Origin of the sequence: Methylocaldum sp. GT1BB (assembly GCF_051027545.1) — a bacterium.
Taxonomy (GTDB): domain Bacteria; phylum Pseudomonadota; class Gammaproteobacteria; order Methylococcales; family Methylococcaceae; genus Methylocaldum.
This window is the reverse complement of record NZ_CP194902.1, coordinates 3,785,229-4,015,914: the sequence shown is the minus strand read 5'-3', so window position 1 is coordinate 4,015,914 and position 230,686 is coordinate 3,785,229. Positions and strand designations below refer to the sequence as shown.

The following is a 230,686-nucleotide window of genomic DNA, read 5'->3' as shown; positions in this document are numbered from 1 at the left end:
CAGCAGCCGCCTACGATGTTCAGGAATCCCTGCTCGGCCCATTCGGCGATTTCTTTGGCCATGGCTTCCGGCGATTCGTCGTATTCGCCGAATTCGTTGGGGAGTCCGGCGTTGGGGTGGGCCGAAACATGGGTTTCGGCGATATGCGAGAGCTCTTCGATGTACTGCCGAAGCTGCTTGGCGCCCAGCGCGCAATTGAAGCCTATGGAAATCGGTTGGGCGTGACGCAATGAATTCCAGAAAGCTTCCACCGTCTGCCCGGACAGGGTGCGACCGGAGGCGTCGGTGATCGTGCCGGAGATCATTACCGGAAGACGCAAGCCATGGTCGTCGCAGTACTGCTCCACGGCGAAGACGGCGGCCTTGGCGTTCAGGGTGTCGAAAATCGTTTCAATGAGAATGATGTCCGCGCCGCCGTCGACCAGGCCCTTCGTGGCTTCGTAATAAGCGCTGACGAGATCGTCGAAGCTGACGTTGCGAAAGCCGGGATCGTTGACGTTCGGGGAAATCGACGCGGTGCGGTTGGTCGGTCCCAACACGCCGGCGACGAACCGCGGCCGGTCGGGCGTTTTCTCGGACATGGCGTCGACCGCCTGCCGCACCAGCCGGGTCGCTTCCACGTTGAGTTCATAAGCCAGTTCCTCCATGCCGTAATCGGCGAGGCTGACCCGATTGGCGTTGAAGGTGTTGGTTTCGATGATATCCGCACCCGCTTCCAGATAAGCATCGTGAATCGCCCGGATGATCTGCGGCTGAGTGAGGCAGAGCAGGTCGTTGTTGCCCTTGAGATCTTTCGGCCAGCTCGCGAAACGCTCTCCACGATAATCTTTTTCTTCGAGCCGGTAGCTTTGGATCATGGTGCCCATCGCGCCGTCCAGGAAGAGAATCCTTTCGGAAAGAAGTTGTCTCAATAGTGCGGTGCGGGCGTTCAATTCGGTCATCGTGGGATATTCCGGGGTAAGGGAGAATTCGAACCGGCGTTTCGACGGCAAAGAGTTCTATTTTAGAGACAGACGGTCCGGCAATAAACCGGTTCATGCGCGGCAAGCCGGTGTATTCCTTGCCATAAGGAAATGAATGATGTCAAAATTCGGCTCGCTTTCAAGAATAGCAAGCTGTTCCGCCCCACGGATGCCTCTTTTTTTGCGGGGAAGAGCAACCGCTACAATAAACGTTCCGGGGAGATATCTATGAATTTTCGAGCTTTCGGCGCAGCTGGCCTGATTTGGCTTGTTGGAGCCATGGGGACCACTGCTTTGGGAGAAGTCCCGCTAAAAGACAACAGCGAAATTGTGGGTACGTGGCGCCTCGAGTCGGTGGCTCCGGCACTTGATAAACCCAAGATCGAGGAAAATAGGACCTGGGAATTCAAATCTGACGGTACCATCGTCACTTCGGGTTACAACCGGCATTTCAAAGCGGAAGACCGGCACGAGTGGACGTACAAGATCGTGGACGGCAAGATCGTCGCGGATGATCCGGGTCGGCCGGGAAGAACGATCGATTACATGGTCTATGAAAAAACGCCCGACCGAATGATCCTGAAAGGCGGTATCGAAGGATTTTATTTCTTTAAAAAACAATAATTAGAGGAAACCGGATATGAATAAGTTTTTTCAGTTCAATAAAGATGACCGAACGATGTGGCTGGGCATGTTGGGAATTAGCGCGGTCTTTATCGTGCTGATGTCGTTGTTTACGACCACGTCCCCTTTTTATTACGCGAAACGGATTCTGATCACGATCTTTATCATGTTTCTGCCGGGCTACGCGATTACCAAGCTGTTCTTCGATCATATGGAGTTCACGGAATACAGGGCGCTCGATAAATTCTTGGTTTCGTTCTTCTTTTCCATAGCCACGGTGCAAACCTTGTACTTCATCGCGACCTACGTGCGGACTTACGCCTTAAACGTGGATGAAGATGTCATCAGCAGTAACGCGATCTCGATATCGATTGCTCTCTTGGTTACCGCAGTTGCCTTTGGCGTCAAATTTTATTTGAACAAAAAGAAAACGATCGCATCTTAAAAATAGGCTTTGTTCGGCAGATTTGATGACAACTATGAGTTCCGGTGATTCTAATTCAAAAAGACCTACGGTATTTCAGGTGATTGCCAGTGTCGTCGCGGCGGCTTTCGGCGTTCAAAGCTCGGCTAACCGGGAGCGCGATTTCGCCTTTGGCTCAGCCAAGGCTTATATCATCGGCGGCATCATTTTTACGGTGCTGTTCGTGGTGGCCGTCATTGCCGTGGTGAATCTGGTGATCAAATCCGCCGGGACGTAGGAACGCTTGAACGGTGACGCCGTCAAAAACCCCGCAGGTTTGCCGCGGGGTTTTTCTTTGCACAGAATTTCGGCGTGTCGCTTGTCGAGGAGATCGGTTGACGAATTCTGGAGGCGACGATTAATCTTCCCTGAAGCGGTGCCCATGCCGCTTCGTTTCGCGACTTAACGCTTACGTTTAGTAAGCGATTCAGGGATCCCTAAGGACTAAACGGAGGCTAGGATGGCCGATATTCCCACCAAACATGTCTCGTACTGGATCGATTCGACGCCGGAAACGGGCTATCCGGAACTTCCGGGCGATCTTTCCGTCGATGTAGCCGTTGTCGGTGCCGGTATCGTGGGCCTCACCACGGCGCTTCTGCTGAAACGGGCTGGGCGCAGCGTGGCGGTGATCGACTCGCGGAAGATCGTCGGGCAGGTCACGGGGCGAACCACCGCCAAATTGACCTCGCTCCACGGTCTTATCTATTCCTATCTGATCAAAACTTTCGGCGAAGACGGCGCTCGCGCCTATGCCGAGTCGAATCAAGCCGCGATCGAGATAGTCGACACCATACGGACGCAACTCGGCAGCGACTGCGATTTCGAGCGTCAGTCGGCATTTACCGTTACCGAGTCGGAGGAGCAGGTGCCGGCATTGGAAGCCGAGATGGAAGCTGCCGCGAAGCTTGGATTGCCGGTCGATTTCGTCACCGAAACGACCTTGCCTTTTCCGATTGCCGGCGCGGTACGCTTCGATCACCAGGCGCGTTTCCACCCTCGGAAATACCTGCTGTCGGTCGCACAGGCGGTGAGCGGCGACGGCTGTGCGGTTTTCGAGAATACTCGAGTACTGGACGTCGAAGAGGGTACCCCGTGCCGGGTGCTGACCGATAAGGGGAAAGTCGAGGCGCGAGACGTGGTCATCGCCACCAATATTCCCATTCTGGATAAAGGCGGATTCTTCGCCAAAGTGTTTCCGAGACAACATGTCGTCGTCGGGATTCGAGTTGCCCCGGAGCAAGTCCCCGACGGCATGTTTCTGTCGGTGGGAGAGCCCAAATATTCGGTTCGCGTCCATCCGACGGATAAAGGGCCGTTGCTGATCGTTTCGGGACAGGGCTATCGGACGGGGCACGCCGACACGGCGCAGAAGTCGAGAGAGCTCAGGTGGTTCGTCCAAAACCGCTTTCAGGTCACCTCTATCGAATACGAGTGGATCAATCAGGATTACGACGCTGCCGACCGAGTGCCTTATATCGGTCATCTCACGCCCAGCTCGAAGCACCTTTATACGGCAACCGGATTCAATGCCTGGGGTTTAACCAACGGCACGGTGGCCGCTACGATCATTTCCGACGAGATTATCGGCAACCACAACCGCTGGGCGAAGCTCTACCGGGCTACGCGCGTGAATCTCAAGGCATCGGGCGGAAAGTTGCTGAAGGAGAACGTCCATGTCGGGGAAATGTGGTTAAGGGACAAATTGGCGTCCGGTCATAGAAAAACGGTGGAGACGGTTGCGCCCGGGGAAGGAGAGATCATCGATCTCCACGGCAAAAAAACCGCCGTGTATCGAAACGAGGAAGGCCGAATTCACGCTGTATCCGCCGTTTGCACGCATCTCGGCTGTATCGTTCACTGGAACAAAGCGGATAAGTCATGGGATTGTCCTTGCCACGGCTCGCGCTTCGATGCCGAAGGAAAGGTGATATCGGGGCCGACGCGAAAGGAACTCGAGCCTGTATCGTTGTAACCGGCCACAGGAGACGGTAAAGAAAATTCAGCCGTGAACCATCGTCGCAAACTTCCCTGGATTCGCCGCTAAGCTTGGGCGGTTGTCCCAGAATTCTTGATCGGTAATCATCCTGATTATTTTTCGTGTCGCATTTGAGTAATTATTTGTTCAAGTCGCGATACTTTTTGTTTTTCCGGAGATGCATCTTTGGTCAGGGCTCGGTTCATTGATTAACGGTCGAGCAGGTGCGCTCGCGGGCGTCGTGCGACCGGTTTGACTCGATGGTCTAAACGGATTTGGACATTAGGAGAAATGCTTAACGCCCGGTAAAACGTCTTTTTACAGTAGCGCACAAGGACGTAAACGCTATGCAATCCGACGAACACCCCGCCGATTTACGGCAGACTCCTGAAAGAGGTGGCGCCGCGCTTTGGACTGCGGTGGCGCTAACCGTTTATTCCGTGTTGGGAGCCGTTCATGCAAAGGACTACCGAAGCATCGACGGTTACGGAAATAACATCGCCCATCCGACATGGGGTATGGCCGGTGCTTACCTGCTGCGCAGCGCGAGCGGAGCTCACTATACGGACGGCATTTCCTTGCCGGCTGGGGCCTCGCGTCCGAGTCCCCGCGAAATCAGCAATGCCGTTTTCGCCCAAAATGACGATCTGATTCCCGCGAAAGGCCGCCAGAGCGATTTCATGTGGACCTGGGGGCAATTTTTGGACCACGATATGGGACTCACCCAAGGAACGGCCGAAAGCTTTCCGATCAAGATTCCAGCGGGAGATCCGTTTTTCGATCCACGGGGAACAGGCACAAAGACGATGCCTTTCTCGCGCGCCATCTTCGATCCGGCCACCGGGACGAGCACCGGCAACCCGCGCGAGCAGATCAATGAAATTACCGCTTACATCGACGGCTCCATGATTTACGGGTCCGACGACGCTCGTGCCCGCTGGCTTCGGACCGGGCCGTATCTGAAAGGTTCGTCTGGCAATCTGCTCCCGTACAACGACGGGACTCAACCCAATGCGGGTTCGCCCGAGCAACCGAATTTTTCGTCGGATCTATTCGTCGCGGGCGACATCCGGGCCAACGAGCAGCCCACACTTGCGGCCATGCATACGCTGTTCATGCGCGAACACAATTACCAGGTCGACCGAATTCGCGAGGCAAATCCGGATCTCGACGACGAAGAACTGTATCAGCGCGCCAGGGAAATCGTCATCGCCGAAATTCAGCATGTTACGTACGAGGAATATCTGCCGGCGCTTTTGGGGCGAGGCGGTCTTCATATGAGATCAAGCTACGATGCCGGGGTCCATCCGGGGCTCAGCTCGCTTTTTTCGACAGCCGCCTTTCGGCTCGGGCATACCATGCTCAGCCCGTCAATCTTGCGTCTAAACGAAGACGGTTCGCCGATCAGGGAGGGCGCGCTTTCATTGCGGGAAGCATTCTTCGAGGCCACGCCTCCCATGCTGGCCGGCCGTGGCATCGATCCTCTCATCCGCGGTGTGGCGGTGCAGCGCATGCAGGAGCTGGATGAAAAAATCGTTGATGATGTTCGCAATTTTCTGTTCGGTGCGCCGGAGGCCGGCGGGTTGGATCTGGTTGCGTTCAATATCCAGCGCGGCCGTGACATGGGATTGCCCGATTTCAATACCGCGCGTGCGGATCTTGGCTTACCCCGCAGATCCAGTTTCTCCGAGATCACCTCGGATCGGGCTATGGCAACGAGCTTGGAGCGCCTTTACGGCAACGTCGACGACATCGATATGTTCGTGGGTCTTCTCTGCGAGGACGACATGCCCGGCACGATGTTGGGCGAAACGCTGAGAGCCATACTGATGGATCAGTTCCACCGCACTCGTTCCGGAGATCGCTACTGGTATACGCGGACCCTGAAGGGGAAGGATCTCGCTATGGTGCGCCAAACGCGCTTGTCCGACATCATTCGCCGCAATACGTCGATACGGAAGATTCAGAAAAACGTGTTTTTTGCACCGAATCACGATCGCTGAGGCAGGGGCCAGAGCACCCGATGGCGATTAGGCGGAGGCTTATCGCGGTCCGGTCGATGTCACCGTGAAAGAGCAATGATGGCACTGACGGTTGACTTACTGTGCGTAAAGAAAGTAAAGCCCTATTCGAATCGCCCTCACCCCATCCCTCTCCCGGAGGGAGAGGGGGCACTTGTGGCTTTACTTTCTTAACTATCAATAATTATGGCACTCCGTGCCTATCACTGGGACAATCTGCGAACGTTCCGCTCGCGCCAAACGATGGTATAGGCGTCCTTTGGTACCATTCGTATTACAATCGGCTGAATCACGGGCATGGGTTGAAGATGGGCAGGATAGCTCAATTCGATGATTCACCGGTGGCTGTGGCGGATGGATTTACTTGGTGCAGCCTTAACCAGTGAAGAAACTTGTCATGCAAATCTGGGTCGATGCCGATGCTTGTCCGAACGTCATCAAAGAGATTCTGTATCGTGCGGCGGAAAAACGGCAAATTTCGCTGACTCTCGTCGCTAACCAGCCCCTTCGAACGCCGCCGTCGCGTTATATCCAGGCCATTCAGGTGCCCGCCGGGTTCGATGTGGCCGACAACAAAATCGTTCAGGCAATTCAGCCCGGCGATCTCGCGGTTACCGCGGATATCCCGTTAGCCGCCGAAGTCGTCGAGAAGGGTGGCTATGCGCTCAACCCGAGGGGGCAGTTCTACACGAAAGACAATATCCGCGAACAACTGACGTTGCGAAACTTCATGACGGAGCTGCGCAATAGCGGGGTCGAAATGGGTGGCCCCTCGTCGTTGAGCCAGGGCGACCGCCAGGCGTTCGCGAATCAGCTGGATCGTTTCTTATCCCGACAAGGCAGGAACTGACCAGAGCTTCACGTCCACCGTGACCCTATTCGATCGCCGTGCCTCAGCCCGTCAATAGCGCTCGAAGCCGGTCGCGGCGGCCGGTTCGGGTTTCGGTTCCGCCAACAGCGAGCGCTTGACGAAGAAGATAGCCGCCATCGGCATCGCCAGTCCGACGATGGCGACGGTGATGAACAGCGCGCCGAGCTCGCTGTAATCGGCGGGAATTTCCACGGCTCCGGCGCTGGCATTTCTGACCTCGCGCGTGACGGTGAATATCTGGTTCAGATATTTGGTGCCGAGTTGCGAGAGCGATAGCGCCAGATTGGTAAAGGCGGCCATGACCGCGAAATAGGTTGCCTTGAGCCTTTCCGGAGCCGAGTTGGCGATCCACGCGAGCATCGGGATCATCGCGATCTGGCCCAGGGGCGACTCGAGCGCCGTGTCGATCAGGGCGATGAACCGGGCATCGACGACGCCGCCGGTGCGGGCGGCGGTCCAATGGTGAAATCCGTAGAACATCGCGATATTGGGCAAGAAAAGGACGGCGCCGGCAATGGTCAAGAAGGCAATGATATAGGTGATCGGACGCTCGGCCATGAAGCGGCGGAAGATGAACATGCCGAACAGCGTCAATGCGCTGGCGACCAGCGAAAGCTGAGATAGAAACTGTTGATCGAAACCGAGCTCGTCGATCATCCACCAGGTCGAACCGGCGCCGGTCGTGGGGATCGCGCGGAATGCGAAAATCACGATAGCCGTGGCGTAGAGTTCGTGTCGCGCGCGATCGGGAAGGTCTCGGGTCAATTGCCGCATCAGGAACAATACGATGCCGAGAGAACCCGCGAAGATGATTTCCTCGTTGAGTGGCACGGCGGCCAAGCCCATGCTGGCCGAGAACAGGACGAACACCAGGCCGCCGCCCAGAATCCACCAGTTGGCCTCGGGCAATTCGTCCATGGGTCTTCCCAGGAACCGCTCGATCTGGTCCATCTCGAAGCCTTGGGCGGCTAGCCGCTGTACGTCGCGCCAGCGCAAAGCGGCGGCCAACGCCACGCCAAGAACGGAAACGGCCGGAATGATCAGCGCCAGGCGGTAAATCTGAAGATAAACCGCCGCTTTCTCCAATTCGCCAAGGTTTTCGACGCCGCTGAAAAGGTATACGTTGACGGCGGCGACCAGAACGGTGCCGCCGATGATCGCGACTCGCCCCAGGGTCTGCATGGTGGTGTGGGCCAGGCGAAGCTGTTCCTCGCCGACCGGGCGGCCTTCACGATCCACCCGCGGGACGGCCTCGACGGTCATGGCGTCCGCCACCGTGTCCTGCAATACGTAACCGACCGGCGCCAGCAGGGCGGAAAGAACGTACCAGGTTTCGATCGGCATAAGCTCGCGCATGGCGTCCGGTTTGTCGAGCAGACCGATCATGATCAAGAGGCTGGCGGAAATCAGCCCGGCACCGAGAATGATGAGGCCGGACTTGTGGCGCCAGATCAAGTCGACCAGATGCCCCATAGGCATCTTCAAGGTCCAGGGCAGCATCATCCAAAAGCTGAGGGCGGCCAGGAACTCCGCGGACAGGCCCAGATATTCCTTGACGAAAAAGGTGCCGACGATGCCGGTCAGTCCGGAAATTCCGGCCGCCATGTAGACCATGAGGGGCGGAAGATAGCTCAGGCGCATTTGGCGGCCGAGGTCGAGAACGTTGCGGTCTAGCCATTCTCTCCAATGCATGGGAATCTCTCTCCTTGGTTGAATATTCCAAACGATTGTAGAACAAGCGATCGAGCGGTCCGAGCTTTTTGGTTGCAAGTCAGTTCGGAACGATCGTCTCCTTCAGGGGCTTGGTTTACCTCGGCTGGCGATTTTGATAGAACCGGGCGGGTGAATACGGATACGGCGCGGTTGCTTCTGCGCCGGAAGCAAAAGAGAACGTCACATTATTCCCGAAAAGCATGGAGACCAGCATGAAATTGCATTCCTTGGCACAGATGTTCAAGACCCTTTTGTTCGGTGCGCTGATCAGCGGAATCGTCTCGGCGCCGGAGTTGGCGGAGAGCGCTACGCTCGACCAATCGCTGGATCGGGCGCTTCAAGGCGATCACCGGGACCCCGGAAATCGTGAGCGGGACAAATACAGGCATCCCAAGGAAACCCTGCAATTTTTCGGACTGCGGCCGGATATGACGGTAGTCGAAATATCGCCCGGACGCGGCTGGTATACGGAGATTCTGGCTCCTGTCCTGCGTGACGAGGGAAAGCTCTACGCGGCCGGCTTCGGCCCGGTTCGGCCGGGCATGCCCGATTACGCCGTCAAGATACAGAAAGCATACGAAGCCAAGCTCAAGGTGCGCCCGGACGTCTACGACCGGGTTGTGCCGACTTCGATGCAGAATCCGAAGGATGCCGATTTTGCACCGCCGGGCACGGCCGATCTGGTGTTGACCTTCCGGAACGTGCACAACTGGATGGCGGACGGTACGGCGGACGAGATGTTCAAAGCCATGTACCGGGTTTTGAAACCCGGCGGTACGCTGGGCGTGGTCGAACATCGCGCGAAGCCCGGCACTTCGCTCGAGGATATGAAGAAAAGCGGCTATGTGACCGAGGATTATGTGATTGCTTTGGCCGAAAAAGCCGGTTTCAAGCTGGCCGACAAATCGGAAATCAACGCCAATCCCAAAGACGGCAAAGATCATCCGGAAGGCGTATGGACTCTGCCGCCGACCTTGCGGATGGGCGAAAAAGATCGGGCACGCTACCTTGCGATCGGGGAGAGCGACCGGATGACTCTCAAGTTCACCAAATAGGCGTTCGGACGGACGGCTACCCGAATCAGACGCTAACGTCGCCGGGTTCGATCATCGCTTTGCTTGAGTTGCAGCCACCGGGCTATGAGCAGTGCGGTCAAGATCAGCCAGCCGTAAGGGTAGGGGATGGCCCCGACGAAGAATGCGCTGAGCACGGCGACGAGCAGCGCTCCCAATGTCAAAAGATAGGTATCCATGGCGGCGAGTCTCCGAAAATCGCGGACTGTCCGCATGTTAGACCGCTTGGAATGGCCGGGGTAGCCGCTCGATGAAAAGAAGCGTGGAAACGGGCGTCGGCAAAGGATGGCCGACCTACGAACTTGTGTTGTCCAGTAGGTCGGGAATCCTTTCCCGACATTTATGTTTCCGCAAACGGAGCCCTCTCCATTTAGAGGCAAAGGAAACGAGATCAAAACGGCTCCTTGAACGGGCGCAGGTCCAATTCGTGCGTCCAGGCGCTTCGGTGCTGATTGTGCAACTGCCAGTAGGTATCGGCAATCGCGTCGAGATCGAGGAGTCCGTCGGCGCCTTTTTGGGCGACGAATTCGGGAAATGCGTTTCGGGCCCGCTCGCCGTCAATGACGCCGTCGATGATGGCATGCACCACGTGGATGCCCTGCGGTCCGAACTCCCTGGCCATGCCCTGAGCCAGCGCCCGTAGAGCGCTTTTTGCCGCGGCGAAGGCGGTGAACGGAGGACGGGCGCGTAGCGAAGCGCTGGCGCCCGTGAAGAACAAGGTCCCGTGCCTTTGATCAGCCATCAGCCGCGCGGCTTCCCGTCCCACCAGAAATGCGGCGTAGGCGTTCTGCAGCCAAAGCTGTCTGAACATGTCGCCGCTGGTTTCGAGCAGCGGTGCCCGGCGATTGCTGTCCACGTTGCAGGCGACAATGTCCAGCTCGCCGGGATCGCCCGAAACCGTTTCGAACAAGGATATGACGTCGCCTTCGACGGTGGCGTCGGTTACGACGGGAACCGCCCGGCCGCCGGCCGCTCGGATTTCCGCGGCGACGCGCTCCAGTTTTTCGGCGGTGCGGCCTCCGAGATAAACCCTGAGTCCCTCGCGCGCAAAACGGCGGGCGAGGGCGGCCCCCAAACCCTTGCTAGGCCCAACCCCGATGACGACAGCTTTATGGTCGTTCATATCATGGTACCCGTTCGGTTCGCTAACTTCGGCTAAAGATCAAGCCGAAATTATTGGCCGGCATGTCTATCTTCTCGCTCAACCCCAGGGCATAAGCGCTCGCCGCTTTTTCCAAATCGGCGATGTCCTTCAGGCCCCACTCGGAAACCCCGGCTGAGTGGATCATCTGATCGAACTCATGATTCGATGCGGTGGTGTATCGGCCGTGGTCCTTGAAGGGACCGTAGACAAACAGAAAGCCGTCCTCGTTCAGCAATTGCGAGGCGCACTTCATCATGCCGTCCGCGACGGAAATCGGAGCCACCTGGAAGATATTGATGACAAAAATGACGTCGAAGCGCCGCTCGTCCGGGTTCGGCCAGGTCTCATCGCGCGTCAGATCGAGCTGGCTCGGCCGTGCGACGTTCTGCACTCGGTTTTCCCAGGTAACCCGCATGATGTTTTCCAGGGCGTGCTCGTTCAGGTCGGTCGGATGGAACGTCAGATGCGGGAAATATGGCGCGAAATAGTTGATGTGCATGCCGCTCCCGCTGGCGAACTCCAGGACGTTGCCCGGTGTCGACGGGAATTTCTGCTTGAAAACCTCCAGGATCGGATCGCGGTTGCGGTGTCCCGCCCAGGAAACATACGGACTTAAGGGATGCGGATCGAGCGGCGGTCTTTCTTGAGACATAAAAGTTATCCTCGTGGAATGTTCTTTTTGTAATGTTGTAATCAGATTGCGCCAGTGTCCTAAAGTGGGACGTGCATTTTGCAGCAGCTTGTATGCCAGGATTATTTAACGAAAAAAGCCAATAAAATCAGTATTGTAGTAAATAGCTATTCGATATGTTTATGAAATGTTATTTCAGTTGATGAAAAATGATTTCTTAATTCGAAAATCAGGTTTAGGCTATTAAGTCCATGATGTAGCACGAGCGCCCTTTATGAACCAGGCAAGCTTTTCGCAATTGACGCCGATTGGATTTCTCCAGACCTTCGTCATCGAACTGATGGATCTGTGCGAGGAGGCGGGCACGGCGCAGGCGGAGCAGATCATCGAGCGAATCGCCCGTAGCGCGGGCCGGTTTTTCGAGGAGACGTTCCGCGCCGAATACGGCCTCGATGAGGCTCTCGATCGAGAGCGCTACGCGGACTTGATCATTGGACTCAAGAATAAGATCGGCGGCCATTTTTCATTGGTTTCCAGCGATGCCGAGTGCATTCGTGTGGCCAGCAGTTGCTGCCCGTTCGGCGAGGGGGTGAAGAACTCACCGGAATTGTGCCGAATGACGTCCAGCGTGTTCGGCGCCATCGCGGCGCGCAACTTCGGCTACGCCAAGGTCGTGCTGGAGCGGCGTATCGCGCTCGGCCATGACGGCTGTCAAGTGGGGGTCTATCTGAATCCCGAGACCGCCGCAGGGTTGTCGGGGGTCGAATATCGAAACCAACCGGAGTCTAAGCCGGATCAGACGCTTGCCGGCGACTTACAAGCCCGCATCGAAGAGCGTATGCATCGGATATGGTGCCAAATGAGCGGCCGCTGTCCCACGCTCCCGGGCGTCGAACGGCCGGTCATCGTGGCACAGTCGCCCGCCATGCAGCAGGTATTGCGAGCGATCGAAATCGTGGCGCCTACCCCGGCCACGGTGTTGATCCGCGGCGAGACGGGGGTAGGCAAGGAGTTGGTCGCGCGTGCTATCCATGCCATGAGCGAGCGCAGCGAAAAACCCTTCATCGCCGTGAACTGCGGGGCGATTCCGGAAGGTTTGGTGGAGAGCGTGCTGTTCGGCCACGAGAAGGGGGCATTTACGGGTGCCATCGAGGTTCACCGGGGTTATTTCGAGCGGGCCGATGGCGGAACCTTGTTCTTGGACGAGGTGGATTCACTGACGCCGGCGGTGCAGACCAAGCTGCTCCGGGTATTGCAGGAGGGCGAGTTGGAGCGGGTAGGGGGGCACCGCACTTTGAGTGTCGACACGCGGATCATTGCCGCCACAAACTGCGATTTGGAAAAGGCAGTAGCCGACGGGAGTTTCCGCAAGGATCTGTACTACCGTATCAACGTCGTGAAATTGGAGATCCCGCCGCTCTCCGAACGACCGGAAGACATCCCTCATCTGGTCGACCTGATCTTGAAGCGTCTGGCCGTTCGCTACCGGAAGCAAATCCATGGCGTGACGGCCGAACTCATGGACAGGCTACGGGCATACTCGTGGCCCGGCAACGTTCGAGAGCTGGAAAACGTCCTGGAACGGGCGGTGCTGTTCACTCAAAGTAACTTCATTAAAGACGCCGAACTCGGGCCGAATCGCGCCGCTCCTTTGGAAAGCGGCTGGAAGGCAATCCGTAAACAGGTCTTGGACCGAGCGGAACGCGAATACCTCGAGCAAGCGCTGAAGCGTTTTCAGGGCGACGTCAACCAGGTGGCGGAATGGATGGAGCTGACGCCGCGCGCGGTATATCTGAAACTGAGCGAGCTCGACATCGATCCGTCGCTGTTTCGCCCTCAAAGGTCCAAGACAGCCAAGGATCGATAACCCGGTTTTAGACCGGAATTTATCCAAAAACGCCGATTCAACGAGCATATCTGACGGAGTCGACTCATGAGTACATCCAATTCCTGGCATCTGGAAGGCAACTATTTCGAAGCGTGCAACTGCGAAACGGCCTGCCCGTGCGTGTGGTTCAATCCCCCTAGCGAAGGAGATTGCAAGCTGCTCGTCGCCTGGCATATCGATAAAGGTCGTTCGGAAGGCGTTACGCTGGACGGGCTCAATGTGGTTTTGGCGTGTTATGCGCCGGGACACATGAAGGAGGGCAACTGGCAGGCGGCGCTTTATCTCGATGAACGGGCGGATAGTGCCCAGTCGGACGCTCTGGTCCGAATCTTTTCCGGCCAGTCCGGCGGACATCCAGCCGTACTGGCGGGGTTCGTCGGCCAGGTACTCGGTGTGAAGCACGTGCCCATGACCTACGAGGCTCTCGGCAAGGAGCGGCGTCTTCTGATGTCCGATCTCGCGGAAGTGAGTATCCGCGCCATCGACGGCATAGCCGGCGGCGAGGCCACGATTGCCAATCCGCCTCTGTGCGTGGTGCCGTCTCACCCTTCCGTGGTGGCGAAGTCGGGGTCTTACCGCTATCGGGATTATGGCTTCGATTGGGAGTTTTCCGGGCGCAACGGCTATTTCTCCCCTTTCGTATATCACTCCTAGGCCATGGCCGTTTCGGCGAGAATTTCTAAGAGTACGATCCAGGGTTTGCTGATTGCCGCGGGACTGGGCGCCGCCACGATCGCCGCGTGGTGGGCGCTCTATCAGCAGCAAGTGGCGATGAACAGCTTGCCCATGGACCGGATGTGGATGCCGCCGACCGGTACCTGGCGTTGGTCTTTGACCGATTTCGGGCTGACCGCGTCGATGTGGCTGATCATGATGCTGGCCATGATGCTGCCGGTGGTTGCGCCCATGACGATGCTGATCGTGCGTATCGACCGAGGGCGACGGGCGGAAACGCGGATTAATCTGCCGACATTTCTACTGGGTTATTTCGTGCTGTGGGTAGGGTTCGGGATCATCGCCACTTTGCTTCAGTGGCAGTTCCACGGCTTGAGATGGCTAACCCCGATGATGGATAGCCGCAGCTCCATGGTGTCCGGGTCCATTCTGATTATGAGCGGCCTTTATCAATTCACGCCATGGAAAACGGCTTGTCTGAGCCACTGCCGCGCACCCATGGGATTTCTTCTCAGTCATGGACGGCCCGGCTGGCGCGGCGGATTGCGACTGGGCTTGCATCACGGTCTTTATTGCGTGGGCTGCTGTTGGGCGGAGATGCTGGTGATGTTCGCCGTGGGCATCATGAACGTCCTGTGGATGGGATTGATTACCCTTGCGATCTTGGCGGAGCGCTACGTTCCCGGCGCAGGGGAAAGCACACGAAAACTGATCGGCTTCGGGTTGATTGCCTGGGGTTGCGTGCAGTGGCTGTGACGCGAAGAACTACGCCTGAGACGCGGGGATCGGGACTCAGGTTTCACCCAAGGTTCTCCATCGGACGAGTTTCGAGCTCCGTTTTCTGTCGACCGAAGTTTTTCGCCGGCCCCCCGTCGCCTGTACCGAATTGAACTTTGCAGCGGCGCAAGGGCAAGGTCTTGCCTTGACGAGGGCTGTCAGCGCTCGGATGTATTTTAAGTTTCATTTTGTTTCAGGATATACCGCGCCGTTTCAATGCCGTTTCAGGTGAAACGTCGAAATCGCGGTGCAGCCGATTCCTGGCCTGCTAGGGAAGGGTTATACGGCTTGGCACGGAGCTTGTTAATACATTAGCAAACTGTGATATAGGGCTAATCCCTCCGGAAACGATGACGGGCTGCATCCGCCGTCATCAGCGAGCATGCGGGACCAACCCTAAAGAACGGCGTTTCCCCCCCTGGCCAGGGACGGCTTTTTCTTTCGTGAGACCGGATAACAATGGGTAACGCAGCGCCGTGGCCCACGAATCAATAACATCCGGAAACTCGATATGAATAACGTCACTTCAGATTTCTCAAAGGGACGCGACCATTTCCGGTGGGAAATTGCCTTGGCTCTGGTCCTCAAGATTGTCCTGCTGAGTGTCTTGTGGTTCGCGTTCTTCCGGCATGATCCAAACGTCCCGAAACCCGCCGTCGCGGATCTGTTTTCATCAGACCGCACGCCTCTTGTCCGCCAGGAGAGCATCAAATGATATCCGGTGAAGAAATCGTCAACCTGTCGAGGCTGCAATTCGGCCTCACGGCCATGTATCACTTTCTGTTCGTGCCCCTGACCCTGGGGCTGGCCTTCATTCTGGCCATCATGGAGTCGGTGTACGTGATGACCGGGAAGGTAGTCTATAAAGACATGACGAAGTTTTGGGGCAAGCTGTTCGCCATCAACTTCGCGATGGGCGTGACCACCGGCATCACCCTGGAATTCCAGTTCGGAACCAACTGGGCCTATTATTCCCACTACGTCGGCGACATCTTCGGCCCTATCCTCGCCAGCGAAGGCTGGATGGCCTTCTTCCTGGAATCCACTTTGGTGGGCCTGTTTTTCTTCGGCTGGGACAGACTGACCAAGGTTCAGCACCTGGCGGTCACCTGGCTGGTCGCCTTCGGAACCAGCTTCTCGGCCTTGTGGATTCTCATCGCCAACGGCTGGATGCAGTACCCGGTCGGGTCCGCGTTCAACTACGAGACCCTGCGCATGGAGATGGCGTCGTTCGCGGACGTGTTCTTCAATCCGGTGGCGCAGGTCAAGTTCGTGCATACCGTTGCCGCTGGGTATGTCACCGGTTCCATGTTCGTGCTGGGCATCAGCGCCTGGTACCTGATCCGGCGGCGCGATCTCGGCTTCGCCCGCCGTTCGTTCTCCATCGCGGCAGCGTTCGGTTTGGCTTCGGTGCTGTCGGTGATCGTTCTCGGCGACGAAAGCGGTTATACCTCGGGCGAGGTACAGAAGATCAAGCTCGCGGCCATCGAAGCGGAATGGGACACCCACGAGCCGCCGGCCAGTTTCACCATAATCGGATTCCCGGACCAGGAAGCGGAAAAGACCCATTTCGCCATCAAGGTGCCCTACGTACTGGGACTCATCGCCACGCGCTCCGTCGACGAGGATGTCAAGGGCTTAAAGGACCTCCGGGCCGAGAGCGCCAAGCGCATCCGAAGCGGCATGATCGCCTACGGTCAGTTGCAGAAAATTCGGGCAGGGGACAAGAGCGAGCCGACCAAGACTTTGTTCGACCAGCACGTCACCGACCTCGGGTATGGCCTGTTGCTGAAGAAGTACACCGCCGATCCGGCCAGCGCTTCCGAGGAGATGATTCAACAGGCGGCCAACGACACGATTCCGCGGGTGGCTCCCTTGTTCTGGACTTTCCGCCTGATGGTCGCGGCCGGGTTCACCATGCTGTTTGTGTTCGCCATGGCCTTCTATTTCTGCGCGACGCGCGTAGCCGACCAAAAGAAATGGCTGCTCAGGCTCGCCACCTGGTGCATCCCGCTGCCGTGGATCGCTTCGGAGGCCGGCTGGTTCGTGGCGGAATACGGCCGTCAGCCCTGGACCATCTCGGGCGTGCTGCCGACCCATCTGTCCGCGTCCAACATCAGTTCCGACCAGCTCTGGTTCAGCATCGGCGGATTCGTGTTCTTCTATACCGCTCTGCTGATCATCGAGATGTTCCTCATGATCAAGTACGTGCGTCTGGGGCCGAGCAGTCTGCATACCGGGAAGTATCACTTCGAGACGAATCCGGCCGCGTCAGTGTCGTAACACCGGGAGAAAAAAACCATGTTCGATTACGAGACTCTAAGAATCATTTGGTGGTTGTTTACCGGGGTGGTCATCATCGCCTTCGTCCTGACTTCCGGATTCGATTTCGGCATCTGCGCGCTTCTGCCGTTCGTCGGCCGCAACGACCTCGAACGCCGCGCCGTCATCAATACCGTCGGTGGAACCTGGGAAGGCAATCAGGTGTGGCTGGTCCTTTTAGGAGGTGCCTTGTTCGCCGTGTGGCCGTTGGTCTATGCGACTCTGTTCTCGGGGCTGTACGTGGCCATGCTGCTGGTGTTGTTCGCCTTGTTCTTCCGACCGGCGGGGTTCGATTATCGAAGCAAGCTGGAGAATCCCGCCTGGCGCAATGCCTGGGATTGGGGGCTGTTTATCGGAGGAGCGGTGCCGCCGATCCTCTTGGGCGTTCTGGTGGGCAATCTGGTTCAGGGAGTGCCGTTCCATTTCGATGCCGATCTCCGGCCGTATTACGACGGCAGCTTCTTCGCCCTGCTCAATCCCTTCGCGCTGTTCTGCGGCGTGCTCGGCCTGCTCATCAGCCTTTTTCACGGTGCGATTTATCTCAAGTGGCGCACCGAAGGCGTGCTCTACCGTCGAGCACTGGCGGTGGTGCGGGTTCTGGGGCCCGTGGTAATCGGCGCCGTGACCCTGGCGGCCCTGTGGGTTGTCTTCGGGATGAATCTTCCGGAGATCACCGCCATGCCGGGTACGGATGCCCCGTCCAACCCGCTCAACAAGACGGTGGCCATGACGTCCGGCTGGCTGCGTCAGTTCATGTCCCATCCCTGGATGCTGATCGCGCCCGCGCTCGGTTTCGGGGGGTTGCTCCTGGCTTGGCGTTCGGCCTTGGAGCACACGTCCGTCGGAGCTTTCTTGTTCAGTTCGCTAGGCATCACCGGGGTGCTGCTATCGCTCGGCTTCGGACTGTTTCCGTATCTCGTGATTTCGTCGACCGATCCGAATCACAGCCTGACTATCTGGGACGCGAGTTCCAGCCATTTCACCCTGGCTTTGGCCTTTTGGATCACGGTGATCTTCCTGCCCATCGTTCTGGCTTATACCCGCTGGGTGTATAGGGTGTTGTGGGGTAGCGTTACGCCGGAGAAAGTGCTGAAGGATCAGCATTCTTTATATTGAGGTAGAAACATGTGGTATTTCGCTTGGATATTGGGTGTCGGTTTCGCTTGCGCATTCGGCATCATCAACGCGATGTGGCTGGAGGCAGAATGCAATATGGACGCCGGCGAGATCGGCGCGTCGCGTAGTTCGTCAAAGTAGTTCGACCAAAAGTCTGATTAACAACTAGAACGGAGGAGGCTGATCATGGCCCGCATCGTTATATTAGGCGCCGGCATAGGCGGCGTTCCGATGGCTCTCGAAATGAAACACCTGGCCCGGAAAGAAGACGAGGTCTGTGTCATTTCGGACAGCCCGACTTTTCACTTCGTCCCGTCGAACCCTTGGGTGGCCGTCAAATGGCGAAAGCCGGACGACATCAAGGTCGAACTGGCGCCGATGCTCAAGAAAAAAGGGATTAACTTCATCAACCAGAAAGTGACTCGGGTTCATCCCGACCGAAACCAGGTCGAGCTGGCCGACGGCAGCAATGTCGACTACGACTACTTGGTCATCGCCACGGGGCCCAAGCTGGCGTTCGAGGAAGTGCCGGGATTCGGTCCGCACGGGCATACGCAGTCCGTCTGCCACGTCGATCACGCTGCCGAAGCCGGCGAATTCTGGGACGAGTTCGTGAAGGACCCGGGCCCGATCATCGTCGGTTCAGTTCAGGGTGCATCCTGTTTCGGGCCGGCCTACGAGTACGCCTTCATCGCCGATTCGGATCTCCGCAAGCGCGAGATTCGCGACAGGGTGCCGATCACTTTCGTTACCTCCGAACCCTATATCGGCCATCTCGGCTTGGGCGGCGTGGGCGACACCAAGGGTCTTTTGGAAGGTGAACTGCGCCAGCATCACATCAAGGCCATCACCAATGCCAAGGTGGACCGCATCGAGAAGGGCGTGATGCATGTGATTGAGGTGGACGAGAAGGGACAGGAAAAGCAGAAGCACGAGCTGCCGTTCAAGCACGCCATGATGATTCCCGCCTTCAAGGGCGTCGATGCCGTGGCCGGAATCGAAGGGCTGGTGAATCCGAGGGGGTTCGTGCTAATCGACGAGTATCAGCGCAACCCGACTTTCAAGAACATCTACTCGGTCGGCGTCTGCGTGGCCATTCCGCCGGTGGAAGCCACGCCCGTACCCACGGGATCGCCCAAGACCGGCTACATGATCGAATCTATGGTGACCGCTACCGCGCACAATATCCGCGAGCAACTGGACGGCAAGGAGCCCTCCCATAAGGGCACCTGGAATGCCCTGTGCCTGGCCGATCTCGGCGATACCGGCGTGGCCTTCATCGCCCGTCCCCAGATTCCGCCGCGGAACGTCACCTGGGCCAGCAAGGGGCGTTGGGTACACCTGGCCAAGATCGCGTTCGAGAAGTACTTCATCCGCAAGATTCGCAAAGGCATCAGCGAACCCTTCTACGAACGCTTGGGTTTGAGGCTGATGGGCATCGTGCGGTTAAAAAAGAGCTAATGATTCGTGGTCCGGGGCTTACAACAGGTCGATTGCAGGACCGAATAGAGCCGAAAAAAAACGCCGCCCGTCCTTAGTCCAATTGGCGAAGACGGGCGGCGCGGGGATTCGTAAATGACGCAGCCGATGCGTTTATTCAACCAGGGCGCTGACATTTACACCTGCCGCGTATTTAACGAACTACTGAATTACTTGAAGCGAGAAATCAATATACCGAACATCGTTCCAAGTGCCAGTACTAACGTCGTAGCTTCTAATACGGCCATAACAACCTCCGGTCTTAACTTAAAAACCAAGGAAAACACTTGGTATTTACTGTAATGACCGTGAGACAGTTTGAAGGTTCCCTGGTGATTCTTACCGACAAATCTCAACCGGGACCGCTCAGTTGGATGAGCTTTCGGTAATCGATGGCGATCTTCAAGCCTACAAAGCGGCTGGACATTCTTACCAATTCGTCCGTAACCGGATTGAAATAAAGTTTGGCTACGGCAATCCGCCTATTTTCGCCTTCTTCACCCAGCGGAACGGCGTCGGCCTTGAATCGGTAAACGTAAAGCGTCATACCGTCCTTCAGCGATTCTTCCGCCGGTTGGCCCAACACTTCCAAAATTTTTCGCCGGTTTGGAGGGGCTGCCGAAACCCTCGGCAGGTCTTCCGCATCGACCTTCAACTGTCGACGACCCTCGTCAACCTTGCCTTTGCCGAGAGACCTGATCGATGCCTCAAGAAACGTCGCGGGGGCCATTTCCAGAAAAACCGGCGAGAAATCCCAGCCGGAGAGTTTGTCTTTCCCGTTGAACGTCATGCGGAAAACGATGGTTTTTCCCGGCTGAGCAGGGCTATCCATTTGGTGGAAATCCAGGTACCACCGGTACCCCTGTGGCAATTTTTCGATTCGGCTGGGATGGAGTTTGGTTAGATAGCGGAAATCCTCGCTCAATAGCACCGGGTGCAAGAAATCAAGGTGAAAATGGTCATCGGTCACCTGAACCCGGAAATTCCGTTCGAAGTCGGCCAGTTGATTTTTTGCTTCCAGCAGCCGGAAATAAACACATCCGCTCAGGGCGAAAAGAAAAAAGGATAAAAGCAGCGTATTGAAAAGACTTCTTGTGAATCTCATAGCTCGGCGCAGTTTCGGTAATGGCGGTAATCGCAGATCACCACATTGATTCATGCGACGACCGGAAAAGACCGGTCGATAGCCGATAGTTTGGTAGATTTAGTAATTGTCAGGCAGGTTAGGATAACGCAATGTTACGCGCGCGGGGATTTCAGGCGCGCCATGGATATCTGGAAAGACAGTGAGACAGAGTGGGGCCGGCGGTGCAAGCGGGAGAAGCCGTGATTATCCCTTCCATCGAAGGCACACGAAAGCCCAGAGATTATGAATGCTCATTCCGATCTTCGATCCGTCGCGGATTGCAAAGAGCATTTGTAATGGACTTGAAGAACAAGAAATCAGTCATTATAATTTCCGCTTCTTTGGGCCGTTAGCTCAGTCGGTAGAGCATTGCACTTTTAATGCAGTGGTCGCTGGTTCGAATCCAGCACGGCCCACCAGGAATATCAAAGGCTTGCAGCGATGCAGGCCTTTTTTATTTTGGCGTGCTGCCCAAATTTTGCGCAAAAGTTTTTTGAGGTCGCGCGGCCAATCCGGCGGCGCGGCAGCGGGTGGTCGATCGGGTTCAACGTGAGTGCCTGGCCGGAGTTCGGGAACCGTGCGACTGGGCAGATTTTGAGGACGGGGCGGCCGGTGTGCATTCGTTACCGTGGCCTTGAGAGTTCGGCGCATCCGCCCGCAGCGCCTCTAAGTCAGCTTTCTTCCTGAGTAGTAGCCGTCTTTCTTTCCCCAAAATGCGCGCATTCGAAGGCGTCCAGCCGGATCCTTCACGCAACTCCCTTCCCGCCTTGAAAGTCTCATTAATCAGGCAAGCGCCGCATGGAAGCATTTCCGAGTGGTGACGAATCGTGGCCTTCATAACTGTTCCTAGATGACCCGTTACCTCAGGCCTATGCCCAGTTCGGCCAAGGCGTGGCTGGGTAGGGGATGTGAATGGCGATGGCAAACCCGATGTTCTGATAGGGGCGTCCGCGCAAGACGTGGGCGTCATAGACCATATCCGCGGCAACGATACGGTCAACGGCGGCCCTCACGCCGACCGTGACGTCTGTGCAGCCGATCAGGGCGATACCGTTCTCAACTGTAATCCGTAATGTAGGCCAAGCATTTTTTGGCTGAGAGACGGTGGTAGCCGGAAACCTGAACCCGGGTGCCGCTGGCCGCCATCGGTTCGCCTTGCCGGATTATCGCCGCCGTAGTGGAAAGTTACGTAGTGCCGGATCACTAGATCGTCGCCGGACGAGTGAAAACGCTTTTCCCTAATTCCAAGCAAAGACGGGCTGAGCTTATGGCTTTCCATCCAAATCGAAGGGATTGGGAAGATGCTGGAAGTACCGGGCGGTCGATTTCTGAATCATTTCAAAATTCTGGATAGAACGCTTACGACTGCCATCATCCGACTCGCAACCGTAAAGACGTACGTTGCTAACGGAGGGCGCTGGCGTTCATTGCTCGACCGATGTCCTGTAGTTCAGAGCGTTCGTTTCCGGCCGCGCTTCATTTCATCCAGCAGCCGCTCGTTGACGCTTCGCGCGTGCTCGATATCCCAGATCCGGATGGCTTCATCGAGCTCGACTTTACCTTCGTCGACCATTTTGCAGAGCCCGATTCGTAGGGCATAAAGCTTGATGATTAGCGGATCTTCCGGGGTGTCGGCGAGGTTCTTTTCCCATTCGGCCGTTTTTTGCGGATCTTTGCAGTAATTGACCGGACGCTCTTCGGCATGGAGGCAGAGCGGTAGGGTGAATGTCAAAAACAAGGGCCAGTATTTCATGAGGTTTTCTCTACGGGTATCTGGGGTTGTCCGCTATTTGGCCCGTCTCGGTGAAAATCAATAAAAATGGGGAAAGCGACAGAGCACCGTAAACGGAAGACATCATAAGGGCGGTCTGTCGTTATCGTAATCATTCCGGGAGTCGAAAACCGGCATCCGGAAGGCAACGGAGTGTTGCCTGCTTATTTCCGCCTTGAATTGTAAACCCGTGAGACCCATCCAGAATTGGCGCGGGAGACGCTTGCATGCCACTCCGCAATTCTTGCGTCGAATGGCGGATTGGGGCAGCGAATGTACAGCCGAAGATATCGTTTAAAACGTTTACGCGCAGTTGCGCGCTAAGTACATTCCGCAAATATTTGCGGAATCTCGACTGATTGGCTTGATTGGCGGGGTTGTCCTGCAGGTTGCCTATGCCGCAAGACTTCCCTGAATGTACTTAGAGCATTTTCATGCCTACTGTACGGGCATTCGCGAGTAGGTCGGGAATCCTTTCCCAATCGCAAACGGTCGCTTTAGCCGCGACCCTTCCAATCGCAAACGGGCCTTTAATCGGCCCCTTCCAATCGCAAACGGGAACTTTGGGAGCACCAAAGTCCCCCTTCCAATCGCAAACGGGAACTTTGGGAGCACCAAAGTCCCCCTTCCAATCGCAAACGGCGTCTTCGGGAAGGGGCTGGCCGGCGCTCCCGGCCAGGCCGTTTGCGATTGGAAGGGTCATCCCAGCGCTCCTGGGATGACCGTTTGCGATTGGAGCGCCGAAGCCCCCCTTCCCGACGCCACGTCCCGACCGAACGTCTTCGTCGGAAGGGTCGCGACTAAAGCGACCGTTTGCGATTGGCAAAGGATTGCCGACCTACGAAAGCTTGAGTCGATAATGCAGATCTCTAATGGGTGGAAAGCGACGAAGGAGGAATGGGCGATTCTTTCCTACTACTAGCGTTTCGAGAGTCTGGTTGCGTTTGTCCTGACGATCGTGATCGGATTGACCATTCTGGTCGCGCTGATTGCCCTTTTGGCCGTAGTTCGCAAGTTCATTATTCTCGAAGTTCAAGACGTGAGTGCCGGTCATCTGCTGGGGTTGGCAGCGATTACCCTGGTTTTGGGTCTGACTTACGGGCTAATCCGAGAGGCGGTATAAGACGGAGAGGAAGTCCGGGATTTTATTCGGTCTTTTTATGGCGGGCTAAGCATCAGGACAGGCCAGTAGGTATCGGTAGAATAACAATGCCAAATGACCGTTTCTTCTTGAAATTTGGCGAACAGCTGTTCCTCGGCATATACCACGCCGTCCACGCATGAAACATAAGCAAACGGTCCGAACCACTCCGATGGTTCGCCAGTGGCATTCTCAAACGAGATTCGCACCGGCTCTTTGCAGTCGTATCGCGTAAAGTGTCGGCCTTGAGTTTCCCAAAAATGATTGCGATAGGCTGCCACGATGCTTCCTTGCGGCCCTTGGCGAATGGCGTTGCCGCCGACGCGAAACCAGGGCGCCGGTCCGATCTGTTCGGGCCGACCTCCCGCGCCGCTGTCGAATGTCAATCGAATCATAAGCTTTCTTCTATCGAGCTTTCATAATATAGGCATCGGACGTGGGCCAAAGTTTTTGCTGACAATCACGCCTTGAACGTTTCTTTATCATGGAGTATCGACGTGGCTGCTGTGCGATTTTCAGCGTGCTGCGGTTTGGACGCGTTGCGCAGGTTGCTGAATCATGCGTCAAAGTGCTCCCCGCTCGAGCGCAGATATAACGCCTGACCGCTGCTGACGACAGCGCATCTTCTCGGCATCCGCTGCTCTCAATCTGTCCTCTTTGATCAGCCTCGCAGCATCGCCTTGGAGTTTCGGGCCTGCTTTATTGCGGTCCTCGATTTCTGTTATTTTATGAAATGTGAGCTTCATTTTTTCAGCCTAACTGATGCCGGACAGGCGTGATCTTCGATGAACTCCACTCACTTGGAGTGATCTCATAAATTGACTGTGAAACCAATTAGGGATTACCCATATGAAACCAGGTGCCATAGTTAATGCTACATTCAATAACTGTCATTGTATTGCCAGAATTACTGGTGTTGGCAAAAAGTATGGAGAACCCTTCTTTCATATTATATTAATCTCGCCATGTGTCATGGATACCGGAACTATACCGGCGGGAACCAGGACCTGGGTATGGCCAGAGATGGTTACGCTCGGAGTAAATGATGCCAATTAGGTTTTATCTTTTCCGGTTATGAACAAAGTGGCGATGGGCAAAGCAGCTGCCGATGAGACAAACGGGTTGGCGGTAGCATTGCCCATCGCCGGCGGTATCCGGACTTTTGATGTTCAAGGGACGTGTCGAATGCGTCACAACGCGCGACAAATCGGACCCCCGTTGTACTCGGTTGGTCATTCGGGCGCTATGTGTTAGGGTGCGATTCATTCTTCTCGATATTCCGTTGCATACTCCATGACTGACGAGTCATCCGAAACGGCGCCCGTTCGACTGCGTTGGGAGAAGGAATCCCGGTATTACGAGATTCATCTACAACAGGACCTGTGGGGCGATTGGGTACTGACCCGAATCTGGGGGCGTCGTGGGTCGCCTATGGGCCGGATGAAACATATGCCGTGCCCGTCATACGACGATGCGGTCGCGAAGTTGTCGAACGTTCGCAATCAGCGTAAGCGGCGAGGATATGAGCCGGTGTCGGTATGACTCGCTTCATCGCGCGCGAATCGATATTGCTTGAGTGGCTCATCCTTCTTTTCTGTATCCTGAAACCTTTATTGGAACTGAGAGCTTTTATGTCGGATTTCAAGAAATACCATTGTTTGGAATGCGAACACATCTATGATGAAGCACAAGGCGATCCCGACAGTGGTATTGCGCCGGGCACTCGTTGGGAAGACATTCCCGATGATTGGGAATGCCCGATATGCGGAGCGCCGAAAAGCTTTTTCAAATTGATGGAGTGAACTTCCGTGAACGATTCGCGAGATTCTACCGAGCGGTTCGAGGGGAAGGCTGGCTTCTTGATCGAAGCTGGTATAGAAGAAAGGGCCGATCCGCTACAAGAAGACCCGCCACGGGATTAATCTTTATAGATCATGGTCGTTCTGTCGCGAGTCTTGATCTACCATTTAGATTCAAATCTCAATTCAAGCTTGATATTTTCTGGCCGAACGCGAAGGCATAGCACGTTAAGAATACGCCAGGCAACGACAAAAGATCTGCAATACCAGGTATAGGCCTCAAGAATATACTAAGCGCTATACTCCCACAGTCCGACGTAATTTCCCAGTTTATCGGGAGCCAGGGGATTATTGGAAGGCGAATATTGCTCCGGCAGTTTAATCGAATCCTGTTTTGTGCGGCTTTCTGTTTTTCCAACGGCAGCCTGCGTAGGACGGGCTGCCCTGGACTCGCGAGCGAAGCGGGACAGCGTAGCGCGGCGAGGCCGATTTACTCGTCTCACTCCTGAAACTCGCCCTCCGGGCCGTGCTTCGCACGTTCCAGTTCGCTCCCGACGAACTGGTGCACGGCAAAGCCGCCCATAGGGCGCCGGACAGGGATTGTACGGCATGAGCCCCCATCGATCGCGAACGATGCCTGTCCTGAGCTCAGTCGAAGGGCACTTCCCGATGATCAGTACATCCTACGGACTGCATTTGTCGAAAATCGATCTTTGTGCCGAAGCAATTACACGGCACCGATATGAGAACTGCCGGAGCTGAGTGAGCCGCCACAGCGGGGCTCAATAACAGAGGCATTCCAAGCCAAACCGGATGATTTGCGCGAAATCCCATGCTTTTAGACTCGCTCCGCCCACCAAGGCGCCGTCTACCCCTGCAATACTCATGATCTCGGCGATATTGTCGGGTTTCACGTTTCCGCCATACAGAATTCGGATCGTCGATGCGATTTGCTCGCCGTACAGGTCCATGATCAAATTCCTGATAAAGTCGTGCACTTCGCTGATCTGTTCCAGTTTTGCGGGTTTTGCGCCCTCTCCGACGGCCCAGACGGGTTCGTAGGCAATCACGACTTCGCTCGCGGTCCTCGGCGAGACGACCTCAAACGCCAGTCTTAACTGCCGATCCAGCAGATTGAAGGTCTCATGGGTTTCTCTGGCTTCCTTGTTTTCGCCGACGCAGAGGATCACCTGAAGTCCGTGGGCCAAGGAAGCCTGAACCTTTTTCTGTATGACTTCGTCGCTCTCGCCGGCCCGCTCGATCAGCTCTTCTTCCAGAAACCGCTGTATCCCCGTCAAAACGTCTTGGTTTGCTTCCGAGGCCAAGTGTTCGAGGGCCGCGAGAATTTGCCGATCGGCGTCGTCCTTGGTCCTGAGCAGCTCCAATTCCTGCAAGAGAAAACTTTTGGATAACCGTTTTGCGATGCTGGGTCCGAATCCGAAATATTTGCCGAGATTGGTCCGGCGATCCGAATGTCCGATGATGACGCGGTCGACGCCGATCGACGCGAGCATTTCGGCTGAGATCTCTCCGGTAAACGCGCCTTTGGATTCGAAGAACGTGTCCTGTGCCAGCAGGAATACGTTCCGCCCAAGGCCGTATTCCGTCCGGAGAAAATCCGGCTTGATGTAATCGGCTAGCGTAGAGAGTCCGGTGAAGGGAGGAGCTAAGCCGATATCGACGTCTTTTACGCCTTTGCAAAGATCGAAGATTCTTGCGGCGAGCGCGACGCCGGACCGTGGGATCACGTTCATTTTCCAATTGCCGGCCAGGAACGGCCGGATCGCTCCGGGATCGCCGATCTCCGCTTCGATCTTCTGCCATTGATTTGCTGTTCTTTGGCGATAATAGTTCCGATATACGCTTGCCGTTTTCATGATTTGTTTTTCCTTCTGATCCGGTGTCGCGGTCTCATCCGCCATCCGCGTGATGGGGCGCCGCCGTTCGATTTATCATGGGGACTGTGCGCGCATAATACAACTCGAGCTTTATTGTAGCGTCCGGTCGCATACCGATAAGTTGCTCGAGCGTCCGGCCTGCCGAATCGACAGCGCACTCGCATGACTTACTCCACATTTTTTTCCTTGCGTCTCGCTTTTTCGGCTTTTTTCTCGAAGTTATCCACTGTCAAGACTTGACATGCGTATTCTGTGTAAGCCGTCACTTACAGGCAGAGCATAAGTGCTTGATTTGAAGTTTGCGCCTTAAAAAGTTGCGTAATATCAGTGAGATATGTCAATAAGTGATAATGGCGCGCCATTCTGTAAAGAACTTGGTCAGCTTAATGTAAGGGCTTGAACAGCCGATATCGGCAAGCTTTGTCCACGGACTTATCCACAGGGTTGTCCACGGAAATTGTGGATGAGCGGAAGGCAACTGAAGCTCGGGCCGACGCACGAGATTGCTGTGGGGCGAAACGCCTTAGAGAATTTTCCGATTCGGTGTCAGGGAGTCCAATATGTAGGTCGGCAATCCCTTGCCGACTTATCGGCTCGGCAAAGGACTTTGTGGGAAGGGGCGTCCTGGCGCTCCCAGGACGACCGTTTGCGATTGGAAGGGTCGCGGCTAAAGCGACCGTTTGCGATTGGAAGGGTCGCGGCTAAAGCGACCGTTTGCGATTGGGAAGGGATTGCCGACCGACGTTCTTCCCGCCCGACACGAATCCGTACACCGGGATGAAAAACGCTCTAATCGATACACATGCGGGTCGGGGTCCCCGGCGCTGTTGCCGCGATGATCCGGACGATGGAATTGACCCTGCCGATAACTTCGGAATCTGTGCGTTTCGGTCTGCCGGAATAGGTTCGGCATGGCACTAAAGTGATTGGCAACGAGCGTTTTGAGGCTCTGCGGCGGACCTCTCTCTGTCGATCGAGGACTAGGTGGGGAGCGGGAGATTGCCATTAGGAATCACTGTCTCAATGGTATTGGGCACGATCCGATTGGAGACAACGGCCTCATGAACTCACCCGCAACTCATCAAGCCCGGATCGTCAGCGCCGTGCCGGGCCGGCTGCGAATAAAATCTCGCGGTACCTATCGCAACCCGGCATTACTGAATCGAATAAAGGGCGATTTGGAAGCAAAGCGCGAGATTTCCGGAGTGTACGTCAATCCGACCACCGGAAGCGTTACGGTCCATTACGATTCCGGCCGCTGCGATAGAGCCGGGATACTCAAGTGGCTTCAGGATATCGATGTCCTCGCGGAAGACCTGATGCGTGCACGTTCCGCAGTTCCGGCAACTGCGGAACCCTTGACCGTGATTGAAGCGATCGATGATTTGAATACGCGTATGAGCCGCTGGACAGGGCTTCCGATCGATCTTCGGACGGTGTTGCCGCTGGCGCTTGCCGGAGCCGGGCTCTGGTCCATTGTTCGGAACGGGCTCATGATCGAAAAGGTGCCCGGCTGGCTATTGCTCTGGATGGGGTTCGACCTGTTCGTCAAAACCCGGCCGCACGACCGGGCACGGTCGCCGAGACGTTGAGCGTATTCCGGGCCGGAGGCATCCGGGGTAGTCGTCCCGGTCGGCTGCTCGAGGGAAGTCGCATTGCGGCTGGAAAGCAGACCGCTGCGTACTCGGAACGTCGGCGATCGTCGCGCCGGCGAATCGGAAATCATTTCAATGCCAGCATCCCGCAGAAGTTGTACCAGCGGAAAAAGACGTCGCACGATTTGAAGCCATTCCGCAGCAATAGCTCGCGATTTTCCTCGAGATGGTAGGGAATCAGGACGTTTTCCAATGCTTCCCGCTTTTGGGAAATTTCGAGCTCGCTGTAGCCGTTGCGCTTCTTGAACTCGTAATAATGCTTGATAAACAGACGGTTGATGGTCGAGTCCTGACTGAGCACTTTTTCGACCAGAATGAGGCAGCCGCCGTCGTTCAATCCGTGAGCGATGCTCGAAATAACGCGGTCACGGTTGAGCGGACGGACGAATTGCAGCGTCAAGTTCAGGATGACCACAGAGGCGTTCAGAATGGGAACGCCGTCGTCCAGGCTCAGGCAGATCAGCTCGTAAGTGTGTGAAATACTGTTTTCTTGCAGCTTTTTCCGCGCCTTTTTCAACATATCGGGCGAGGAGTCCACGCCGATAAAGGCAACTTCTGCCGGAACGACCGGATCGAGCCCGATGAACGTCGTGCCGGTCGAACAGCCCAGGTCGTAAAGATTGGTTCCGGGGACGGCAAAATCTCCCGCGATCTCTCCGATCATGCGTTGAATTTCCGCATAGAAGGGGACCGAGCGATCCAGCATGTCGTCGAAAACCTCGGCGGTATCCTTTCCGAAATCGAAATCCGTCACCATTGGACGCTTTTCTTTGAATAAATCGTCTTTAGTCATCGTATTCAAATGGGCTCTTTCGCTAATCTGCCCGGCGACCGCCGATCCTTTTCAGGGCCGGACCGGCGGCGGATGCGGATCACGAGCAGCACGATCAGGGCGCTCATCCAGGCAGCGGTGAGATAACCGATCATCCCGTCGTAAGACCCGGTCAAAAACGACCAGTATCCGTTCGGAACGCCGTTCGTTGCCGCTTTGGTGGTCTTGATGACGCAGACCCACCCGGCATGTATGCCGATGCAGTAGCCCAAGCCCAAGGGAAAAGCCACCCGAATCCAGGCGAGAAAGACTGCCGCGAGGAATAACGCGAGAAAAGAGGAGGGATCCAGGGTTGGAAGAGTGGCCAGGGCATCCCCTACGATTCGAAAACCTGTAGTCCAGTCGACATCGGCCGCTGCGGGTTTCAAGTCGCTGCGCAAGAAATGGAGTAGGGCGAAATAAAAGGAACTGATGGCGACGGCCGATAGGGTTCCGGCCGCTTTTCGAAGTGCGGCGAACAGAACGCCGCGGAAAATCGTTTCTTCTATGATTGCCACGACCAATCCTATGCCGAGTGCCTTAAGTGCGGTCATTCCGAGGCGATGGGTATTCGACCAGGCATCCATATCGATCTCGCGAACGTCCAGGGCGATCAACGCCAAGGCATGAAGGGCGAGCATGGCGGCTCCCAACGGAACACCGACCGCGACCTGGCGAGACAGCTCGGACTTGGTTCCCACCCCGATGTCCGGACGGCGCAGGCTGAAGAATTTCGCCGCCGGAATGATGCTGAGAAGGAGAAGCAAATGACCGCTGCGGTTTACCAGGGTATGAAACCCGATGGCACCATCCGTGATCCAAAAGATCGGGTAGGCGAAAAACGCGGCGAGCGAGGCGCAAAGAAGTATGACCAACAAAGGTGCCAGCACCGCTGAACTAACGATTCTTAGGGAAAGCATGACAAAGGATTTGAAACATTGATGCGCTAAAGCCGATGGCGCGTTAAATGGTCGAAAGTCTATCTCATATGGCGCATGGTGGGTAAAACGGCACCGTTCGGTGGGAAGCCGAGCGTTTCCGAACCCCCTGCTGGGTACAAATGCACGAGCCTGCGAGGCGGCGCTCCTTATGTCGCATCGGGCTTGAGCGACGATTCACCAAAGCAGTATTAATCGCGCCGTCTCCACCTCCGGTGCGGGCGGCCTCGATCGATATCTCTGTGCCTGCACAAGGGTGCCTTTAGGAATGGACATGCAAGAAACGGATTTTACGCGGCGTAGGCTATGTCTTGGTCTGATTCACCGACGTTCATGTTGGTTGCCTACCGCTCACGGTTGGATGGTTCTTTTTCTCGTTTCCTTGAGTTCCGCCGCTTTCATCGTTGGTAGGATCCATCCTTTTTTATCGATCAGCGACCCGATTTCCGGGGGCGGCCTTGTGGCAGAGGGATGGATGCCGGATTACGCGATGGAGCAAGTGATTGCCGAATTCGAACGCGGTCGATACACCCGGCTCTACGTCACCGGCGGCCCTATCGAGAGAGGACGGTTGCTCCAGAAATACGGAACGTCCGCCGAGGCCGGCGCCGCCATGTTGGTCGAACTGGGGCTGGATGCGGATGTAGTCCAGCCGGTTCCGGCGCCGCGGAGCAGGACGGATCGGACGTACATATCCGCTATCGCTCTACGAAACTGGTTTGCTCGGAACGGGATTGAGGAACGCTCGCTGACCGTTGTGTCGCTCGGGGTTCACGCCCGCCGAAGCCGCCTGTTGTTCCAGACGGCTATCGGGCGGTCTATCCCCGTTGGTGTCATCGCCGTCGAGGATGAAAGTCACGACCCGATGCGCTGGTGGCGGTCCAGCGAGGGATTTCGAACCGTAACGGACGAGGCGATCGCTTATCTTTACACTACCCTGATTTTTTATCCTGGAAGGGAGATCATGGCTCGGTAGTGTGACTTGCCGTCTCTACCCCGATCGCTCGAGGTCTTTCCCGTTATGAAGCCTCGATGTGGCGTTCGCTCGTCGCTCTCCACATTGCAAAAAGACGTTCCGTTGGTCTCTTACGGTTTTAAAGAGGGCGGCTCTTGTTTAGAATCGATCAAAAAAGGAGTGTCATGAATAAACAGGATGTTTTGAGGTACTGCCTAGTCAGTATCGTTTTGGGAGCATGTTGCGGTTGCTCTTGGGTTGGCGCCGCGACGCCGCGAGCAGTTGATGATCCGACCGCTCTGCGCGCCAGAGGATCGAAAACAACTAATCCATCTCCGGCAACTACGCGCTATGTTCGTCCGTTCGGCCCGAATGCGCCCTGGAACCGACCGGTGGACGGGCTGCCGCGCCATCCCCAGTCCGATGCCTTGACCAATCGCCTGTGGCAATATTCGCCGTCGCGGGTCGGCAATTTCAATCTGTCCTTCAGCGGCTATACCTATCCGGTGTACATGGCCGGCACCGCGAAAGGCTCTTACCCAGTCCGAGCGCCATCATGGAACAAACTCAACGGTACCAAGATCCCCTGGAGCCCGGATTGGAAGCCCGCGACCGGCTCCGATAGCCAGGTGATCATCCTCGACCCGGACAGAGGGCGCGAATGGGATTTGTGGCAGGCGAGTTTCGATGGGGCCGCCGTCCATGTTTCGAACGGCAATCTGGTGCCGGGCTCGTATTTGACCAAGGAAGACGGCTTCAAGCCCTCGCGCGGCTGCGGCATTCCCTACCTCGCCATGCTGGTGAGACCGGAGGAGATTGCTCAGGGCAAGATCGAGCACGCGCTGTCGATGCCGAGCCGGAACACCGCGAAGACCTTCGTGGCGCCGGCCACCAAGTCGGACGGCCGAGCTACCGACAATGGACTGCCCATGGGCACCCGGTTTGCGCTGAACATCACCGATGCCGAGATCGACGAGTGGGTGAACGCCCTACCGAGCCAATTGACCGGCCAGACCCGTCGGGCGGCGCGGATCATCGCCGTGGCCCTTAGGGATTACGGCTGGTTCATCTCCGACACGGCCGGCGGCGCGCACTTCCAGTTCGAGGACAACGCCACCGCCAAAGCCAAATGGGAGGCGCTGGGCTTGGGGGAGAAATCGATTGGCTGGAAAAACTACCCTACCGATCTGCTCGATGGCTTGCTGACCAAACAGCGTATCTACGCAATCGCTCCTAGTAACTGATACAAGATGTACCGACCGCAGGCTCGGTTGTGGCTGGTGCTCGGACGAAAGAAAGAGAAGGGGAAGCGACGGCCGAGTGTAACACCTGAGGACACGCTGACTCGTGTAAGTAGCCTTTCTTAGGTAGTTGTTCGAGTTTTATATCAGTGGTTTAACCAGCACAATGCACCTACGTATTCGGGTGCACAGGGATGTTTCAAATGGCCGAAAAAGTGACCGGTCTAGACTCTGCATCCAGTCGGTATCTCAGTTTATGCTCAAACGCGTTAAGTTGAGCTTTGCATATTGGTTTTGTTTTTAAGGAGCCTTTAGTGGGCTTCTTAGTTTCGAAATAGGTTGTTTTAGCCGCAACCCTCGCCAGGTAGCTTGATAGGTTAACTCAACGAGTAGGGTTATGCCGGAGTCTGCTGTTGGCAACGACGCTTTGGATTTTTCCCAAGGCAAGGAACGTCGGATAGATGCTGTAACCACCCAACACAGAAACAATAAGAAACACCCGTGGGAGTCAGTAATTTGGTACGACTACATTCGGCTTTGAAGGCAGCCTCGTTGTGGGCTATGAGTTATGCGTCCGGGGTGCACACGCAATATACCCGATTTGCGCTTATCGGGCATGCACGCACGGGTTCAAACCTTTTGTTGGACGTATTCCGGTCCAGCTCTGAGGTCGAGATGTTCCATGAGATATTTAGCTCGGATAACCGGATTATCGGGCAAGGTTTTAATGAAGGTATATCTCGTCTATATAACGAATATGCACGCTGCGTCCGCGCGGTCGGGTGCAAGATTTTTTATAACCACTTGACCAACCAAGAATGGACTGAATTCCAGAAATTGAAGGAATTCAAGATCATCCACTTGATGCGCCGTAATCGCTTGAGGACACTGGTGTCCCTGGCCATCGCATTCAAAACCGATATTTGGCTGCAGAGGAATTTGCGGAAAAAAGTTCCGGTTGACCGAAAGAAAGTCCACCTGGAACCGGGAAATTTAGTTGCGCAAATAATGCAGATCCAAAATTGGGAATCCCAAACACGTGGTCGATTCGCAGACCACGATATGCTCGAAATTTATTATGAAGATTTGGTGGACGACTTCGATAACATAGCCTCGAAGGCAATAAACTTCGTAGGCGCCAAACAATGGAATTCAAATAGGATCGCGTATAGGAAGCAGAATCCGGAGCCGCTTCATCAGCTTATTTCGAACTTCGACGAAGTTAGGGGGGCGTTGAAGAATACGCCATGGGAAAGATACCTTGAATGAGTTTGCCGAACGAGGGAGTGACGATGGATATCGTAGAAATTTCGAAGAAGCTGCTGACTGAAATTGGAGCTCAACTCGATATACATCGCTCGGAGAAAGATATTTTGCCGATCTTAGGTCAAAGGAATTTTAGAGCTAATTCTTCAACAGCTTTTTGAAGGCCATGCTTCGAAATGACCCCATTTTGATTGTCGATTTAGCGAAATACTACGGAGGCGTGGATGTACGCGTTACCGCCTTAGCGCGAATGCTTCACGGCGAACGTCCTTACGCCGTCGCGACTTTGAAGGGCTCGGCATTGCATCATCGCCTGGAAGCCGCTGATTTAGTCTCGTTCCCCGTGCCGTTTGCACGGGGCGATCCGAGAATATTGCTCTATTTGTATCGCCTAATTCGAAAAGGCGGATATAAGGTAGTGGATACTCATAATCCGCAATCCCAGTTTTGGGGGGGATTGGCCGCAACATGGGCAGGTGCAAGAAGTATTTGCACTGTTCACAGTGCGTATGGGCTGGAATACGCCAACACTCTGAAAGGGCGGCTATACGAGCTGGTTTTGCAGTTGAGCTATCGGCTCGGTTTTCACTTTATCGCCGTATCGGAATCGGTACACCAATATCTCGCCGAACTAGGCATTCCATCGACACGAATTTCGCTAATCCACAACGCCATAGAATATACCGAGGAAACATCGGCCGGGCGGGCTGCTCCATTCTTCAAGGAGCTAGGATGGAGTTCCGACGTGTTCGTAGTCACGGTAGTCGGCCGGCTCGAATCCGTAAAAGGTCACAGGTTCTTGTTCGAGGCATTGGCACGCCTGGCGAAGTCCAGGCCTCGGCTACGGTGCCTGGTCGTGGGAGATGGCTATCTGCGCAGCGAATATGAAGAACTGGTAAGGAAGGCGGATCTCGAACAGATTGTCCACTTTGCAGGCTTTCGCAACGATGTCTCCGTCCTCTTAAGCGGCAGCGACGTGTTTTGTTTGCCTTCTCTTTCCGAAGGTCTGCCGTATGCGGTCCTGGAGGCATGCAATCATCGTCTCCCCTTGCTTTTGAGCGGAGTGGGAGGGCTAGCCGAGCTATTCGACCACGGAAAAACCGCGTTTCTTGTTCCGCCAGCGGATGTGGATGCACTGGCGAGAGGAATTTGTTGGCTCATGGATTATCCGGTCGAGGCAAACGGTTTAGGCGAAGCCGCTTTTTACGCTGTCAAGCAGAAGTCCGGTACTAGGCAGATGTACGGGAAGACCTTGGAAATTTATCAATCTGGTTTACCTCTATAGGCACTGAGATATTTCGAGTTAAACCGGTGACTACGAAACGATCGAAATATCACGGGTTTTGCACCATTAACCAATGGAACGGCTAACCGTAAGAACAAGGGCAAGGGATTGCATAATGCGCAGTATTTCGGAAAAGGTAACTATCAAAACGTTCCGAGGGATATCCGGTCTCGAAGAAATCGCAACCGAGTGGGAGTTCATAACGAAGGTTATGGATGGCAAGCGATTTTTTCACCTCGCGGACTGGTACCGTTGTTATCTAAATGCTCTGGAAGACCAGCCCGATACGGTGTTATTCACGGTGGTATATGTAAGCGACAATCCGGAAGCCATTTTCCCACTGAAGATATCATCGCAACGAATATTCGGGCTGAAGATGAGGGTGCTGCAACTCCCGAGCCATCCGCACATGTGCCTCAATGATTTTGTGGTTGCTAAACCTGAACGCGTAAAAACTTACGTGCCTCTCGTTTTAAAACATCTGAAAGAAGTGCCAGGCCTTTCCTGGGACTATATTTATCTCCCGCGTGTCCTTGAAGAATCAGCCGCAGTCACTGCACTAGCTGAACAGTCTAATATCTGGAATGTTCGAAGATCCTGTGGGCAATGCGACTATTTAGTTATGCGTCCTTATAATCTAATGTTTCAAGGGTTTTCGAAAACTTTCAGAAATAATATGAGACGAGCAAAAAAGCGTGCCGAAGATTTAGGAAACATAACCTACACGTCTGCATCAAAGCATCCGGAACTGGGCATGGCTTACGAGGCTTTTTTAGATGTTGAAGCCTCTGGTTGGAAAGGTAGAAAAGGATCTGGTACAGCCATAAAACTAGACAAAAAGCTCGAGTCCTTTTATAGGCTGCTAATGGAACACTACTCCCGATCAGGCGGATGCGAAATTCATATTATGTGGCATGATAAAAAGCCTATATCTGTGGAGTTCAGTCTCATTACGGATAGTACCCTTTATACCGTAAAGATCGGTTATGATGAAAACTATTCATTCTGTAGTCCAGGTCATCTGCTTCGCGAATATCTTATGAATTATTATGAGAACAAGGGTGGAATTAGTTTTAATAATTTGATTACGGATGCATCATGGCATAGTGGATGGAAGCCCCAATTTTACAACGTATTTCACTACTATCTATGTAGGCCGACCGTGCGAGGATGGATTGCTTACGTATATCAAAAAGCACTTCTTGAGATTCGCCCGGTATGGTTGGTGTTGAAGCCGAAGTTGAGGAATTTGAATATCATACCCGGGCGATTCGCTCGTGCTTGACTAATAGGCAAAGGAGTCGCAATTCGTTGAGTAAATACGTAGCAAGTGAAACTTCATGTGTCGTATTAGCAAGGTTGTTTAGAGTGGCCGATAGTTCGATGATTTAGGCCATTCATGAACCTTTCGACACTGTCATCAATGCCGTTAGACAAAGACATCAAGGGATTATGATGTTATCAATTTTTTGGTTATGTCTAGGCTTAATTTGTTACGTCTATATCGGATACCCCATCTTAATTACAGCGCTTGCCTCGGTAAGACAACGTCGAATCGACGCAGCGCCGATTCACCCGACAGTCAGCTTGATTGTTTGCGCTTACAATGAAGAGGATATTATAGGCAGGAAAATTGAGAATAGTCTGTCATTGAATTACCCGGCGCATCTGCTCGAGGTGATAGTGGTTAATGATGGGTCGACGGATAGAACGTCATCAATAATCAGTAAATATACCGATAAACCGGATATCACTATTGTTCACTCCCCTGTGCGGGAAGGGAAGGCTGCCGCGATGAATCGGGCCGCCGCTCTAGCCAAGGGTGAAATCCTGATTTTTTCGGACGCACGTGCCATTTATCGTGCCGATAGTCTAAAGCTTCTGGTTCGGAATTTTAATGATCCAGAGGTCGGATGCGTTAATGGCAACAGGCGTTTGCACAAAAACAGATCGCCGATCTTCGGCTCCGAGAAATCGTATTGGGGCTACGAGGCTTACATTAAAACGAAGGAAACTCAATGCGGGTCGACCGTCAGTGTCAGCGGGGCGATGCTCGCCATTCGCGCATCGATATTCGAGCCTATACCGACCAATATGATTCTCGATGATGCCTGCCTCGCCATGCAGACATTGCGGAAAGGATTTCGAGTCATCTACGATCCGGCGGCGCTGTGTTTCCAAAGTTCGGCGATGTCCACGCGCGACGAGGTTTTGCGAAGGCAGCGCATTACAGCCGGACGCTTTCAGATGCTCCTGGATGCTCGGGCATTATGGCCATGGAACGACAAGCTCGCAATTTTCGAATTGGTATCTCATAAGGTCATGCGTCTCTTCCTGCCGTTCTTCAGTGCCGGTGTCTTTCTTTCCAGCGCGGGATTGATGTTTTTACCGGATACTCCCGAAATAGTGATTGCATTATTTTGGGCCCAAATCGCATTTGGTTTCCTGGCCGTTATTGGATGGATCTCGGAAAAGTTCGGTTGGAAGGTAGGGCTGTTGGGGATTTGGTATTACATCGCGAGCGGAAATTTTGCGTCCTTCCGCGGTCTGGTGAGGTATTCGAAAGGTAGGCAGACCGTTCTTTGGGAGAAAGCGCGCCGTACGGAGTGAGGGCAGATTCGTTCTGCGAGCGCTTTCCTTTTCGATGGTGAGTTCGGTCTGCTGATGAAGCGGTTACGACTCCGGCAAGCGGATCGCAGCTTCCAAGGACGTTCGATCAGTGTTGTGGCTGTGGGGCGTGGGGCGCACGGATGCCCTGAGGCCCATCGAGACGGCACGACGATAGTCCGCAGGAAGTCAGGCGCCGACGGATCGTCCATCGAAAGGAGGTGCACAGCCGTCGAGCGGGGTAGGGCGGCCTCGAGACCGCCCATCCGCTGACGACAGCGGGTTTACCCAGCCGAGTGTGTCCACTGTTCCCAAATGCCGGCCACTCCGTTCGAAGGTCTTTATGGGGACGGGATTCGAGCCAGGACCGGCACGCCGAGCTTTTCTTCGACACCTTCCGGTGTGTAAAGCCCGCGTCGCTTCAACTCAGCAAAGTAGGCCACGATGAAGGCAGCCAAAAGCCCAAAAAGCGCACCAACCATTACCTTTAAGAGTCTTGCCGCGTTTAATGGCTTCGGAGATATCGTGGGCTCCTGGAAGACGCGGACATTGGTAACTTTCTTGAGGTCCAGTTCTTCGGAAATCTTGGTTTCCTCGAGTTTGCTCAGATAATCACGATAGAGGCCTTCCTTTACCGCTAGCCGCGTTTCAAGATTAAGCAATTCTCCCTTATGCATATTGATGACCGATAGTTGATCGTTGACCTGCCTCAGGGTCTGCTCGGCATCCTTAATGGTTGTCTGGACGCTCAGCAATTCGGGCTCGAGGTGGGTCGTTTCCAGTTCCAGCGCCCAGTAAGCCTGGTTCGGCTGACGCCGAATCTGCGCCGCTTTTTCCTCTTCGTTCTGGCGCATGAATGCCTTCACGTTATCGATGTCTTGTCGAACTTCACTCACGGTCCTGCTGTTTTCATTGTATCTCCGCAAAAGCTCCTGCTCCTTCAGCTGAAGCTCGAGGAGCCTTTGCTGCGCAAAGTCCACCCCCGTGGACAACGGATCATTCCGCGGAACCCTGTTTTTCAACTTTTGCAGAGCGGCCAATTTATGAGACAGTTCATTAGCCCTCGATTTGGAAAGCCGGAGCGTTTCCTCTACGGCTGACTGTCTTTGCAACAGTAACCGTATCTGTTCGTCGACGTTAATTATCCCGTACTGTTGCTTGAAGTCGCGTAGACTCTGCGTGGCTTCTTGCAGGCCTACGGTGTACTCGGCGAGTTTTTGCTCGAAAAACGGAGCGCGGGACTCTCCGTAAATTCGGACGTGCTTATCGATAAAACTGTTAACGAGCAAGTCGACGACCCGCTTCGCGACAACCGAATCCGGATGGGCAAAATAGACGTGGATGACGCCCGAATTTTTCACGCTTTTGACGGCGAGAGCTTTGTCGAAATTCAATAGCGCCGCATCCATTACGGATTGATCCTGAGGATTTGCGTCTTTAAGTTCAGGGTATAGCGTTTTGATGCCTATCGAAGTGATTACTTTTTGCCGTAAGTCTGTGCTATTCAGAAGCTCCGACTCCGTGTTGAGCAATTCCTCCATTTTGAATTCACGCCTAGAGCTACTATAGGGGCCGCTGAATTCAGGTATGTATTTGTACTCACGACCCAGGTTGAACAACAACGCGGCATGTGCCTCATAAACCGGTTTTTCAAGAATTGCGGTAATTGCTCCAGCCGATAAGGCTACTAAGAAAGCCACCAAAGCCTTGCGTTTATGCCTGATCACCATGGCGACCAAATTAGAATCTCGTATTTGACGATTAGAGAGCATCACTGTTATATCCCTATAGTGAGTTATTGAAAAAGTTAAGTAGAGAGCGAACGCTTACCAGAGTGAGCCATTTCCCACTCGGCTGCTTGCGGTAAAGAAAGGGCAATTCCCATCAGAATCCAAAAATATTTTGGATAAGAGTCGTGCAGAAACAAGCTGCTCACAAGAAAACCGAAAACTCCTATGCTAAAGGCAGTTACCAAAGTTGCATAGTCGTGGCGTCCTGCTTGTTCGAACGTGTATCTTGCCTGCTTCAGGCTCTTGACCATAAACCATAGCAGAGCTCCGAAACTCACCAAACCGATAAGTCCTCGTTCAGCGGCTATCTGAAGATAAAGACTATGTGCGTTTCGATTTTCGCCGCGATTCATAAGGTGTAAGTCCTGGCTATAGCGCTGGAAATTGAAAACATAATTACCGGCTCCAACTCCGAACAACGGGTTATCCGCGAACATACGCAACGCGATTTGCATCTCCGCCTTGCGTCCGTCGACCGAAATGTCTGCGGCGCTGGTTTCGGATGGATCTTTCTCTCCGGAAAACGTGGCGACCATATCGTTTATACGAGTGACATAAGCACTCGGAGCAAGGGCGAGCAGGCAGATTAGTACGGCGAGGCCTGATGTTAACACCTTGGGAGAAACGCGAATGTGCATAAGTGCAAGGCACAGCATTCCGAATATGCCCACAAGTGCGCCGCGAGAGTAGGTGAGACTGATGGCCAGGAGTACCAAAGCGAGCGTAATTGCCGCTAGCGGGCGAAGCAACCGAATGGGTTCGTTTAACAGCCGCTCGATACATAATGGCACTATGGGTAGAAGGATGAGGGCATAGAAATTGGGGTCGGTCAAAGGGCCCGATATCCGATAATCGCCCAATTCCTTTGCGAGCTCATCATATTCGGCATTTGCAAATCCAGCGAACTTGAACCAATAAGCACCAGTAACAAATTGGGCAAAATTCATGGATACTAAGAATAGTGCACCGAATCCTAGTGCCCAAATCAAGAGCCTAAACGAGGCGGCAGTTCGTGATATTAGTATTATGAGAATACAAATCATTCCTTCCCTGATGTTATTGAAGACGAATTCCTGTGCGTCCCGAAAGTAGTCCGAATAGGATAACGACGCCAAGACGAGCAGCATGTATATCAGGACGAGCAGGGCCGGTTTGGCGGCTCCAACGGGTCTATCGCCACCGATGAAGCGAAGCGTGAATGCGGTGAGCAGCGCGGCGCCGTACAACTTAGTCGGCGATGGTGCACCGTGCTCGATGGCGACATCCGAGGCATTCGTATAAATGATGAATGTCAATGCCGCCAAACCCCAGTCGGTACGTGCAAAAGTGAGAACGGCGGCTGGAATTCCGACAAACACGACAATGAACATCAGTGCCAATTGAAGAGCTTCCAGTTGGGAAATCAATACAACCGGCACCAGCGCACTCGTGCCTAGGGCCAAAAGATCCCATTTTTGTGCGGCGATCCGCCGCCCGATCCCTTCAGGTTGGGATAGCCAAGTCCATGGTTTTGCAGACACTCTTTTCTCCTTATGTTCGATCGAAAATTGCACTGTTCTCCCTTAAGGGAACAATTTGCATTGCGAGCCCGTCCGGCTCAGTTTGCTAACAACCGAGTGAGCGCCGGGTCAGTATTACCTGGAAAGTTCGCAGAAGGATTTCCAGGTCGAGTCGGAGACAGGCTCGCTGAATGTAAGCGATATCGAGTTGTGAGCGTTCGTCGAACTCAGTCTTATTTCTACCCAGAATCTGCCACAAGCCCGTGATTCCCGGTATTGCATCCAGGCGTTCGGTTTGCCAGAGCCGGTAGGTTTCGGGGCGGAAAGATGTCGGCCGTGGTCCGACTAACGTCATTTGGCCGAACAAGAGATTAAAAATTTGCGGGAGTTCATCCAGGCTCGTTTTCCGCAATATCTTTCCTACGCGGGTTATCCGCGGGTCATTCTGGATTTTGAAGTCCGGCCACTGTAGTTCGTTCAAGTGCATGAGTTCACATTTGAGCGCTTCAGCATTTGGAACCATGGTTCTGAATTTAAAGATACAAAACCGATAGCCGTTCTTACCGGTCCTTTCTTGTAAGAAGAAAATGGGATCTCGTGGAGATTCCAGTTTAATGAACAATGAAATAATTAATATTAGCGGTATCCATAATGGACTCGTAAGTATTACAAATAGCATGTCGAATAGCCGCTTGGCTATCAAGTAACCCTGGTTATTTGAGATTCTTAGTCTTGGCTTGAATCGACCTAACCAGTCGAGATCATTTCCATATCGCTCTCTTAGCGTTGGGGTAATCATGCAGCTTGCTCCTCGGTTTCTTCGACAGGCAGGGGCTGCTTGCCATCCACGATATTTGACTCGGCGGTTTTGATTAAGGCTTCAAGTGTGAACCCATCGCTTGGAAAAGACGCTGCACCAACCGATACGGGAAGGTCCAGATCCTTCTTGGCGCTCGTTTGTATCCGTTGAGCCACGGTATTGCATGCTTCGAGACTTGTTGACGGACACATGATTAACAACCGGGAGTCATGCTCGGTACACATTACGATCATGTCGCTGCGTCGAAACCCGGCGACGATCCGGTTTATCAACTTTACCGTCAGATAGCGCTTCAAGTAGCGTTCGGCAAGCTCATGAAATATCATTTTTCGATAGTGGGATAGCGAGTATTTGTTAAGGTTTTCCTTCACGTCTAATACGATAACGCTAAGCGGATTTCCGGATCGCCTGCTTTGATAAAGATATGTATTGATTTCATTCATGGAGTCCGGGAGCTTGGCGATCGGTTTATGCAGATCTTTCAAGAGCATGCTTTCCAGTTCCTCTGAAACGTAAGCCATCCACCTGGCGACGGCATGGGAGAAATACACCGATATACTCAGAAGAATGGTTTCTAAAAAACCGAAGATGTAATTATTGTATTGGGTATTATGGCGTGCCGATAAAGCGAGGTTTGTACTTATAACTAATAGGAGAGGCAGGTATATGGAATGTTTGGTCCAGAATTTCCAGCCCGCCACGATAGTGAGCACCGACAAGGCGGCTAAAATTTTTGTGGGAGTGGAGATGCTGGCGATCGAACCCGTTCCCAGATCTAAGGTATTTAGGCCGAAAAGTATAAAGACAGTCGTAAGCAGACCAAGCAAGTCCTTTGAAATAGATTTCATTTGCAAACACTCCTTTTCTGCAAACTTTATTCTCTCTATCTGTCCGTTAAGATTCTCCGAATAGTGAGAGGGCGCTGCATCAAGTCCTTGTGCTGCGCGCAATCGCTGTATGTATTTTTACCTCCGATAAATTGAACGATAAGCCGTCAGGATAGCTCCAAGGCGGCGGGTTTGACTTCCGCGCTTCGGCCGGCTGTGCGCAGGCGCTAAATTCACCTTGGGTGCAGCGGAATGAATGTCGACGTCGACAGCTCGAGCGATCGGGACCGCTTCAAAGCCGTCATAATGCAGATCGAAAGTTTTGCTGCACTCCGACAAATTTAGATGAGCTAGAGGACGGTATTCAACATCGTGATGCAGGAACGGCCAGGCAACGAGACCGGCCGGAGAGTAACGCGGCCGCGACAATCCGCCTGCACGGCAGTGTCTCGGGTTCGCGTGAATGGGGGTGCTGTCCATCGCCAGACTCCAAAAGTCGATTATCCTCCCTGGGACGGACCGGGACTGCGCGAAGTCCGGCCGAATGCGTTCACTATATCAAACAGTCGCGTAATCAGAATAGACAAAAATCAACAAAAAATCGGCTTTTCGAAGCTCGATATTGTTAAGAATAACTTTGTTTGAATCTTTCCGCTGTCCCGGCAGTCCAACTGGCCGATAGAGGTTCAACTAAGTCATAGCAACTGAGCCGGTTTCGAAACATGCGACGACGGCCAGTGTAACAAAGGCGTTAAGCCGCCACTCGCCCCGGTCGAGATAACAGCCAGGAGGAACTCGGCGTGATGCACGCAACGGGCGACGTGTATCAACAATACAATAGGGAATCGCATCTCTTGGCGTATCGGCAAGATTTATATTAGAGTACGAAGCGCCAGTCGGTTTGTGTATCGCACGATGAACAAGGAGGGCAGACCGGTAGGGTTCTGCCTTAATAGTGCTGTAAGCAGAGTTGGGACTTATGACATGACGTCATAAGAATGGCCTGCGAACGAATTCGCGACAAGGGATTGAACAATGATTCATGCTGGCAGAAAGACCGTACATGCCGTGGCGTGGAACTACGCGTCTTTTGCACTGAGCAAAGGCGTCGTACTGATCACCATGGCAGTACTTACCCGGCTCTTGCCACCCGAAACCTTCGGGATAGTCAGTCTAGCGACAATCATCATTTCATACTTTTCGCTGCTGCAAGACTTGGGTTTAGGAAGCGCCCTGATACAGCAGCGAAACGATGTACAGGAAGCGGCGAACACCGTTTACGCTGCGAATCTGGTCATCGGAATTCTTTTTTTTCTTTTTACCTTCGCCATAGCTCCGGCGGTTGCCGTCTTTTTTCGCGCACCGGCGGTCGAGCCGATGTTGCGGATACTTGCTTTGACGTTCCTCATCGATCCTTTCGGTTCGGTCCACATTGCGCTTCTTCAGCGGGATTTGGCGTTTCGCAAAAAGCTGATACCGGATCTCGGGCGATTGCTTATCAAAGCAGTTGTCACGATCGTTCTTGCCGTCAAAGGATTCGGGGCATGGTCGCTGATCATCGGACAGCTATCGAGTTCGCTTTCGGGCGTCATCCTAGCGCGCATCGCACTGCGGCAAAAACTCAGGATGCGCATCAAAAAGCCACAGCTTGGCCGCCTTTTGAAGTTCAGCATACCCTTCATGGCATTTAACCTGATTAACGCACTTGTATCGAATATCGAGTTTATCGTTATTGGACGAACCCTCGGAGATGCGGCGCTCGGGATATATTCGATAACTTATCGTATCGTCGATCTACTGATTATGAATGTGTGGGTGGTATTGGCGGGAGCGATGTTTCCCGCGTTAGCGACGATACAGCACCAGCCCCACTTGCTGCGACGAGCATTTCTTTCGGTAACCCAATACGTTCAGGTTTTTATTGTTCCGATCTCTCTCGGTCTCATTATCACAGCGGAACCTATAGTCAAGGTTTTGCTCGGGGCTCAGTGGTTGGGCGCGATTCCGATTCTCCGGTTGCTGCCTGTTGCATTTCTTATTTTCTCGATCGGAACGACAGCGGGTGATATCTATAAGGCAATTGGACGCCCGGCACTGTTGTTAAAAATGGGCATACTACACATCATAATACTGATTCCTTTACTTCTCGTGGGTGTTCAATACCAGCTCGTAGGGGTGGCATTGAGCCTAATCGCAACGGCATTCCTAGTAAAAATCGTTCATTTGTTCGTAATCGTACGGGTGATAGGGGTTACGGTGTCGGAATTGATGCGCGCACTCAGGCCGGCGTTTGTCGGCGGGACCGCGCTCACCATTGTTACCACCCCGCTGGTCTACAGCATCGGCGATCAGCCTCCCGTGGTGCAACTGTTGGTTGCCGGAGTAACGGGAGCCGCCGCTTATTTCGGAACACTATGGCTTTTAGAAAAGGAGGTCGTTATTAAGGGAGCAAATACGATACTCGATGCCGTCAGGCGTTAAGGCAGCGAAAGAATGCTAGATGTCGAGCTTTCGTAAACCAGGTACCGAATTACGTCACGTATTTTTGTAAACCACGACTTATCTAATGGACAGGATGCTATGAACGGAGTCAACCCGATTGCGCGAGGTCGCAAAGCTATTTCCGGTCGTCTGGCAGGGCTGATGACGCTGATCATCATCATGGGCTGCTATGGGTGTACGGTTAACCGGCCCGTCCTTGATCCCAGCGTAGCATTGGCCGAGGTGGAGAGCAGGTATGAGGTTCCGCCTAATTACATCATTCAGCCCGGAGATCAGCTGGACGTGAAATTCTTTTATACCCCTGAGTTCAACGAGTCGGTAATCGTGCGGCCGGATGGCAAGATTTCTCTCCAACTGATCGACGACGTGCAGGCGGCAGGGATAAACCCGGCGAAGCTCGACGAAGTTTTGACGAACGCCTATTCCGGAGAGTTGAAAGATCCTGCCGTCACGGTGCTTGTCCGGACGCTTACCGAGCCGAGGGTCTACTTGGCGGGCGACATCGCAAAGCCCGGATTCATCACGGTAAGAAACAAGATCGGGGTCCTCCAAGCCATAGACGAAGCCGGGGGATTCCTGGAGACTGCAAATATCAACGATGTCACCGTCATCCGAAAAGGACCCAACAACCAACCGTTGACGCATGAAGTCGATGTGGAAAATATCCTCGACGGCGAGTTAAGCGATTCGGATTTTCTGCTTCAGCCTACGGATGTCGTTTTTGTGCCGAAGCGCGGGGTGGCGAAGGTTGCGGGTTTCATGGATCAAATCCGGAAAATACTGATGCTCAACGGGCTCTTCATACCGCTGTTTTGAGGTTTGAGGAAAGGACCAGCAGTATCTGGAACGATTTAGGACCGTCGGCGGACTGTTCCGCCTATGAGATCGCGAGCGACTCGCGCCTCATGACGCATGAGCAGCCTGAGGGAAAGGTTGGCGAAACCGATTTTTCCGGTGTTCGGTTGATCTATGAATGCATCCCGGGGCGAGAAAAATCCCGCCCGAGGATGGATCGACGTGGCCGAGTGTCGAAACCCGGCTGAGGGAGAGTTCGGAGTAGTGCTGAGCCGACCGACGATTATCGCCTCTCGCAATCGAATCGCGGGGAGGCGGATACGGCGACGTGGGTTCAGAACTGCTCGGCTTGGGCTAGCCCAGTCGGTATTTACCCTGCGTGCGGTCTCACTTTGAGAGGGAACGGACGAACTGTCTTATCTCGAGAAAACGCGCACGCAGGGTTTCCGTACCGATAAGCTCGATCAGTATTGGTCGCTAGGAGCTATCGCATAGATACGCTGTTTGGTCAGCAAGCCATCGAGCAGATCGGTGGGATAGTTCTTATAGTTGATGTATTGCTCTCCCAAGCCCAGCGCCTCCCATTTGGCTTTGGCGGTGGCGTTGTCCTCGAACTGGAAGTGCGCGCCGCCGGCCGTGTCGGAGATGAACCAGCCGTAATCCCTAAGCGCTACGGCGATGATCCGCGCCGCCTGGCGGGTCTGGTCCGACAATTCGCTCGGCAAGGAGTTCACCCACTCGTCGATCTCGGCATCGGTGATGTTCAGCGCAAACCGGGTGCCCATGGGCATACCGTTCTGGGTAACCCGACCGTCCGACTTGGTGGCCGGCGCTACGAAGGTCTTCGCGGTGTTCCGGCTCGGCATCGACAGCGCGTGCTCGATCTTGCCCTGGGCAATCTCCTCCGGTCTCACCAGCATGGCGAGATAGGAAATGCCGCAGCCGCGCGAGGGTTTGAAACCGTCTTCCTTGGTCAAGTACGAGCCCGGCACCAGATTGCCGTTCGAGATGCGAATCCGGGAGCCGTTAAAGTTCACCTGCCACAAATCCCACTCCTGCCCGCTGTCCGGGTCGAGGATGATCACCTGGCCATCGGAGCCGGTCGCGGGCTTCCAGTCCGGGCTCCAGGGGATCTTGGTACCGTTGAGGTTACCCATCCCCGCCTGGACCTGGTAAGAGCCCTTCGCGGTGCCGGCCATGTACACCGGATAGGTATAGCCGCTGAAGGACAGATTGAAATTGCCGACCCGCGACGGCGAATATTGCCACAGGCGATTGGTCAAGGCATCGGACTGGGGATGACGCGGCAGCCCGTCCACCGGTCGGTTCCAGGGCGCGTTCGGGCCGAACGGACGAACATAATCGTCGGCGGCACCGGCCGATTGAGCCATGACCAGGGTCGCTGCTATCGACAGGCCATGGACGGCTTTGCGTACGATTCTATGGCTGCGACCGTCGGCAACTCGTTTTTCGGCGCATTTGGCTGAAGGAAGGTAAGAGTTTACAAATTTCATGGTTTCTCCCGTGGGATTTTTTCGCTACAAATTCGAGGCATAGCGGCTCTTCGCGGCCATGCCAGGTTATGTAAGCTTCAGTGCGACGGCTGATCTAAACCGCCGTAATCACCGAGCTTTAGCGTCCCTGGGACCAACTCCATCATTCCTGACAGGTTCAGCGTTGGTCGAACTACCGGCTGTTCAAGCAGTTCCATTCGTTTTCCAAAAGTACGAGCCCCCCCTTTTAAGCTATGGCTGAATCCCATGTGTCTTAAGTACCGCTTCGAATAACTCAGTGATGAAAAAGGCATCAGCCACGTTTGATGAAGGCAAACGTCGGTGACATTCATTACTGGGTTATTCAAGGCTGATTGAGTAGGCCCGAATGTTTTTCGGGGGAACTGCTCTGGGAGCAGCGTGTTGCCCTACTCACGGGGTCGGATATCCGAGACCGCCAATTACCTAAGGGGCACAAAGGCAAGCATGTTTAACGCTTCAGTTTCCAAGCAAAAAAGCGCAAGTGGATTGAAGTAAAACCAATTTTTGTTGTCGGGTAGTCGCTCGTCACTTGCGTAGCCGATGAAAGCATGTGCCGTGCCAATATCGATCAAACCTAGAGCTGACGCGGGATTGGCTTTTTGGGGGTGTCGCCGACTACGTAGAATTACTTATCAATCGACGCTGATATGCGACAGAGGATCGCTCCTATCCAAAAAGATGTGTGGTTCGATGGAAGAGGACGCGCCGGGCGTACGCAGCGAAAATGGGGTCACTGGAGGGGGCGGAAATGACACCCGAAACGCATGTAAGGGATCGGAAAGTCGAGGGGTCGCCGGAGAGCGACGGTTAAGCACATACCCCTTGCACCATAGAAAGGCGACACAAGTCGTGATTGTTCGTCTTTTCTCATCCGACGACTGTTTGATATAGTGAAAAACGTTTCGGCCGGACCGTTCTCGTTCCCGGCCCATTCAAGGAGGATAGTCGACTTGCGGAGAGTCTGGCGATGGACAGCGCACCGTTTCCGCTTCATCTAAACCCGAGGTCCCATTGGGGGCCAGCATTCGCTGCTCCGTCCGACGGGTGCTATTCCTCGGAGCAAATCGCCATTCCCTCGATCGCGTGCGGAATTCAAGCTGAGGGAAACCGTAATCTCGCTGACTAGCCAAGGTTTTTGATCTTCCGTGTGGGGTTTATCGAGGGCGGAAATCGCCGGGCCTCACGGTTGTTGGATCATCGAGCGATTCATGGCGTCAGTGCTGATACAGGGAAGTTGTCGGTACCTTATATATAAGACAGGGATTTAAGATGAGGATATTTGTCGTCGAGCCTACGGGCCAGGGAGGGTTGGTGCACTATGCCTACGAGTTATGCACCGGACTCGCGAATGCCGGAGCGGACATCACTTTAGTGACCGCAGATGAGTATGAACTCAGCGGCTGTCCGCATAATTTTCGTGTCGACAAGCGATTGCATCTGTGGAAGATCGTCGATTCGCGCGCAGTGCGAAAGCAGCCGCGAGGAGTCCTGGCGAAAACCTGGCGCCGGTTCTGGTGGACCGGCCGAAGAGTGTTGAGGTTTTCTCGACTACTCGGCCAGTGGATTCGCCTGACGAATTATCTGATCGCCGAGAAACCCGACGTCATTCTGTTCGGACGGTTCTATTTTCCCGGAGTCTCGCTTTTTCTTCGAAGGCTTAAGCGTCATGGCCTGGTCTTGGCGGACGTGTGCCATGAGTACGAGTTTCGCGATCCGAGCTTGTCTCGAATCAATGCCCTGATCGATCGGACGACGGGGTTTTTCGAGAAAACCGTATATAAAGCGTTCTCCGCCGTGTTTATCCACGGGGAAATAAATCGGGATCGGTTCTTGGCCGAGCTCGAGGTGCCTTCCGAGCGCGTCCACATCATCCAGCACGGGGTGTCCAGTCTATTTTTCAGTCAGGCCCAAAAGGTCGGCTTAGCCGAGCGTTATGGCATCGAGGCTTCCGACCGGCTGGTACTGTTTTTCGGCAATCTTCGGGTGAGCAAGGGCGTTCCCGATCTCCTTCGCGCCTTTGCTTTGATCGAGAGCGATAAATATCGAGCCAAATTGGTTGTCGCGGGCTACCCGACGCAATCGGTCGACGTAAACGAATTGCGCAGACTGGCCCGGGAGTTAGGAATAGAGCGGCGCACGATTTTCGATATTCGTTACATACCCAACCATGAGGTGAGCGAATTGATTCAGCTCGCTACGGTTGTGGCCTTTCCGTATCTCAGCGCCACTCAAAGCGGGCCGCTGATGATAGCCCACGCTTTCGGTCAGCCGGTCGTGGCGACCTCGGTCGGCAATTTTCCGGAGGTGGTAAAAGACGGAATCACCGGTCTCCTTGTGCCGCCTGCGTCTCCGCCGGCCTTGGCCGATGCACTTGGAAAGATTTTGGCGGCCCCGGATCTCGCCGAAAAAATGGGCAAGGATGCCAAAGCGCTCGCCGAGAGACGGTACAGTTGGAATTCCGTAGCCAGAGACATGTTGGCGGTACTCCAAGACATCGCCTTGGGACCCGCCGTCCGCGGAAAGACAGCTTCATCGGCAAACGACGCACGGACGGTAATACGATGATCAAGATCGAGATCGTTCAATCGGAAGAGGGATTTCTCGCGCTCGCATCGGAATGGAATGCCTTGCTCGACGCATCCGGGCTGGGAAATATATTCCTCACCTGGGAGTGGATATCCACATGGTGGACCTGCTTTGGCCGAGGACGCTATAAGCCGTGGGTCATTACAGCTCGCGACGGAAACGATGGCCGGCTGGTCGGGCTGTTGCCGCTCGCTTTGCAAACGGTAAATCTCGCCGGTCTCCGCCTGCGGCAACTATCGTTCATGGCCGGCGACCGGGTCATCGACCATCTCGACGTGATCGCTAAACCAAGCCATAGCCATGCGGCAATGCCATTCTTCGTCGATTGCCTGGTCGGAAAGTCGGTCGAGCACGATGTCGTCCGGCTCGATGCCATGAAAGCCGATTCGGCCTTTGTCAAGGCACTCCTCGATACCATCGAGCAACGGCCTGATGATGCCAGCCACATGGCGATCGACTCGATCTGCCCTTATCTTTCGCTTCCCGATACGTGGGACGGTTATTGGGCCTCGATCGGGAAACAAAGCCGATATAACTTCACCCGCAAGGCCAAACGGCTTCAGGCCCGAGCGAGCGGGCCGGTCAGCTATCGAAGGGTCGAAACGAAAGCAGAGCTTTCAGATGCTATCCGTGAGCTCGTGCGTTTGCATCAGGCCAGGCAGCAGCAAAAGGGTAACCCCGGAGCGTTCGCGCAGAAGCGGGCGATCGAGTTTCATACCGCGGTTGCCGAGCGTTTTCTGGACAAAGGATGGCTTCGGCTGTACTTGCTTACCGTCGGGGAGCAAGTGATCGCGGCCATCTATTGCTACAAATTCGGCGGCAAATTCAGCTTTTACCAATCGGGCTACGACCCAGCTTGGTCCGAGTGCAGCCCGGGCGCCTTAATCATGCTGCATGCGGTTCGAGAGGCAATCAGCGAGGGTGCCGAGGAATTCGACTTTCTTCGCGGCGAGGAGCCTTACAAGTCGTTATGGACCAGCACGGCGAGGACGGACCTGCGTTTACGGATTGCCACGAGCATGCCTGGTTGGCTGATTCTCAGAGCATATCAGCTGGCCTACCAGGGCCGCCGCGCCATCAAGGCGAATCTCGGTTGGGGTAACCGCCATGCCAAAGCCGCATCCTGACCGCATACTGTTCATGATCGATTCTCTTGGTATGGGAGGTGCCGAGCGGATGCTGTTCAATTATCTCCAGCATCTCGACAGGAATCGATACGAGCCCCGTGTTTGCGTGTTTCGGGTCCGTGACGGAAATCCCATTGCCGCCGAAATCGAGAGGTTGGGGGTGCCGGTGGATCTGCTGCCGGCTTCGGGTATCCGCGATTTCATGAATGTGGTGTCGCTCGTGCGCTATCTCCGGCGTCACGGAATCGATCTGGTACATACCCAGCTCGAAACGGTCACGGTACACGGCGGTATTGCCGCCAAAATCGTCGGTCTTCCGACTGTGCACACTCTGCATACATTTGCCTATCCCGAAGCGACGTCAAAAGAAATCCGCAGAAGCGAAGTCGCGTGGTTTGCCCTGAGAAACTTTCACGACAAAATCATCGCGGTTTCTGCGGCGGTCGGCGATTATGCCGTGGCCAAAGGGCGTGTGCCGCCGGAAAGGATTTCGGTGCTCTACAACGGAATCGATACGAGTTCCTTTCGCCGTCGCAATGAAGCAGACCGAGCGGCAGTGCGCAAGACCTTCGGGATACCGGCGGATGCGGCATTGGTCGTCACGGTTGCGGTATTGCGTCGGGAAAAGGGAATCCAATTCCTGATCGAAGCGTGGCCGGACATCCTCGAAGCCGTGCCGAACGCCTATTATCTGATCGTCGGTGCCGGCCCTTTCGAAAGTCAGTTGAAGTCGCTCGCCACGACTTACAAATTAACGGATCGAGTGTTATTTGCCGGTGCTCGCAACGATATTCCGGAGATATTGGGAGGCAGCGACCTTTTCGTGCTTCCCACACTCGACGATGTGCTTCCGACCGTGTTGGCCGAAGCGATGGCGAGCGGTTTGCCGATCGTGGCGAGCCGTGTCGGCGGAGTCCCCGAGATGGTGGAACCCGGCAAGAACGGTTTGCTTGTCGCTCCTGCCGACCAAACGCAACTGGTGGAAGCCTGTGTTCGTCTGCTGCGTACGCCGGACGAGGCGCTGCGGCTGGGGCAGGGCGGACAAGACGTCGCCGAGGCGCGTTTTAATGTTCGAAATCAGGTGCGAAAGCTCGAAAACATCTATCAGGAACTTCTGGAGCGGACAAATTCCTCCTGATAACTCGGTATTCGAGCGTCACCGTCCGCGCAACCTGGTGCCATTCGACGTTCGAGCGTTTTCCGAATCGGTGTAAGGGATTCGGATATGTAGGTCAGCAATCCCTTGCCCACGTATCGGCTGGCACGAATCCGTACACCGGGATGGAACACGCTCTCAGCTGACCTCGGCATTGGAACGATAAAGTACATGGTGCACCTTGCATTGGAACGACATTCGAGTTAGACCGGGGTGGACGCCATAGCGTCTAAGTTCCAGCATTGGCGTATGTGCCGTATTCGGTCCCTGAATGGTTGTTGCTGCTGCGAGGATTCCGAAGTCTTTAAGAATATGAATTATTTTGTAATCGTAATCGGTGGACCCACCGTTCGGGTATGCGAATAACCGGCAAGCTTGGCCCGTCCAGTCGGATATCGAACCAATACTTTCATCGATTTCATCACGTGCTGCCTTAAGCGGAACTCTCGTAAGGATCGAATGAGAAGCCGTGTGAGCCCCAAAATGGATTAGCCCGGAGTTAGTCATGGCAGTTATCGCGTCCCGATCCATGATCCGAAAATCCGATGAGGAATCGAGAAGACTGCTATCAACCTCGAGCTTCTCGATAATTCGCTCGAGCTGTTCCAGAAGATCGCAGTGTTCCAGTTTCTTGAGGTAACACTGTAGTTTTCTCGATGCAATGGCCTTGGCGTTTACTGTGGATAGGTTAAATTTAAGGCCTTGCCATTCAAGAGTCGGCATAAACGTATTTGCGATCGCCTGAATCAAGCGGCAAAACCAAATCGTCTTCGAAGTTCCGACAAAGCCGGTGTTTACGAATACCGTTGCCGGAAAATGGAATTCCCGCAGGATCGGAAAAGCGACGTCAAAGACATTTTGATAACCGTCGTCGAACGTAATGACCACGGTCGGACGGTCGATGGATCCGGATCGCAGCCGCTGAATCGCGTCCGGCAAAGCGGCGACTCGGCAATACTTGGCGAGGTATTCCATCTGCTCTCGAAACTGAGCCTCGGTAATAAAGCAGTAATCCGGCACCGATAACGGCCGCCGCACTACGCCATGATACATTAGTATCGAGAGTTTGTTTTTGTATAACGATCTTGGCAAAAGCCAAGATAATCGAAAAGCAGACTCGGTTAATGTAAGAGAATCCCGCTCGATCGGTTTGATAACTGATTCTGGGTTTGACATATAGCAATCCTGCCATGGCTTTAAAGTCCATTTTAAAGTCACTCTCGTTAGCCGATGATATTCCGGTTAACGATGGATCCCGAGTGTATCAGGTGAATCTCAGCATGATCAATGAAGATGAGGCAATCATAACGGACAGAGGAATATTATGTACAGTAAAAACCACTCGAAAAACGGTTTTGATGATTCAGGAGCGAGCAAGATATGGCCGATGCTTCAACGGAGTATGGAACACGCATCTATGACTCCTGCCGGGACCGATATCTCATGAGCGGACAGTCATGTTACTCGACTAACTAAGTATCATACGGGCTATTTTTGAATTCCGGAAATTATGTAAGCAATACATTACGAGTGATCGGCCGGTGTGACAAAAAGACGATTCCTTGAGATTAAGCCGAGCCGGTTGTGTTTCTACCGAATATCGAGATAAACACCGTTACGCCTGTCGTTTTTCGATGAATACCGCGGTCCGGCCGCAGGCAGCCGGATTTGCCGCGACACGGGCAGGTATCGAGCTCCGGAAGGTGCCGCCAGGTTATACTTCGCGCCATTTTGCGGAATCGGACCTTCAATCGTGATCGCTACGATCGTTATCGTTTTCTCCCTCGTTTATATCGGCATGATTTTGGGCGGCTTGCCTTTTCTCCAGCTCGATCGTACAGGCATTGCGGTGCTCGGCGCGATCGCTCTGATTGCCACCGAGTCGCTCACGCTCGAGGAAGCGGGCAGGGCGCTTCATGTTCCCACCCTGATTCTTCTTTTCTCGTTCATGGTCATTTCGGCTCAGTTGCGGCTGGGCGGATTTTATACGCTGGTGACGGAAAAACTCGGCACGCTCCGGGTGAGTCCAGCTGTGTTCTTGGCGGCCCTGATCGCTGCGGCGGCGGGGCTTTCCAGCGTGTTCAGCAATGACGTCGTCTGTCTCGCGACGGCCCCGGTATTGATCGATGTCTGTGTGAATCGTCGCCTCGATCCGGTGCCTTTTCTGCTCGCCTTATCCTGCTCGTCCAATATCGGCTCGGCCGTCACGCTCATCGGAAATCCGCAAAACATGCTGATCGGCGAGACCCTGAAAATGTCGTTCGTCGATTATCTTCGAGACGCCGCGGTTCCGGTGGGCCTGGGGCTTGCGATAACCTGGCTGCTGATCGCACTGTGCTGGCGCGGACGTTGGGAGTTCGAGCCGAGCCGGATCGGAGTCGACCAAGACCCGCGTCTCGAACGGCATGCGCGTTTCGATCCTTGGCAGACGATAAAAGGGCTAAGCGTTGCAGCCGCGCTGTTCGCGGCGTTTCTGTTTTCCGGTTGGCCGCGCGAAATATTGGCTTTAGGCGGCGCCGGCGTACTGTTGCTGTCGCGGAAACTTCATTCGAGACATATGCTCGGTCTCGTGGATTGGCAGATCATCCTGATGTTCATCGGGCTATTCATAGTCAACCATGCCCTGGAGATGACGGAGCTGCCCAGGCAGGCCGTGTCGGCCTTGGCGAACGCCGGACTCGACTTGCACGATCTCGGGCCGCTTTATGGCGCATCCTTCCTGCTCAGCAACGTCGTGTCCAATGTACCTGCCGTGATGTTGCTCCTGCCCATGGCCATCCATCCGGACGCGGGGCTGCTCCTTGCCTTGTCGAGCACCTTCGCGGGCAATCTGCTGATCATCGGAAGCATCGCGAACATCATCGTCGTGGACGCAGCGGCACGCCGGAACATCGTGATCACCTGGCGACGTCATGCCATGGTGGGGGTGCCGGTAACCCTGCTTACCATTGCTATCGGTGCCGCGTGGTACTGGTCGAGAATGAGATGATGCCGATGGTCCTTGCTTGGGATAAGGGAGATCGTCCCGTCTTGCATCACGCGCAACGACACGCCGCCGACCTCATTGCGCGCATTCGAAAACTGCAAACTTCCAGAGTTCCGGGAGTTGTGATGTCCGAATGGAAAGCATTGTCGATTACTTCACCCGCTAATCCGGTCGGCTCTCTGAATTCGACGGCAGGTTGAGATCGTTCCTCACCCGAATCCACGGTTCTGTGCCGGTTTCTTGAACTGCCTGGCCCGCCGCTTCTGTAGCCAGCGGATGATCCCGGTGACGTACAGCACCGGACAGGCGAGGCCGGAGAGGAACACCAGGATGCGGCCGGGTAAGCCGAAGACTTTTCCGGAATGCAGCGGCCATTGCCATTGCACGAACACGTCGCCGCCGCTGCCATGGGCGGGATCTCGCACCTGCAGGAGCTCGCCGCTGCGCCGGTCGAGCACCAGACAGCGGGAATCGAGCACGTGGGGGCGCAATTCGGGAACGTCCCGATAGCAGGCGGTGAAGAGACCCTTATCGCCAGGGGAAAACGAATAGAACTGCGGCACGCCGCCCGGATATTCCGACCGCGCCAGGGCGGCTTCCAAATTGATTGAAGGCATATTCGTGCCCGGATTGCCCGATGCGGTGGGCTCCGGCGTCAGGGGCGAAAAGCGTTCCACCAGCCAGCGGAACTGCGCGGGAAGGTTGAAGTAAAGGCCCGACACGAGGAGGGCCAGAAGCACGATCACGGGGTAAAACCCCGAGACCTGATGCAGGTCATGGTTGAAACGTACCGTGCTGGCGCGGCGCTTGATGGTGAATACCCGCCGCCATTTGCCATCCAGCGGCCACCAGAGAATCAGGCCGCTGAGGACGGAAACGACCGACAGCGCGGCCATCGCTCCCACCAGAATGACGCCGAAGTCCTTTAGCAGCAGAGCGTAGTGGAGCTTGAAGACAAAGCCGATGAGGCAATGCCGGAGCGGATTCCGGGTGTGGTAGAAGACGCGCCGGCCTACCGCTTCAGCCGTGTAGGGATTCACGGCGATGTTGAGCGCGGCCGCTTCCTCCGGCGGCGGTGTCGGTGTCTGTTCGGGATAGTAGAAGCTGAACACGTAATTCATGCCCGCACCGTCCGGCGCGTCGAGCCAGCCCGACTCCCAGCCCGGCGCCGCGGCTCGCTCGGCTGCGGCGAGAATCTCGTCCAAGGGCCTGCGCTCTGGTCCGGGCGGGATCGATGCGCGGTACAGGTCAGGGTTCAGGGACTCGTCGATTTCATGCCAGAACACCAGCACCGAGCCGGTGACTCCGATCACCGCCAGGAACAAACCGAGCCCCAGCCCCAGCCAAAGGTGGACTTTCAGCCAAAGCCTGCGCCGGGCCTGGAGACGTCTCAGCCGGCGGCTTCTCCCGCTTTCGCGAACCCTTCGATGGGTGGAGGGGGTGACGGTTCGATTCATGTTCGGTTCCTGTCTCCCGTCTCGTCCGGTTTCCCGGAACGATGAACGAGACGGGATATTCCGGTGGCGGTGTTCGTTCAATACTCCAGACGTAACGACCCCAGGACGGTCAACGGCTCGCCGACGGTGATTCCTGCGCGTGGTGCGCCATCCAGCATGTTGGTCGCTTTGAAGTAAGTCTTGTCCAGAATATTGGTGACATTCACTTGCGCCGTTAGCCGCGTCGGCCCGACATTGAAGCGATAAGCCGCCATGGCGTCCCAGCGCACGTAACCGGGTAGCTGAAAGCTGTTTTCGTTATCTCCCTCCCGCTGACCGGCGACATAGGCACCAGTGCCCAGGCTCAGCCCTTTGACGAATTCGAACGGCAGGTCGTATTTGACCCAGAGGCTGCCCGAGTTCTCCGGAACGTTGGGAAGCCGATTGCCTTCGTTGTCGGGGAATTGGTTGTCCCGCTTGATTCGGGCATCGGTGAACGCATAGGTTCCGATAACGCTTAGATCCTCGGTAATCCTGCCGGCCACATCCAGCTCGATACCCTGGCTGCGCGCCTGTCCCTGTGTCTTATAGAAGGTACTGTTAGCCGAATTCGCCACATCGACCGCTTGGACGTTCTCCTTGGTGAGGTGGTAATACGCCAGGCTGGCGATGAGACGGCCGTCCCAGAATTCGGTCTTGGTTCCGATCTCGTACTGCGTGCCGGTTTCCGGCGTCAGGATCTCGCCGCTGAAGGAATGCCCCAGGTTGCTGCCGATGGACTCCACGAAGTTTCCGTATAGCGATAACCATTCGAAAGGACGGTAGAGGATGCCGACACGCGGGCTGAAAAACTGGGTTTCCAAGGCATCGAACTGGTTCTGGGTGAAGAGCAAGTGGTTCCAGCGGTTGGTGTTCTTCTGATGAATCCAGTCGTAGCGTCCGCCGCCCAGGATATGCAGTTGGTCGAACAGGGTGATCTGATCCTGGAAGTACAGCCCGTACCACTCTTCCAGGGAGGCCGTGTCGTAGTTGAAGCTCCGGCGCGACGGAAAACGATGGGTGTCGAAATTGAACGCGGGATTTCCCCGCGGGTTGAACGGGTCGAAGCCGTCCATGCCGGGAGGCCAGGGCAAGCAGTTGCCGGACTGTCCGGGGCCGGCGCAACCTTCGCCGAGTTCCTGGCGCCGATAATAATCGCCGCCGAGCAGGAGATTGTGCTTGACGCCGAAGGTTTCGAACTTTCCGTTCAAATCCAGGCTCGTGGCATAGGTGCGCCGGGGATTTTCGACCTGCCACAAGCCGCGATGATATTCGTCGTTGCCGAAATCGACGACCGGTCGATAACTTTCCCGGTAATCCCGGTCATCGTAGATAAAAGTGTGTTTGAGTGCCCAGTCATCGTTGAAGGCATGGGACCAGTTGAAATCCAGCAATATTCCGTCGTGTTGCGTGAAATCGCCTCGGTCGCCCATGAACTGACTGCGCTTGACCTTGGCCGGGCGATCACCGAGGGCGACGATGCCGCTGTCGATGACCGAATTTTCGTGGGTGTATTCCAGGGCCAGATTGAAAGTGGTTCGTTCACCGAATTTCCAGCTGATCGAAGGAGCGAAAAATACCCGTTCCTGATCCACGAGGTCGCGAAATGAATCCGAATTGAGATAGGCCAGATTGACGCGATAGTTCAAGCCATCGGTCAAAGGCCCGGTCGCGTCTATGGTCGTCCGATAAAAATCATAGGAACCGAACTGCTGCTGCAGCGCATAGTACGGTTGATCGAGCGGCTGCTTGGTCACCAGGTTCACCATCCCGCCCGGCTGAATACGGCCGTAGAGAACGGAGGATGGCCCCTTCAGAACCTCGATCTGCTGCAAATGCGCCGTTTCGAACGTGGTTCGCCCCAAGCGGACGCCATTGCGGTAAATCTGGGCATCGGCGGTGAAGCCACGGATCGTGAAGTTTTCGCGCAGATCGCCAAAACCGAAATTCTTCTGCACGCCGCTGACGTTTTTGATGGCATCTTCCACGCGCACCACCTGCTGATCCTCCATCACCTGTCTAGTCACCGTCTGGATCGACACGGGAGTCTCCATGATCGGTGTGTCGGTTTTAGTCGCGGTGGAGGTGCGGATCGCGGCATAGCCGGGGTTTTCGTCCTCCGCCGAATCGGTAACGGATACCAGGTCCAGGGCGACGCTGGCGTCCTTCGGCGCCTGCGGATCCTCCTTCACCGCCACCAGCGTCTTGTCCACCCATTCGTGACGCAGGCCGTTCCGGGCCAGCACCCGCTTCAAGGCCTCGTCGGCCGTCATGCGCCCGCGCACCGCCTGGGTCTTGAGTCCTTGCACCGCGGCGTCGGCGTACATGAGCTTGATGCCGGATGTGTCGGCCACGCTGTCCAGGGCGGCGGATAGCGGCTGTGCGGGCAGATCGAAATCGAAGCGGTCGGCGCCCGCAAGGGCGTCGCGTCCTGCCAAGGCGAAAATCAGCGCCAGAGCGGACGGTTTCGGAAGTGCTTTCCCCCGATGCCCCGGCTTGCGAACGGGGCGGTCGCTATGGACCATGGTCGTCTCCTTTGTTGTGGTTATGGGTCTTGCGACGGCTGATCGTCTTCAAAACTCCTTAACGAAGGAGAGCGGGCAAACCGGACATTTTTTTGTCGAAGGGGGAAGAACTCATCTCCGCGTGGACCGCTCCAGCACAATCGTGTCGCCGCTCGAGCGCTCCGCCCGGACCGGCAAAATTTTCTCGACGGCATTGAGGAAGGGGGCCAGATCGTCGGCATCGAAAGCGCCGCTCAGGGTCTCCCGGCCGAGGGCGGGGTCGGCGATAACGAAGCGCACCGGGTGATAGCGTTCCAGTTCGGCGGCAACTTCGGCCAGCGGGGCGTGCCTGAATACCAGGCGGCCGTGCGTCCAGGCTTCGATCTGCTCCGCGTCCGCCCGTTGCCGGTATCCGAGCCCGGTGCTCTCGCGGTAGCAGTTCCGTTCACCCGCCTTCAACCGCTGTGTCTTGGCATGGCGCGCATCTTCCAGCTCGACCTCGCCTTCCAGCACGGCTATCGTGACCTGTTCCGGCCATTTGCGAACGTCGAACCGGGTGCCGACATCGCGGATCGACAGATCTCCGGACTCCACCACGAAAGGATGGTGCGCATCGTGGGTCACGCTGAACAAGGCTTCGCCGGATTCCAGCTCGACTTTCCGGCTCCATCTCGACCAGTGCACGGCGATCCGGGTGGAAGTGTTGAGATCGATGCGGGAACCGTCGGCCAGCGTCACGCTGCGCCTTTCGCCCATGGCCGTGGCGTAGCGGGTGGTTTCGACCCGGAATTCATACCACCATCCCGCGGTCAGCACAGCCGTCAGCAAGATGGACAGGAGGAGGGTCGGCAGGGCGGAGGGCCGGGGGCGCGCCCGGCGGGCTTCGTCGAGGCCGGGCACGGGAATCTTCCGCAAACTGTCCATGCTGGTCCACACCTGCTCGGCCTCCGCGTAGGCCGCCCGGTGCTTTTCGCTTTGCGCCAGCCAGGCGGAGAACCGGGTACGATCCTCGTCGCTGCAATTTTCCGATTGCAGGCTTACGAACCACTCCATGGCCTGTTTCAGAATGCGATCGTGAGGTCCGTCGAACGGGGGCATCAGCGGAAATTCCCGTTTAACCCGAACTGCGGATCCTGCATGCGCCGGTGACAATGCAGCATCGCCTTGACCAACTGGCGCTGTACAGTCTTTTCGGAAATCCCGAGACGCGCCGCGATTTCGCCGTAGCTCAAGTCGTCGATCTTCCGCAGCAGAAACACGTGCCGGCACTTTCCGGGCAACGATGCGATGGCGTCCAGCAGGATTTCGCACTGCTGACGGAGCGATGCCAGTTCGTCGGGAGAAAGCTTGGGGCAGGTGAGATCGTCGGCCAGGGAATCGGCGCTGACGAAGGTTTGCCGGTTTTGCCGCAAATAATCGATGGCAAGGCGCTCCGCCGTGCGGAACAGGTAGGCCGGCAGGTTGTCCCCATGCGCCAGCGCGTCCTTGCGCACCAGGCGGAGATAAGTCTCCTGGCTCAGATCCTGCGCGGTTTCCGGACACTGCACGCGGCGCACCAGAAAGGCCACGATCGGATCGCGGTAATCGCGAAAAAGCCGGAAAATCTGGTCGTGGGTGAGGGAGGACATGAATGGCGTCGGATGGATCGGAGGAAACGGTTGGTCTCGGTCCAGGTTAATACCTGGACTGAAAAAGCAAGCTCGATGCCATCCGTACACGGCAGCGCAAGCCCTGTGGGAAAGTCTTTATGCAACAGTGCCATACGAAAATCCCGTGGTTCCGGATCGGGAGCGTGCCGCTATCCGGCGCAGTCCGTATGTGTCATTTGCCGCAGTGGGAATCGGCGGAAAGATCGTGTGTCGCGGGGGCAATCCCCCCGACCGCCTCGGATAAAACGGCCGGACCATGCGTCTATTGCCTTGGCGGAGCGCCTGGCCGATGCGCGATTCCCGGAACTTTCCGCAGTGGTACATATCTTGCCCGTAACATTTCCGGCCATAGGGGTGGCATTCGCCCGGATTCCGGTCGATCACTTTCGGTCCCGACAGATCCGCAAAAACCGCAAGACACGAGGACATTACGTGGATTCCAAACCCATCATCCGGTTCGGATTACGGCAAAATCCGATTCTGACCGTGCTTCTGCTTATCGGCATCATCGGGACGTTCCCGCAGCAGACGCGGGCTGCGGGCAACGGTTCCAAGCCGCTGATCCTGCAAGCTGCACGGGTATTCGACGGCGTCAATATGAATACCGATTACGCGGTTCTGATCGTCGACGGCAAGGTGGCGGGCGCGGGGCCGTCACGGCAGGTGCGCAATAACGGCGCGCGCATCGTCGATCTTGGCGATGCCACCCTGCTTCCCGGTTTCATCGAGTTGCACGGCCATTTGGCCTTCCAGAACGTGCCGCGCGAAACGGTGCTGCGCCACGGTGTCACCACCGTCCGCGACGTGGGCGGGCCCTTGCTGGCGCCCTCCGGCGGCGACGGGAGGCTACGCCTGTTGACGGCCGGTCCCATCATCACCGTGCCCGGCGGCTATCCCATCCCGGTGTTCGGCCAGCCCGGTCATGGCCATGGGCACGGCGAGGTGGCGGCGCCGGTCGAATCCGTCGAGCAGGCTCGGCAACTCGTGCAACACCTGGTTGCCGGCAGTGCGGCCGTCATCAAGATCGCACTGGAACCCGGCGGCGAAGAGGGCGCGTCCTGGAGCACGGGACATCCGGCGTCGCCGCCGCCGCCCTGGCCGATGCCGTCCCTGGAAATCGTCCGCGCCGTAGTGGAGGAGGCGCATAAGCTGGGCAAACAGGTATCGGCCCACGTGGCGGAACCCAAGGGCGTAGCGCGAGCACTGGCGGCCGGCGTCGACGAGTGGGCCCATGTCCCCTGCGAGCCCATACCCGACGAATTGCTCGACCAGGCCGTTCAACAAGGCGTCAGGATCATCACGACTATCGATACGCTGTCTCATTGCCGCGGGATACACGCGAATGCCGCCAAATTGGCGAGCCTGGGCGCCCAGCTTTACTACGGCGCCGAAATCGCCCATACGGAAATTCCCTGGGGCATCGATGCCCAGGAGCTTCATCTGATGGCGCACCTGACCGGGATGACGCCCCTGGAGGTGTTCCGTACCGCCACGTCCAAAGCGGGAGAAGTCTTGGGTCTCGCTCCGCTCGGCACCCTGAGCGTCGGTGCTCCCGCCGACCTCATCGCGGTCAAGGGTAATGCGCTGGAAAACTTCAAACGCCTGGAATCCCCGGATTGGGTGATGTCGGGAGGAAAAATCGTCGTCAATTACTTCGGCCGGTAATTCGATTCCTCGCCTCCCCCCAACCCGCGGGCCGGGGCGGCTTTTTGGACCGCTTTGCCCGCCGCTTCTGCAGCCAGCGGATCACGCCGGTGACGTACAGCACCGGGCAGGCGAGGCCGGTGAGAAAGATCAGGATGCGGCCGGGCCAGCCGAAGGCTTTGCCTGAATGGAGCGGCCACATCCAGTCCAGAAACGTGTCGCCGGCGGCGGTTCGGGTGTCGGGATCGTGGACCGTCAATATCTCACCGGAATATTGATCCACCGTCACCCGCCGCTCCGACCAAAAACGGCTGAGACCGGGTACGTCCCTTATGCTGATGGTGTAGACACCCGTTTCGCCTTCTGGAAGGCGCAGCCAATTGACCCTTCCCTCGGGATAGCTCCGGCGGACGCTGGCCAGGGCGCGATCCAAACCGATGGGAGAGCGTCCCGCCGCCGGGGATGATTGCGGATTGTCCGTAAAAGACCGGCTGTTCGGCGAAAGCAGTTTGACCGGCACCTTGAAATGATCGGGCAGGTTCATGTACACGCCGGACAGGAGCACCGCCAGCATGATCAAGGCGGTGTAAAAGCCGAAGGTTTGGTGAACATCGTGATTGAGGCGCTCGGGACTGGCAGCCCGCTTGATGGTCAATGCCCGCCGCCATTTGCCGGTCAGCGGCCACCATACGATCAAGCCGGTGAGCACCGAAATGATCGAAATCACGCCCATGATTCCGACGACGACCGCGCCGGTATTACCCGCCAGCAGGGCAAAATGCAACTGGAACATGAAAGGCACGAAGCCGTCCGGAAGCCACCGGCCCCGTTCGATCACGGCCCGTGTTCCGGTCACCTCGGCCGTGTAGGGGTTGACGAAGACATGCCGGAGTTCGGGCGTGGATTCGTTGTCGGTGACAACGCGGTAGAAGAATTGATACGCCCGCCGGTCATGCCGGGGGTAAATGATCGAGCCGATTTGCGCTCGGTCCGGCATCACCGAGCGAGCCGCTTCGACGATGTCGTCCACCGGGCGGAAATGTTCTTGTCCCTCTACCAGATTCGCCAACGCAATGACGCCGGGATTCAGCCAGTCGTCGGTTTCCTCGTAGAAGACGAGAACGCTGCCGGTAATGCCGAAGATCGCGAGACAGAATCCGAGTATCAGCCCCAGCCAGCCGTGGACTTCGAGCCACAATTTTCGGCGCGCCTTGAGCCGCGACAAGCGCGCGGCCCGCCATGCGTCGACGCCATTCGGGGATTGCCGTACGACGCTCATCCATCGATTCATCATTCCTCCCTCATTCGATCAAAATTCCAGCCGAATCGAACCCATCGCGGTCAGCGGGGCGCCCGGATAGATGCCGACACGCGGTGGTGCGCTCTGGAAAGGATCGGTGGATTCGTAATAGGTCTTGTCCAGAAGGTTGCGGATATTGAATTGCGCGATCAGGTTGGCATCGCCGAGTCGGTAGCGATACGCGGCAAAGGCGTCCAGGCGGACGTAACCCGGCAAGACAAAGGTATTGGCATCGTCGCCTTCGCGCTGACCGGCGATGAACACGCCGGCGCCGAAACTCAGGCCGTTCAGCGGCTCGTAGCGGCGGATATCGTACTTGAGCCAGAGACTGCCCGCGTGCTCGGGCACGTTGTTCATCCGGTTGCCCTGACGACCTTCGTTGTCGTTCGTGATACGCGCGTCGGTAAAGGCATAGCTGCCGATGAGGCTGAGTTCGTCGGTGATCTGTCCGGACACATCCAGCTCGATGCCCTGGCTGCGCGCTTCGCCGATCGGGGCGACGGCATTCGGGTTCGGGCTGCTGAAGTCCCGCGTCAGGATGTTTTCTTTGGTCAGATGATAATAGGCCAGCGTAGCCGTCAAGCGCTGGTCGAAAAGCTCGGTTTTGACACCGGCCTCGAATTGTTCGCCGATTTCCGGATCGACCGTGGCGCCGCTGGCGGTAATGCCGTTGTTTGCGCCGAATGAAGTGGTCCAGTTGCCGTAAACGCTCAGCCAGTACCAGGGCTGATAAAGAATGCCGACCCGGGGGCTGAAGGCTTCGTCCTTACGCGACGGCAGATTGGCTTCGGCGGCGCTGAACGAGTCGCCGAGCCCGCGACCGGTCTCTGCCCAGTCATAGCGCCCGCCTCCCAGGACGTGGAGCGTGTCCCAGAGCGTGATGTGATCCTGGAAATACACGCCGTACCACTCATCCCTGAAATAGGAATGATTGCTTCCCGCCGGAAAAGGCGTTGCCAGAGCATTCGCATAAAACGAACGGTCGATGCCGTAGACCGGATTGTAAATGTCGATTTCCAGGCCCGGTACGGGGTTCATGAAATCCCCTCGGGTCAGATAGGTGCCCGTCGATCGCAGGAAGTCGAAACCGACCAAGGTTTGGTGTTTAGTTCCCCAAAGCTCCAAATTCCCGGTCAGATCGAGGTTGGTGGTATAGGTTTCGGATTCAGCGGCTTGAGAAAAGATATTGCGGAGATAGGTACGGTTGCCGGTGCCGGGATCCAGGAACTGTTGAACGGTAAAGGCATTCGCCGGTTTCACGGACAAATTGCTGTCTTCGTTAAACGAAGCCAAGAAGCGGTTACGTAAAGTCCAGGTTTCGTTAAAGGCATGGCTTAAAGTAAAGCCGAGATTGACCCTCGACAAGGTATCGATCGGGTCGTCGGGATCGATAAAGGAGCGGCTGATGGGAATAGGTGCCGGGCGGTCGCCGATGGCGAACAATCCCCGATCGGCCTGGTATTCCTGATACAAAGCTTCGACTTCCAGGGTCATTTCCGTGGCATCAGTCGGTCGCCAAGTCACGGAAGGCTGCACCAGGATCCGGTCGTTGAAATTGAAATCGCGGAACGATTCGTTGTTCTGATAAGCGCCGGCAAAGCGGTAGCTCCAGGACCGGTCCTCGGTAATCGCTCCGGTCGCGTCCCACTCCGTCCGATAGAAATCGTAAGAGCCGAAACGCTGTTCTAATGAATAATAGGGCGTATTCTCGGGACGTTTGGTCACGACGTTGATCATCCCGCCCGGTTCGATGCGGCCGAATAAAATGGCCGCGGGGCCTTTCAATACCTCGACGCTTTGCAAATTGGCCGTATCAAACTCAGGCGCTTCCCCGACGGAAATGCCGCCCGCGACAAGGCCGTTACGAAATACGCGCTGGTTCTTGAAGCCTCGGATAAGGAAGCCGTGGCCACGGCCCAAACTGGTTTGGGGGCGCACACCGCTGACGTTTTCCAATGCATCCTTTATGCGCGTGGTTTGTTGATCCTGCATGACCGCGCGGGGTACTACCTGTATCGACACCGGCGTGTCCATGATCGGCGTGTCGGTCTTGGTGGCGGAGAAACTGCGGGTTACGGTGTAGCTGCCCCGATCTGTTTCTTCCAGCGCCTCGTCTTTCACCATAACGGGGGACAGATGCACTTCCTGGTTGTCAGCCATGGCCGGACGGATCGGCTCCCGAGCCCGTTCCAGCGTGACGGCCCTAGCCCCGGTATGACGATAGACGAGGCCGGTTCCGGCAAGGAGCTTTCTCAGGGCTTCAGACGGCGGATAGCGTCCGGCGACGCCGGGGGAACGCGCGCCCTTCGCGAGCTCCGCCGGGAAGCCGACCTGCCAGTCTGTGACGGCTATGAATTCGTTCAGCGCGTCTTCCAACGGCTGGGCGGGAATCGAAAACGGCATCGCCTGCTCGCTCCGGGCGGCAGCTTCGGCAGCCGAGGCTCGCGGGGAGAAGGACAATGGCGGAAAAGTCAGCGTGATGCCAATGGCGACTCGAGTGAGCGTCCGTGAGAGGATGACGGTGGACTGATGATTTGTTGTTCTTGTCATGAATGCTCCCAATGCCGGTGTCGTATGCCTGATTCAGGCTCTGGTTACCGAGACGTTTTAGGGGGTGGGAGCACACACCTCGCGACGAAAGAATTTTCATCGCGCATTCAGCGTCTTTGTCGGCAAAGGATTGCCGACCTACATTTTGGGCCGGGATAAGCCGCCGTAGGTCGCGAATCCCTTCGCGACATTGCGCCGCTCGACCCGCGGCTTGCGTCTTGATTTCCAAGACGGTATCTATAGTTTCGGCGACCTTGAAATGGGCGATTGCAACCTACGGTCATTTCACGGGCTACGGCAAGCGAAACGCGTTTCCGGCATACCCAGGGGCACGCCGATTAACGCTCTAACGCACTACCGTCAGATAGGGCGAGACGGTCGTGACGCGGGCGCCGGCGATGTCCGCGAGGGCACGGACCACGGCGGCGGTGTCGTCGAGCTTGTAGTTGCCGGTGACGCGGGTCTCCGCAAGCCTCCCGCTGGCGATGACGATGACGCCGGGATGATAGCGGTCGATTTCATTCAATACGTACGCCAAGGATTGATCCTTAAAAATCAGCCGCTTGTTGAGCCAGGCGAAGGCGCGTCCTGGGTCGATGGTCTCCGGCGGCGTGACCGTTTCCTTTGAGATCGATACGCGCTGCCCCGCCGTTACCTTAACGCTTGCGCCTTTCTCGTTGCCGCAGGCGACGATGCCGCTGTCGACGACGACCGAGGTTGTCTCCCCGGCCAGAACCGCGAACCGGGTGCCCACCACCCGCACGGTCGCGTTGCCGGTGCTGACGATGAAAGGCCGTGCGCTGTCGGGCCGGACCTCGAAATAGGCCTCGCCGGCCAGAAGGCGAACGCCGCGCCTATCGTTGTTGAAATCGAGCGCCAGGGCGGAATCGGTATTCAGGACGACGGTGGAACCGTCCGCCAGCGCGATGCGGCGCTGTTCGCCGGCTACCGTAGTGTAATCGGCGCGCCAGCGGTCGATGAGCCCGGATGCAGCCGCAATCCAGCCGGCCAGCAGCAGGACGGAGGCGGCCGAGGCCCAACGGCGGGCCGTTCGCCGCCGGCTTCGGGCGACGACCGGCGGGACCGCGGCGGGAAATCTTGCCAGCGCCTCGGATAAGGCCGGGGAATTCCACAGCTTCTCCACGCGGGCGTAGGCCTCGGTATTTTCGGGCTTGGCTGCATGCCAGGCCAGGAAGGCTTCCCGCTCGGCCGCGCCGGTTTCGCTGTCCCGCAGCCGCGCGAACCATGTCAGCGCCTCGGCTAGCGGCGTGCCGGGCGCCTTGGGATCGTCGTCGCCGTTGGAAGTCATGAAGAGGATAGGGTCCGCGTGAAATGGAGGCGTTATAGGATAAGACGTTCGGGGCGTGCCGGAACACACTGGCGTCAGAAGATATCGTCTCCCAAAACGGATACGAGATGAGCCAGCGCCGCATGGACATTTTTTTCCACGGCGCTGCGGGACAGGCCGATATGGCTGGCTATGCGTTCGTAAGGCCAGTGATGGAGCTTGTGCAGTATCAGAATTTGCCGCCGACGCTCGGATAGGCCAGCCAAGGCTTCGAACAGCCTTTCGACATCCTGCTGCGTTGCGGCATGCTGCTCCGGTGTCGGAGCCGAAGCCGGAATTTCGGCAACGATCTCCGGATCGGCTTCCGGACAATCCGTCCGGCTGCGGACCTTCGCCTTGCGCAAATGATCGAGAGCCAGATTGCGCGCGGTTTGGTAAAGAAAGGCTTTCAGGTAGGTGACGTGTTGGCTCTCCGCCGCGCCCATCACGCGCACATAAGCTTCCTGTGCCAGATCCTCGGCAGTCTGCCGGCAGCCCACCATACGGAACAGAGTGTGAACGAGCGTTTCCCGGTGATCCAGGAACAAATCGCTGACGCAGGCGGAAGAATGGTCCATTGACGGTGGACGGGGTTACGGCTGGTTTTTGTTATTTCGGACTTGAGCGAGGCCACTTTCTCGTGGTGGCAAAGAGCTCAAGCAATACAAATGCCATGGGAAGCGGGCCGGAAACCTTGCGGTTGGGCGATACATGAACCGGATTGCTGTGTGAATTGCCGCACCTGGTGTGGCATAGCTCGGGTAGCCGGCTTGGCGGGCAAGATAAGACGCGAATTTTGAAATGATCTCCACTGCCGCGAGACGTCGAGAAACGCCTTACCCTGATCTACGATCTTTGCCTGCCGCTCCTGCAACCAGCGGATTAAGCCGAACACGAGCACCGCCGACAGGGTCAGACAGTATTAGAGTCGAACGTCTGCTGTAATCGGCGTCGGGTTTATTAATCAGGCCCGTAAATACCCTCCTGGTATTTCGGGCCGCCGCCCAGGCCCGGTACACGCCCGGCCTGGGCTCACGCGGCTTGTCGCTGCGCCGGGGCATCCCTGCCCCGGATTAACCCGGCCTATATTTATAGGCCGGGTTAATAAAAGGGCTTTGTCCGGGACGACATACCCGGTTTCTCGTGTCCCGGTTTCGATACTAATGTCACTCTTTCGTGCGGCATCATGATTCTGTTAGGCTTAGCGTGCCCTGTGTTGTTTACGGCATGGGGTAGGACATGTCGATTCCGATGAATAGCACCTAAGGAGGCAAAAATGAAGACGAAGATCATTCCATTGATGGGCGCGTTGGTTTTGACTGCGAGCGGGATGGCTTACGCCTGGGACGCGCATACGGACCAGGCCATCGAGCACGCGGCGCAGGCCCTGGCCCACGGCCAGGATAATCATGCGCCACAGGCGACCCAGCATGCCGAAGAAGCGCTCACCCATGCCAAGGCCGCCGAGAAGTATCACGATGAAGCGACTAAGCACGTGAAAGAGGCGATCAACCACCTCAATCAGGCGGTCGAGCACGGCAAGATGGGACACGCCGATATCGCCGCCCAGCATTCCGACGAAGCGTTGAAGCATCTAAAAATGGCAAGATAAGAACTTTCGCTTCAATGCAAGCGGGCAGGTGCGCATTCTCTGTCCGCTTTTTTTGTCCCTACACCTTCAAAAGCGGCATTTGGCGAGAACGGCGAGCGCCGCTCGACCTTTACCTCAGAACAGCCCTCTCCTGAGGGGGTTACGCTCGAAGACTCATAGCAAACTGGAAAGCGTTCCAGCCGTTCCCCTTGCGCATCATGGATCGGTTCTCTCGAATTGCGTGTGTTCCCGCACAACTGGGTGACAGCCCTCAATTCCTTCCCGAAGAACAGGGCGACCAAGCCACACGATGCTTGGCCAGCAAGGCTTCCGGCGTTTGGCACCAATTTTGTAATCACTTTTGGTGCATAACCTCAACTTGTACTGTGGCGGATGATTGAACGAGTGCCAGGTATTCCCCGGCATCGCTCTCCCATCCGCCGTTTTTTTGCATGGGTTGGGTATGCCCGAGTTCGAATCGGGAGCCGACGACTCGCGAATCGAGCCGATTCCATCGCGACTGATGCAAATTGAGCTCTCCTCGAACTGGCGGCCGTTGCGAGCGGAACGATGAGAGAAAGACGCTTTGCCGTTGCTCTTGCGCCGTTGCAGCGCTTCCGGCAGGGAAGGAATCAAAATGCATCCGTCCTGGCTGTTCAATCAATACTAAAGGAGGCCTTATGCAAAGAATCGATACGCTATTCGCTCTGAGGAGACTGGCCGCAGCCGGTGCGCTTGTGCTTGCCGCTTCGGTCTGCTCGATCGCTCATGCGGAAGCGCCTTATAAAGTCGAAGGAAAAGCGGTGGACAAAGCGACTTTCAATGGGTGGAAACTCTACAAGCGCCAACGCTGCGAGACTTGCCATGGACCGACCGCGGAAGGAGGGGCCGCTTTTCCCAATCTGGTGACCGGCTTGAAGAACATGAGCACGGAAGATTTCAAAGCGACCGTGCTCAACGGACGCAACAACATGCCGGCTTTTAGCGGCAACAAGGCGGTGGTCGACGGGATCGACGGCCTGTACGCTTACCTGAAGGGCCGCTCGGACGGGGCGATCCCCGTCGGCGAACTACAGGAAATGCCGTAGGCTGAAAACCGCCACGAGGCCGGGGAGCCCGATGGCAGACCGGCCTCGATCCGTCCGGCCGCGTTCGCCGTCGAGACAAAACCGCTGCCGTTCATGGATTCGTTACTCCCCGAGATCTTCGGCATTCGCCGTCAGGGCGGCCACCGGTGTTCCGACGAGTCTCACCCGCTGCTGCGCCACATCGGTCCAGGCTACGTAAATCTCATCGCCCGCCTGCGCCAGGCTGATATGGCGGCTCGGCCAACGCGGGAATCCTCCGCGGTACAGGCTTGTACGACCCAACAGGGTGCCGTCTGGCCGCAGCCGGGCCATCCACAGTTCTTCGTCTGGACCCGCCCGTCCCCGCCAAGCCGCGATAGCCGAACCATCCTCCAACAGCAGCGTGTCGACGTAGCCGTTCGCATCGGCGCCAAGTTCGACGGGTTCGCCGAAATGCGCGCCCTGGTCGGCTGAAAACGCCGCTTTTACCCGCCCCACGCCGTCCGCTGCGGTGAACCAGGCGACCACCGTCCGTCCATCTTGCGAAGCCACGGCGGGGCCGTTGCTCGGACAACCCTCGATGGCCCACCGGTCGGCATGCACGATTCCATTCGAACGGATGCCGCCCGAGCTCCAGCGAATTAGGGCGATATCCCGGAGCTCGCCTGCGAGATGATCACGGTAAGTCGTCGATAGCGTGTTCCCATCGGTTACCGTCCGGGTCTCGCAACAGGAGCAGACGTCGGGATCGAGCGTCGTTTCGGCGCTCGCGCGTCCGTCAGCACCGATCAGCGTGGCCATAAGGCGATAACGATCCGGATGCCGCCGGTCGGTCCACACCAGCGCGAATCCACCATTTTCCAGGGGAGCGGCGGACATTTGGGCATCGTAGATGCGAGCGGCGGCGGGGTAGGGGCGTTGCGGTTTGCTCCACTGGCGCCCGCCGTCCTTGGATATCGAGACATGAATGTCGGCCGCGTAGCGATCCTTCGCCCGGTCCTGATAGGTCATCCATACCGCGGCCAATGCGCCACCCTTCAGTCCGACCACGAGCGGCGGCGCGGCGAACTTGTTGCGGCCCTCGACGACCGTATGCGGCGCGGCCCAGATTCCGCGCTCGCGAACGGCGAAACGGAAGCGACTCGACTGTTCGTCGCCTTCCACCCAGCTCAACAAAAGCCGCTCTCGGTCGAGTTGAGTCAGATGGTGTTGGCGGCTGCCCTGCGCCGCTGGAGTATCGATTTCGCGCACGAGCGTTTCCGACCCCATCGAGGGGGCTACGGCAAAAGAAGCCAGCCACAACACTCCCGCAAAAAAACGTGAAAAGAACGAATGCTTCGTTTTCATGGTGACTTCCTTGAGTCTTGCGCTAATTCGTCCGGCCATGGCTTACATGGCACACTCGGAACTTGGGCATGCTGCAACGGTTCGGCCGGAGTTGGAGGAGGTGGAATATCTTTTCGAAGCCATATCCTGCTCGATTCCACGTGTGGGGAATAAAGACAAGTCGCTGAAAACCGGACAAATCCACAGAGTGGTCGCGGCCAGCCTTTCCCCTGAGCACTCCCAAGCGCTCGGAAAGGCTGACCGCTAGTCGGCACAAAAATAGAAACAAACTTCGCGCCAGATATTATCTCATCGTTATTTCAATGGTTTAGGGAAGGGCTGGGTTTTAGAAGGGCGGGCCATTAATGCATTTGCCGCACTGCGCCGAGTGAAATGCCGCACGGTCCATGCGACAAAATGTCACCTTGAATCAATGGGTTAGGTTTAATAGGATAACCCCATCTCGTAGCAGCTATTGGTTCTCCTCCGAGGCCAACCGTACGAGTGCGTGAGATCTCCTCATTCGATCGGGATGCCGTTCAGTCGACATCCCGTTTTTTTTTGCATTACGCCCATGTCAATTCGCCCGGATCATAGCGGAGAAATGTCGGGTTCATGCCTCAGCACAACCCGCCTCGCCAAATTCGATTTCTCTCTATAAAGGTCGCGCTCAAGGCGTTTTCGCGATACGCCTTTCGCCCGACGCGCCGCAAGCGGGCTTCCGGAAACACGGACTCAGCCGCGCTGACGGCGGACGCAATCGGAATCGGCGTCGCTCCGGGCGTTATTTTCGAAGTCAGGCCGTGCGGGTCGGCCTAGCCATCCAGTTCGACCGGGGAGAACAGATTGGCCATCGGGCGGACGTAATCGAAAAACACCAGATAGACGCCGCTGAACGCCACGACCGCGAGTACCGGAGCGCTGTAGATGCCGAAAACCTTGTGCGGGTCGAATATGAGGCGCTCCCGGCTCGCGCGGCGCTTGACGGTCAAGGCCCGGACGAGCTGATTCCGGCTCGGCCACCAGAGGTAGATTCCGGTCAAGACCGAGACCAGCAGCGCGACCCCACCGGTGGTGCGGGAACTCGTGCCAGGGGATCGATGTGCGATCTCTTCGCTCGGATGGTCTGCCGGGTCAAAAGCTTCATCTAGACCCCCCAATGTTATTGTTTATCCTCGTGGAGGTAGACGGACCGCGCGCAAAAAGCCGCCAAGCGGGTTGAGATCTTTTAACGAGCGGCATGTGCTCCGTCGAGTTTTTTCCGTCAAACGCCACAGACGACTTAGGCTTTTGCCGCTCCGACCTAGAAGGGAAGGCCATTCACGGTGCCGCGATTGCCGATATGCCGCATCCTTCCTTAAGTTCCGTTCACTCGAAATATGGCCGCGCAGCAAGCGTTGCGTGACCTTGCCCTCTGTTTCGTAATCTGGTTGAGGCAAAGTGGATGTTTGTAGGTCAAGTTGGCTCGATTCTTTCTTTGTTAAGTCCGCACGTTTCCTTTGAGACGTTTTCCATTCATTCCACTTCCAAGGAGGATTTCGATATGTTGATGGGTGCGCTTGCCGTTTTTACTTTAGTTGCCGCTATGGGCTTGATGATGATCCGGGACGCCTGGCGCGGCCAATCCGTGGGGCCGGCTTACTCGCTGGTTCATGCCGCCGCCGCGCTGCTGGGCTCCGGTTTGGTGATCGCTGTCGCGCTGGATGGCGACCAGCGGGTTTATGCCAATATCGGCATGGCCGTAGTCATCATTCTTTTGGGAGCTGCGATGGGATTCGCCGCCAAAAGAGGGAGATCGGCGCCTAGAATCGTGCTGATGGCCCATGCAGCCCTGGCGGTTGCTTGTTATGGGCTGTTGGGTTTTTTCGCTCTGAATCCGGACGCGACGTTGATGTAGTTGTTTCTCGAACTGCGCCGAGGTCTATATATCTTCGTATCCTCTGATTTTGAGAGCAAAACCCTGACCCCCGCCCACTGGAAAGTGTTGCAAAGGTCCAATTTATAGGCTGGGCTGAGGAACGAAACCCAGCATTTTCGCGGATTGCTGGGATTTCTTCGTCATCCCGGCCTATTTTTGCTTTTGCGACACCCGGTGGGAAAGGGGACTTATGCTCGGTGATTCCTGAATGGTCAATACTGGAATAAGCATTAGCGTTTTCGCCAATGGGTTCCCAAGCGGGGAGCTCGGGAACCCCCAAGTTCAGGCGGGTAGGGATACGATTCAGACGTTCTCAAAAGCGGATCGTCACGCCGCCGATCACCGTTCGGCTCGGGCCCGGGCGCAAACCGTTCGAGTAGTCTGAGACATACAGCTTGTCCGTCAGGTTGCGACCTTGAACCCAGAGCGTTACCGGAGTGTTCGGGATGGCATAGGTCGCGCGCGCCGAAAGGAGGGTGCGGCTGGGGACGGCGCCCACGACGATGGGCTCGCGGAGGTCGATCACATCGCCCGCCTCCGGAGGGGCGCCGTCTTCATCCGTCAGGATGGGATCGCGGGTGTTGGCCGGGTCGGTGAAGAAGCTGTCCATATGGGTCAGGGTCGCGCTGATCTGCCAGCCGCTCGTGTGTTCCAGGCCCAAGGTCAAACTGCCCGTGTGCAGCGGAACCTCGGGCACTTGATTACCCTTGCTGACGCCCTCGGTGAATCTCGCGTCCGTATAGTTGTAGGCCAGCATGCCAAAGAAATTATAGGGCGACTGGGTGTAAGCGGCCGAGTCGACCCGCACCGCGACATCGACGCCGACGGCCTCGGAATCTTCCGCATTGATGAATATGTCCCGCCCGGTGTTCGGATCGATGAAGGGGAGTTGCACGAGCGTGTTGTTCAAAACGTTGTAGAAGCCCGCCAGTTCGAAATTGATGCCCTTCACGAAGCTGGAGCGCAACCCGACCTGCGAGTTGATGCCGGTTTCGGGAACCAGCGGGAAGTCGCTGCCGCGAGCCGGCGCGGGCGTACAGCCCCGCTGCACGCTGGCAAAGAGCTGTGTGTCCGTGAAGCCGCTGTAAAGAAAGCTGATGCCCGGCAGCAGAATCGATGTGTTGTCTTCCTCTTTCGGCTCGGGGCCATCCTCTGCGTCGAAAACGCGCGTCTTGTTTTGGGTGTAGTGCTCCATGCGGAGGCCCGGAGTTATCGTCCAGTCGCCGAAGCGCATGGCGTCCTGCAAATACGCGGAGTAAGCCGAGGCCTGATAGCGTTCGTCGCGGGTCAATGTGCCGCGATCATCCACGTCGAGTACCTCGCCGACTTCACCTTCCGTGCGCCGATCCTGGTAGGCCGTTCGCCCTGAGCTTGTCGAAGGGTTTCTTGAACCTACTGGGATAGGCTCTTATTCACGCCCGAAGTTCTTCGGGAGCAATGCCAAGGCAAAAAGCACGATGAGCAAGAGAAACAGGATTCCGGCGATGGCCATGCTTTCAAGCCACGCTTGGCCGTATGCCAGGCCCTGGGCCAGCCGTGCGCCTAAGGTTTTCCATGGCGGGCGAGCCGGTTTCCGGACCGCCTTATTCCATAAACTTTTCATACCCGTCCAGGCACTCAGCGCCAGCCGTTCCGCCGGTACGAGCAAATCGCCCGCTGGTATCGGCGGGGCGGACCGGGCGAACCGGCGGCCGAACAGATAAGCCAGCAAGATACCGCCGCCCACCGGCCATAATTCGCTCCAGAGAATCCCGGGTTCCAGCGCATGCTCGAAAAAGGCCCGCGCCGCGTCGGCGAACATGATCCAGGTGAGTGCAAATACGCCAAGCAGCGCCAGCCCCCAGGTAAGACCCAATCCCCGGCTCCCGCTGCCGTGGCTTTCCGTCAGCGCCTCGTGTCGGACCAGGTAGAGGAAGCGTACGAGCAGCAGCGTGGTGCCCACCGCCGCGAAAGACAATGTCCAGGCCAGCCAGTCCTGCGATGGTTCGGGCACCGAGCCTATGGCTCTCTTGAGCGACTCTTTGGCGAGCGCACCGCTGGTAAAGGGAGCTCCCGCCAGCGCCAGCGCGGGCAGCAGCAGCCCGGCCGTGATCCAGCGAAGTTTCCGCTCGTCGCGAGCGGTTTCCCGCGCGACTCCGACGCCGAGGAACAAGGCTCCCTTGGCCAGAGCATGATGGACCGCATAGACCGTAACCGCCGCCAGACACGACGGCCAGCCCGCCGGTGCCGCCAAGCCCAATCCGACCGGCACGGTGATGAGCCCCATTTGGCTGATGCTGGAATAGGCCAGCACGGTTTTGGAGTCCTTTTGGACCAATCCCACCCCAGCACCGTAGAACGCCGCGGCGAGCCCTGCGGCCGTCAGTCCATAGCCCCAATCGGGAAGGGCCGCCTGCCCCAGCGGCAGAAAGCGCAGCCAGCCCAAGAGACCGGCCTTGATGATGACTCCGCTCAGCACCGCGCTGGCGGGAGTGGGGGCGACCGGATGCGCCAAAGGTAGCCAGACATGAAGCACCAGGACACCAACCTTGATCCCGAATCCGCCGAGGAACAACGCCACGATCAGATTTCGCTGCGGCGATACGGCGACCGCCTTCGGAATCTGGTCGAGAAACAGACTTTCCGCCGCGCTCGCGCTCAGCAAAAAAGCGACGAGCAGCATGGCCTCCCCAAGGATGGCCAGGATCAGATAGATGCGCCCCGCTCGGTGCGGCTCTTCACCGCCCTCATGCACGATCAAGCCATAGGCGGAAAAAGTCATCAGAGAAAAGAATAAATAAAAACTCGCCACGTCCTGGGCCAAAATGACTCCCAGATTTCCTGTCATGGTGCTCAGAAAGAACCCGCCGAAGCGGCGGCGCTTCGAATCGGAGGCCAGATAAACCTGAGCGTAAAGGCCGGCAATCAGCCAGAGCAGAGCGGTGAAGATCAGAAACATCCGACCGGTGGCATCCAGTCCCAAACGCGTGCCTAGCAATAACCAGGAAAGATCGATGCGGAAATCCGGCGCGGCGGCCAGAACCAGGCCCGGCAATGCGGCCCAGGGCGCGATAGGCCATATCGGGGAACGCCTTGAGGCCATGAATAGCGCGATCGCCAGAAGGGAAGGAGCGAGCAGCGCGGCGGCGACCAGCCAACCGGGACTCACGAAACGTACTCCCGGGCCGTGACCAACTTGGCCCAACCCAGCGGGCTGAACCACGAGCCCGCGAACAGTCCGGCGGCAAGGGAGAGAAGAGCGGTGATCAATGTGGGCACCAGCAGCGTCGGACGGGTTTCGAGCTGATCGCGTTCGCGTTTCGGCCATTCTCCGCTCGCGGGCAGAAACCAGATGCGACGTAGGACCGGCAGGAAATAAGCGGCGTTGAGCACGGTGCTGACGGCAAGCACAGCGAGCGCCCAGTAGTCCTTCGCGGCTATCGCCCCCAAGCCCAGATACCATTTGGTGACGAAGCCGGCGACCGGCGGGACGCCGATCATGCCCAAGGCCGCCACGGTAAACGCAACCATGGACCAGGGCATGCGCCGGCCGACGCCGTTCATTTCGCTGATCTTGTGAATGCCCAGGGTTTCGGCCAGATCGCCTGCGCAGAAGAACAGAGTGATCTTCATCAGTCCCTGGTGTACCAGGTGCACGACGCCGCCGATGGTCGCCAGCGGACCGAGAATGCCGATTCCCAGTACGATGTACGACACCTGACCGACGGTGGAATAGGCCAGCCGCCGCTTGAGGTCGTCCTGAGTCAACGCCCGCACCGAGCCATACACGATGGTGATGCCCGCGACCCATGACAAGGGATCCAGCACGCCCAGGCGAGCGGCGAACTCCACCCCGTACACGTCGTAGGCGATGCGCACGATGCCGAAGGCCCCGGCCTTGACCACCGCCACTGCATGCAACAAGGCGCTTACCGGGGCGGGCGCCACCATGGCGACCGGCAGCCAGCCGTGGAGCGGCACCAGCGCAGTCTTGACCCCGAGCCCCGCGACCAGAATCGCGAAGATCGCGAGCAGGTCAGGGTAATCAACCACCGAAACCCCCGCCAGCACACCGCGCTCGGTGAACTCGACAGACCCTACCACCTCGTACAGCCAGACGACGCCCACCAGCAGCAGTGCGCCGCCGGTCATCGTGTATTGCAAATAGACCTTCCCGGCGCGCAACGCGTCCGCTGTACCGCGGTGCACCACCAAGGGATAAGTGGACAACGTCAGCAGCTCGTAAAAAATGATGAAGGTTATGAGATCGCCGGCCAGTGCGATGCCCATGGTGGAGGTCACGCACAGGCTGAAAAAACCGAAAAACCGGCTGCGATGGGGCGATCCTTCCAGATAGCCGATCGCGTAGATCGTAGTGAGCAGCCATAGGACCGAGGAAAGCCCCACGAACAGCATGCCCATCGCGTCGGCGCGCAATACGAAATCTTGATCCGGCAGCAGAGGCAACCGGGTTTCGTAACGATGTCTCTGGAACACGCCCCATACCATGATGCCCACCAGCACGAGCTTGGCTACCGCGCCGATCAGATTGAGCCAGGAGCGGGTGCGATGCTGTTCCTCGCCGACGAAGAAAATGAGCAGGCCGGTTATGAGCGAACTCAATACCACCAGGAGGGGCAACCAATCGTCGAAAGTCATGGGGCCACCGTCGACGGTGCGGAGGCTTCGAGCAGAAGGGGCGTGCCCGTCTGCAAGAGGCGAAGCGGATAAGCCGCCGCCAGCCCCAGGGCCAGGGCGATGCCGGCCAAAGACAGCGCGGCTAAGGGCATGACCAAGGGCACCGGATGGAACGCAGCGTACTCCCTTGGTGGCAGAAAACAGCGGCGCAGCACTCGAAAGATATAGGCGGCGGACGCGAGCCCGCCCAAGACCAGAACGGCGGCCCACCACCATTGCCCGGACGACAGCGCGGCATTGAGCAGAAGCCACTTGGCGATGAATCCTCCGCTCGGCGGCAGACCCATGAGGCTGACACCAGCCATGGCGAAGGCGAACAGGCTGATCGGCAGGTGCCGGCCGACGCCCTCCAGCCGATCGATCCGGTCTTCGTCGGTCACTTTCAGCATGGCGCCGGCCGCCAAGAACACGGCGGCCTTGGCCACGGCATGGGACACGGCCAGGTACACGCCGCCGCTCAAGGCAGTCAGCGCGCCGGCGGGAGACGCCGCGGCCAGGGGAAAGGTCAGAAACAGATAGCCGATCTGAGTCACGGTCGACCAGGCGATCAGCATTTTCAGCTTTTCCTGGTGAAACGCGAGCCAAGCCCCGGCAAACACGGCTATGGCGCCCAGAGAGCCGATTCCTTGTGTAAAGACTTCGGTCAGCGCGGACGGAAAGACCTCGAACCAAAGGCGCAGCAGCATGTAAAAAGAAGCCTTGATGACCAGTCCCGACAGCAGAGCGCTGACCGGAGCCAAAGCACTCCCGTGCGCAGGCGGCAACCAGAAATGGAGTGGAAAAAGGGCAGTCTTCAGCATCAGTCCCACGGTAATCAGGCTCGCCGCCAATGTGTTTGCGGGTTCCGGGCGGAACAATCCCGCCATCCGCTCCAGTGACAAGGTGCCGTAGGCGCCGTACAGCAGGGCTACGCCCATGAGATACGCCAGAGAGCCCGCCAGCGCCGCGAGAAGATAGCGGAGTCCGGCAGCGAGCGAGTCTCGGTCGCCCGCGAGCACGACCAGACCGACGGCGCTTAGACTCAACAGTTCGAGGGTTACGTACAAATTGAAGAGATCAGCCGAGAGAAAAACGGCGTTGAGCGCCCCCCACAAAAGCCACCAAAGCGGCCAGAACCGGATGCCGCGGTTTTCGTCGCCGGCAAAATAACCCAGAGCATAGAGGCTGATGAAACTTCCTACGGTCGCCGTCATGCCCAACATCGCGAGGCTCAGCCCGTCTGCTCGAAGATCGATCCCGAGAGGTGCTCCCCAGCCTCCGATCGGATAGTGCTGGAGGCCCGCATTTTCGAATTCGAGAATGAGCCGTATCAGCGAGAACCAAATGCCGGTCATCGTTGCCGCCAGCAGGCTTCTGTGGCCGCGCGGTCCGAACAGGAAGGAAAGAGCTCCGGCCATCAGAGGAAGCAAAATCAGCAAGGGTATCCATGGCGCGGCGAACGAGATGCCGCTCATGGCTCGGGCCGAGGATCGTTCGGCAGGCGAGTTTCTCCGGTCAAGTCGTAAAGACGCCGGACCAGCGCCAGCCCGAAAGCGGTAGCGCTGACCGCGACGATGATTCCGGTGAGCACCAGGGCTTCCGAAACCCGGTCCGGCGGCGTTCCGGCGGCTCGCTGCGGCAGCCCCACGAGGACCAGGAATACGCCGCTGCCCATGATGTTGAATGCGATCAGTCTCCGTACCAGATGAGCATGGACGATGAAGCCGTAAAAGCCGAGGGCGAACAGAACCACGCCGGCCATGGCATAGATCAGCCCGCCGCCGATCATGACTGTCCCGCTCTTTCGCCCTCCGCCGAGTGCGCAGGTCGGGACGGTGACATGCATCGAATGCGGGGAGGTGCCGCGCCGATGAAAGCGGTTGCGAGAATCGCCGCGATCGACACGGTCAGCGCCGATTCCACCACCAGGATAGCCGTTGCCGCTTCCGCCGTTCGGTATTCCAGCAGCCTCGAACCCTCGAACAGCGGCAGAGCGGCAACCGCAAGAAATACCCCGAGGCCCACAACGAGGCTTACACGCAACCATGCATTCGGCGACTCGAAGCTTGGAATCGTGCCGGTCAGGCGCAGCAGAACGCCGCCCCCCGCGAGCACAGCCCCCGCTTGGAATGCTCCACCCGGCCGGTGCGCGCCCGCCCATAACAGATATCCCGCAGCGAGAACGATGAGCGGAACTATCAAGCGATTCAGAGCCGCGAGCACGGGGCTCGAATCGGGCGCGGCGTCGGGTATGGTGGCGGGGCCGGGAGGCCGGAATGCCAGGATTCCCAGCACGGCCAACAATAGCACGACAATCTCCAGAAGAGTGTCGTAGCCGCGATAATTCAGCAGCACGGCCGTTACCGGGTGTCGGACGCCGCTTTCCTCCAGATGCGCTTCGACGAGTTCCGCCAAGCCGAAGTCCGGGCGGGAAAGCGCGACTATCGCGGCGCTAAGGCCGATGCCCAAGATCCAAGCGAGCGCGGCGGCGATCTGTCGGATCGGTCCGTACACCGCGCTCATGATGGGTTCCTTCCCGCACGCCGGCGTCCGCGTTTACCGGTGATGTGCGCCACGGCGTCGAGCATCAGGGCTCCGGTTAGCCCGGTGCCGATGGCGGTTTCGGCCAGGGCGATGTCCGCAGCGTGCAGCCTTACCCAGGCCAGCGTCATCAGAAGGCCGAAGGCGATGAACAGCACCACCGCATTGAACAAATCGGGGGTTGCCACGGTCCGCCAGGCAATCCAAATCAGGATTGCAGCCAACGAAAAATCCAGTATTTCGCCGAGCATCACTGTGGTTCCTGCCAAGTGGAAACTCTGGCCCGGTGTTCGGACCGCAGGGTATGGCGGGCGAGCAGATGGCAGGCCGTGGCGCTGGCCGGCAGCGCGAGCAGCCAGATCAGCAAGAGTTTCAGTATCACCGCCCAGGATTCGGTCTGCAGCATCAGACCGAAAATGACCAGGCCTAACCCTAAATTATCGGCTTTGGTGAGGGCATGAATTCGGGTGTACGTATCGGGAAAGCGCAATAGACCGACGGTTCCGGCAAAAAAGAATGAAACGCCAAGAAACAGCGAGAAGGCAGAAAGCCATTGAAGCGCAATATCGTTCATGACTCGTCATCCCCGTCGCTGCGATCGGAAAACCGCCTTACGAACGCCACTGTCGCAAGCACCGCGAGCAGCACGAAAGTCAAGGCGACATCGCGGAGCGCCGGCAAGTTTTGCGCCTCCGCCAACAACAGCAAGACCGCTACGCCGGTCGTGCCGAACAACTGTGCCGCCAGCATGCGATCGGCCGAGGTAGGACCGCGCACGATCCGGAGCAATCCGGCGGCGATGTTGAGGAGCAGAAAGAAAGCGAGCGCCAGGTTCAGTTCAGGCATAGGGCGTATCCCCGGCTTGATTCAAGGAGAGGCCGAACAGAGCCGCAACCCGTTCTTCCACCGTTCGCAGGGATTCGAGAATGGGCAGCCCCTTGTCTAGGACATGAACCTGCAGCCGCTGCTCGTCCAGTTCGGCGACCAGGGTGCCCGGCAGCAAATTGACGGTGTTGATGAGAAGTACGCAGGCCGCCTCGTCTGTCAGCCGCAGGGAAAAATCCACGAATGCCGGCGCCAGAGGCATTTTCGGATGCAAGGCGCGCCGCGCGACATCGATGCCGCCGAGCAGCGAGTGCCAGAGAAAGAAACCGAGAAAACGGGGCAGACCGTACAGGGGCCTGTATCCGGACGGATTGATGAGGAAGCTTGAAACAAGCGCGATGAGAATGACCGGCACGCCGAAGGCCCAGGCCGACGACCCCTCCGTCAAGGCCCACCAGCATAACGCCAGGAACAGAATGCGCTTAAGTCCTGATTTGACGAAAAAATCGAACATGACCTCGACTTTCCATGTCAACCGTGGCCCCATCATATCAGATCGTCCGGAGCGCTCCATCCTCTTTTGAGAACATGCAGAAGCCCACCTATGGGGCTCGCGTAGGGTGCATTACGCTGAGGCTAGCCTGAATATTTCATCAGGACCTCAGTGAAGGTAGGAGGCCGGTCGCGTTCTGGGTTCGGGACCAGAAAAAGGCGTGTTGAGTGCTCGTTTGGGGTGAAAGTCTGAATTTCAGGCAAACGTCCCCCTTACCCCCAGAGAATCAACGTGCCGGGGAACCCACTCGGCCCGGCTCAGCCGGGGGCAAAGCGCTCGGCGATGTGCCAGAACAGCGCCTGCCAGGGGTAAGCATTCGGCAACAGGAAGCGAATGCGACGGGTATTTCGAAGGATCACGCCACCGATTTTGAGGAGCTTGCCCCTGAGAGTGGAACACTGCGCCCGAGCGAGTTCGGTACCGGCGAGGCCGAGGCGACGAAGGGCTTCCAACAAGAGGTAGCCGAGCGAGGCGAGCAGCAGCCGGAATTGGTTGGCCCACCAGACGTGACAACTGGTGCGGTCCGCGAACAAGCCGAGTTGCTGTTCCTTGATCCGGTTTTCCATGTCGCCCCGCGCACAATAGACGTCTTCGTACAGCGCTTGGGAGTCGCCCGCCAGGTTGGTGACCAGGAACCTTGGATTTTCGCCTTGGGGTCCATGCTCGGCTTTGAGGATCACCTGGCGGGGGTGTTTCCAGGTGCCGGCGGTATAGGCAAACTCACCGAAGACCCGCTGTTTTTCCGAGGTGGCGGCAAATTGGGTTTGCGCTGCCTGGCGCCAAGGCGCCGCAAGCTTCAAAAGGCGGTTGTTCTTGGCCAGGCCCACGAGATAACCGACGCCGTGGCGTTCGCACCAGGCCAGAATCCGCCGTCGGCAGAAGCCCGAATCGGCCCGGAAGATGATTTTCACCTCGGGCCAGACGGCACGCAGCCGTTGCACCAGAGCTTTCAGGATCGCCCCGGCGTGCTTGGCCGCGTCGATCTTCGAGGGCCTGAGATAGCTGACCAACAACTGATCGCCGCAAAAGACGTAAAGCGGCAGGAAGCAATAGTGGTCATAGTAGCCATGGAAGAACCGGCCTTCCTGATGCCCATGGACCGGATCATCGGTCGCGTCGAAATCCAGGATGAGCTGATCCGGCGGCGTCGGAAATGAAGCGATGAACTGCTCGACAAACACCTCATGGATCGCCAGGGCCGCCGCCCGATCCATCCGGTTTTCCAAGCGGCACAAGGTGGGGCTGGAGGCACCGGGCGACAGCCGTTCACAGGCCGTCTGCAACGCCAGGTCATGGCGCCAGGTGTCGTGATCGTTGAGGTCTTCATAGCCTTGGCACAGGCCATAAACCCGCTGTCGCAGCAGGTGGAGCACGGCGTGGGCACACCGGCTGGGATCACGCGGGTCCTTCAAGCGTTGGGCCACGCTGTCCAGCAAACCCAGCTTGCGATCGACCTGCCGCAACAGCAGCACTCCGGCATCGCTGGTCACAGCGCCCCCGTCGAAGGCCACATCGATGCGGCGGCGTGCCACGGGCGCAAACAGCTCGATTTGTCCGGTACAATGTGTCACGGCGGAATCTCCTCACAAATTCGATGTCAGCAGTTGAATTTTAAGGGCTTTTCGATTCCGCCACCCCTCCTTTCATGAAATATCCAGGCTAGAGCATTTTCATACCTACTGTACGGGCACTCGCGAGTAGGTCGGGAATCCATTCCAATCGCAAACGGCGTCTTCGGGAAGGGCGTGGCCGGCGCTCCCGGCCAGGCCGTTTGCGATTGGAGCGCCGAAGCCGCCCTTCCCGACGACACTTCCCGCCGAGCGTCTTCGTCGGAAGGGTCGCGACTAAAGCGACCGTTTGCGATTGGCAAAGGATTGCCGACCTACGAAAGCTTGAGTCGATCCACCCGAGCCGAAGGCGCCAACGACTCCAGCAGGCCTGTTTTGCCGTACGAGCGAGATGAAAACGCTCTAATACGCCGAAAGGGATGTCCCCATGCGGCGAAATGCGCGAGTACGCTATTCCGCCTTATGCAGGCTGATGTTCGGGAATAGCAAGCAGCAATTCCGACGCGCCAAACTGCTGAGCAAGAACATCTTAAAACGGTTTAACTTGTGAGGATGGAACAGCGTCGACCGCAATGCTTCTTGAGAAATGTCAGGCACGTAACGCAGTAATGAACTCATCGGGTGATACGCCGGCTTGTTTGAGAATGCCAGTCGATGTGCCCGCCTTCAGCTCCCGATGGTTTGGTACAACACACCCGGATGATCCACGGCGAAGAACAACGTGACTGCCACGCTGCCGTACAACGATAAACCCAAGCCATTCCAATGCCCGTATTGCCTCTGCGCCCGAGACAACGGGCAATTTAGGCATGTTCGGCTACGTGAAAAGTTGTCAGTAGTGGACGCCCCGTGATGGACAACGGGAATTCTTCGAGGTAAAGCTCGGTCGCCTCACGTAAATTAGCCAAGGCTTCCTCGACAGTCTCGCCTTGCGTAGTTGTCCCTGTTTCAGGATTGAAGGCGACATAGCCACCTTCGGGTGCCGGAGTTAAGACAGCGGAAAGTTCCATGATGATTCCTTCTCTTAAAAGGTGAGGTAAATTTTATAACCGCTCGACGATTTGCTTAACGTGCGGAGGAAAGCGCGCACTGTTTTTCGGAGATAGATCGATTCTATTCTTATGCCACTAACCCAATGTGTATTCATTGAATCTTTGCGCTCTTCTCAAGATTGCGATACGCGCACAGTTCATAGGATGCGCTGAGGCACGACAAATCGGCAGGGCGAGGCGCAACGCGGCGAGCGGGCAGGCCAGGGGACGGGCTGCCCGGGACTCGCGAGCGAAGCGGGACAGCGTAGCGTGGCGAGGACGATTTACTCGTCTCATCCCTGAAACTCGCCCTTCGGGCCGTGCTTCGCACGTTCCAATTCGCTCCGAGCGAATTGGTGCACGACAAAGCCACCCGCAGGGTGCCGAACGGGGAAGTCCGGCATGAACCGCATCTTTCGAGTCATTCACCTGCATCAAGTTCGAATTCCCCTGAATGCCCCCAGGTGGCTGGATAAAAACCTCGTTCCACGAGGTGATGAAAACTCGAATGCGGGGAATCGGTAATCCGCTTTGCCCAGCCATGTTTGACGGGGTTCCAGTGGATGTAATCCATGTGCCCGTTAAAGTCACCTGATCGGTGATCAAATGCGCCCAAAACCGGCGTTGCCATAAACCGCGTTCCCGCCGTTTGCCACGACTTTCCGACACGCGCTCGCTTTTCTCGACGGCACGGAAAAAATGCCCTTTGAGCAAATTCCAGCGAGTCGAAAAATCACCGTCTTCCGGAGGCAATGTCCAGATGCAATGGAGATGATCCGGCATGACGACCGCACGGCATTGACCTGGAAAGGCCTTCGTTCTTTGACATAACGAAATGCGGCTCGAAGGAGATCGATCTTTTCAACCAACAAGTGGTTGTTGCGACGCTCCGCAAGATTGACCGTGAAGAACCATGTTGCGCCGGGAATATAACGTTCCGCATAACCGGCTGGCAATGAAGCGCAGCGAAATTGCCAGTCCGCGTTGATGCGTTTGTGTACGCCCGACATGGGCATGAACTGATGGGGTGAGAGTCCCCTGTAGGAGTACCTGTAATGCCCATTCTTTGGGCCAATGTAACTACTAGCCGACGGCAAGGGCAACTCCGCGAGGAGTGGTCTGAAGGAAGCCCGAGCGCAAAGGTGCGAGCCGACGAACAGAAACCGCATAGAAGGCTCAGTCTCCGGGTGAGTCAGCACATGATGACGAAACCCGCCGGGTACGGGAGATAGGGTAAATGCGGCGGTTGTGCGCTGAAAGCTCATGTTCTTATTCGGGGAGATCTGTCCGGCGAGCGGCTGGGATAGGTTATGGGAGTCGGACTGAGGTCCAGGGCGAAAGCCTTGGAATAGCCACCGGACCCTACGACCTGTCTTTGGCAGCGCGTTTTGCGGCAACGCAGGGTGTGACCGGGCAGAAGTCAGCAGAGGCCATACTAGCCGCATCGGCCTGGAAGACCGGACGGTGAAGGGCCGAACACAAGAAGACAAGGAGGAGCCGTGAGCGACTCGGTATCGACGATGAACCCGACCGGGGGAGCCGATGTCCGGCGTGGCGTCACGCAGCCAGCCTTGCACGACGATCTGATGGAGCGGGTGTTGGACCGTGCGAACCTGCGACGGGCCTGGAAGCGGGTGAAGGCCAATCGGGGTGCGCCCGGCATGGACGGGATGCGCATCGAGGACTTCGCCGAGTTTGCGCGCTCGCATTGGGCCGAGATTCGCCAGCAACTGGCCGATGGCAGTTATCAACCCCAAGCGGTACGACGGGTGTCGATCCCGAAGCCGGGAGGGGGCGAACGACTGCTGGGTATCCCGACCGTCATGGACCGGGTGATCCAGCAGGCCATCGCGCAAGTATTGACGCCGATCTTCGACCCCGGCTTTTCGGAGTCGAGTTTTGGTTTCCGACCGGGACGCTCCGCCCATGGAGCGTTGAGGCAGGTACAAGGTCATCTTCAGGCCGGCTACCGCATCGCCTGTGACCTGGACTTGGCGAAATTTTTCGACAACGTCCGGCACGATGTCTTGATGGCTCGTGTGGCCCGCAAGGTTGGCGACAAGCGGCTGTTGGCGCTGGTTGGCCGGTATTTGCGGGCGGGTGTTCTGGTCGGCGAGTCCATCCAGGTAACGGCGTTGGGGACGCCGCAAGGCGGACCGCTGTCGCCGTTGCTCGCCAACATCCTGTTGGATGACTTGGACAAGGAACTGGAAGGGCGTGGCCACCGGTTCGTCCGCTATGCGGACGACCTGCTGATCTTGGTCAAAAGTCAGCGGGCCGGCGAGCGGGTGAAGGATAGCGTCACGCGCTTCCTGACCGGCACGCTCAAACTGGTGGTCAACGAGCAGAAGAGCCGGGTGGTCAAAACCGACCAGGCCAAGTTTCTCGGATTCAATTTCCGGGGAACCAAGCTGCGTTGGGGCGACCGGGCATTCGAGGACTTCAAACACAACATCCGGACACTGACCGGGCGTAGCTGGGGTGTCTCGATGGCTCACCGGTTTTACAAGCTCGCCCAGTATATCCGCGGTTGGATGGGCTACTTCGGCATTTCGGACTACTACCGCCCGATCCCCGAACTCGACCACTGGCTTCGACGCCGGGTACGCATGTGCTACTGGAAACAGTGGCGCTACGTGCGTACCAAGGTCAAGAACCTGTTGGGTTTGGGGACGAGCAAGCGCCAGGCAATCCTGACGGCGATCAGCAGCAAGAGCTACTGGCATCTGTCGCGGACGCTGGCGACGCAGACCGGGATGACCAACCAATGGCTGAAGACCCAGGGGCTGATCACTATCCGTGATCTTTGGATGAAGGCCCATGGCTACACCTGACATCGTCGTGTGCTCCCTTTTCGTGAACCGCCCGGTGCGGACCCGCATGCCGTGGTGGTGTGGGGACTGGGGGTTAGAAACCCCTGGTTACCCGATTAGGTTGCCTCTCGCCCAGACTCAACACGGTGGATCGGAGGTGTACTGATTGTGACCTCACGGTCCCTGAAGTCCGCCGGCACGTCAACTGGCCCCCATGTATGGCACTCTAGAGCAAGCTTTCCGTTTCCGAGAAACACTACGAACCCTGCTTGGACATTTCCCGCCTTTCCAACAACAGCAGGCTGGGACAAGGTGCATGGTTTTTCAGGCAGGGACGGGTGGCTAACGGTAAGAAAGTAGCCACAGCCCGTGTACTCGTAGTTGTCCGCATGCGTGGCATCACAGAGCGCCTGCATCTGCTTATCAGACAGGACTCCCGCCGACATGAGACGAATGGCTTCGAGCTCGAATTTACGAAATGCTGCCATTGGCAACCTAACGTTCGCCTTGAGGCGCCGAGGGAAGCGCGCAGCGCTTTCCGAGGTCGCTCTCGAAGGCGGTGTTAGGCCAGTTCGCGATACATGTCGACCTTTGTGACTTGCTTCCCATTCAGCCCCTCGAAGCCTTCAGCCGGTGACTCATCGACTACAGAGAAACCGAGCTGAACGAATATCTCTGGATTGCCAGTTTCCTTGATCGTGCTCAAAGTAACCTTCTGCTTTCTGCCACGGATGGCGATGTCCTCGACCGCACGAATGAGCTGCCGTGCAATCCCACGCTTCCGCTGTTGGGGATGAACTGCAAGGCCCCGGATATACAGCGATTCAGACCGCACACAGTACTCAACGACGCCGACGATGGTCTCGCCCTCGACTGCCACAAGCGAGAGCGGACTGTCCTCGTTATCTGGGGTCGGTGATGTTGCCGCACTGCGCGCACGCCGATAGACGCTCCGGAGGTCAGCCGTGGCGAGGGCGACGATGTCAGCGACACTGCCATTGTCAGTCGCCAATTTCTCTCGTATGTACACCATATTCATGATGGGCCTAACTTAAATTCGACCTCAAAACTAAAATCGAATCCGGAATTCGCCCATATGCAACGTCTTTGTTTATGTCAACTTTGACGTCTAAAACAACGGCGCTAGCCTTGATCACGTGCCCTGTGCACTGGTTGCCGGCATTCCAATCGCAAACGGTCGTCCTGGGAGCGCCAGGACGACCCTTCATTGCCGACATGGCGATGTAGCTAGGCATTATCGGCTGAAAGCGTCTCTCCATCACGCATTATCCGGCACGAAAAAGAACGGGCTGCCTTCGTGGCCGGCGTGCTGGAGCGGGGCGTACTGGGGCATTTGCTCGAAACCGGCTTTGGAGGCCGAGGCTTTGACTTGGCCGGCCACGGCTCGGAAGACGTCGTAGTCTTCCAGGATTCCCTTGTTGCCGCGCAATACGTCGAGGAAGGCGTTGGCGAATACCGAATGGCCGCCGCCGCCCAGGTCGAGCACGGGTTTTACGCCGCCGGAGGTCAGTACCGTCCGCGCCTTGCGGGTGGCCATGATCTTCAGCCACTTGGCGCGCTTGCTTTCGTCCATGGCGTCCGGGAGTTTGGCGATGGCCGAACCGGTCATGGCGCCGGAATAGCAGGAGTCGGCGACGACCAATACGTGGCGGGCGGGCATGATGCTGAGGAATTCGGTGATGCTTTGGCTGGAAATCCAGTTGGCCGGATTGCCGACTTCGGCGTCGGTGGGCAGCCAGTAGGCGAGGTTCGTGTTGGGGTCGATTTCGCCGTGTCCCGCGTAGTAGATCAACAGGTTGTCTTCCGATGTCAGCTTTTTGTGGATTTCGTTCAGCGCCGTCATGATTTGATGACGGTTGGCGTTGAGGAGGAGCTTGGTGTTGAAGCCGTAGCGTTCGCGCAGGATGACGTCCAGGCTCTTCGCGTCGTTGGCCGGCGTTTGCAGGGCAGGGTAGGCGCTGTAGCTGTTGTTGCCGATGATGAGCGCGTAGAACTTGCCGAAATGGATATCGGTCGGCCGCCCCGCGCGTTTGCTTTCAACCGGCGCCGTGGCCGTCGTCTCCGAATGCTGCGCGGATTGCCCGATGAGGGTGACGTCCAGGCTCGTGACCTTGTTTTTCTTGTCGGTCGCGGTGATCTTAACCGAGCCCGTGGATTCGTCGGGATTGATCGGGTACCGGAAGATACCGGAGGTATCGGGTGTCAGAGGCTTGTCGTTGACGATCAATGAAAGCAGTTCCGCCGAAGACTCGATTTTCCCGACGATCTCCCTGGCTTCCGGCCCGACCTGGATCACCCGCGCGCCGCGGGTCATGGTGACGGGCGGGTCGATAATCTCCACCTGCGGGCCCGCCTGGGCGAGCATTTCCGGAGCGGGCTGTTCCTGAACCTTGAATGCCAGTTGTTCGACCTTTTCCTTGAGTAGGGCGATCTCTCTGGCCTGGTTCTGAAGTTCGGATTTGCGGCGGTCGATCTGCGCACGCGAGACGTCCCCGTTCGGCTTGTCCTTCTGAGTCAGCCATGCGGTCAGTTCGGACGACCTCTTTTGATAGTCCTCCATTTTTGCTTGGAGCGCGGTTTCGGCTTCGTCCAGTTGTTTGCGCGCGGAATTGACGGTTTGGCCGTTCGTTCCGGTTCCTGCCGGGGAACCGGCCTTCGCCGGGGCCGTTTGGGTCCGGACCGCCGCCAGTTCCTGCTTGAGCTTTTGGCGCTCCCGGCCGAATGCGGCCGTCATCTGACTGACTTTGGCTTGCTGCGTTTTGAGCAGGGCGGTTTTCTGCCGGAGTTCTTCCTCGAGTTCGCGAATCTTCGGATCGTCGCCGGTCGATGAGGCCGCCTTTTGCTTCGCGAGCTTCTCCCGAAGGTTGTCGATCTCATCCTGCGATTTGCGCAGTGCGTCTTGCTGTTCCTGTAGCTGCTGCCGGGTCGCGTTGAGTTCGCCGCGGAGTTCCGCGGCTTCAAGACGGCTGCGCTCGGCGGCCTGGCGCAGGGTTTCGATTTCCTGCCGTTGTGCATCGGACGCCGCGACCGCCGGCGTGAAATTCAAATCGCTGCCTTCGAGGCCGGATGCTTTTTGATACCAGCGGCTCGCGGCAGAACTGTCTTTCGAGACGCCCAAGCCTTTTTCGTAGAGATGTCCGAGGTTGATCTGCGCCTGGGCATTGCCTTTTTCGGCCGCCTTCCGATACCACTCGGCCGCTTTCCGATAGTCGGGCTCCTGCCCGAGGCCTTTTTCGTAGATCTGCCCGACGTAGAGCTGGGCCGTGGCGTCGCCTTCCTGGGCCTTGGGTAGCCAGACCTTCAGGGCGGATGAATAATTCGCGCGGTCGTAAGCGACATATTCGCCCCCGCGCACTTCGCAGTCGGCGGCCGTGGTTCGTATCGGACGGCGGGCGCTGAGATAGGTCATTTGCGACCCGAGTTTTCGCACTTGGCCGGGAAGGAGGCAGTCGACCACGAACAGTTTGTCCGCATCCTCGATATAACCTTCGACGGCGCGCGCCGCTTCCTCCTGACTGACCGGCTGAGAGGCGCAGCTGATCAGAAGGGTGGTGGATAAGGCAAGGGCTAAGGATGTCTTACGCAGCGGCTTCATGGTTGCAGTTTCTCCGGAGATCGGGGCGGGATGGCTTAGAGCGTTTTCCATCCCGGTGTACGGATTCGTGCAAGGAGGGGAGAACGTAGGTCGGCAATCCCTTGCCGACAAAGCCCTTCGCCGAGCCGATACGTCGGCAAGGGATTGCCGACCTACATATCCGAATCCCTTACACCGATTCGGAAAACGCTCTAAAAATGTAGCATTCATTGTGCATGGGCGCTTGCGGAGTTTGATCCGAGATCGGCCGTCTTTTGCAGAATGCCTTTCCAGACTTCTTGCCAGCAACAGTGGTGATCGAAGTTGGGAAGCACGAAAACCTGGGCCCGGGGGCGCCGTTTGGCGATCGGTTCGAAGACGGAGGGCGGGACGACTCGGTCGGTCTCGCCGAGATAATGGTATTCGATGACGCCCTTAGCCTTGATTTCGGCCGGGTTCAGCGAGCCTGCAAGAGGGCTGTATCCGTGATGGGCGGTCCAGGACTCGATGTCGAGATTTCCGGCCAAGGTCACGACGGCGGAGGTTTCCGGGAAACGCGGTGCCAGCAGAACGGCCAGCGCGCCGCCGCCGCTGTGTCCGAACAGAACCAGCCGCTCGAAGCGGTTTTTCGAAAGGAAGCTCCGCAAGGCGTGCGCCAGGCTGTCGACCACCTCGGGGCCGTACCTTCTATGCGTCCACAGCGCCGGCGAACAGCCGAGATCGGCCGAATGCCCGTAATAACAAGGACGCCCGAGATAAAGAGCCGGGCCTTCGTCCAAGGCCATCAGCCTCAACATGACCGGATCGCGGGGAGTAGGGTCGTCCGAGATCGTCCGGCGCGATAGCCAGGGCGTTCCGTCGCCTTCGAGATAGACATGCAAGCTGTTTCCGGCGTCTTTCGCACCAGGCTTGAAAAATGCCGCGAGCCGGAAGCCGTTTCCCTCCAGACCGAGTGGCCGGTATCCGAAGCGCGCCGCCGCGTCTTCGATCCGCTGAGTGGGCGATGCGCAGCCGGCAATTAGCAGGACCGAAAACAACGCGGCGGCGACGAACCTATTTGGCGGGCGCTTCATCGGTCGGTTCGGGAGATCCCAAGTCGAGCCGGTCGCTGGTTACGCGCAGTTTGATGATGCTTGTGGTATTCGGAGGGATCGCAGCGGAGGCTCGCCATTGGGCCGAATCGAGATCGCGGTAAGCCGCGAACACCCCGACGGCCTTTGCGTCGGGTTTTGCTTCGAAAGAAAGCTCGCGCTTCTCTCCGGGACGCAGAATGAATTCCTCCTTGCCCGCGATATCTGCGCCGAGGACGCTTTTTTCATTCTGATAAAGCTGGAAGAAGTCGGCGCCGTTGAAGGCGGCCAGCTCCTTAAGCTGATACACGCGAAGCAACAAAGGCGACGGACGGCCCTCGCCGTCGAGATTGATATCGGGCAGCGCCTCGATCCTCAACTGTACGACGGTGGGCGGTGGTGGAGTCGGTTTGGGCTCATCCGCCGCACATCCCGCGAGGAGAAGAAAGGTTACAAGGATCGGGAGAACTGTGGTTACACGCATTGGGAAGACTCTGGCTGACTCTATAAACGAAGGAAATTCTGGCGTTACACCCTAAATCAGAAGCGTTGTAGGATGGGCACAAATCTGCCGGGAGCAAATTTGAACAGGCGAAGCCTAGCCGAAGGGCGAGCCCCACGGACGGGCGAGTAAAGCATAGCGTGCCCATGGAAGTTGGTGAGCGGTGGGCGCGGCCCAAGGGCCTTTGCCCGTGCAGCGCGGTCTTCTTCCCTCTTTAAGTTGATACACCGGCTTTGAGCTTAGCTCTCGATGCCGTGGTCGGCAAGCGGCTGGTATCGTATCCGAACCGCGTTTTGCCTGTCCGGCGTTCGCGTGTAAGCTATCGGCGACTCGATGGAACGAATACAAACGGTTCAGGGAAGGCAGGATGGGCTGAGACCCTGGATCGCTTCGGACATGGCCGGTTTTTCCGGGGGCCTCAGTTTTCCGTCGTTACGATTGTCTATGCTTAATGCCTGACAATCAGGGGCTCAACCGAAGCACGCATCATGGCACTCATCCTCAAAGTTCTCAGCTACAAGGGCGCTCCCGTTCCGGAGGAACCATCCTGCACCTTCGACCAGAAAGGCGGTTCGGTAGGTCGCTCGCCCGACAACCGCTTCGTTTTGCCGGATCCCGACAAGTTCATTTCCCGCAGGCACGGCTCGATCGAGTATCGGAACGGCGTTTACTGTTTCACCGACTTGAGCACGGCGGGCACCTATGTTGTCAATAAAGACCTTCTCCTTCAGCACGACACCGCGCCGCTGTCGAATGGGGACGTACTGAAGATCGGCGAATATGAAATCGCGGTCGTCGAAGTGTCGCTTCCGCCGGCAGAGCCCGAGGAAGCGCCGTTCGGCTTCGATCCGTTCGAAGCTTCGCACGAGGCGCCCGCCGCGCCCGTACCGGAATCTGCAGCTTGGCCCGAGCCGCCGACGTGGGACTCGCCGTTCGATCTTCCTCCGCCGGAACCGGAGAGATCCCAGCCGTCGGGACCGAGTTTCATCGATCAGCCCGACGCATCGCCTTTTCATGACAGTTTTATTCCGCCCGATATCGCTGACAAACCGGAAGAAGCGGCACTGCCCGATTTCGATTTGACAGACCTGTTGCGTGACCTGGATGCGAGTGAAAGTGGATCGGGGCATTCCACCCTCGCCCCGGAAAGTTGGGAACCGCCGGACGATTTCTTTAAAGGGCTCGATTTGAACGAACTCGGCCCCGGCGCAACCGAATCCGCCGACTCGCATGACTCGATGCCCGAAATCGGACCGCTCGGCGGATTCGAGGAGATGCCGGGTTCTGCGAGAACCGAGAGCGCCGCTCACGGCGGACAAGCGGCGGGATTGCCGCCCGATGCGCCGATACCGCCTCGTGCCAGCGTTCCGCCAGTGGATGACGCACCGGTAGATCTAAGCGGTGCGGCCACATCGCCGGCCGCTCCGGAACCTGTTTCGGCCGTGCTGCCGGACGGTTCCTCCTCGGTTTCGAAGAGTGCGGCAGACCGCGAGTTGTTCGCGTCTTTTTTGGCCGGTGCCGGAATCGCGCCCGCCACTGGATGGGTGAAGGACGAGGACATGGCGGCGGTCATGAATACCGTGGGCGTTCTGCTCCGCAGCTTCGTCGAGGGCATGATGACCGTCATGCGGGCACGTGCGGAATTGAAAAGCCAATTTCGCGTTTCTGTTACCACCATGCGTCCGGTTGACAATAACCCGCTAAAATTTACCCCGAACGTGGACGACGCGCTCAAGATCATGCTGGCGCGCAACCATCCGGGATTCTCTGATCCCGTCGAGGCGGTGCGGGGGGGATTCGCCGACCTCATGAATCATCAGATGGCCATGACGGCGGGGATTCAGGCGTCGCTGGCGGCGGCCTTGAGGCGGTTCGATCCCCAAGGGTTCGAAAAGCTTTACGAGGATGCCATCGTCTTTCAGAAGAAGGCGAAATGCTGGGATGCCTACGGAAAAGCGTATCCGGAACTGGTCAACGAGATTCTGGAGAACTTTTTCGGAGAGGAGTTCGGGGAAGTTTACGAGCGGCAGATGCGCATACTGCAATCGGCCCGTTCGCGATAAGAAAATACAACAGGAACCGATATGTCCGAATACAGCAGAGTGGTGTGGTCGGAGGGAATGTTTCTTCGTCCGCAGCATTTTCAGCAACACGACCGTTATCTGGAGGCGTTGGTCGACGGCCGGTGCCGCGGTCTGCGACCGTTCGATTGGGGGTTCGGCACGCTGAAGCTCGATCCGCGGCAACTAGCTGTCGGCAAACTGGCGCTGGTTGAAGTGCGGGGCGTTTTTCCCGACGGCACTCCGTTTAATCTGCCGGATGACAACGAGCTTCCCTTGCCCCTGGACGCGCCCGACGACGTCAAAGACAACGTCGTGTATCTGTCGCTTCCCGTTCGGCGCCCGGACTCGGCCGAGATCGACAGCGAAGCGTTCGAGGACAGTTTGGCTCGGTATCGTCTCGGCGAGCGCGAGGTGCGGGACCACAATAGCGGCGCCGACGGACGGTTTCCGGTGCAAATCGGCAAAATGCGCACCCGCTTGATGCTCGAACGGCAGGAGCGCTCCGGCTACGTCTGTCTGGGGGTAGCCCGCATCATCGAAGTTCGCGCCGACAAAACGGTGGTCCTGGACGAGCGATATATCGCGCCGGGCCTCAATTGTTTCGGAACGGGGCTGCTCGGCGGATTCCTCCGGGAACTGCACGGTTTGCTGCATACTCGCGGCGAAGCCCTCGCCGGCCGCGTGGCCGAGGCCGGGAAAGGCGGCGTGGCGGAAATCGCCGATTTCATGCTGCTTCAGATTATCAACCGTTACGAGCCCTTGCTGGAGCATCTGGCCAACACCGCGGCGCTGCATCCCGAGGATTTTTACCGCCTGGCGGTGCAGATGGCCGGCGAATTGGCGACCTTCTATCGTCCGTCCAAGCGGCCGATCGGCTTTCCGGTATACCAGCACGACGATCTGCAGAAATGTTTCACGCCTGTGATGGAGGAGTTGCGGCAGCTCCTCAGCATGGTGTTGGAGCAAAACGCCATTCAAATCCCGCTCAGCAAGCCGAAGTTCGGGGTATACGGCGCGAAACGGCCGGACCTCAAACTTCTGGAGAATGCCGTTTTCGTTCTCGCCGCCAATGCGCAGGTACCGCCGGAATTTCTGCGCAACCACTTCCCTCCCCAGGTCAAGATCGGGCCGGTGGAGGAAATCCAGCAACTGGTGCGGTCGGCGCTTCCGGGAATTTCCGTACATCCCTTGCCGGTGGCTCCCCGTCAGATTCCCTATCACGCCGGCTTCTCCTATTTCGAACTCGACAAGCAAAGCGAGCTGTGGAGAAAAATGTCGGTTTCCGGGGGATTCGCGATCCATATCGGCGGCAATTTTCCGGGACTCGAACTGGAATTGTGGGCGATCAAGAAAACCTGATGCCAATGCACGCCGCCCGTGAACTGAATCCGACATCCCGTCCTGCCTAGCCGTCCAGGAAAAGCCAAAGTGAATTCAGACGATCCCTTCGCACCCTTCGACGACGAAGACAAAACCGTAATACGGCCGACGCCCGGCGGGCGTCGCCGTGCCACGCCCGCTGCGGCGGCGCCGCCACCCGAACCGCCTCCGATCCGGGTGCCCGACGTGCAACTGGATGCGCGCCGGCAAGCGGTATACGGCGAAAATCCGGTGGTGACGGCGGCGTTGTCGCTGCTCTCCCTGGTTTCCCGGCTGCGCAGCACGGCGGTCCATCAAGCGGTGGCCGAGCTTCAGCAGCAATTGGTCAGCGAGCTGCGCGGTTTCGAAAACCGGGTGCTGCGGCAAGGGGTCACGCAGGAGCATGCGCGCATCGCCAGCTACGCGCTCTGTACCTTGCTGGACGAGACAGTTCTGAACACTCCTTGGGGCGCGCAAAGCAACTGGGGGCACCAAAGCCTTTTGGTGATCTTCCACAAGGAAGCCTGGGGCGGCGAAAAGTTCTTCCAGTTTCTCGAGCATTTGGCGCGCCAGCCGGCCCAAAATCTGAACCTGATCGAGTTGTTCTGGCTGTGTTTGAATCTCGGCCTCGAAGGCAAGTACCGCATCGTGCAGAACGGCGCAAGCCAATTGGAGCGCGTGCGCAGCGAGCTGTATCAGCTGATTCAGCGCCTTCGAGGAGATTTCGAGCGGGATTTGTCGATTCGTTGGCAGGGGCTCAAGGACGTACGCAACCCGATCGTCCGCTACGTGCCGATCTGGGTGATCGCGGCGGGTGCCGCGGCGTTGCTCGTTCTGGTCTATTTGGGCTTCGCCTTTGCCGTCAATTCCGCGTCGGACCCCGTCGCCCGCGATCTGTTCGCTTTGGCGAAAGACGAGGTGAACCTTCCGGTTCAAAAGGTCGCGACGCCGGCACCCGTACCGGCACCGAAACCGGTCTCGAAGACGGAAAGATTCAAACCCATACTGGCTTGGGAGATTTCCCGGAATATGGTGGAAGTGGTGGACGATCGAATCTTGCGGATTCGGAATTCCTTTGACTCGGCCAGCGATCGCGTTAAGCCGGAGTTCGTTCCGATGTTGGCCAAGATCGCCAAGGAACTGGAGTCCGGCGGCGACGGCGCCCTGGTCACCGGCCATACGGACAACAAGCCCATCTTTTCCGCCCGCTTTCCGTCCAACTTCGAATTGTCGACCTCCCGCGCCAAGCACGTCGCGGAACTTCTGGAGACCTCCGCCGCCTTGCAGGGCAGGATTCGCTTCGAAGGGCGGGCCGATTACGAACCGCTGGTTCCGAATGACTCGGCCGAGCACCGGGCCATCAATCGGCGCGTGGACATCCTGATCCAGTGAGGCAAGTCGTGAAAGGCGTCATCAATTTCTTGAAAAAAAAATGGGTAATTCAGGCGATCGGGATGATCGCCCTATGCGCCTTGATCTGGTTCGTCGGCCCATTGATCGGGATCGCCGGTTCAGAACCCTTGGCGTCCGAATGGGCTCGGGGCTTGACCATGGCCGTGGCGGTCGTGGTCTGGGTGATCTGGCGTTTGGTGGCGGAAATCCGGGCGGGACGCAAGGAGCAGCAACTGGTGAAGGATCTCGCCGCACCGGGCGAGGGTGGCGAGGGAAAATCCGCCGAAGCGGTGGCGGCCGACGAGAATATCGAACTGCTGACCGAGAATTTCACGAAGGCTCTGAAACTGCTGCGCGAAACCCGAGGCGACAAGCAGCACCTGTACGAGCTGCCCTGGTACGTCATCATCGGCCCGCCGGGTTCGGGCAAGACGACGGCTTTGTTGAATTCGGGGCTGAAGTTCCCCCTGGCCGACCGGCTGGGCTCGCAGCCCATCCGCGGCGTCAGCGGCACGCGGAATTGCGAGTGGATGTTCACCGACGAGGCCGTACTGATCGATACCGCCGGTCGGTACACCACTCAGGAGAGCTATCAGGCGGTAGATGCGGCGGAATGGGGCGGCTTTCTCAAACTGCTGAAGCAACACCGTCCGCGCCGGCCGATCAACGGGGTACTCGTGACCCTGAGCCTCTCGGATTTGCTCCAGCACACCGAGGAAGAACGCGCTTTGCATGCCAAGGCGATCCGTCAGCGCGTCCAGGAGCTGTATTCGACACTGGGAATCCGATTCCCCGTCTACATGCTGTTCACCAAGTGCGATTTGGTCGCGGGATTCAACGATTTCTTCGCCGACCTCACGCAGGAAGAGCGCGCTCAGGTTTGGGGCGAAACCTTCCCGGCGGAGGATTTCAAGCAGCCGGTGGATGTATTGGCCCGGTTCTCGTCCGGCTACGACGAACTGCTTCAGCGCTTGAATAGGCGCATGCAGAGCCGCATCCAGGAGGAGCGCGACGTACAGCGGCGCAGCCTGATTCTCGATTATCCGCAGCAGATGGCGCTTTTGAAGCCGGCAATGGAGAAATTTCTCGAAGACGCTTTCGGCGCGAACCGCTACGAGGTCCGTCCGCTGCTGCGCGGCATTTATCTGACCAGCGGCACCCAGGAAGGAACGCCGATCGACCGGGTGATGGGCATACTCGCCGCCACGTTCCGGCTCAACCGCCAGGCGACGCCGATCTTCAGCGGAAGGGGAAAGAGCTTCTTTCTCACCCGCCTGCTTAAGGAGGTCATCTTTCAGGAAGCCGACTTGGCGGGCCTCGATCCCCGCGTCGAGCGGCGCCGGCGTCTGATCCAGGCCGGGGCTTACGCATCGGTGCTGGTCCTGACCCTGGGCTGCATCATCCTTTGGCTGGTGAGTTACCAGCGAAATACCTCCGCAATCGAGCAGGTGGAGAAAGAAATCGAACGCTACCGTGCGGCTCGCATCGATGGGAGCGATTGGCAGTCGAGCCTCCGGACCTTGATTCCCAAGCTCGATCCGTTGCTGGCGATCAACGACATCTACGAAAATTCCGGCCGGTTGGCGCATTTCGGGCTTTACCAGGGCGAAAAAATCCAGCTCGCGGCGAATCATGCCTACGAGCACTGGCTCAGGGATTATTTCCTCCCGGTCAACCTTCAGCGCCTGGCGCAGCGCATGACAGGCCCGGAAGCTTCCAACCCCGATATTCTTTACGAACTTCTGCGGGTCTATCTCATGCTCGGCCAGCCGGATCGCATGGACGCCAAGATCGCAGCGCCCTGGATTCGCAGCGATTGGGAAAGCCGTTTCGGCACCGAACCCGATTTGCTCGCCCGATTGAATCTCCACCTCGACAATCTTCTCAAGTTGCGGCTCGATCCTCAGCCCATGGATGAAGCTCTGGTCGCCGGCGTGCGAGCGAAGCTTTCGCAAGTTCCTCAGACCATTCAGCTCTATGCCCGTTTCAAGAACGAAGCGCTACTGGATCGTTCTCACGATTTCAAGCTCGATTCCGCGCTCGGGCCCGACGGTGCGCGGGTGTTCGTCGCGGCGGACGGACGGGATATCGGGACGCTTTCAGTGCCGGGCTTGTTTACGGCTTACGGTTATTCCGAGCTGTTTCTCAAGAAAAGCTTCGATTTCGTCAAGGACGCGGTGACCGAGAACTGGGTGCTCGGCAAGCAGGCGAATGTCGATCTGTCCGAAATTCAACGCCTGCACGGCGATTTCAAGACGCTTTATCTAGCCGATTACCAGAAGGCGTGGAGCGGCCTTTTGGATAGCATCAAGCTGCGCCGACCCAAGGACATCAATCAGACGATCGAGTGGCTGGACATATTGTCTCGCCCGACCACCCCGGTGCGTCCATTGCTCGAAGCCGTTGAAAAAAATACCTCACTGACCAAGATCGCTTCGCTTACCGCACAGCTTCTGAACAAAGTTCCGGCTGTCGCCGAGGCGAAGGTCGACGACCGTACCCAGAAACTGCTGGATGCCGCGCGCCAGGTGGACGCCGGCAGCGCTCCGCAAGCCGACCCGGTTCAGAGCGTGGAGACTGCGTTCGAAGACCTCAGCTATCTGGTGCGGAGCAGCGCGGATCGGCCGGCGGCCCTGGATTCGACCCTGCAAACCGTGGCCTCTCTGCGGGATTACATGCTGCAAATCGGCAGCGCGGCTCTCAGCGGCGAACAGGCGCTGAAAAGTGCCTCCGGGCGAGTCGCGGGTGGTGGCGGAGACGTGCTGCTCCAGGCCAAGAGCGAATTCGGGCGCTTGCCGGAACCCTTGAAAAGCTGGTTTCTCTCGTTTCTGACGGTGGGATGGAGGCAAACCCTGGCCGGAGCCAAGTCCGAATTGAACGGCATGCTCAAGACGGCGGTGGCCACTCCGTGCAAGGCCGCTTTCAGCGGTCGCTACCCCTTCGTGGGCGGCAGCTCGAAGGACGCGACGCTGATGGATTTTGCGAAATTCTTCGCGCCGAACGGCGCCCTGGATCAGTTTTTCCAATCCAATCTGAAGACCTTCGTCGACGTCAACCGCCCGGTGTGGACGGAAGTCGCCATGGACAACCAATCTCTGGGACTTTCGCCGGCGACCATCCGCCAATTTCAGAATGCCGCCGCCATTCGTTCCGCCTTTTTTTCTGCGGGGGGCCAAATGCCCGCAGTGTCGTTCGAACTCAAACCGATTTCTTTGGATGAGAACGTGGCGACTTTCCGCTTCAACCTGGAAGGGCAGGAGGTCGTTTATCGGCACGGCCCGGAGCAAGTCACGCGGCTCCAGTGGCCGGGGCCGTCGGCCGGAGCCGGCGTTCGAGTCGTGTTCGAGGCCGTGGACGGAAGGCAGGTCAGCCGCTCGAAAGAGGGCAGTTGGGCTTTTTTCCGTCTGCTGGATGAGGCCGTGGTGCAACAGACCGAGCTTCCGGAGCGGTTCCTGGTCACGTTTAGAGTGGAGGGTTACAGCGCACGCTACGAGCTGCGCGCCGGCAGCGTGACGAATCCGTTCGGGCTCGCGGCGTTGAAGTCCTTCAGCTGCCCGGATGCTCTATGAATCGACTCGCTCAAGTCGGCTTTTACGGCAAATTGCCGGCTCTTGGAGATTTCGTCTCCCGGCGTCTTCCCCGGCATTTCATCGATTATTGGGATCAGTGGTTGCAGAGCGCCATAGCTGCCAGCCGGGAACAATTACGGGATTCGTGGCTGGATGTTTATCTGACCAGCCCGATTTGGCGTTTCGGGCTGAGTGCGGGCGTCTGCGGGAGTGACGCCTGGGCCGGCATTTTGATGCCCAGCGTGGACAAGGTCGGACGGTACTTTCCGTTGACCTTGGCGGTGCCCGTGGCCGAACCGCAGAACCTGCCTTTTTTGTTCCGCCGGGACTGCGGCTGGTTCGAGGCTCTGGAAGCGCTGGCCTTGTCCGGGCTCGAAAATGATTTCGAGCTCGCTAAATTCGATCGGGAGTTGGAGACATTGTCTCTGCCGGATTTCATGAAAAGCAGTTCGGGCATTAGCCGTTCTCAAAATCCGCGGGCGGGCAGATTCGCACTCCACTTCGAGATGGAAAACCTGAGTCAGGTATCTGACGTGCTTATGGGGCTCAGTGGATGTTTGCTCGACCGTTTTCTTCCGGCTCATAGCTTGTGGAGTACATCGGGATCGGAACACATCGAAGCCTCGTTCCTGGTCTGCGAAGGGTTGCCGCCGATAGACGCATTCGTCGCCCTGATGACTGGAAGCTGGGAGCAACGCGGATGGGCCATCAGTACCCGGCGCTTGCCCGATTTGCCGGCTCGGACCTCGGCTGAGCCGAAAAGCGCAGACGGAACCAGCCGACCTGCGTCACCGGAAAGCGGGCCGTCCGGACTTCGCCGCTGGCTTTCTCACGGCATCAGCGTGGTTGGCAAGCGGCGGAAAATCAACGAGGACGCATTCATCGAGCGTCCGGACATCGGCCTGTGGGCGGTGGCCGACGGCATGGGAGGACATCAGGCCGGCGATGTCGCGAGCCGTGCGATCGTCGAGGCATTGGCGGCTCTGCCCGCTACGTCCGATCTGGATGAGTCCGTAAAAAACGTCGAGTCGGCTCTGAAACGCGTGAACGACGAATTATGGGAACTGGCTCGCCAGAGTTCGACCGGTCAAATCATCGGCAGTACGGTCGTCGTGTTGTTGGCGATTGATGATCGATGCGCCTGCCTGTGGGCGGGCGATAGTCGGCTTTATCGCCATCGCGCGGGCCGATTGGAACAACTGACGCACGATCATTCGCCGGAGGGGGAGCTTTCCTGTTTCGAAATTCTGACGAATGAGAAACGGACCCAGCGGGAACGTAGCAACGTCATCACCCGCGCGGTCGGGGCGGACCCGGTGCTCGTGCTCGATATCATGACGTTCGACTTGATGGAGGGCGACGGGTTTCTGCTATGCAGCGACGGTTTGGATAAAGAAGCGGGACCGATCGAAATCGAAGAGATTTTGGAAGCCGGCGATTGCCGGGAGCGCGCGGAGTCCTTGATTGCGCTCGCTATGGATCGCGGCGCACGAGACAATGTGACCGTGATTGTCGTGCAGTCGCCTTGACAGGTTAAGACTGCGACGGCTAAAAGATAAAACAAAAAATAAGAAGACAAATAGCTTCCCGGGGGAGATATGTGGGAACTCACAGAGGAAAAGAACGTTCGGGCGACGATACCCGCACGTACTTCGATGATTCGTCGAGGACTGGTGTGGTCATGTACCATGTGCTGGATCTCGGCGGCAGCCGCGAATCCGTTGACGAGCGGAGCGACGCTGAACCAGACTCAAACCGACATGGCCAATGTCGCGTTCGACGCCTGTACTCAAAGAAACTCGCTGCTTTCCGAGGATTTCAGAGACCGCTGCGACGCTCTCGTTGGCGCCGCGATTTCCGCTTCGGATAGCCAGATTCCTACGGTCGGCTCCGAGCCGGTCGAAAATGCCCTTCAAATAGTCTCGCCGGAGCAAATTCTCCAGCACGGAACGACAGCCACCCGGGTAACTGCCGGCCAAGTGGCCCTGGTCGATTCGACCATAGGCGCGAGGCTCGCAACTTTGCGCACCGGCTTGGGCTTGGCCGGGTTGCAGATGTACCGAAACGGCTTGTCGGCGGATCGCGCCTATGCCGGTTTGGGCAATTCCTTCGCCACCGGAGGTGCGGCCGGCGACGGCTCGTTCAGTCCTCTCGGCGTCTGGATCAACGGTAATTATCATTTCGGCGACGTCGATTCCACCTTCGATCAAAAAGGCTTTCAGTTTAAAAACTTCGGTTTTACCGCCGGCGCCGATTACCGCTTTACCGACAATTTCATAGCGGGTCTCGCTTTCACCTACGCCCGCACCAACGCGAATTTCGACCGTTCCGCCGGAGGTACGGACAGCGATGCCTACACCGGATCCATTTATGGGTCGTTCTATGTGACGGAAGGGTTCCATATCGATGCGCTCGGTTCCTTCGGCGGCATCGATTACGAGACTACCCGGAACATCAGTTATACCTTGCCGGGGTTCGAGACCGTCAATACTCAGGCTGTCGCTAATCCCGGCGGAACTCAATATTCCTTCAGTATCGGCGGAGGCTATGACTATTCGATAGCCGGGTTGACCCTAGCGCCCTATGCGCGAACGGAATACATCGGCCTGGATGTGGATGCCTATCGCGAGCGGCAGGGCAATGGTTGGGGGATGAGGTTCGACGAGCAGCACGTCCAGTCGCTCATTTCCACGGTGGGAAGCCAGATTTCGTACGCTTTCGGTTTACCCTGGGGCGTGATCACGCCCCAGCTGCGAGGCGAGTGGCATCATCAATTCAAGGATGACAAGCGGACAATCGGCGCCAGCTTCCTCGGCGATCCCGCCGCGCAGCAGTTTGCCGTCGTGACTCAAGGACCCGATCGGGATTATTACACCTTCGGCGCCGAGGTTTCGGGGGTATTTTCTCACGGCATTTCGGCATTTTTAGCCTATGATTTATTGCTGGGCTATCGCGATATCGAAAGTCACAAGTTTACCTTGGGAACTCGCGTCGAGTTCTAGCCGGAAAGTCCGCGTAAACGAGATCGAACAATAAATATTCTCGTGATCCTGGTTGAAAGCCGGAGTCGTCGAGACCAAACGAAAAAATGCTTGCGACGATCGGGGGATTATGGGCGAGCTAAACGTAGAAGCCTTTCTGACGGAAGTATCGCCGGATGCGCCTTGTGGGGAAGATCTTCAGTACGACAACGCATTCATCGCACTGGAGCAGAAAGCCAAAGGTACGCCGGAGCAACAGATCGGGGATCGGATCGAGCCGGCACAGCCGCCGAACTGGAAAGAAGTACGCCGAGACGCGATCGAATTGCTGGAGCGCACGCGCGACCTGCAAGTGATCCTCTATCTCATCCAGGCTCTTGTTCATACCGCCGGGCACCCGGGACTGCGCGACGGCCTGGCGCTTCTGGAAGGCATCGTCAGCAAGTTCTGGCCCGATCTATATCCGCTCCTCGATCCTGAAGACGACAACGATCCGACGCAGCGCGTCAACATCCTGATGGGATTATGCGACTTCGAGTCGGTATTGCGCCCGGTCGCGCTTGCGCCTCTTGTTGAGTCGCGTGCGCTCGGACGCTTTAGTCTGCGGGACGTGCAAATCGCGACCGGAAAGTTGCCACCGCCCAGCGACGGAAGCTCCTCGCCCGAGATTGCAACCATCAATGCAGCGTTCATGGACGCCGACCCGGAGGTTCTGGCGTCGACCCGCGAGGCGGTTGTCTCGAGTTTGGAAAGCATCAAGGCCATCGAAAGTTTCGTAACGGATCAGGTCGGTGTCGGCGATGCGCCGAACTTGGCTCCGTTGAGGGACTTGCTCAAAGAAGCACAGCATGTGCTCGGAGAGTATGCGGAGGAAGGCGGCGCTAGCGACGCGCAGCCCGAATCCGAGGGTGAAGGGGCGTCCGCGCACGATTCGGCCGCCAGACCATCTGCGGCTCGGCCGGGGGAAATCGGCAGCCGCCAGGATGTGATCAAGACCCTGGATTTGATTTGCGACTATTACGCTCGATGCGAACCCTCCAGCCCGATTCCCTTGCTGCTGAAGCGAGCCAAGCGTCTGGTTTTTATGGATTTCATCGAGATCGTCAAAGACCTGGCTCCGGACGGCCTTTCGCAGGTGGAGTTCATCAGGGGGCGTGATCCGTCCGAAGACGGCCAGTATTAGAGCAAATAACGAAAGCGTGAGCCCTACACTGATTCATAAAATGGCGACGCAATCGCCGTTCCTTCTCATCCGGTTAGTCATAACCGTCGATCGCCCAGATATCAAAAATACGATATGTCGTAACAGATACGAAATATCGCAATATTGTTTTGCTTGAACTGGGTGAGTTTGATGGCTCGAATTATTGCCAATGTGAACAAAAGCGATTCAAAACAGTGTGTTGGTCTATTTCGATGGAGAGATATTGATGGTTGGCATCGTTGTTGAATTTGTTTGGTCACGCTGGTCGATGATGTCGTTACTAAGGAATGAGCGGAGTGGGGTGGTAGACATGCCACGATAACCGGTGCGCTGGGCGCGATTTCGAAGCTGGAAGCGATTTTATCGATCGAATAAAGCCCGCGTAACCATGAAAATGTGAAATTGCTGTAGTTCTATAGCCTAAGAGGAGATTTGCCGTGGCAGAAAGTAGCCAGAAATTTATAGCTCGAAATCGCGCACCGCGCGTACAGATCGAATACGACGTGGAAGTTTACGGTGCGGAAAAGAAGGTCCAGCTTCCTTTCGTAATGGGTGTCATGTCGGATCTTTCCGGCAAACCCACAGAGCCGCTGCCCCCGGTCGCGGATCGGAAACTGCTGGAAATCGATGTCGATAACTTCAATGAGCGGCTCAAGGCCATGAAGCCGCGGGTTGCGTTTCAGGTGCCCAACACCCTGACCGGCGAAGGAAGCCTCAGCGTCGATATCACTTTCGAAAGCATGGACGATTTTTCGCCGGCGGCGGTTGCCAGGAAAGTCGAGGGCCTGAACAAGCTGCTCGAAGCGCGCAGCCAGTTGGCCAACCTGATCACCTACATGGACGGAAAGACAGGCGCCGAGGAGCTCATCGCTAAGGTAATAAACGACCCGACATTATTGCAGGCACTCGCCTCGGCTCCGAAGCCGGCGGACGAAGCCGCTGCGGACTCTTCGAGCAGCGAGGGATAAGTCATGGCTGAATTAGAAACCCAAACCTCAGCTCAGGGCGCCGAGCAGCTCGGTGAGCTTGGTGATTTTACGAGCCTCTTGAACAAAGAGTTCAAACCGAAATCCGACCGAGCCAAAGAGGCGGTCGAGTCGGCGGTGACCACTCTGGCTGAATTCGTCCTTAAAGACGTATCCAAGGTCTCCGAGGACGCCGTCAAGACCATCCAGTCCATCATCGCCGAAATAGATCGCAAGCTCACCGAGCAGGTGAATGCGATCATGCATCACGAGGACTTCCAGCAATTGGAAAGCGCGTGGCGCGGCTTGCAGTATCTGGTGAACAATACCGAGACCGATGAGATGCTCAAGATTCGCGTCTTGAACATCTCGAAGAAAGAGCTCGGAAAAACCCTGAAGAAATTCAAGGGAACTTCCTGGGATCAAAGCCCGATCTTCAAGAAGCTTTACGAAGAAGAGTACGGGCAGTTCGGCGGCGAACCCGTCGGCTGTATCGTGGCCGACTACTATTTCGACCACTCTCCGCCGGATGTCGAACTGCTGGGGGAGATGGCGAAAGTCTGCGCGGCTGCGCATGCACCTTTCATCGCAGCGGCGGCACCAACCGTGATGCAGATGGATTCATGGAACGAGCTGGCCAACCCGCGCGACCTCACGAAGATTTTTCTGACTCCGGAGTACGCGGCGTGGCGCTCGCTACGCGAGTCGGACGACTCCCGTTATATCGGCTTGGCCATGCCGAGATTCCTAGCTCGGTTGCCTTACGGGGCGAAAACCTGTCCGGTCGAGGAATTCGATTTCGAAGAAGAGACCGAGGCGGCAGACAGCCGAAAGTATGTCTGGGCCAACTCGGCCTATGCGATGGCCGTCAATATCAATCGATCCTTCAAGCTTTACGGCTGGTGTTCGAGAATCCGCGGCGTGGAATCGGGCGGCGCTGTGGAAGGGTTGCCGGTGCATACCTTCCCGACCGACGACGGCGGCGTGGACATGAAGTGTCCGACCGAGATCGCGATCAGCGACCGGCGTGAAGCGGAGTTGGCCAAGAACGGCTTCATGCCTCTGATTCACAAGAAAAATTCCGATTTTGCGGCGTTCATCGGCGCGCAATCGCTCCAGAAACCGGCCGAATACGACGACCCCGACGCGACGGCCAACGCCAATCTGGCGGCGCGGCTGCCCTACCTGTTCGCCACCTGCCGGTTTGCCCACTACCTGAAGTGCATCGTCAGGGACAAGATCGGTTCGTTCAAGGAGCGGGACGACATGCAGAAATGGCTGCAAAGCTGGATTTACAACTATGTCGACCCGAATCCGGCCATGTCCGACGACATCGACAAGGCGCGCAAGCCTCTCGCGGCGGCCGAGGTAATCGTGGAAGAGGTGGAGGGCAATCCAGGCTATTACACGTCGAAATTCTTCTTGCGGCCGCACTACCAGCTGGAGGGGCTAACCGTATCGCTGCGTTTGGTGTCCAAACTACCCTCCGTGAAAGGCGGCTAGCAGATCGAGTCGAAGAGCTGGCAACTAGGGGGATTTGGAGGTGACGATATGAGATGACACGGCAAACTCACATTGCCCAGCGGAGCCGGACGGAGTGTATTCCATCCATGTTTGATCAAGTTTTAATCAACCAACAAGTACCAATAAGTAAAGGAGAAGACCATGGCAGTCGACATGTTCATTAAGATCGACCCGATTAAAGGGGAATCCAGAGACGATAAGCATAAAGAAGAGATCGACGTTCTGGCTTGGAGCTGGGGCATGTCCAACAGTGGCACCACCCATATGGGAAGCGGCGGCGGAGCGGGTAAAGCCAACGTGCAGGATCTGAGCTTTACGAAATATATCGATAAGGCGAGCCCGGACTTAATGTTGAGCTGCTGCAACGGCAAACATTTCGACAAGGCCGTGCTGGTGGTTCGGAAAGCCGGCGAAAAGCCGGTGGAATACCTGACCATTACCATGGAGGAAGTCCTGATCACCTCGGTTTCTACGGGCGGCTCCGGCGGCGAGGACCGCTTGACCGAGAACGTCACGCTCAATTTCGCCAAGGTCAAGGTGAAATACATAGAACAGACCGAAAAGGGCGCGGAAGGCGCCAAGCCGGAGATGGGCTGGAATATTGCTGCGAACGTAAAACAATAAGTTTGCGCGGTATTTTTCGGCAGTGCCCGCCGCTGAGCGGGCACTATTCATCCCCTCAATTTCTCCCATCCGCCTATGTCAACCATCGCTGCTGAAGAAAGTCTTCGGGAAGGCCGCCTGGAAGATGCGCTAGCGCAACTCCAGGACCAGGTCCGCCAGAATCCTGCCGAAGCGAAGTACCGGATTTTTCTCTTCCAGTTGTTGGCCCTAATGGGGCGCTGGGAGCGCGCTCTCACGCAGTTGAGCGTGTGCGGCGATCTGGATGCGGCAAATCTCGCAATGGTGCAGACCTATCGCGAAGCCATACGATGTGAAGTCCTTCGCGAGAAAGTTTTCCGCGGGGAGATTTCTCCGCTGATCTTCGGCAAGCCCGAGCGATGGATCGCGCTTCTGATAGAAGCATGCAAATGCGCCGCGCAGGGAGATTATCGGATGGCGATCCAGTTCCGGGATCAGGGTTTCGAATCGGCGCCGGGGACGTCCGGTACCATCGACGGGAAGCCGTTCGAATGGGTGGCGGATAGCGATAGCCGTCTGGGACCGGTTGTGGAAGCCATAGTCAACGGTCGCTATTACTGGATACCTTTTTGCCGGATTGCCCGCATCGAACTTGATCCGCCCAGTGACCTTCGAGATTTAGTCTGGCTTCCCGCACAATTCACCTGGGCCAACGGCGGTTCTGCCGTGGGTCTGATTCCTTCCCGTTATCCTGACTCGGAAAAAGCCGATGACGTAGCGATTCGCATGGCCCGGAGAACCGAATGGCAAGAGCCGGTCGAGGGCTACTCGCTGGGCATGGGACAACGGGTATTGGTTACGAACGAGGGCGACTTCTCGCTGTTCGATGTTCGAGAAATTGCGATGAATACGGACACGATCGAAAACGATGGCTGATCTCACGCCGAAGGAACGCCTGCAGCCGTCGCTGCTGGATCGCCTTACCGACGACGAACCGGACAAACAACAGGAGTCCCGCGACCAGCGGGTGATGAATATACGGAATTTGCGCCACAGCGTATTGCGCGACTTGGCGTGGTTGCTGAATACCACCGCCATGGAGTCGCTAGTAGATTTGGAAAAATATCCTTTCGTGGAGCGTTCGGTATTGAATTTCGGTATCCCGGCCCTGGCCGGCACGCCTCTCTCCGGTGCCGACCTTCCGGCGATCGAACGAAAGGTCAAACAGGCTATTCTCGACTTCGAACCGCGCATCCTGGCGGATTCAGTCAGGGTGAAGGTCGCCGCCTCGGATAGCATGAATCTCAAGGCCATGACGTTCACCATCGAAGGTGATCTGTGGGCTCAGCCGCTTCCCTTGCATCTTTACATCCGCACCGAAATCGATCTCGATACCGGCTATGCGCGGGTCAGCGATTTGAACGGATAGACTATGGACCCTCGATTGCTTCAGTACTACAACCGCGAGCTGCAGCACATTCGGGAGGTGGGTGCCGAGTTCGCCAAAGAGTTTCCGAAGATTGCGGGCCGGCTGGGGCTGGACGAGTTCGAGTGTTCCGATCCGTACGTCGAGCGCCTGCTCGAGGGGTTTGCGTTTCTCGCGGCGCGGGTTCAACTCAAAATCGACGCCGAATTTCCGCGTTTAACCCAACATCTTCTCGAGGTCGTTTATCCGCATTATCTCTCGCCAACACCCTCGATGGCCGTGGTGCAACTCCAGCCCGATCTTTCCGAGGGCGCGCTGGCCGAGGGATTCTTGGTGCCGCGCGCGACCTCGCTCAGAAGTCAAATCGGCAAAGGTGAGCAAACCGCCTGCGAATATCGGACCGCTCATGACGTCACGCTATGGCCCCTGCAACTGGTGGAAGCGCAATACCTCGCCACGCCCAGCGCAGTGGCCAATTTGGGCGTGCCGACCAAACCCGGCGTGAAGGCCGGTTTACGTCTTTGTCTCCGGACCAGCGCGGGTCTGCACTTCAATCAGCTCAAGCTGGACCGGTTGCCGATTTTCTTGCGCGGTACCGGCGAACTGCCGTTCCGTCTTTACGAGCAATTGCTTGCCGACACGCTTGCGTTGGCGGTCCAACCCGCATCGCGGCCATCGGAATGGGTCGAGATCATCGACCGGACGCCGATATCGCGGCTGGGATTCGGCGATGATGAAGCCTTGTTGCCGTTTGGTCCGCGCTCGTTTCAGGGCTACAGGCTGCTGCAGGAATATTTCGCGTTTCCGGAGCGCTATCTGTTCGTCGGGTTGAACGGCTTACAAAAGGCCGTCAGTCGTTGTGACGGCACCGAGCTCGAGGTCATCGCCCTGTTCAAGCGCGCCGAGCCTCATCTCGTCAACGCCGTCGATGCCGGCAATTTCTCGCTGTTCTGCACGCCGGCGATCAATTTGTTTCCGAAACGCACCGATCGTATTCACTTGACCCATTTCGTGCCGCACTATCATGTCGTGCCGGATCGAACGCGACCGATGGATTACGAGGTCTATGGCGTCAGCGAAGTGACCGGTTACGGCGCCACGCCGTCCGATGAACGGGAGTTCTTGCCGTTCTACGGGTCCAGGAGCGGTTATCGGCGGCGCGACGAGAACGCCTATTACACGCTGCATCGTGAAAAGCGCGTGTTGTCGTCCAAGCAGCGCCGGCAGGGGATGCGCTCCAGCTATATCGGCAGCGAAGTTTTCATCTCGCTGGTCGATGCGGCCGAAGCGCCGTATCGCGGCGATCTGAAACAATTGGGCATGGAAACGCTCTGCACGAATCGCGATTTGCCCCTGCTGATGCCCGTCGGCATGGGCGCTACCGATTTTACCTTGCAGACCGGCGCTCCAGTGCAAGCGATACGGTGTTTGGCCGGTCCGACCAAGCCGAGGCCGTCGTCCGCCGACGGCGAAATGGCGTGGCGTCTGATCAATCATCTGTCGCTCAACTATCTGACGCTGACGGATAGCAGCGAGACCGAAGGTGCGGCGGCGCTTCGCGAGTTGCTCGCCCTTTATGCGGATCCGAATGATGCGACGGTACGCCGTCAAATCGAGGGCGTTCTGTCGATCGGATCCAAGAACGTGGTTCGTCGGGTGGATGCTGCCGGTCCCATTGTATTCGGGCGCGGTTTGGAGATTGCCGTCGAGTTTGACGAATCCGCATTCGAGGGCTCCGGCTGCTTTCTTCTGGGGGCCGTTCTCGAACAATTCTTCGCCCGTTATGTATCGTTGAATTCGTTCGCTGAAACGTCGATAAGGACGGCGGAACGAGGGGAGATCATGCGATGGCCGCTACGTATCGGGCAGCGACACACGATCTGATCGAGCTCCTTCGCCGCGAGCCCTATCGCTTCGACTTCTTCGAGGCATTGCGGCTGATCGAGTGCCATTACGCGGACAAGCCGAGATTGGGGAAATCGGTTAAAGCCACTGATGATCCGATTCGGTTGAGTCAACAGCCGGAACTCGAGTTTGCGCCGTCGACCCTGGCTTCGTTCGCATCCGGCGCGGACGGTTTTCCGCCGCGTCTGTCGGCGCGTTTTCTTGGGCTGTTCGGACCCAACGGACCCATGCCCCTGCATTTGACCGAGTACGCCCGCGAGCGGGTCCGGCATCATGGCGATCATACGTTTTCGCGTTTCGCGGATGTGTTTCACCACCGGATGCTGTGCCTGTTTTATCGGGCTTGGGCCAATGCCCAGCCTACGGTGTGCCACGATCGCCCCGAATCGGATCGCTTTGCGGCTTATTTGGGCTCCTTTTTCGGGATCGGTGTTCCGTCCGTTCAAAATCGGGACGCCATGCCGGATCGGGCTAAGCTTTACTTTACCGGTCTCTTGGCCGGACAAACCAAGCATCCCGAGGGTCTGCGCGCACTCATCGGCGATTTTTTCGGGATCAGCGTTAGCTTGCGGGAATTCGTCGGCGAATGGATGGAGATCGCGACGCACGAACAGTCCCGGCTTGGAGTTTCGCCCTGCAGTGGGTCCTTGGGGTTGTCCGTAGTCGTGGGCGCCAGGGTTTGGGGTTGCCAGCATAAGTTCCGAATCGTGCTGGGCCCGATGGGAATCGATCGATATCGGGCGCTGCTGCCGGGCGGCGAAAGTTTGGTCGAGTTGATCGCCATCGTACGCAATTACGCCGGGGACGAACTGGTTTGGGATCTGAATCTGGTTCTTCGATATCAGGAAGTCCCATCTTTGCGACTGGACGGCGGCGCGCAACTGGGCTGGACAAGCTGGCTGGGGACGAGACAAGAAGAAAAAGACGCGGACGAGTTGATGCTGAATCCGTTTTTTCGGTGCTCGGCGCTTTGATTCGCCTGCCTGTACAGAGTTGAATTTTCTAAACGATAAAAACACCGGATCTAGGGGGATCGCTTCATGGGAGAAATCAGCCGGGTCAAGCTTTTCGGCAAGCTTAACCGCATTTGCTACAAAGCTATCGAAAGCGCGACCGTGTTTTGCAAATTGCGGGGCAATCCGTACGTGGAATTGGTGCACTGGCTGCATCAATTGCTTCAGCTTCAGGATTCGGATTTGCACCGCCTCATCAAGCAGTTCGGCATCGATCCGGGCCGCCTCGCCAAGGATTTTACCGAGTCGCTCGACCGCTTGCCGCGGGGAGCTACGTCCATATCCGACCTGTCGTCGCACGTCGAGGAGGCGGTCGAGCGAGGATGGGTATACGGAACGCTAATGTTCGGCGAAAACCAGGTCCGCTCGGGCCACCTGCTCGTCGGCATTTTGAAGACTCGGGGGCTGCGCGGCGAACTGGTCGGCATTTCGAAAGAATTCGAAAAGATCGGCCTCGAAACGCTGACCGAACGGTTGGCTGAGTTTGTTGGCGGTTCGCCCGAAGACGGATTGGCCGCGACCGACGGATTTCAGGCAGGCGGAGCGGCTCCTGGCGAAGCGAGCGGAGCTATATCGCCTGCTGCCATGGGCAAGCAGGAGGCGCTCAAGCAATTTACCGTCGACCTGACGGAACAGGCTAGGCAGGGAAAGATGGACCCTGTCGTGGGACGCGACGAGGAGATCCGCCAGGTCATCGATATCCTTATGCGCCGTCGTCAGAACAATCCCATCCTGACGGGCGAGGCGGGCGTCGGCAAGACCGCGGTCGTCGAAGGATTCGCCCAGAAAATCGTGGCGGGCGATGTGCCGCCGCCTTTGCGCGATGTGAGCTTGCGCACCTTGGATGTCGGGCTCCTCCAGGCCGGGGCCAGCATGAAAGGGGAGTTCGAGAATCGATTGCGGCAAGTCATCGAGGAGGTCCAGGCCTCGCCCAAACCGATCATCCTCTTCATCGACGAGGCTCATACCTTGGTTGGCGCGGGCGGAGCTGCCGGTACCGGCGATGCCGCCAATCTTTTGAAGCCAGCCTTGGCGCGCGGCAACCTGCGCACGGTGGCGGCGACGACCTGGGCGGAATACAAGAAATACATCGAAAAGGATCCGGCATTGACGCGCCGCTTCCAGGTCGTCCAGGTGCACGAACCGAGCGAAGAGAAAGCCATACGCATGATGCGCGGCGTGGTTTCCGTGATGGAAAAGCATCATCGGGTGCAAGTTTTGGACGAGGCGCTGGAATCCGCCGTCAAGCTTTCGCACCGTTATATCCCGGCGCGTCAGCTCCCCGACAAAGCCGTCAGCCTTCTCGACACCGCCTGCGCCCGCGTTGCCATAAGCCAGCACGCGGTGCCGCCCGAGGTGGACGATTGCCGAAAGCGCATACAAGCACTCGAAACCGAGCTGGACATCATCGGCCGGGAACGTTCCGTAGGGATCGACACGACAGCCCGCGAAAACCGCGCGCTAGCCGAACTGGAGGCCGAACGTGAGAGGCTGGCGGCGCTGGAAGGCCGCTGGAACTCCGAAAAGGAAGTGGTCGAAAAGATTCTGGCCCTGCGTCAGCAACTTCGGGAGCAGACCGGAAAAGTCGAAGGCACCGGCAGCGCCCTGGAGCAGGCGGCGGAACAGGCGGAACCCGCACCCGCCGTCGACCGGGATGCGCTGTTGTCCGAACTCAAGGACCTGCAAAGGCGGCTGCACGCATTACAAGGCGAACATCCGCTGATCCTGCCCAGCGTCGACGGCCAAGCGGTCGCTTCCGTAGTCCAGGATTGGACCGGCATTCCCGTCGGTCGCATGGTTAAGAACGAGGTCGAAACCGTGCTGAAACTGGCCGATATCCTGGAACAGCGAATCATTGGCCAACGCCACGCCTTGGAAATGATCGCCAGGCGTATTCAGACCTCCCGTGCCGGTCTCGATAACCCCAATAAGCCGATCGGCGTCTTCATGTTGGCCGGCAGTTCGGGCGTCGGCAAGACCGAAACCGCCCTGGCTTTGGCCGAGGCTCTCTACGGCGGCGAGCAGAACGTCATCACCATCAATATGAGCGAATATCAGGAGGCGCACACCGTATCGACCCTCAAGGGTGCTCCGCCGGGTTACGTCGGTTACGGCGAGGGCGGCGTTCTGACCGAAGCGGTAAGGCGCAGGCCCTATAGCGTGGTGTTGCTGGACGAAGTCGAAAAAGCCCATCCCGACGTTCACGAGATCTTCTTCCAGGTATTCGACAAGGGCTGGATGGAGGACGGCGAAGGCCGGGTGATCGACTTCAAGAACACCCTGATTCTCCTGACTACCAACGCGGGGACGGACCTGATCATGAATCTGTGCAAAGACCCGGAACTGATGCCCGAACCCGACGGCATCGCCAAGGCTCTGCGCGAACCCTTGCTCAAGGTTTTCCCGCCTGCCTTGTTAGGCCGCCTGGTCGTCATTCCTTATTACCCGTTGAGCGACGAAATGATCGGTGCCATTGCGCGGCTGCAGCTCGGCCGCATCGAAAAGCGCATCCGGGAAACCCACAAGGTGCCGTTCAGTTATGACGACGAGGTGATCAAACTCATCACCAACCGTTGCACCGAGCTCGAGAGCGGCGGGCGCATGATCGACGCGATTTTGACCAATACCGTGTTGCCGAGGATCAGCGAAGAGTTCTTGATCCGGATGATGGACGGGAACGCCATAGAGCGGGTGCATATCGACGTGCAGGATGGACAATTCGGCTACCGGTTTGAATAAAAATAAAGCCGCGACAAAGTCTCGGCAGCATCCTCGTGGTGACCCTGTTGCTACGAGTCTGTAATCAAAACAAGAGTACGAACCTGAGGGGGAAATTCGGATGGACGTGTTCACCGAAGTCTATGACAAGAGTATCGAGTTGCTTAAGACGTCATCGCTGCAAAAGGACTGGAAAGACATCGAGTCCGGATTGAAGAAGCTGCTTCAATCCGATGGTCCGTCGGTCGATGCCGCACCGGTACTCGACAAGCTGCGCAAGCAGTTGGAAGAAGCCGCGAAGGGGAAAGCCTTGAGCGGCCGCGCGCAGTCCCAGGAGATCCTCAGCGCCTGTCAGACCGGCAGTTCCGGCTACCAAGACCGTGCGGCGTGCATCAAGCAGTTCCGGCATTTCTATCTGGTGGCGAAGAAAGGTAACCAGAGCATATGGGTTGTCGACTCTCCGAAGCACTATGGCAAGTGGACCTATGATCTCTTCGCCGGCAGGAACGAAGCCCAACTCAAATCGGAGCTCAACCACTGGCGCGAGGTGTTCGGTGAGGGTAATCGGAAGATGATGTCCGACGCGCTTCAGCTCGCCCGCAAGTGGAGTTCCGATGTGGAGGTCAAGCTGAGCGGCAAGTCCGGAGATGCGAACGACACGATCCGCCGCTGGTTTCACACCGACGGTGCCAAGGCCGGTGATCTCGATGCCAGCCGGGGCAAACTGCTCGACGGATTCAAGAAGATCACGGCGGCCTGTAATTCCGGCAAGGTGATATTTTCCGACCGTCCCCACAAGCGCGCGGACGGGTCGATGAAAAACACCTTCGCCTCGGTCAACAGCTTGGACGTCATGCCGGTGATCTACATTTACGAATTGTTTCTGCGCACCGGCAAGCGTACGCGTCTCGGAAACATTCCGAAGCTGTGGCTGTGCGCCCTGACGGTAGTCCACGAATTATCCCACAAGCTGGTTAAGACCGAAGACATCCGTTACGACTACGACGGACTCAAGCCCGGCAACGGATTCAAAACCGAAGATGCCTTGAACAACGCCGATAGCTGGGCTTACTTCGCCGGTGATCTTGTCGGCGCGATTCCCAAAAGTGCGATCAAGGAAGCACTAAGCTAAACCAGACGATTGCCCCATGTGCACACTTTTCCGGCAAAGACTTTGTAAGCTCATCATCGTGGCTGCGACGGTGTTTCCTATATTCGCATGGGGCGACGCAGCTACGCTGCCCCAAATAAAGGAGTCAGGCATGGAATCTTCCAAGAGACGTGCGCCGGCGGCGAAGCCGGTCACCCACAAAGGCATACGCTACGAGCAACTGCGTGCGGCCCGCTCACGAGGCTTCGGACAGAGCGGCGGCGTTATCGCGGCGGTCGACGAAGCCAGCGGTCAGGAACTCTGGACCTTGCAATTGTATACGACGCAGTACGACCCCCACGAGGAAACCGATGCACAGGAGGTTTATATCGAGGAACTGCGTATCGATAAGAAGTCCGAGACGTTGATCGCACGCGACGAGCGCGGGCGCACGTTTATAGTCAATCTCAAGGATCGCACGGTCACCGAAAAGCACTAGGCGACTGGGGCGTCCGACGGGCTGGAGCGCGGCGCAGGACGCACGAACACGGCGTTGTCGAGAGTCGGCTCGGGTTTTCTGATTCGGTCGATGGAGGCGAATCCCATCGATCGAGGTCACTGAGTGTCCCGGATCAGGGATTTGGGTACGGGTTCGGGTCATTTTTTCAAAAAACGCGGCATAAAACGCTGCACGTGAGCCCCGACGGGGATTAGGAGAAAGCATGGCCGAGCAGACTGCTCGTGATTTGGTGGCGTACAAGAACTACACGCCGACGGGTCTCACTGAGACGAGACTAACCAGAAAGCTTACCCTGGACCAGGAGTGGGTATTCGGTGGATCGGGCGGCGTCGATATCATGATCAAGTTCGACAAGAACTTTTTCAAAAAGCACCTGTTTACTTACTCCAAGAAAACCAATGAGGTCGCACAGATCGCCTTCTTCCTCTCAAAGGAGGCCGGCGACCCGCCCGGCAGAGAAATGGACTTCTGGCTCCAGGCCGAATTGATCAAGCTCAATCAAAAACTTCGGAAGGCGCTGGAACACCGTGCAGAAGCCTATCGGTGCACTTGCGGGCACTATCTGATCTCTCACGCCTGTACAAACTGCGGGCATGGCCCGGCAAAACACAAGACCGGGAGTGGGGCGAATTGCGCATGCAAGGAAGACACTGGTGCCGGAATAAAATGCGGCTGCACCACCTATACCAACAGATGTGTCGAATCCGGCTGCGCTTGCGGCGGGCTTACGAATACACCGACAGGGGCGTACGCAACATCCCGCAGCAATAGCGGAAAGGGACCCGATAACCCTTTGCAAGGAGCTCCTACGCAAGTAAATACGTGCATTATTCTCGACCGGATACCCATGGAAAAATTCAAAGACGTGGTCATCAAATCGTTCGAGACCGCAGAAACGACATCCCACACCTGGGCGATCAATACCGAAAAACACCTGACATGGGATTTCGGAATCGCAAACTGTGTGGTCAATGCTTCGCTTGGGCAAGCTCCGAAAGATTGGACAACCAGCACCGGTGTAACGGTATCGGCCAAAAAACTCAGTTTTACCCCGGCCAGCAGCGGAAAGCGGGACCTGTACACTTATCAGGTTTTCCACTTGAGCAATTGACGCGAGATACCGGTATAGCGGACTTACAAAGGCAATCTAGGATGTCCGAGATATCCGGTGTAAGGTCCGTAGATCAAGGCCAAACCCATCCTGTGTATCATCCGGATCGTATTTCGACCCCAGAGATGCATAGGATGAGCTAAGTAGCTTCTATAATTTCCTCTTGTGTTCCTTTAATCCCGATTCATTTTCTATTAGGCGTTATTTCGAATGGAGATTACATAAATGCCGCTAGCACAACCGAATACGAAAGGAGTATTCCCGGCGACGATGGGAGGGCAACCCATACCCGAGATAAAGGTCGCGGATAATACTGCATTAAGCGATATGGAAGATATCCATTTTGGTATGAATATCGATGAGGCCGACAATGCCGATCTTTATCGGGATCTCGATCGCGGAAATCCGGTGGAGGCCGACCTTGTCGGCCTTGGCCCAAGAACCATCGATATCAAGCGGCGAGGCGGGAGAACCGCGGAGGATGACTGGGAAATACACTGGGGAAATGCGAGAGCGCGCGGGCTCAAAGGCATGGACGACACGAAGTTCCAAAACTTTAACCAGGCTAGGCCCATTAAGCACCGCCAGTTTCCGGCGGGTGCGCATCTGGGCGGCGTCGACGTAGGGGGAACAAACAAAGAATATAGCCTAGGTGCCACCACAAAAGCGGATACCGAAGGCCTTGAAATGGGTACGAGGTGGTCCAAAACCGCGCTTGAATATTCGCTGGCGCATGGCGGCGGAAAAATCCATTTTCACCTGGACGGAATGGGTGAATTATCCGGTATTTTCGATAAAACCGGGGATTATGGCTATAACGTCACCAGCCGCGAACTGCGGTACGTCAAGAGATTCTGGATGAGATTCCAGCATAAGGTGATATTTTATAACGGATATACGGCCGCTCTATTGCCGGTGATTGTCTGTCCTCCCTGGATACCGAACTGGGAACCGGATAGCGCGACGAACACGTGCCGGGTATGCAATAAGGAATTCAGCAGAGTATTTCCGGTCCGGTGGCGTCATCACTGCCGCTTGTGCGGCAAGAATGTTTGCGACGTCTGTTCGCCCGACCGCGTCCGGTTGACGTTTCCGGTTCAGCGGCCCGGGCACGTACGTGAAACCGGCCCGGTAAGGGTCTGTAGACCCTGTTATTTGGCCTTCAATCGTGCGCTTCCCGCTCCGATATAAGTGTCGGCGATGCTGAAAAAGAAAGGCCCGAATTTCCACGCTCTGTACTATTCCGAAAGTTGATCTATGTTGGACGACGAACCGTCAGATTTCCGCATCGAGGAAGTAACCCCCGAGTTGGCGTTGAGCGGTGCGATTCGCTTGCTGCAAGCGAATCGCCTCGATGACGCCGAGCGGATTTTCAGCGTACTACTGGAGAATTATCCGGACATTCCCGAAATTCTTCATTTCTACGGCATCCTCGCGCATCGGAGAGGCAGAGACGATCTGGCCGTCGAGTCGATCGAAAAGGCCATCGCCATTGCGCCGACCTATGCCGATGCGTACAACAACCTCGGCAACATCTATAACAAGGCCGGCAAGCCCGAAAAGGCGGTGGACGCCTACCGGCGCGCGATCGAGCTGAATCCCGGAAACGTTGCTGCGCACAACAATCTCGGCACCGTTCTCAAGGATCTGGAGCGCTTCGAGGAAGCCGCGGAGCAATTCGCCAAGGCGATCGAACTGATGCCGGACAACGCCGAGCTCTATCACAATTTCGGAAACGTATTCCGGAAGCAGGGCAAATTCGGGGAGGCCGCCCAGGCTTACCGCAGAGCGATCAATCTCCGGCCGTACCGCTCGGACGATTACGAAAATCTTTGCCATGTGCTGTACCTGCAAGGCTTGGTCGAGGAAGCATTGCCCACGATCCGTCAATGGCTGGAACACGATCCGACCAATCCTCTGGCGCTGCACCGGCTGCATTCGTATGCCGGGACGGACGTCCCGGCGCGCGCTTCGGACGACTACGTCCGCATGACGTTCGACAGCTTTGCCGATAGTTTCGATTACGTGCTCAAGGGGCTCGATTATCGGGCTCCGGGTTTGGTCAAGGAAGCCGTCGCCGCATTGTACGATCGGGATCGAGTCGACCTCGAAGTGCTCGACGCCGGCTGCGGGACCGGGCTGTGCGGGGAATTCTTGCGTCCTTATGCGCGTCGGCTGACCGGCGTGGATCTGTCCGTCAAAATGCTGGAGAAGGCCCATGCCAGACGGCAATACGACGATTTGATCGAGAGTGAATTAACAGCCTACATCGGACGGCACACGGATCGGTTCGACCTGATCGTCTCCGCCGATACGCTGGTTTATTTCGGCGATTTGAGCGCGGTTTTCGAGCGGGTAGGGCGGGCACTGCGCCGGGGCGGATACTTCATTTTCACGGTGGAACGTAACGACGAGCGGCCGTCCGAAGGGTACAAGATCAATCTCCACGGGCGTTACAGCCATACGGAGGATTACCTGCAACGTGAGCTGGAAAGCGCCGGGCTTTCCCTTCGGAGGGGCGAGCAGCAGATGTTGCGCTACGAGGCCGGTGTGCCTGTGGAAGGGTTTCTGATCGTTGCCGCGCGGTCTTGAATTCGGTGGTTGCTCGCTGCGACCGGAAAGGTGTCTCGGGCGGAATCGCCTGAAATCATCGGTCTATATCCCAGGTTTGTTAGTATTCGACAAATTGTCTCCAATCATTCTAATGGGTTAGTTTTATGTCGTTCACCCAGGATTTCCGCTCCGCTTCCGTAACGAGTCCTTTGGGCAAAGACGTCTTGTTGTTCTTCCGAATGCAGGGGCGGGAGGAATTCAGCCGCTCGTTCGAGCTTGAAGTGGATTTGCTCAGCGAGAATCGGAATATCGCCGCCAAGGACGTTCTGGGAAAGAAACTGACCGTCGCGCTTGAACTTTCCAACGGGGGCAAACGTTATTTCAACGGCTATGCCGTTCAATTCAGCCAGGAACCCGATCTCGGCGAATTCGCGCATTACCGGGCGGTTTTGCGGCCGTGGCTATGGTTTCTGACGCGCAAGACGAATTGCCGCATTTTTCAGGACAAAACCGTACCGGAGATCGTCAAGGCCATTTTCGAGGAGCATGGCTTCAGCGGCGACATTCAGGAATCGCTGAGCGAAACCTATCGGCAGCGCGAATACTGCGTACAGTATCGCGAAAGCGACTTCGATTTCGTCAATCGGCTCCTGGAAGAAGAAGGCATCTACTATTTCTTCAAGCACGAAAGCGACAAGCACATTCTCAATCTCATCGATTCCGCCAATGCCCACTCGGCGGTTTCCGGGTATGCGGAAGTCCCTTTCTTTCCCCCGGAGAATCAAGAACGGCGGCTCCGGGATCACATCTTCGCCTGGTCCTTCAAGCGGGTTATTCAGCCTGGGACTTACACGGTCAACGATTTCGACTTTGAAAAGCCCAAAGCCTCCTTGATCGAAAAGACAAACCGGCCGACGGAGGACGATTACAGCAAATACGAACAATACGATTATCCGGGAGGATACGTTGCGAATGCCGACGGGTCGCATTACTCGAAAGTGCGGTTGGAGGCGCTCCAGTCGGATTACGAGCGGTTTTCGGGCGAGGGTAACGTCGCGGGCCTGGAAGTCGGAGCCTTGTTCAAGCTGATCGATCATCCCCGGCAGGATCAGAACAAGGAATACGTGGTTACCGGAATGGAATTCCGGCTGCAATCCAACCGCTATAAGTCGGCGAGCGACTCGGCCGGCGATTTCGCGGAGAAGCTCGGCATTTCCGCCATTGCCAAGACGCAGCAGTTTCGTGCCGCCCATCGCACGCCGAGACCCATGGTTCGCGGGCCGCAAACCGCCATAGTGGTCGGCAAATCGGGCGAGGAAATCTGGACCGACCAATATGGACGCGTGAAGGTCAAGTTTCACTGGGACCGCGCGGAGAATCGGGACGAGACCAGTTCGTGCTGGGTGCGGGTGTCCCAGCCGTGGGCGGGAAAAGGATGGGGCGCGATTGCGATACCCCGTATCGGCCAGGAAGTGATCGTTGATTTTCTCGAAGGCAATCCGGATCAGCCGATCATTACCGGCCGCGTCTACAACGCGGAGCAGACCGTGCCCTATGCCTTGCCCGGCAAGGCCACGCAAACCGGCATCAAATCGCGCAGCAGCAAGGGCGGGGGACAGGACAATTTCAACGAGATCCGCATGGAGGACGATAAGGGGAAGGAGGAAATCTATATCCATGCCGAGAAAGACATGAATGTGGTTGTCGAAAACAGCGCCACGCTCAAGGTCGGTTTCGACAAGAAGGACCCCGGCGATCAGACGATAGACATCTACAATCACCGGACGACGACCCTGGAGCAGGGCAACGACAAGCTGCAGCTCAAGCAGGGCAATCGGGAAGTGGTGCTGGACATGGGCAACCACACCTTGTCGATCAAACAGGGGAATCAGGAGACCAAGATCGATCTGGGCAAAAGCACGCTGGAGGCGATGCAGTCGATCGAACTCAAGGTCGGGCAGAACAGTATCAAGATTGATCAAAGCGGCATCACGATCAAAGGCATGATGGTCAATATCGAGGGAACCAGCATGGCGGAACTGAAATCGCCCATGACGACGGTAAAGGGCGACGGAATGCTGACCGCCAAGGGCGGTATCGTCATGATCAATTAACCGAGTTGTAATCTCCGAGACTGAAAAGCAAAATGACTGAACCCGTTTTCACCAAGGTCTCTGCGCCCAACGCCGCGGCCGTGTGCCGTGATATCGACCTCGACGAAGCCGCACTCCGATTGCTGAATCCCGAAATGAGCCCGGCTGGCTTTTTACGCCTCCTTATGGAAAACGCCTTGTATCCCGAGGCCGTTAAATTCCTCGCACGGGCGCTTCCGAAACGGGAGTCGACCTGGTGGGCCTGCCTATGCGCCCGCAGCGCTTTAGCCAATGATCCTGCTTCGCCAGCGATAAAACCGCTCGAACTCGCCGAGCGCTGGGTTTACAAACCCAGCGAGGAACATCGGCGTTCGGCTTTTGCTGCGGCGGAGGCGCATCAGTTCCAAGGGGCGGGGAGCTGGGCGGCGGTGGCGGCGTTCTGGAGCGGGGGCAGCATGGCTCCACCGGATGCGCCGGCCGTTCCACCCGCGGACAATCTTACCGGGAAAGCCGTTGCCGGAGCGGTCATGTTGGCTGCGGTTCAGAACGAGCCGGAAAAAGCGCCGGAAAAGTACCAACGCTTCTTGGCGCAGGGCATCGACATTGCCTGCGGCGGCAACGGCCGGTTGGCCTCCAAGCTTGCCGGTGCGAATGCGTAATGGCGCGATCGAATGACTGATACAGTGAGGGCAATATGAGCAAACCCGCGGCCCGCCTCACCGATATGCATACCTGTCCCATGTTCGACGGCCCCAAACCCCATGTGGGAGGGCCGATCACGGCTCCCGGCGCGCCCACGGTGCTGATCGGTTCTTTGCCCGCCGCTCGGGTCGGCGATGTGGTAACCTGTGTCGGACCGCCGGATACCATTGCTCAGGGTTCGGCCACGGTGATGATCGGCGGTCAGCCGGCGGCGCGCATGGGCGACATGACCGCCCACGGCGGTGTGATCGTCGTGGGCCAGCCGACTGTTCTCATCGGCGGATAAACGGATCGACCGTCATTTAAGGAATGCACCGGAAACGCGACGCCTCTCCGGCGGAGCTTAAGGTATTATCCGGTGTGCGTTCGGACCTTTTGCGCCGCTCTCCGGAATCAGGGGGATTTTTAAGTAAGTAAACACATCATTTCAGATTTTTAAAAGCCATTCATTCCACGACTTTTCTCTCGTGTGTTCGTCTGTTGTTCCCGCCGCGCCGGCTGTCCCTGCCTTCGGCGATTTAGAAAACCTCTGCGCTTGCCACGAATGTGATCTTTTGCAACGCAAGGTCCCGCTTGCGCCGGGGCAAAGCGCCCGCTGCTGCCGCTGCGGAGCGCAGCTCTATCATGCGCCGAAAGACACCCTGGACCGGACATTGGCCTTTTCCCTTGCGGCATTCATTCTGTTTTCGGTCGCCAATCTGTTCCCTATTCTGGGGCTGAGCATCCAGGGCAAGCACACGGAGGCGACGCTTCTCGGTGCCGTGCTCGAGTTGCAGAAGCAGGGCATGGGAATGATGGCCGGCCTGGTTCTGTTTACCACCATTGTGGTACCGGCCATGGAGCTTCTGGGACTGTTATATGTGCTGCTGCCGCTGAAGCTGAATAAGAAGCCGCCGGGTCAGGCCGCCGTGTTCAGATTGATTCAGGTGCTGCGGCCATGGGGCATGATCGAAGTCCTGATGCTGGGCATCCTGGTTTCCCTGGTCAAGCTCGCTCACATGGCGACTGTTCAGCCGGGCTGGTCGCTGTGGCTTTTCGGCGGTTTTATTTTCGTGATGGCGGCGACCGCTGCCTCGCTGGATAGCGAAGAGATTTGGGCGCGGTTGGGGCGGCGCTGTCCCGTCGCCACTCAGCAAAACTCAGGGGCCGGCTATTTGACGTGCCATGCCTGCGGAATGCTTTCCTATGCCCCGGCCGGGAAGCACGAGCAGCACTGCCCTCGGTGCGGTAGCGTGCTGCACGTCCGCAAACCGAACAGCGTCGGTCGATGCTGGTCTCTCCTGATCGCCGCCATGATTTTATATGTTCCGGCCAATGTGTTGCCGGTCATGTCCACCTCTTCGATCGTCGGGGCTCAAGTCGACACCATCATGAGCGGGGTGATCTATCTGTGGGTATCGGGATCGTGGCCTTTGGCACTGCTGGTGTTCTTTGCCAGCGTTATGGTGCCGCTGCTGAAACTGATGGCTCTCACTCTACTCTTGGTGACGGTTCAGACCGGATCGCGCTGGCGGCCGCTGGACCGCACCCGGCTATATCGGCTGACCGAAAAGGTCGGCCGTTGGTCGATGGTGGATATTTTTGTCGTTACCATGCTGGTGGCCCTGGTGGATGTGCGCCCTCTGGCGGCGGTCCAAGCCGGGCCCGGAGCCATTGCCTTCGGCGCCGTAGTGGTGCTCACCATGGTTGCCGCCATGAGCTTCGACCCGCGACTGATATGGGATTCCGTACAAGAAAATGTTCATTCGAGATAACGATTCAAATTCCGCTTCGAAGACCGACAAGGGCGATGCGTTGCCGACGGCGGTCGCAGCGCCGCCGAGCCGGTTCGCCTTTTCCGTCGTTTGGGTCATACCGCTGGTTGCGGCGCTGATCGGTGCCTGGCTGGCCTGGAAAGCGATCTCGGAACGAGGCCCTGTGATCACCCTTATTTTCATGAGTGCCGAGGGTTTGGAGCCGGGCAAAACGCCTATCAAGTATCGGGACGTAGAGGTGGGCAAAGTCGCCGATGTCGCCCTGAGCGAAGATCGGACCAGCGTCATCGTCACCGCTCAAATGCGTGACGGAACCGAGGATTGGCTGGTGAAAGACACCCGTTTCTGGATCGTGCGTCCGCGCGTGGTCGCCGGGAACATTTCGGGTTTGAGTACTTTGCTTTCCGGCTCTTATATCGGCTTGGACGTGGGGAGTTCGACGGAGCGGAAATACAAATTCCGCGGTCTGGACGTCCCGCCCATTCTAACATCGGATCTGCAGGGCCGGCGCTTCGCTCTCAAGGGCGAGGATCTGGGCTCTTTGGATGTAGGATCTCCTATCTATTTCCGGCACATTGCGGTTGGCAAGGTGCTGGGCTTCGAAATGGATCCTGCGGGGACCGGTGTAACCATACAAGTTTTCGTGGAAACGCCCTATGACCGGTTCGTGACCGCCGACACCCGTTTTTGGCACGCCAGCGGTCTCGACTTAACACTCGATGCCAATGGCGTCAAGATCGACACGGAGTCGCTGATGAGCATCATGCTCGGCGGAATCGCTTTCGCCATGCCGGCCGGCGACGGAAAAGTCGAGCCTGCGGTGGAAAACACGGCGTTTACCCTTTACGCCAATCGGTCCGCGGCCTTCGCGCCACCCAAAACCGAACGGCGCGCGATGGTTTTGTATTTCGACGAAACGATACGAGGGCTTTCGGTCGGTGCGCCGCTCGATTTTAGAGGCTTGCCTGCCGGAGAGGTCACCGGCATCCGGGGCGAGTGGGATACGCAGAACCACCGTTTCCGTATTGCGGTCGATATCGGCCTGAGTTGGGGTGGGATGATACGCAATCAAAAACGCGAACTTATCACCACGACCCGCGAGGCCGTGGAGAGACAGTTGAGCCGAATGGTGGAGAAAGGGCTTCGTGCGCAATTGCGCACAGGCAACCTAATCTCGGGGCAACTCTATGTCGCTCTCGACTTCTTCCCGTCTGCGCCGTCGGCACATTTGGACTGGACGCGGGACCCGCCTGAGTTTCCGACCATGCCGGGCACTTTGCAATCGCTCTCGGACAGCGCGGAACATATCGTGAAAAAACTGGACAAATTACCGCTCGACGAGATCGCCGCGGACCTGCGGAAAACCATGGCATCGTTGAATCAGACACTTAAGAGCGTGGAGCGGCTGACCTCCAATTTGGATCGCGAGCTGATGCCGGAGATGAAGACCACGATTATCGACGCTAGACGGACCCTGACCGAAGCCCAGAAGACGCTTGCCACCGACGGACCGCTCCAGCACGATGCGCGCGACGCGCTGAACGAGGTTTCCCGGGCAGCTCAATCGTTACGCGTGATGTTGGATTATCTGGAGCGCCATCCGGAATCGCTTCTTATGGGTAAAGAGAAACAGCCATGATCCGTTTTCTGTGGATGACGATATTCGTTAGTCTTTTCGCCGGGTGTGGCGGTTCCGCGCCGGCACGTTTCTATACGCTGATGCCGGCGAACGACCCGGTGGCCGCACGGGGCACTCTGAGCGATAGCGCGAAAATAATCGTGGTGGGGCCGGTGACGATTCCCGCCGCTTTGGATCAGCCCCAGCTAGTCGTTACCAAGGGCGAACATGAAGTCGAGGTTCTGGAGCAGCATCGCTGGGCAGCGCCGTTGAAGGACGAAATCACGAGCGCACTGGCCGCTCGCCTTTCCCGTCTGGTTGGCGATGCGACGGTAACCGCCTACGCCCAATCGACGTCTCTTGATCCGAATGTGCGGATTCTCATAGATATTTCCCGATTTGAACTTCGCCCGAAAGATAGAGCCGTTTTCGAAGCGCTGTGGACGATCAAAATGAATGACGAAACGGCGGTCCGCCGCGGACATACCAACGTGGCCATCCCTGCCGCGAATAGCAGTTACGTAGGGTTGGCAACCGCGCAAAGCCGGGCGCTCGACGCCTTGGCGCAGGACCTCGCCGCCGCGTTGCGAACTCGGTGACTCGATGCCCGATGTTCGTAAGCTGAAGAAATTACCCGAGGGATAGACGGGACCGGTTGGCTGAGGCTGCCGACCGATTCCGTTGAACCGGCCGGCGCTCGAAGTCGATTGTGCTGATTAGCTACGGCGGTCGTTATAACTCCCGTTACGCCTTGCTGCGGTAACGAAAGGGTTGGAGCTGCCGTTGCGCTCACCTCTGTCTTGGGGAGGACGGGCTTCGTTTACCGTTAGGCTGCGGCCGCTTACCTCCTTGCCGTTCAAGGCCGCAATCGCGGCCTGAGCTTCCTGAGCGCTGCCCATTTCCACGAATCCGAAACCCTTGGAGCGCCCTGTTTCCCGATCCATAATCACATGGGCCGAGTATACCGTACCATGTGGCGCAAAAAGCTGGTGCAGATCATCGTTTCCAAGGCCGTAATTCAGATTTCCGACATACAATTTCCTGTTCACTAGATAACTCCTCAATACCCACTCAAATAACATGTGCGCCGAAGGTCAAAACATATATCCATCAATAACGGCTTCAGCTCCGCTCGTTGGTACGATAAATAAACTATCTTTCCGCACCTAATTCCATAAGTAATCGCCCGTAGGTAACTATATTCCCGTATAGCATTACGGCAGTCGCACTCTTCGGGGTATATCTGTGTCGCGACATCCGTAACGCTAATTTAACGAAAACGCAATAAATTTGGTTGACTCTCGAATACTTTCGGATCGTTCGTTGTCGTAAATCGACACCGCTTCTCAAGTAATATCGAGCCGGGTTTCTTGTTCAAGATGAGCGCCCTTAACCGCCTGTCCGGACAAGATCACTTGTTTGATTCCGTTTTTGTCAATATGAACCACGCTTTCCTCGCGTTTAAATGTCTCGGGGATAGCCGACTCATCATCGAGAATTACTTTCGGCGGATTTTGTTTGACTTTGATAATGAATTGAGGACTCCTGATTTCGCGTATATTGATACGTTCCATCTGAATCTTGAGATATTGCCTTAAACCGGCCGCACGAGTTTCCAAGGCTCTGCGTCGCCGGTTCATCCGCTCTTCGGCCTGACGAATCAGTTCGGCTTCGCCCTCCATGTGCAGGAGGGCGGCAGCGATGTTCCATGCTTTAAGCGAGATCTCGCCCGTAAGTGCTTCCAATGTGTCGTTGATCACATCCGGAGGCAAATCCAGATCCGTAAGGTTATTCAAGGCTTCCTGGTATTGCTCGGCAATCTCATAAAGCTTTGTTTCCACGCCGCTTACCCCTTCTCAGTCGCGTCCGGTTTAGCCCAGTCTTCCAATTTCTGAACGAGCCTATCGTAGACTTCAGGCGTCAACTCTTCGAACGCGTTCAACTTGTTCTTGCTCGCGGCTTTGACCCAACGCAGCACGCGCTCGCGGTCCAAGCCGAGTTCCTTGATCCGTGTCTCCAATTGCTCGATCTGTGTGAGGGAAAGGCTGCAGAATCTGTAGCCCCGGCCGCCAACTTCCGAAGACGGTGTCGATTCGGCCGGAATCCGATCGTTGGCATCGCCTTCGCCCTCGGTGAATTTGCCGGTAGTAACAGCGGCTTGTGGCTTCGAGGCCGGCCCTAGCTGCATGTCCTCAAGGTCTTGCGTAAACACTTCGCTTAAGCCCGCCATCCGCAGAGTCGCATCGATATGCGCCGACTTTCCCGCCATCTTGAGGGCTTTATTCAGGTCCCCATTGTCCTGCTGCACGCTGCGTGCTCCAATGCCTTCCGCGACCGTCCGTTCCTGACTGTCTCGCAGTTCGCAGCGGAGAATGATCGTACCGAGACGCTGTCCCGACAGGGCGGCCTGCTCATAGGCGGTGAGATTGGGATAATGCACCGTCACTCCGAGCATCCCGCAAATTTTTTCGGCACCCGGCTTGAATAGACTCGGCTTGCTCCAGTGGCTGTTGATCGGGCACGACTCCGCTTCGCCGCGCCTGGCAAAGGCGCATCTTTCCCGATTGAAGAGGTGAATGCGGCCGTAGTCCGTGCCTTCCACCAAGGCTTCCCTTATCCAATTGAGTATCGCCGCACGATTATGCTTGCGCCGCGCCAGTCCCGCTTCGAATACATCATTCGGCAAATCCAGAGGGGAAACGCTCGGTAGTTCGGCCTTTGCCGTTTTCCTCGCGACTTTTCGCGCTGTCGGCTTTTCGGGGCTCGCCACGGGCTGTTCTTCGTGTTCGAGATAGGCCGTGGACGGAATCGAAGCCGCTGGGGCGTCTACGGTGTCTTCGCGTTCTTTTACGTGATTCATAACTTGGTTACTCCTGCCGTACACATCACCTTTAATGCATTTCCCTGGGGCAAGGCTTGCTTGCGGGGTGCTATGGCGTTGTACCGCTCGTCTGGGAAGTAGAAAAAAGCTGCCGGAATATCCGGATCGAAGAGTGGTTATTTAAGGCGCCTCAGGTTACTGCCGACGCATCACAGCGCTGTCCTATGGTGGGGGTGGAAGATTGGCACTGGGGAATCGCTCCAAAAACACTTACAGTGACAATTTGCGGCCGAGATTTAGCGGGAAGCGACGTTGAGCCTGGCGCAAGACAATAGGTCAGGACCGAAGGCTAAGACTTGATTCCGGCTTGATTTAGGCAAAGTTATGCTCTTTAGATGCTGTGAATAAATAACCGGTTTTCCATGTAACATTAAACAAAATCCGGCGGCGAAAGTTCCCTCAAGAATTAAAGAAAAATGTGATAATACAAAGAGTTGTCTTGGCTATGGCGGGGCAGCCAAGGGCTCGTTCGGATCTAAAGGACGTTGCGTTGGATTGACCTCGGAAAATACTTCGCTTGTCGGTCTATAGGTCGATTGCCTAAACGCATTGTGATCGATCATGAGGTTGAGGAACCTTCGTATCTCGAGTCACCATTTCTTTGGCCGGGGTGGTTTCGTTCTTGGTTTGATGTTGCTAGCGCCTTTGTGGAGTGGAGGAGGAATGGCGGGAGCGCTCGAAGACTATGTTAATGCGCCGGACACCGCGTACCATTGGCGGTATGAGTCGGAAGCCCAAGAACCGTGGGGAACGCTGATCCGTTTGGAGTTGATATCCCAGAAGTGGCGTGGCGAAACGTGGAGCCACGGTCTTGTGATCGTCCGGCCGCTCGAGCTGCGTAATCCCAAGACTGCCTTTCTTCTGATAACCCACGATGGTGCCGCCAGCATCGATCTGTTGAAGACGGTGGCGGAACGAGCCGGAGCCATTGCGGCTGCGATTACCGGCGTTCCCAATCAACCATTGTATGGGCGTAGCGAAGATGCGCTTGTCGCTTATACGTTCGATCGGTATGCGGAAACGAACGACAAGACCTGGCCGTTGCTTTTCCCTATGGTGAAAAGCGCGGTGCGGGGCATGGATGCGGTTCAGGAGTTTGTGGGGCGGACATTGAGTGTCGGCATCGAGAAGTTTCTGGTCGCCGGTGCCTCCAAACGAGGTTGGACGGCCTGGTTGACGGCAGCCGTCGATGGGCGGGTCAAAGCCATCGCGCCCATGGTGTTCGACATGTTGAACATCAAGACGCAACTGCAATGGACCGAGAAAGTCTATGGCCGGCAAAGCGAGTATATCCACGATTACACCGATCTGGGGCTGCATCGGGCCCTGGACGACAGTCCTCTGCAGCGGTTGCGCGTGTGGGTGGACCCCTACGCTTATCGCGAACGTTACAGAATGCCGAAGTTGCTGTTGCTAGGGACTAACGATCCTTATTGGACAGTCGACTCGCTGCGTCATTACTGGCATGACCTGCCCGAGCCCAAACTGCTGTTCCAGGCGCCGAATGCGGGTCACGGTGCGGGTAGTACTCTGGAAGCCAGGCAGACGCTTGCAAGCTTTTTTGAAATGGTCGCCGACAATCATCCGCTGCCCAGGCTGGCATGGACGCATACGCAACGGGGGGATGATACCGAGATGATACAGGTCAAGACCAACGCGAAACCGACCGCGATACGTCTTTGGACCGCCGAGTCCTCGGATCGCGACTTTCGTAACGATGCTTGGTCGAGTCGTAGCCTGGCGCTCAATCCGGAGCGGAATGGCGCCGCCATTCTCGTGCGTGCGCCCTGTGACAAATATCGTGCGTATCTGGTCGAAGTGGAGTTGCGCTCTCCGAGCGGCCACCCTTATCAACTATCGACCGAAGTCCGGGTTCTTCCCGATCTTTCCCGCATCGAATAAAACGGTTTCGGATGGCAGCTCAGCGTATCGGGTGTCATGTCGGAGCGAGGAATTGTCGTCAGATCCCGACGTCCAGGAGCGAGATTGCTCTTTTGGCTCCAATTTATTGATGACTACTGTATTGGAATTGAGCGAGTTGGATCCGCTATCACGATAGGCGGGAATCCTGGCCTTGCCTTTGCATAAAATACGCGGCGTTTTGCAATCAAGGGGGGAGTTCCAATCCATGCGCATTTTGATGTTGAAGCCGATCCTGGCCGTATTGCTTATCGTGTTTAGCGGATCTTCCGTGGCTTCGGGAAAACATGCCCACAAACATAAACATCATAAGCACCGCCACCACAAAACTGTTCATGTCCACGAGCATCACCACCACTATTACGACGACAGGCATCGGTATGTTCCGATAGAGCGACCGGGCTTGCCACGGCTACCGGAGCTGCCTCGCCTTTCTGATTTGCCGGCGCCTCCGCTGCCGAGATTGCCGCCTTTGCCGGGCAGGTAGAATCGCTTGGTGCCTGCCCTCGAGTAATGGTCTGGATCGGCTTGATCGTTATCTCGCGGAGAACGCACTCCGCTCGAATACAGGATCGACCTCGTTCCAAGACATTTGGCTTGTCGCCACTGTAGAGATGTTATAAAGTAACATAAAAACGCAGCGCTTGAGGTCCAAGCAATGAATGTCAGGACTCCGCCTAGTCAAAAAGTGTACACGATGCCCACCCATGATCACCGCGGTTGTGTCGACCGAGCGCTCCGCGTGGCGGAGCAGCTGTGCGCCCAGCGCGAAGTTCGGCTGACGCCGATCCGCCGCAAGGTGCTCGAACTCATCTGGGAAAGTCATCGCGCGGTCAAGGCTTACGACCTGCTCGACAAAATCAAACCGTTCGAGCAAGCCGCAAAGCCGGCGACGGTTTACCGGGCCTTGGAGTTTCTGATGGAGCAGAGCCTGATCCACCGTGTGGAAAGCCTCAATGCGTTTATCGGTTGCAACTGTTCTGAGCGGAGGCACGAGCAGCTGTTGCTGATTTGCGAACATTGCGGGAATGTCGAGGAGCGACCGGGAGCCGAGGTAATGGCAGCGGTCGCGAGTGAAGTGGAGCAGGCGGGATTTATTCTCCACCGGAAAGCTATCGAAATTCACGGCTTGTGCGCCCATTGCGCGCAGGACGCGGCTGACGCCTGAGCCAAAGCGTATCGGGCCGAGAGCTGTCGACTCGCTCGAATTCGTAACGTATATGTAACGCTATAACATTAGCTCGATAGGACCTTATAAGAAACATGAACAAGCGAGTCGTCCTGCTGATGGCTTCAGCCGCATCTTTTGCTTCGTCCGTGGCAGCCGAAGAGGAATCCGTAAAAGAATTGGAGCCCGTATTGATCACCGCGCCGGTGCATAAACTGGCCGAGGAAATGGCACGTCCCTTCAATGCCTTGAAGGGTGATGAGCTGTCTCGGAAAGTTGGCAATACCCTCGGCGAAACCTTGAATCAGGAACTCGGGGTGACCAGCTCGTCTTTCGGCGCCGGCGTCGGCCAACCGGTCATCCGCGGGCAAAGCGGTCCGCGCGTGCGAGTCATGCAAGACAGCCTTGGAATTCAGGACGTGTCTACCCTGAGTCCGGATCATGCCAATGCCGTCGAGCCGATTCTCGCTGAGCGTATCGAGGTGCTGCGGGGGCCTCAAACTCTCTTGTACGGCAGCGGAGCCATCGGTGGTTTGGTCAATGTCATCGACAACCGAATTCCCGATCGGCTGCCGGAGAAGGTCGTTACCGGCGCGGCGGAACAGCGCTACAACACCGTATCCGACGAAACTACGAGTGTTTTGCGCTTGGACGCGGGGCAGGGCATCTTCGCCCTGCACCTGGATGGTTTCTATCGCGATCGGAACAATGTCGAGATTCCGGGGTTCGCCATCGATGAACAGGCGGAAGCGGCCTCGCACGGCGAGGAAGGCCATGAGGAAGCCATCGCCAATACGAAAGGATATATCGCCAACACGGACGCGAGGGCACGGGGCGGCACGGTAGGCTTCTCGTTCATCGGGGACCCGGGCTTTTTCGGATTCTCCGTCAACCGACTGGAAAACGATTACGGCATTCCGCCCGGCGCGCATAACCATGGACATGAGCACGGTGACGAAGAAGCGGAGGGGCAGGATAGAATTCGGGTCGATATGGAGCAGTCCCGCTACGATTTCAAGAGCGAGCTCTACGATCCCGCGCCTTTCGTCGAGACGCTCAAAATGCGCCTCGGTTACACCGATTACCGCCATGTCGAGCGGGAGAACGGCGCCACGGGCACCGTGTTCAGCAACGAGGCGGTGGAAGGGCGGATAGAGCTGGTTCACAAGAACGTCGGTTCCTGGCACGGAGTAGTCGGCGTGCAGGTTCAGGACAGCGAATTCTCCGCCGTTGGCGAAGAGGCGGTAGTGCCGAAATCGGATATTTCCTCCTACGGTTTTTTCGCCGTGGAGGACATGCATTGGCGCAACGTCCTGTTCGAGTTGGGGTTGCGCGTCGAAGATCAGACTATTACCCCCGATAGCTTGAAGAGCGTTTCGCACACGCCGGTCAGCGCCTCGGGCTCGGCCGTGTGGAACGTTCGCGACGATGCGGCTGTGACCTTCGCGGTAACCCGCTCCCAGCGGGCGCCCCAGGTCCAGGAGCTTTTCTCGAACGGTTTCCACGCCGCGACCAGGAGTTTCGAGCTCGGCAATCCGGCGCTTTCGGAAGAGACCTCCTACAATCTCGACCTCGGTTTCCGCTATAACCCCGGTTGGGTCAGCGCCGAAGTCAATTTGTTTCACAATTGGGTCAACGATTACATCTTTCAGCGTAGCCCCGGCACGGTTTTCAACCGGGAAACCGAGGAATTCGAAACCGTGTGCTCCGAGGAAGACGCGTGTATTCCGGTGCTGGAAAGTACGCAGTTGGACGCCACGTTCAAGGGTTTCGAGGCGAGCCTGAAGTTTCCGGTGTTCGACCAAGCGTTCGGGAAGCTGGATCTCACTTTGTTTTCAGACTACGTGCGCGGCCGCTTCGATCATGGCGGCGATGTCCCGCGCATGCCGCCGCTCCGATACGGTTTTCAGCTGGATTACGGCTTCGAAAAACTCACCGCCTTCGCCCGGCTGATGAATGCCGAGGCGCAGAACAATCCGGGTGAGAATGAAACGAAAACGGACGGCTATTTGTTGTTCAATGTCGGCGCCGAGTACCGACTGGCGGTCGCCGACTATGCCGAGCTCATGGTATTCATAAGAGGCAAGAACCTGCTCAATGAAACCATTCGCAACTCCACGTCTTACCTCCGCAATATCGCACCGGAGCCTGGCCGCGCCGGAGAATTCGGGATACGCGTCAATTTCTGATGCTCGGAATCGCCCCGAAATTCACGAAATCGGAATGAATGCCGATCGGCAAACATTTTCAGCTCCCCTCGGCACACTTTAAGCCGACAACTTTCCATCCCGCCAACTCCACGCCGCGGCGAGAGCCTGGAATGCAGAAGCACGTCCCAGAGTGTCGGTTGCCGGCGAACTTACTCAGGATGGTCGCAATCAAATAAGACAAATTTGTACCTGCATCGTGGGCTTTGTCGTTCGTCGTCTGATGCCGGCTTATGAACCGACAAGCGGTCAAAAAACGCATATCGAATAGCCGGTCGACACTCGAACACTAATTATGTTCGTTGAGACTCTCCTTTGGCCGTATGCTGCGCGGGAGTAAACTGGAGTCTAGGTCTATGGAAAGCCGCTATTTCTAGTCAGATCAAATCCAAACGGAAACCACTATGACCAACGAATACATCAATTTGACCGATCCTGAAGGCAGACGTCTTACGTCTTTGCCGGTGATCAGGGGAACGATGGGGCCGTCCGTCCTAGATATTTCCAAGCTCTATTCCGAGGTCGGTTGTTTTACCGTAGATCCCGGTTTTGCGATGACGGCGAGCTGTGCGAGTGGAATAACCTTTATCGACGGCGAACAAGGAATTCTGCTGTATCGCGGATACCCCATCGAACAGTTGGCGGCCCGCAGCAACTTTCTGGAGGTCACTTATCTGTTGTGGTATGGCGAGTTGCCGAATGAAAGCCAATTAAGGCAGTTTACCCATGAGGTCGTGCACCACACCATGATCAACGAATCCCTGAGGCTCTTTTACCAGGGGTTTCATCATGACGCCCATCCGATGGCGGTTTTAGTGGGGGTAGTGGGATCGCTTTCGGCGTTCTACCACGATTACTTGGATATCCACGATCCGAGATCGCGGGAACTGGCGGCGCTCCGCCTGGTTGCCAAGATGCCGACCATAGCCGCGGCGGCATACAAATACACCATGGGACAGCCGCAAATCTATCCCGATAATTCCCTGAGCTATACGGGCAATCTTCTGCATATGATGTTTGCCATGCCGACTCAGGTCTATGAGGTCGATCCGGTCGCCGAGCGGGCTTTGGACTTGCTGCTGGTGTTGCATGCCGACCATGAACAGAACGCGAGCACCTCGACGGTGCGCTTGGCCGGGAGTTCGGGGGCCAATCCTTTCGCCTGTATCGCCGCCGGGATTGCGGCACTGTGGGGTCCGGCACACGGCGGCGCAAACGAGGCGGTCATCAAGATGCTTCAGGAAATCGGGGATGCGAAGCACATACCCCAATACATTGCCCGCGCCAAGGATAAGAACGATCCGTTCCGCCTCATGGGATTCGGTCACCGCGTGTACAAGAACTTCGACCCGCGCGCGACGATTATCCGCGAGACCTGTTACGAAGTACTGGAAAAGCTGGCCGATACCAAAGATCCGCTGTTCGATCTTGCCCTTCGATTGGAAGAGATCGCGTTGAAGGATGACTATTTCATCGAACGCAAGCTATATCCCAACGTCGATTTTTATTCCGGCATCATTTACCGCGCTTTGAAGATTCCGATGAGCATGTTTACCGCAATGTTTGCGGTAGCGCGTACCGCCGGTTGGATGGCCCACTGGATGGAGATGATGGCCGACCCCGAACAGCGTATCGGCCGTCCGAGACAGCTTTATACCGGCCCGGTCACGCGCGATTATGTGGCGTTGAAAGAACGGGGCTAGCCTGTTTCGCATCGAATAGATCCGTATTCAGAGCTTCGCCAACGAAAAGCCGGAGCCGCATGGCTCCGGCTTCGCTTGTCGGTTACGCCGTGCCGTTCAGGCCTTCTTTCTTAGCGGCACCGCGTTGGAATCGACGATCGCCGGCCAGTTTGTTCTCCTGCCTCTCGCCTGATACTTTGCGGTAAGCGGCTCGTTCAGATAGTCGGTACCCTGGCCGTCAAAAATGTAGGTGCGATCACGGCCTTTTTGCTTGGCGATGCGGCACGCGTTGTCAGCGCTCCGGAGCACTGAAGACGCATCGCCGCTTGCGGCCGTCAAAGCCGTAATCCCGATGCTGACGCTTACCCACAAATCCTTTCCTGCCCACGACAATCGGCAGCTCCTGACGGCGTCCCGAAGATTGTTCGCCACGATCCATGCCCGCTCGATCGGACAGTTCTCCAGCAACAGACCGAACTTGTCCTCGCCGAGACTCCCGAGAATATCGCTCTGCCGCAATCGTCTTTCCAGAGCCTGCCCGACTGATTGCAGCAATTGATCTCCAGCAGCGCATCCGTAGGTCTCATTGACGATCTTGAAGCGATCGAGATCGATATAGCAAAGTACATAGTCGGATCGGTTCTCGCAGGGAGCCGCCAAGAGATTTTCCAAGCACTGCTCGAATTCGATGCGGTCGTACAAAGCCTTGTCGACGCTTGCATTGGCAACCTTGAGCAGGTCGGCTTGTTTTTTCCAGGGCTCCGAGCGCTGAGCGTCCAATTCACCCAGGCGCTGGCGATAGTACGCCAGTTGCTGTTCGACGTCCTTGTCCTTGCTGATGTCGACGAGCGTGCCCTGCAGGAACAGCGGCCGGCCGGCGTCGTCGTGAACGACACTGGCTTGGTCCAAAACCCAGCGCGCCTTGCCGTCTTGTGTGATCACCCGGTATTCGCAACGGAGCGGCGCATGATGCTCATAGGTTCCTGCAAACTGCTCGATGACCATTTCCCGGTCGTCGGGATGGACCCACTTGATCAGCCCGATGCCGAGAGGGTCGTCCAGCCAGGTTTCCGGGGCGTATCCGAACTGTTCGGTCTGCGGGCTTACGTACAATAGCTTTCCCGGAGCCTCGAGCGAAGCGATATAGGTAATCGCGGGGATTTGTTCCACTAGAGCGCGGTATTTGGCTTCGGCTTTCCGTAACTGCTCCAGGGCTTCCTCCTTTTCGCGCAAAAGTCGAGTCTGGTTTACGTTGCGGGCAATCAGGTCCGGCAATCGCCGTACGAATTCGAGTTCACCGGTTTTCGCAACATAATCCGAGACGCCGTTCTTGCACGTGTCCGTTGTCGCCGCAGCTCCGTCATCGGAAGTCATCATGATCACCGGAGTGGATAATTCGCCCATATCCACGGCCATGTCGGCGAGCAGCTCGTTTATGTCGAAATCCGGCAATCGCCGGTCGACCACGATGCAGTCGGGCCTCTCAGCCCGAATCAATTTCAGCCCCAGACGGCCGGTACCGGCTTCGATGACCTCGAATCGATAGATCGAATGCTGCTCGAGCGCCTGTCGACAGACTTGGCGGCAATCGGGGTCGCCGTCGATAAGCACGAGGCGGATAATCGGTGTGATGTTAAGGGCATTCATTGTGATAACTCGTTACAGTCCTGTAGGCATGGGAAACGGTTCGTTCCGCGGCCAGATCCAGTGGCGGTGAAGGGTTAGCCTGCAATCTCGGATATTCAGTGTCTATCCCTTTTTGTGGTGCAAAACTCTAGACTAAGTTGCGGCATTCGGTAATAAGTACTGTTCCATACCGGTAACAAGAACCAATCCGCTTTATTAACCCGGCCTATAAATATAGGCCGGGTTAATCCGGGGCAGGGATGCCCCGGCGCGGCGACAAGCCGCGTGAGCCCAGGCCTAAGCGTGTACCGGCCTGGGCGGCGGCCCGAAATACCAGGAGGGTATTTACGGGCCTGATTAATAGGTTTCGCGGTCGAACGCCAATGCCTGTGTCACATCATCTACGGTTTTCATACGGACTCAGAACGCTCCATGAGTGATCCGTCTATCCCATCGATGCGCGTCCGTATTTACATTGGCCTGGCGATCGGATCATGAGCGGTGCAGGGTTTGCACAATTGAGTTCGATATGCTTTTCCGAGCATATCGCCAAAATCTTTTCCCTATCGAATGCGATTCCGATGCGTTTTAGACGCGTTTTAATGAAAAAAGCGGAGCACGAATTGATGAAGCGTTTGGTTTCGGTGTTTTCGGTCATTCTGCTGATGTTCGGGTATTCCGCCTGGGCGGCAGAGCCTTCCAGGCTGACCATCGCGGCGGCGGCCGATCTCAAGTTCGCGATGGAGGAGATCGCTAGGGCTTTCAGGAAGGAGCATCCGGAGGCAACGCTGGACCTCGTGACCGGATCTTCCGGCAGGTTCTACGAGCAGATCGTACAGGCAGCGCCATTCGATCTGTTCTTCTCCGCCGACGTCAAGTTCCCACAGCAATTGAAGGAGCAGAGGCTGACCGCTTCCGAGGTGCGGCTGTACGCTCGGGGACGCATCGTTTTGTGGAGCGCCAGGATGAACGCGGCCGACATGAAATTGAGCGATCTAGCCAAGCCCGACATTACGAAGATCGCCATTGCAAATCCCAAGCACGCCCCCTATGGCATGCGTGCGGAGGAGGCGTTGAAAAAGGCCGGTCTGTGGCCGAAAGTCGAAAAGAAACTCGTGTTCGGCGAGAATGTGGCGCAGACCGCCCAGTTCGCCGAGACCGGCGCCGCCGAGGTCGGCATCATCGCCCTGTCCCTGGCCGAGAGTCCCATGCTCAAGCCTAAGGGCGGATATTCCTTGATTCCGGAGAATCTGCATTCGCCTCTGGATCAGGGTTACGTCATCCTGAGACGGGCCGAGGACAATTCATCGGCCAAAGCCTTTGCCGATTTCGTCTCCGGCGAAGCCGGCAGAACGATTTTCCGCCGCTACGGTTTTGTGCTGCCCGTTGAATCGAGTTCCTCGCAATGAGCCGGCACGTTAATCCGGTATCATTCGGGCCAGCGGCGCCTGTGGCGGCGCGGCACAGCGTAGCCGCCTTCGGCGGCGGAGCGCTGATCGGAACTTTGGGCGGTTTGATCGGGCTGGGCGGCGCGGAATTCCGATTGCCCCTGTTGATCGGGACGTTTCAATTCGCGGCTCTGGAAGCGGTCATCGTCAACAAGCTTGTCAGCTTGACGGTGGTGGCCTCGGCTTTGCCGTTCCGCACCGACACCGTGCCGTTTGCTATCGTGGCGGCGCACTGGACCGTGATCGTGAATCTTCTAATGGGCAGCTTGGCGGGTGCATGGATAGGAGCGGGCTGGGCGATTCGGCTCAAAGGGGAAACGCTTTATCGAATCATTGCCGTGCTGCTGATGGTCATCGCCTTGGCCTTGCTGTTCGGCCATGATGCGAGCAGCCAGGACCGTATGCCATTCCAGGGCATCGCGTTGATCGTTGCGGGTGTCGCGGCGGGTTTCGGCATTGGCGTCACGGCATCGCTCTTGGGTGTGGCGGGAGGGGAGCTTTTGATACCCACACTGGTGCTGCTGTTCGGGGCCGATATCAAGCTGGCCGGCAGCCTCTCCCTGGCAGTGAGTCTGCCCACCATGCTCGCGGGATTTAGCCGCTATAGCCGGGACGGGAGCTTCGCAGTGCTGGGACGAAACCGTCGTTTCGTTGGGATAATGGCGGTGGGCTCGGTGATAGGAGCGTTCCTCGGGGGCCGATTGCTAGGCATGATTCCCAGTACGGTATTGCTGCCGCTTCTGGCGCTGGTCCTGGTTTTGTCGGCGGTCAAGATTTGGCGCCACGGTTTCGAACGCAGCCGAAGTCTTTGAATCGTGGGGGGAGGGGGAGATCGGCCGTGAACCGATTGCCGGGAATCATTCTTGCCGTCGCCAGCGAAGGGGATATTTCGCTGGTTGATGTCGCAGTTGAGGAAAATACTTTGACCGCAATGTTGGTGGAAACGGCGGAAACCGCGCCCTATCTGCGAGCGGGGAATGCCGTGTCGGTCTTGTTCAAGGAAACGGAAGTTTCGCTGGGCAAGGCGCTGAGCGGACGCCTTAGCCTGCGCAACCGTCTCCAGGCCGAAGTGGTCGAAATGCTCAAGGGCGAACTTCTGGCCGAGGTCAAGCTGGATTGCGGAGGTCACCGCCTGGTTTCCATCGTCACCCGCCGGGCCGCCGAGCGGCTGGAATTGGCCGTCGGCGATCGGGTCGAGGCCTTGATCAAGGCCAACGAAGTCATGCTGGGGGAAAGCGCCAATGGCGTATGACTGGCAGCCCCCGATCCTGACCCTGAAGCTCGCCTCAGTCACCACGACGATTCTGGTCGTGCTCGGCATTCCATAGGGCTACTGGTACTGGCCGATTTCGCCTGAAGGCGGCGGCGGAAGCTCGATTGCCATGCCTTTGGTATTGCCGCCATCGGTGCTGGGCTTCTATTTGCTTCTGGCCTTCAGTCCCGGGAACGTGTTCGGCCGTTTTCTGGACGAAACCTTCGGACTGCGCCTGGTGTTCGGTTTCGAAGGGCTGGTAGTGGCATCCGTGCTGTTCAGTCTGCCGTTCATGGTGCATCCCATTCAATCCGGATTCCTGCATTTGCCGCGCAGTTTCACCGAAGCGGCTTACACGCTCGGCCTATCGTGCCGGGCAACCCTCCTTCAAATTCTGCTGCCCAATATCAAGCCTGCCTTGCTGACCGGGGTCGTCATCAGTTTTGCCCATACCATCGGCGAGTTCGGCGTGGTGCTGATGATGGGCGGAAGTATTCCGGGCGTGACCCGAGTGGCTTCCATAGCCATTTACGATGAGGTGGAATCGCTCAACTATGCTGCCGCCAATTTTTATGCGTTCTGTTCGCCCTGAGCTTCTCCATACTGCTCGCCGTGTTTTTTCTCAACAAACGCGGCCCGAGAAGTCTGTGACACTGGAACTCTCTATACGAAAAAGCCTGCACACCGCGGAAGGCGTCATGACTCTCGACCTAGCGTTCGAGGTCGAGGTGGGGCGTTCAATCCGCTGGTCGTGAAAGTGGCGTCACCCTTCGAATCCGGCTCCGAGCGAGGATAAAGGAACTGTTCCGTCGTCGGATATCGCCGAATCCAAATGACAGCCGAAGAGTTATCTGGCGACTGCCCGCTCCGCTCGAACTGGGCTGCGCGGAACATGGTCGTATTTCAAGGGAGGTTTTCGGCAAGCTCCGGTCCGGTATGGGGGCGTAATCCTTAAGTTGAAAGGCCCGTTTCGGCGGTATGTGCTTGAGTCGCGATGAACAGTACGCAGATAAAAAGTTTCCTGTTTCTGACCGTGCTTGCGATCATCGGTTTTGGGCCGTTGTCATTGACGTGTTTGATCGGCTTGTTCATCGTTGTCAGAAGGCCCGAATGGTTTTATCAGGTCGTCGAAAATCTTTATCGGGGCACGGCCTGCGGGTCGATGGACTGCGCACCGGGGCAACACGGACACGGTTCGGAAGCAAGGAAGGCCAGAATCAAATCCTTCCTGTGCCTTTTTATCCTGCTGGTGCTGGATATCGCTCCGGTTCCGGTGGCGGGCTCGATCGGTTTGTACGTCGTCCTCATACGGCCTTGCTGGTTCAAGACCTTGGTCGAAAGAATCTACTACGGCGTTTGAGGATGCCACGGCCATCCGGTCGAAAATCCGCACGAAAGTCTCAAACAAAGCCTTTACGGTCTACCGGCTGAGGACGGGGTAACTTGCCCTCAAATTTCCCGATGAGCTGAGCGCCACGGTAATTCGTTGCCGCACGAGCTTTTACGCCGAAAACGAGGAGCTTCGATAGAGGCTTCCTCCAATCTTTGGATCTTACTTTGGACGCGGTAGGCGATCGCGGCAAGCCGCACGATCCGGGACGCTCGGCCGGGGTAACTCGAATGAGGGAAAGATAGGCGGGCTCGGGGCAGATATTCGCTCGACGGGTAGGGATCGAATCGGGCATTCTTAGGTTTTGATGCTAGAGCGTTTTCATCTCGCTCGTACGGCAAACCAGGCTTGGCGGAAGTCGTTGGCGCCTTCGGCTCGGGTGAATTGATTCAAGCATTCGTAAGTCGGCAATCCTTTGCCAATCGCAAACGGTCGCTTTAGTCGCGACCCTTCCGACGAAGACGCTCGGCCGGGACGTGGTGTCGGGAAGGGGGGCTTCGGCGCTCCCGAAGACGCCGTTTGCGATTGGGAGGGATTCCCGACCTACTCGCGAGTGCCCGTACAGTCGGTATGAAAATGCTCTAAGGGTCGGCCCGACAGGCCGATCCTCTAGAACTTGGTCGCAGAACTTGCAATGAGCACTCAGGAAACACAAGTTACCCCTTTACCCATCGGCCATATCGTCGAGGTCTATGGTCCTGTGGTCGATATCGCCTGCCGGTCCTTGCCGCCTTTGCATCGGTCTTTGTATGCTGCGATAGACGACGAGCGTTATATATTCGAGGTTCATCAGCATCTCGATCCGACTCGGCTTAGGGCGATCACCTTGCATCGGACAGCAGGCTTGAAGCGCGGCATGCCGGTTTACGACAGCGAGGGCGCCTTGCGGGTGCCGGTCTCGCCGGAATGCCTGGGACGGCTCCTGAATGTCTTCGGCGCTCCGCTGGATGGCGGCGGACCGTTGCCGGACGCCGAGTTTCGAGAGGTTTTGGCGCCTCCCGCCGCGCTGCACGAAGCTGTTCCGGCCAGCCGTATCCTGGAGACCGGCATCAAGGTGATCGACCTTTTATGCCCGTTCGTGCGAGGCGGCAAGACGGGGTTGTTCGGCGGTGCAGGCGTCGGCAAGACGGTATTGATCATGGAATTCATGCACGCCATCGTCGCGTTGCATCAGGGGGTTTCCGTGTTTGCCGGGGTAGGGGAACGCATTCGCGAGGGGCACGAGCTTTGGCATGAAATGCGCAATACCGGTGTCATGGGTAACGCGGTCCTGGTGTTCGGACAAATGGACGAATCCCCCGGCGTACGGTTCCGGGTCGGCCTGACGGCGCTGACCTATGCGGAATATCTACGCGACTCTTTGGGTAAAGAAGTTTTGTTTCTCATGGATAACGCCTTCCGTTTCGTGCAGGCAGGAAGCGAGGTTTCGGGATTGCTCGGACGGATGCCGGCCACGGTGGGTTACCAGCCCACCCTAGCGAGCGAGGTTGCGGAACTTCAGGACCGAATCGTGTCGACCCATAGAGGCGGTATTACATCGGTTCAGGCGATTTATGTTCCGGCCGACGATATGACCGACCCGGCGGTAAATGCCATCCTGGGCCACCTGGACACCCGCGTGATCCTGTCGCGCGCTCAGGCGGCCAAGGGAATTTATCCGGCGGTCGATCCGCTCTTGTCCGGCAGCAAGATGATGGACCGCTATTTTCTGGGGAATCGCCACTACGCCGTCGCCGAGGCCGTGAGAGAGCATCTGGCCCGTTATCAGGAGCTGGAGGACATCATCACGATGCTGGGTATCGAGGAGCTTTCCGAAAAGGACAGGCTCATGGTTCTGCGAGCCCGCAGGCTTCAGAGATACCTCAGCCAGCCGTTCCACACGGTTGCCGAACATACCGGCATTCAGGGGATTTCCGTTCCCTTGGAGCGAACTCTGGCCGACTGCGAAGCCTTTCTGCGCGGCGACTATGACGATTTACCGGAGGATCGCTGCTATATGCGCGGAGCAATGCAGTTGTAACCGCTAGGTCGATCATCGCGAGCGCATGGGAGTCGTCCTGTACCGGACATCTTGCCGACGATCCGCACTCTGCTAGCATAGGCAGTCCAACGACTGGGGGAATCGGCCGGCGAACGAGACTCCGTTGGCCTTACCGGTCGCTGGCCCGTGCGGCATACACGATAACCAACGATAAGCAGTCGGAGCACATATTCATGGCAAAACCATTAATACAATTGGCATTGGACTCCTTAGACGTCGATCAAACCCTAAGGCTGGCCAGTCTTACGGCGCCCTATGTCGATATCTTCGAAATCGGAACGCCGTGCATCAAACATAACGGGATCGGTCTGGTTACCGAGCTGAAGAAACGGTTTCCGAACAAGCTGATTCTCGTCGATCTCAAAACGATGGATGCCGGCGAGTATGAGGCTGCGCCTTTCTATACGGCCGGCGCGGATATCTGCACGGTTCTCGGCGTGTCCGGTCTTCCCACCATCGCAGGCGTGATCAAGGCGGCCAACGCCCATAATGCAGAAGTTCAAGTCGATCTCATCAATGTGCCGGATAAGCTGGCATGCGCGCGGGAAGCGGCCAAGCTGGGCGCCCACATCATCGGCGTGCACACGGGTCTCGATGCGCAGGCCGCTGGGCAAACGCCGTTCGCGGACTTGCAAGCGATCGCCAAATTAGGCTTGCCGGTCAGGATATCCGTCGCGGGAGGAATAAACCAATCGACGGCTCGCCAAGTCGCGAAAACGGGCGCGGACATCATCGTCGTCGGCGCCGCGATCTATGGCGCGTCCTCGCCCGCCGATGCCGCGCGGGAGATTCGCGAACTGGTCGAAGGCAAGCATCATAAGTTCATCATGTCGAAGCTTGCGGGCGTGCTCGGGTCTACGGATTCCAACTACGAAGCAAGACTGACTACGATGCTGGACAGGGCGTCCCGAGTTTTTATCGCGGGCGCGGGGCGTTCCGGATTGGTTGCGAAGTTCTTTGGCATGCGCTTGATGCACGGCGGTTATGACGCTTACATCGTCGGCGAGGTCGTCACGCCGAGCATTCGAAAGGGCGATTTGTTCATCGTCATTTCCGGCTCCGGAGAAACCGAGACGATGATGGCGTATACCAAACGCGCCAAGGAAATGGGAGCCAACATCGCCTTGATTACGACGAAAGACAGTTCGTCGATCGGCGATTTAGCGGACGTCGTATTCCGGATCGGCAGTGCGGAGCAGTATCGCAAAGTGGTCGGCATGCCGATGGGAACGACATTCGAACTGTCCACGCTGCTGTTGCTGGAAGCGACCGTATCCCACATCATACATGCCAAGAAGATTCCCGAGGAGCAGATGCGGACCAGGCACGCAAATTTGGAATAACAACCAAGGAGGGAAGCTTGGGAATTCCAGCGCCCCGGCACGCTCCGTCGGATCGGAAGTGGGCGTGTTTTCGTTGAAAACGCACTGACACATCCGGCGAATAAGTTTTTATTCGACAAGAGATTGTTCGCCGATCGGCCGCAGGTGTTCCGCCTGAATCACGCGGCTGTCGGCGAATATGGCGATTTGCCGCGGGCTTTCCGGCCCAGATTGGGGTGCTGCGCAAATGCTATTCTTTTCACTCCTTCGATACGAAAAAGAACGACGCCACGAGGAGTCATGTCCCATCAAGCCGATTCGCTGAAATCCATTTTTTTCGCCCTGGGCGCAAACGCGGCCATTGCCGTAGCCAAGCTGTTCGCCGCCATGCATACTGGTTCCAATTCGATGCTGGCGGAAGCAATTCATTCCTTCGCCGATTGCGGCAACCAGGGCTTGTTGATCCTCGGCCTCAAGCGGGCGAAGCGTCCGCCATCGCCGGATTTTCCTTTGGGATACGGCAAGGCGATTTATTTCTGGTCGTTCATCGTCGCGCTGATTCTTTTCAGTATGGGAGGATTGTTTTCGATTTACGAAGGCATACACAAGCTGGAGGCGCACGAAGGGCTGGAGTCGCCGTGGCTGGCGGTCGGGATTCTGGTGTTCAGCATTGCCATGGAAAGTGTCTCGCTTTACGGATGCCTGCGGGAAGTTAACAAGGCCAGGGGTAACCGAGGACTTTGGCGCTGGTTCCGCGACACGCGTCAGAGCGAACTGATCGTGGTTTTGGGCGAGGACGTAGCGGCCTTGGCGGGATTGGTGTTCGCTCTGATCGCTGTCGGGCTCGCCATGGCGACCGGCGATCCGGTTTACGACGCCGCAGGCAGTATCGCAATCGGTGGGTTGTTGGTATTGGTTGCCGTGGGCATCGGTGCGGAAGTCTCCGAGTTGTTGATCGGCCAAAGCGTTGAGCCCGAGATCAAGCAAGCCATACATAATCATCTGGACAAGTGCGAGGAAGTCGCGCAGATTTTCAATCTGATCACTCTGCAACTCGGCAGCGACGTAATGGTGGCGGTGAAGGCGAAGATGCGTCGAGTGGCCGAAATGAACGAAATGATCGCCGATATCAATCGCTGCGAGGCTGGTCTGAAAACGGCTTTTCCCCAAGTGAAATGGGTGTTTTTCGAACCCGACGCGGCCGATTGACCGGATCTGTGTGCCGTAATGCCGACGAGGCAATTCGGTTCGGGCCGAACCGGAATCAAGAAGCCTCTTGAAGAAGAATTTGGACAGAACGGTAAATATATGGTTTTCGGTACAAAGTGTAAGTCGCTACTTGGATTGAATTTTCGTTGTCGAAGAAGTATGGGCTGGCAAGCGACGTTCGCTCGATTGACAGCCGTGCAGCCACGGAGGCGCGATTCTTTTTGAGGGACCTGCATATGAAATCGAAATTCGAGACTATCCTGTTGCTGATGGTGGCGGCTGCCTTTTTGACTGCCTGTACCGGGAGCACTAAAAGGCACACACGAACGAGTGGCAAGCAAGTCCTCAAGGTGGTTAAGAAACATCAGTCAGTAGCGCGCCAATCGCCCATGTCGACTGTTAACCAATCTCCGATGCTTTCGCCGCATATTCTTGAGCCCAGACACCGGACTATCCATGATGTGCTTTACCAATTCGGCCCGTATGCCGAGCAAGAGCTCAAGCCGTATTTCAGCAAGGCCGGTATCTCCTATCCGCCTAGGAAAGTCACGTTTATTGCACTGAAACAGGAAAAGAAGCTAGAACTTTGGGCCAAAGACGAGGGAGAGTTCCGTTTTATCCGCGGCTATGACATCAAGGCCGCCAGCGGCGTGACCGGCCCCAAGCTGCGACAGGGTGACAAACAGGTTCCTGAGGGGATATACCGCATTGTCGGACTAAATCCGAATAGCAATTATCACCTGTCGATGAAATTGAACTATCCGAACGAGTTCGACTGGTTCCATGCCCAGCGCGAAGGCCGTTTCGATCCGGGATCGGACATTTTCATCCACGGTGACAGCGTATCCGCGGGTTGTCTTGCCATGGGGGACAAAGTGATAGAGGAACTGTTCGTGCTCACGGCACAGGTCGGAGAAGAAAACGTCAAAGTGATCATTGCCCCGCGAGACCCACGCGTGTTGCCGCTCGATCCCGATGGTTACGGGCTACCTTCCTGGACGCCCGATCTGTACCGGACGATAGCCGCGGAGATGGAAGTTTTCTCCGACGAGGTCAGGGTTTCGAACAACCGGCCATTTTATCCGGCGCGTGCGCCGCTTCGGTAGTTGCTCTTTACCGATCCTCCGATCGGTGCGGGACTAGCTCAAGATCAAATGGTTTTCTCCCGCGCGAGGTAGTGCCGCTGCCCAAGGAGCCTCAGGCGAATTCGGCTCGACTGTTCTTGATCCGCACAAGCCGCCAATCGGGCGGAAAGTTGTAGCGATCCAAATGAAACCACCCAATAGTGTGGTCGGGCCGATCAGCTTGAATTCGTTGGTGATGGGGCGGCGCGGACGGCAAAGCTGAAGGCGTAGCTTTCCGGAAGCATCAGCGCAAATTGTTTGCGCGCGACGAAACTGCCGCCTTTAATTCGTGGAATCTATCCCACCCGCTCGGTTGCTCCGAGCCGGCTGAAGGATTCAGCCTAGCAGCACGGTATGTGCAAGCTTGGCCGATTACGCCTCGAGCCCTGATGTCAGGAGGCGTGCTCGGTACCTTCGGAACTCTGCGTGCGGCCGCTCGCTTCCGCTTCGTCGACTATCCCCGCCACGTGCATTCGCAGGATGCATTTCACATATTTCCATAATGCGGAGAATGTTTGTTCGCTCAATTCGCGCTCGATGACTGTGGTCGACATGACATCTTCCTCCGAATTCACACCCACTCACCCAGGAGTTTGATTTCTATAATTCGTCGGTGGTAAGGGATTGCTCTCAAGCATAACGCTTCGACCGGCCTTTCGAAATACACATGATTTGTGCCAAGAACCGCCGACGCAATATTGCAGACTAGGCGGCTGTACTTTTCAACTGAAGCGTATCGATCGCACCCTTTCGTTATGAATGTTAGCCGATACGCGAAATTACGGAGAGCTTTTTTGTAGAACTCGCTTCGATAGTGGCAATTTTGGCTGGAGATGACCACACTTAAGGCCATCGGTATCTTGCCGTCGCGGGGTCCGGCACCTTGCGGGTGATACGGGACTTGAGTCACACTGCGACCAAAAAAGCATAACGACGTTACTATATTCAGTCGGTCAGTGTGCGCCCGAACCGAATTGAATTCCGGTACCGGCGACTGTGTTCGCGTTTATCGGAACAACGCGCCGGGGGAACATGCTGCGGCGAATAATACAAAGACGATTAATTATGAGTGCAGAATTTTCACAGATTAACCGATTGACGTGGCTTCGTTTCGTTCGCGGCATCAAGAGCTTCGTGTCTTCCGAAGTGGGCCGCAGGGCCGTAATGTTGTTTGTCGGCTTGATCATGTTTCTGTTTGCGATCAACGGTCTAAATGTCCTGAACAGCTACGTAGGTCGCGATTTCATGACGGCTATCGCAGAACGCAACCGAGAAGGTTTTCTGTGGCAGGCTTCCATCTATATCGGCGTTTTGGCGGCATCTACCTTGGTCGCGGTTTATTACCGCTTCATCGAAGAGCGTCTGGGTTTGCTCTGGCGGGATTGGTTGACCCGGCGCTTCGTCAATATCTATCTCGAACATCCCACCTATTACCGGCTCAATGACCGTCTGATAGCAAACGGGGAAATCGCCAATCCGGACCAGCGGATCGCCGACGACGTGCGGGCATTCACGGTTACTACGCTGTCCTTCACGCTGATGTTTCTGAACGGCGCTTTTACCGTTGTCGCTTTCTCGGGGGTGATGTGGTCGATCAGTCCGTTGCTCTTCGGCGTAGCGGTCGTTTATGCCTTGGTCGGATCCTTTTTGACCATTCGCTTAGGCTATTCACTCGTTGGATTGAACTATAACCAGCTCGACAAAGAGGCTAACTTCCGCGCGGACCTCATTCATGTCCGGGAAAACGCCGAATCGATAGCACTGTTGCGCCGCGAAGGTCGAGCTAGAGGTAGAGTCCTGCGCCATCTCGACGAATTGACGGCCAATTTCCGAAAAATCATCGACGTACAAAGAAATTTGGGATTCTTTACTACGGGGTACAATTATCTCATCCAGATTATCCCCGCCTTGATCGTGGCGCCTCTTTATATTCGCGGCGAAGTCGAGTTCGGCGTGATTACTCAAGCGGCCATGGCCTTTGCACATCTCTTGGGGGCATTTTCGCTGATCGTAACCAATTTCCAATCCATTTCTTCGTTCGCCGCAGTCATCGCTCGCTTGGGATCGCTAGCAGAGGCGATCGAGCAAGCACAGGCAACGCCGGTTCCAACGGGCGAAGTCTGCGCCCATCACCGTCGCACCTCCGAGTGTCCTATCTGCGTCAAGACGCCGGTCGCTCCAGCCGCCATCGAAGTGTGCGAAAACGATGGACTGCTTGCGTACGAGCATTTGACGCTGCGAGCTCCCGAGGATGGTCACGTCATCGTCAAGAACTTGTCCGTTTCGGTTCCTTCCGGAACACGTCTTCTGGTTTATGGAGAAGACGACACCGCGAGAGTAGCGCTATTCAAGGCTACCGCAGGTCTTTGGGAAAAAGGCGAGGGGCGGATCATTCGTCCGGAACTCGATCAGATCATGTTTCTTCCCGAGCGCCCTTATCTTCCTCCGGGAACGCTTCGTGAACTGCTGCTCCGGACCGGCCAGGAATTCGTGATCGATGAAGCGCGTATCCGGGCCGTTCTGAGCGCACTCGACCTGGAGCCCATGCTTGCGCGGGCCGGGGGGCTGGATACGGAACACGATTGGGACAGCCTTCTATCTCTAGCCGAACAACAGCTGGTAGCCGTAAGCCGTCTGGTGATTGCCGCGCCCAAATTTGCATTCTTGGACCGTATTGACACTGCTTTGAGCACGGAGCAAGTTGCCACGGTTCTGGACATGCTTAATGCTAACCGCATTGCCTATGTCAATCTCGGCGGATTGCACGACGGACTCGAATATTATGATGCGGTTTTGGAATTTGCCGCTAATGGTGAATGGACATGGAAAGCACTTCAACCCGAGCAAGAAACCTATACGGAACGGTCCGCCGTCTGATGGGCTGCAGAAATGCCGGAAGCGCAAGGTTTCCGGTAAAATTGGCCTTTTGCTGTCTGCTTGCGGCAGTAATGGCCGGTTGTGCAACCGCCCCGCCGAAAAACCCTTCGAATCTGTGCTCGATTTTTCTCGAAAAAGAAGATTGGTACGTTGACGCCCGAAATGCGCAGCGGCGGTGGGGCATACCCGTACCGGTCCAGATGGCGATCATCAATCAGGAATCGAGTTTTGTCGAGGACGCGCGTCCGCCCCGTTACCAATTTTTGGGTGTTCTGCCGTTGTGGCGGTCATCGTCAGCTTTCGGCTACGGCCAGGTCAAAGACGACACCTGGGAATGGTATCGGACGAAAACGGGCAACGGCGGAGCGGATCGGGACGAGTTCGAGGACGTGGTCGATTTTATCGGCTGGTATGCGCATCAAAGTTTTACGCGCCTTGGAATCGCGAAGTTCGACGCCTATAACCAATATTTGGCATATCATGAGGGCCACGGCGGATTCCGGCGTAAGACGTATCTATCCAAACCCTGGCTGCTGCGAGTTGCCCAGCGTGTCGCGGCGACTGCGACGCGTTACCGTCGGCAATTATCGACCTGTCAAACATCTCTTGAACGGTCGTTAGCAAGCGACTGAGAGACTGCAAGAAGCGAAGCCATGCCTTCCGATGCTGAACGGTCCCTATCTTGTCCAATCATCGCGCAATCGATTTTTTTATTAGCCAGTCAATGAATTGTTTTCAGCGTTTCTTTGCGACCGCTCCTCTCGGTATGGAGCTTCTTTTGGCAGACGAGTTAAGAGCATTAGGTGCGGTGAAGGTTGCCGAAACCCGCGCAGGGGTGGCTTTCGGCGGTGACCTCGAAACGGCGTATAAAGCGTGTTTGTGGTCCCGGCTGGCCAACAGGATCTTGCTCCCGCTGGAGCGTTTCCCTGCCGCAAGCCCGGAGGCACTCTACAAGGGCATCCGGCGAATCGAGTGGAGCGCTCATCTGGACTCGCAGGCGACCTTCGCCGTGGATTTCGCCTCCAGCCGGTCGAAGATCACCCATACGCTGTTCGGCGCTCAAAAGGTCAAGGACGGGATCGTCGATTACTTCCGCGAGCATCACGGCGTTCGCCCGTCGGTGCGTCTCGATCGCCCCGATCTCCGGGTGAACGTTTATCTGGATCGCGATATCGCGACCGTTAGCATCGATCTTTCCGGCGAGAGTCTCCACAAGCGCGCCTATCGACAGGAAGGCGGCCGTGCGCCGCTCAAGGAAAACCTGGCGGCGGCCATTCTGCTGCGCGCCGGCTGGCCTAGGATCGCCGAGAGCGGGGGACATTTCGTCGATCCCATGTGCGGCTCGGGCACCTTGCCGATCGAAGCGGCGCTTATGGCAAGCGATTTTGCGCCGGGGCTGCTGCGGCCTCATTTCGGCCTGTTCGGCTGGAAACAACATAACAGCGCGCTCTGGCAGAACCTGGTGATCGAGGCGGAACGGCGCTGCGAGGCGGGGTTGCGAAAACTTCCACCGATTGTCGGCTACGACATCGACCGGCAAGCCGTCCGAATCGCCCTGGCAAACATCGAACATGCGGGGCTCACGGGTTACGTCCATGTGGAGCGCAAAGCCATGGGCGACGCTCGCCCCCGCCATGCGTTCGGTCTGGTTGCCGTTAATCCTCCTTATGGCGAACGATTGGGCGACGAGAAGACGCTGGTCCCTCTGTATATCCAACTGGGAGAGACGCTGAAAAATCATTTCGTCGGCTGGAAGGCGACTCTACTGACCGGTAATCCGGACCTGGCCTTCAAACTGGGCATAAGGGCGACACGCTATTACACGCTGTACAACGGGGCTCTCGAATGCAGACTTTTCAATCTCGATGTCGAACCAGAGCGCTTCTTCACCCCGCGCGAACCCGAGCCGCTAACCGAGGCGCAGCGTAAAACCCGCGAAATCTTTCGAAAAGCCAAAGCTGTGGAGACAGCGGACAGCGGAGCGGAAATGTTCGCCAACCGATTGCGAAAGAATCTCAAAAACCTTGGGCGCTGGGCGCGACAAAACGGAATTCACTGCTATCGGCTGTATGATGCCGACTTGCCGGAGTATGCCGTTGCCGTAGATGTGTATCAGGGCGAGCAGGCTTGGGTTCATATGCAGGAATACGAGGCCCCCTCAAGCATCGATCCGGCCAAAGCCGAGACGCGGTTGATTCATGCCGTGGCCGCAATTCCAAAAGCGCTTGAAATCCCGCCAGAGCAGATTTTTCTCAAGATTCGGCGGAAGCAGAAGGGTTTGGCGCAGTATGAGAAACAGGCCGAAGCCGGTCGGTTTCACGTGGTAGAGGAGGGCGGATGGAAATTTTGGGTCAATTTCGAGGATTACCTCGACACCGGTCTATTTCTGGATCATCGCATTACGCGCCGGATGATTCAGGAGCGGTCGGCGGATAAGCGATTCCTGAATTTGTTCGCCTACACCGGGGCCGCTTCGGTGTACGCGGCAAAAGGCGGAGCGGCATCGACGACCACAGTTGACATGTCCCGCACTTATTTGGACTGGGCGGCACGCAATCTTGAGCTTAACGGGATCGGTGGCAGCCGCCACGAGCTCATTCACGCGGATTGTCTCGAATGGGTCGATCAGGCATCGCGGGATAAGCGGCGCTTCGACTTGATCTTTCTGGACCCACCGACCTTCTCGACGTCGAAAAGAATGCGGCAAACCTGGGACGTGCAGCGGGATCACCCGATGCTGGTAAAAAAATGCATGAATCTCTTGGCGCCGGGCGGAGCATTGGTTTTTTCGACCAATTGTCGAAAATTCAAGCTTGATTCCGAGGCGCTGGCGGGGATCAGCTTAGAGGACGTCACCCGCAAAACGATCCCCAAGGATTTCGAGCGCAATCCGAAAATTCATCATTGCTGGATAATCAGTCGCTGAGTGTTTCGAGGTGTAACGATGACGAGGCGGGTTCATGTTTTTGTAGGGGGGGTGGTTCAGGGGGTGTTCTTCCGCGCGGCTACCTGTGAGCGCGCCTCGGTCTTGGGATTAAGAGGCTGGGTACGAAATCTTCCGGACGGCCGGGTCGAAATCTTGGCGGAGGGCGCCTCGGAACGTATCGCGGAATTCTTGGATTGGTGCGCGAGCGGCCCTCCGCGCGCTAAAGTCGATTCACTGGAAGTGATCGAAGAAATTCCGGTTGAGGAATTCACTACATTCGAGGTACGCAGGCACTTTTAGCACGCCAAAGGCGGCCTGGACGTTCCTCCTGACTTTGCGGACGAGTTCCCCCAGAGACCTGAGGCACGCGTGGCTTTGGCTTTCCGAGCATTAAAACTTCGCTCATTCCGTCAGCAAAGAGTTACAATTCGCGTCATCGTGCCACACGCAAGTAACGCGACGCCGAATCGTTTTTCATTTCGAATTCCGCTCATAGCGCTCCCCTCACGCCTAATTATTCAAGCAATGTACCGAAAACTGAAATCATTGGTCGAGCAGGGGCTTGCCAAGCAAGTTCCTGCCACCGGCCTTGGTGCTTTCCGAATTGGCTTTTCATTGGTAATACTCCAGGAAATTGTTTTCCTATTTTATTTCCGGCATTTAATTTTTGATCCGGTACCATTTTTTGATAGAGCATCTCCCATACTGCATTTTTTTCTCCTTGCGTGGATTTGCGTCGCGGCATGTCTTGTCGTGGGGTATCACACTCGAAGGGCCGCAGTAGCTAATTATGTATTCTGGGTGACATTCGTCGTTTTCACCCCCATGTGGCAGGACTTCGACGGCGGATTCGATCAGTTGATGACGGGCTCCAGCTTTCTTCTGATGTTCCTGCCTACCGAACGAGCATTATCCCTGGATAATCTGCGTCGTAAATTAAGACACTCGACATTGAATAACCGGTATGAGCCGCAAGACAAAGTAACGGTTCTTGCCTACTATATTCCACTTGCCATTTCCTTAGGATTACTCTATCTGGATTCGGGTATCCATAAACTTTCAGCGGATTTCTGGCGTAACGGGATGGGACCTTGGCTGCCGCCGACCATGCCTTATTACATGTCGGCAATCGATATGACGCCGTTGTTGAACATAAAGTCTCTGGAAATGTTTATCGGTTACACGATAATCGTCTTCCAATTCGCCTTCTTGTTCCTGTTTTGGTTCCGCCTCTTTCGGGTTCCTCTGTTGCTCACCGGGACGTTGTTTCACACGGGAATTGTGCTCTCGCTCAATATTTACCCCTTCGGTTTTGCGATGCTGGTCCATTATTTTTTACTGGTCCCGTTTAGGTGGTGGCGCAATCTGAAGAAGGCGTTCCAATTCGAGCAACCGGGGCTGACCGTTTTCTATGATCAACAATGCCCGTTGTGCAACCGCACCGTAATCGTCATTCAGCACTTCGATATTCTCAAGGCGGTTGACTTCAAGGGCTTGCAGACTAATGCGAAGGAATATCGGGAACTAGATTCGATTCCTGAAAATAAGCTATTACAAGATCTTTACGCTTTGGACGGTGAGCGGCGCTTGTATTCGGGATTGGATACTTATATCCGCATATTGGTCGGCATGGGATATACCGCCCCAGTCGGTTGGCTGATGAGATTGCCGGGCATTTACCATTTGGGAAACCGGTGTTATCGCCGAATAGCGGACCGACGAGAACGCATCGTGTGCGATGAGGCGTGTGCGGTTCAATCGCTGCCACCAGCAATTGAGGAGCATCCTTTCGCGCAATGGTATCAACGTTATGCGGCGACGACTGGACAACAAACGCAACGCATCGCGAAATTCCTGATTGTGGTCCTGATGCTGCAACTGAACAGCACGATTCATTACGGCATCTTGTACCGCTGCGGAGAGGCTTGCGATATCGGCACTGCCGGCCGATTGCTGGATCACCTCAGCAATTCGGTCATCAATTTTTCCCATGCTTTTTTGGGAATAACGCCCCATGCTCTTTACATGCACGATCATTTCGCCGGCTACAATCACATCCTGGCCCTGACTTACAAGGACCAAAGCGGCCGGGAGCAATGGTTGCCTTTCGTGAACGAGGAGGGGCGGTTGGTTGCGCCAAATTGGGGCCGAGTGCAGTCGATGTGGGCGAACGTCGCAGTGACTTCTCACATGCACCAGGAGCGATTGAGCAAGTTCCTGAAAAAGGTTACGGCATTTTGGGGTACTGAGCTGGGATTGGATTTGTCGAACGCCGAATTTCTCGTCAAATTAAAGGAAGTGCGCGTTCCCATGGACTGGGAAGATGATCTGCGCCACAAGAATATCGCTCAGCCATGGCGCGATGTCGGAAAAGTTATTTGGCAACGCGGAAATTTTCGCGTCGAACTTCCGAACATCGATATAGAAACCTTGTAATGCTTTTATACCTGAGTTTTTTAGGTGTTGGCGGGTGAACGTCGGATGACTCGAAGACTCAGAAGGTGCCCGATTCGGCGTCCTGCTTACCTTGTCCGTGATGTTAACGGACTGCCGGTTTCAAGCCGATCGACTAAAATGGTTGGCTGACTAATGTTGGGGATAATCGACGATGTTCGAAATAATTAAGGCGGGCGGATGGGTCATGGTGCCCATCATTGCCTGTTCGATTTTGGCTTTAGCCATCATACTGGAGCGCTTCTGGACCTTGCGTGCAACCCGTATTATCCCGCCGCAGCTCGTTCCGGAAGTATGGAATCAATATCGGAAAAATCGGCTGGATACCGCCTACATTCGCAGATTGAAGGCGAACTCCCCGCTCGGCGCGGTCCTTGCCGCAGGGCTCGTGAACTATTCGCAAGGGCGCGAGGTGGTGAGGGAAAGTATCGAGCAGGCAGGACGCCAGGTGATCCACGATCTCGAACGATACTTGAACACCTTGGGCACTATCGCATCCGTGTCGCCTTACCTGGGGTTATTGGGCAGCGTCCTGGGTATGATCAAGGTCTTTTCCACGTTTTCCATGGCGAGCGGTATCGGGAATCCCACCAAACTCGCCGGCGGCATATCGGAAATCCTCATTGCCACGGCTGCCGGCCTGGCGGTTGCCATTCCGAGCCTTATTTTCTATCGATATTTTCAGGGGCGAGTGATCGACTTCGCCGTGCGCATGGAGGAGGAGGCCGTGCGATTGATCGAGACTCTTTACAGCAGTCAAGAAGAGGAATAAACGGCAATGAATTTCCGCCCGCGGCGTCGGGACTACCCCGAGCTCAACCTGATCCCGATGATCGACGTGCTCATCGTGCTGCTGATCTTCCTGGTACTGACCACGACATTCAGCCGCGAAGCAGAACTGCAAATCCGCCTGCCCGAAGCTACGGGTCAATCAACAGGTGAAGAAAAGGGCGTAGATGTCGTCATCGATACCGAAGGGCGTTATTTCGTCAATGAGCATCAGGTGGTAAACACGCAAATCGAAACCTTGAAAAAGGCGATTGTCGAAGCCGCGGGCGACAATAAGAATCCGTTGCTGGTCATCAATGCCGATCAAAAAACCACCCATCAAGCCGTAATTACCGTTTTAGACGCGGCCAGCCAGCTCGGTTTCACTCATGTGACTTTCGCCGCGAAGAGCGAGGCGATCGAAAATCCCTAGTCGTTCGAGTCGCGTGAAAAAGCAATTGGCTGGCTGGTTTCAGCGGGAATGGTATGAAAAGCCGCGTCCAAATCCTTTCTTAATTCCGCTCGAAGCCTTATTTCGACAGGTCGTTACGTTTCGCCGCTGGTCATATCGAAACGGACTTAAACGCATAAGCCGCTTGCCGGTTCCGATAATTGTGGTCGGCAATTTGACGGTCGGCGGCACCGGCAAAACGCCTTTGGTCATTTGGCTAGCTCGGTTTCTTAAGGAGAATGGATTTAGACCTGGCGTCATCAGCCGCGGCTATGGAGCATCCCACGGACGTCGGCCGGTTCGAGTCGCTGAAGATTCCGATGTGCATGCTGTAGGTGACGAGCCTCTGCTCATTGCCCGGCGAACCGGTTGCCCGGTGTTCGTTTTCCCGAAACGCACCGAGGCCGCAAAAGCGCTGTTAGAAAGAACCGACTGTGACATTATTCTGTCGGACGATGGGTTACAGCATTATGCCCTGTATCGCGACGTAGAAATCGCTGTAGTGGACGGTGCGAGGCAATTCGGCAATGGTCACTGCCTACCCGCAGGGCCTCTGCGGGAGCCAGTCGAGCGATTGAGTTCGGTAGACTTGAGGATTTATTCGGCAGAGGCTCCGCCCGGTGAATATTTCATGTCTCTGGACGGCGGAGTGGCCGTTAATCTGCAAGAGGAACAAGTAAAAGAGCCCCTAAGATCCTTCGGTGGGCGCGCTTTTTACGCAATTGCCGGAATTGGCAATCCGCAGCGGTTTTTCAGCCATCTCCGGAGCTTCGGGTTGAAGTTCGACAGCCGCGAGTTTCCCGATCATCATCAGTATCGGGTCGAAGACTTAGGTTTTGCCGAAGGCCTCCCAATCGTGATGACCGAAAAAGACGCTATCAAATGCCGAACTTTCGGCGCTTCGAATTTATGGTATGTGCCTGTCGAAGCGACGCTACCGACCGAGTTCGGAGTAAATTTGTTAACCATATTGAAGGCTAAATGCAATGGACAGAAAACTGCTTGAGATCCTGGTCTGCCCTGTTTGCAAAGGCGAACTTCTTTTTAGGAAGGAGCAGCAGGAGTTGATTTGCAAAGCGGACAGACTCGCTTATCCGATACGCGATGACATTCCGGTGATGCTGGAAAACGAGGCACGAAAGATCAGCCTTGAAGAATACGACGCTCTTTCGTAACCGCAGCACCATGCCGTCCTTCAATATCGTCATTCCGGCACGCTACGGGTCAAGTCGGCTGCCCGGCAAGCCTCTGCTTCCTTTAGCCGGACGTCCGATGATCGTCCATGTCTGTGAACGCGCCTTAGAAGCGGGTGATAATGTCATCGTTGCCACCGACGACGAACGAATCCGTGAAGCCGTAAGCCATCTGCCGATACGTGCGCTGATGACCCGAAAGGATCATACTAGCGGTAGCGAGCGAATAGCCGAGGTGGCCGATCAATTGGGTTGGTCGGATGACGAAATCGTCGTCAATCTTCAGGGCGATGAGCCCTTAATGCGGCCGAACTTGGTGAGGATGCTTGCCATGATTCTGGCCGACCAGAGTATCGCTCAGGTCGCTACGCTCGCCACACCCATCAAAAGTCACATAGAAGTCTTCGACCCGAATGTCGTTAAGGCCGTGGTCGATAACACCGGCTACGCACTTTATTTCAGTCGGGCTCCCATCCCTTGGCATCGGGCTGGTTTTTCCTGCGACAGCAGTCTTTTGCCAGAAAACTTTCCGTATCTCCGGCATATCGGTATCTACGCGTACTCGGCCGGTTTTCTGCGGCGCTATGTAAGCTGGCCACCGTCCGAGTTGGAAGCCGTCGAAGCCCTGGAGCAACTGCGCATTTTGTGGCAGGGAAAACGTATTCTGGTCAGGGTAATCGAGGAAGCGCCTGAAGCAGGGGTTGATACCAAGGATGACCTACAGCGGGTCGACCAGCTATTGTCCATGCGTTAGTTCGAGGGGGTGTTTTTCTTTCGCATGGCCGCATCACCGGGCTTGCTCGGAGGGCGCCTGTGTTTACCGGAACTCGCCCCATCATCTGAGATCAGGATTTTCTCCCGATGCAAGTCAGTGATGCACATGTATACTCACTCTTCGGCGGGCAGCTAGCGCTACGGAGGGCTTCGCCGGAATGGTTTACTGAGCTCAGTTGATCATCAAAACGCGCATCTTTTGTGCTCACAGGTCATTGAAAGAGCCTCATATATTCCATTTGATGATGCGCCCCCTTATACTAAGTCAGGAGTGGCCATCCAGCGCATGCTGGCGGGGGTCTTCATCCATTTCTTAAGATGTTTAGGAGAATGATGTGAAAAAACGTAATTTGACGAAAGCGATACTTACGGCGCTGCTGCTAGCCAGCCCGTTGGCGATGGCGGAATCAGAATACCCAGCAGCAGACTTTGAGCCGGTAGTCATTACCCAAGACGCTGATTTAATCGCCAAGCACGCTGAGGCTGCAAAGGAACGAGCAAAAACCGTACAAACCATACAGGCGAAGCAGGATTCGAGCAACTCGACGGCGGTATCAGCCGATCAACCCAGCTCTGGTGCTGCTGCCGAAAAAGCCGAGAATCCCTTGGCGGAAAATTATCCGATCGGCTTGATCGTTCTGGGCTTGGCTGGTTTCATCTTCTGGAGCAGCAGACAATCCGGATCTAATGTCCAGCCTGTTCAGCACGCACCTGCGCCAGTTTCGAGCGGTGCAGCGGGCGAAACCGGCGTGGCAAAGTACATGAAAACCCTTTCGGAACCTGCCAAAGCTGCTGCGAGCGAAACCGGCGTGGCTAAATACCTGAAAAATCTACCTTCAGCTGCCAAACCAGCGGCAGCCGTAACGGGGGTGGCGAAGTACCTGAAAAATCTCGAAGAGACCGCAAGATAAAACGGCTGTTATCGCAGAAAGTGATAGGTTCCTCCAAAACTTGGCTTTGGCAGGCACTAGACGCAGAAGCTGGTTAAGTCATCTCTTATGTGCTGGCTCGAATAATCCCGCATTTTTCGATTCATCGCCGCTATCCACCGATTGTCCCGACGCATAGTCGTGAAACTGCACATGTGTTCACGGTGTCGCGCGCTGGCGATGATAGATACGAGAGAGCGACAGAGGATCGTTGACACCTATCCCGGTTCTACTTTAGAGTTAACAAATAATGCGTTTAAAGAATGCATTTATAAAGATTAAGTTAATAAGTATCTAATCAACTATAACAATTGGAGTACCTATCATGGCAAGACCATTAATACAATTGGCATTAGATTCTTTGGACGTCAACCAGACTTTGAAACTTGCTGGCCTTGCGGCGCCTTATGTGGATATTTTCGAAATCGGAACGCCCTGCATTAAGCATAATGGAGTCAGCCTGGTCAGAGAATTGAGGAAGAAATACCCGAACAAATTGATTTTGGTCGATCTCAAAACGATGGACGCCGGCGAGTACGAGGCGACGCCTTTCTATGCGGCAGGCGCCGATATCTGTACGGTTCTCGGTGTGTCCGGTCTTCCCACCATCGCCGGCGTAATCAAGGCCGCCAACGCGCACAATGCAGAAGTACAAGTCGATCTCATCAATGTACCGGACAAAGTAGCATGTGCTAGAGAGTCCGCCAGGCTTGGCGCTCATATCATTGGCGTTCACACGGGTCTTGATGCGCAGGCGGCTGGGCAAACTCCGTTTGCCGACTTGCAAGCCATTGCCAGACTGAACCTGCCCGTCAGAATCTCTGTTGCCGGTGGAATCAAGCAGTCGACCGTCCAGCAGGTTGCGCGTGCCGGTGCAAACATTGTTGTTGTTGGCGCTGCAATTTACGGTGCTCCTTCGCCTGCTGATGCCGCACGTGAAATTTGCGAGCTCGCTGGCGCCGCATAAAGGGGCATCTTATGCATCAGAAAACGATCATAGAAAAGATTTCTGGCGTCTTAGGAGCCACAGATCCCACCTATGATGAAAAATTGACTCGCATGCTCGACGAGGCGTCGCGAGTGTTTGTGGCTGGTGCCGGTCGATCGGGACTGGTCGCCAGATTCTTTGCGATGCGACTGATGCACGGCGGTTATGATGCATACGTAGTTGGTGAAATTGTTACCCCGAGCATTCGAAAGGGTGATTTATTCATCGTGATCTCGGGCTCCGGAGAAACGGAGACGATGATTGCATTCACCAAACGTGCTAAGGAGCAGGGCGCAAAAATCGTTTTGCTGTCCACAAAGAACAGCTCAACAATTGGCGATATGGCGGATTTCGTGTGCCAGATTGGCACTGCGGAGCAGTATGGCAAAGTTGTAGGCATGCCAATGGGTACCACGTTCGAGTTATCGACGTTGATCTTTTTGGAAGCTACGATCGCCCACATCATTCATGAGAAGGGAATTCCGGAAGAAGAGATGAGGACAAGACACGCTAATCTGGAGTAGTGTCTTAAGGCTAAGGCCAATATGTATGTATTATGTATTGGCCTAGTCGAATGTCAGGGAATCAAATCGTTACGCGCTGTGTGTTAACACAACTGCTCGCGACCGAACAGTTGATACGCAGATAGCGAGTTTGGTCTTGTGGCCGGATTAACTTACGAAGAAAGTCCGGCCACGATGCCTGAGGGGTGCGGTACTATCGTAGTGCCCTTCAATAGACCATGAGCGAGTATTTGACGGGCCTTGTAGCTCGTTAAGATATTGCACCCTGGCAAAGCTCGTATCGAACAATGGTCTTGTGCCGAGACTGTTCGCTTTTCAGCGCCTGCACGTGCGTCAACCATGCACGCTTATATCGCTTTTCACGATGCCAGCGAAACCGATCGGATGGGCGTAGTGATAGCGCCTCACAAAAAATACTCCTCGCCGCCGATTTTCCAGACCGCCAGGTCTGTAGACTACAGATGAAGGACTCATCATCCGAGTCCGTCTCAATTTAAAGGCTCCGTTTCAGTTCCTGGCTCTGACGCATGCGCAACTTCGCGCGTAGCTGCGGCACAGATTCCGGAATAGCTAGCTCGAGCAAAGCATTGCAAATGCTTGAGGCCGGCATGCGCTTTTATCTGAAGCGCTTATTGTTTGGTTTGTCGCAGTTTTTGAGAGCATATGTTCTCGGCTTGGCCCGCCTTGATGAGAAGGGATACGGGGTACTTATTTTCGCGAAGGAATTTTTTCACTTCATCGATCGTAAGGCGCTTTGATTCTTCCTGTGCTATGCATTCACACAGGTTTATGATCGGGGAATCATCGCTTGTAATGACTCTATTCGGATTTGCTTTTTCTTTTTTCACGCACATATCAGCATACTTATGCTCAAAGGCGTGATGGTCCTCTTCACTAATAACATGAGCTAACGCACTGGCTGAAAATAAGCACGTTGCAATGATTAGAGTGACGCCCATTGTGCCCGATAATTTTCGGGGTAACACACGGGTCTTAGATTCATGGATAAATGAAGGGGGCATTTTGCTTCTCCAACTTAACGAATAGAAAACACGTCCGCCCAATTGATTAATTTTTCCTCGCTGAACCATGTCAATATATAAACGACCAGTTTTAGGCATCTTTCTTGGTTGACTCAATGCAAGATGGCGCATATTGGTCTGACAAGGCAGGAAGACCGGAGATAGGGCAGATCGCTCGGATGATTATGGGCTGGCGATCCTTGAAAAAACTATTGTCGAGGACTATTGCGCCGATAAGGACGTTTGGAACCAATGGAAAAGAAAGCGATTAATTGGTCCGCACCGTTGAGCTGAAAGGATCGCATTCCTCGAGGTCGCTTCTTGCTAGGGTGGACAACGTCGGCAATCAACGATGTCTGGCCGACGTTTTAATCGGTGTTCCACCCAAACTCTTACACGAAAATCGCGGCATCGAATAAGCGACTACTTCTTCCAGATTGTCGACGTGTTCCACATCGCCATAGAAGTTGGCCGCCCTCCGGATCTCGGATCCGGAAATATTCTCAGCCGCGTAGTTAGAGTCTCCTCTATCCCTCAAGGTAGGATAGTCGGGTCGCAAGGAGTTTTTCCAACGTTTCCAAGGCCTTGGTGAAACCGTCGATACCCTCTGACAGCTTTTCCGAAGCCATGCGATTCTCGGCATGCATCCGGTCGTAAGTCGCTTTGTCCATAGCGATTTTGTCGATCGAGGCACTAGCGGCCTTTTGCGGATCCAACTTCCGCGGCAGCTCGTCCTCGGTAGACTGTAGCTCGGACAACAGAGAGGGCGCAATGGTCAGGAGGTCACAGCCGGCCAACTCGGTAATTTCGCCGATATTCCGGAAGCTCGCGCCCATGACTTCCGTCTTGTAGCCAAACTTCTTGTAATAGTTGTAGATTTGGGTGACCGAAAGAACACCTGGATCTTCGGCGGGCGGATAAGAGTCGCGTCCGGTATCTTTCTTATACCAGTCCAGAATTCGCCCAACAAAGGGAGAAATCAACGTGACGCCCGCCTCGGCGCAGGCAATCGCCTGATGCAAGCCGAACAATAGCGTCAGGTTGCAATGAATGCCTTCCTTTTCCAGTACTCCGGCGGCTTGTATGCCTTCCCAGGTGGCAGCGATTTTGATGAGCACGCGTTCTTTTGAAATGCCCGCAGCTTCGTACTGCGCGATGATCTCGCGAGCCTTGGCTATAGTGCTCTCGGTATCATAAGAAAGTCTTGCGTCCACTTCCGTGGAAACGCGGCCTTCGATGATTTCCAGAATTTTTAGGCCAAAGGAAACGGCCAACCGATCGAAAGCGAGGGAAGCTACCTGCGATGCCTGTGCATCCTTGCCCAGAGTCTGTCTCGCCCCTTTCAGTGTGTCGTCGACGATGCCCTGATACTGAGGCATTTGGGCGGCGGCGGTAATGAGCGAGGGGTTGGTAGTCGCATCTCGGGGCTTAAAGGTTTCTATAGCCTGAATGTCGCCGGTGTCGGCCACAACCACCGTCATTTCTCGGAGTTGGTCAAGTAAATTCTTTGGCATAATCGAATCCTGCATTTCAAAGTAATATGTGTCTGGAGAGCTACGGGAACATCCCGGCTCCCGATTACTATTGCATTTGGCACTACAAGCATTTCTGACGGAACTGCTTGATCAGAAATACTCTAAGGCCTGCTACAGCAATAACCGGCTAAGGATACATGGAACCAAACCGTCTTAACAAGAACGGCAGGCTTACGTGTGCAGGTCGTTGCCAAATCGGTTGGGAGAAGACTTTCGATACACTGGCAAGTCTTGAGCGGCGCCCTGACGCATTTACGTTCTTTGGTCCAGGACGATTCTTGGATAATGCTCGGAGCAATGTTTTTGGCTCCAACAGCTGTCAATGATTGACCTCAAAGGGGGAAGAATCCATCAGCCGACGGCACGCTCGTGCGAATCTGGTGACAAAGCCGATCAGGCTGATAAAATTCCATCCCTACTTTCGTAAGCTAACCATAAAAAGTATCAAGGAGAAAAATATGCCTTCGCGTCGAGAATTAGCAAACGCCATACGCGCTTTGAGCATGGATGCTGTACAAAAAGCGAATTCCGGGCATCCGGGAGCGCCAATGGGAATGGCAGATATCGCCGAGGTGCTGTGGAACGATTATATGCGGCACAATCCGGCAAACCCGAAATGGCCGGATCGCGACCGCTTCGTTCTTTCCAACGGTCACGGTTCCATGCTCTTGTACTCGTTGCTGCATTTGACCGGTTACGACCTCCCGATCGAAGAGCTGAAAAATTTCCGTCAGCTCCACTCCAAAACACCGGGCCATCCGGAATACGGTTATGCACCGGGCGTTGAAACGACCACCGGTCCTTTGGGGCAGGGCATCACCAACGCGGTCGGCATGGCGTTGGCCGAACGTACGCTGGCAGGCCAATTCAACCGTCCCGGCCACAAAATCGTCGATCATTACACTTATGCATTCTTGGGCGATGGCTGCTTGATGGAAGGCATTTCCCACGAAGCTTGCTCGCTTGCCGGATCCATGAAGCTCGGCAAGCTGATCGCATTTTACGACGACAACAATATTTCGATCGATGGTGAAGTACGCGGCCACGGCAACACGCCAGGCTGGTTCATGGATGATACCCCGAAGCGTTTTGAAGCCTACGGCTGGCACGTCATCCCGAAAGTCGACGGTCATGACGCAGAGGCTGTGAAGAAGGCCATCGAGGAAGCACGCGCCGTTACCGACAAGCCCTCTTTGATCTGTTGCCAGACGATCATCGGTTGGGGCTCTCCCAATAAGCAGGGCAAGGAAGAATGCCACGGCGCCGCATTGGGTGCCGATGAAGTAGCTTTGGTCCGTGAGACCATCGGCTGGCCGCATCCGGCGTTCGAAATCCCGTCCGAAATTTATGAAGCGTGGGATGCGAATGAAATCGGCGCGAAGGCCGAGTCCGACTGGAACGACCGCTTCGAAAACTATCGCAGCGAGTATCCGGAATTGGCTGCTGAATTCGAGCGCCGCATGGCAGGCGAGTTGCCCCGCGACTGGGCAGAGAAGTCGGAAGCCTTCATCGCGAAAGTTAATGAGAAAGCCGAAACCATCGCGAGCCGAAAAGCGTCGCAGAACGCTCTTAACGGTTTCGGACCGCTGCTGCCCGAAATCATGGGCGGCTCTGCCGACCTGGCAGGCTCCAACCTGACCATCTGGTCCGGCTGCAAGAACGTGAATGCAGAAGGTTACGACGGCAATTACGTCTACTATGGCGTGCGCGAGTTCGGCATGTCGGCGATTATGAACGGCATCGCCTTACACGGCGGTTTTAAACCTTACGGCGGGACCTTCCTGATGTTTTCCGAATACGCACGCAACGCGCTGCGTATGTCGGCCCTCATGAAGGCATCGGTGATTTATGTCTACACCCACGACTCCATCGGTCTGGGCGAAGATGGTCCGACACATCAACCGATCGAACAAACTGCCACGCTGCGCATGATTCCAAACATGCAGGTCTGGCGTCCGTGCGACTCGGTGGAAACGGCGGTGGCTTGGAAAACCGCAATTGAGCGCAAGGATGGTCCTTCATGCCTGATCTTCTCGCGGCAGAACCTGCCTCACGTGTCTCGCACTCCGGCGCAGATCGACGCCATCCGGCGCGGCGGTTACGTCGTTCGCGACTCTGATGGGACGCCGGATGCGATCATCATCGCCACGGGCTCGGAAGTCGAGCTGGCGTTGAAGGCGGCGGAGGAGCTTTCAGGCAAGGGTAAGAAAATTCGCGTGGTTTCCATGGTTTCGACCAATGTGTTCGACGGTCAAGATGCCGCATACCGCGAGTCGGTATTACCGTCTGCCGTTACCAAGCGCGTCGTCGTCGAGGCGGGTGTTAGTGATGGCTGGTTCAAGTACGTAGGACTCAATGGCAAAATCGTGGGCTTGGACCGCTTCGGCGAATCCGCACCGGCCGGCCTACTATTCAAGGAGTTCGGCTTTACCGTCGAAAATGTTGTCAAACAGGTGGAGTCGATTCTCTAGGATTGATTTTCTAGAGATTTGAGAAAGGGCCTAACTGGCGACGATTTTCAACGGATGCTCCCCTTCGGGCGGACGGTTGCCGAAAGGGAGCATACGCCATCCGGCAGTGCTCGGTTCAAGCAAGTCGCTTGGACGAAATCGTCGGTTGGCTGAATTTCGTCGCTAAGTTGGCGATCAGGAGGCGAGAGGAGTCGATCGATGGCTATCATTTCCTTAAGACAATTGTTGGATCACGCCGCCGAGCACAACTACGGTCTGCCGGCGTTCAATGTCAATAACATGGAGCAGGTCAAGGCCATCATGGAAGCCGCTTCCGCAGTCGACGCTCCGGTGATTCTGCAAGGATCCGCCGGCGCGCGTAGCTATGCGGGCGAGCCGTTTCTGCGCCATCTCGTTCTCGCCGCGGCGGAAATGTACCCGCATATTCCGATCTGCATGCACCAGGATCACGGTGCTTCGCCAGCCGTGTGCATTCGTGCCATTCAGTCCGGGTTCAGTTCGGTGATGATGGATGGTTCCTTGCTGGAAGACATGAAAACGCCTTCCAGCTATGAATACAACGTCGAAACCACCCGCAAGGTCGCCGATATGGCGCATGCGTGCGGCGTTTCCGTCGAGGGTGAATTGGGCTGCCTAGGCTCGTTGGAAACGGGAAAAGCGGGCGAGGAAGATGGCCACGGTGCAGTAGGCGAGTTGGATCATTCTCAGCTGCTGACGGACCCCGACGAAGCTGCCGATTTCGTCAAGAAAACCAAGGTCGACGCCTTGGCCATTGCCATTGGTACGAGCCACGGCGCTTACAAATTTACTCAGAAGCCGACCGGCAAAGTGCTACGCATCGACCGCGTCAAAGAAATCCACGCCAGGATTCCAAACGTCCACTTGGTCATGCACGGCTCCTCCTCGGTACCGGAAGACTGGGCGGCGATGATCAATAACTACGGCGGCGATATCGGCCAGACCTATGGTGTGCCGGTCGAGGAAATCGTAGAAGGTATTCGTCATGGCGTACGCAAGGTGAATATCGATACCGATCTTCGTATCGCGTCGTACGGCGCTATGCGCAAGTACATGGTCGAGGACAAAAAGAACTTCGATCCGCGCAAAGTCTACAAGGAAGCGCAAAAAGCTATGACCAGCATTTGTGCAGCCCGTTACGAAGCATTCGGTGCTGCTGGCCAGGCTTCGAAGATCAAAGTCATCAGTTTGGAAGAGATGAACAAGCGGTACAGCAAGGGAGAATTGGATCCGGTCGTCACTTAGACCGTGTTCAAAGCCCTTATTTTCGACGTGGATGGCACACTGGTGGATACGGAACGCCAAGGTCACCGCGTCGCATTCAATCGAGCTTTCGCCGAAGCTCGTTTGAATTGGGTTTGGGACGAAGCCCTGTATGGCGAGTTATTGACTGTTGCTGGCGGCAAGGAGCGCATCCGCCATTTCATAGCCAGTTATCACCCTGAGATCCCCTGCGGCGAGGGCGAACTAAGCCAATTCATCGAGAACCTGCACGCCGCGAAGACGCGCCATTATATCGACCTGCTGAACAGGGAAGGAATTCCGGCTAGGCCGGGTATCATACGCTTGATCAAGGAAGCCAGGGCCGCAGGATTACGGCTGGCTATCGCGACGACCGCGTCTGCGGGAAACGTCGAAGCCTTGCTGGCGGCGTCTCTCGATACCGACGCACCGGATTGGTTCGAAGTGATCGCTGCAGGCGATATCGTTTCGAACAAGAAACCGGCATCCGATATCTATGAGTACGTGCTGACGAAATTAGGCTTGAAGGCTGAGGATTGCCTTGCATTTGAGGATTCGGAAAACGGCTTGCGAGCGTCGCTCGGAGCTGGCATTCCGACTCTGATTACCGTCAACGACTACACCTCCGGTCAGGATTTTACCGGGGCAGTACTGGTAATAGATCACCTCGGAGAGCCGGAACAGCCTTTGACGTGCCTGAGCGAAGCTCCTTCGGAAGCGTTCAGTCTGGTCGATATTGACGTTCTCAGGCGATTATTTGAACGCTGGACTCGCGAAAAACCATAAAGCAACAATAAACTCGCGGTTCCTTGAGGAGTCCTCCATGTCGAAAAAGCACCCTGTCATTGCCATCACCGGCTCGTCCGGTGCGGGTACGACAACTGTAAAGAAGTCTTTTGAGCACATTTTTTTTCGGCTGGGATTAAAGCCTCTCATGATTGAGGGTGATAGCTTTTATCGATACACCCTCCTCGAAATGCATGAACGAATTACCCAGGCGCAGCAAGAAGGAAAATACTTCAGTCATTTCTCGATTGAGGCCAATATCCTGGACGAGCTGGAAAGGACCTTCAAGATATATGGGGAAACCGGCTCGGCTAAGCGTCGGTACTATATTGGCAGCGAGGAAGAGGGGAAAAAGCACGGCGGCTACCAAGTTGGGACTTTCACACCATGGGAGAAAGCACCTCGTGGGAGCGACCTGATGTTCTACGAGGGGTTACACGGCGCGGTCAAGACCGAGACCATCGATGTCGCGAAATATACCGATCTGCTCGTCGGCGTCGTTCCCATCGTCAATTTGGAATGGATTCAGAAAATCCATCGGGATAACTCTCTGTTTGGCTACAATCCGGAAGACATCACCGATACCATCCTCAGGCGGATGGAGGATTACGTGAAGGTGATTACGCCGCAGTTTTCTCGTACCGATATCAATTTTCAGCGAGTTCCCTTGGTGGATACTTCAAATCCCTTCATCGCGCGCGATATTCCGACGCCGGATGAAAGCGTTGTGATCATCCGCTTCAGAGATCCAACGAAGTTCGACATCGATTTCGAGTATCTGCTGCAGATGATTCATAAGTCCTTCATGTCCCGACACAATTCTATCGTTATTCCCGGGGGGAAAATGGGCCTGGCGATGGAAATCATATTCCGGCCGATCATGGAGCGTCTGATGGACGAGCGTAAAAAAGCGTAAAGGCTGCTGGAATCTTTCTGGATTTATGTAGCATTGGTATGGCGGACGCTACACGTTAAGGTTTCCATGAATAGGTCTACTTGTCGGTAAGGGGTTACCGACCTACGGCGGCTTTCTCCGGTCTACATGTTTGGCGTGCGTCACGCCGCAGCTGCGATGAAAAACAACTCAATAGGAAAATAAAGCAAGCCGACGGAAGACTGATAGTCCGCGGTCTCGGTTCAACTGTCGGCGCTTCTTCGACCTTGGCTGACGGCAGTCGTCACGACCTGATAAGCATCCTTGATCACTTTCTGCTTTTGCAGTTCGGAATTCAATTCGGCGTCGATATCGGTATTGAGCTGTTTCATGATCGTTTTGGCTATCTCGTCCTTGACAGATTCGAAATAGGTCAGCAAATCCTCTTCCAATTCCTCGAAATAGTTTTTTATGCCGCGGCGCGCGAATTTGTTGATTTGACGTTGTTGCTTGCGTGTGTAATCGAGCAAGCCGATCTTATAGCACTCGAGGGCACGATCGATTTCGTCGGATTGACCTGCAGTCACGGGCGATATCGGCTGGGTTTCCGTAAGGGCTCGGTAAATGCTCGTCAGTTTGTCCACCCCTAAAGCCAGCATTTGCTTGACACCCGCGTCAGGTCCGAGCAGGCGCGCGCTCTTTGCGATTTCCAGGGCGCGGTCGGCATTCTTCTGAACTAATTCCACGATGTCTTCTTTGTTCTGGACGGACTCGTCTGCCTCCTTAGCCATAATGGTACGTCCGAGTTCGTCGATGACACCGCCGTACTCGAACAGGAACACGTCACACATGCCCTTCAGCCGGTTAACCATATCGCGGCCGCTCAAACGGTCACTTAGAACGGTAAGCACCTCATCCGGCAGCGCCTCGTTGGAAGAAATCCCGTCTAGCAGGCGCAAGAGATAACGGCGTACGATCTGCTCCTCCAAGAGGTGTTGCAACTGACTGCGGAATGTATGCTGAATGTGAAGGTTTTCCTCGATTTTATGCGGCAGTCGGCTGACGACGCTATGCAGATCCAGGCCTTTGAGCAGTTCGTTCTTCAGCGCTTTGCGATCCAAGGTGTCGATGGCGTTGACGATTTGCTCGCCCAGCTGCTCTCGGTCTTCATCACGCCAGAATACAAATTCCGGCAGTACCTCGGTACGCAGTACCTTGATGTGTTCTTCTACGGTGGTACGAAGGTGCCGCAGGACTTCGTCCTGGCGGCGCGATAATTCGCCGGCGATAAAGGTGCTTTTCATACTGTCATCGCTTTTGTTTTTGTAGTTTTGATACAGCGGTTCCAAGCGTTCCCGCAGTCGCTTGGCCAGATCGACATATTCGCTGCGCGCTTCGTCCAGGAATTCGGCTTTGGCGGTGTGAGCTAAATACTCGAACAGACTGCTGCGGAATGCGGCGAAATTCTTGGCTTCGTCCAGCGACTTGATAAAACCTTCAGCCTCGTTTCGTTCAGGTATTTTGCCGATGGCTTTCTGAAGAGCATCTACATGTTCGCGGATACTGCCGCTCTTTTCCAGGCGGCCTTCCTGAATCAGTTTCAGCAGCAGGTAATTAAGCGCCGATACCCGAAACACACGGTCCTTGGCGATATGAAACCCGTAATGATCGATTTTTTGCGCGAAGTTCGCCAACTCTTCCTTTTTCTGCTGACTGCTCAGCACGTCCCACTGATTGATCGCCCAAAAGGCGCGCTGCAGCACGCGCTTGCGTTGGCTGTGGATTTCGGCCAACAGCTCGATCTCTTCGCCTTCCAGCAGGTGAAACACCTTCATGGCGATGACGAACGCCTTGGCGTCGTTTTCGACGTACGATTTGGTCACCTTGCGGTGGCGAGGATTGACCACGCCTAATCCGGGCAAGTCGACGAGAACGACGTTTTCGGGGATGCTGACATCGGTGAGGAAGACTTCTGCCTGATCTACGAACAGCACGTCCTCGTAATCTTCGGTGACATAGCTCGGCAACTCCGCCAGAGCGATTTCTTTGACCGATCCGTTGAGTTTATTCCAGCCTTCGATCAAGGTTTTCAACTCATCGAAGAATTTTTGCTTGTTGAACGAGCCGAATTGGTTTTTGTACTGTTCGATATCCTTTGCCAATGTGCCCAGCAATTCGCCTTTGCTCAGCTTTCGGTAAGTATCGCTGCTCTTGCGCAACTCCTTGGACAACTCTTCGAGATACAGGTTTTTCAGCTCGTCTCGGGCGCTTTCGTTGAGGTAATGGATAACGGCCCGATTAGCGCGCCCTTTACGGATCAGCGTGGGAATGGCGGTGAAAGACTTAGTTGCCTGGGGCAAGATATCGTCGCCCAGCACGGCGTTGATGATGGTGCTCTTGCCGGCCGAGAATGCACCCAGAAACGCCACCGGAAATTCCGGCGATTTGAGCCGTTCCAACCAAGTGCGCTTGCGGTTGACATAATATTTGAAATCGTCGGTGACTCCTAAATATGGCGCGGCGGCGTCGTAGGCTTCGAACAGGCGTGTGAATGCTTTGACGTAATTGCTGTAATCCGACTCTTTCATCCGTAGGTTTCCTGATTATTTTTAGGTGCCAGCGATATTTTAGGTTTAAGCTGCCGACAGTGGTAAAGGCCGAGCCATAAGACCATGGTCAATTAACGGAATATATTACCATTTATGTTACGCAGACCTTAGCGGCTAAAATCGATCCACTTTCCGCAGCAACGCATTCCGGGAATTTCCGTAAGGTCGCTCCAATGACGGACAAAAAACCCCTGCCTACCATAAGAAGGCGGCTCCAAACGGCGGACGACGAGTTCGGCGTACGGCTTTCCGGATCAACGGACCTGGACCGTGGTCGAAGACGGTTTCAGTGAGAGCATGATTGCATGAGGAAATTCATGGTAAGACGTCTACGCCGGTTTTTCTTAGGAATGCTTCTGATCGGCGCATCACCGACATGGGCCGAAGCGGAAACTCTGCGCATCCAGCTGGAAACGTTAGCGACCGAACACGGATTTGTCGTGCAAGGGCTCGATCGCCTAGGACCCGAATCTGCGCGAAATGCGGCAGGCGACCTGCCGACCCGGCTCAGGATGCTTCTCGAGGATTACAACTACGTCCTCATGAGTGACCGGCCCGGCGCGGTCGAGCGGCTGTTGATCACCAGCGCGAAAACGCCGGCGCAAACGCGTGCCATTAACGCTACCATCAAAACGATGCGGCTCGGCCCCCATCATCAGGTCGAAACGGTGTTGGTAGGACCAAACGGCGTGGCTTTTCCGGTTACTTTGATCGTCGACACCGGAGCCTCGACGCTTGCTTTGCCGGAATCGATGGCCAGCGAACTGGGTTTCGTTCCCGAAGCCCTTCAGCCGGGAGTCAGCCACACCGCGAACGATATTGTGCCGATTAAAGCCGGTATCCTAGAATCGGTTCGGGTGGGGCCCGTTTCGGCTGCAGCCGTGCCGGTCGCTTTTTTTCCGGACGACCGTCTCCGCGGTGCGAAGCTTTTGGGAATGAGCTTTTTGAGCCGTTTCCGCGTGACTTTGGACGAAGCAGAGAATGAACTGATTCTGCTTGCGAAATGACCTCTCTTACGCAGGGTATGGAAGACGTCCCGAGATCCAGCCGAACGGCGGTACGAATTACTAATAGTTAAGAAAGTAAAGCCACAAGTGCCCCCTCTCCCTCTGGAAGAGGGGGGTGAGAGCGATTCGAATAGGGCTTTACTTTCTTTACGCACGGTAATCACTTGCTTGGTTCAAGCAACGACCGGCGTGATTAAATGCCATTTGGAAATTCCGCTCATTATCCAGCAACAAGAGGTGCCATTATGAACAGTGACAGTGCGGACATCGGGCTAATAGGATTAGCGGTCATGGGCCAAAACTTGGCGCTGAACATCGCCGATCACGGCTATTCCATCGCAGTCTACAACCGCAGCTCCGAGAAAACAGCGGAGTTCATGACGCGTTGTCGGCAGAAAGAGCCATCCGGCGAGCGCGTCCTGGGCTTTACCGATCTGAAGGAGTTCACCCAAGCCATTCGGCGTCCCCGCAAGATCATTCTACTGGTCAAGGCAGGCGCACCGACCGATCGCACCATCGAAAGCCTGCTGCCTCACCTCGATCCAGGCGACATCATCGTCGACGGCGGCAATGCGCATTGGCTGGACACCATACGCAGAGACAAGGAATTGACCGCAAAGGGATTTCGGTTTATCGGTTCCGGCGTCTCGGGTGGCGAAACCGGCGCGCGGTTCGGACCTTCTCTAATGCCGGGCGGCAGCCCGAGCGCCTGGGCCGAGCTCGAGCCGATCTGGCGCGCCATCGCCGCTAAGGTCGATCCGCAAAGTGGCGTACCTTTGGAAGGCGCCGCGCCCGGAAAACCGGTGGAGGGCGGCGTACCGTGCACTGCGTATATCGGACCGAACGGAGCCGGGCACTACGTCAAAATGGTGCACAACGGCATCGAGTACATCGATATGCAGTTGATCTGCGAAGCTTATTGGCTGATGAAACATCTGCTTGGGCTGGATGCCGGCGCGATCGGGGAGATCTTCCGCGAGTGGAATGGCGGCGAACTGTCCAGCTATCTCATCGAAATTACCGGGGACATCTTGGGACAGAAGGATCCGGCGGGCCCCGGTTTCCTGGTCGACCAGGTGCTGGATGCAGCCGGCCAGAAAGGCACCGGCATGTGGACGGCCGCCAGCGCATTGGAACTGGGCGCACCGGCAAATTCGATCGCCGAAGCCGTATTCGCCCGTGCGTTGTCGGCCCTGAAGGAGGAGCGGGTCGAAGCCAGTCGATTGCTGAAAGGCCCGGATCTTCAGCCGGCGTCCAATTCGGCAGAGATCATCGATGCGGTCCGGCGCGCGCTGTATTGCTCCAAGATTTGCGCCTATGCTCAGGGCTTTCAGTTGCTGTCGGAAGCACAAAAAGCCTACGAGTGGACGCTCGATTTCGGAACCATCGCGCAGCTTTGGCGGGGCGGCTGCATCATCCGCGCGCGCTTCCTGCAAAAGATCACCGACGCCTACACCCGCAATCCGGGCCTGAAGAACCTGATGCTAGATCCTTATTTCAAGGACGTACTGCATGAAGGGCAAAGCCGCTGGCGGCAGACCGTAACCATCGCCATACAGAACGGCATGCCCGTCCCGGCGTTTAGTTCCGCACTGGCTTATTTCGACGGCTACCGGAGCGCCCGGCTCCCCGCCAATTTGTTGCAGGCGCAGCGCGATTATTTTGGCGCCCATACTTATGAGCGGACCGATCAGCCACGAGGCAAGTTCTTTCATCTCGACTGGCCGACGCCCGATCGTCCTCAGATAGAGGTCTAAACGGAAGATTTTCGGCTTCTGTTTTCGATTCGGGAGCCCTGGAGCAGCCGATACGACCAGCACAACCGACGTGCCATCCGACGGGTTAATGCTGAAATCAAACGGCTGACCGACCCGTCGGCTGACCCTGGTTCGATGGCTCTACAGCATTTTACAGTTTGGGTTAGCAGCCTCCTGGCTGTAGTAGGTCGGGAATCCTTTCCCGACATAGCGGGCCGATAAATGGCTTGGTCGGCAAAGGATTGCCGATCTGCGGCTCAAAGTCGCCCGTACGCGCGCATTCCGCATGGAAGATAATTGAGTTACGGCTCGAGAGCATCTTGAATTCGGTTAGCCGCATTCTGCGCGGCTTCTATAACCTTCGCCGGGTTTACGCCGAGTATTTTCCCGTTATTCTTCAGCACTTGCCCTCCCACGAAGACCCATTCCACATTTCGAGGTTGGCCGTTGAACACGATTTGGCTAACCCAATCCCCACGTGGGGCAAAATTGAATTTCTCCGGATCGAGGATGATCAAGTCGGCCTGTTTGCCAGGCGTCAACGAGCCCACACGGTCGGACATATCGAGCAGCTTCGCCCCGTCCACGGTGGCCATGCGCAATGCGTCCGAGACCGTTGGATACACGTCGGGTCGAAGCGTCCTGGCGCGCTGCAGTCCTACCGCCGCCCGCATGTTATTGAACATGTCACTGGTGTCGTTCGTTCCCCCGTCCAGGCCGAGACCCACCTGAACGCCGGCTTGCTTTAGCTCCGGAAGGCGAATCACACCCGATGCCAAGCGCATATTACTGATCGGGTTGTGGAGAACGCGCACCTCCTGGGCTGCGAGTATCCCGATTTCCTCGTCGGTGAGGTGGATTGCGTGTGCACCCAGGAGATCCGGGCCGAGGGCGCCCGACTCCGCGAGTACGTCGAACATGTTTTCGTCGCGGTCCTCGATATTTTCCAACAGGTGCACATGATGTTTTACGCCCAATTCCTTGGCCAGCTTCGCCATCGCTTTAACGTCGTCACGTGATGCCTCAGCCGGGTGGGATGCAACCTGAAAACTCGCCTTGGGATTGGGATCGATCAGGGTCTGCTTGACCAATCTTATATGGGCGATCACGGCAGGATCGTCGCGTCCGAAATACGCAAACACGAAACGCAGCCCTGATTCGGTCAGCGCCTGGAGTTCTCCCCGAACGAATTCCGGCGTAAAGGCGTGGGACCATTCGACGGTGGTGGTGACTCCGGTGTCGATCAGGTCCAGCGTACTCAGCCGTACGCCGGCATAGGCCTCCGAGCGCGATACGGTAATTTGCGGGTCGAACAAGGGAAGCACACAGGCATCCAGCCAACCCATGAGGTCCTGGTCTGTGCCGCAGCCCCGAATGAGCGACTGCCACAGATGATTGTGCACATCGACAAAGCCCGGCATGACGATCATCCCGGTGGCGTCCACGACACGCGCCCCGGTACTTCGCAGATGCTTGCCGACCGCCGCGATCTTGTCTTTTTCGATCAGAATATCGGCGTTCTCCACGATCCCCAAATCGCCCGCGCCAACCGAGGAATCCATGGTCAAGATGAGGGAGGCATTTCGAATCAGCGTTTTGGCGGATTCGGCCAAAGACACCGAACAGAAGAGGACTGCCCAAGCGATCAGGAAAAAGGCGATGATCGCCGGACGACAGAGGCGGACGTTTTCGATCATGAATCGATCTCCTGAGCAGAAAAGCGAATCGCGCCGTGATCAGGCTACGCTCGGAAAAAGCGATTGTCACGGTCCAAGCAGGTACTCTCGTCGCTCAGGCATCACTGCCACGACTGCAATGCGCGCAAACATACCCTTGGCTACCCTTCGGATATACCATTGTGAAGTTGATTCTCATCCTGGTTTTGTCCATGTCGTGCGGTTGCGCTCACCGGCAGTTCGTCACCCAACCCTATCCCCGATGGGGGCAGGAGGTATGGCTGTCCAGAAATGACCGCGACAGCCCGTTGCCGATGCGCGTCCAAATGCCGCCACGACCCGCGGTCGCTCCGGCCTGTATCCTGATCGTCCACGGCATGAACGAATACATCGGCCGCTACGACGAGATCGCCGCCTATTTTGCGAGGCGTTTCATCGTGGCGGGTTTCGATCTTTACGCTCACGGCTTGTCCAATCCGAGCCTGTTGGCCGCCGACCGGGCCATTACTGGCGGGGCTTCCGAGTTCGACGTCAGCGATGCCTATTTGGCGCAGGCGAGCTTGCGCAATCTGGAGCCGATGCGGCGAGACTTGGATCAAGTGCTGCGGCGCCTGATCGAGGTCTGCGATCAGCGCGGCAAACCGGGTCTTCCGATTTTCATCCTTTCCCACAGCCTGGGTTCGTTGATCTCCGCGTCTTATCTGCTCGAACAAGCGCCGGGGGACGATTTACGATCCCGGATACAAGGCATCGTATTCCTAGGCCCCGCCTTTTCGGTGACCGAGGTTCCGGGCTGGCGCGGCTATTTTCAAACGCCGGTCGTGAAGCTGTCCTTTTACGCCGAGGAGCATTTTCTTCGTTCTCATGGCGAGCTGCTTCCGTTGCTGATTGCCAACCAGGCATTGGCGCTCGTTACCGTCCCTTTGCTGGACGGACTGTTCGAGGTGCTGTCGTGGCCGGGCCTGCGGCATATCTTTTCCCCCACGACACCGGGTTGGGTACCGGATTACTTGAGCGACTGGGAAGACGAGAGGGCACGCCACCGCGCCGACGCCTATATCATCCGCCGCAGCATCCTGCGCTACGTGAAGGGCGTCGAAGGGGAGATCGTTCGTTTCAGGCGAGAGATGGCGGGGTTTGCCACCCCTTATTTCCTCGTTTATTCCGCCGGCGATCCGATCACGCCGGCCTGGGGCAGTCACGATTTTGCCGGCAAGACCTTCGATAAGCACCCGGATAACCAAATCCTGCCGCTCATCGATAAGGTTCACCACGAACAACTGTTTTCCGCGCCGCCATTGCGTCACGAACTGCTCAGGAAAATCGAGGGATGGCTGGATCGCCGTCTTAGCTCCATAAACCAAGTTGCTGCCGAGAGAGCGAGCGCGCGATGATCCCATGAGCGTGTTAAAGAGGCGACTTAGGCCGCCCCGCCTATGTCCGATTTGAAAACGCCGGCTCGCCGCGCAGCGATTTGTTCCCGTAGCGCCCGCTGTCGAATACGGTCTATCGGGAAATTCCACATGATCGGCAGCCCCGACACGATGATCAGGCACGGCAGCCAGCCGTAAATCACCAATAGCCATTTTTTCGCTTCGGCGGATTGAGCGGGGGCGGACGGCTCGAAACTGAAGGCGGCAGGGAGGGCGGTGCCCAAGAGAACCCCCAGGGCGACGGCCAGTTTGATGGCTATGCCCCATACCGCGAAAAAGAGGCCCGTCCGTTGCCGGCCCGACGCGACGATGTCGTGATCGACCACATCGGCAGCGATAGAGTTCGCCAACATGAAAATCGAAGCCAGGCTTGCGCCTCTCAATATGATCAAGGTCACATAGAGCACCGTATCGCCCCGATCGACCCAGGGAAACCCCAAGCTCCACAATCCGATCCAAAGCGCGGCGAGAATGATCGCGCGATGTTTGCCGATGCGATTCGCGATACCCATCCAAACCGGCACCATGGCAAGCGAGACGAGGTTTTCGGCAAGGATCATCGTGGCGAAGATGTCGGGGCGGCCGACCACATGGGTCAATACCAGTCGATGCAGCGTGGCTTGAATCAGGACCGCCGTACCCAGCAGCAGCAAGGTAATCAAGGTCCGCATGAAAGCCTGATTGCGCAATACCAGCCGGAGCCCCGCCCAACCGCCGAGGCGTTCGCCCGCCAGTTCCTCAGACGGAAATTCCGGCACTTTGGTCAGCGCTACGGTCACCAGCGGCGGTAAACTGACAACGATGATGATGGCGATAACCCAGAGCTGATCGCGGCTTTCCACGTACCCCAGATAATCCAAGACGGATAGCACACCTAGGAACAATATCTGGCCCAGCGCGCCTAATCCTTCGCGCCAAGCCGCTACATGCGTACGCTCGGTGTAGTCCGCCGAGAGTTCGGCGCCCCATGCCTTGTGGGGCAGATCCACCAGGGTGAAGGCGAAGAAGAGCAGGCTCGCCCAGACAAACAGATAGAGCAGCGAAACCTTGCCGGCCGGTGCGAAGATCATCCAGGCGGACAGCATCAGGAGCGGCGTCCCGATGGCAATCCAAGGCTTGCGGCGGCCCCATCGCGTCTTGAGGCGGTCGCTCAAAATTCCGATGAGGGGATCGCTGACCATATCCAGCGCCCGCGACGCGGCGATCGCCATGCCTACCCCGGCGAGCGGCAAAGCCATGTCATCGGCGTAAAAGGCGGGAACGAAGAGCGCCACCGGCAAGGTCGCCACCGCATGCGTGAGATGCGGCGCCGCATAGTACAGCATGATCTTGTGGTGAAGCGGCGGTCTGTCCATGATATTGCGGAAAGACAATAATCCCGGAGTCTACCCGCCTTGCTGACGATTTCAATGCTGGAAAGCGGTCCGGTTTCCAGTGGTCTCTTTAAACCAGGCGGCCGCATTTCATTCGTATGCCGGCACCGCCCGAAAAATCGACGGTGCGCTTCGCCGATCATGCCCAGGAGGAAGTTTTGCGGATTATCGTGATCAGCGATGCCTGGCATCCTCAAATCAACGGCGTCGTCACGACCTTGACGAATACCCGTCGCGCGCTGGAAAAGTCGGGACACACGGTCGAAATCATCACGCCCGATCGGTTTCGAACCTGGCCGTGTCCCGGTTACCCCGCTGTGGGGCTGTCCTTCCTGTGCGGCCCCCGTCTTCGGCCTCTGATCGAAGCCTTCAAGCCGGACGCGATGCATATAGCCACCGAAGGGCCGATCGGCTTCGCGGCTCGCCGTTACTGCCGCGCGAAAGGATTTCCGTATACAACGTCCTACCATAGTCATTTTCACGAATATCTGAAGCTCCGGGCCGGCATACCCTATTGCGTGAGCTGGACGTATCTCCGCTGGTTCCACAGCCGAAGCCATCGGGTCATGGTCGCAACGGAATCTCTCGCGAACGAGTTGGCCTCTAAGGGTTTTCGCAGGCTGGTGCGCTGGTCGCGGGGTGTCGACACAGAACTCTTTCGGCCCTGGGGAAAGGATTTTCTCGGGGACGAGCGCCCGATATTTCTGTACGCCGGCCGTGTCGCCATCGAAAAGAACATCGAGGCCTTTCTCCGCCTCGATCTGCCTGGCACCCGATACGTCGTCGGCGACGGGCCGCAACGAAAAGAGCTGGAAATGAAATATCCCGAGGTCCGCTTCGTGCGCTATCGGACCGGAGAGCCATTAGCCCGCTACATGGCGGCGGCGGACGTCCTGGTATTTCCCAGCCGGACCGATACCTTCGGCTTGGTGATGCTGGAGGCGCTCGCCTGCGGCGTTCCGGTCGCCGCCTATCCGTTGCGGGGCACACGGGACGTGATCCGGGACGACCGCGTGGGTGTCTTGGACAACGATCTCCGGCACGCTGCCCTTACAGCCTTGTCGCTCGATCCGCAGGAGTGCCGGAGTTACGCACGGGAATTTTCTTGGGACGCGTGTACCCGGCAGTTCGTTGAAAACTTGGTCCCGATGGCGATGAGAACCGATTGAATTCGACGCGGCTACAAAGCCATCCCTCACTTTTCGCCGTTTTCAAAAACGCAACGGACTTTTTGTCTCCTTGAGCGAGACACTCCGCACCGTATGGGTCTAACTCATCATCCTAGAAACGGCAGTTGACCGCTTAGATGGAGTGGAAAAGCCTTGTGGATTCTGACCGTTCCACCTTCTACCGATTTCACCACTTGGGTGAAGTCGCTACACACCCGATTGCACGGCTGGCGAGCCGTCTGGCGGTGTTGCTCCTCCTTGTGGGGGGCGGCCCCACGGTGTCGTCGCGCCTTGCCATCCAGCCCGCCAGCCGCACACTCGGACGCGTCCAACTGGCGTTTCTAGGATCATCGTTTGCGCATGACTGAGCCGCACAAGGCCTGAAGGGCGCAGTAGTTCGCCTGCAATCGATGACTGGCGAAACCGTCGCGGAACATCTGCACCGTTCATGGCTAGCTTTGGCGCACGCGGCTAAACGCATCGCGCCAGGCTGAGAGGCAAAGGATGTGTGAGTTATATCTCGCTTAACATGGAGGACAGGATATGACTGCAAACGGCCAAAGGAACATCGCGTTTTCTCTCGGAGGGATAGGCGGCTCAAACGCCCATGGGGCCGGCTTCCTGCACGCCGCCCAAAAGGAAGGGAAAACCCCGACGCAGCTTTCCTGCACGTCCGGCATGATTTACTGGACCTGGCGCTGGCTGGAAGGGCACGACCTCGAACAGGAATTCAAGAACTCGGCCGATGATACCCGTTCGGAGATATGGCGCCAGCTGCCGCCATCCATGCTCCGATCGTGGCTGGCTTATCTGTATGGCGGCGAGGGCGTGTTCCGGCCGGCGATTCCGGAATATTTCACGCGCCTTTTCTCCCGATGGTATCGGACTCCCCCGGAACGGTGGTGCGATCTCTGGTTTCCCGCGCAACTCCTGGTGCCGACACGCTCCGAGGAGATTTATCACCAAATCGCAGAGGCGTTCAACGCCAGCGATATCGCGATTTTCTTCAATAGCTTCAGCCCGCGTTTAGGGACCGAGCACCTTCACATGAACACCGCCGCGTGGGAGGCGTACCGCGCGGTCCAGCAGGAGCGCCGGGAGAAGCGCCCAGACGATGCGCACACGCAGGAGATGCGGAAGAGCGGTGATCTGCCGTCGGTCAAGGCGGAAAAAATCACGCCGCACGCGGTTCGGGATGCGCTCTGGCTCAGCCTTTACGGGTTCGAGCGCGATGGAAAGCCTCAAGAGCGCATCGACGGCGCCTATGCCCGCCAGTTCATTCTGTCGGAGTTGAGCGCCGCCCATGTGATCTATATCCCGCGGCCCCAGCGGTATCAATGGGTGGGCGAGTTGCCGGAAAGCTTTATCGAGGTTCAGGACCTGGAGACGGAGCTTTGGTTCAACGGCGCCTATGCCCAGCAACTCGCCCGCATCGAGTTGGTCAACCGTCTGTTGCGCAACGAACGACTGAAAGGCGCTCTGGAGGAGCAAGGCTTCCACGAGATCGAGCTCGTTCCCATCGAGATTCCGGTGCAGCGTGGCTTCTTCAACTACTTCATCGAGGACACGAGCGTCTTCTATCATGCCGTCGAGCAATCGGCTCTGGCCTTGCGGGATTAATCGGCTGCGATCAGGATGATTCTGACGCCTACCTATCTCACGCTACCGCTTTGCATCGGGCAGCAGGAAAATCACCGTTCCTCGATACGCCGGATGTTTCCTGACTGCGGCCAAAGCGTCCGGATCGTACTGGCCGTGCTCGACGAGGCCGAGTTTGAAGGGCACAGACAGCCCTCGGGCGAATAGGCGCTCGAAATAGCGTCGGTGGTCTTTTATCGGCCCTTTTCCTTGATAAGCCTGGAACACGATCTCATCCACCACGCCTTGCAGGGCATTCAGATCCTCAAGCTTCCCCTGGCTTGCCCAATCCATCAGGCCCGTTACGCTCAGGCGATAACGGGCCGGCAGACGGGCTCTGACCTGCCCGAGCAGTTCCCCGTAACGGTCGAGATTTCGGGTACGGGCATCGAAATCGATCTGGATTCCCCAGACCTGGTTACGTTTTGCCTCGAACGCGGCGAGATCGCGTTCCACCTGCCGTTGCAGCGGCTCCGGCCATTCCATGGCTTCGAGGCGGTACACCAGAACGACGGGGTGAGGCGATGCGGTTGGGGGAGGGAAGCCGCGGCGCTGGAAAAGCGTATCGCCGCCGCGCACCAGAAGCTCGCCCTCGAACAGATAGAGTCTGCCGGCGTCGTCCAGTATCCGCGCAAGATGCACGTTCGGATGCCAGGCCCAGTAGTCAACAGCGGCGCGCGCGCTGCCGAACCACGACGCACAGCCGGCCAGAACGATTGCCGCCCAGGCGCGAAGCCGCCGCCTCACCAATAATATTTCTGCCCCGTGGCCCAAGGCGAATTCTTGTATTGGGTTTTCAGCCGCTTGAACCATGCCGCCCGTTGCGCTTTGGGAATGTCCTGATCGCCGCAATGATTATTGCCCGACGAAGCGAAGCAGGTAGTGGCCCGATGCAGGGCATAGGCCAGGTCGTCATCCGTTCGCGCCAGGCCACGCCGTTCGATGGTTTCGCGGTAATAATCCATGCTGGTGTAGGTCTTCCCGCCGAAGGCATCCTCGGCCGGCGTGGCCGGCAGTCCGTAGTCGCCCGGTTCATGCCAGCGATGGAGATCGAAATCGACGGGATCTGCGTCGGCGATGACCGGAGCAGGGGCATTCCAATTCCAAGTGCGGAGAAAATCCCCCATGCAGTTAAGCCAGCGTCCCGAATCCGGCGTCTTTTGCAGGGCGGCGAGCAGTTCCCTGAACGCGGGACAGGTATAGCCTTCCTTCTCTCCCTCGGATGACAGCGGCGCCAACGTGTCTCCGGCCAATGCGAATTCGGTGGGCGGATAAGCGGCCAATATCAGCTCGGCTGCGGCGAAGTCGCGGTGCCGCACCCATTGGCTGACCAGCCTGAAATAGGCGAGCGATTTTGTACGGGGCGGCAGATCATCCCGCTTGAGGAGGCTTTCCAATAAGGGCGGTTTGGCCTTGTGAATAAAGTAATCCTGAACTTCGGGGAGGGCGACAGGGGAATCCTTGGCATAAACACTGTCCAATCGGCCGGTTTCGTTCCAGGTCAAGGCCAACAGCCATTGCGCCTGTATTTTTTGCCCCGGATGTTCAACGGTTTTCAGCGTTTCCAGCCAATGGCTTTCGGCTTCCGGAAATTGCCGCAGCGCCATTAGGGAAAGTCCCCGCAATACCCAGCGGCTGTAGGCCAGGTTCGAAGGCTTTGCCGCGATGCGCTCGGATGCGGTCTGCCGGATCAGCTCCGGATAATTCTTTTCCATCCAAAATGCATGCGCCAAGGCGAGGTAGGACCAGAGCGGTTCGAGCCCGGCGTTGGCGAAGTCGCCCCGATGCGCCGCGAGCATTTCGACATCCACCGGAGGCACCGACGGCTCGCCTTCGTTCTGCGGCCGCCAGGAGGCAAGCGTGCCGAGACTTGCAAGAACCGGCGAAGGCCAGAGGGCATCAACGATGTTCCCCGCCGGATCGGCCTTGCGTTCGGTTTCGTCGATGAAATCCAGGACGGTTTCGCTCGTCGTGCCGTTACCCATCGTCGCCAGCCAGGCTTGATAATCCGCGGCCAGCGCCGCGTTGTCCGCCGCCAGCCAATGAATTTTCCGAAACAAGCCCTTGGCGGATTCGGCATAACGTCCTTTCGGATACGTCTTCAGATAATCGCCGAAGGCGGAGGCCGCCTGGTCCAAAAACGCCTTGTCGATGTTCTCGGCACTCGGTTCGCTCCACATATCGAATCGGATTTGCGCCTGGTTCAAAGCCACCCGTCCCAACATGTAAAGCGAAGCTTCTCGCACCCAGTCCGGCGCGTCGGTCGCGAGGGCCTTGAATTGGGCTAGCGCCGGCTCATATCGGCCGGCGTAGAAGTTCGCCGCCGCTTCGAGATAATGGGCATAGGGCTTGGCCGCCTCCGATACCGGAAGCGGCTGATGACCTTCCATCGCTTTCTCGCACAAGCCTGCAAATCGCAAGCGCTCCTGAGCCAGCAGCATCCCGTCCTGGCCGGGCAGGGTAGCGTTCTTGAGCTCCTTGAGAAACGCCTCGACGGCTTGAACATTGTCGGTCAGGCAGCGCCCATAACCGCTTGCCGCCAAGCGCTGCAAATCGCTCGCAACGCTGTCGCCGCCGACAACACCGAGATCGGCTGCTAGGGAAGTCACGGTGTTTTCAGATTCCGCCGCGGCGGGATTCGCCGGCTCCATGAACTCGCCGTAATGAAACGGCATGGCCTTCGGCCGGTAATGAACGACGCCCTGATCTTCGAGCAATAATCCCAGGTTACCGCGGCTATCGTTGTCGGGCGCAAGAAAATAGGCATTGGGAAACTCGCCGCACCAGAAATCGCACCCATCGCCCGATGCCAGCGCGACGGCGGAAGCGAAAGAGAGTGGAAAAATCAGAAATTTAGCTGACAGCTTCATTCGGCTCATCCTCGAATGATCAGAACGAAACTTCCCCCTAAAATCGCCGCTGTGGCGGGTTGGCTCGTTTTTCATTCTTATTCTCAGGGTTGGGTTTATCGATATTGAAACTTCTATCGACAAATTCTAGGTAAGCCTTCGAAATCTACATACTTTGCGAGCACGGTAGGGCGGGTTAGGCGGCAGCCGTAACCCGCCGTGTATGCCGCGGAAATGCCGATTACGCGAGTGCGCAAATCCTCCCTCTTGGCTAAGACTCCAAAACGGATCGGCATTTAGGTTCCGGATCGAATCGCCTCCAACGATCTCGCCCCGACTCCCAGATCTCGCCACTTCGCCGGATGGCAGGTAAACAGCAGAATCTGGTGCCGCGTCGCGGCATCGAACAGCACGCGTTTCATCTGCGCGAGTCGCTCCTCGTCGCAGTGGACGAGAGCGTCGTCGAGGATGATGAGGGTGGGGCGGCCGGCGTCGCGCAATAGCCCTGCATAGGCGAGCCGGCTGATGATGCCCATCTGTTCGCGCGCGCCGAAGCTCAAGTCCTCGAAGTCGCCGAGTTCCGATCCGTTCGATCCGACGCGCGTCAGCGAGCCGGGCGAGAGGTTTTCGTCGATGTCGAGGCAGGCGGCTGGGAACAGGAGCTGGAGATAGCGGTTGAGGTGTTTTTGCAGTGGGGCCTGAAGCCTCTGGGTCAAGGCGCGGCGCTTGTCGCGCAGTAGTTTCAGCAGGTGGTCCAGCGCGTCGGCGCGGCGGTGCAGTTCTTCGACCCTGCGCTGGATCTGCGCGTGGTCGCGGGCGAGTTCCGCGCGGCGCTCTTCCAGCCCTTGGGCGCCGGTCGTCTGAAGCTCGACTTGTAGGCTCATCAATTGGTCGCGGCGCTCGTTGAAGCGCTTTTCGAGCTGCTCGGCGCTGAGGCGGAAACGCTCGATATCCTGTTTCAGAATATCGGGGCGTGCTTCGGCCAATTGCCGAGTCAATACCTCGATACGGGCGACCAGGGTGGATTGCTCGGCACGGGCGTCGACCAGGTCCCGGTTTGCCGCCGCCACTCGGTCGGGCCGCTGCGGATCGTCTACTACGGCGCGCGCGGCTGCGAGTTCGCGCGTCGCGGTTTCGAACGCCGTCTGCTCTTTGCCGGCGGCGAGCCGCGCTTCGTGCAGGCTGTCGTTGATCCGCGCGAGCGATTGCCGGCCGGATTCCTCGGCGGTTTCCGCCTCGGCGACGGAGGGGAGTTTGGCCGCCTTCGGGGTTTCGGGCGGAAGCTGGCTCAGGGCTTTTTCGATTTCTTGGACGCGCGCTTGCTGGACGGCCAATTCGGTCCGAAGCGGCTCGATACCCTGTGGGGCGAGTGCTTTCAGTGTGGCGTCGGCCGTTTTGATGTCGGCAAGCTGTCGAGTGTGGGTGTGATAACGCGCTTCGGCGGCTTCCAGCGAGGGCAAGCCGAGCCGCTGCAGCAGGGTTTCGTGTCTATCGGCGAGTTCTTTCGCTTCGGCGCGAAGCTGGGACAGGTCGGAGCCGCCGGGCGCGATTTCGAGTTGGCCCAGCCCCGGCAGCGTGAGGGGGGTCGTTTCGAGCAGCAGTCTTTCGCCCTTGCTGGTGACCGATTCGGCGCCGATTCCGATGCTACGGCCGTCTTCGATCGCGAAGCGCAGCCGTGTCGCAGCCGTGTCGAGCCGGATTTGCGTTTCGCGAATCTGCCGGTGTTGATCCCGCAGCAACTCGAGATCTTTAAGCTTGATCTCGGTGACGGCGGCTTGCCGTTTCAATTCGACCACGGCGGCCTGCTCCGTCTCGGCTCTTGCGAGTGCCTCGGCGGCGTTTTTCAGCTTCAGCCGGCCGGCGTCAAGCTCCCGTGTCAGGCTGAGCCGGGTATCCGCCTGACGGGCAAGGCGCAGCGTCTCGCGAGCCGCCTCGTGGCGCTGTTCCGCTTCGGCACGCTTCGACTGCCATTCCTCGACGAGCGCGGTTGCTCCTTCCAGCCTTTGCCGGATGGATTCGCGTTCTGCCTCGCGTGTTTCGAGCTCCTTCTCCTGCCGCCCGAAGGTTTCCAGTTGACCGTGCAGCAGCCTGATCCGCTCGTCGACCTGGGTCGCGCGCAATTTCTCGGTGGCTAAGGTTTCTTCGACGCGCCCGATAGCCTCCAGCTTTTCGGCCGCGGCTCGTTCCTGTTCGCGAAAGCCGATCCAGGGCTTTTCGGCTTCGTCGGCGGCGTGTTCGCGGCGCAGGGCAGCGAGCGTATCGACTTTCTGGCGATAAGCGGCGATTTCCGAGTCGAGTTCACGAATGGCGTTCGCCAGTGCAGCCTCCTGATCGAGCGCCTCGGCATACACTCCCCGCGGCTTGCCGGCCGAAGGAGTCAGCAACTCGTTGCGGGCGGCTTCGACCGTCGCCAGAACCGAATCGCCGCCGCTGCTGGCTATCTCTCCCAGCGATGCGTTCAGAGCAGTACGAAGGTGGTCTATCGCATGCGTCACCGAGTCCCGAATGTCGTGCCCGGCTCCCTGCTGGATCCACAACAACCCCGGAATGCCCCAGTGCTCGGAACCGCTGGCGCCCCGGCCGGCGTAGCGAAAACCCAGGAGTTCCGCGAGATGGTCTTCGGCCTCGGCACTGTCCAGCCGCTGCGTGCCGATCTGCAGCTCGCAGCGCTTCTTGCCGAGAAAACTCTTGAGGAGCCTGTAATGAGTATCCCCGATGGCGAACTCCAGTTCGACGGTGGGGGATGCCGATGTATCGCCCCAGGGACGCAGGTCGTCGACGCTGCCGGAACGATGCCGTTCAAAGAACGCAGCGCGGATGGCCGAGACGATCGTGCTCTTGCCGGCTTCGTTCGGTCCGGTGAACAAATTTAGCCCCGGTTCGAGGTCCTTGATCTCGATCGGTTGCCGGAACTTCTTGAACTGTTCGATACGGATGCGGGAAAGTCTCACAAGGAACCTCCGGCTTTCGCGTGCTGAGCATCGAGGATGCCCGCCAGCAGGGCCAGCGCTTCCCGTGCGACTTCCGCGTCCGCTCCGTCTTGGCTTGCGCGGAGCTCGGCGATGACTTCGCCCAGATAGCCGTCCGCTTTCAAGGCGTCGATGTCCTCCGCGGTCGGTTCGAGACGTAAAGCGGACAAATCGGCCAAGAGGCTCCGAGCGTTGCCGCGGGCTTGCTCGATAGCCACGCAAAGACGCCGGTATCCGTCGAGATCGGTTTGTCCGGACAGTTCAAGCTGCACGACGTCCGCCGGTCCGAAAGCCGAAATTTTCGGCAACGCTAGCTCGACATCGCTCGGCACCTGAAGCGCTAGCGCTTCCGAATGCCAGCGGTATTGGCCAGTCGCGACCGGCGTCACCGTCGGCACTGCACGCGGTTCCGACAGTTCGACCAGCAGCGCCCGGCCGGATTCGTTGGATCTGAAGCGATCGGTTTCCGGCGTGCCGCTGTACCAGGTGCGCGGATCGATCTGTTTCGTGCCGTGCCAGTCTCCGAGCGCGAGGTAATCGAGGCGCGCCTGCTCGGCACGTTCAGGGGCGATCGGGTTGGGCGAATCGATGTCTTCCGGCAGGATGCCCTGAACGCTGCCGTGGGCCAGTCCGACCCTCAGCATGCCGACGGACGTCTCGGCCCCGGCGAACCATTCGGTCAGGTCGGTATGGGTATGGCGCTGGGTCAGCGGTGCCGGCAGCACGGCGACGCCGATCGATTCGAGCAGAACGGGCTCCGGCTGCAGGCAGACGGTCACATTTGCGGGAATGGCCTTGAGGCGGAGCGCGCGGGTCCAGACGGATTCGGCGAGCGCCGAATCGTGGTTCCCCGGAAGCAAGATCCACGGCCCTTCGAAACCCGCCATCGAATGGAAGAGCCGGTGGATGGTCTTGTCTGCGACGCCCTGCGCATCGAAAACATCCCCCGCGACCAGCATGAGGTCGACTCGGTTTTCGGTTGCCAAGCTCGCGAGTCTTTCGACGGCCTTGAATCGAGCTTCCGCGAGAAGAGCGGCATCGTCGGGCTCGAACTGTCCGAACAGCTTGCCGATCTGCCAGTCGGCGGTGTGCAGTAGCTTGATCAAACGGATGTCCCCGGTTGTAAAGGGTTATTGACGATCGACGAATAGTTTAACGTGAATAACCGATTGACAAGCTCGGTTATCTTCAAGTAAAAACCTCACAAAACACATGGAATTAAAAAGCCTGGGCAAGGACCGCCGGCGAGTGACGGCGCACACTCTTTGGAAACGAATCGCGCCGAACCATGCGTCAACGATGCTTGAGCCATGCCCGCAGGCGCTCGAGCGTCTGATCAGGCCGCTCATTTCCGCAATCCGTCGATCCACACGAACAAAAATATCAGGGGGAGTGGATGGTGAATTCCGAAAGCTTTTACGATGTCATGCGCCGGCAGGGCATCAGTCGCCGCAGTTTTCTGAAATACTGCGGGCTGACCGCGTCGGCTCTGGCCCTGGGGCCGCAGTTCGTCGGCCAGATCGTCCACGCGATGGAAACCAAGCCGCGCACGCCGGTCCTGTGGCTACACGGCCTGGAATGCACCTGCTGTTCCGAATCCTTCATCCGCTCGGCGCACCCGCTGGCCAAGGACGTGGTGTTGTCGATGCTCTCGCTGGACTACGACGACACGCTGATGGTATCCGCCGGCCATCAGGCCGAGGCGATACTCGAAGAGACCATCCGCAAGTACAAGGGCCGCTACATCCTCGCGGTGGAGGGCAATCCGCCGCTGAACGAGGACGGCATGTTCTGCATCATCGGCGGCAAGCCTTTCGTTGAGCAGCTGCGTTACGCCGCCAAGGATTGCCTCGCGGTGATCGCCTGGGGCTCCTGCGCCTCCTGGGGCTGCGTCCAGGCCGCCAAGCCGAATCCCACCCAGGCCACTCCGGTGCACAAGGTGATCACCGACAAACCGGTGATCAAGGTGCCGGGCTGTCCGCCCATCGCCGAGGTCATGACCGCCGTCGTCACCTACATGCTGACCTTCGACAAACTCCCGGACCTGGACGCCCAGGGACGTCCCAAGATGTTCTACGGTCAGCGCATCCACGACAAATGCTATCGGCGCCCGCACTTCGACGCCGGACAGTTCGTCGAGACCTGGGACGACGAGGCCGCGCGCAAGGGTTACTGTCTCTACAAAATGGGCTGCAAGGGACCGACCACGTACAACGCCTGCTCCACGGTGCGCTGGAACGGCGGCGTGTCGTTCCCGATCCAGTCGGGCCACGGCTGCATCGGCTGTTCCGAGGACGGGTTCTGGGACAAAGGGCCTTTCTACCACCGCGTGACCGGTTTGAACGCCTTCGGCATCGAGTCGAATGCCGACACCGTGGGGTTGATCGCGGCCGGTGCGGTCGGTACGGCGATCGCGGGCCACGCCGCCGTCTCGGTCGGCAAGCACGTGAAAGGCAAAGAATCCGAAAACGATAAGAACGAGCGAGAACACGTATGACGGTCACTCAAACGCCGAACGGCTTCAAGCTGGACGACAGCGGCAAGCGCATCGTTGTCGATCCGGTCACCCGTATCGAAGGCCATATGCGCTGCGAGGTCAACCTGGACGAAAACAACGTGATCCGCAACGCGGTGTCCAGCGGCACCATGTGGCGCGGCCTGGAAGTAATCCTGAAGGGCAGGGACCCGCGCGACGCCTGGGCCTTCACCGAGCGGATCTGCGGCGTCTGCACCGGCACCCATGCACTGACGTCGGTGCGCGCGGTCGAGGATGCCCTTGGAATCAGCATTCCGGAGAACGCCAACTCGATCCGCAACATCATGCAGCTAACCCTGCAGGTTCACGACCATCTGGTGCATTTCTACCATTTGCACGCGCTGGACTGGGTGGACGTGGTCAGCGCGCTGAAAGCCGACCCGAAGGCAACTTCGGAACTCGCGCAGAGCATTTCGCCGTGGGCGAAGTCCTCGCCGGGGTATTTCCACGATATCGCCACGCGGCTGAAGAAGTTCGTCGAGAGCGGCCAGCTCGGACCGTTCGCGAACGGCTATTGGGGCAATCCGGCCTACAAACTGCCGCCGGAAGCCAATTTGATGGCCGTTGCGCATTACCTCGAAGCGCTCGATTTCCAGAAGGAAATCGTCAAGATTCACACCGTTTACGGCGGCAAGAACCCGCATCCGAACTGGCTGGTGGGCGGCGTGCCGTGCGCGATCAACGTGGACGACATCGGGGCGGTCGGCGGGATCAACATGGAACGTTTGAACCTGGTCTCGTCCATCATCGACCAGACCATCGAGTTCATCGAGCAGGTTTACCTACCCGATTTGCAGGCCATCGCGTCCTTCTACAAGGATTGGCTCTACGGCGGCGGCCTGTCGTCGACCAATGTGCTAGCCTACGGCGATATCCCGGAAAAGGCCAACGACCCATCCGCCGACAATCTGCGCTTGCCGCGCGGAGCCATCATCAACGGCAATCTGAAGGAGATTCACGAGGTCGATCTGAGAGATCCGGCCCAGATCCAGGAGTTCGTGACGCATTCCTGGTATCGCTATCCGGACGACGAAATCGGTCTGCATCCCTTCGACGGCGTGACTGAACCGAACTTCGTGCTCGGTCGCAACACCAAGGGCACCCGCACCAACATCGAAAACCTGGACGAGAGTGCCAAATACTCGTGGATCAAGGCGCCTCGCTGGCGCGGCCACGCCATGGAGGTCGGCCCGTTGGCCCGCTATATCGTCGGCTACGCAAAGGGAATGCCGGAAATCAAGGAACCGGTCGACAAGTTGCTGCGCGACCTCGGTCTGCCGCTGGACGCGTTGTTCTCGACCCTGGGCCGTACCGCCGCGCGAGGACTGGAAGCTCAGTATTGCGCAAGGCTGATGCGGCATTTCCAGGACAAGTTGATGAGGAACATCAAGGCCGGTGACCTGAGCACCGCCAACGTTGCCAAATGGGAGCCGAAAACCTGGCCCGCCGAGGCACGGGGCGTCGGCACCACCGAGGCGCCGCGCGGGGCCTTGGGACATTGGGTGAAAGTCAAGGACGGGAAGATCGAAAATTATCAGTGCATCGTGCCGACCACCTGGAACGGTTCCCCGCGCGATCCGGCCGGCAATGTCGGCGCATTCGAAGCCGCGTTGATGAACACACAGGTCGAAAAGGCGGAAGAACCCCTGGAAATCCTGCGTACCCTGCACAGTTTCGACCCTTGTCTGGCTTGTTCGACCCATGTGATGGACCGGGACGGGCAGGAATTGACGCGAATCCGTGTTCGCTAGCGTACGAGGTATCCTATGCGTCATAAACATAAACAAAGCTTTCTGTTGCTGATATTGTCCATCTGCGCCGGTCAGGCCGTCGCCCATACCGGTTTTCACCCGGTGGAAGGATTCGCGAGCGGTTTCGTTCATCCCTTGCTCGGCGCCGATCATCTTGCGGCGATGGTGTGCGTGGGCGTGTGGGCAGCGCTGGTGACCACCGAGCCGGGGCGATTGTGGCGATTGCCCGCGGCGTTCATGGCGGCCATGGTTCTGGGCGGTGCGCTGGGAGCATTCGGGGTGGTGATCGCCGGGGCGGAGCCTGCCATTGCCGCATCGGTCCTGGCGCTAGGGCTGTTGCTTTTGGGTAAGGTTCGGCTTTCGGGCGTGCTCGCTGGCATGATCGTCGGCCTTTTCGCCGTGGCCCATGGCTATGCCCACGGCCTCGAAATGGCTCAAGGCGCCGCATTCTCGGCTTATGCGGCCGGATTCGTGATCGCCACGGGCTTGCTGCATCTCCTCGGCATCGTGCTGGGCCGTTGCCTGCTCCGGGTGCCGGGCATGTATCGCGTCGCCGGCGGGGCCGCCAGCGTGTTCGGAGTCGCTCTGCTCGTTCAGGCCTGGTGAGGGGGCTACCATGTCCGCTATCGATTCGGTGCAGAACCCGGTTTATGTCTACGAACGGCCGGTGCGCCTGTGGCACTGGGTAAACGCGCTGGCCCTGGTGGTGCTCGCCGTTACCGGTTACTTGATCGCTTCGCCCTTGGTCGCTCCGGATGGCGAAGCCAGCGAGCACTATCTGATGGGCTATGTGCGCTTCGTGCATTTCGCGGCCGGTTACGTACTGGCGGTCGGTTTCATCGGCCGCGTCTACTGGGCGCTGGTCGGCAACCAGTATGCGCGCGAGCTGTTCGTGCCGGCGATACACCGCGCCGAATGGTGGGACGGCCTCTGGCACGAAATCAAATGGTATCTGTTTCTGGTGCCGGAACCGCGCAAGCACGCGGGCCACAATCCTCTCGCCAACATGGCCATGTTCGTGTTCTACGTGCTGGGCGCGTTGTTCATGATTGTGACCGGTTTCGCGCTGTACGGCGAAGGCTTGGGGCAGGGGAGCTGGGCCAGCCGCTGGTTCGGCTGGGTGATTCCGCTGTTCGGCCAGAGCCAGGACGTTCATACCTGGCATCATGTGGGCATGTGGTATCTGGTCGTGTTCGCCTTGATCCACGTCTATGTCGTCATCCGCGAACAACGGCTGTCGCGGCAATCCATGACCGGCACGATGATCGACGGCTGGCGCAATTTCCGGGATGATAGGCCATGAACCGGATTCTGATTCTCGGCATCGGCAATGTACTGTGGGCCGACGAGGGATTCGGGGTGCGTGTCGTGCAGGCGCTGCAACGAAACTACGACTTTCCCGAATCGGTGCGGCTGATGGACGGCGGCACCCAGGGATTGGCCTTGCTGCCCTACGTGCAGGAAGCCGATACGCTGATCATCGCCGATGCCGTGGATTTCAAATGCGATCCGGGGACGCTGGTGGAATTGCGCGATGCAGAGGTGCCGGCTTATTTGGGAGCAAAGAAGATGAGCCTGCATCAGGTCTCCTTTCAGGAGGTGCTGGCCTTGGGCGAACTGCTCGGCCATACGCCGCGGCATTTGTACCTCGTCGGCGTTCAGCCTTGCGTGTTGGAGGATTACGGCGGCAGTCTCAGCGAGCCGGTCAAGGCCATGCTGGAACCGGCGATGGCCCGCATCCTCCAGTATCTGGCCGAACTCGACATCGTTGTCGAGAAGCGGACGCAGGCGGGGCCGGATTCCGATCCCTTAGGCATGGCGGCCTACGAGGCTCGGCGTCCATCGGCAGGGGAGGCCTGTCGAGTCGGAGATGAACGCTTTCTGGCACTGCGGAGCGACTGAGATGTGCATAGGCGTTCCGATGCAAGTCGTTCGAGCGGAACCGTTTCAGGCGTGGTGCAAGGGCGCCGACGGTGAGGGAATGGTCGACATGCGTCTGGTTGGATCGCAGCCGGAGGGTACCTGGGTATTGACGTTTCTTGGCGCGGCCCGAGAGGTTCTCGAGCCCGAGCGCGCCGCGCAAATTCAGGCCGCGTTGGCGGGACTCCGCGACGCCATGGCCGGCCATTATGACCCGGCCGCGGCCTTCGCCGACCTGGTGGATCGGGAGCCTCAGCTACCCGACTTCTTGCGGGAGCCGACATGACCCTGGCGGAAATGTTCGATCGGCTTTCGGGCAGCCCGGCCATTAACTTGGTGGATAGAGAGGGCCTGGCCGAGTTCGCCGCGGCGCATCCGCAATGCCTGGTCGGTTTTTTCAACGACCCCAAAGCCCATCCGGAGAACGCCGATCTCGCCGTGGTTCTTCCGGAACTGCTGCGCGCGTTTCCGTCGCTGCGAGCGGCGGTCTTGAAACCCGAGGCCGTTGTATCCGTGGCCCGGGACTACGGCGTTGCGGTCTATCCCGCGCTGGTATTCTTGAACGACGGCCAGACATCCAAGATCATGGCACGCATACAAGCCTGGACCGATTATCACAGTCAGATCCAGCAATGGCTGGACGGGGAGGGTTAATGACCATGCTCGAACAGCACAGCCCGGTGGCCACCGAGAACGCCGCGCCGGTCACGCCTTTTGACGATCCCGAATGCGGCTATCTCGCGATGCCGCAAGGCATGCACAGCTTTTCGATGCCGCTGCCGGGGGAGATTCCCGCCTGCCAGGCCGGCATCGCCGTCGTGCGCCGATTGGCCGAGTGCTTGTCCGCCGAGTTGAACGGTATCGATTCGGACCGCATCCATCTCGATTCGTACGACGAAGAAACCCGCCGTTTTCTCGACCAGGTGTTGGGCGACGGGGAGGTCAGCGCCTTGATCGATGCTGACGATGTGCGCTGGGCGATACGCGAGTCGGTGTTCATCGGGGTTTGGCGGCTGCGCGAATTCCGCGCCGGAGGAACCGTTCGGGACTATCTCGAAGTCGGCTCGGTTCCGTCGGTGTTGCGGCATGCCGGAACGTACACGGCCGGCGTCGAACGGCCGCGGTCTTTCCCGGACGGCCTCATGAACGCGCCTTCGCTATTGACGGAGCTGTTCGCCAAATCGGTCGCCTTCCAGGAAGGACAAAGCGAGGTCATAAATCTGTCGCTGCTGCCGATGACCGAAAACGACCTGGCTTATCTGGTCGAAGTGCTGGGACTGGCCGGCGTGTCCATATTGTCCAAGGGTTACGGCGACTGCCGCATCCGTCTGACGGGCTTGCCCAATGTGTGGTGGGTCCAGTATTTCAATGCCAGCGACCAAATGATCCTGAATACCGTGGAAATCACCCCGATTCCGCAAGCGGCGCAGGCTACCCAGGAGGATTTCGAGGATTCGCTGCAGTGGATCGAGGAACTGCTGGCGATGCTGAAGGAAAGCTGATCGTGGCCGATGCAACGCGCTTCGAATGCCGCGTCTGCTGGCACGTCTACGATCCGGAGGAGGGCGATGTGCAGGCGCAGATTCCGCCCGGCACCGCCTTTTCCGACCTGCCGGAAAACTGGTGCTGTCCCCGTTGCGACGGGGCGAAATCGGGCTTTCTGCCGTGCTCGGAGGTTTAGCGGATTTTACCGTGCGGCGCCGGGATTCTCGTAGGTCGGCAATCCTTTGCCGACGAATACCCGCTTGCCGACCTGCTGCGTCGGGAAAGGATTCCCGACCTACGACTGTTCGGGAGATCAGCGCTGATACGGTCGTTTTTATTGATAGCCGAACCGTCGCGCGGTCGTGATTCACCGTTGCTCTAGGGTGGCCGTTGAGCACTAACATCGGCACCGCGGAACTGCTGATTCGCTGCGGCATTTCCTCCGAAACGATCGTGTCCGTGAGCATCACGCCGAGGCCGCTCCTTCCGGTCGAGCGCCTGGCGCTGGGCAAACCGCCGGAAGCGGTGCCCACGCTCTTCGGGCGGCTGTTTTCCCTCTGCCCGAAGGCGCACGCCAAGGCCGCGGCTAGGGCGCTGGAAGATGCGCTGGATATTTCCGTATCGCCGAATCTGGAGCGGCTTAGGGACTTGCAGACCACGGTGGAGCGGGTTCGCGAACTGAGTCTGAATCTGCTGTTGGCGTCCGACGGACGAATTTCCCCTTGGCCGCCCCGTTTGATCACCCTGTGTCGGCGTTTGATCGCGGCACTCGGAGGCGATGCCGTGCACTGGCCGGCAGCGCCTTTCGAACCGAATGCCGCTGAATTACGTGTCGGGGCGACCGAGCTCGAGGCTCTAGTGAGTCATTTGCTGGGCGGTCTGTGGCATACGCCGCAGCCAGACCTGGAAGCGGTCCGGCATTGGCTGGAGCACGATACATGCGCGGCAGTGGCGTGGATGCGACCCGCATTACAGCCCGGCTGGCCCGATTTCGGCCGCTGTTCCGTGAAAGGGCTTCCGATGTTCACCGACGCGATGCTGGAAGCAGCGTTGGGGCCGGGAGTGGCGCGCGTGAATTCCGACTCCCCCGAATGGACCGGCGAGCCGCGCGAGACCGGCTGCCTGGTCCGCCAAAGTTCCGATCGGCTGGTACGGGAAGCCTCCTCGGTTTACGGGAACGGCTTGTTCACCCGCATGCTCGCGAGGATCGTCGAACTGAAATGCCTGGCGAGGACGCTGATCCGGGATATCGAACATCTCGGTCCGATCGGCTCCGACCCGTCGCCGCTACCCAGACACGGCACCGGCGTGGCGCAGACGGAAGCGGCACGCGGCCGGCTGATGCACCGCGTCGAGGTAGCCGGCGGTCTCGTCCGCGGCTATCGCATCCTGGCGCCCACCGAGTGGAATTTTCATCCGCGCGGCCTGGTGTATCGGGCGCTACTGGGCACGACGGTCGGCGATGCGGATTCGGCCGGGGCTCGGATCGATGCTTTTCTGCATGTCGTCGATCCTTGCGTCGATTTTCGATTGATTCTGGAACGGGCCGAGCGCCCCGCGTCGCCCGCGGAGGGGTAACCGTATCCGCTGGAAGGAAACCTTGAACCTGAGCGTGTCGATCGCGTCTTTCGACGTTGCCCGGGCTCGATCCTTCGGCCGGTCGAGACCAGCGTCCGGCCTGCTCGCCCCGAACAACTTGGACCAATGGCCGTTCGTCCCATGTCGACCGAAGGATTCAAGAGGGGATGGAGCGGCCGATGTGACATTGCGGGCATTTCGGAGATTCAATTGCGGTTTTTGGGTTGAACGGTATGGATCTTGCCGTTACATTTTCGGCCAGCCATGTCATGGCGCTGTCGCGGGGGTTACGTAACCTCGGCGACGGTTTCGGGATTACGGCGGGGCGCGCTCCTCCACGCCGATGGGAAATGTGACCCCGAATTCTTCGGCGTTCTTCCGCCGCTCTCGCGGCATCTCTGCAATAAGGAGTATTCGCAATCATGGAAGCACAAAAACACGCGATCGGAAATGGCCGGTCCTGGTCCGGAAAGCCGTCCCTCCAGGCGTTGACCGTTCTAGCCGCGATGGGGCTCGCTTCAAACGCTCACGCGGCAGTTCGCTACTCGATTACCGATCTCGGCACCCTCGGCGGGACCTATAGCCATACCATCGGCATCAACGATGCGGGACGGGTGGCGGGAGGATCCGAGACTGCCAGCGAGGAGGGCCATGCTTTCGTCACGGTGGATGGCGTGATGACCGATCTCGGCACGCTCGGCGGGCGCGACAGCCGTGCCGAGGGCATCAACGATGCCGGCCAAATCGCGGCCGACGGCGTGATCGACGGTCAACACCGCGCCGTGCTACTCACCCGATTGCGTCGCCATTTTTAAGGAAAACCTTTTGAGACATCCGGGTCACCAAAAGGATTCAATTGTGGCGACGAGTAGTGGGTTCGGCGGACCGCGTTCGATCCAATCGCAAACGCCGTTTTGGAGCCTATCCCAGTAGGCTCTAGAAACCCTTTGACAAGCTCAGGGCGAACGGCCTACTGGGATAGGCTCTTAGTCGCGACCTTCATGCGTCCGCCACGCCTACGTACGCCGCTTCGCTCAGCACGCCGGCATGGCTCCCGCAAATGACTGGACGCCGTGTCGGTTACGCTTCCCGTGCGCCTTCCCGGCGCCACTTCCCGCCGCGATATTGATGGGCAGCGCCCAGCTGGGTTGGGTCGGTCTGAGCCGGGGGAAGGATTCGGATTTGGCCCGCAGCTGATTGATGCGTTATTCCATTCGGCATTCGAGTGAACATTAATCGTAGGGTGGGTTAGCGCAGCGTAACCCACCGATTCGAGGTCGCTCGGTGGGTTACGGCCTCGCGGCCTAACCCACCCTACAAAAATTAATGCCTTATTGAAAGCGATTTGGAATTAATCCGTCGTCAACGCACCGCCTAGGGAAGGGCGGCGTCAATCTGGACATATGTCCCCTGCTCGATAAGACGGGCGAACTCCGGAAAAAAAGACGAGCAACCTCTGTCTCAAGCGATGGCCGCTGTCAAAGCGGCCGTGTGCGAGTAGAATTCTTTCCCCATGGGTCGAGGTTTTTCAGGGCTTCGTTTTTTGCTTCATCAGGTTATTGTTTTCTATTCGCTATGCATGAACTCTCCCTCTGCCAAGGCATCGTCGATATCCTGGAGACCGAAGCGGGCAAGCAGCACTTTGCGCGGGTGCGCAAGGTCAGATTGTTGGTCGGTCCTCTCGCGGGGGTCGATCGTGCAGCCTTGGGCTTCGGCTTCGAAGCGGTGAGCCTGGATACGATCGCCGAAGGAGCGGAACTGGAATTCATCGATACGCCGGGCCTGGCCTGGTGTTTTGCTTGCGATCGTACGGTGGAAATCGCGCAATATTACGACCCGTGTCCCGCATGCGGCGGGCATCGCCTGAAAGTGACCGGGGGCGAGGAATTCAGAATTCTCGATTTGGAGGTGGAATAAGCATGTGTACCGTTTGCGGCTGCGGCGAAGCCGATCAGCACCATCACGCTCACGCCCACGATTCGGAGCATGAGCATACCCACGATCACGGCCATGACCATGGTCATCACCATCATCACCACGGCCAAGGCGCTGCCGGACTGAGTATCGACGGTCTGAGCCAGGAGCGCATCGTTCGCATCGAACAGGACATTCTCGGCCGCAACGACGCCCATGCCCGAGGCAACCGGCAATTTTTCGAAGGCCACGGCATTCTCACCGTGAACCTGCTTTCGAGCCCCGGGTCCGGCAAGACCACGCTGCTCGAGCGCAGCATCGCGGATCTTAAGGAGCGGTTCGACGTCAGCGTGATCGAAGGCGACCAGCAGACCGAGAACGATGCGGAGCGCATACGCGCCACCGGCGTTCCGGTGTTGCAGATCAACACCGGCAAGGGCTGTCATCTGGACGCTCACATGGTCGGCCATGGCGTGCAAGATCTCAAGCCCGCCGATTACGGCATCCTGTTCATCGAGAATGTCGGCAACCTGGTCTGTCCGGCCATGTTCGATCTGGGCGAGGCGGCCCGCGTGGTCATCCTCTCGGTCACCGAGGGCGAGGACAAGCCGCTGAAATACCCGGATATGTTCCATCGCGCCGATCTGGTCCTGATCAACAAGATCGATCTGTTGCCCTATCTGCGTTTCGACATCGAGCGCTGCCTCGGCTATTTGCAGCAGGTCAATCCGGACGTGGAAACGATCCGTGTTTCGGCCACTACGGGGGAAGGGATGGACCAGTGGTACGGATGGCTGGAACGACGCCGCAAGGCGCTGTTGGCCGAACGACTGGCGGGACTGGAGCGTCAGGCCGCGGCGATTCGGGCGCGGATTTGAGCGTTGCCGCCGAGGCCGGACGGCAGCGCCGGCGGCTGACGCTGAGCGGTCTGGTGCAGGGCGTGGGTATGCGGCCTTTCGTGTACCGCCTGGCGCGGGAACTGGACTTGGCCGGCCGGGTATCCAACGGCCCGGAAGGGGTCATCATCGAGGCGGAAGGCGACGCGCCGGCTTTGGCGGCATTCGAAATCCGTCTGAAGCGCGAATGCCCGCCGCAGGCCGACATCGTCGATTGCAGCGTAGAAAGCGTTCCCGCCGTCGGCGAGCGAAATTTCCGGGTCGCGGCGAGCCGTGCGGATGGCGCAGTCGCTCCGTTCGCTCTGCCGGATCTGGCCCCATGCCCGGACTGTCTTCGGGAACTGTTCGATCCCGGCGACCGCCGATTCCGTTATCCCTTCGTCAGCTGCACCCACTGCGGCCCCCGCTACAGCATCCTGGACGCCTTGCCGTTCGACCGGGAGCGTACCGCCATGGCGGGCTTTCCGCTCTGCGCCGAGTGCATCGAGGAATACCGCGATCCTTCGGACCGGCGTTTTCATGCCCAGACCACCTGCTGTCCAAACTGCGGCCCGACTTTGGCTCTATGGGACGCCGCCGGTCGCACGCTAGCGCATGGCGACGAGGCGATGTTGCAAGCCGTCGAGCGCTTGCGGCAGGGACAGGTGCTGGCGCTTCAAGGGGTGGGCGGATTCCAATTGCTGGTCGATGCGGCGGATGAAAAAGCGGTGCAGCGTCTGCGCGAACGCAAACACCGGCCCCACAAGCCGCTGGCGCTGATGGTGGCTGACCTCGCGGCGGCACGCGAGCTTTGCGATGTGACCGACGCTGAAACGCGGCTGCTGACGTCATCGGCAGCGCCCATCGTGCTACTGCGCCGCCGCGATGCGTCCGGGTCGATCGCATCCGGCATTGCGCCGGGGCAGAATCACCTGGGGCTAATGCTACCGGCCTCGCCCGTGCACCATCTGTTGGCGCGGGATTTCGGCGCGCCGCTGGTTTGTACCAGCGGCAACCGGGGCAACGAACCGATCTGCATCGCGCCCGAGGAGGCTCAGCAACGCCTGGCCGGCATGGCCGACGGTTTCCTGGTGCACGACAGGCCGATACGGCAGCCTTTGGACGATTCCGTGCTTCGCATCGCCGACGGAAAGCCCCTGATGTTGCGACGCGCCCGAGGTTATGTGCCGCGCCCGGTGACTCTGGATGCGGATACGCCGCCGATCCTGGCCGCCGGAGGGCATCTCAAGAACACGGTTGCCTATGCGGACGGCGGGCGCGTGATCTTGAGCCAGCACCTCGGCGATCTCGATACGGCGGAGTCACTGGATCGCCATCGCGCCACCGCCGGTCTGCTTCCGTGCCTGTTCGGCCGTCCGCCTCGGTCGGTCGCATGCGATCTGCACCCCGATTACGCCGCCGGCCGCTGGGCCGAAACCGCCGGGCTGCCGCTGCGGCGCGTGCCTCACCATCTTGCCCACGCGCTGGCCTGCATGGCCGAGCATAGTTTGAAGCCGCCGCTTCTGGCCGTGACCTGGGACGGCTTGGGACTGGGCGAAGACGGCACGCTGTGGGGCGGGGAATTCCTGCGCATCGCCCCGGACGGTCATCGCCGCATCGCCGGCCTGCTGCCGCTGTGCCTTCCCGGCGGCGAACGCGCGATCAAGGACCCGCGGCGATCGGCCCTAAGCGTGTTGTACGCCCTGCACGGCGAGCAAACGCCGGACTACTTGCCGGCCATGCTGGAACCGCGGTTTAAACCGGCTGATCTGACTGCGTTATTGCGGCTGCTGCAGACCGGCACGCGGTCGCCCGGGTGCAGCAGCGCGGGGCGCTTGTTCGACGCGGCCGCGAGTCTTTTGGGACTGTGTCAGGACGTCAGCTTCGAGGGGCAGGCGGCGATGGCGCTGGAGGCCTCTGCGGAGCAAAGCGGGGAGGGCGACGGGACGACTTATCCGATGCCCGTGATCGACGGCGAGCCGAAACGGCTGGACTGGCGTCCCTTGTTCCGGGCGCTGTTGGACGACCACGCGGCCGGCGTGCCGGCGGCCGTTCTCGCCTTTCGGTTTCACGCCAGCCTTGCGGCCGCCATTACCGACGTCGCGCTTGCCGAACCGATTTCCACCGTCGCCCTGGCCGGCGGCTGTTTTCAGAACCGCCTGCTGCTGGAGCTGTGCGCAGAGCGGCTCCGCAATGCCGGCTTGCGGGTATACTGGCCGGAGCAGATACCCCCAAATGACGGCGGCCTGGCGCTGGGCCAGATCGCCGCCGCGACATTTTCCGAGGAGCTTCTCACATGTGTCTAGCCGTACCCGGTCAGATCCTCTCCATCGAACAGGCCGACGATCCCTTGCTGCGATCCGGTCGGGTCGATTTCGGCGGCGTGGTCAAGGTGGTGAACCTGGCCTATGTACCGGAAGCCGAAGTTGGCGACTATGTCATCGTTCACGCCGGTTTCGCGATTTCGCGCCTGGACGAGGCCGAGGCGCAGGCGGTGCTGAAGGAGATTGCCGCATTGGAGGGCATAACCGATGAAATATCTTGACGAATACCGCGACGCCGCGTCGGTCAAGGCCCTGGCCGACGCCATCGCACGCCGGCAGACCCAGCCCTGGACACTGATGGAGGTCTGCGGCGGGCAGACCCATTCCATCGTCAAGCACGGTCTGGACCGCTTGCTGCCGCCGTCGCTCAGCCTGATCCACGGTCCCGGCTGCCCGGTTTGTGTGACCCCGGAAGCCATCATCGACCAGGCGCTGGAATTGGCGGCCCGGCCCGACGTCATCTTCTGTTCCTTCGGCGACATGCTGCGGGTGCCGGGTTCGCAACACGACTTGTTGACGGTCAGGGCCCGCGGCGGCGACGTGCGCATGGTTTATTCGCCCCTGGATGCGCTGAATCTGGCCCGCGAACATCCGGAGCGCCAGGTGGTGTTCTTCGCCGTGGGTTTCGAAACCACCGCGCCGACGACTGCGATGGCCGTGTTGCAGGCGCAGCGCTTCGGAATCAAGAACTTTTCCTTGCTGGTCGCCCACGTGAGGGTGCCGCCTGCGGTGGAAACCTTGTTATCGGCGCCCGACAACCGGGTCAACGGTCTGCTGGCGGCGGGCCACGTTTGTGCGGTGATGGGCTACACCGAATACGAGCCCATAGCCGCCCGTTTTCGCGCGCCCATCGTGGTGACCGGGTTCGAGCCCCTGGACATCCTGCGCGGCGTCCTGAGCTGCGTGGAGCAATTGGAAGAGGGGCGCGCCGAAGTTGAGAACCGCTATGGCCGTGCGGTGAGCCGGGAGGGCAATCGACCGGCCCAGGCGCTGATGGAGCAAGTTTTCGAACCCGTCACACTGAGCTGGCGCGGCCTGGACGCCATCGCAGACAGCGGCCTGGGACTGCGTCCCGAGTTTGCCGATTTCGATGCGGTGCGCCGCTTCGAGCTATCTGTTCGGAAGACTGCCAGCGCCGGTCCCTGCCGCAGCGGAGAGGTCTTGACCGGGCGGCTGAAACCCTTCGAGTGTCCCGCCTTCGGCACGGCCTGCACCCCGGAACATCCCCTGGGCGCAACCATGGTTTCGTCGGAAGGCGCCTGCGCCGCTTATTACCGCTACCGCCGCGATGCCGCCTGAAGCCATGAGCGACGACACCCGGTTGATTTGCCCGGCGCCCATAGGCCAGTACGCCCAGATCGTCATGGCCCATGGCGGAGGCGGGCGGCTGATGCAGCAATTGCTGGAGCGCCTGGTGCGCCCGGCCTTCGCCAACCCGCACCTGGACCAGCGCCACGACAGCGCGGTCTTGGACGTGGGCGGCAAGCGGCTGGCCTTCACCACCGACGGCTACGTGGTCAAGCCGCTGTTCTTCCCCGGCGGCGACATCGGCAAGCTGGCGGTGTGCGGCACCTTGAACGATCTCGCGATGAGCGGTGCGAAACCCTTGTTCCTGAGCGCCGCGCTGGTGATCGAGGAAGGTTTTCCGGTCGATGATCTGGCGCGCGTTCTGGCCAGCATGAACGCCGCGGCGCAGGCGGCGGGAACGGCGATCGTCACCGGCGACACCAAGGTGGTCGAAAACGGCAAGGGGGACGGGCTGTACATCGCGACCAGCGGCATCGGCCTGATCGAACATGACCTGCAAATAGCCCCCGCCGGCATTCGGGAAGGCGATGCGATCCTGCTGAGCGGCGACATCGGCCGCCATGGCGTCGCGATCATCGCCGAGCGGGAAGGGCTGGGCTTCGAAACCGCCGTCGAAAGCGATTGCGCGGACCTGTCCGGCCTCGTGATGCAATTGCTGGCGGCCGGCGTCGAGCTGCATTGCCTGCGCGATCTGACCCGCGGCGGGTTGGCGGCGGCGGTGCTGGAGCTAGCCAGGGATGCCGGGTTCGACATGGAGCTGAACGAGGACGCCATACCGGTCGCCACGCCGGTGCGGGGCGCCTGCGAAATCCTCGGTTTCGACCCGCTCTACGTGGCCAACGAAGGCCGCATGGTCCTTTTCGTTCCGGCGAGCGCCGTAGGCCGGGCGATGGATGTGCTGCACGCCCATCCTTTGGGGCGCGATGCGTCTCTCATCGGGCGGGTCGGCGCGGCGGGCGAAGGGCGAGTCGGCCTGCGCAACCCGTACGGCATCGTCCGCGTACTCGACCTTCCGAGCGGCGAACAACTGCCGAGGATCTGTTGAGTGCTCGCTAGTACTCAGTAAGTAGCCCGGATGCAACGCAGTGAAATCCGGGAAGGTCGGAGCACCGATCATCCCGGATTCAGCAAGGCTTCATCCGGGCTACGCTGGCGGAAGTTAGGTCTCTCCTTCTTGCCCGTCGCGCCAGGGTAGAGATGGCCAACCGCCATCAGCCCCAAGCGCGCCCTGAAAAAAGAGCCACGCATCCAACGACCTCGACGGAAACCTCGCGAAACCGCTGATTAAGCGCCGCCTTCAGTCCGTCCAGACTGTCGTGCGCGTTCGACATGATTCCCTTCTTGTTGTAGATGTCCATGAGGCGCTTCGCGAATCGACTTCGCGGAACGCCGCCCTGGAGCAGGGTCGAACCGAACAGGACCGCACCGGGATTCATCAGCGCCTTGAGGTGATCGAAAGCGACCGCCTTGGATTCGATGGGCCCCGGAAGGCAGTGGAGCAGGTAATTGATCCCGACCGAATCGAATTTCGGCTCGTCGATGGATATGGGTGCCAGGACGTTGCGGACATAGGTTTCCGGCTGATATCGGGCGATGCGCCGGGAGGCGAAATCCAGCGAGGTCTCGTTGAGGTCCATCAGTGCAACGCGCGGTACCAGCATCGGAAAGCGGCACTTATCCACAAAATAGCCGGTGCCGACGCCGACATCCAAATGATTCGCCGTGACGTGTTTGTTGTAATGCTCTACGAGTCGCTGAGTTGGGCACTTCCAAATCAGTCGGTTGGATAGCCCGAGCACGGCAAGGTCGTAGATTTTCAGGATAGGTCGGGTATAGACGGCCTGGCCGGCGTGAATCTGGTCTGCGGTAAAGCTCATTGCTCTTGTCTCCCTGTTGTGAATCCCGCACTCAAATCGGGACGATCGACCGGCTTGAGCTCGAGTGATGACTCGGCCTTCAAACGAAGATACATCCCGGATGTCTTCTCGTCCTCAGAGTCGGTATTATGCCCATGGAGGCTGTGCAACGAACAAGGTTTTACGCCGACGCCCGTCCCACACCGATATTCCCATCATTCCAGACCCATGTCCCTTCTCAACAGTTGGTTTCAGGAAAAGCAATCAGCCTGGTTGTATCGCGTGATCGCCGCCGCCGAGAACAATCGCCGGATGCGGCGTTTGTTTCGCAAGCTCGCCGAACAGGCCGACACTCAAGCTGCGCTTTGGGAGAGCCGTTTGAAGGCGGAAGGTTCCGCGTTGCCGCCTTTCAAGCCGACGCCGCGGGCCCGATTGATCGGCCGCCTGGTTCGGGCGTTCGGCCCGAAGGCCCTGCGCCCGGTTCTGGCCAGCATGAAGATCCGGGGGCTTTCCGCCTATTCGGGCCAAGGGCTGGAGACACGCCATGCGATGCCCACCAGCGCCGAAGATGTAGGCCGGCGCCATAAAGGGGTGGCCGGCGGCAACCTGCGGGCGGCCGTATTCGGCGTCAACGACGGACTGTTGTCGAACACCAGCTTGATCTTGGGTATGGCCGGAGCGAGCACGGGGACCGGGATGGTGGCGATGGCCGGCATCGCCGGTTTGTTGGCCGGCGCTTTGTCCATGGCGGCGGGGGAGTATGTGTCGATGCGGTCGCAGCGGGAGTTGTTCGAATACCAGATCGATCTCGAACGGGCGGAGTTCGCGATGTTCCCGGAAGAAGAAGTCGAGGAGCTGGCGGTCATTTATGCGGCCCGCGGCATGAGTTTGCAGCAGGCGCGCCGCGCCACCCGACAGATGATGAGCGACCCGGAAAACGCCCTGGATCTTCTGGCGCGCGAGGAACTGGGCGTAAATCCTGACGATTTGGGTTCGCCCTGGGGCGCCGCGTTGTTCTCTTTTCTGGCATTTTCAGGGGGCGCGAGCATCCCGCTCATCCCGTTTCTCCTGGGGTTCGACATGCATAGAGGCGTTCAGATCGCGGGTCTCTCAGCCGGAGTCAGTTTGTTTGCAATCGGGGCATGCTTGAGTCTCTTCACCGGCCGGAGTGCTCTGTTGGGCGGTCTGCGCATGGTGCTGATCGGCGGCATCGCCGGCATCGTGACGTATGCCATCGGTTCATTGATTGCCCCAGGTGCGCCGGGCCTGACCTGATGAGCGATCCAGCGCGACGTTATACCCGGTGTGGGCTTTTCAGATTCCATATCGATAAGGAGATCGCGGACGGAAAACGAAGCGAAAGTGGGGTACGGTTTCGATTCCAGGCGTTCTCTGCGAAACTTGTTTTAAGAAAGGGCGACTAAGAAAACGTCTCCGACAGTTCGGCAACGACCCCATTTGACCTTCAACTCAGTATTCGGAAGCGATCATGTTCAATTTTCCAGGTCCGGATTTGATCGGACACTTCATATCCCCCGCCGTGCACGGAGCCGGCGACGGAAATGGCGGCGGATTCCTAATGGTTGTCGAGAGCGCGCTCGACACCGTGTCTCGGACGCTCGAGTCCGGATCTTCCGGCAATCCGTTTGCCGGCATCGAGGCGCTGGGAACCAATTGGCACCCGCTAATTGTCCACTTTCCGATCGCTTTTCTGACCGGTTTTTTTCTGCTCGAGCTCATAGGCGTGGTGCTAAGACAGCCGGGTCTGCGGCATGCTGCAAGCTGGATGCTTTATTTGGGGGCTTTGGGCGCCATCGCGGCCGCTGTCGCAGGTTTGATCGCGGAAGACACCGTTCCCCACGGCAGCACCGTACACGACATCATGGAATGGCATGAAAGGCTGGGATTGACAGTGGCAGGTTTGTCATCGACCCTGGCCATTTGGCGCCTCTTCAGTAGGGAACGATTTTCCGCCATGGGTCAGGCTTTACACTTGTTCCTGGGAGCGATCATCCTCGCCGGCATCGTTTTTGCCGCGGACTTGGGAGGATTGATGGTTTACCAGCATGGTGTCGGGGTAAAAAGTTTACAGGTCGCAGACGACCACCATCATGATGATGGTCACGAGCATCGCCCAGCCGGCTCGGACATGGCTTTGGATGCTCATCGCGAACCGGATTCCGAGGAGGCCGTGCATATCCATGACGAACCGCCCTCCGACGAAACTGCGCATGCCCATGACAAACCGGCCTCCGACGAAACTGCGCATACCCACGGCAAACCCGGTTCCGACAAGGCAGTTCATACCCACGGTAAACCGCATTCCGGCAAGGCTCTGGCGAAATAATCCAAACTGTCTAAACCGGAATTTCTGGCCGGAGGACGAGCGGGGCAGGGTACCAGGGTTCAAGCAACCTCTGCCGATAGCACTCGGTCGGCGCGACCGATAGGGCCATGGCCGAAATCCGTAATTCTCGTAGCAATCGGAAAGCCGTCGGCGGCGGTTCTGCCGGCCCTACGGCGAATTAATCTCACCCGAGCCCGCCTCGCTCGCAAGGCCGAGTATCCCTGTGCAGTCAAGCGCTCCGGGACTCGGGAGTTGCTGCAATTCCGTGACAATCCCGTTCGACTTTCGCCGGTTTGCACATTATCATTCGTCCGTTTGCTCAAAGCTTTTGCGAGACATGGAATATTCAATAGCCGAATTGCTGCTTTCCGGTATCAAGCTCATGCTGATCGGCATGACGATCGTGTATCTCTTTTTAGCGTTGCTGGTCTGGGTAATCGGTATTACATCGAAATTGCTCAATCGCTACGTACCCGAACCGGAACACGCTCCAGGCGCTTCTGTCCAGGCCCCGGATGTCGAGTCGGATCAATCCGAAATCGTAGCCGCCATAACGGCGGCCATTCACCGGTACCAGAATCAATAACATACAGAGAAGAACTTAGGAGTTTGTTCCATGGCTAACCCCTTAGGCATAACCGACGTCGTTCTGCGCGACGCGCATCAGTCCCTGTTGGCTACCCGTTTGCGGCTCGAGGACATGCTGCCGATTTGCGACAAGTTGGATCAAGTCGGTTTCTGGTCGCTCGAAAGCTGGGGGGGAGCGACCTTCGACGCCTGCATTCGTTATTTGGGCGAAGACCCGTGGGAGCGTTTGCGCGCGCTCAAAAAGGCGCTGCCTCGTACCCGACTGCAAATGCTGCTGCGCGGGCAGAACCTGCTCGGCTATCGTCATTACGCCGACGACGTGGTGGACAAGTTCGTCGAGCGGGCGGCGGAAAACGGCGTGGACGTGTTCCGCATCTTCGACGCGTTGAACGACCTGCGCAATTTCGAAAGAGCCATCAAAGCGACGATCAATGCGGGCAAGCACGCCCAGGGCACCATCTCTTACACCGTGAGCCCGGTGCATACCATCCCGATGTGGGTCGACTTGGCGAAACGCCTGGAGGACATGGGCGCGCACTCCATCTGCATCAAGGACATGGCCGGACTCTTGAAGCCTTATGTAGCCGAGGAACTGATCAAGAAGCTGAAAAAGGCCGTCAAGGTTCCGATTCACATGCAGTGTCATGCGACGACCGGGCTCAGCACTGCGGCCATCGTCAAGGCGGTGGAAGCCGGCATCGATAATGTTGACACCGCGATCTCGTCGATGAGCATGACCTACGGCCACAGCCCCACCGAAGCCATCGTGGCGACCTATCAGGGGCATAAGCGGGACACCGGTCTGGATCTGCGCCTTCTTGAAGAGATTGCCGCTTATTTCCGCGAGGTCCGGAAGAAATACGCCAAGTTCGAGGGCAGCCTGAAGGGTGTCGACAGCCGCATCCTGGTGGCGCAAGTTCCCGGCGGCATGTTGACCAACATGGAAAGCCAGTTGAAAGAGCAGGGGGCTCTGGACCGCTTCGACGAAGTGTTGGAAGAGATTCCGAGGGTTCGCGAAGATTTGGGCTTCATTCCGCTGGTTACGCCGACCTCGCAGATCGTCGGGACCCAGGCCGTGATCAACGTGCTGTCGGGCGAGCGCTACAAAACGATTGCCAAGGAAACCGCCGGCGTGCTCAGGGGCGAATACGGGGCGACGCCTGCTCCGGTCAATAAAGAGTTGCAACAGCGGGTGCTCGAAGGTTCCGAGCCGATTACTTGCCGGCCGGCGGACCTGCTGGAGCCAGAAATGGACAAGCTGACGGCGGAACTCAGGAAAATGGCTGCCGAGCACAAGGTCAATCTGACGGAAAACGAAGTGGACGACGTGCTGACTTACGCGCTCTTTCCCCAGATCGGTTGGCGCTTCCTTCAAAATCGCGGCAATCCTTCGGCTTTCGAGCCGGCGCCGGGAACGGAAGAGACTCCGAAGTCCGAAGCTCCGAGAGCCGAAGTTACGCAGGCGGCGGCATTCTCGGACGGGGCCAAGGCCTATACCGTCACGGTCAACGGCAGGGTTTATCACGTCGAGGTCGCTCCGGGAGGTGCCATCACGTCGGTGCAACCTGTCGCGGGTTCGACCGTGCAGCCCGCCGTTCGCATCGGTACGGGGGAAGCGGTGAAGGCACCTATGGCCGGACATATTCTTCGGATCAACGTCAAGGAAGGCCAGACCGTTACGGAAAGCGAGGTCGTGGTGGTGATGGAAGCCATGAAGATGGAAACCGAGGTTCGCACGCGTGTAGGCGGAACGGTGGGCCACATCGCGGTCAAGGTCGGCGATACCGTCGCGGCCAACGATGTCTTGCTGACCCTGGGATGAGGTAACCGATGGAGGGTTTCATCCAGCTTTGGCAAAGCACCGGATTGTCCAATTTCCAGATTGGCCAGGTGCTCATGATGGGCGTCGGCTTTCTCCTGATTTTCCTGGCTATTCGCAAGGGTTTCGAGCCGCTGCTCCTGCTTCCCATCGGATTCGGCGCCGTGTTGAGCAATATTCCGGTAGCCGGTATCGCAGAGGAGGGGGGGCTGCTGTCGTATCTTTACTACGGCATTAAAACGGGAATTTTCCCACTGCTCATCTTCATGGGCGTCGGGGCGATGACCGACTTCGGGCCCATGCTGGCGAACCCCAAGACCCTGCTCTTGGGAGCGGCCGCGCAATTCGGCATCTTCGGAACCTTGTTCGGGGCATTGGCGCTGAACCTGGTTCCGGGCCTCACCTTTTCTTTCAAGGATGCCGCAGCCATCGCCATCATCGGCGGAGCGGACGGGCCCACGGCGATTTACGTCGCCTCCAAGCTTGCGCCGGAACTATTGGGCGCGATCGCGGTGGCGGCTTATTCCTACATGGCTTTGGTGCCCCTGATTCAGCCGCCGATCATGCGCGCCTTGACGACGTCCGAGGAGCGCTTGATCGAGATGGCGCAGCTTCGGATCGTCAGCCGCAAGGAAAAGATCATTTTTCCGGTGGTCTTGCTGATCCTCACCGCGATGTTGCTGCCATCGGCCGCGCCTTTGATCGGTATGTTCTGCCTGGGCAATCTGATGCGCGAATGCGGCGTCGTCGAGCGTTTGAGCAAGACTGCACAGAACGAGCTGATCAATATCGTCACGATCTTTCTGGGGCTTTCGGTCGGATCGAAACTGAGCGCGGCGCAGTTCTTGCGGCCGGAAACCTTGGGCATTCTGGTACTCGGAGCCATCGCCTTCAGCTTCGGCACCGCGTCCGGTGTGCTCATGGCGAAGATGATGAATAAGTTCAGCGAAAACAAGGTCAATCCTCTCATCGGCGCGGCCGGCGTTTCGGCGGTGCCGATGTCCGCTAGGGTAGCCAACAAGGTCGGGCAGGAGAGTAATCCGTACAACTTCCTGCTCATGCACGCCATGGGGCCGAACGTGGCCGGAGTCATCGGTTCGGCGGTGGCGGCCGGCGTTCTCTTGGCTTTGGTCCAGTAACCGCGGTTCGCCGGAGACTTGTTCACGGCGGTCCTGCTCTAGAACTTTTCCGGTTTGGCGTAGCATCCACTGGATGCCGCAGGCCGAGAATTCCTTCCCGGCGTCGGCAAAGGATTGCCGACCTACAGCACCTGGCCCCTTATCGCGGCCTACAGAACCCAGTCACCGATCCGTTACCAAAAACGTGTCTGACTCGCCAGAAGACCGGAATGAGCGAGACGTTTCCGGCCTAGCCGTAGGCCATAACTCTCGCGCATACCGCTGGTCCAATACTGGGACAAATCCCGAATTAGGCGTGCGAATTCCAAGAGCCTTTGGATAACACGCCGCTCTCACTCCCTATCAGCGAGGAGAACGATGGACTTCACAAGCATCAACCCGACAACTGGCGAGATGATCAAGCGCTATGCCTCGTGGACCGACAGCGAACTCGAACAGGCTTTGCGACTGACGGCGGACGCATCGCCGGCCTGGCAATCGACTCGAATCGCCGACCGCTGCGAACGGCTGGAAAAAGTCGCCGCCGCGCTGCGAAACCGTCCGGACTCTTATGCCGCGCAAATCACCCTCGAAATGGGAAAACCGATTCGCGAGGCGCGCGCCGAAATCGAAAAATGCGCGTGGGTCTGCGAGTTCTTCGCCGAAAATGCCGAAAGTTTTTTGCAGGACGAACCGGTCGAGACCGACGCAAGCCGAAGTTACGTGGCATTTCAGCCCCTCGGAACGGTGATGGGCATCATGCCCTGGAATTTTCCTTTCTGGCAGGTATTCCGGTTCGCCGTGCCGGTACTGGCGGCGGGCAACTGCGCCTTGCTGAAGCACGCTTCCAACGTACCCCAGTGCGCCGAAGCGATCGAGGAGGTTTTCCTGGAGTCGGGAGTACCGCCCGGCGTCTTTCAGTGGCTCAGAATCTCTCACGCCCAAAGCGAAAAAGTCATCGAAGATAAGCGAGTTCATGCGATCAGCCTGACCGGGAGCGAACTGGCGGGACGGCGGATAGCGGCCTTGGCCGGAAAAAGCCTCAAGAAGACGGTTCTGGAGCTCGGAGGCTCGGACCCCTTCGTCGTTCTGGCCGACGCCGACCTGGAACTCGCCGCGACGACCGCGGTAACCGCGCGGTTCCAAAATTGCGGCCAAAGCTGTATCGCGGCCAAGCGCTTCATTCTGGTCGAATCCATCGCGGATGAATTCCTGGCGTTGCTCAAATCAAAAGTCGACGCGCTGGCGATCGGCGACCCTGCACGGGAAGAAACCCAGATCGGCCCGATGGCGAGGAGCGATCTCCGCGATGGAGTCCATCGCGCGGTCATCGAATCCGTTCGGCAGGGAGCGGTCATTCTTTCAGGCTCCGAGCCGATCGAAGGACCGGGTTATTTTTACCGGCCCTCGATCTTGGATCGGGTACAACCCGGGATGCCGGCATACGAGGAAGAGCTGTTCGGACCGGTCGCCGTGGTGTTGCGGGCGAGCGATGAGAAGGAAGCGCTTGAAATCGCAAACCGGCATCGCTACGGCCTCGGCGCATCGGTTTGGACACGCGATCGGGCCAGGGGCGAAGACTTTGCGTGGCGGCTCCAATGCGGCGCCGCTTTCGTTAATGGCATGGTCAAGAGCGATCCGCGCATGCCTTTCGGTGGCGTGAAGGATTCGGGCTACGGGCGGGAACTGAGTATTTACGGGTTGCGGGAATTTACCAATATCAAGAGCGTGTGGATCGGCTGACGGGTGACCGGTTTGTCGGCAAGGGATGGCCGACCTACCGCTGTAGGGTGGGTTAGGCGCGCATTGCCACGAGCCATACCGTAAAGGACTTACGCCGAATCGCCTTTAGTCCCCTCTCCCTCTGGAAGAGGGTAAGGGCGTTTCTTTTCTTCGTCCTTTCCATCGTTAGTCCCGCTCGCTTTATCAAGTCCGTATGCCGAGAAAAAGCCGTCCTGCATTGTTTGCCAAAGCTTCAGGTTCTGCCGGGTCAACTCCGTAAACACGGACAAGGGAGCGTTCTTGATCAGATTTGCCATCTGGGCCTGCATCAGCTTTTGCTGCTTTAGAAAGACATCCATGCTTTCCTTGAGATAGGCCGTCATGAAGCCTTGCATCGCATTGCCGTAGGTCCGGATGATCTGTTCCAGAATCTCGGTGGTGAAGATCGGCTGGCCTTTTTCCTCTTCTTCCAGGATCAGCTGCAAGAGAGTGCTCCGGGTGATGTCCTCGTCGGTTTTCGCGTCCACCACCCGGAACTTGATAGCGTCTCTTACGAGTCCACGGATGTCCCCAAACGTAACGTATTTACTGATGGCCGTGTCGTATAGGCGCCGGTTGGGATATTTCTTGATGATGCGTTCGTTGTATGCGTTGCTCATATTCCGGGGTTGTCATGCGGCCTACCCCATATGTTGGCCGCCGTTGATCGAGAAATCGGCTCCCGTGATGAATCCAGCCTCATCACCCGCCAAAAAGCTTATCAGCCGGGCGACTTCCGAGGGCCGACCGAACCGGCCGACCGGGATTTCCGCCAGGATTTTAGCGCGATGCTCTTCCGGGACGCTCATGATCATCGGCGATTCGATATAACCCGGCGATACCGTGTTTACGGTAACTCCCTTTTTCGCGACTTCGCGAGCGACGGACATCGTGAACCCGTGAATTCCGGCCTTGCTGGCGGCATAGTTCGCCTGGCCGAACTGGCCCTTTTGGCCGTTCACCGAGGAGATGTTGATGATGCGGCCGAAGCCGCGATCCTGCATTCCTTCGATGATGCAGCGCGTGGTGTTGAACACGCCGTCGAGATTGGTACGGAGCACCGTATGCCACTGCTCGGGCGTCATTCTGCGCAAGGTTGCGTCGCTTGTGACGCCTGCGGCATTGACGAGAACGTCTACCCCGCCGTACTTGCGCGCGATGTCTTCGAACACGGCAGTGGTGTGCCCGAAATCCGTGACATCGCATTCCATGGCGTGCATCTCGTAGCCTTCGCTCTTGCGCGCCGCTTCCCACGCGTCGGTGATACAGTCTAGCGCCCGCGGACGGCAAAGGGCAACGACGCGGCTAGGCATCGCGGCCAGGTGCCTGCATATTTCGGTGCCGATAGTTCCGGTTCCCCCGGTTACGACGGCCACTCGTCCATTCATGAGAAAATCCTCCGTGCTAGGTATAAAGCTGGGCCGGGCCGGACCGAACCATTCGGAAATGCCGGGATCGGCTGCCCCCTTGCCCCGGCCTACAAATTATGAAAATCGTAGGTCGGCAATCCCTTGCCGACAAATGTGCTCAGGTCCGGCTTCTCCCAACAGTTGTACAAATCCTGACAAAGCCGATATGGCTTATCGACCTCCAATCTCCGTCTACCGCTCCACGGCGACGGCGATGCCCTGACCTCCGCCGATGCAAAGCGTGGCGACGCCTTTGTGTACGTCGCGGCGGCGCATTTCGTGCAGCAGGGTGACTAGAATCCTCGCGCCGGACGCGCCGATCGGGTGCCCGAGCGCTATCGCGCCACCGTTGACGTTGAGCTTGTCGGTATCCCATCCAAGTTCGCGGTTGACCGCGATCGCCTGGGCCGCGAAAGCTTCGTTCGCTTCGATCAAATCGAGATCATCGATGGTCCATCCGGCCCGGTTGAGACAACGCCGCGTCGCCGAAATCGGACCGGTTCCCATGATCGCCGGCTCGACACCCGCGGTGCCGAAGGCCGCGATACGGGCCAAAGGCTTCAAACCGTATCGCTCGGCCATATGCGAGGACATCACCAGCACCGCAGCCGCCCCGTCATTGATACCGGACGAGTTGCCCGGCGTTACGGTACCGTTCGATCGAAAGGCAGGTTTCAGCTTTGCCAGCGCTTCGGCGGTGGTGCCCGCACGCGGAAATTCATCGGTATCGAACACGATGGCCGGACCTTTGGGCTGCGGAACTTCGATCGGCACGATCTCGTCCCGGAATTTCCCCGCCTTTTGCGCGGCTTCCGTCTTTTGCTGGGAGGCGGCGGCGAAAGCATCCTGTTCTTCCCGGGATATTCCGTACTGATCGACGATATTTTCCGCGGTGCAGCCCATGTGGCAGTCGTGGAAGGCATCCCAAAGCCCGTCCACGATCATGCTGTCGATGAGCGTCCAGTCGCCCATTTTGACTCCGTTGCGCGAATTGGGCAGCAGGTGAGGGGCCGCGCTCATGTTCTCCTGACCGCCCGCAATCACGATTTCCGAGTCCCCGCACTGGATCGACTGCACGGCCAGTTGTACCGCCTTGAGGCCGCTCCCGCATACTTTGTTGATCGTGGTGGCCGACACTTCGACCGGAAGATTGGCCTTGATCGCCGTTTGTCGGGCCGAATTTTGCCCGGTACCGGCGGTGAGCACCTGTCCCATGATGACTTCGTCGATCTGCTGCGGCTCGAGGCCGGTTTTGGAAAGCAGATCCAGGACGAGCTTGGCTCCGAGATGTACGGCCGGAATATTGGCGAGAGTGCCGCCGAATTTACCGATCGCCGTACGCACGGCGACTACGATTACTACATCTTGCATTGATTGACCTCTTGTTGAGACTGAATTTTGAAATAGGAAAGGGCCGGTGTCGGAGGGCGGACAACCGGCCCGTCGCCTTACGGTCTGATGGAAATGCGCTCAATCCAAACCGTAACTCATCCTTTCTGAGCTCCTCGCGGTGCCTGTTGCCCTTCGGCGCCGGCCGCGGCTTTGGCAGTCTCGCCGCCGGCGCGCGCGGTGGTTTCGGCCGCGCGCGCCGCTCTCTCCGCGGTTTCTTTCGCCGTCTGATTGGCCCACTCGTTGAATGCGTCCTGGGTTTCCTTCGCCACTCGCAGATAGTCTCCTGCGTGGTCCGCGATCTTTTGACCGAATTCGGAAATCAGTTTCCGTTCCCCGTCCTTCCATTTGTCGGGATCTCTCGTTTCGCAATTCAATTGCGCCTGGCGCGTTCCCATCTCCAAATAGTCCTGAGCCATGGCCAAATTGCATTTGGCGACTTTCTCGACGGCCTGTAACGCAATCTCGTTCCACCGCATGAACGGGTCGACCGCTATACGGTTCATCTCGAACCATTGATCGTAAACTTGCCGATTACCGGCCATCCTTTCGGCCGCCTGAAGGGCGATTTCGTTCCAACGCATCAACGGATCGAACGCCGCGCGGTTGATCTCGAACCATTGATCGCACATTTGACGAGTGTTCATCACAAGCTCCTTAACAAGGGTTTAAACACAGTGGGAATCCGGCAGTATCAGTGGTGCACTGCACCATACCGGAGCGGGACAAGCCGATCAATAGGCCGGAATACTTACATTCAGCAAGAGCATTGATGTGTAAAAAGTAATAGTGATCCGATTCGGGAACCGTGCCTGCGAAACACAGGTCGGATGTCTTTGAATGACGATTTTCGTACTGGCAAACGACAGATCAGATGTATTTATGCGTATCGAAAACGAAACGCTTCGATCACGTCTTCGCCGCGAGGAAACAAGCGGTTCACCTCCGGTTTACAATGCTGCGTCGCAACATTGATCTGGTATAGTATCGACACGGCGTCATGCCGTAACAAATCCGACCAACGGAGACTCGAATGACTGATCAATCTTCCTCCCCAGTGGATGCCTGGGCTCGTCTCTGGCTAGACACGCAACGCAAGTACTGGGAGTCGTGGTCCGATCTTTCCCGTAAGGCGATCGAAGAACCTCGAGCGGTTTCCGAGGGAGCAGGCCCGGAAGCTGGACCCGGTCCGTTCGACTGGGGCGATTTCTGGATCGCTACGCAACGGAAGAGCTGGGATCTCTGGCTCGAACTTTCGCGGCAAACCTTCGAATCCAAACCCGGGGCGACGGATGAGAAAGCGCCAGCCGACTCGTGGTCACGCCTTTTCGATCTATGGGGCACCTTTTGGATGCCCCTGATACCGGGACACTCCCGCGAATCGATCGGAAAGCTGCTGGACGCCAATAAAGCCTATTTCCGCATGGGAGAGGGATTGTGGAAGATCCTTTCCAACAGTTACGGGGCCGCTCAAGGCGCGGAAAGCCAGTGGGATGCGCTCAGCCGCAGCGTCAGGCAGATGCACGAACAATTCGGGGAGCAGCTTCGGGCCGCCAAGGATCCCTGGTCCGGGTTCGCCACCTTCTGGGGCATGCCTTTGGACAACTGGCGCCGCGTCTGCTCGGCGTTCTCGATCTTGCCGGGCGACATGGAGAAGGCGGTACGCGGATTCGGCTCCCCATACGGCCCGGAAACCTTGCACCAGGGCATGGTTGGCCTCCTGTCGATGCCGACCATCGGCTATACCCGCGAATGGCAGGAAGAGCTGCAACGCTGGGGATTGCTATGGCTCGATTATTATCAGGCTCTCCAGGCGTATGCTCTGTCCCTTTCGGGAATAACGGCGAAAGCCATCGATCTGTTCGCCAACGAGCTTTACGAAAAAGCCCAAAAAAGAGAATCGTTCGACAGTCTGCGCGCTCTTTACAACTTGTGGATCGACTGTAGCGAACAGGCCTACACCGATATATCGACTTCGGATGAATTCACCCAGGCTCAAACCCTGTTGACCAACGCTGTCTTTGCCGTAAAACGCCAGGAACAGAAGATGGTCGAGGAGACCCTCAGCGCATTCAACATGCCGACGCGCCGCGAGCTGGACACCAGTCACCGCCGCGTTCATCAGTTGCAGCGGCGGGTTTGGCAGTTGGAACAGACGCTGGAGGAATCCGGCGTACTGGAGCTTCGGGCCGAAGTTTCGGCCTTGCAACGCGAGTTGGAAAACCTGCGCGGGCAAGCGCGAGGCGAAAAGAGCGAAACACCCAGCGCGCCACGCAGAACGAGGGCCAAGACATCTACCTAAGTTATCGAGGAGCGAGCGATGCTACGCCCGGAACAGATTACTCAAGAGCTTTTTGAATTCAACCGCCGAATCGCGAACGGGATGACCACGCTCAGCAAGATCGGCCGAGTCGACGTGGAAGCGAGTCCCAAGGATCCGGTTTACCGGGAGGACAAACTCGTTCTTTACCGTTATCGCCCGCGGCGGGAACAAGTCTCGACCGTTCCGCTGCTGATCGTTTATGCCTTGGTGAACCGTCCTTACATGACGGATCTTCAGGAAGACCGTTCCATCATCCGCGGGTTGCTCGATCAAGGCGTCGACGTTTACCTGATCGATTGGGGTTATCCCGATGGAGCCGACCGGTTTCTCGACCTGGAGGACTACGTCAACCGGTACATACGCCGGTGTGTCGATTTCGTCTGCAAACAGCACGACCTGCCCAGCATCAACGTGCTCGGGATCTGCCAAGGCGGCACCCTGAGCCTGTGCTATACGGCCCTGCACCCCGAAAGGGTGCGCAATTTGATCACCATGGTGACCCCGGTCGACTTCCACACGCCGGACAACACATTGAGCCACTGGTATCGCGATCTCGATGTGGACCTCATGGTCGATACCCTGGGGAATATTCCCGGCGAGCTGCTCAACTGGAGCTTCCTGTCCTTGAAGCCGTTCCGGCTGACCGGCCAGAAATACGTGGATATGGCAGACATTCTGGAGGACGAGGACCGCCTCAAGAATTTCCTGCGCATGGAGAAGTGGATTTTCGATAGTCCGGATCAGCCCGGCGAACTGTTCCGGCAGTTCATCAAATGCTTCTATCAGGAAAACCGGTTGATCAAGGGAACCTTGAAAATCGGCGGGCGGACCATCGATCTCAAGCAGATCAAGATGCCGGTGCTGAATGTCTACGCCACCGAAGACCATCTCGTTCCGCCGTCGGCTTCCATTCCTTTGGAGAAATACGTCGGCACCAAGGATTACGGCACGATCGTTTTCAAGGGCGGCCACATCGGGATCTACGTCAGCAGCCGCTCGCAGAAGGACATCCCGCCGGCGATCGCCGAATGGCTTAAGGTACGTTCAGAGGAATGAGCCGCTCGCTGCGGTAGCGTGTAAGCCCGGCTCCTGGAAGTGCGCGAAACGCGCCGACCAATTTTCTGCGACAAGGAATCTCGCCGGTCGTGATCGGTGCGGTTCGTCCACCCGCTGCACCCTATAGGTGTAGATATAGGTCGGCAGTCCCTTACCGACGAACCCGTTGCGTCGGCAAGGGATTCCCGACCCACCTCGCGGTGCCGGTTCGTAGGTCGGCAATCCCTTGCCGACGGAGCCGCATGTCGGGACGCTGCGTCGGGAAAGGATTCCCGACCTAATTGGCGGCGCAGACGTAGGTCGGCAATCCTTTGCCGACGACTGCCCTTTCAAATCCAATACTTCGCGAACAGAACCAAATGTGCCAGAAAGCGCTGCCATAACGGCCGGTTCGGGTAAGCCTCGGGCGATATTTCCTTGGAGTGCTTCAAATCCCTTAGAAACGCAGACGCCAGGGCCGCCTTCGTACCGGCTTGACGCAGCACGTAATCGACTTCCAGATCGTGCCGTAGACTCCGCGAATTCATGTTGCTCGAACCCACCGTCATCCACTCGTCGATAATGATGGTCTTGGCGTGCAGAACGCCCGGCTGATACTCGTAAATTTTCACCCCGTGATCCAGCAGGCTGCCGTAGAACGTCGCCGAGGTCCATGGCATGAAAAAGATGTCGGATATCGACGGGAGAATGATGCGAACGTCGACCCCTCGCTTCGCGGCTCGGTTGATCTCGTGCAGAAGACGCTCGTCCGGAACGAAATACGCGTTGGTGATCCAGATTCGCCGCTTACTTCGGCCGATCCGCCGCAAGAGCTCCCTCGTGCGCGCGCGGCGCTGGCGCCGGGTGTCGTTCAGACGGAAGGGAGACCGCAGTGACGTTCGATGCCGGAGAGGATGCCAGCGCCAAGGATTCCATGCGCGCCGGAACGCCTGTTCGAGCGGCCGGGTGTCGATGTTCTCGATGCGAACCGCCGTGTCCCTCCATTCTTCTCCGCCATGAGCGACCGGAAGATGTAGCGCGCAGATATTGAAACTGCCGATCCAGGCGATCCTTCGATCTATTGTGCAGACCTTCCGGTGATTGCGGTTGTTGAGCCGGGTCAATAGCTGCAAGAATCGCGGCGGCACCGCCCGGCCACCCGCCATGTGCCGCCAATGACGGAAAAACCATGGAATCGGATGGAATATCCGGAACGGAAATCCCGACTCCTCGAGCGCGGCGAGCAAGCGGCCTCCGGCAAGCGGCAGTCCCACGCCATCCACCAGGAAGCGGACTCTGACACCCCGCTGATGGGCATGGCTCATCGCGGCAATGAAGGCGCGCCCGACGGCGTCCAGTTCGAAAATATAGGTCTCGAGCTGAACCTCGCGGACGGCCGCGTTGATGTCGCGCACCAGATCGATGAAAAATTCATCCCCTCGAACGTAAAGCCGCTCCTCCACCGGCGATTCCGTCTCGGCATCGGGCCGATAGACAGCGGAGGACCCCGGCTTGAGCTCGGCTATCGATGAAACGGTATGGGGGTTGCTCCTAATTTTCTTCACTTGACGAAAACGTGCTTATGACACACTCCCGATAAGTTTGGTGCTGGGTCCACGCAAGGGCGTGCTAGAGCATTTTCCGGTTTGGCGTAGCGCCCGAAGTAGGTCGGCGATCCCTTGCCTGGCCAAGCCGGCCTGTCGGCAAAGGATTGCCGACCTACGAACCGGCACCGCGAGGTAGGTCGGGAATCCTTTCCCGACGCAGCGTCCCGACATGCAACTCCGTCGGCAAGGGATCGCCGACCTACACAATGCTCGTCCACCAGCAAAAAACCATATCCGATTAGACCCAGCCCGCTCTATAACGTCGTCCCGATAGGCATTCGCAGAAAATCCCTGAACTCCGGCAAGGCGCGGATCGGTGCGAGGCATGTCATGCCCGAACACACATAAGCGATTTCCCCCGTCTCCGCCTTGCGTTCGGCCAAAGTGCCGGACAAGGACTTTTCCTCGGCGGGTATCGCGAACACCAGGCGCTGCGTGCCGGCAGCCGGCGTATCACGGACCGCATCGATCCAAGGCCGAAAAGCTTCCGGCCTTCCTCGCAGCACGATGAATTGCGGCGGATATAGCCAATCCAGCATGGCATTCAGCAAGGCACCGTGGGCATGGGGATATTGGCGCACCGACGGCATGGCAGCCCGCAGCGTACGTTCCGCGGCTTCGGTGTAGCGGTACTCGCCCACCAGATGGCCGAGGCGCAGCAAGGCCAACGCAGCAACGCCGTTACCCGAAGGCATCGATTCGTCCATGAGCGTTTTCGGCCGCTGGATCAGTTCTTCGTGATCGTCCGAGGTGAAGAAAAATCCGCCTTGTTCCCGGTCTTCGAAACGGGCGAGAAGCTGGTCGGCCAGCTTCGAGAGCCAATCGAGGCGCTCCGTTCGCCACTCGCATTGCAGGAGTTCCAGACCGGCGTCGAGCAGAAACGCGTAGTCGTCCAAATACCCATTCAAATGGGCTCTGCCATCCTTGTAAGTCGCCAGCAGCCGGCTTTCCTCGACGCATAGCTCCCGGCGCAGAAACTCGAAGGCCCGGTCCGCCGCGTCGATCCAATCCTTCCGCTCCAGCAACCGGCCGGCGGAAGCCAGTCCCTTGATCATCAAGCCGTTCCAGGCCGTCAGCACCTTGTCGTCGCGTCCCGGCCTGATCCGCTTTTCGCGAGCCTGGAATAGGGTAGCGCGCGCGGATGCCAGTCGGCGCTCGGCTTCCGCCTGATCGGTGCTCAAACGGGCGGCCACCTCCCGAAGCGGTGTTTCCACGTGCAGATGCCAATGGCCCTCGAAATTGGGGCTTCGATCCAGACCGTAATGGAGCTCCACGACGGCATATTCCTCGGACGAAAGAAGGTCTTTTATTTCCGCCCGATTCCAAACGTAATACTTGCCTTCCTCACCCTCGGAATCCGCGTCCAGACTCGAATAGAAACCGCCTTCAGGCGATTGCATCTCCCGTACGGCCCATTCCGCCGTCTCCTCCGAGACCTTCCGGAACAAAGGATCTTGGGTCGCTCGCCAAGCCTCGGCATACAGAGACAAAAAAACGCCGTTGTCGTACAGCATTTTCTCGAAATGGGGAATTTCCCAAGCGGTGTCTACCGAATAGCGGGCGAACCCGCCGCCGATGTGATCGTAAATCCCGCCTTCCGCCATCTTGGTAAGCGTCGTCGTCACCATGCGAAGAGCGGATGCATGCTCGTTCGGGTTCTGGCCCCATAAACGCAGCAGAAATTCGAGATTGGACAATTGGGGAAACTTCGGCGCATCGCCGAATCCGCCGTTGACGCTGTCGAAATTGGCTTCCAACTCGCGCTCCGCCCGGATAAGGACACCGGCATCCGGAGCTTCCGAGCCTTCTGCTTGTCTAATGGATTGCAGGATGTCGGCAAAAGACTTGCCGTGGTCCTCGAGATCTTGTTTGTGTCGGCGATAGTATTCGGCAACCTGGGCCAGCAAGGAACGGAATGCCGGTAACTGATAGCGAGCGGTATTCGGGAAATAGGTGCCGCCGAAGAACGGTAACTGATTGTGCGGATTGAGAAACATGGTCAGCGGCCAGCCGCCGGGACGGCGGGCGATAATTTGATGCGCTAGCTGATAGATCTTGTCCAAATCCGGCCGTTCCTCGCGATCCACCTTGATGTTGACGAACAGCTCGTTCATCACCGCCGCGGTCGCCTCGTCCTCGAACGATTCATGAGCCATCACGTGGCACCAGTGGCAGGCCGAATACCCGATGGACAGCAAGATCGGTTTGTCTTCCTTGCGGGCTTTTTCGAGCGCCTCGTCGCCCCAAGGGTACCAGTCGACCGGATTGTCGGCATGTTGCAGCAAATAGGGACTGGTTTCGGAACTCAGACGGTTTCTGTGAATGGAGTCCATGAGACTGCACCTTTTCTGGCGCCGGGGTACGGCGGGTTAATTTTCATTTATAGGGACGGTTGCCACCGGTCCGTCATTCAGGCTTGTGGCAGGCTTTTACCTTAACACTAGTTTGACACTCGAACAGCGGAAGAATCATCGTGGCCACGACATCATTTCCTTCCTACGGAGAGCCACCTTTATTCGTTGCCCATCCGGCGAAGCGATCAACGCGTACGTTTCCGTTCGCCACGCCATTCGACTTCGTCGGGAATTTGCGGACGGCCGAGGGAGCGACCATCCGCTACGGTATCGCTCGCCCCGCCCATGCGTTGAAACGGGGATCCGTGCTGCTGCTTCAGGGCCGTGCCGAATGTCTGGAGAAATATTGCGAAATCGTCGAAGGCCTTACCGCCAGGGGCCTTTATGTTTATTCGTTCGACTGGCACGGACAGGGGATGTCGGACCGCTTCCCGAAAGGTCGGAAAAAAGTCGACGTGACATCCTTCGACGATTATCTGGAAGACATCGCCTTGTTCATCCGGGAAGTATGGTGCGTTCCGGAAGCCAACCGATATGTCATCGCCCATTCCACCGGCGGGCATGTCGCCTTGCGGTTCATGGCCGAACGGCGCTTGAAAGTCGACGGCGCGCTGCTTTGCGCGCCCATGATCGACCTCAAGACCAAGGGCTGGCCGCGCTGGTTCGCGCCCATACTGGTCGGCGCCGTCGCCGGCATGGGATTCGCGGACTTACAGGCCCCCGGGGAACGGCATCATCTCCCGTCATTGCGGCGGTTTGAAGGCAATGCCCTGACCAGCGATCCCGAACGCTTCCGGGTTTTGCCGGAACTCGTCAAATCCAATCCGCTGCTGGAGCGCCGCGGCGCGACGTATCGCTGGGTACGTTCGGCATTCACCTCGATCGCCAAGCTCAATGCTCGCGGAATCCCCGAGTCCATCGACGTGCCGGTGACCATCCTGATCGGCGACGACGACCGGATCGTCGATGCCGACGCGGCCAAACGCTTCGCGCGCCGACTGCCGAACGGACGGCTGCAGCTATTGAAAGGAGCACGCCACGAAATCATGATGGAAAGAAACGCGATCCTGAAGCGTTTCTGGCGCGCGGTGGACACTATGACCGAAAGGGGCCGGGCGGGGTTGCCAACTGTCCGCGGGGGCAATGGCATGGTGAAGAAGGTTCGTAATGCGTCCGCTAAGACGGACGTCCCGAAACCTGCCTGCCGATCGTAGGGTGGGTTAGGTGCGCGTCCATCCATCCGCGTGTCGCTCGGCGAGTCAGGCGCGCACCGTAACCCACCAAAGCGAAGCGGCAAGGCCATCGAACGTTGCTCCGGTGGGTTACGGCGCACGCGAAGCGCCGTGATCCACGGCCGGTCGACGCCGGAGTGCGCCTAACCCACCCTACGAAACCCCGGTCTTTCCTGGCTCCCAAGCTCTCGCTGCGGAGCCCTACCTCAGAAGCTCTAGCTTCAAGATATGGGGTCCCAAACAGGAGTTTAGGACCCAGCGTAACCGTTCGAAGTAGGTCGGGAATCCTTTCCCGACAAGATGGTCCGCAAAGGATTGCCAACCTACGAATCAGACCAATTCCACGCCGCTATATGGCGGTGAAAAACGCTCTAAGGTTTCAGCCCCGTTCCCGGCAACTCGGAACCATAGGCAAATAGCTGTATCAACCAGGCTGTCCCGGTTCCCCCAGCTTCGCCGGCTCGGCTTTTTCCTTCTTTTTCCGCGGGCGCCATAAGCCTCCCGAGGCATAGCAATTCCATCCCCAGCGCAACCAATCCAGCAGCGCATAGGCCAGCCACAAGGCCCAGGCCAGCATCAGCATGCGATACACCCAGAGGGGCGCCGACACGATCCAGGGACGGGGAAGCGCCGGGCCGCTGCGGTCCTGATACCAGTTCAACTCGTACGGACCGGAGCCGTTGCCGGCGATTTGCATGTCGGGCAGTCCCAGCAGTCCATGCCGAACCGCCTCCAGCAAAAGAGAGAGGGCGGCCAAGGTCAGAACGGCGAGTGCGACTTGGAGCAGGTTGAATCGGGTATCGTCCAGTTTTTGTCCGGCGCTCGCCCGCCATCCCAAGGCCAGCAGCCAGCCGGCCACGACGATGCCGCCGACCACCGGAATCTGGCTGAGGCCGATCAACAGCAGAAACCATTGCCAAGCCTTGACCGGCGTCAACGGCAGTTTTCCCAATGCCACCGAAAGCAATAGGATCACGATGAGCACGCCCCAGAACAACACCGCCGGACCGAAGCGCGGGCCGCCCGTCAGCAGCACCCAACGGTCCTGTCCCAGCGAAAAGGTAATCGCGCTGTTCACACTGGGGGCGCCGAGATCGATTTCGGGGGAGACCAGACGGCTACGAATCCCGGTTCCGTCGCGCCACACCAGAGTCGCGGTCTGTTCGCCCGGATGAATCGGCAGCGAAACCAGCCGTTCTTGCTGCCGGACCGGCTGCATCGCGCCGTCGATGGTCACGGATTGAAGTTCGGCATTCTCGGGAAGTTTTACCGTATGCTGCCCGCCCTGCGAGCTTCGCAGGCTAAGCGTCAGGGTGGCGTCCGTGGCATGCAGCCCTGGATTCAATTCCAACCGGCTGCGGTCTATGGTCAGCGTATTGCCGGGTACGCCTTGAGGCCTAGTCAAGTGAAGCGTAACGGATTCGCCGGGCCACGGATGCCATTCCGGCAGCCAGTTGCCTTCCTCGTCCTGGTGGTGGATGACCACGAGGCCTTCGGGACGCATGTGCCAGATCGGGCTGACGTCCGCGCGCCAGATCTCGATCCACTCGGTGGTCTCCGGAGCCGTTAGACCGATGGCAGGCCTCTTCGCCAGAACCGATTCCCAGCTGGTTGCATGCTGGCCCGGCAATAGATTGACCATTACCTTGCCGTCGTCGACTTGCAGTCCCGGCGTGACGACCGACTCTCCCTCGATGAGCGGAATGCCGACGACCACCGGACGATCCGGCGGCGAAGCCCGGCGCACCACCGTGACCACGCGCCAGTCCAAGCCGATTTTGAGCGTGCGCTCGACCTCCAGAAACGGCGGCAAAGGCCGGGATTCCAGCGCCGGCAGTGCCTCCGCGGGCCGGTCGCCGTTCGAGACCCGCACGAGCTGCAATTGAACGTCGGGAACGCCGTTTTCGCGAATGCCTTCGATCCGCCAGCCTTCGCCCGAGGCTTCTACTCGCCGTGGCTTGAGCGGCAGAGGGATTTGCATCTGATCGCGCGAGGGCAAGATTCCGGAAAGCGTGACGACATGACGGCCCGGCATCAGGGCCAGCCAGAGCGCGCCATCCCGGTTGCGGAACAACCCCTCCGCCTGCACGTTGTCGACCTCGACTTTCGAGGGCGTCCACTGTGCGGCGTTTACCGGCAAGGGCAGGGCGATCAGTTCCTGAGCGTGGACTTCCAGGGTTTGCCGCAACTGCGAGCCCTTGGCTTCGATTTTGAGCAACGGGATCTCGGCGCATTGCGGCAGGCAATCCGGAGGTGCGAGCAGGCGCGTCTTTAGTTCCTCCAGCAAAGCCGGATCGGGAAAATCCGCCTTGGCATCCGGTATGAACAAGAGCAAGGGAAGCAATAACAGCGGCATGGCCGCATGAGGGGCAAAGGGACGAAAACGTGGCCGTCCGCCCAGAAACAGCACGGCCAACGCGATCAACACCGTAATACGCAGAAAGTTCAGCAGCAAATTGACCGCCGGTGAGAGCAGCACCAGGCCGATTTCCTGATCGCGGAGAACGGGACCGCTCCAGCCGAGCGGAATCGATTTCCACTGCCATTCCGGGAGACCAGGACCAGTTTGGGTGATCGCATTGGGATCGGTCTCCTTGAAAGCTCTGCCGCCTAAATCCGCCGCGGACGGAGCAGCCGGAGGCGCGCCTCGCTTATACAGCTTCGACCGGGGTGCATACGACTCCATGGTTTGCGGCGCTTCCACGGGCTCTTCCGCCTGTCTTCGAAACTCGGAAGGGGCGGTCGTCGACGGCATCGCGATCCAGGGCTGTTCCAGTTGCGGATAAAGCGCGAATCGGGCCTGATCGACCATGAATGGGATGGCAATCAGAATCAGCGCCAGCACGGCCAGATTCCGGTAAATACGAACGGCCGAAGCGATCTTTCCTTCCGGCAAAACCATCAGCAAGGCCGCCGCCGCCAGAATGTTGAGCCAGACGTAACGCGGCGCGCCCGGCTCGTGCCAGAGGAGCGCCAGGGCAACCAACGTAAAGGCGGCATACGGCCAGGACCACAATCGCGCCACCGCCATGGCCGTGATAAGCACCACGAATAGATCCAGCAGCGTCCATTCCGCAACCCAGGTGCCCGGCGCGTGATCCACGCCGGTCGCGGCGAATAAACGCCATCCAGGAGGAAGATTGAGCTCTGCGCTCACGCTTCGGAAATCCTTGTCCCAGCCGGTCGCCGAGAGCGTTCGGATTCCGTCGATCCGGCTGTCGGCGGAAAGATCGACCGCCCCGCGCCGGACCTCGACGCCGACCGCGCCGGTTTCGTCCTCGCGCGTGATGGATTGCGGCTCCCCGTCGATAGCGACACGTCCCAGATCGACGCCCGGCCGAACATTCAGCCGCCAATCTCGGGTCATACGTCCGCCGACGAGATCGTTCACCGTATAGCCGCCACCGTCGAAATCCAGCCAGATGCGCCTGTGCAAGGTGAGGCTGTCGGGCTCCGGTTCCGGATCGCCGCGCCGTATGAGCTTAAGATTCATCGTGGCGCCGGATTCCATCCGGTAGGCAGGAAGCGACTTCCATTCATCCGGAAGATTGGTTTGGCGCGGATCGATGGCGGGAACGCCCTCGATTTCGACCACGCGCAATTGCGGCCGAGCGTCGAAAACCCAGATTTCCTCCGTAGGCCAGGGCTCGACGCCCGGCGGCCGGCGAAGCGACTCGACCGGCCCCGGAAAGCGGGCGCCGAGTTGTACGCTCCAATGGCCAGGACGAAGCTGCAAACGCAGCTTGCCGTCGGGCTCAAGGCGGGCGGGCAGGGGAGATGAAACCTGCGCGGGAATCGAATCGGGCGGCAGAGCCCCATCGAGAACGATCTCGCGCTGTCTGCCGGACACATCAAGATCGATATGCGTCACCACGCGCAGCGGGGTGTTGTCCATGATCCGCCGGTAAACCTGCACGTCGACGGTCTCGGCTCTCGCCGATGGCCCCGTATCGTCAGACGCCTCGCTGTAGATCCACAACTGTCCCTGTTGGTTGAAGGCAGGGAAGGGGACGGATTGCCCCTTGACGATCAAAGAAATGATGCCGGTGTCGGTGGGCACCGCGAGATTTTCCGGCAGGCGGTCCCAAACAAAGCTGCCCTTGACGGAGTGCTCTCCCGGAGTGAGGCGGATTCCGGGGCTATTTTCGACCGTTGCGACAACGGCCGGTTTTCCATCCACCTCCACCTGTTGCGGCCAATGCTCGACACCGCCCGGAAGCGGCAACCAGCTCTCCGCGTAAACGCGAGCCTTCAACGCGAACCGGCCGGCATGATCGTCCAAAACCAATTCGAGACTCGTCGGCCAAATGCAGCGCCGTTCCTCCGGGTTGCCTTGTACTTGTGGGCAAAATCGATTCTCGTGGCCGCGCAAGACCCAGTCGGTCCAGGGTTTGAGAGAGTCGGGGACCGAATCCGCCGGGAGCGGATCGGCTAGGGCGATGACCGTGAACAGCAGAAGCGGAAGGAGCAACAGCGCCGGTCGACGAAACATGAAGGGTCTCCATCTAAATTGGTAAGAGGAAGGCGGGGCGGAGTTTGCATTTATCAGATTTGTAAAGGTAGTGTAACGCCTGAAACACGTCTATCGAGGAAGAAGACCGAAGTGCGTTGGGGAAAGCTCCGAAAGAACCCTCTCCCGTTGGGATATGGTTGGGTGAGGGCTTATTTATCGCGGGAAAACCCCCGGCTCTGCCGCAATGCCATTAAGTTAAGCCGTCATTCCGGCAGGGATTGCTCACCCCGTCCTTGGGGTTCGTCCTTCGGACCGTGCTGCGCACGTCCAAATTTGCTCCGGGCAAATTTGTGCCGGACAAACCGGCAGGGCGAGGCGCAATGCGGCGAGCGGGCAGGCCAGGGAAGGACTGCCCAGGACTCGCGAGCGAAGCGGGACGGCGTAGCGTGGCGAGGCCGGTTTGCACGCGAAGCGCCCGTAGGGTGCCGCACAGGGAGTGTGCGGCATGAATCCAGTGCACAAGGAAGTGATCGGCCTCTGCCGTCCATGGCTTTTGGACCCCGGCGTTCCAATCGCAAACGGTGTCTTCGGGAGCACCGAAGCCACCCTTCCCTGCCGGGGC

General features: G+C 57.5%; 190 protein-coding genes, 1 tRNA gene and 2 pseudogenes (1 of these 193 running past the window's edge). 126 read left to right on the top strand and 67 right to left on the bottom strand.

All coding sequences use genetic code 11. The features are described from left to right. Positions 1-941, bottom strand: partial view of a methionine synthase gene (metH, locus tag ACR2TX_RS19230; RefSeq protein ID WP_434130526.1) — the beginning only. It extends 2,761 nt beyond the left edge of the window; 941 of the gene's 3,702 nt are visible here — the first part of the coding sequence; its start codon is at positions 939-941; its stop codon lies off the left edge, out of view. Positions 942-1,190: 249 nt separating this feature from the next. Here metH and ACR2TX_RS19225 point away from each other — a divergent pair, with 249 nt between their 5' ends. The 6 genes from ACR2TX_RS19225 to ACR2TX_RS19200 all read left to right on the top strand — a co-directional run bounded on the left by ACR2TX_RS19225 (position 1,191) and on the right by ACR2TX_RS19200 (position 6,898). Continuing rightward, the gene (locus ACR2TX_RS19225; RefSeq protein WP_434130525.1) at positions 1,191-1,586 is read left to right on the top strand and encodes a hypothetical protein; all 396 of its coding nucleotides are present in this window, start codon (positions 1,191-1,193) and stop codon (positions 1,584-1,586) included. Positions 1,587-1,602: 16 nt separating this feature from the next. Then, positions 1,603-2,031: a hypothetical protein gene (locus tag ACR2TX_RS19220; RefSeq protein WP_434130524.1), complete on the top strand. Its 429-nt coding sequence runs from the start codon at positions 1,603-1,605 to the stop codon at positions 2,029-2,031. A 79-nt stretch (positions 2,032-2,110) separates the two neighbouring features. Further along, the gene (locus ACR2TX_RS19215) at positions 2,111-2,287 is read left to right on the top strand and encodes a DUF2970 domain-containing protein (protein ID WP_240502611.1); all 177 of its coding nucleotides are present in this window, start codon (positions 2,111-2,113) and stop codon (positions 2,285-2,287) included. Positions 2,288-2,509: 222 nt separating this feature from the next. After that, entirely contained in the window at positions 2,510-4,024 is a 1,515-nt protein-coding gene (locus ACR2TX_RS19210) for an FAD-dependent oxidoreductase (RefSeq protein ID WP_434130523.1), read from the top strand. 350 nt (positions 4,025-4,374) lie between these two features. Next, positions 4,375-6,030: a peroxidase family protein gene (locus ACR2TX_RS19205; protein ID WP_434130522.1), complete on the top strand. Its 1,656-nt coding sequence runs from the start codon at positions 4,375-4,377 to the stop codon at positions 6,028-6,030. Positions 6,031-6,445: 415 nt separating this feature from the next. Next, entirely contained in the window at positions 6,446-6,898 is a 453-nt protein-coding gene (locus ACR2TX_RS19200) for a YaiI/YqxD family protein (protein ID WP_077731854.1), read from the top strand. A 51-nt stretch (positions 6,899-6,949) separates the two neighbouring features. Here the strand turns inward: ACR2TX_RS19200 and ACR2TX_RS19195 are convergent, their stop codons facing one another. After that, the gene (locus ACR2TX_RS19195) at positions 6,950-8,611 is read right to left on the bottom strand and encodes a hypothetical protein (RefSeq protein WP_434130521.1); all 1,662 of its coding nucleotides are present in this window, start codon (positions 8,609-8,611) and stop codon (positions 6,950-6,952) included. Between the two features lie 233 nt (positions 8,612-8,844). Here ACR2TX_RS19195 and ACR2TX_RS19190 point away from each other — a divergent pair, with 233 nt between their 5' ends. Beyond that, on the top strand, positions 8,845-9,687 hold the full coding sequence (locus ACR2TX_RS19190; RefSeq protein ID WP_434112854.1) for a class I SAM-dependent methyltransferase: 843 nt from the start codon (positions 8,845-8,847) through the stop codon (positions 9,685-9,687). 32 nt (positions 9,688-9,719) lie between these two features. Here the strand turns inward: ACR2TX_RS19190 and ACR2TX_RS19185 are convergent, their stop codons facing one another. The 3 genes from ACR2TX_RS19185 to ACR2TX_RS19175 all read right to left on the bottom strand — a co-directional run bounded on the left by ACR2TX_RS19185 (position 9,720) and on the right by ACR2TX_RS19175 (position 11,501). Continuing rightward, positions 9,720-9,884, bottom strand: coding sequence for a hypothetical protein (locus tag ACR2TX_RS19185; RefSeq protein WP_166642439.1), 165 nt, complete (start codon positions 9,882-9,884; stop codon positions 9,720-9,722). 212 nt (positions 9,885-10,096) lie between these two features. Beyond that, on the bottom strand, positions 10,097-10,828 hold the full coding sequence (locus ACR2TX_RS19180) for an SDR family NAD(P)-dependent oxidoreductase (protein WP_434130520.1): 732 nt from the start codon (positions 10,826-10,828) through the stop codon (positions 10,097-10,099). A 22-nt stretch (positions 10,829-10,850) separates the two neighbouring features. Further along, the gene (locus ACR2TX_RS19175; RefSeq protein ID WP_077731851.1) at positions 10,851-11,501 is read right to left on the bottom strand and encodes a DUF938 domain-containing protein; all 651 of its coding nucleotides are present in this window, start codon (positions 11,499-11,501) and stop codon (positions 10,851-10,853) included. A 253-nt stretch (positions 11,502-11,754) separates the two neighbouring features. Between ACR2TX_RS19175 and ACR2TX_RS19170 the strand changes: the two genes are divergently transcribed. The 8 genes from ACR2TX_RS19170 (at position 11,755) to ACR2TX_RS19135 (ending at position 19,719) form a co-directional block, all read left to right on the top strand. Next, positions 11,755-13,347, top strand: coding sequence for a sigma 54-interacting transcriptional regulator (locus ACR2TX_RS19170; RefSeq protein WP_434130519.1), 1,593 nt, complete (start codon positions 11,755-11,757; stop codon positions 13,345-13,347). Between the two features lie 66 nt (positions 13,348-13,413). Continuing rightward, positions 13,414-14,022 (top strand): DUF1326 domain-containing protein, encoded by a 609-nt coding sequence (locus ACR2TX_RS19165; RefSeq protein ID WP_077731849.1) that lies wholly within the window; start codon positions 13,414-13,416, stop codon positions 14,020-14,022. 45 nt (positions 14,023-14,067) lie between these two features. Then, the gene (locus tag ACR2TX_RS19160) at positions 14,068-14,799 is read left to right on the top strand and encodes a DUF2182 domain-containing protein (RefSeq protein WP_166642438.1); all 732 of its coding nucleotides are present in this window, start codon (positions 14,068-14,070) and stop codon (positions 14,797-14,799) included. Between the two features lie 532 nt (positions 14,800-15,331). Further along, positions 15,332-15,535: a cytochrome oxidase putative small subunit CydP gene (gene cydP / locus ACR2TX_RS19155; RefSeq protein ID WP_077731847.1), complete on the top strand. Its 204-nt coding sequence runs from the start codon at positions 15,332-15,334 to the stop codon at positions 15,533-15,535. Continuing rightward, entirely contained in the window at positions 15,532-17,103 is a 1,572-nt protein-coding gene (locus tag ACR2TX_RS19150) for a cytochrome ubiquinol oxidase subunit I (protein ID WP_434130518.1), read from the top strand. Before cydP ends, ACR2TX_RS19150 begins: the two co-directional genes overlap by 4 nt. An 18-nt stretch (positions 17,104-17,121) precedes the next feature. After that, positions 17,122-18,258: a cytochrome d ubiquinol oxidase subunit II gene (cydB, locus tag ACR2TX_RS19145; protein ID WP_434130517.1), complete on the top strand. Its 1,137-nt coding sequence runs from the start codon at positions 17,122-17,124 to the stop codon at positions 18,256-18,258. A gap of 9 nt (positions 18,259-18,267) precedes the next feature. After that, positions 18,268-18,399 (top strand): cytochrome bd-I oxidase subunit CydX, encoded by a 132-nt coding sequence (gene cydX / locus ACR2TX_RS19140; protein WP_077731845.1) that lies wholly within the window; start codon positions 18,268-18,270, stop codon positions 18,397-18,399. Between the two features lie 45 nt (positions 18,400-18,444). Further along, complete coding sequence (locus ACR2TX_RS19135; protein WP_434130516.1) at positions 18,445-19,719, top strand: NAD(P)/FAD-dependent oxidoreductase; 1,275 nt, start codon at positions 18,445-18,447, stop codon at positions 19,717-19,719. A 370-nt stretch (positions 19,720-20,089) separates the two neighbouring features. Here the strand turns inward: ACR2TX_RS19135 and ACR2TX_RS19130 are convergent, their stop codons facing one another. Continuing rightward, on the bottom strand, positions 20,090-20,842 hold the full coding sequence (locus ACR2TX_RS19130; RefSeq protein ID WP_347257248.1) for a hypothetical protein: 753 nt from the start codon (positions 20,840-20,842) through the stop codon (positions 20,090-20,092). Between the two features lie 364 nt (positions 20,843-21,206). Between ACR2TX_RS19130 and ACR2TX_RS19125 the strand changes: the two genes are divergently transcribed. Both ACR2TX_RS19125 and ACR2TX_RS19120 read left to right on the top strand, forming a co-directional pair. Continuing rightward, positions 21,207-21,282, top strand: a tRNA-Lys gene (locus ACR2TX_RS19125). Positions 21,283-21,765: 483 nt separating this feature from the next. Further along, a pseudogene (locus tag ACR2TX_RS19120) lies at positions 21,766-21,936 on the top strand (hypothetical protein); the annotation flags it as partial. Positions 21,937-22,313: 377 nt separating this feature from the next. Here the strand turns inward: ACR2TX_RS19120 and ACR2TX_RS19115 are convergent. Further along, positions 22,314-22,616: a hypothetical protein gene (locus tag ACR2TX_RS19115; protein ID WP_434112848.1), complete on the bottom strand. Its 303-nt coding sequence runs from the start codon at positions 22,614-22,616 to the stop codon at positions 22,314-22,316. A 976-nt stretch (positions 22,617-23,592) separates the two neighbouring features. On the opposite strand from ACR2TX_RS19115, the gene ACR2TX_RS19110 reads away from it, so the two are divergent. Further along, positions 23,593-23,757, top strand: a complete 165-nt coding sequence (locus tag ACR2TX_RS19110; RefSeq protein ID WP_434130515.1) for a phosphate-starvation-inducible PsiE family protein — start codon at positions 23,593-23,595, stop codon at positions 23,755-23,757. Between the two features lie 35 nt (positions 23,758-23,792). On the opposite strand, the gene ACR2TX_RS19105 is transcribed toward ACR2TX_RS19110, so the two are convergent. Next, the gene (locus ACR2TX_RS19105) at positions 23,793-24,170 is read right to left on the bottom strand and encodes a hypothetical protein (RefSeq protein ID WP_434130514.1); all 378 of its coding nucleotides are present in this window, start codon (positions 24,168-24,170) and stop codon (positions 23,793-23,795) included. An 898-nt stretch (positions 24,171-25,068) separates the two neighbouring features. Between ACR2TX_RS19105 and ACR2TX_RS19100 the strand changes: the two genes are divergently transcribed. Together ACR2TX_RS19100 and ACR2TX_RS19095 are read left to right on the top strand one after the other, a co-directional pair. Beyond that, positions 25,069-25,317 (top strand): WGR domain-containing protein, encoded by a 249-nt coding sequence (locus tag ACR2TX_RS19100; protein WP_133716178.1) that lies wholly within the window; start codon positions 25,069-25,071, stop codon positions 25,315-25,317. An 89-nt stretch (positions 25,318-25,406) separates the two neighbouring features. Beyond that, positions 25,407-25,577: a rubredoxin gene (locus ACR2TX_RS19095; RefSeq protein ID WP_077732138.1), complete on the top strand. Its 171-nt coding sequence runs from the start codon at positions 25,407-25,409 to the stop codon at positions 25,575-25,577. 779 nt (positions 25,578-26,356) lie between these two features. Here ACR2TX_RS19095 and ACR2TX_RS19090 read toward each other — a convergent pair. Beyond that, a complete protein-coding gene (locus tag ACR2TX_RS19090; RefSeq protein WP_434130513.1) occupies positions 26,357-27,451 on the bottom strand; it encodes a triose-phosphate isomerase family protein in 1,095 nt (364 codons plus the stop codon). Between the two features lie 1,082 nt (positions 27,452-28,533). Here ACR2TX_RS19090 and ACR2TX_RS19085 point away from each other — a divergent pair. After that, a complete protein-coding gene (locus ACR2TX_RS19085; RefSeq protein ID WP_077732092.1) occupies positions 28,534-29,064 on the top strand; it encodes an HMA2 domain-containing protein in 531 nt (176 codons plus the stop codon). Between the two features lie 130 nt (positions 29,065-29,194). Here the strand turns inward: ACR2TX_RS19085 and cmoA are convergent, their stop codons facing one another. Then, complete coding sequence (gene cmoA / locus ACR2TX_RS19080) at positions 29,195-29,884, bottom strand: carboxy-S-adenosyl-L-methionine synthase CmoA (RefSeq protein ID WP_434130512.1); 690 nt, start codon at positions 29,882-29,884, stop codon at positions 29,195-29,197. Positions 29,885-29,925: 41 nt separating this feature from the next. Further along, the gene (locus tag ACR2TX_RS19075; protein WP_434130511.1) at positions 29,926-30,816 is read right to left on the bottom strand and encodes a lysostaphin resistance A-like protein; all 891 of its coding nucleotides are present in this window, start codon (positions 30,814-30,816) and stop codon (positions 29,926-29,928) included. Between the two features lie 535 nt (positions 30,817-31,351). Between ACR2TX_RS19075 and ACR2TX_RS19070 the strand changes: the two genes are divergently transcribed. The 7 genes from ACR2TX_RS19070 to ACR2TX_RS19040 all read left to right on the top strand — a co-directional run bounded on the left by ACR2TX_RS19070 (position 31,352) and on the right by ACR2TX_RS19040 (position 38,233). Further along, positions 31,352-31,852: an ElyC/SanA/YdcF family protein gene (locus ACR2TX_RS19070; RefSeq protein WP_166642435.1), complete on the top strand. Its 501-nt coding sequence runs from the start codon at positions 31,352-31,354 to the stop codon at positions 31,850-31,852. A 164-nt stretch (positions 31,853-32,016) separates the two neighbouring features. After that, positions 32,017-33,075, top strand: coding sequence for a hypothetical protein (locus ACR2TX_RS19065; RefSeq protein ID WP_434130510.1), 1,059 nt, complete (start codon positions 32,017-32,019; stop codon positions 33,073-33,075). Between the two features lie 672 nt (positions 33,076-33,747). After that, complete coding sequence (locus tag ACR2TX_RS19060; protein ID WP_168175510.1) at positions 33,748-34,341, top strand: hypothetical protein; 594 nt, start codon at positions 33,748-33,750, stop codon at positions 34,339-34,341. Between the two features lie 23 nt (positions 34,342-34,364). After that, the gene (locus ACR2TX_RS19055) at positions 34,365-34,499 is read left to right on the top strand and encodes a hypothetical protein (protein ID WP_434130509.1); all 135 of its coding nucleotides are present in this window, start codon (positions 34,365-34,367) and stop codon (positions 34,497-34,499) included. A 59-nt stretch (positions 34,500-34,558) separates the two neighbouring features. Beyond that, on the top strand, positions 34,559-35,623 hold the full coding sequence (locus ACR2TX_RS19050) for a glycosyltransferase (RefSeq protein ID WP_434130508.1): 1,065 nt from the start codon (positions 34,559-34,561) through the stop codon (positions 35,621-35,623). 115 nt (positions 35,624-35,738) lie between these two features. Next, the gene (locus ACR2TX_RS19045; RefSeq protein ID WP_434130506.1) at positions 35,739-36,908 is read left to right on the top strand and encodes a GNAT family N-acetyltransferase; all 1,170 of its coding nucleotides are present in this window, start codon (positions 35,739-35,741) and stop codon (positions 36,906-36,908) included. Between the two features lie 167 nt (positions 36,909-37,075). After that, positions 37,076-38,233 (top strand): glycosyltransferase family 2 protein, encoded by a 1,158-nt coding sequence (locus ACR2TX_RS19040; RefSeq protein WP_077732099.1) that lies wholly within the window; start codon positions 37,076-37,078, stop codon positions 38,231-38,233. 338 nt (positions 38,234-38,571) lie between these two features. Here the strand turns inward: ACR2TX_RS19040 and ACR2TX_RS19035 are convergent, their stop codons facing one another. The 4 genes from ACR2TX_RS19035 to ACR2TX_RS19020 form a co-directional block, all read right to left on the bottom strand. Further along, entirely contained in the window at positions 38,572-39,960 is a 1,389-nt protein-coding gene (locus ACR2TX_RS19035) for a GumC family protein (RefSeq protein ID WP_240502629.1), read from the bottom strand. A 77-nt stretch (positions 39,961-40,037) separates the two neighbouring features. After that, the gene (locus ACR2TX_RS19030) at positions 40,038-41,540 is read right to left on the bottom strand and encodes an O-antigen ligase family protein (protein WP_139841052.1); all 1,503 of its coding nucleotides are present in this window, start codon (positions 41,538-41,540) and stop codon (positions 40,038-40,040) included. Between the two features lie 85 nt (positions 41,541-41,625). After that, entirely contained in the window at positions 41,626-42,318 is a 693-nt protein-coding gene (locus ACR2TX_RS19025; RefSeq protein WP_133716166.1) for a sugar transferase, read from the bottom strand. Next, positions 42,315-43,187 carry a GGDEF domain-containing protein gene (locus tag ACR2TX_RS19020; protein ID WP_434130505.1) on the bottom strand — a complete coding sequence of 291 codons (873 nt, stop codon included), beginning with the start codon at positions 43,185-43,187 and terminating at the stop codon, positions 42,315-42,317. The genes ACR2TX_RS19025 and ACR2TX_RS19020 overlap by 4 nt, the downstream gene beginning before the upstream one ends. Before the next feature lie 1,014 nt (positions 43,188-44,201). Here ACR2TX_RS19020 and ACR2TX_RS19015 point away from each other — a divergent pair. Further along, on the top strand, positions 44,202-45,647 hold the full coding sequence (locus ACR2TX_RS19015; RefSeq protein ID WP_077732105.1) for a lipopolysaccharide biosynthesis protein: 1,446 nt from the start codon (positions 44,202-44,204) through the stop codon (positions 45,645-45,647). A 99-nt stretch (positions 45,648-45,746) separates the two neighbouring features. Further along, a complete protein-coding gene (locus ACR2TX_RS19010) occupies positions 45,747-46,484 on the top strand; it encodes a polysaccharide biosynthesis/export family protein (protein WP_077732106.1) in 738 nt (245 codons plus the stop codon). A 443-nt stretch (positions 46,485-46,927) separates the two neighbouring features. Here ACR2TX_RS19010 and ACR2TX_RS19005 read toward each other — a convergent pair whose 3' ends face one another. Further along, positions 46,928-47,977: a hypothetical protein gene (locus tag ACR2TX_RS19005; RefSeq protein WP_133716163.1), complete on the bottom strand. Its 1,050-nt coding sequence runs from the start codon at positions 47,975-47,977 to the stop codon at positions 46,928-46,930. 1,290 nt (positions 47,978-49,267) lie between these two features. On the opposite strand from ACR2TX_RS19005, the gene ACR2TX_RS19000 reads away from it, so the two are divergent. From ACR2TX_RS19000 to ACR2TX_RS18990, 3 genes are read left to right on the top strand one after another with little or no spacing between them, the layout of a single operon-like run. Next, entirely contained in the window at positions 49,268-50,563 is a 1,296-nt protein-coding gene (locus ACR2TX_RS19000) for a glycosyltransferase family 4 protein (protein WP_434130504.1), read from the top strand. Further along, positions 50,560-51,711 carry a GNAT family N-acetyltransferase gene (locus ACR2TX_RS18995; RefSeq protein WP_434130503.1) on the top strand — a complete coding sequence of 384 codons (1,152 nt, stop codon included), beginning with the start codon at positions 50,560-50,562 and terminating at the stop codon, positions 51,709-51,711. Before ACR2TX_RS19000 ends, ACR2TX_RS18995 begins: the two co-directional genes overlap by 4 nt. Before the next feature lie 13 nt (positions 51,712-51,724). After that, positions 51,725-52,849 (top strand): glycosyltransferase, encoded by a 1,125-nt coding sequence (locus tag ACR2TX_RS18990; RefSeq protein ID WP_434130502.1) that lies wholly within the window; start codon positions 51,725-51,727, stop codon positions 52,847-52,849. Between the two features lie 156 nt (positions 52,850-53,005). Here the strand turns inward: ACR2TX_RS18990 and ACR2TX_RS18985 are convergent, their stop codons facing one another. Next, positions 53,006-54,043 (bottom strand): polysaccharide deacetylase family protein, encoded by a 1,038-nt coding sequence (locus tag ACR2TX_RS18985; RefSeq protein ID WP_077732111.1) that lies wholly within the window; start codon positions 54,041-54,043, stop codon positions 53,006-53,008. A 577-nt stretch (positions 54,044-54,620) separates the two neighbouring features. Between ACR2TX_RS18985 and ACR2TX_RS18980 the strand changes: the two genes are divergently transcribed. Beyond that, positions 54,621-55,856, top strand: coding sequence for an anion transporter (locus ACR2TX_RS18980; RefSeq protein ID WP_434112825.1), 1,236 nt, complete (start codon positions 54,621-54,623; stop codon positions 55,854-55,856). 206 nt (positions 55,857-56,062) lie between these two features. On the opposite strand, the gene ACR2TX_RS18975 is transcribed toward ACR2TX_RS18980, so the two are convergent. From ACR2TX_RS18975 to ACR2TX_RS18960, 4 genes are all read right to left on the bottom strand, one after another. Next, positions 56,063-57,310, bottom strand: coding sequence for a PepSY-associated TM helix domain-containing protein (locus ACR2TX_RS18975; RefSeq protein ID WP_434112823.1), 1,248 nt, complete (start codon positions 57,308-57,310; stop codon positions 56,063-56,065). A 77-nt stretch (positions 57,311-57,387) separates the two neighbouring features. Beyond that, positions 57,388-59,853: a TonB-dependent siderophore receptor gene (locus tag ACR2TX_RS18970; RefSeq protein ID WP_434130501.1), complete on the bottom strand. Its 2,466-nt coding sequence runs from the start codon at positions 59,851-59,853 to the stop codon at positions 57,388-57,390. A gap of 111 nt (positions 59,854-59,964) precedes the next feature. Beyond that, positions 59,965-60,930, bottom strand: a complete 966-nt coding sequence (locus ACR2TX_RS18965) for a FecR domain-containing protein (protein WP_156881308.1) — start codon at positions 60,928-60,930, stop codon at positions 59,965-59,967. Then, positions 60,930-61,460: an RNA polymerase sigma factor gene (locus tag ACR2TX_RS18960; RefSeq protein ID WP_077732116.1), complete on the bottom strand. Its 531-nt coding sequence runs from the start codon at positions 61,458-61,460 to the stop codon at positions 60,930-60,932. The genes ACR2TX_RS18965 and ACR2TX_RS18960 overlap by 1 nt, the downstream gene beginning before the upstream one ends. 453 nt (positions 61,461-61,913) lie before the next feature. On the opposite strand from ACR2TX_RS18960, the gene ACR2TX_RS18955 reads away from it, so the two are divergent. Beyond that, on the top strand, positions 61,914-63,146 hold the full coding sequence (locus ACR2TX_RS18955; protein ID WP_240506905.1) for an amidohydrolase family protein: 1,233 nt from the start codon (positions 61,914-61,916) through the stop codon (positions 63,144-63,146). On the opposite strand, the gene ACR2TX_RS18950 is transcribed toward ACR2TX_RS18955, so the two are convergent. From ACR2TX_RS18950 to ACR2TX_RS18935, 4 genes are all read right to left on the bottom strand, one after another. Continuing rightward, on the bottom strand, positions 63,127-64,419 hold the full coding sequence (locus ACR2TX_RS18950) for a PepSY-associated TM helix domain-containing protein (RefSeq protein WP_086133897.1): 1,293 nt from the start codon (positions 64,417-64,419) through the stop codon (positions 63,127-63,129). The two genes, ACR2TX_RS18955 and ACR2TX_RS18950, sit on opposite strands and share 20 nt — an antisense overlap. A 15-nt stretch (positions 64,420-64,434) precedes the next feature. After that, positions 64,435-66,975 carry a TonB-dependent siderophore receptor gene (locus tag ACR2TX_RS18945; RefSeq protein WP_086133898.1) on the bottom strand — a complete coding sequence of 847 codons (2,541 nt, stop codon included), beginning with the start codon at positions 66,973-66,975 and terminating at the stop codon, positions 64,435-64,437. Between the two features lie 346 nt (positions 66,976-67,321). Next, the gene (locus ACR2TX_RS18940) at positions 67,322-68,284 is read right to left on the bottom strand and encodes a FecR family protein (RefSeq protein WP_086133899.1); all 963 of its coding nucleotides are present in this window, start codon (positions 68,282-68,284) and stop codon (positions 67,322-67,324) included. Positions 68,285-68,358: 74 nt separating this feature from the next. Further along, on the bottom strand, positions 68,359-68,880 hold the full coding sequence (locus tag ACR2TX_RS18935; protein WP_077732121.1) for an RNA polymerase sigma factor: 522 nt from the start codon (positions 68,878-68,880) through the stop codon (positions 68,359-68,361). A 698-nt stretch (positions 68,881-69,578) separates the two neighbouring features. On the opposite strand from ACR2TX_RS18935, the gene smbP reads away from it, so the two are divergent. Both smbP and ACR2TX_RS18925 read left to right on the top strand, forming a co-directional pair. Further along, positions 69,579-69,914 (top strand): small metal-binding protein SmbP, encoded by a 336-nt coding sequence (gene smbP, locus ACR2TX_RS18930; protein WP_077732122.1) that lies wholly within the window; start codon positions 69,579-69,581, stop codon positions 69,912-69,914. 659 nt (positions 69,915-70,573) lie between these two features. Next, the gene (locus ACR2TX_RS18925; protein WP_086133900.1) at positions 70,574-70,981 is read left to right on the top strand and encodes a c-type cytochrome; all 408 of its coding nucleotides are present in this window, start codon (positions 70,574-70,576) and stop codon (positions 70,979-70,981) included. A 102-nt stretch (positions 70,982-71,083) separates the two neighbouring features. Here ACR2TX_RS18925 and ACR2TX_RS18920 read toward each other — a convergent pair whose 3' ends face one another. Then, a complete protein-coding gene (locus tag ACR2TX_RS18920; RefSeq protein WP_347258696.1) occupies positions 71,084-72,307 on the bottom strand; it encodes a sialidase family protein in 1,224 nt (407 codons plus the stop codon). Between the two features lie 794 nt (positions 72,308-73,101). Then, positions 73,102-73,446 carry a PepSY-associated TM helix domain-containing protein gene (locus tag ACR2TX_RS18915; protein ID WP_156881859.1) on the bottom strand — a complete coding sequence of 115 codons (345 nt, stop codon included), beginning with the start codon at positions 73,444-73,446 and terminating at the stop codon, positions 73,102-73,104. A gap of 383 nt (positions 73,447-73,829) precedes the next feature. Between ACR2TX_RS18915 and ACR2TX_RS18910 the strand changes: the two genes are divergently transcribed. Next, on the top strand, positions 73,830-74,183 hold the full coding sequence (locus tag ACR2TX_RS18910) for a hypothetical protein (RefSeq protein WP_133716138.1): 354 nt from the start codon (positions 73,830-73,832) through the stop codon (positions 74,181-74,183). Positions 74,184-74,517: 334 nt separating this feature from the next. Here ACR2TX_RS18910 and ACR2TX_RS18905 read toward each other — a convergent pair whose 3' ends face one another. From ACR2TX_RS18905 to ACR2TX_RS18840, 14 genes and pseudogenes are all read right to left on the bottom strand, one after another. Beyond that, positions 74,518-75,513 carry a TonB-dependent receptor domain-containing protein gene (locus ACR2TX_RS18905; protein ID WP_156881858.1) on the bottom strand — a complete coding sequence of 332 codons (996 nt, stop codon included), beginning with the start codon at positions 75,511-75,513 and terminating at the stop codon, positions 74,518-74,520. 99 nt (positions 75,514-75,612) lie between these two features. After that, the gene (locus ACR2TX_RS18900; RefSeq protein ID WP_434130500.1) at positions 75,613-77,352 is read right to left on the bottom strand and encodes a complex I subunit 5 family protein; all 1,740 of its coding nucleotides are present in this window, start codon (positions 77,350-77,352) and stop codon (positions 75,613-75,615) included. After that, on the bottom strand, positions 77,349-78,842 hold the full coding sequence (locus ACR2TX_RS18895) for a complex I subunit 5 family protein (protein ID WP_434130499.1): 1,494 nt from the start codon (positions 78,840-78,842) through the stop codon (positions 77,349-77,351). The genes ACR2TX_RS18900 and ACR2TX_RS18895 overlap by 4 nt, the downstream gene beginning before the upstream one ends. After that, the gene (locus tag ACR2TX_RS18890; RefSeq protein ID WP_434130498.1) at positions 78,839-80,335 is read right to left on the bottom strand and encodes a complex I subunit 5 family protein; all 1,497 of its coding nucleotides are present in this window, start codon (positions 80,333-80,335) and stop codon (positions 78,839-78,841) included. The genes ACR2TX_RS18895 and ACR2TX_RS18890 overlap by 4 nt, the downstream gene beginning before the upstream one ends. Continuing rightward, positions 80,332-80,649 carry an NADH-quinone oxidoreductase subunit K gene (locus ACR2TX_RS18885; protein WP_434130497.1) on the bottom strand — a complete coding sequence of 106 codons (318 nt, stop codon included), beginning with the start codon at positions 80,647-80,649 and terminating at the stop codon, positions 80,332-80,334. The genes ACR2TX_RS18890 and ACR2TX_RS18885 overlap by 4 nt, the downstream gene beginning before the upstream one ends. Further along, positions 80,646-81,383, bottom strand: a complete 738-nt coding sequence (locus ACR2TX_RS18880; protein ID WP_434130496.1) for an MnhB domain-containing protein — start codon at positions 81,381-81,383, stop codon at positions 80,646-80,648. Before ACR2TX_RS18880 ends, ACR2TX_RS18885 begins: the two co-directional genes overlap by 4 nt. Beyond that, entirely contained in the window at positions 81,380-81,652 is a 273-nt protein-coding gene (locus ACR2TX_RS18875; protein WP_086133911.1) for a Na(+)/H(+) antiporter subunit B, read from the bottom strand. The genes ACR2TX_RS18880 and ACR2TX_RS18875 overlap by 4 nt, the downstream gene beginning before the upstream one ends. Then, positions 81,652-81,975 (bottom strand): monovalent cation/H(+) antiporter subunit G, encoded by a 324-nt coding sequence (mnhG, locus tag ACR2TX_RS18870; protein ID WP_434130495.1) that lies wholly within the window; start codon positions 81,973-81,975, stop codon positions 81,652-81,654. The genes ACR2TX_RS18875 and mnhG overlap by 1 nt, the downstream gene beginning before the upstream one ends. Further along, positions 81,972-82,247: a monovalent cation/H+ antiporter complex subunit F gene (locus ACR2TX_RS18865; protein WP_086133912.1), complete on the bottom strand. Its 276-nt coding sequence runs from the start codon at positions 82,245-82,247 to the stop codon at positions 81,972-81,974. Before ACR2TX_RS18865 ends, mnhG begins: the two co-directional genes overlap by 4 nt. Beyond that, the gene (locus tag ACR2TX_RS18860; protein WP_434130494.1) at positions 82,240-82,740 is read right to left on the bottom strand and encodes a Na+/H+ antiporter subunit E; all 501 of its coding nucleotides are present in this window, start codon (positions 82,738-82,740) and stop codon (positions 82,240-82,242) included. The genes ACR2TX_RS18865 and ACR2TX_RS18860 overlap by 8 nt, the downstream gene beginning before the upstream one ends. A 296-nt stretch (positions 82,741-83,036) precedes the next feature. Then, positions 83,037-84,350, bottom strand: coding sequence for an IS1380 family transposase (locus tag ACR2TX_RS18855; RefSeq protein ID WP_133719256.1), 1,314 nt, complete (start codon positions 84,348-84,350; stop codon positions 83,037-83,039). A gap of 586 nt (positions 84,351-84,936) precedes the next feature. Continuing rightward, on the bottom strand, positions 84,937-85,158 hold the full coding sequence (locus tag ACR2TX_RS18850) for a type II toxin-antitoxin system HicA family toxin (RefSeq protein WP_434130493.1): 222 nt from the start codon (positions 85,156-85,158) through the stop codon (positions 84,937-84,939). Next, positions 85,151-85,357, bottom strand: a complete 207-nt coding sequence (locus ACR2TX_RS18845) for a type II toxin-antitoxin system HicB family antitoxin (protein ID WP_434130492.1) — start codon at positions 85,355-85,357, stop codon at positions 85,151-85,153. The genes ACR2TX_RS18850 and ACR2TX_RS18845 overlap by 8 nt, the downstream gene beginning before the upstream one ends. Before the next feature lie 442 nt (positions 85,358-85,799). Continuing rightward, positions 85,800-86,388 (bottom strand): annotated as a pseudogene (locus tag ACR2TX_RS18840) (REP-associated tyrosine transposase). A gap of 510 nt (positions 86,389-86,898) precedes the next feature. Here ACR2TX_RS18840 and ltrA point away from each other — a divergent pair. After that, complete coding sequence (gene ltrA, locus ACR2TX_RS18835) at positions 86,899-88,212, top strand: group II intron reverse transcriptase/maturase (RefSeq protein WP_434132516.1); 1,314 nt, start codon at positions 86,899-86,901, stop codon at positions 88,210-88,212. Between the two features lie 541 nt (positions 88,213-88,753). Here the strand turns inward: ltrA and ACR2TX_RS18830 are convergent. The 4 genes from ACR2TX_RS18830 to tssJ form a co-directional block, all read right to left on the bottom strand. Further along, positions 88,754-89,230 carry a GNAT family N-acetyltransferase gene (locus tag ACR2TX_RS18830; RefSeq protein WP_156880911.1) on the bottom strand — a complete coding sequence of 159 codons (477 nt, stop codon included), beginning with the start codon at positions 89,228-89,230 and terminating at the stop codon, positions 88,754-88,756. A gap of 240 nt (positions 89,231-89,470) precedes the next feature. Continuing rightward, on the bottom strand, positions 89,471-91,807 hold the full coding sequence (locus tag ACR2TX_RS18825) for a caspase family protein (RefSeq protein ID WP_156880910.1): 2,337 nt from the start codon (positions 91,805-91,807) through the stop codon (positions 89,471-89,473). Between the two features lie 206 nt (positions 91,808-92,013). Then, positions 92,014-92,859 carry an alpha/beta hydrolase gene (locus tag ACR2TX_RS18820; RefSeq protein WP_156880909.1) on the bottom strand — a complete coding sequence of 282 codons (846 nt, stop codon included), beginning with the start codon at positions 92,857-92,859 and terminating at the stop codon, positions 92,014-92,016. Next, the gene (gene tssJ, locus ACR2TX_RS18815) at positions 92,840-93,340 is read right to left on the bottom strand and encodes a type VI secretion system lipoprotein TssJ (protein ID WP_077731003.1); all 501 of its coding nucleotides are present in this window, start codon (positions 93,338-93,340) and stop codon (positions 92,840-92,842) included. Before tssJ ends, ACR2TX_RS18820 begins: the two co-directional genes overlap by 20 nt. 506 nt (positions 93,341-93,846) lie before the next feature. Between tssJ and tagH the strand changes: the two genes are divergently transcribed. The 26 genes from tagH to ACR2TX_RS18685 all read left to right on the top strand — a co-directional run bounded on the left by tagH (position 93,847) and on the right by ACR2TX_RS18685 (position 128,099). Next, on the top strand, positions 93,847-95,421 hold the full coding sequence (gene tagH / locus ACR2TX_RS18810; protein ID WP_434130491.1) for a type VI secretion system-associated FHA domain protein TagH: 1,575 nt from the start codon (positions 93,847-93,849) through the stop codon (positions 95,419-95,421). Positions 95,422-95,442: 21 nt separating this feature from the next. Further along, positions 95,443-96,780 carry a type VI secretion system baseplate subunit TssK gene (gene tssK, locus ACR2TX_RS18805; RefSeq protein WP_077731005.1) on the top strand — a complete coding sequence of 446 codons (1,338 nt, stop codon included), beginning with the start codon at positions 95,443-95,445 and terminating at the stop codon, positions 96,778-96,780. A 69-nt stretch (positions 96,781-96,849) separates the two neighbouring features. Further along, the gene (gene icmH, locus ACR2TX_RS18800; protein ID WP_086133918.1) at positions 96,850-98,172 is read left to right on the top strand and encodes a type IVB secretion system protein IcmH/DotU; all 1,323 of its coding nucleotides are present in this window, start codon (positions 96,850-96,852) and stop codon (positions 98,170-98,172) included. Positions 98,173-98,180: 8 nt separating this feature from the next. Next, positions 98,181-101,741, top strand: coding sequence for a type VI secretion system membrane subunit TssM (gene tssM / locus ACR2TX_RS18795; RefSeq protein ID WP_240506907.1), 3,561 nt, complete (start codon positions 98,181-98,183; stop codon positions 101,739-101,741). Then, on the top strand, positions 101,738-103,270 hold the full coding sequence (gene tagF, locus ACR2TX_RS18790; RefSeq protein ID WP_434130490.1) for a type VI secretion system-associated protein TagF: 1,533 nt from the start codon (positions 101,738-101,740) through the stop codon (positions 103,268-103,270). The genes tssM and tagF overlap by 4 nt, the downstream gene beginning before the upstream one ends. Before the next feature lie 69 nt (positions 103,271-103,339). After that, positions 103,340-104,743 (top strand): autotransporter outer membrane beta-barrel domain-containing protein, encoded by a 1,404-nt coding sequence (locus tag ACR2TX_RS18785; protein WP_156880905.1) that lies wholly within the window; start codon positions 103,340-103,342, stop codon positions 104,741-104,743. Between the two features lie 109 nt (positions 104,744-104,852). Next, entirely contained in the window at positions 104,853-105,905 is a 1,053-nt protein-coding gene (gene tssA, locus ACR2TX_RS18780; RefSeq protein ID WP_086133960.1) for a type VI secretion system protein TssA, read from the top strand. A gap of 458 nt (positions 105,906-106,363) precedes the next feature. Then, positions 106,364-106,894 carry a type VI secretion system contractile sheath small subunit gene (gene tssB / locus ACR2TX_RS18775; protein WP_077731009.1) on the top strand — a complete coding sequence of 177 codons (531 nt, stop codon included), beginning with the start codon at positions 106,364-106,366 and terminating at the stop codon, positions 106,892-106,894. Between the two features lie 3 nt (positions 106,895-106,897). Continuing rightward, a complete protein-coding gene (gene tssC, locus ACR2TX_RS18770; protein WP_077731010.1) occupies positions 106,898-108,394 on the top strand; it encodes a type VI secretion system contractile sheath large subunit in 1,497 nt (498 codons plus the stop codon). Positions 108,395-108,556: 162 nt separating this feature from the next. Next, on the top strand, positions 108,557-109,039 hold the full coding sequence (locus tag ACR2TX_RS18765; RefSeq protein WP_077731011.1) for an Hcp family type VI secretion system effector: 483 nt from the start codon (positions 108,557-108,559) through the stop codon (positions 109,037-109,039). A gap of 75 nt (positions 109,040-109,114) precedes the next feature. After that, positions 109,115-109,933 carry a type VI secretion system accessory protein TagJ gene (locus tag ACR2TX_RS18760; protein ID WP_434130489.1) on the top strand — a complete coding sequence of 273 codons (819 nt, stop codon included), beginning with the start codon at positions 109,115-109,117 and terminating at the stop codon, positions 109,931-109,933. Further along, positions 109,926-110,426, top strand: a complete 501-nt coding sequence (tssE, locus tag ACR2TX_RS18755; RefSeq protein WP_077731013.1) for a type VI secretion system baseplate subunit TssE — start codon at positions 109,926-109,928, stop codon at positions 110,424-110,426. The genes ACR2TX_RS18760 and tssE overlap by 8 nt, the downstream gene beginning before the upstream one ends. 3 nt (positions 110,427-110,429) lie before the next feature. Next, on the top strand, positions 110,430-112,307 hold the full coding sequence (tssF, locus tag ACR2TX_RS18750; RefSeq protein ID WP_434130488.1) for a type VI secretion system baseplate subunit TssF: 1,878 nt from the start codon (positions 110,430-110,432) through the stop codon (positions 112,305-112,307). After that, complete coding sequence (gene tssG / locus ACR2TX_RS18745; RefSeq protein ID WP_156880901.1) at positions 112,271-113,302, top strand: type VI secretion system baseplate subunit TssG; 1,032 nt, start codon at positions 112,271-112,273, stop codon at positions 113,300-113,302. Before tssF ends, tssG begins: the two co-directional genes overlap by 37 nt. Before the next feature lie 66 nt (positions 113,303-113,368). Next, positions 113,369-116,080, top strand: a complete 2,712-nt coding sequence (gene tssH, locus ACR2TX_RS18740; protein WP_156880900.1) for a type VI secretion system ATPase TssH — start codon at positions 113,369-113,371, stop codon at positions 116,078-116,080. A gap of 100 nt (positions 116,081-116,180) precedes the next feature. Continuing rightward, on the top strand, positions 116,181-117,191 hold the full coding sequence (locus ACR2TX_RS18735) for a M35 family metallo-endopeptidase (protein WP_156880899.1): 1,011 nt from the start codon (positions 116,181-116,183) through the stop codon (positions 117,189-117,191). Positions 117,192-117,321: 130 nt separating this feature from the next. Then, positions 117,322-117,648: a hypothetical protein gene (locus ACR2TX_RS18730; RefSeq protein ID WP_077731018.1), complete on the top strand. Its 327-nt coding sequence runs from the start codon at positions 117,322-117,324 to the stop codon at positions 117,646-117,648. A gap of 223 nt (positions 117,649-117,871) precedes the next feature. After that, entirely contained in the window at positions 117,872-118,780 is a 909-nt protein-coding gene (locus tag ACR2TX_RS18725) for a DUF2934 domain-containing protein (RefSeq protein WP_434130487.1), read from the top strand. A gap of 348 nt (positions 118,781-119,128) precedes the next feature. Next, complete coding sequence (locus ACR2TX_RS18720) at positions 119,129-119,971, top strand: FYVE zinc finger domain-containing protein (RefSeq protein WP_347257331.1); 843 nt, start codon at positions 119,129-119,131, stop codon at positions 119,969-119,971. A gap of 66 nt (positions 119,972-120,037) precedes the next feature. Continuing rightward, entirely contained in the window at positions 120,038-121,372 is a 1,335-nt protein-coding gene (locus tag ACR2TX_RS18715) for a tetratricopeptide repeat protein (protein ID WP_156880897.1), read from the top strand. 125 nt (positions 121,373-121,497) lie between these two features. Continuing rightward, positions 121,498-123,447, top strand: coding sequence for a type VI secretion system Vgr family protein (locus ACR2TX_RS18710; protein WP_077731022.1), 1,950 nt, complete (start codon positions 121,498-121,500; stop codon positions 123,445-123,447). A gap of 32 nt (positions 123,448-123,479) precedes the next feature. After that, positions 123,480-124,085 carry a DUF6931 family protein gene (locus ACR2TX_RS18705; protein WP_077731023.1) on the top strand — a complete coding sequence of 202 codons (606 nt, stop codon included), beginning with the start codon at positions 123,480-123,482 and terminating at the stop codon, positions 124,083-124,085. 35 nt (positions 124,086-124,120) lie between these two features. Further along, positions 124,121-124,414, top strand: coding sequence for a PAAR domain-containing protein (locus tag ACR2TX_RS18700; RefSeq protein WP_077731024.1), 294 nt, complete (start codon positions 124,121-124,123; stop codon positions 124,412-124,414). A 181-nt stretch (positions 124,415-124,595) separates the two neighbouring features. Beyond that, a complete protein-coding gene (locus ACR2TX_RS18695; RefSeq protein ID WP_347257333.1) occupies positions 124,596-125,882 on the top strand; it encodes a paraquat-inducible protein A in 1,287 nt (428 codons plus the stop codon). Next, positions 125,866-127,521: an intermembrane transport protein PqiB gene (locus ACR2TX_RS18690; RefSeq protein WP_077731026.1), complete on the top strand. Its 1,656-nt coding sequence runs from the start codon at positions 125,866-125,868 to the stop codon at positions 127,519-127,521. Before ACR2TX_RS18695 ends, ACR2TX_RS18690 begins: the two co-directional genes overlap by 17 nt. Beyond that, entirely contained in the window at positions 127,518-128,099 is a 582-nt protein-coding gene (locus tag ACR2TX_RS18685) for a PqiC family protein (RefSeq protein WP_077731027.1), read from the top strand. Before ACR2TX_RS18690 ends, ACR2TX_RS18685 begins: the two co-directional genes overlap by 4 nt. Before the next feature lie 117 nt (positions 128,100-128,216). On the opposite strand, the gene ACR2TX_RS18680 is transcribed toward ACR2TX_RS18685, so the two are convergent. From ACR2TX_RS18680 to ACR2TX_RS18670, 3 genes are all read right to left on the bottom strand, one after another. Continuing rightward, complete coding sequence (locus tag ACR2TX_RS18680; RefSeq protein WP_086133961.1) at positions 128,217-128,549, bottom strand: RNA recognition motif domain-containing protein; 333 nt, start codon at positions 128,547-128,549, stop codon at positions 128,217-128,219. Positions 128,550-128,846: 297 nt separating this feature from the next. Continuing rightward, the gene (locus tag ACR2TX_RS18675) at positions 128,847-129,341 is read right to left on the bottom strand and encodes a siphovirus Gp157 family protein (protein WP_077731029.1); all 495 of its coding nucleotides are present in this window, start codon (positions 129,339-129,341) and stop codon (positions 128,847-128,849) included. Between the two features lie 5 nt (positions 129,342-129,346). Beyond that, a complete protein-coding gene (locus ACR2TX_RS18670; protein WP_434130486.1) occupies positions 129,347-130,360 on the bottom strand; it encodes a hypothetical protein in 1,014 nt (337 codons plus the stop codon). 684 nt (positions 130,361-131,044) lie between these two features. Between ACR2TX_RS18670 and ACR2TX_RS18665 the strand changes: the two genes are divergently transcribed. From ACR2TX_RS18665 to ACR2TX_RS18650, 4 genes are all read left to right on the top strand, one after another. After that, positions 131,045-132,283 (top strand): PhoPQ-activated pathogenicity-related family protein, encoded by a 1,239-nt coding sequence (locus ACR2TX_RS18665; protein ID WP_434130485.1) that lies wholly within the window; start codon positions 131,045-131,047, stop codon positions 132,281-132,283. 715 nt (positions 132,284-132,998) lie between these two features. Next, positions 132,999-133,469 (top strand): transcriptional repressor, encoded by a 471-nt coding sequence (locus ACR2TX_RS18660; protein ID WP_240502563.1) that lies wholly within the window; start codon positions 132,999-133,001, stop codon positions 133,467-133,469. Between the two features lie 95 nt (positions 133,470-133,564). After that, entirely contained in the window at positions 133,565-135,658 is a 2,094-nt protein-coding gene (locus tag ACR2TX_RS18655) for a TonB-dependent receptor (protein WP_077731033.1), read from the top strand. A 422-nt stretch (positions 135,659-136,080) separates the two neighbouring features. Then, positions 136,081-137,379, top strand: a complete 1,299-nt coding sequence (locus tag ACR2TX_RS18650; protein WP_077731034.1) for a citrate synthase — start codon at positions 136,081-136,083, stop codon at positions 137,377-137,379. Between the two features lie 96 nt (positions 137,380-137,475). Here the strand turns inward: ACR2TX_RS18650 and ACR2TX_RS18645 are convergent, their stop codons facing one another. Continuing rightward, a complete protein-coding gene (locus ACR2TX_RS18645; RefSeq protein WP_156880893.1) occupies positions 137,476-139,005 on the bottom strand; it encodes a diguanylate cyclase domain-containing protein in 1,530 nt (509 codons plus the stop codon). Between the two features lie 605 nt (positions 139,006-139,610). Here ACR2TX_RS18645 and modA point away from each other — a divergent pair. The 9 genes from modA to ACR2TX_RS18600 all read left to right on the top strand — a co-directional run bounded on the left by modA (position 139,611) and on the right by ACR2TX_RS18600 (position 148,752). Further along, entirely contained in the window at positions 139,611-140,393 is a 783-nt protein-coding gene (gene modA, locus ACR2TX_RS18640) for a molybdate ABC transporter substrate-binding protein (RefSeq protein ID WP_434130484.1), read from the top strand. Continuing rightward, positions 140,390-141,244: a sulfite exporter TauE/SafE family protein gene (locus ACR2TX_RS18635; RefSeq protein WP_434130483.1), complete on the top strand. Its 855-nt coding sequence runs from the start codon at positions 140,390-140,392 to the stop codon at positions 141,242-141,244. Before modA ends, ACR2TX_RS18635 begins: the two co-directional genes overlap by 4 nt. A gap of 26 nt (positions 141,245-141,270) precedes the next feature. Next, positions 141,271-141,684, top strand: coding sequence for a TOBE domain-containing protein (locus tag ACR2TX_RS18630; protein WP_434130482.1), 414 nt, complete (start codon positions 141,271-141,273; stop codon positions 141,682-141,684). A gap of 130 nt (positions 141,685-141,814) precedes the next feature. Beyond that, on the top strand, positions 141,815-142,276 hold the full coding sequence (locus tag ACR2TX_RS18625; RefSeq protein WP_434130481.1) for a molybdate ABC transporter permease subunit: 462 nt from the start codon (positions 141,815-141,817) through the stop codon (positions 142,274-142,276). 402 nt (positions 142,277-142,678) lie between these two features. Further along, positions 142,679-143,044 carry a hypothetical protein gene (locus tag ACR2TX_RS18620; protein WP_434130480.1) on the top strand — a complete coding sequence of 122 codons (366 nt, stop codon included), beginning with the start codon at positions 142,679-142,681 and terminating at the stop codon, positions 143,042-143,044. Positions 143,045-143,708: 664 nt separating this feature from the next. Further along, a complete protein-coding gene (gene atpD / locus ACR2TX_RS18615; protein ID WP_077731038.1) occupies positions 143,709-145,094 on the top strand; it encodes a F0F1 ATP synthase subunit beta in 1,386 nt (461 codons plus the stop codon). A 194-nt stretch (positions 145,095-145,288) separates the two neighbouring features. Next, positions 145,289-146,458 (top strand): bifunctional 3-hexulose-6-phosphate synthase/6-phospho-3-hexuloisomerase, encoded by a 1,170-nt coding sequence (gene hxlAB / locus ACR2TX_RS18610; protein WP_077731039.1) that lies wholly within the window; start codon positions 145,289-145,291, stop codon positions 146,456-146,458. Positions 146,459-146,737: 279 nt separating this feature from the next. After that, complete coding sequence (locus tag ACR2TX_RS18605) at positions 146,738-147,646, top strand: cation diffusion facilitator family transporter (RefSeq protein ID WP_086133936.1); 909 nt, start codon at positions 146,738-146,740, stop codon at positions 147,644-147,646. 269 nt (positions 147,647-147,915) lie between these two features. Continuing rightward, entirely contained in the window at positions 147,916-148,752 is an 837-nt protein-coding gene (locus tag ACR2TX_RS18600) for a L,D-transpeptidase family protein (RefSeq protein ID WP_434132513.1), read from the top strand. Between the two features lie 410 nt (positions 148,753-149,162). Here ACR2TX_RS18600 and ACR2TX_RS18595 read toward each other — a convergent pair whose 3' ends face one another. After that, the gene (locus ACR2TX_RS18595) at positions 149,163-149,324 is read right to left on the bottom strand and encodes a hypothetical protein (protein ID WP_156880886.1); all 162 of its coding nucleotides are present in this window, start codon (positions 149,322-149,324) and stop codon (positions 149,163-149,165) included. A gap of 511 nt (positions 149,325-149,835) precedes the next feature. Between ACR2TX_RS18595 and ACR2TX_RS18590 the strand changes: the two genes are divergently transcribed. The 13 genes from ACR2TX_RS18590 to hxlB all read left to right on the top strand — a co-directional run bounded on the left by ACR2TX_RS18590 (position 149,836) and on the right by hxlB (position 162,654). After that, entirely contained in the window at positions 149,836-151,647 is a 1,812-nt protein-coding gene (locus tag ACR2TX_RS18590) for an ABC transporter ATP-binding protein/permease (RefSeq protein WP_077731041.1), read from the top strand. After that, the gene (locus ACR2TX_RS18585; RefSeq protein ID WP_434130479.1) at positions 151,647-152,279 is read left to right on the top strand and encodes a hypothetical protein; all 633 of its coding nucleotides are present in this window, start codon (positions 151,647-151,649) and stop codon (positions 152,277-152,279) included. The genes ACR2TX_RS18590 and ACR2TX_RS18585 overlap by 1 nt, the downstream gene beginning before the upstream one ends. 92 nt (positions 152,280-152,371) lie before the next feature. After that, complete coding sequence (gene rlmKL, locus ACR2TX_RS18580) at positions 152,372-154,573, top strand: bifunctional 23S rRNA (guanine(2069)-N(7))-methyltransferase RlmK/23S rRNA (guanine(2445)-N(2))-methyltransferase RlmL (protein ID WP_086133939.1); 2,202 nt, start codon at positions 152,372-152,374, stop codon at positions 154,571-154,573. A gap of 18 nt (positions 154,574-154,591) precedes the next feature. Beyond that, on the top strand, positions 154,592-154,873 hold the full coding sequence (locus tag ACR2TX_RS18575) for an acylphosphatase (RefSeq protein ID WP_086133940.1): 282 nt from the start codon (positions 154,592-154,594) through the stop codon (positions 154,871-154,873). A 225-nt stretch (positions 154,874-155,098) separates the two neighbouring features. Next, positions 155,099-157,009 (top strand): DCC1-like thiol-disulfide oxidoreductase family protein, encoded by a 1,911-nt coding sequence (locus ACR2TX_RS18570; protein WP_434132511.1) that lies wholly within the window; start codon positions 155,099-155,101, stop codon positions 157,007-157,009. Positions 157,010-157,181: 172 nt separating this feature from the next. After that, a complete protein-coding gene (locus tag ACR2TX_RS18565) occupies positions 157,182-157,799 on the top strand; it encodes a MotA/TolQ/ExbB proton channel family protein (protein WP_077731046.1) in 618 nt (205 codons plus the stop codon). Positions 157,800-157,805: 6 nt separating this feature from the next. After that, positions 157,806-158,228, top strand: a complete 423-nt coding sequence (locus tag ACR2TX_RS18560) for an ExbD/TolR family protein (RefSeq protein ID WP_086133942.1) — start codon at positions 157,806-157,808, stop codon at positions 158,226-158,228. Between the two features lie 13 nt (positions 158,229-158,241). Beyond that, complete coding sequence (lpxK, locus tag ACR2TX_RS18555) at positions 158,242-159,252, top strand: tetraacyldisaccharide 4'-kinase (RefSeq protein WP_077731048.1); 1,011 nt, start codon at positions 158,242-158,244, stop codon at positions 159,250-159,252. Further along, complete coding sequence (locus ACR2TX_RS18550; protein WP_077731049.1) at positions 159,233-159,421, top strand: Trm112 family protein; 189 nt, start codon at positions 159,233-159,235, stop codon at positions 159,419-159,421. Before lpxK ends, ACR2TX_RS18550 begins: the two co-directional genes overlap by 20 nt. Positions 159,422-159,431: 10 nt before the next feature. Continuing rightward, complete coding sequence (gene kdsB / locus ACR2TX_RS18545) at positions 159,432-160,193, top strand: 3-deoxy-manno-octulosonate cytidylyltransferase (protein ID WP_156880921.1); 762 nt, start codon at positions 159,432-159,434, stop codon at positions 160,191-160,193. Positions 160,194-160,548: 355 nt separating this feature from the next. Continuing rightward, positions 160,549-161,124, top strand: a complete 576-nt coding sequence (locus ACR2TX_RS18540) for a hypothetical protein (RefSeq protein WP_434130478.1) — start codon at positions 160,549-160,551, stop codon at positions 161,122-161,124. A 343-nt stretch (positions 161,125-161,467) separates the two neighbouring features. Then, positions 161,468-162,109, top strand: coding sequence for a 3-hexulose-6-phosphate synthase (gene hxlA / locus ACR2TX_RS18535; RefSeq protein WP_434130477.1), 642 nt, complete (start codon positions 161,468-161,470; stop codon positions 162,107-162,109). A gap of 11 nt (positions 162,110-162,120) precedes the next feature. After that, the gene (gene hxlB / locus ACR2TX_RS18530) at positions 162,121-162,654 is read left to right on the top strand and encodes a 6-phospho-3-hexuloisomerase (protein ID WP_077731053.1); all 534 of its coding nucleotides are present in this window, start codon (positions 162,121-162,123) and stop codon (positions 162,652-162,654) included. Between the two features lie 629 nt (positions 162,655-163,283). Here hxlB and ACR2TX_RS18525 read toward each other — a convergent pair. Together ACR2TX_RS18525 and ACR2TX_RS18520 are read right to left on the bottom strand one after the other, a co-directional pair. Then, entirely contained in the window at positions 163,284-163,808 is a 525-nt protein-coding gene (locus ACR2TX_RS18525) for a hypothetical protein (protein ID WP_133716093.1), read from the bottom strand. A 395-nt stretch (positions 163,809-164,203) separates the two neighbouring features. Then, positions 164,204-165,190 (bottom strand): transaldolase, encoded by a 987-nt coding sequence (locus ACR2TX_RS18520; protein WP_156880884.1) that lies wholly within the window; start codon positions 165,188-165,190, stop codon positions 164,204-164,206. Between the two features lie 455 nt (positions 165,191-165,645). On the opposite strand from ACR2TX_RS18520, the gene tkt reads away from it, so the two are divergent. The 4 genes from tkt (at position 165,646) to ACR2TX_RS18500 (ending at position 170,644) form a co-directional block, all read left to right on the top strand. Further along, the gene (gene tkt / locus ACR2TX_RS18515; protein WP_434132509.1) at positions 165,646-167,682 is read left to right on the top strand and encodes a transketolase; all 2,037 of its coding nucleotides are present in this window, start codon (positions 165,646-165,648) and stop codon (positions 167,680-167,682) included. Between the two features lie 198 nt (positions 167,683-167,880). Then, positions 167,881-168,945, top strand: coding sequence for a class II fructose-bisphosphate aldolase (fba, locus tag ACR2TX_RS18510; RefSeq protein WP_077731055.1), 1,065 nt, complete (start codon positions 167,881-167,883; stop codon positions 168,943-168,945). A gap of 3 nt (positions 168,946-168,948) precedes the next feature. Continuing rightward, positions 168,949-169,728, top strand: coding sequence for an HAD-IA family hydrolase (locus tag ACR2TX_RS18505; RefSeq protein ID WP_434130476.1), 780 nt, complete (start codon positions 168,949-168,951; stop codon positions 169,726-169,728). 37 nt (positions 169,729-169,765) lie between these two features. After that, complete coding sequence (locus ACR2TX_RS18500; RefSeq protein ID WP_086133945.1) at positions 169,766-170,644, top strand: phosphoribulokinase; 879 nt, start codon at positions 169,766-169,768, stop codon at positions 170,642-170,644. A gap of 221 nt (positions 170,645-170,865) precedes the next feature. On the opposite strand, the gene ACR2TX_RS18495 is transcribed toward ACR2TX_RS18500, so the two are convergent. Next, on the bottom strand, positions 170,866-173,190 hold the full coding sequence (locus ACR2TX_RS18495; RefSeq protein ID WP_077731058.1) for a dynamin family protein: 2,325 nt from the start codon (positions 173,188-173,190) through the stop codon (positions 170,866-170,868). A 338-nt stretch (positions 173,191-173,528) separates the two neighbouring features. Between ACR2TX_RS18495 and ACR2TX_RS18490 the strand changes: the two genes are divergently transcribed. Both ACR2TX_RS18490 and gndA read left to right on the top strand, forming a co-directional pair. Further along, positions 173,529-174,218: a retropepsin-like aspartic protease family protein gene (locus ACR2TX_RS18490; RefSeq protein WP_434130475.1), complete on the top strand. Its 690-nt coding sequence runs from the start codon at positions 173,529-173,531 to the stop codon at positions 174,216-174,218. A 245-nt stretch (positions 174,219-174,463) separates the two neighbouring features. Continuing rightward, positions 174,464-175,975, top strand: coding sequence for an NADP-dependent phosphogluconate dehydrogenase (gndA, locus tag ACR2TX_RS18485; RefSeq protein WP_086133947.1), 1,512 nt, complete (start codon positions 174,464-174,466; stop codon positions 175,973-175,975). Positions 175,976-176,277: 302 nt separating this feature from the next. Here the strand turns inward: gndA and ACR2TX_RS18480 are convergent, their stop codons facing one another. Next, a complete protein-coding gene (locus ACR2TX_RS18480) occupies positions 176,278-177,672 on the bottom strand; it encodes an amidohydrolase family protein (RefSeq protein ID WP_434130474.1) in 1,395 nt (464 codons plus the stop codon). A gap of 161 nt (positions 177,673-177,833) precedes the next feature. Here ACR2TX_RS18480 and ACR2TX_RS18475 point away from each other — a divergent pair, with 161 nt between their 5' ends. Beyond that, a complete protein-coding gene (locus tag ACR2TX_RS18475; RefSeq protein WP_434130473.1) occupies positions 177,834-179,045 on the top strand; it encodes an alpha/beta fold hydrolase in 1,212 nt (403 codons plus the stop codon). Positions 179,046-179,071: 26 nt separating this feature from the next. On the opposite strand, the gene ACR2TX_RS18470 is transcribed toward ACR2TX_RS18475, so the two are convergent. Continuing rightward, the gene (locus ACR2TX_RS18470; RefSeq protein ID WP_434130472.1) at positions 179,072-180,439 is read right to left on the bottom strand and encodes an MFS transporter; all 1,368 of its coding nucleotides are present in this window, start codon (positions 180,437-180,439) and stop codon (positions 179,072-179,074) included. Between the two features lie 176 nt (positions 180,440-180,615). Here ACR2TX_RS18470 and ACR2TX_RS18465 point away from each other — a divergent pair, with 176 nt between their 5' ends. Beyond that, complete coding sequence (locus ACR2TX_RS18465; RefSeq protein WP_434132507.1) at positions 180,616-181,626, top strand: glycosyltransferase family 4 protein; 1,011 nt, start codon at positions 180,616-180,618, stop codon at positions 181,624-181,626. Between the two features lie 543 nt (positions 181,627-182,169). Then, positions 182,170-183,246 carry a hypothetical protein gene (locus ACR2TX_RS18460; RefSeq protein WP_434130471.1) on the top strand — a complete coding sequence of 359 codons (1,077 nt, stop codon included), beginning with the start codon at positions 182,170-182,172 and terminating at the stop codon, positions 183,244-183,246. Positions 183,247-183,288: 42 nt separating this feature from the next. Here ACR2TX_RS18460 and ACR2TX_RS18455 read toward each other — a convergent pair whose 3' ends face one another. From ACR2TX_RS18455 to ACR2TX_RS18440, 4 genes are all read right to left on the bottom strand, one after another. Continuing rightward, complete coding sequence (locus tag ACR2TX_RS18455; RefSeq protein ID WP_168175551.1) at positions 183,289-184,011, bottom strand: DUF3142 domain-containing protein; 723 nt, start codon at positions 184,009-184,011, stop codon at positions 183,289-183,291. After that, positions 184,008-186,134 carry a tetratricopeptide repeat protein gene (locus ACR2TX_RS18450; protein WP_077732686.1) on the bottom strand — a complete coding sequence of 709 codons (2,127 nt, stop codon included), beginning with the start codon at positions 186,132-186,134 and terminating at the stop codon, positions 184,008-184,010. The genes ACR2TX_RS18455 and ACR2TX_RS18450 overlap by 4 nt, the downstream gene beginning before the upstream one ends. Before the next feature lie 275 nt (positions 186,135-186,409). Continuing rightward, the gene (locus tag ACR2TX_RS18445; protein ID WP_077732685.1) at positions 186,410-189,064 is read right to left on the bottom strand and encodes an AAA family ATPase; all 2,655 of its coding nucleotides are present in this window, start codon (positions 189,062-189,064) and stop codon (positions 186,410-186,412) included. Continuing rightward, complete coding sequence (locus tag ACR2TX_RS18440; RefSeq protein ID WP_077732684.1) at positions 189,061-190,188, bottom strand: metallophosphoesterase family protein; 1,128 nt, start codon at positions 190,186-190,188, stop codon at positions 189,061-189,063. The genes ACR2TX_RS18445 and ACR2TX_RS18440 overlap by 4 nt, the downstream gene beginning before the upstream one ends. A 290-nt stretch (positions 190,189-190,478) precedes the next feature. On the opposite strand from ACR2TX_RS18440, the gene ACR2TX_RS18435 reads away from it, so the two are divergent. From ACR2TX_RS18435 to hypE, 17 genes are all read left to right on the top strand, one after another. Next, positions 190,479-191,579: a hydrogenase small subunit gene (locus tag ACR2TX_RS18435; RefSeq protein ID WP_077732683.1), complete on the top strand. Its 1,101-nt coding sequence runs from the start codon at positions 190,479-190,481 to the stop codon at positions 191,577-191,579. Beyond that, the gene (locus tag ACR2TX_RS18430) at positions 191,576-193,369 is read left to right on the top strand and encodes a nickel-dependent hydrogenase large subunit (RefSeq protein ID WP_077732682.1); all 1,794 of its coding nucleotides are present in this window, start codon (positions 191,576-191,578) and stop codon (positions 193,367-193,369) included. The genes ACR2TX_RS18435 and ACR2TX_RS18430 overlap by 4 nt, the downstream gene beginning before the upstream one ends. A 15-nt stretch (positions 193,370-193,384) precedes the next feature. Then, a complete protein-coding gene (locus ACR2TX_RS18425; RefSeq protein WP_434130470.1) occupies positions 193,385-193,975 on the top strand; it encodes a HupE/UreJ family protein in 591 nt (196 codons plus the stop codon). Positions 193,976-193,985: 10 nt separating this feature from the next. Continuing rightward, entirely contained in the window at positions 193,986-194,672 is a 687-nt protein-coding gene (gene cybH / locus ACR2TX_RS18420) for a Ni/Fe-hydrogenase, b-type cytochrome subunit (RefSeq protein WP_077732680.1), read from the top strand. Beyond that, positions 194,669-195,271: a HyaD/HybD family hydrogenase maturation endopeptidase gene (locus ACR2TX_RS18415; protein WP_077732679.1), complete on the top strand. Its 603-nt coding sequence runs from the start codon at positions 194,669-194,671 to the stop codon at positions 195,269-195,271. The genes cybH and ACR2TX_RS18415 overlap by 4 nt, the downstream gene beginning before the upstream one ends. Continuing rightward, positions 195,240-195,575, top strand: coding sequence for a HypC/HybG/HupF family hydrogenase formation chaperone (locus ACR2TX_RS18410; protein ID WP_346425860.1), 336 nt, complete (start codon positions 195,240-195,242; stop codon positions 195,573-195,575). Before ACR2TX_RS18415 ends, ACR2TX_RS18410 begins: the two co-directional genes overlap by 32 nt. Further along, positions 195,572-195,943: a hypothetical protein gene (locus ACR2TX_RS18405; RefSeq protein ID WP_077732677.1), complete on the top strand. Its 372-nt coding sequence runs from the start codon at positions 195,572-195,574 to the stop codon at positions 195,941-195,943. The genes ACR2TX_RS18410 and ACR2TX_RS18405 overlap by 4 nt, the downstream gene beginning before the upstream one ends. Further along, positions 195,943-196,791, top strand: a complete 849-nt coding sequence (locus ACR2TX_RS18400; protein WP_168175550.1) for a hydrogenase expression/formation protein — start codon at positions 195,943-195,945, stop codon at positions 196,789-196,791. Before ACR2TX_RS18405 ends, ACR2TX_RS18400 begins: the two co-directional genes overlap by 1 nt. 2 nt (positions 196,792-196,793) lie before the next feature. Continuing rightward, complete coding sequence (locus ACR2TX_RS18395) at positions 196,794-196,970, top strand: rubredoxin (RefSeq protein WP_240502670.1); 177 nt, start codon at positions 196,794-196,796, stop codon at positions 196,968-196,970. 194 nt (positions 196,971-197,164) lie between these two features. Then, positions 197,165-198,352: a nickel-dependent hydrogenase large subunit gene (locus ACR2TX_RS18390; protein WP_077732675.1), complete on the top strand. Its 1,188-nt coding sequence runs from the start codon at positions 197,165-197,167 to the stop codon at positions 198,350-198,352. 422 nt (positions 198,353-198,774) lie between these two features. Next, entirely contained in the window at positions 198,775-199,167 is a 393-nt protein-coding gene (locus ACR2TX_RS18385; RefSeq protein WP_434130469.1) for a hypothetical protein, read from the top strand. Positions 199,168-199,927: 760 nt separating this feature from the next. Beyond that, positions 199,928-200,269 (top strand): hydrogenase maturation nickel metallochaperone HypA, encoded by a 342-nt coding sequence (gene hypA / locus ACR2TX_RS18380; protein ID WP_086133398.1) that lies wholly within the window; start codon positions 199,928-199,930, stop codon positions 200,267-200,269. Between the two features lie 2 nt (positions 200,270-200,271). Continuing rightward, the gene (gene hypB / locus ACR2TX_RS18375) at positions 200,272-201,144 is read left to right on the top strand and encodes a hydrogenase nickel incorporation protein HypB (RefSeq protein ID WP_086133397.1); all 873 of its coding nucleotides are present in this window, start codon (positions 200,272-200,274) and stop codon (positions 201,142-201,144) included. Continuing rightward, a complete protein-coding gene (hypF, locus tag ACR2TX_RS18370) occupies positions 201,141-203,447 on the top strand; it encodes a carbamoyltransferase HypF (protein ID WP_434130468.1) in 2,307 nt (768 codons plus the stop codon). Before hypB ends, hypF begins: the two co-directional genes overlap by 4 nt. Continuing rightward, complete coding sequence (locus ACR2TX_RS18365; protein WP_077732254.1) at positions 203,438-203,686, top strand: HypC/HybG/HupF family hydrogenase formation chaperone; 249 nt, start codon at positions 203,438-203,440, stop codon at positions 203,684-203,686. The genes hypF and ACR2TX_RS18365 overlap by 10 nt, the downstream gene beginning before the upstream one ends. Then, the gene (hypD, locus tag ACR2TX_RS18360; protein WP_434130467.1) at positions 203,673-204,764 is read left to right on the top strand and encodes a hydrogenase formation protein HypD; all 1,092 of its coding nucleotides are present in this window, start codon (positions 203,673-203,675) and stop codon (positions 204,762-204,764) included. The genes ACR2TX_RS18365 and hypD overlap by 14 nt, the downstream gene beginning before the upstream one ends. Positions 204,765-204,768: 4 nt before the next feature. Continuing rightward, positions 204,769-205,818: a hydrogenase expression/formation protein HypE gene (gene hypE / locus ACR2TX_RS18355; protein WP_077732303.1), complete on the top strand. Its 1,050-nt coding sequence runs from the start codon at positions 204,769-204,771 to the stop codon at positions 205,816-205,818. Between the two features lie 166 nt (positions 205,819-205,984). Here the strand turns inward: hypE and ACR2TX_RS18350 are convergent, their stop codons facing one another. Beyond that, positions 205,985-206,650, bottom strand: coding sequence for a class I SAM-dependent methyltransferase (locus ACR2TX_RS18350; protein WP_077732256.1), 666 nt, complete (start codon positions 206,648-206,650; stop codon positions 205,985-205,987). Between the two features lie 207 nt (positions 206,651-206,857). On the opposite strand from ACR2TX_RS18350, the gene ACR2TX_RS18345 reads away from it, so the two are divergent. The 6 genes from ACR2TX_RS18345 to ACR2TX_RS18320 all read left to right on the top strand — a co-directional run bounded on the left by ACR2TX_RS18345 (position 206,858) and on the right by ACR2TX_RS18320 (position 214,244). After that, complete coding sequence (locus ACR2TX_RS18345) at positions 206,858-207,904, top strand: VIT1/CCC1 transporter family protein (RefSeq protein ID WP_077732257.1); 1,047 nt, start codon at positions 206,858-206,860, stop codon at positions 207,902-207,904. A 214-nt stretch (positions 207,905-208,118) separates the two neighbouring features. Continuing rightward, positions 208,119-208,976, top strand: a complete 858-nt coding sequence (locus ACR2TX_RS18340) for a DUF2231 domain-containing protein (protein ID WP_156880868.1) — start codon at positions 208,119-208,121, stop codon at positions 208,974-208,976. 337 nt (positions 208,977-209,313) lie between these two features. Next, positions 209,314-209,562: an OadG family protein gene (locus tag ACR2TX_RS18335; RefSeq protein ID WP_077732259.1), complete on the top strand. Its 249-nt coding sequence runs from the start codon at positions 209,314-209,316 to the stop codon at positions 209,560-209,562. A 30-nt stretch (positions 209,563-209,592) separates the two neighbouring features. Next, complete coding sequence (gene oadA / locus ACR2TX_RS18330; RefSeq protein WP_347258624.1) at positions 209,593-211,386, top strand: sodium-extruding oxaloacetate decarboxylase subunit alpha; 1,794 nt, start codon at positions 209,593-209,595, stop codon at positions 211,384-211,386. 8 nt (positions 211,387-211,394) lie between these two features. Beyond that, positions 211,395-212,522: a sodium ion-translocating decarboxylase subunit beta gene (locus ACR2TX_RS18325; protein ID WP_077732261.1), complete on the top strand. Its 1,128-nt coding sequence runs from the start codon at positions 211,395-211,397 to the stop codon at positions 212,520-212,522. A 357-nt stretch (positions 212,523-212,879) separates the two neighbouring features. Then, positions 212,880-214,244: an NAD-dependent succinate-semialdehyde dehydrogenase gene (locus ACR2TX_RS18320; RefSeq protein ID WP_434130466.1), complete on the top strand. Its 1,365-nt coding sequence runs from the start codon at positions 212,880-212,882 to the stop codon at positions 214,242-214,244. 89 nt (positions 214,245-214,333) lie between these two features. On the opposite strand, the gene phaR is transcribed toward ACR2TX_RS18320, so the two are convergent. From phaR to ACR2TX_RS18300, 4 genes are all read right to left on the bottom strand, one after another. After that, a complete protein-coding gene (gene phaR, locus ACR2TX_RS18315) occupies positions 214,334-214,882 on the bottom strand; it encodes a polyhydroxyalkanoate synthesis repressor PhaR (protein WP_133716061.1) in 549 nt (182 codons plus the stop codon). 21 nt (positions 214,883-214,903) lie between these two features. After that, the gene (gene phbB / locus ACR2TX_RS18310; RefSeq protein ID WP_077732264.1) at positions 214,904-215,650 is read right to left on the bottom strand and encodes an acetoacetyl-CoA reductase; all 747 of its coding nucleotides are present in this window, start codon (positions 215,648-215,650) and stop codon (positions 214,904-214,906) included. 213 nt (positions 215,651-215,863) lie between these two features. Next, positions 215,864-217,042, bottom strand: coding sequence for an acetyl-CoA C-acetyltransferase (locus ACR2TX_RS18305; protein ID WP_434130465.1), 1,179 nt, complete (start codon positions 217,040-217,042; stop codon positions 215,864-215,866). A 116-nt stretch (positions 217,043-217,158) separates the two neighbouring features. After that, a complete protein-coding gene (locus ACR2TX_RS18300; protein ID WP_077732266.1) occupies positions 217,159-217,707 on the bottom strand; it encodes a phasin family protein in 549 nt (182 codons plus the stop codon). A 386-nt stretch (positions 217,708-218,093) separates the two neighbouring features. On the opposite strand from ACR2TX_RS18300, the gene phaE reads away from it, so the two are divergent. Together phaE and phaC are read left to right on the top strand one after the other, a co-directional pair. After that, the gene (gene phaE / locus ACR2TX_RS18295; RefSeq protein WP_077732267.1) at positions 218,094-219,362 is read left to right on the top strand and encodes a class III poly(R)-hydroxyalkanoic acid synthase subunit PhaE; all 1,269 of its coding nucleotides are present in this window, start codon (positions 218,094-218,096) and stop codon (positions 219,360-219,362) included. Between the two features lie 18 nt (positions 219,363-219,380). Continuing rightward, complete coding sequence (phaC, locus tag ACR2TX_RS18290; protein WP_077732268.1) at positions 219,381-220,439, top strand: class III poly(R)-hydroxyalkanoic acid synthase subunit PhaC; 1,059 nt, start codon at positions 219,381-219,383, stop codon at positions 220,437-220,439. A 329-nt stretch (positions 220,440-220,768) separates the two neighbouring features. Here the strand turns inward: phaC and ACR2TX_RS18285 are convergent, their stop codons facing one another. Continuing rightward, the gene (locus ACR2TX_RS18285) at positions 220,769-221,983 is read right to left on the bottom strand and encodes a phospholipase D-like domain-containing protein (RefSeq protein ID WP_434130464.1); all 1,215 of its coding nucleotides are present in this window, start codon (positions 221,981-221,983) and stop codon (positions 220,769-220,771) included. Between the two features lie 296 nt (positions 221,984-222,279). Continuing rightward, entirely contained in the window at positions 222,280-224,358 is a 2,079-nt protein-coding gene (locus ACR2TX_RS18280; RefSeq protein WP_156880864.1) for a thioredoxin domain-containing protein, read from the bottom strand. Positions 224,359-224,498: 140 nt separating this feature from the next. On the opposite strand from ACR2TX_RS18280, the gene ACR2TX_RS18275 reads away from it, so the two are divergent. Next, positions 224,499-225,593 (top strand): alpha/beta fold hydrolase, encoded by a 1,095-nt coding sequence (locus ACR2TX_RS18275; RefSeq protein ID WP_434130463.1) that lies wholly within the window; start codon positions 224,499-224,501, stop codon positions 225,591-225,593. Between the two features lie 442 nt (positions 225,594-226,035). Here the strand turns inward: ACR2TX_RS18275 and ACR2TX_RS18270 are convergent, their stop codons facing one another. After that, positions 226,036-230,103: a hypothetical protein gene (locus ACR2TX_RS18270; protein ID WP_434130462.1), complete on the bottom strand. Its 4,068-nt coding sequence runs from the start codon at positions 230,101-230,103 to the stop codon at positions 226,036-226,038. Positions 230,104-230,686 lie beyond the last annotated feature (583 nt).

Excerpts from the sequence above, each read along its gene's own strand:
- ACR2TX_RS19225 (WP_434130525.1), top strand. The coding sequence starts at position 1,191 with ATGAATTTTCGAGCTTTCGGCGCAGCTGGCCTGATTTGGCTTGTTGGA.
- ACR2TX_RS19220 (WP_434130524.1), top strand. The coding sequence starts at position 1,603 with ATGAATAAGTTTTTTCAGTTCAATAAAGATGACCGAACGATGTGGCTG.
- ACR2TX_RS19210 (WP_434130523.1), top strand. The coding sequence starts at position 2,510 with ATGGCCGATATTCCCACCAAACATGTCTCGTACTGGATCGATTCGACG.
- ACR2TX_RS19205 (WP_434130522.1), top strand. The coding sequence starts at position 4,375 with ATGCAATCCGACGAACACCCCGCCGATTTACGGCAGACTCCTGAAAGA.
- ACR2TX_RS19200 (WP_077731854.1), top strand. The coding sequence starts at position 6,446 with ATGCAAATCTGGGTCGATGCCGATGCTTGTCCGAACGTCATCAAAGAG.
- ACR2TX_RS19195 (WP_434130521.1), bottom strand. The coding sequence starts at position 8,611 with ATGCATTGGAGAGAATGGCTAGACCGCAACGTTCTCGACCTCGGCCGC.
- ACR2TX_RS19190 (WP_434112854.1), top strand. The coding sequence starts at position 8,845 with ATGAAATTGCATTCCTTGGCACAGATGTTCAAGACCCTTTTGTTCGGT.
- ACR2TX_RS19185 (WP_166642439.1), bottom strand. The coding sequence starts at position 9,884 with ATGGATACCTATCTTTTGACATTGGGAGCGCTGCTCGTCGCCGTGCTC.
- ACR2TX_RS19180 (WP_434130520.1), bottom strand. The coding sequence starts at position 10,828 with ATGAACGACCATAAAGCTGTCGTCATCGGGGTTGGGCCTAGCAAGGGT.
- ACR2TX_RS19175 (WP_077731851.1), bottom strand. The coding sequence starts at position 11,501 with ATGTCTCAAGAAAGACCGCCGCTCGATCCGCATCCCTTAAGTCCGTAT.
- ACR2TX_RS19170 (WP_434130519.1), top strand. The coding sequence starts at position 11,755 with ATGAACCAGGCAAGCTTTTCGCAATTGACGCCGATTGGATTTCTCCAG.
- ACR2TX_RS19165 (WP_077731849.1), top strand. The coding sequence starts at position 13,414 with ATGAGTACATCCAATTCCTGGCATCTGGAAGGCAACTATTTCGAAGCG.
- cydP (WP_077731847.1), top strand. The coding sequence starts at position 15,332 with ATGAATAACGTCACTTCAGATTTCTCAAAGGGACGCGACCATTTCCGG.
- ACR2TX_RS19150 (WP_434130518.1), top strand. The coding sequence starts at position 15,532 with ATGATATCCGGTGAAGAAATCGTCAACCTGTCGAGGCTGCAATTCGGC.
- cydB (WP_434130517.1), top strand. The coding sequence starts at position 17,122 with ATGTTCGATTACGAGACTCTAAGAATCATTTGGTGGTTGTTTACCGGG.
- cydX (WP_077731845.1), top strand. The coding sequence starts at position 18,268 with ATGTGGTATTTCGCTTGGATATTGGGTGTCGGTTTCGCTTGCGCATTC.
- ACR2TX_RS19135 (WP_434130516.1), top strand. The coding sequence starts at position 18,445 with ATGGCCCGCATCGTTATATTAGGCGCCGGCATAGGCGGCGTTCCGATG.
- ACR2TX_RS19130 (WP_347257248.1), bottom strand. The coding sequence starts at position 20,842 with ATGAGATTCACAAGAAGTCTTTTCAATACGCTGCTTTTATCCTTTTTT.
- ACR2TX_RS19115 (WP_434112848.1), bottom strand. The coding sequence starts at position 22,616 with ATGAAATACTGGCCCTTGTTTTTGACATTCACCCTACCGCTCTGCCTC.
- ACR2TX_RS19105 (WP_434130514.1), bottom strand. The coding sequence starts at position 24,170 with ATGATTCGATTGACATTCGACAGCGGCGCGGGAGGTCGGCCCGAACAG.
- ACR2TX_RS19100 (WP_133716178.1), top strand. The coding sequence starts at position 25,069 with ATGACTGACGAGTCATCCGAAACGGCGCCCGTTCGACTGCGTTGGGAG.
- ACR2TX_RS19095 (WP_077732138.1), top strand. The coding sequence starts at position 25,407 with ATGTCGGATTTCAAGAAATACCATTGTTTGGAATGCGAACACATCTAT.
- ACR2TX_RS19090 (WP_434130513.1), bottom strand. The coding sequence starts at position 27,451 with ATGAAAACGGCAAGCGTATATCGGAACTATTATCGCCAAAGAACAGCA.
- ACR2TX_RS19085 (WP_077732092.1), top strand. The coding sequence starts at position 28,534 with ATGAACTCACCCGCAACTCATCAAGCCCGGATCGTCAGCGCCGTGCCG.
- cmoA (WP_434130512.1), bottom strand. The coding sequence starts at position 29,884 with ATGGTGACGGATTTCGATTTCGGAAAGGATACCGCCGAGGTTTTCGAC.
- ACR2TX_RS19070 (WP_166642435.1), top strand. The coding sequence starts at position 31,352 with ATGCCGGATTACGCGATGGAGCAAGTGATTGCCGAATTCGAACGCGGT.
- ACR2TX_RS19065 (WP_434130510.1), top strand. The coding sequence starts at position 32,017 with ATGAATAAACAGGATGTTTTGAGGTACTGCCTAGTCAGTATCGTTTTG.
- ACR2TX_RS19060 (WP_168175510.1), top strand. The coding sequence starts at position 33,748 with ATGTTCCATGAGATATTTAGCTCGGATAACCGGATTATCGGGCAAGGT.
- ACR2TX_RS19055 (WP_434130509.1), top strand. The coding sequence starts at position 34,365 with ATGGATATCGTAGAAATTTCGAAGAAGCTGCTGACTGAAATTGGAGCT.
- ACR2TX_RS19045 (WP_434130506.1), top strand. The coding sequence starts at position 35,739 with ATGCGCAGTATTTCGGAAAAGGTAACTATCAAAACGTTCCGAGGGATA.
- ACR2TX_RS19040 (WP_077732099.1), top strand. The coding sequence starts at position 37,076 with ATGATGTTATCAATTTTTTGGTTATGTCTAGGCTTAATTTGTTACGTC.
- ACR2TX_RS19035 (WP_240502629.1), bottom strand. The coding sequence starts at position 39,960 with ATGGTGATCAGGCATAAACGCAAGGCTTTGGTGGCTTTCTTAGTAGCC.
- ACR2TX_RS19025 (WP_133716166.1), bottom strand. The coding sequence starts at position 42,318 with ATGATTACCCCAACGCTAAGAGAGCGATATGGAAATGATCTCGACTGG.
- ACR2TX_RS19020 (WP_434130505.1), bottom strand. The coding sequence starts at position 43,187 with ATGAAATCTATTTCAAAGGACTTGCTTGGTCTGCTTACGACTGTCTTT.
- ACR2TX_RS19015 (WP_077732105.1), top strand. The coding sequence starts at position 44,202 with ATGATTCATGCTGGCAGAAAGACCGTACATGCCGTGGCGTGGAACTAC.
- ACR2TX_RS19010 (WP_077732106.1), top strand. The coding sequence starts at position 45,747 with ATGAACGGAGTCAACCCGATTGCGCGAGGTCGCAAAGCTATTTCCGGT.
- ACR2TX_RS19005 (WP_133716163.1), bottom strand. The coding sequence starts at position 47,977 with ATGAAATTTGTAAACTCTTACCTTCCTTCAGCCAAATGCGCCGAAAAA.
- ACR2TX_RS19000 (WP_434130504.1), top strand. The coding sequence starts at position 49,268 with ATGAGGATATTTGTCGTCGAGCCTACGGGCCAGGGAGGGTTGGTGCAC.
- ACR2TX_RS18995 (WP_434130503.1), top strand. The coding sequence starts at position 50,560 with ATGATCAAGATCGAGATCGTTCAATCGGAAGAGGGATTTCTCGCGCTC.
- ACR2TX_RS18990 (WP_434130502.1), top strand. The coding sequence starts at position 51,725 with ATGATCGATTCTCTTGGTATGGGAGGTGCCGAGCGGATGCTGTTCAAT.
- ACR2TX_RS18985 (WP_077732111.1), bottom strand. The coding sequence starts at position 54,043 with ATGTCAAACCCAGAATCAGTTATCAAACCGATCGAGCGGGATTCTCTT.
- ACR2TX_RS18975 (WP_434112823.1), bottom strand. The coding sequence starts at position 57,310 with ATGAATCGAACCGTCACCCCCTCCACCCATCGAAGGGTTCGCGAAAGC.
- ACR2TX_RS18970 (WP_434130501.1), bottom strand. The coding sequence starts at position 59,853 with ATGGTCCATAGCGACCGCCCCGTTCGCAAGCCGGGGCATCGGGGGAAA.
- ACR2TX_RS18965 (WP_156881308.1), bottom strand. The coding sequence starts at position 60,930 with ATGCCCCCGTTCGACGGACCTCACGATCGCATTCTGAAACAGGCCATG.
- ACR2TX_RS18960 (WP_077732116.1), bottom strand. The coding sequence starts at position 61,460 with ATGTCCTCCCTCACCCACGACCAGATTTTCCGGCTTTTTCGCGATTAC.
- ACR2TX_RS18950 (WP_086133897.1), bottom strand. The coding sequence starts at position 64,419 with ATGATGAATCGATGGATGAGCGTCGTACGGCAATCCCCGAATGGCGTC.
- ACR2TX_RS18945 (WP_086133898.1), bottom strand. The coding sequence starts at position 66,975 with ATGACAAGAACAACAAATCATCAGTCCACCGTCATCCTCTCACGGACG.
- ACR2TX_RS18940 (WP_086133899.1), bottom strand. The coding sequence starts at position 68,284 with ATGACTTCCAACGGCGACGACGATCCCAAGGCGCCCGGCACGCCGCTA.
- ACR2TX_RS18935 (WP_077732121.1), bottom strand. The coding sequence starts at position 68,880 with ATGGACCATTCTTCCGCCTGCGTCAGCGATTTGTTCCTGGATCACCGG.
- smbP (WP_077732122.1), top strand. The coding sequence starts at position 69,579 with ATGAAGACGAAGATCATTCCATTGATGGGCGCGTTGGTTTTGACTGCG.
- ACR2TX_RS18925 (WP_086133900.1), top strand. The coding sequence starts at position 70,574 with ATGCAAAGAATCGATACGCTATTCGCTCTGAGGAGACTGGCCGCAGCC.
- ACR2TX_RS18920 (WP_347258696.1), bottom strand. The coding sequence starts at position 72,307 with ATGAAAACGAAGCATTCGTTCTTTTCACGTTTTTTTGCGGGAGTGTTG.
- ACR2TX_RS18910 (WP_133716138.1), top strand. The coding sequence starts at position 73,830 with ATGTTGATGGGTGCGCTTGCCGTTTTTACTTTAGTTGCCGCTATGGGC.
- ACR2TX_RS18895 (WP_434130499.1), bottom strand. The coding sequence starts at position 78,842 with ATGACTTTCGACGATTGGTTGCCCCTCCTGGTGGTATTGAGTTCGCTC.
- ACR2TX_RS18890 (WP_434130498.1), bottom strand. The coding sequence starts at position 80,335 with ATGAGCGGCATCTCGTTCGCCGCGCCATGGATACCCTTGCTGATTTTG.
- ACR2TX_RS18885 (WP_434130497.1), bottom strand. The coding sequence starts at position 80,649 with ATGATCGGCGGCGGGCTGATCTATGCCATGGCCGGCGTGGTTCTGTTC.
- ACR2TX_RS18880 (WP_434130496.1), bottom strand. The coding sequence starts at position 81,383 with ATGAGCGCGGTGTACGGACCGATCCGACAGATCGCCGCCGCGCTCGCT.
- ACR2TX_RS18875 (WP_086133911.1), bottom strand. The coding sequence starts at position 81,652 with ATGCTCGGCGAAATACTGGATTTTTCGTTGGCTGCAATCCTGATTTGG.
- mnhG (WP_434130495.1), bottom strand. The coding sequence starts at position 81,975 with ATGAACGATATTGCGCTTCAATGGCTTTCTGCCTTCTCGCTGTTTCTT.
- ACR2TX_RS18865 (WP_086133912.1), bottom strand. The coding sequence starts at position 82,247 with ATGCCTGAACTGAACCTGGCGCTCGCTTTCTTTCTGCTCCTCAACATC.
- ACR2TX_RS18860 (WP_434130494.1), bottom strand. The coding sequence starts at position 82,740 with ATGTTCGATTTTTTCGTCAAATCAGGACTTAAGCGCATTCTGTTCCTG.
- ACR2TX_RS18850 (WP_434130493.1), bottom strand. The coding sequence starts at position 85,158 with ATGCCTAAATTGCCCGTTGTCTCGGGCGCAGAGGCAATACGGGCATTG.
- ACR2TX_RS18845 (WP_434130492.1), bottom strand. The coding sequence starts at position 85,357 with ATGGAACTTTCCGCTGTCTTAACTCCGGCACCCGAAGGTGGCTATGTC.
- ltrA (WP_434132516.1), top strand. The coding sequence starts at position 86,899 with ATGAACCCGACCGGGGGAGCCGATGTCCGGCGTGGCGTCACGCAGCCA.
- ACR2TX_RS18830 (WP_156880911.1), bottom strand. The coding sequence starts at position 89,230 with ATGAATATGGTGTACATACGAGAGAAATTGGCGACTGACAATGGCAGT.
- ACR2TX_RS18825 (WP_156880910.1), bottom strand. The coding sequence starts at position 91,807 with ATGAAGCCGCTGCGTAAGACATCCTTAGCCCTTGCCTTATCCACCACC.
- ACR2TX_RS18820 (WP_156880909.1), bottom strand. The coding sequence starts at position 92,859 with ATGAAGCGCCCGCCAAATAGGTTCGTCGCCGCCGCGTTGTTTTCGGTC.
- tssJ (WP_077731003.1), bottom strand. The coding sequence starts at position 93,340 with ATGCGTGTAACCACAGTTCTCCCGATCCTTGTAACCTTTCTTCTCCTC.
- tagH (WP_434130491.1), top strand. The coding sequence starts at position 93,847 with ATGGCACTCATCCTCAAAGTTCTCAGCTACAAGGGCGCTCCCGTTCCG.
- tssK (WP_077731005.1), top strand. The coding sequence starts at position 95,443 with ATGTCCGAATACAGCAGAGTGGTGTGGTCGGAGGGAATGTTTCTTCGT.
- tagF (WP_434130490.1), top strand. The coding sequence starts at position 101,738 with ATGAATCGACTCGCTCAAGTCGGCTTTTACGGCAAATTGCCGGCTCTT.
- ACR2TX_RS18785 (WP_156880905.1), top strand. The coding sequence starts at position 103,340 with ATGTGGGAACTCACAGAGGAAAAGAACGTTCGGGCGACGATACCCGCA.
- tssA (WP_086133960.1), top strand. The coding sequence starts at position 104,853 with ATGGGCGAGCTAAACGTAGAAGCCTTTCTGACGGAAGTATCGCCGGAT.
- tssC (WP_077731010.1), top strand. The coding sequence starts at position 106,898 with ATGGCTGAATTAGAAACCCAAACCTCAGCTCAGGGCGCCGAGCAGCTC.
- ACR2TX_RS18765 (WP_077731011.1), top strand. The coding sequence starts at position 108,557 with ATGGCAGTCGACATGTTCATTAAGATCGACCCGATTAAAGGGGAATCC.
- ACR2TX_RS18760 (WP_434130489.1), top strand. The coding sequence starts at position 109,115 with ATGTCAACCATCGCTGCTGAAGAAAGTCTTCGGGAAGGCCGCCTGGAA.
- tssE (WP_077731013.1), top strand. The coding sequence starts at position 109,926 with ATGGCTGATCTCACGCCGAAGGAACGCCTGCAGCCGTCGCTGCTGGAT.
- tssF (WP_434130488.1), top strand. The coding sequence starts at position 110,430 with ATGGACCCTCGATTGCTTCAGTACTACAACCGCGAGCTGCAGCACATT.
- tssG (WP_156880901.1), top strand. The coding sequence starts at position 112,271 with ATGGCCGCTACGTATCGGGCAGCGACACACGATCTGATCGAGCTCCTT.
- tssH (WP_156880900.1), top strand. The coding sequence starts at position 113,369 with ATGGGAGAAATCAGCCGGGTCAAGCTTTTCGGCAAGCTTAACCGCATT.
- ACR2TX_RS18735 (WP_156880899.1), top strand. The coding sequence starts at position 116,181 with ATGGACGTGTTCACCGAAGTCTATGACAAGAGTATCGAGTTGCTTAAG.
- ACR2TX_RS18730 (WP_077731018.1), top strand. The coding sequence starts at position 117,322 with ATGGAATCTTCCAAGAGACGTGCGCCGGCGGCGAAGCCGGTCACCCAC.
- ACR2TX_RS18725 (WP_434130487.1), top strand. The coding sequence starts at position 117,872 with ATGGCCGAGCAGACTGCTCGTGATTTGGTGGCGTACAAGAACTACACG.
- ACR2TX_RS18720 (WP_347257331.1), top strand. The coding sequence starts at position 119,129 with ATGAATATCGATGAGGCCGACAATGCCGATCTTTATCGGGATCTCGAT.
- ACR2TX_RS18715 (WP_156880897.1), top strand. The coding sequence starts at position 120,038 with ATGTTGGACGACGAACCGTCAGATTTCCGCATCGAGGAAGTAACCCCC.
- ACR2TX_RS18710 (WP_077731022.1), top strand. The coding sequence starts at position 121,498 with ATGTCGTTCACCCAGGATTTCCGCTCCGCTTCCGTAACGAGTCCTTTG.
- ACR2TX_RS18705 (WP_077731023.1), top strand. The coding sequence starts at position 123,480 with ATGACTGAACCCGTTTTCACCAAGGTCTCTGCGCCCAACGCCGCGGCC.
- ACR2TX_RS18700 (WP_077731024.1), top strand. The coding sequence starts at position 124,121 with ATGAGCAAACCCGCGGCCCGCCTCACCGATATGCATACCTGTCCCATG.
- ACR2TX_RS18690 (WP_077731026.1), top strand. The coding sequence starts at position 125,866 with ATGTTCATTCGAGATAACGATTCAAATTCCGCTTCGAAGACCGACAAG.
- ACR2TX_RS18685 (WP_077731027.1), top strand. The coding sequence starts at position 127,518 with ATGATCCGTTTTCTGTGGATGACGATATTCGTTAGTCTTTTCGCCGGG.
- ACR2TX_RS18670 (WP_434130486.1), bottom strand. The coding sequence starts at position 130,360 with ATGAATCACGTAAAAGAACGCGAAGACACCGTAGACGCCCCAGCGGCT.
- ACR2TX_RS18665 (WP_434130485.1), top strand. The coding sequence starts at position 131,045 with ATGGCGGGAGCGCTCGAAGACTATGTTAATGCGCCGGACACCGCGTAC.
- ACR2TX_RS18660 (WP_240502563.1), top strand. The coding sequence starts at position 132,999 with ATGCCCACCCATGATCACCGCGGTTGTGTCGACCGAGCGCTCCGCGTG.
- ACR2TX_RS18655 (WP_077731033.1), top strand. The coding sequence starts at position 133,565 with ATGAACAAGCGAGTCGTCCTGCTGATGGCTTCAGCCGCATCTTTTGCT.
- ACR2TX_RS18650 (WP_077731034.1), top strand. The coding sequence starts at position 136,081 with ATGACCAACGAATACATCAATTTGACCGATCCTGAAGGCAGACGTCTT.
- ACR2TX_RS18645 (WP_156880893.1), bottom strand. The coding sequence starts at position 139,005 with ATGAATGCCCTTAACATCACACCGATTATCCGCCTCGTGCTTATCGAC.
- modA (WP_434130484.1), top strand. The coding sequence starts at position 139,611 with ATGAAGCGTTTGGTTTCGGTGTTTTCGGTCATTCTGCTGATGTTCGGG.
- ACR2TX_RS18635 (WP_434130483.1), top strand. The coding sequence starts at position 140,390 with ATGAGCCGGCACGTTAATCCGGTATCATTCGGGCCAGCGGCGCCTGTG.
- ACR2TX_RS18625 (WP_434130481.1), top strand. The coding sequence starts at position 141,815 with ATGCCTTTGGTATTGCCGCCATCGGTGCTGGGCTTCTATTTGCTTCTG.
- ACR2TX_RS18620 (WP_434130480.1), top strand. The coding sequence starts at position 142,679 with ATGAACAGTACGCAGATAAAAAGTTTCCTGTTTCTGACCGTGCTTGCG.
- atpD (WP_077731038.1), top strand. The coding sequence starts at position 143,709 with ATGAGCACTCAGGAAACACAAGTTACCCCTTTACCCATCGGCCATATC.
- hxlAB (WP_077731039.1), top strand. The coding sequence starts at position 145,289 with ATGGCAAAACCATTAATACAATTGGCATTGGACTCCTTAGACGTCGAT.
- ACR2TX_RS18605 (WP_086133936.1), top strand. The coding sequence starts at position 146,738 with ATGTCCCATCAAGCCGATTCGCTGAAATCCATTTTTTTCGCCCTGGGC.
- ACR2TX_RS18600 (WP_434132513.1), top strand. The coding sequence starts at position 147,916 with ATGGTGGCGGCTGCCTTTTTGACTGCCTGTACCGGGAGCACTAAAAGG.
- ACR2TX_RS18595 (WP_156880886.1), bottom strand. The coding sequence starts at position 149,324 with ATGTCGACCACAGTCATCGAGCGCGAATTGAGCGAACAAACATTCTCC.
- ACR2TX_RS18590 (WP_077731041.1), top strand. The coding sequence starts at position 149,836 with ATGAGTGCAGAATTTTCACAGATTAACCGATTGACGTGGCTTCGTTTC.
- ACR2TX_RS18585 (WP_434130479.1), top strand. The coding sequence starts at position 151,647 with ATGGGCTGCAGAAATGCCGGAAGCGCAAGGTTTCCGGTAAAATTGGCC.
- rlmKL (WP_086133939.1), top strand. The coding sequence starts at position 152,372 with ATGAATTGTTTTCAGCGTTTCTTTGCGACCGCTCCTCTCGGTATGGAG.
- ACR2TX_RS18575 (WP_086133940.1), top strand. The coding sequence starts at position 154,592 with ATGACGAGGCGGGTTCATGTTTTTGTAGGGGGGGTGGTTCAGGGGGTG.
- ACR2TX_RS18570 (WP_434132511.1), top strand. The coding sequence starts at position 155,099 with ATGTACCGAAAACTGAAATCATTGGTCGAGCAGGGGCTTGCCAAGCAA.
- ACR2TX_RS18565 (WP_077731046.1), top strand. The coding sequence starts at position 157,182 with ATGTTCGAAATAATTAAGGCGGGCGGATGGGTCATGGTGCCCATCATT.
- ACR2TX_RS18560 (WP_086133942.1), top strand. The coding sequence starts at position 157,806 with ATGAATTTCCGCCCGCGGCGTCGGGACTACCCCGAGCTCAACCTGATC.
- ACR2TX_RS18550 (WP_077731049.1), top strand. The coding sequence starts at position 159,233 with ATGGACAGAAAACTGCTTGAGATCCTGGTCTGCCCTGTTTGCAAAGGC.
- kdsB (WP_156880921.1), top strand. The coding sequence starts at position 159,432 with ATGCCGTCCTTCAATATCGTCATTCCGGCACGCTACGGGTCAAGTCGG.
- hxlA (WP_434130477.1), top strand. The coding sequence starts at position 161,468 with ATGGCAAGACCATTAATACAATTGGCATTAGATTCTTTGGACGTCAAC.
- hxlB (WP_077731053.1), top strand. The coding sequence starts at position 162,121 with ATGCATCAGAAAACGATCATAGAAAAGATTTCTGGCGTCTTAGGAGCC.
- ACR2TX_RS18525 (WP_133716093.1), bottom strand. The coding sequence starts at position 163,808 with ATGCGCCATCTTGCATTGAGTCAACCAAGAAAGATGCCTAAAACTGGT.
- ACR2TX_RS18520 (WP_156880884.1), bottom strand. The coding sequence starts at position 165,190 with ATGCCAAAGAATTTACTTGACCAACTCCGAGAAATGACGGTGGTTGTG.
- fba (WP_077731055.1), top strand. The coding sequence starts at position 167,881 with ATGGCTATCATTTCCTTAAGACAATTGTTGGATCACGCCGCCGAGCAC.
- ACR2TX_RS18500 (WP_086133945.1), top strand. The coding sequence starts at position 169,766 with ATGTCGAAAAAGCACCCTGTCATTGCCATCACCGGCTCGTCCGGTGCG.
- ACR2TX_RS18495 (WP_077731058.1), bottom strand. The coding sequence starts at position 173,190 with ATGAAAGAGTCGGATTACAGCAATTACGTCAAAGCATTCACACGCCTG.
- ACR2TX_RS18490 (WP_434130475.1), top strand. The coding sequence starts at position 173,529 with ATGGTAAGACGTCTACGCCGGTTTTTCTTAGGAATGCTTCTGATCGGC.
- gndA (WP_086133947.1), top strand. The coding sequence starts at position 174,464 with ATGAACAGTGACAGTGCGGACATCGGGCTAATAGGATTAGCGGTCATG.
- ACR2TX_RS18480 (WP_434130474.1), bottom strand. The coding sequence starts at position 177,672 with ATGATCGAAAACGTCCGCCTCTGTCGTCCGGCGATCATCGCCTTTTTC.
- ACR2TX_RS18470 (WP_434130472.1), bottom strand. The coding sequence starts at position 180,439 with ATGGACAGACCGCCGCTTCACCACAAGATCATGCTGTACTATGCGGCG.
- ACR2TX_RS18460 (WP_434130471.1), top strand. The coding sequence starts at position 182,170 with ATGACTGCAAACGGCCAAAGGAACATCGCGTTTTCTCTCGGAGGGATA.
- ACR2TX_RS18450 (WP_077732686.1), bottom strand. The coding sequence starts at position 186,134 with ATGAAGCTGTCAGCTAAATTTCTGATTTTTCCACTCTCTTTCGCTTCC.
- ACR2TX_RS18435 (WP_077732683.1), top strand. The coding sequence starts at position 190,479 with ATGGTGAATTCCGAAAGCTTTTACGATGTCATGCGCCGGCAGGGCATC.
- ACR2TX_RS18430 (WP_077732682.1), top strand. The coding sequence starts at position 191,576 with ATGACGGTCACTCAAACGCCGAACGGCTTCAAGCTGGACGACAGCGGC.
- ACR2TX_RS18425 (WP_434130470.1), top strand. The coding sequence starts at position 193,385 with ATGCGTCATAAACATAAACAAAGCTTTCTGTTGCTGATATTGTCCATC.
- cybH (WP_077732680.1), top strand. The coding sequence starts at position 193,986 with ATGTCCGCTATCGATTCGGTGCAGAACCCGGTTTATGTCTACGAACGG.
- ACR2TX_RS18415 (WP_077732679.1), top strand. The coding sequence starts at position 194,669 with ATGAACCGGATTCTGATTCTCGGCATCGGCAATGTACTGTGGGCCGAC.
- ACR2TX_RS18410 (WP_346425860.1), top strand. The coding sequence starts at position 195,240 with ATGAACGCTTTCTGGCACTGCGGAGCGACTGAGATGTGCATAGGCGTT.
- ACR2TX_RS18405 (WP_077732677.1), top strand. The coding sequence starts at position 195,572 with ATGACCCTGGCGGAAATGTTCGATCGGCTTTCGGGCAGCCCGGCCATT.
- ACR2TX_RS18400 (WP_168175550.1), top strand. The coding sequence starts at position 195,943 with ATGACCATGCTCGAACAGCACAGCCCGGTGGCCACCGAGAACGCCGCG.
- ACR2TX_RS18385 (WP_434130469.1), top strand. The coding sequence starts at position 198,775 with ATGGAAGCACAAAAACACGCGATCGGAAATGGCCGGTCCTGGTCCGGA.
- hypA (WP_086133398.1), top strand. The coding sequence starts at position 199,928 with ATGCATGAACTCTCCCTCTGCCAAGGCATCGTCGATATCCTGGAGACC.
- hypB (WP_086133397.1), top strand. The coding sequence starts at position 200,272 with ATGTGTACCGTTTGCGGCTGCGGCGAAGCCGATCAGCACCATCACGCT.
- ACR2TX_RS18365 (WP_077732254.1), top strand. The coding sequence starts at position 203,438 with ATGTGTCTAGCCGTACCCGGTCAGATCCTCTCCATCGAACAGGCCGAC.
- hypD (WP_434130467.1), top strand. The coding sequence starts at position 203,673 with ATGAAATATCTTGACGAATACCGCGACGCCGCGTCGGTCAAGGCCCTG.
- hypE (WP_077732303.1), top strand. The coding sequence starts at position 204,769 with ATGAGCGACGACACCCGGTTGATTTGCCCGGCGCCCATAGGCCAGTAC.
- ACR2TX_RS18350 (WP_077732256.1), bottom strand. The coding sequence starts at position 206,650 with ATGAGCTTTACCGCAGACCAGATTCACGCCGGCCAGGCCGTCTATACC.
- ACR2TX_RS18345 (WP_077732257.1), top strand. The coding sequence starts at position 206,858 with ATGTCCCTTCTCAACAGTTGGTTTCAGGAAAAGCAATCAGCCTGGTTG.
- ACR2TX_RS18340 (WP_156880868.1), top strand. The coding sequence starts at position 208,119 with ATGTTCAATTTTCCAGGTCCGGATTTGATCGGACACTTCATATCCCCC.
- ACR2TX_RS18335 (WP_077732259.1), top strand. The coding sequence starts at position 209,314 with ATGGAATATTCAATAGCCGAATTGCTGCTTTCCGGTATCAAGCTCATG.
- oadA (WP_347258624.1), top strand. The coding sequence starts at position 209,593 with ATGGCTAACCCCTTAGGCATAACCGACGTCGTTCTGCGCGACGCGCAT.
- ACR2TX_RS18325 (WP_077732261.1), top strand. The coding sequence starts at position 211,395 with ATGGAGGGTTTCATCCAGCTTTGGCAAAGCACCGGATTGTCCAATTTC.
- ACR2TX_RS18320 (WP_434130466.1), top strand. The coding sequence starts at position 212,880 with ATGGACTTCACAAGCATCAACCCGACAACTGGCGAGATGATCAAGCGC.
- phaR (WP_133716061.1), bottom strand. The coding sequence starts at position 214,882 with ATGAGCAACGCATACAACGAACGCATCATCAAGAAATATCCCAACCGG.
- phbB (WP_077732264.1), bottom strand. The coding sequence starts at position 215,650 with ATGAATGGACGAGTGGCCGTCGTAACCGGGGGAACCGGAACTATCGGC.
- ACR2TX_RS18305 (WP_434130465.1), bottom strand. The coding sequence starts at position 217,042 with ATGCAAGATGTAGTAATCGTAGTCGCCGTGCGTACGGCGATCGGTAAA.
- ACR2TX_RS18300 (WP_077732266.1), bottom strand. The coding sequence starts at position 217,707 with ATGAACACTCGTCAAATGTGCGATCAATGGTTCGAGATCAACCGCGCG.
- phaE (WP_077732267.1), top strand. The coding sequence starts at position 218,094 with ATGACTGATCAATCTTCCTCCCCAGTGGATGCCTGGGCTCGTCTCTGG.
- phaC (WP_077732268.1), top strand. The coding sequence starts at position 219,381 with ATGCTACGCCCGGAACAGATTACTCAAGAGCTTTTTGAATTCAACCGC.
- ACR2TX_RS18280 (WP_156880864.1), bottom strand. The coding sequence starts at position 224,358 with ATGGACTCCATTCACAGAAACCGTCTGAGTTCCGAAACCAGTCCCTAT.
- ACR2TX_RS18270 (WP_434130462.1), bottom strand. The coding sequence starts at position 230,103 with ATGTTTCGTCGACCGGCGCTGTTGCTCCTTCCGCTTCTGCTGTTCACG.